The organism is Kitasatospora sp. NBC_01560, from assembly GCF_045208415.1.
GTDB lineage: Bacteria > Actinomycetota > Actinomycetes > Streptomycetales > Streptomycetaceae > Kitasatospora.
Genome location: NZ_CP109364.1, coordinates 5,023,284 through 5,251,739, shown reverse-complemented (window position 1 = coordinate 5,251,739; position 228,456 = coordinate 5,023,284). Strand labels below are relative to the sequence as shown.

Sequence of the window (228,456 nt, the reverse complement as noted above, 5' to 3'; positions counted from 1 at the left end):
GGCCGACCGCGTCCTTCATCTGGGAGGCGACGGTGCGCATCCAGATCAGCTCGTACAGCCGGAAGTCGTCGCCGTTCAGACCCGTCTCGGCCGGGGTGCGGAAGCGGTCGCCGGACGGGCGGACCGCCTCGTGCGCCTCCTGGGCGTTCTTGACCTTGCTGGCGTAGGTGCGCGGCGCGTCCGGCAGGTAGTCGGCGCCGTACAGCTGGGTGACCTGCGCCCGGGCGGCGGTGATCGCCGTCTCCGAGAGCGTCGTCGAGTCGGTACGCATATAGGTGATGAAGCCGTTCTCGTACAGCTTCTGGGCCACCTGCATGGTCCGCTTGGCGCCGAAGCCCAGCTTGCGGCTGGCCTCCTGCTGGAGCGTGGTGGTGCGGAACGGCGCGTACGGCGAGCGGCGGTAGGGCTTGGACTCGACGCTGCGGACGCTGAACGCGGTCTGCTGCAGGGCGGCGGCCAGCGCGCGGGCGGCCTGCTCGTCCAGGTGCAGGGTGTTGGTGCTGTTCGCCTTCAGCTGCCCGTCCGAGCCGAAGTCGCGGCCGCTGGCGATCCGCTTGCCGTCGACGGCCGAGAGCCGGGCGCCGAAGGTCTCCGGGTTGGCGGCGTCGGCCGCGGTGCGGCCGGTTCCGAAGGTGCCGACCAGGTCCCAGTACGAGGCGGAGCGGAAGGCGATCCGCTCGCGCTCGCGCTCGACCACCAGCCGGGTCGCGACGGACTGCACGCGGCCCGCCGACAGCTTCGGCATGACCTTCTTCCACAGCACCGGCGAGACCTCGAAGCCGTAGAGGCGGTCGAGGATGCGGCGGGTCTCCTGGGCGTCGACCAGGCGCTGGTTCAGCTCGCGCGGGTTGGCCACGGCCTCCTGGATCGCCGTCTTGGTGATCTCGTGGAACACCATCCGGTGCACCGGCACCTTGGGCTTCAGCACCTGCTGGAGGTGCCACGCGATGGCCTCGCCCTCGCGGTCCTCATCGGTGGCGAGGAAGAGCTCGTCGGACTCCGCGAGCAGCGACTTCAACTTGCTGACCTGGGACTTCTTGTCCGCGTTGACCACGTAGATCGGCGCGAAGTCGTGGTCGACGTCCACGCCGAGGCGGCGCACCTCACCGGTGTACTTGTCCGGGACCTCCGCCGCGGTGCTGGGCAGGTCGCGGATGTGCCCGACGCTCGCCTCGACGATGTAGCCGGGGCCAAGGTAGCCCTTGATCGTCTTCGCCTTGGCCGGCGACTCGACAATGACGAGTCGCTGTCCGTGCGCGGTCTCGCTGCTCGGGGACACCTTCGCTCTTCTCTCCCGGTCGTTATGTGAGCTGGTCGGCGCGGGCAGCACGGGCTCCGCTCCGCCCGACCCCTCCACCGTCCCGGGGCTGCCGCTGTACGACGACCCCACCAGCGGAGTGTGACCGTACCCCGGCCACCCTTGTCAAACGGAAGGATCCTGCTTTTTCACCGGCAAGGCCGACCGACGCCACTCGAACGGTAACCCGATGATGGAGGATCCCGCCCCGCGGAGGGGGGCTTCGGCGGGTTTCGAAGGATGGAATGACGGATTTCAAAATCTGTCAACGGAAAATCGGAGCCCTGCCGCGGTGCTGGTGGTAGGGGGTGCGGCGACCGGTTCGGGACTCCGCCGAGTGGCTGTTTTTCGGCCACTGCGGCCGGTTCGCGTGCGCGACCGGTTCGTGCCACCGGGGAGGGGGCCGGGGCGGTGCGGCGCGGCCGTTCGGCGCTACGGCGGCCGGCGGCAGGTTCCGGACGGGGCCGGGAGGGGCGGGGGCTGGAGCGGTCGGCGCGGGTCGGGTCGGCGGCGTGGTCCGGTGCGGGTCGGGTCAGCGGCCGGGTCCGGCGCGGGTCGGGGGCGTGGTCCGGCGCGGGTCGGGTCCGGTAGCGCCGGCTTGAGCGGGGTGCCCTGCTCAGCCGGTGGCGGCGACCGCCAGCAGGGCCGCCCCCGCAGCCAGGGAGCCGACACCCAGCGCCGTCCACAGCAGGTCCGTCACCATCACCCGGCCGCTCTCCACCGACGCCAGCACCACCCGGCTCGGCCGGCGCGGATCGTAGGAGACGCGGACGGACGTGCCGGGCGCGAGGTGCGGCGGCCGGCGCAGCGGTGTGTGGCCCCGCGGCCGGGTCAGCACCAACTCCGCACGCCGTGCGCCGCCCGGGCCACCGATCGCGGCGGGCGCGGAGAAGGTGAGCAACGGCGCGCTGTCGAGTCCGCCGTGCGTGTCGGTCTCCGCGACGACGGTGGCCACCACCGGTACGCCCCGTCGGCGCACCCCGTGGCGAAGGCGCACTTCGGCGGCGCACCAGAGCAGCAGCGCGCCGCCGAACAACGCGAACACCACGCCGCCCACCGTGGCCGTCGTCGTCTCCACCCCTTGCCCCCAGCTCTGTCCACAGCCTGTGGACAGAGCCTCACAGCCGCAGGCCAACGAGGGGCGGCCGACCGGCGGCCGACGGGCGAACCAGGGGGTACGGAGAGGTGAACCGGGCCGGCCAGCACGCAGCAGCGACCGGCCCGGGCCGCGCGGGCCACGCGCAGCGGCCACGCGCAGCGGCCGGGACGGGGGCTGGGTGTGGGTGTGGGTGTGGGGTCGGCGGCCGGGCTCGGGCCCGCGCCCCGCCCCCGGACCGGGCTAGCCGGCCGGCTGGATGAACCCCTGCTCGGTGAGCAGCCGCAGCGACTCCGGTACCCGGTCCCGGAGCACCACCCGGTCCTCGCCGAGCAACTGGGCGATGGCGTCCACGATCTCGCCCGCCGACAGCGTCCCGTCGCAGACCCCGGCGAACCCGGCACCCACCGTGTCCACCTTGGTGGCCCGCCGCATGCCCCGGTTGTGCCGCAGGATCACGTGCTCCGGGTCCTCCGCCCCGGGCGCGCCGACCTGCTCCTGGACGACCTCGTCGGCCAGCACGTACCGGGTCGCGAGCAGTCCCGCGTCGTCGTGCGTCCGCAGGAAGTCCTGCCGCTCGAACCACTCGTCGATGTGCGGGCCGAGCGGCTGCTCGACCGGGTGCGGCCACTCCTCCACCCGGACCGTGGGCCGCTCGGCGCCGCTCGCCCGCAGCGTGATCCAGCCGAAGCCGATGCCCTCGACCCGGCCCGCCTCGAACGCGTCCAACCACTCGCCGTACCTGGCCTGGTAGTCACCGCCGGGGCCGCGGTGGTCGCCGCCGTCGCGCAGCCACAGCTCGGCGTACTGCGCGACGTCCTGGACCTCGCGCTGGACCACCCAGGCGTCCAGGCCGGTGCCGGCCACCCAGCCGGCCAGCCGCTCGTGCCAGTCCTCGCCCTCGACGTGCTGCCAGTTGGCGAGCAACTGGCAGTAGCCGCCGGGCTCCAGGTGCGCGGCGGCGGAACGGACCAGGCTGCGGCAGAGCTCGTCGCCGGCCATCCCGCCGTCGCGGTAGGTGAACCGGCCCGCGGGGGAGATCACGAACGGCGGATTGGAGACGATCAGGTCGAACTTCCGCTCCCCCACCGGCTCGAAGAGACTGCCGTCGGCGGTGTCGGTGTGCTCGAAACCGGAGAGCGCGAGGGTGAGTTCGGTGAACCGCAGCGCCCGCGGATTGAGGTCGGTCGCGGTGACCCGCTGGGCGTGCCGGGCGGCGTGCAGTGCCTGCACACCCGAGCCCGAACCGAGGTCCAGGGCCGACCGGACCGGCCGCCGCACGGTGATGTTGGCCAGCGTGGTGGACGCGCCGCCCACCCCGAGCACCAAGTCCTTGCGGGCCACGCCGTGCGCCGTCTCGCCGGATCCGATCCCGCCGGCGCCGCCGACCGCGCACCCCAGGTCGGAGACCACCCAGGCGTCCGAACTCGGCATGCCGGCGACCTCGTTGGCGTACGGCCGGACGTCCACGGTGGCCCTTACGTCATCGCCGTCCGGGCGCAGCCAGCCGTCGGCCAGGCAGTCCTCCACCGGCAGGGCGGCGGCAGCCGCCCGGTACGGCACGGGCTGCTGCAGCAGGAACAGCCGCACCAGCGTCTCCAGCGGACTGCCGCCGCGGGTCGCGCGCAGCGCCGGAACGGCCTCGCTACGGGCCAGCGCGGCGTATCCGGTGGGCCCGAGCAGGTCGAGGCAGCCGTCGGCGGTGAACGAGGCTGCGAGCAGCGCCTCGCGCAGCTTGGCGAGACGGGTCGGGTCGAGAACGGGGCTACTGATCACCCCGCCATTGTCCCCCGGACCGTGGGCCGCGACCGCCTGCGCGGCCGCGCGCCGAACCGCACCCCGAACCGCGCCCGGCCGCCCTCGGGTGGGCGGCCGGGCAGGGCGGGGTGCCGACCGGGCGGGGTGCCGACCGGGCCGGCCGGGATCAGCTCGCCGTGGGCGCCGGGGTGGTGGCCGCGGTGGTGGCCGGGGTCGTCGCGGCCGGAACCGGGGCGGACGAACCCGCCGGGGCCGGCGTACCGGAAGCATCGCCCGGGGCACCGGCCGACGGCGTGGCGCCGTCCGACGCGCCCGGCGCGGGCGTGCCGCTCGCACCGGGGGTCGGAGCCGCGGCGGCCGCGCCCGGCTTGCAGCCCTCCTGCTTGGCCATCGCCGCACCGAGATCGCCGCGCTGCAGCTTGGCCTGGGCCTGGGTGGAGAGCGAGGCCAGCTGCTGCACCTGGTCGGCGACACTGCGCAGCCCGTCAGCGAACTTCGACTGGTCCGCGTTGGTCAGCGCGTCCAGCTTCTTCTGAACGTCCAGGTAGCCGTCCGCCGCCTTGTTCAGCTCGGCGACGGTGTCCTTCTGCAGGGTCGCGCCGTCGTCCACCTTGGGTGCCCCGGCCGAGTCGATGGCCGCGGCGATGTCCTGGTTGGTCTTGGCCAGCCGGCCGATGTCCGCGGAGAGGCGCTTCTGCAGGTCGACCGGGACCTCGCCGGTCTTCACCTGTCCGGTGTCCGCGAGCGCGGCCTGCGCCTGGGAGATCGGGTCCTTGGCGGCGCCGCAGACGTTGGCCGCCCAGGACTCCAGCTGCTTGCTGTTGTCGTCGCCGCAGCCGACGGCGCCGAACGCAAGCAGCGCGCCGAGCGCGGGTACGGCCAGCAGTCGCTTGTTCACCGGGAGAAGCCTTTCGGTTTACGGTCGTCTTCGGTCGTCGAACTGCGAACCTACACGGCCGCCGCACCGCCCCCGGTTCCCGGCCTTCCCGGCCCTGCGCCGACGCCCGTCCCGGCCTGCCGGCCGCACCGGGCACGCCCGCGGGCCGGGCCCGCCCCGGGTTCAGGCCCGCTCGACCCGGATCGGATCACCGGGCCGGACGGTGCGCAGCACCTGCGCGTCCCCGTCCAGCGCGCCCAGGATGTTGCACGGACCGGCCAGCCGGCACTCCCCGGTACGCGAGATCGGCGTCGGCCCGTACGGGAGCGCCAGGCTGTCGCCGTCCGTCCAGAACGCCACTGTGCCGGGCTCGACGACCTGCCGGGCGTCGTGCTCCCGCGGCACGCTGACCGGGGTGTCGAAATAGACCTCCTCACCCCAGGTGTTCGCCGACGAACCGATCGGCAGTGCGGCCCAGAGTGCCTCGGTGGTGGGCGTGGCCGTCAGCGTGGCGGTCGCCTGCCCGGCCGGCCACAGAATGCGTATCCGCATGGGTTCCCTCTTCTTACGACAGGCCCGATCACAGATCGGACCAGGTCGTGCCGAGAGCAGGGAACCGCCATTCTCAACATTTTGTCAACGCATGCCGACGTCCAGGCGCGAAGCCAGGGCTGACGGCGGGCCTGGACGTGGGCGCGGACACGAGGCTGAGCCGGGACCGCCGGGCACCGGGACGCCGACGGCACGACGAACGGCAACAGGAAGCGGGGGACGAGGAACCGGTAACGGGTAACGGGTAACGGGGAGCAGCCGCGGGCCGGGCGTACTGGCCTCCGCGCGCCGGGCATGCCGCGGCGGAGTGCCGACCGCAGACCACCCGGGCACCGCGCACCTGCGCGTCGAACCCTGCTGGTGGGCACTGGACACCCCCGGCCGGTCCTGCCGGTCGGATCGGCCTGCTCGGACCGTCCCGCTCGGACCGTCCCGCTCGGGGTCAGACCGCCAGCGCGTCGGCCGAGACCGGCCAGCTCATCCGGATCAGGCCGCCTTCGGCGCCGTTGGTGACCTCAAGGTCCTCGACCAGGCCGGTGATGACCGCGAGGCCCAGGGTGTCCTCGTCCGGGTCGGCGCCGCCGGGCGCATCCGGGGCCGGGACGGTCGCGGGGCCCGCCTCGTCCTCGACCTCGATGAGGAAACGCTTCTCCTGGTCCGTGAGCGCGACCCGGACCGCGCCGGTGATGCCACCGCGCTGGTGCAGGCCGACGGCACGGGAGCACGCCTCGCCGACGGCGAGTCGCACCTCGTCGAGCACCGACTCGTCCACCCCGGCTCGTCTCGCCACAGCCGCGGCGACCAGCCGGGCCGTACGTACGTGCTCGGGCAGCGCACTGAATCGAAGTTCGACGGTTGCCATCTTCTCCCCCTCGGGGTGTCCGACCGGGACCGGGCATGCCGGCCCCTGCGGGCCGGACTGCGCCGGCCCTGAGGCGGCCGGACAGGCCGGGACCACGAGGGCCCCGGCACGCCGGACGCATGGATCGGGACGGGCCGGCCCGGAGGCCGGCCCGGCCACGTCAGTCGGTCGAGTTGACCGCGTCCTCCACCGAAGTGTGGATCGGGAAGACCTTGGTCAGGCCGGTGATGCGGAAGATCTTCAGGATGCGCTCCTGGTTGCACACCAGCCGCAGCGAGCCCTCGTGGGCCCGCACGCGCTTGAGGCCGCCCACGAGCACGCCCAGGCCGGTCGAGTCGAGGAAGTCAACGCCCTCCATGTCGACGACGAGGTGGTAGGCGCCGTCGTTGACGAGCTCGACCAACTGCTCACGCAGCTTCGGGGCGGTGTACACATCGATCTCGCCGCCAACCTCGACGATCGTGCGATCGCCGACTGTACGGGTCGACAGGGACAGGTCCACGGAACCTCCAGCACCTTGCCTTGCTACGTCATTGCGATCTTCGGCCGGACAGCCGCCACCGCATGGTCGCGAGCCTCTGGCACGCCCCGCCAACGCGTGGCAAGCCTCAGCGCTGCGACCCCCGGCCGTACGGCCGTCACGGCCACATTCAACCACCTGCGACCATGCCCGCACGATGGCTTACGACGATTCTCCGTCACGCCGGTGACACACTGGGTCCTCATGCCGCCCCGTCACAGCCTGCCCGAGGCACTGCTCACGACCCTGTCCACCACCCGGGGGCGGTCGGACCGGCTCACCCATACGGAGCACCTTCCCGCCCGACCTGCCCGTTATTCACCATGGCCCGACCAGATCCGACCGGAGATCGTGGCCGCCGCCCGGGAGCTGGGTGTGGAACAGCCCTGGGCCCATCAGGCAGAAGCCATGAAACTGGCCAAAAGCGGCCATTCTGTGGTGATCGCCACAGGCACCGCCTCGGGCAAGTCGCTCGGCTACCTGGCCCCGGTGCTCAGCGACCTGCTGGACGGCACCGAGGCCCGCAACGGCCGCGGCGCCACCGCGCTGTACCTGGCCCCGACCAAGGCGCTCGCCGCCGACCAGCGCCGGCGGGCGGCCGAACTCGCCCCGCCCAGGGTCCGGGCCGCCCTCTACGACGGCGACACCCCGCCCGAGGAGCGCGAGTGGGTCCGCCAGTACGCCTCCTACGTGCTCACCAACCCCGACATGCTGCACCGCGGCATCCTGCCCGCCCATGCCCGCTGGTCCTCCTTCCTCAAGACCCTGCGCTACGTGGTGGTGGACGAGTGCCACAGCTACCGCGGCGTGTTCGGCTCGCACGTCGCCCAGGTGCTGCGGCGGCTGCGCCGGATCTGCGCGCGCTACGGCTCCTCGCCCACCTTCCTGCTCGCCTCGGCGACCACCGCCGACCCCGCGACCACCGCCCACCGGCTCACCGGCGTACCGGCCGAGGCGGTGACCGAGGACGCCTCGCCGCGCGGCCCGATGGTCTTCGGGCTCTGGGAGCCGCCGCTCACCGAGAACGTCGGCGAGCACGGGGCCCCCGTCCGCCGGACGGCCACCGCCGAGGCCGCCCACCTGCTGACCGACCTGGTCGAACGGCAGACCCGCACCGTCGTCTTCGTCCGGTCCCGCCGCGCCGCCGAACTCGTCGCGCTCCAGACCCAGGACCAGCTCGGCCGACCGCTCGCCGACCGGGTGGCCGCCTACCGCGGCGGCTACCTCGCCGACGAACGCCGGGCCCTCGAACGCGACCTGCACACCGGCCGGCTGCTCGGCCTCGCCTCCACCTCCGCCCTCGAACTCGGCGTGGACATCTCCGGTCTCGACGCCGTCCTGATGGCCGGATATCCCGGCACCCGGGCCTCGCTCTGGCAGCAGGCGGGCCGGGCCGGGCGCGAGGCCCAGGGCGCGCTCGCCGTCCTGATCGCCCGGGACGACCCGCTGGACACCTACCTGGTGCACCACCCGGAGGCGCTGTTCGCCACACCCGTCGAAGCCACCGTGCTCGACCCCGACAACCCGCACGTGCTCGCCCCGCACCTGTGCGCCGCAGCCGCGGAGCTGCCGCTGACCGACTCCGACCTGGAGCTGTTCGGCCCCTCCAGCGGCCCGCTGCTGGCCGTCCTGGAGGGCCGCGGGCTGCTCCGCCGACGGAGCGGCGCCTGGTACTGGACCCGCCGCGAACGTGCTGCCGACGCCGTCGACCTGCGCGGCAGCGGGGGCAGTCCGGTGCAGATCGTCGAGGCCCCGACCGGTCGCCTGCTCGGCACGGTGGACGCCTCCGCCGCCCACACCACCGTCCACACCGGCGCCGTCCACCTCCACCGGGGCCGTAGCTACCTCGTCCGAGAACTCGACCTGGAGACCTCCGTCGCCCTGGTCGAGCCGGCCGACCCGCCCTACACGACGGCCGCCCGCGACATCACCTCCATCTCCGTGCTCTCGACCGACACCTCCGTCGAATGGGGCGAGGGCCGGCTCAGTTTCGGGTCGGTGGAGGTGGTCAACCAGGTGGTCGGTTACCTCCGCAAGCGGATCTCCACCGGCGAGATCATGGGCGAGAGCAAGCTCGACCTGCCGCCCCGCACCCTGCGCACCCGGGCGGTCTGGTGGTCCGTCACCGAGGACCAGTTGCTCGACGCGGACATCCCGCCCGACCAGCTGCCCGGTGCCGCCCACGCCGCCGAGCACGCCTCCATCGGCCTGCTGCCGCTGTTCGCGACCTGCGACCGCTGGGACATCGGCGGCGTCTCGGTACCGCTGCACCCCGACACCCTGCTGCCCACGGTGTTCGTCTACGACGGCCACCCCGGCGGGGCCGGATTCGCCGAGCGCGGCTTCCGGCGGGCCGTCCAGTGGCTGACCGCGACCCGGGAGGCGATCGCCGCCTGCGAGTGCGAGCGCGGCTGCCCCTCGTGCGTGCAGTCCCCCAAGTGCGGCAACGGCAACGACCCGCTGGACAAGGCGGCCGCCGTCCGGCTGCTGGACATCCTGCTCGCCGGTGCACCGACCACGACGAGCGAAACCGACGACGCTGCGGAGGCTAGACCGCGGGCGGGGGCCGGAACGGGGCCGGGGGCCGCGGCGGGAAGCGGGACGGGGCCGGGGGCCGGTGCCCCGGGCGGGCCCGAAGAGGCACCTGCCGACGAGTCATGAGCCGCCTCCCGTCGCCTTGAGCACCGTGTCGGCTACCCCGTCCGCCCGCCTGTCGGCGGCCGGCGCCGCAGCCACGTCCGCGTCCGCTCCCGTGTCCGACGCCGTACCGCCCGCGGCCCGCACGGGGCCGGCTCGGGACCGTGCGCGAGCCGGACCGACCGGCAACCTCACCGGGAGCCCGCGGACCGGCACCTCCGCCACCACCTCGACGGCGTCCGCCTCCCGGTCCACCGTGCAGGACACCACGGTGGCCGCCTGAGCGCCGGCGATCCCGGCCGCGCGGCCACAACCGCCGTCCGCGTCCAGGAGCAGCCGGTCGGCGGCCGCCAGCGCCGCCAGGTCGGCGGCGGACTCGGCCCGGTGCCGCGCGGCGACCACCGCCCCCACCGCGAGGGTCGCGGTGAAGACCGCGCAGCCGAGGACCGCGAACGCGACCAACCACACCGTCGCGGATCCCGCATCGCCGCCGCGCCCCGATACCGCCGCCCGGACGGCACGGGCCCGCACTGACTGCCGCACCACCCGCCGCGCCGCCGCTGCAACGACCACGGCCCGCCTCAGGACGGCCACGAGCCACCTCCACCGCCACTGCCACCTGCTCCTCCACTGCCACCTCCGCTGCCCGCTCCGCCGCCACCGGCCAGGGTGTCCTCCCGTGCCGCCACCGCTGCCGCGCCCAGCCGCACCGACAGCAGGGCTCCGAGCCGCCCCGGAGCCGACGACGGAGCGTCCACAGTCACCCGGACGGTGTCCGCCTCCATCGCAATCCGTACGACTGCCCCGGGCGGGGCTGCCGAACCGGCGATGGCCACGGCGTCCGGCTCCCCGCGCGCGGCTGCCCTGGCCCCCACACGTGCGGCGTCCACGCAGCGGATCTGGGCGCCGGCGGCGAGCACCCCCCAGATCAGCATCACGGCGAGCAGCACCAGAGCCGGCAGGGCGACCGCCGTCTCGGCCGTGACGAAGCCGGCGTCACCCCGGCCACGGCCGGCACCCGGACCCTCGCCCAGGCCCAGCCCCGTGCCCCAGCCCCTGCCCCGGGGCCGGCGGTCATGGCCAGGGCCGCGGTCGTGCCCCGGCCGGCGGCAGCGCCAGGGGTACCGACGGATCCACCGCTGCCGCCCTGCCGGTCTGCTCTCACGTCGCATGGAGCGCCCGGTCCAGCAGTTCGGTCAGGGCGCCGATCATGGTCGGGCTGGTCGCGATCTTGTACAGCGCGGCCGCCAGCGCGCAGGCGCCGAGCGTGCCGACCGCGTACTCGGCCGTGGTCATCCCGGCGTCCGACCGGCTCCTGAGCCGGACCGACCGGATGGCCAGGCCCGCCATCCAGCGGCCGCGTCGGTGGCACAGCCCGGCGAGCCTGCGTCGCTGCCTCGTCCCGCCGACGGCCTTCGGTGCGATCACTGCGGTCATGACGTTCTCCTTCGAGTTCCGGGTGAAGCGAATGGGTGCCGATGAGGTGACTACCGATGGATCAATTGCCTTCATGCGTGCGACGGTTACGCCGGTCACTCGCGGTGCCCCGGCACCGCCGGCCCTCACATCGCCCGCGCAAAGCTCGTGGTGAGTCCGATGACCACCGGGACGACACTGATCAGGACGAAGGCCGGGAGGAAGCAGAGCCCGAGCGGTGCCGTGGCGAGAACACCGGCGCGCCGGACCCGGGCGTGCGCCGTACGGGCCGCCGCCGTCCGCCGGCCGTGTGCCAGACCGACCAGCGCTGCACCCGCAGGAGCTCCGCTGAGACTCGTCCGGACCAGGCAGCGCGCCAGCGGAGCCAGTGCCGGGTGCTCCTGACCCAGTCGGATCCAGCAGACCTCCGGCGGTGCCCCGAGGGCGAGTTCGGCCGCGATCGCCACCAGTCGGGGCCCCATCGGGGCACCGACGCTCCGACCGACCGCCGCGACCGCCACGGCCGGTGAGGCGGCGGAGCCGAGGCAGGCGGCCAGCAGCTCGGCGGTGAGCGGGAGTTGCCGGGTGAGCTGCTCCTCCTCCAGCGCGGCCCGCCGCTGCGCCGGAGACCTCGCCGTGGGCAGCCACCGGTACAGTCCGGCGGCCAGCAGCACGCCCGTCACCGCGCCGGCTCCGCCGCCGAGTGCCATCGCCGCGGCGAGACCCGCACCGGCCGCAGCGGCAGCCCGCTGCACCTGTCCGGCACCGCCGCGTGGCAAGGCCTCACGGCGAGCGACCCACCGGGCGGGGCCGATTCGCCGGCGAAAGGCCCGCTCCGACGGCCGGGCCCGGGGCGGGAACCGCGCCGTCGCCTTCCGGCGGGCCGCCCGACGCACCGCCCAGCCGTGCAACCACAACCCAGCTGCTGCCAGGACTGGCACCAGGACGGCCCAGTCGAGCGCCCGCCTCATACCGACATCACCTCCGTCCGGAACGAACCGCTCGGCCGCCCCTGCCTGGCCTTCGTCCGCGTGATGCCGCAGCGCCAGCCGGGCGCCGCGGCCGCCCCGGGTACCGGCAGCTCCCGTTCACCGTTCCGGGGTGCCTCCAGCGCCCCCCGGGCCGCCGCACGGACGATGCGCGCCGTCCATGCCAGTCCCAGGCCCTCCAGGACCGCCCCGCCCGCCAGGCAGCCCAGGCCGGCCGGGGTATGGAGCAGAACGGCCACCGGCCCGGCGCCGAGCGCCGCCCCGAGCAGCAGCCCGGCGACCGGAAGCACCGCCAGAACGGCGATCGTGGTCCGCGGCGACGCCAGCTCGGCGGTGATCTCCTCCGCCAGCACCTGTTCCGCGCGCAACGCCTCGGCGACCCCGTCCAGCCCGGCGGCCAGGCCCGAACCGCCGTCGGCGGTGACCCGCCAGCAGGCGGAGATCGCGGTCGCCCCGTTGCCTCCCGGCAACTCCGCGAGCAGTTGGAAGGCCATCGGGACGTCCCCGCCGTAGCGGCCGGCGGCCAACCGTGCGACCGGCTCCGCGCCGATCCGACGCAGCGCCTCGGGGTCGGCCGCGATCCGCGTCGTCACCACATGGAGTGCCTGCTCGGGTGTCGCTCCGCTCCGCAACTCCCCGGCCAGCCCGGCACAGAGCTCGACGATCGCCGCCGCCCGCCGCCCGGCCCGCGCCGTCACGCCGCGGCGTCTCCGCCACCTCCGGACAGGGAGCCAGGCAAGCCCGGCCGCCAGGACCGGAACGGGCGAGTCAGTCACCGGCCAGAGCGCCGACCCGGCCAGGAGAAGCAGCAGTTCGGGTGCCGGGCGGCCCAGGCGGCGCAGCGCGCGCACACCCACCCCGACCGTCGAGGGGCCCCATCGAGCGAGCACCGGCCCGCCACCCTCAGCACCGTCTTCCCCCGTTCCGGCGCGGGCCCCGACCGGCAGAAGCCTGCGTCTGCGCGTGCCCGCCGCCGTCCGCTGCAGCGCGCACCAGCCGCCCATCGCCACCAGGCAGAGCGCCGCCGCCCAGCAGAGCGTGATCCGATCGCTCGTCATGTCAGCCGTCATGTCGATCGCCTCGCTTCCCCTCGGGCTTCCTCCGCCACGGCCCGAGCAGTGCCATGGCCCCTGCTGCACACCCGCCCAGCAGCAGGCCGAACAGCGCCTCCGCCCGCGCCGCCGTCACGGCGGCCCGTCCGCGAGCGCCACTCCGCGCGCCGCCAGCAGCCGGAGGAGCCGTTCCCAGCCCTCCCCCGGGACGGCGGCACCGTCCGGCGTGAAGGTCACCGCCGGGACGGTGACGGCCAGGCCGTCCCGGTCACCGGTCAGGGTGTGGATCTCGGCGACCCTGCGCCGCCCGGAGGCAGGCTCCCGCGCCACGTGCACCACCAGGTCGAGCGCCGCCCGGAGCTGGCTGTGCAGGGCCGGCCGGTCCAGGCCGGCGAGCGCCCCGAGCGCCTCCAGCCGGACCGGCACGTCCGCCGCCGTATTGGCGTGAACGGTGCCGCAGCCACCCTCGTGGCCGGTGTTCAACGCTGCCAGCAGGTCCGAGACTTCGGCGCCCCGCACCTCCCCGACCACCAGCCGGTCGGGGCGCATCCGCAGGGCCTGGCGGACGAGGTCGCGCAGGGTCAGCTCGCCCAGGCCCTCCTGGTTGGGCGAGCGGCTCTGCAGCCGGACCACGTGCGGATGGGCCGGCTGGAGCTCCGCGGAGTCCTCGACCACGACGATCCGCTCGTCCGCCCCGACCAGCCCGAGCAGGGCCGACAGCAGCGTGGTCTTGCCCGTGCCCGTCCCGCCGCTGATCAGCAGGGAAAGCCTCGCGCGCAGGATGCCCGCGAGCAGATCGGCACCGCCCGCGGGAAGGGCCCGGCCGGCCACCAGCTCGTCGAGCGTGAACGGGCGCGGCCGGCAGACCCGCAGCGAGATGTGTGTGCAGCCGGCGGCGATCGGCGGCAGCACCGCATGCAGCCGGGTGCCGTCGGGCAACCGCCCGTCCACCCAGGGCCGGGCGTCGTCCAGCCGCCGCCCGGCCGCGGTGGCGAGGCGGTGCGCCAGCCGCCGGACCGCCTCGACGTCGGTGAAACGCACGCCCGCGGCCCGCCGCAGACCGCCGCCGCGGTCGACCCAGACCTCGTCGGGGCCGTTGACCAGGACGTCCGTGACATCGGGAGCCGCCAGCAGCCGGTCCAGCGGGCCCGCACCCACCAGCTCGGCGCGCAAGGAGCGCACGGTGTCGAGGACTTCGTCGCCGCCGAGCGGCGGCCGCGTGGCCCGCAGCACCGCCGCGACGGACCCGGCCGTCGGCGCCGCCCCGGTCTCGGCCAGCCGGAGCCGCACCGCGTCCACCAGCGCCGCCGTACGCTCCTCCCGGGCGGTCCGCCCGTAGGGAGGCGGCTCCGGGGCGCGGGCCGACTCCGGGGCCGGTCCGGCGGATGTGACGCTCCTGAGCCGCCGAAGCTCCCGCGCACCGCCGCCTCGGCCGTCACCGCCCACACCGCCCACACCGCCCACGGCCGCGCCGCGGACGATGCCGAGGCCACCAGTACCGCCGACGCCGATGCGCCCGACAGCGCCAGGGCCGCTCCGCGTCCTGCCTTCCGCCCCGCTTCCCGTCCTGCTTCCTGCCCTGCGCAGACGGACCATCAGTAGACACCTCCTCCGACCGCCGGAACCGGCGGCAGCACTTCGGACAGAAAGGTCTCGCAGAACCGCGCCAGCGGGCCGTTCTCGCGGATCCCGGGCGGCACCCCCTGCTCGACGTCGGCGGCCAGCCCGGGCTCCGCGGCCAGCTCCCCGGCGAGCCGGAGCCGCAGGCCCCGCGCGATCCGGTGAGCCGGGAGGCCGAACATCCCCAACGGGCGGACCACCACCCGCACGTCGTCCAGCCGCATCCGCACGGCGGCCGCGACCCGGTCGGCGGCGGCCACCGCACGCAGCTCGGCCGGCACCACCAGCAGCGCCGTGTCGGACTGCTCCAGCGCCTGCCCCGCCGCCGGATCGAGGTGGCGCGGTACGTCGACCACGACCAGCCCGCCGCGCCGCCGGGCGGCGGCCAGCACGCTGCGCATGGCCTCGGACGGCACAGCGAGCGTGTCGCCCCGGTCCCAGGACAGGCAGGACAGCGCGGTGAGCCGTTTCAGCACCGGCAGTGCCTTGGCCAGCTCTGCACCACTGACCCGGCCGCGCGAGCCAGCCAGGTCGGGCCAGCGCAGACCGCCGGCCGTCTCGCCGCCCAGCAGGATGTCGAGGCCGCCGCCCAGCGGATCACCGTCGACGAGCATGGTCCGCCGGCCCGTCCGCGCGGCCGTGACCGCGAGCGCGCAGGCCAGGGTGGAGGCGCCGGCCCCGCCGCGGCCGCCGAGCACCGCGACGGTGAGCGCCGGCGTGCCGATGCCCTCGGCCGCGTCGGCGATCCGGTCGAGCAGCCAGGCCTCGGCATCCGGCAGGAACAGCACGTGCTCGGCGCCGAGTTGGACCGCCCTGACCCAGACGCCGGAGTCGTCGAGATCCAGCCCGAGCAGCAGGACCCCGGTGCGCCGGGGCAACCCCGCGCACCGCTCGGCCTGGTCGTCCCCGACCAGCACGAGCGACGACCCCTCCCAGAGCCCGCGCGGTGGCGGGGCACCCCGGATCAGCTGCGGTTCGGTCCCCGCGGCCGCACAGAGCCGCAGCAGGTGCTCGGCCAGGTTCTCGTCCTCGGTGACGACGAGCGGCCCGCCGGCCTCCGGGCCGTGCGTGGCGGCGTGGCCGGTGATCGGTGTCGACATGGCGGTCTCCCCTGTGCGGCGCCCCGGCCTCGGGAGGCGGTACGGGCGCACGTCGGAACGGTTGCGGCGGGCGGCCGGCCGGGAAGCACCTCGCTGGAGGTGCCCGGCAACCGCTGCCGACCATCACGGTGGGGGGCGGCCGGGATTCCGTCAGCCCGGTTCCGAATCCCTGTGGACAACTCGGGGTTGTGGATAACTTTGTTCACCCGGGCGTGTGGCTATCGGGCAAGGAATTGACGAAACGGGCTCACTGGGAAGAACCCGCACGGTCCCGGCGCCGGCCCGACGAACCGCCGGACGGATCCACGCGGCTCCGCGGGAACACTCCCCAGGCCTTCCGCGGGCCCCGCACCGAACCCCCCTTCCCGGCCTTCCGGAGCCGCCCCCACCCCGCACCCGCACCTCTGCGCAAGCATCACGACGGCTCCTCGGCGGCTTCTCGGGAGCGCGTCCGAAGCATCGAGGGAGCACGTCGGAACCACTTCCGGCGCCTCGCCGGAGCTCGGACGGGCATGAGGAAGCAGCAACACAGAGTGACGAAAGTGAGTTGGTGGGGCGGCGCCCCGACACCCCTTGCAGACCGCTGCCGGGCCGGCCGCCGGATTACCCACGAAAGCCGTTCAAGCCCTGAAAATGGCCCCGGACGTGCGACGACCCCCGCCGGGGGGGAGAGCGGGGGTCGTCTATCCACGGCCCGACTCGGGGGGGAGGAGCCGGACCGGGTTAGCACGGTCGCGAACGATCCGTGACTTCCATGGTGTACCCGAGCGGCCAGAAACACAAACCCGCACGCCCACGAGTACGCCGAATGGCGGGGTGTTTTACGGTGCCCTCTATCCTCGGTTCCCGTGGACACCACCGAGAACGCCGACGAGTACGCCGACGAGTCCCCGGACTCCACCGCAGCGGCCGCAGGGGCCCCCGGGGACGCCGGGAGCAGCGAGAGCGCCGGGCAGGCCGAGGCTGCCGCCGCGAGGCCCCCGGCCGTCCGGGCGCACGCGGCCGGGCCACGGACCGCGGCCTTCTTCGACCTCGACAAGACCATCATCGCCAAGTCGAGCGCCCTCGCCTTCAGCCGCCCCTTCTACCAGGGCGGCCTGATCAACCGTCGGGCCGTACTGCGCAGCGCCTACGCCCAGTTCGTCTTCCTGGTCGGCGGTGCGGACCACGACCAGATGGAGAAGATGCGCGAGTACCTCTCCGCGCTCACCCGGGGCTGGAACGTCCAGCAGGTCCGCGAGATCGTCGCGGAGACCCTGCACAACCTGATCGACCCGATCATCTACGACGAGGCCGCCTCGCTGATCGAGCAGCACCACGCGGCCGGCCGCGACGTGGTGATCGTCAGCAGCTCCGGATCCGAGGTGGTCGAGCCGATCGGCGCCCTGCTCGGCGCCGACCACGTGATCGCCACGCGTCTGAAGATCGAGGACGGCTGCTACACCGGCGAGATCGAGTACTACGCGTACGCCGAGAACAAGGCGGCCGCCATCCGGGAGTTGGCCGAGACCGAGGGGTACGAACTCGCCGACTGCTACGCGTACAGCGACTCCTCCACCGACCTGCCGCTGCTGGAGGCGGTGGGCCACCCGTCCGCCGTCAACCCGGACCGCGCCCTGCGCAAGGAGGCCGCGGCCCGCGACTGGCCGGTGCTGGTCTTCGACCGCCCGGTGGAACTGCGGCGGCGGCTCCCGGAGTTCTCCGCCCCCAGCGGTTCGGTGCTCACCGCCGTGGCGGTCGGCACCGCGGTGCTGACCGCCGGGGTGATCTGGTACCTGGCCCGGCGCCGCCGTCCGACCGCCTGAACGATCGGCCACCGCCCGGGCGGCGCGCCGCTGCGCCGCCCGGCCCGGACGAGACCCCCGGTGACCCTCGGAGGCTCCCGGGCACCGAGGCTTACTGGGACGGATCACCCTGACCTGCCCCAGAGAGGGCAAATCGGGCAAAAGCCGAAGACTTCTCGTTTCGGGTTCCCCTTTCGCCCGAAACGCGATACAAATGAAGCAACGGCCCGCGAGACCCGGTCAGGACCGAAGAGGTCAAACCGACAACGCAGTTCAGGCCCCACGGACCGCGTGTACAGATAGCCGAGCACCCACATGCAGCCGACCCGCTGTCGGGCCGCCGCACCAGACGAACGGGCAGGATCCCCGTCTGATGGGCACTTCCGGTGCATGCATGGTCACCCGGCACCTGTGCCAGCGGCGGCACCCGGCAGGATCAGGTGCCGCCGCATTTCTTTGTCCCGCGTTCGGTCCGCCCGCGGAGCGGAGGACGCCGGAGCGGACCGAACGCGGCAGACCGGACCGGGGCCGGCCCGCAAAGTCCCGCGGAACCCCGCAGAGTGCCGGTCAGACCATCCCGCGCTGCATCGCCTCGCAGACCGCCGTGCTCTCGCGCACGCCGAGCCGCAACGCCCGCCCGCAGTGCCCGATCCAGGCCGCCAGGCCCTCCGGGGTCCCCGCCAGGTAGCCGGCCAGCGCCCGCCGGTAGGCGTCCGTGCCGAGCTCCGCGAACCCCACCTCGGCCGGGCAGATCGACTTCGGGTCGAGCCCCTCCGCGATCAGGACGATTCGCTGCGCTGCCCGCGCGATCACGCCGTTGTGCGAGCCGAACGGCCGCAGCGCCAGCAGCTCCCCGTGCACCACCGAGGCCACCACCAGGGCCGGCGTCCCGACACCCTGCCCGTCCGCCCGGGCGATCAGCAGTCGGGAGAGCTGGTCGAGCCGCGCAGCGACCTCCTCGGCACCTGGGGCCGGGGGCAGCGCCGCGACCGGGGCGCCGGCGGCGGGGTCGGCCTCGACGCTCTCCACCGGCTCCAGGTCCAGCGGGAAGAGAACCTCGGCGCCCTCGGCACCCTGCCGCGGCCGGCCCGCGACGGCGTCGGCGTCGCCAACCGCCAGCAGGTGCAGCCGCGCCAGCACCTGGAGCGGCGAGTGCCGCCAGATGCTCAGGAGCTGGCCGGCCTCCGCGGCGATCCGCAGCGCGGCGCCGACCGTGCGGGACTCCGGGTCGGCACTGAAGTCGCTGCGGCGGCGGACCTCCTCCAGCGGCCAGTCGGCCCCGGCCAGCGCCGCCGAGGCACGGGCCCCCCGCAGTGCGGACTCGGAGGTCACCTCGGCCGCGCGGCGGCGCATCACCCGGTGCCCGTAGAGGCGGTCGACGGCCTTGCGCACCTCGGCCACGGCGTCGGGCACTCCGGGGAGCTGCGCCAGCGGGGCGAGGGGATCTGTTCCAGTGCTCACCTACCCGAGGGTAATGACACGGGGCCCTTCCCGGAACAGCAACCCCGGATCACCCATTAGAGGCAATCCTCACTTCCCTCCCGCAAAGAGGCGGAAACCCCGGATAGCATGCCGATATCGGAGACGATAACGATTTCCAACTCTGGAGATCGTCGACCTCGGCGCACGGCGGAACGGCACCCGGGAACGGCACGGAAGCAACGCGGCGAGGCACCGAGCAAACGGCCCCGAGGACGGGCCCCAGAGCGAGAGCCGGAGTCCCAGATGAAGATCGCCTTCGTCGGCAAGGGCGGCAGCGGGAAGACCACGCTGTCCTCACTGTTCATCCGCCACCTGGCCGCCACGGGCCGTCCGGTCATCGCCGTCGACGCCGACATCAACCAGCACCTCGGTCCCGCACTCGGCCTGACGGACGCCCAGGCGGGCGAGCTGCCCTCGCTCGGCGCCCACCTGCCGGAGATCAAGGAGTACCTGCGCGGCGACAACCCGCTGATCCGGTCCGCCGAGGAGATGATCAAGACCACTCCGCCCGGACGGGGTTCGCGCCTGCTCCGGATCGTCGAGGAGAACCCGGTGTACGCGGCCTGCGCGCGCCCGATCGCACTGGACGAGGGGTCGGTCCGGCTGCTGGCGACCGGCGCCTTCGCCGAGGAGGACCTCGGGGTCGCCTGCTACCACTCCAAGGTCGGCGCGGTCGAGCTGCTGCTGAACCACTTGGTGGACGGCCGGGACGAGTACGTCGTGACGGACATGACGGCGGGCTCCGACTCCTTCGCCTCCGGCCTGTTCACCCGCTTCGACCTGACCTTCCTGGTCGCCGAGCCGACCCGCAAGGGCGTCTCGGTGTACCGGCAGTACAAGGACTACGCCCGGGACTTCGGCGTGCGGCTCCGGGTGATCGGCAACAAGGCCCAGGGCCCGGAGGACATCGCGTTCCTCCGCCGCGAGGCCGGCGACGACCTGCTGGCCACCTTCGGCCACTCCGACTGGGTGCGCCGGCTGGAGCAGGGCGCCGAGCCGCCGCTGCGGGCCCTGGAGCCGGAGAACCGCGCGGTACTGGAGCGGCTGCGCGCCGAGGCCGACGCCGCCCACGAACTGCGGGACGCCCGCCGCTACACCGAGCAGGCCGTCCATTTCCACCTCCGCAACGCCGAGAGCTGGGCCAACGCCAAGGTCGGCATCGACCTCGCCACCCAGGTGGACGACGACTTCGTACTCGGCGCCGAGCACGCCGAACCGGCCGGCGCGCACGCCTGACACCCGACGCCTGACGCCCTGGGCACCCGGCACCCGGCACCCGGCACCCGGCACCCGGCACCCGGCACCCGGCACCCGGCACCACCGAACGGGCTGCGACCCCCCTCCGTTCAGGGGAGGGGGGTCGCAGCCCGTTTTCGCGGGGCCGGCACCGCCGTGACGCGCCCACGGCGGGCGTCAGCAGATTCCCGTCAGTTCGACTACCACCCAATGGGGTGAACCCGGGGTTTTTTCACTTTCGCCCCGGGTGACGCTGTGCAAAGCTTTCATTACTCTCGGTTTACCGAGTCTTGATGGTCCCCTCCGGGGCACGGCCGGCCGCACGGTCGGCCGCCCCCGCGAGGCCCACTGATGGTCCACGGCCGGCCGGTGACCCCCGCACTCCCCGCCGCGCCCACGCCATCCCGCCACACCGTCGCGACCCACGACAGCCGATCCGTTCCCCGAGCCCCACAACCGGACTCACCACCGGACCTGACTGCGTTCGTTCCCCCGGAAAGACGGGAAGACAATGACCCTCGACATCTCCAGCGCACCCATCGCCTCCGACACGACCGACCACGCCCCACCGGGCGGGCCCTCGCGCACCGGCCGGATGCAGGACCTCTCCGCCTCCCTCGTGGTCTTCCTGATCGCCGTGCCGTTCTCCCTCGGCATCGCCATGGCCACCGGCGCGCCGCTCACCGCCGGCCTCGCCGCGGCGGCCGTCGGCGGCATCGTGGTCGGCCTCCTCGGCGGCACCCCCCTCCAGGTCAGCGGCCCCTCGGCCGCACTGACCGTGGTCACCGCCGGGCTGATCTCCCAGTTCGGCTGGCAGGCCACCTGCGCCATCACATTCGCCGCCGGGCTGCTCCAACTCCTGCTCGGCGCACGGCGAGTGGCCCGCACCGCCCTCGCCGTCTCGCCCGCCGTGGTGCACGGCATGCTGGCCGGCGTCGGCATCGCCATCGCCATCGCCCAGCTGCACGTCGTCCTCGGCGGCTCCCCGCAGAGCTCCGCCCTCGCCAACCTGCTCGCCCTGCCGGACCAGCTGGCCGGTCCGCACCCGCCCGCCCTCGCCGTCGGCGCGCTGACCGCCACCGTCCTGCTCGGCTGGCCGCGGCTCGGCCGGCTCCCCGGCCGGGCCGGGGCGTTCGGCACCAGGCTGGCCAAGGTGCCCGGCCCGCTGGTGGCCGTCGCCGCCGCCACGGCGCTCGCGACGGCCCTCGGGCTGAACCTCGCCCGGGTCGCCCTGCCCGCCTGGCAGCCGCACGACCTCGTCCCCGCCCTGCCGCACGGACCGCTCGCCGCAGTCCTGGCCGCCGTGCTGACCGTCACCGCCGTGGCGAGCGTCGAATCGCTGCTCTCCGCCGTCGCGATCGACCGGGTGTCGCACCGCAGCGGGGACCTCGACCGCGAACTGCGCGGTCAGGGGATCGCCAACATGGTCAGCGGGCTGATCGGCGGGCTGCCGATCGCCGGCGGGGCGGTACGCAGCACGGCCAACGTCCGGGCCGGCGCACAGAGCCGCTGGTCCTCCGTCCTGCACGGCGTCTGGGTGCTCGCGGCGGCACTGGCCCTCACCGGCGGGCTGCGCCGGATCCCGCTGGCCGCGCTCGCCGCGCTGGTCCTGGTCGTCGGCCTGCAGATGGTGAGCTTCGCGCACATCCGCAAGGTGCACCGGCACCGCGAGTTCCCGGTCTACCTCACCACCGTGCTCGGCGTGGTACTGCTCGGCGTCCTGCAGGGCGTGGCCCTGGGCGCGGCGACGGCCGTCCTGCTCGCGCTCTACCGCCTGACCCGCGCCCATGTCGACGTACTGGCCGGCCCGGACGGTTCGGTCACCGTGCAGACGCACGGTCCGCTCACCTTCACCGCCGTCCCCCGGCTCAGCCGCGCACTGGCCGGCATCCCCGCCACCGCCGACGTGGCCGTCGTCCACGACGGCTCCTTCCTCGACCATGCCGCGTACGAGACGCTGCACAGCTGGCGATCGGGCCACCAGGCGGCCGGCGGCCGGGTCTCGATGATGACGCGCCGCCAGGACGACGAAGTCCTCGACCCGGACGGTACGGTCCGCACGGGCAGCTCCCCCGGCCCGCACCGGTGCCGCGCGTGGACGCCCTGGGTCGGCCACCACTGCATCGAGCAGCAGGAGGATCCGCACGGCCGGCTGCTGGACGGCGTCCGCGGGTTCCAACTGCACACCGCGCCGCTGATCCGCCCCGAGCTGGCCCGCCTCGCCCGGGAGGGTCAGACGCCCTCCCAGCTCTTCCTGACCTGCGCGGACTCACGGATGGTCACCAGCATGATCACCAACAGCGGCCCCGGCGATCTCTTCACCGTCCGCAACGTCGGCAACCTGGTGCCCGCTCCGTTCGAGCCGGGTGCGGCCGACGACTCGGTGGCCGCCGCGGTGCAGTACGCCGTCGAGGTGCTGGAGGTGCGCTCCATCACGGTCTGCGGGCACTCCGGCTGCGGCGCGATGAAGGCGCTGCTGGACGGCGTGCACGAGCAGCCCGGACCGCCCACGGCGCTGACCCGCTGGCTGCGCAACGGCCGTGGCTCGCTGGACCGGCTGCGCCGCGCCCCCGCCGAGTTCACCGCCCGCCCGGTGGTCGATCCGGTCGAACAGCTCTGCATCACCAACGTGGTCCAGCAGCTGGACCAACTGCTGGCGAACCCGGCAGTGGAACGACGCGTCACCGAGGGCACGCTGCGGCTGGTGGGGATGTACTTCGACTTCGCCACCGCGCAGGCCTACGTCCTCGACCGGGAGAGCAGCCGGTTCAGCCCGGTCGAGGCACTCGACAGTGGAACAGCCGGATCCGCGGACTGCGACACGCCCGAGCGGGTGAACGAAATCGAACAGATCGCCGCGGCCGGTCCAGCAGTCGCCGTGGCGCCCGGGAGCGACCCCCGACTGGCCGCCTGAGCCCCCGGCCCGCGCCTCCCCCGACGGGCGGGGACGCGGGCCCGACCCACCCATCTGGCCGTCCCAGCAGCCGACTCGTCGACCGGTCCGCCCGGCGACGGGTCGGCCGGGGTTCGATCGTTCTTCGACCGACGCGTTCGAATCTCGATCAAAGGTCTACACCAATTCCACGGAGCCTCTTGTCAACAGACCTCTTCGCCTGGTGAGCTGTGCGCTGGGACACACGGGACAATCCCCACGCACGGGATTGATCCCGATCATGACTCGATGAGGAGTGCGCGTTGAGCAACGAGAGCCTGGCCAACCTGCTCAAGGAGGAGCGGCGCTTCGCCCCGCCGGCAGAGCTCGCCGCAGCCGCCAACGTCACCGCGGCCGCGTACGCGCAGGCCTCCGAGGACCGCCTGGGCTTCTGGGCCGAGCAGGCCCGCCGCCTCGACTGGGCCGTCGAGCCCACCGAGACGCTCGACTGGTCCAACCCGCCGTTCGCCAAGTGGTTCGCCGACGGCAAGCTCAACGTGGCGTACAACTGCGTCGACCGCCACGTGGAGGCGGGCAACGGCGACCGGATCGCCATCCACTTCGAGGGCGAGCCGGGCGACAGCCGCTCGATCACCTACGCCCAGCTCAAGGACGAGGTCTCGCAGGCTGCCAACGCACTGCTGGAGCTCGGCGTCACCAAGGGCGACCGGGTCGCGGTCTACCTGCCGATGATCGCCGAGGCGGTCGTCGCGATCCTCGCCTGCGCCCGGATCGGCGCCACCCACTCCGTGGTCTTCGGCGGCTTCTCCGCCGATGCCGTGGCCTCCCGGATCACGGACGCCCAGGCCAAGCTGGTCATCACCGCCGACGGCGGGTACCGCCGCGGCAAGCCCTCCGCGCTCAAGCCCGCCATCGACGAGGCCCTGACCAAGGTCGACGGGGTCGAGCACGTCCTGGTGGTCCGCCGCACCGGCCAGGACACCTCCTGGACCGAGGGCCGCGACGTCTGGTGGCACGAGATCACCGCCCGGCAGTCCACCGAGCACACGCCCGAGGCGCACGAGGCCGAGCACCCGCTCTTCATCCTCTACACCTCCGGCACCACCGGTAAGCCGAAGGGCATCCTGCACACCTCGGGCGGCTACCTCACCCAGGCCAGCTACACCCACCACGCCGTCTTCGACCTCAAGCCGGAGACCGACGTCTACTGGTGCACCGCCGACATCGGCTGGGTCACCGGTCACTCGTACATCGTCTACGGCCCGCTCGCCAACGGCGCCACCCAGGTGATCTACGAGGGCACCCCGGACACCCCGCACCAGGGCCGGTTCTGGGAGATCGTCCAGAAGTACGGCGTGACCATCCTCTACACCGCGCCCACCGCGATCCGCACCTTCATGAAGTGGGGGGACGACATCCCCGCGAAGTTCGACCTCTCCTCGCTGCGGGTGCTGGGCAGCGTCGGCGAGCCGATCAACCCCGAGGCGTGGATCTGGTACCGCGAGCACATCGGCGCCGGCAAGGCCCCGATCGTGGACACCTGGTGGCAGACCGAGACCGGCGCCATGATGATCAGCCCGCTGCCGGGCGTCACCGAGACCAAGCCGGGCTCCGCCCAGCGCGCCCTGCCGGGCATCGCCGCCACCGTCGTCGACGACGAGGCCCGCGAGGTCCCGAACGGCTCCGGCGGCTACCTGGTGCTGACCGAGCCGTGGCCGTCCATGCTGCGCACCATCTGGGGCGACGACCAGCGCTACATCGACACCTACTGGTCGCGCTTCGAGGGCCGCTACTTCGCCGGTGACGGCGCCAAGAAGGACGAGGACGGTGACATCTGGCTGCTCGGCCGGGTCGACGACGTCATGCTCGTCTCGGGCCACAACATCTCCACCACCGAGGTCGAGTCGGCCCTGGTCGGCCACCCGTCCGTGGCCGAGTCCGCCGTCGTGGGCGCCACTGACGCCACCACCGGCCAGGCGATCGTCGCCTTCGTCATCCTGCGCGGCACCGCCACCGAGACCCCCGAGCTGGTCGAGGAGCTGCGGGCGCACGTCGGCCGCACGCTCGGACCGATCGCCAAGCCGAAGCAGGTCAAGGTGGTCGGCGAGCTGCCGAAGACCCGCTCCGGCAAGATCATGCGCCGCCTGCTGCGCGACATCGCCGAGGGCCGCGAGGTCGGCGACACCACCACGCTGGCCGACAGCACGGTGATGAACCTGATCCAGTCCCAGCTCCCGCCCGCGGGCAGCGAGGGCTGACCTCCGCCGCCGAACGGCATGGTGCCCCGGGTGGTCGTGACCACCCGGGGCACCATGCCGTTCAGGCCGCGGTCACGGGCCGTCAGCCCTCCGGTGCCGGAGCCTCCCGGCGCTCCGCGACCAGTGCGCGCAGCGTGTCGTAGGCGCTCTGCGCGAAGCCCCGGCTGCGCAACGGCGGCGTGCCGGCCATCACCGCCAGCCCCACCTGCGCGCGGGGACTGAACCCGACGAAGGTGGTGAACCCCCTGGTGGTACCCACGTGATAGACCACCTCGGCCATTCCGTCGGCGGGCGCGTCCAGCGCCCCGCCCACCGCCTCCTCGGCGGCCGGGCCCGCCTGCTCACCCACCGCCTCGCCGTACAGAGGCCCGAACGGGCGCCCGAACGGACGCCCCAACGGGCCCCCGGCCGAACCGTCGAACGAGGCATCGACCGAGCCGTCGGACCAGCCGTCGGACCAGGCGTCGAACGGCGCGACACCCGGGCCCCCGTCCTTCCCGGCCGCCTTCCCGACCGCCCTCGCGGCCGCCGGTCCGCCGGACGGGACCGAGCGGTGGTTCCATCCCAGAGAGATCCGCGTCCCGCCACGCCGACGGCCGGCCCGCGGTCGCCGGACCTCACCGAGCGCCGTCCGGAGCACCGCCGCGTCGGCCCGCTCGGGGAGCGGCACGGCGTCCAGGGCCAGGTGCGCCTGCAGGTAACGGAGCATGTCGTCCGCCGTGGAACGCAGCGCGGCCGCGCCGGGTAGCGCGGGCAGGCGGAACGACGGCACCCGGCGACCGCGCCGGTAACCGGCGGCGTCCTCGCGGCCGGGGCCGCAGGAGGTGTCCATCAGGCCGAGCGGCCCGCAGACCCTGGCTTCCAGCAGGTCGTCGTAGCGCTGCCCGGCCGCGTTGGCCAGCAGGAGGCCGAGCAGGCCGCAGCCGAGGTTGGAGTAGCGCACCTGCGCGCCCGGCGTCCCACGGACGGGGGTCCGGGGCAGTGCCCTCAGGAGATGGGCCGGGCCGAAGGTGGCGTAGGGGCGGGTGAACCAGCGCGGGGCCAGCGCGGGCAGCAGCCCGACCGGCGACCGGGGCAGTCCCGAGGTGTGGGTGGCGAGGTGGAGCAGGGTGATCGGTCGCTCGTGCGGGTAGCCGGGGGCGGCGTCGGCCGGCAGGTAGCGGTCGATCGGATCGTCGTAGCCGACCTCACCGCGGGCGGCCATCTCGGCGAGCAGCAGCCCGGTGAACGTCTTGGTGACGGAACCGAGCTCGAACCTGGTGTCGGCGCGGACGGGGCGCTCGCGTGAGCGGTCCGAGTGGCCCCGGCAGGCGACGGTCCGCTCGGCGCCGCGGATCACCACGACGGCGGCGCCGGCACCGGGGGCGGCGGCGTGGAACAACGGGCGGAGCAGGTGTTCGAGATCGGGGCCCGGCTCGGTGGCCGGGGCGTCGGTGGCGGCACGTGCGGCCGGACCGGGGGCCGAACCGTTCATCGGACAGCGCTCCGGTGACGGCGGGCGGCAGCACTCCACCGAGGGCCGGCAGCGGCAGCGGCGCCGATGTCAGCACCCGCCTCAGCACCCGCACCCGTTCCCGGGCGGAGCGGTCGCACGGAGTGTCGCGTGAACGGTCGCGTGCACCGGCGAAGCGATAAGAGGGGCGGTCTGGGCATGGTCGTACCTCCACGGCACAGCAATGGACGGGATGCGCGCCGTCCCGGTCGGGGTGGCGCCTGCGATCGACGATAGGGAGGCGTTCACCCGACTGCATGCGGCCGGCTCCATTCGGGTGTCGCCGGGTGCAGCATGCGGAGGAGGGGCACGTCAGGGAGGCTTAAGTCCTGAAATATGGCAATCGGTATGCCAGCTTGCGCTTCCGGCTAGAATGTCAACGACGCATCAAGATCGAGCGTCACAGGGCGCGCCGGGAAGTCTGGTCGGCACTGCACCACAGGTGCATCCACATGCCGTTTCCCCGCCCCCAGGAGGTCCCGCGTGGCCAGCCAGCCGCCCGCCCAGGAGCCGACGACCCGACGCCGCCAGCTGCTCGGCAGGCTGTCCCTCCCCGAGCGCACCTACATCCTCGACGCCCTGCGCACCGAGACGGTCGGCGGGATCCTGCTGCTCGTGGCCGCCGTGACGGCACTGATCTGGGCCAACCTCTGGCCGGGCTCCTACGAGGCCGTCCTCGACTACACGATCGGCCCGTCCGGCCCGCTCCACCTGGACCTCACCCTGGACGCCTGGGCCAAGGACGGCCTGCTGACGATCTTCTTCTTCGTGGCCGGCATCGAGCTCAAGCGCGAGTTCGTGGCGGGCGAGCTGCGCAGCCCGAGCGCCGCGATGCTGCCCGTCATAGCCGCCGTCTGCGGCGTCGCACTGCCGGCCATCCTCTTCGCCGTCGTCAACTCCGGTGGGGGCGGACACCCGAACGGGTGGGCGATCCCGACCGCGACCGACATCGCCTTCGCCCTGGGCGTGCTGGCCGTGGTGGGCACCCACCTCCCCTCCGCGCTGCGGGCGTTCCTGCTCACGCTCGCCGTGGTGGACGACCTGATCGCGATCCTGATCATCGCGATCTTCTACAGCTCCGGCATCAAGTTCTGGGCGCTCGGGCTCTCCTTCGCCGGCCTGGTGCTGTTCTGGTTCCTGCACCGGCGCGGGGTGCACGGCTGGTACCTGTTCGTGCCGCTGGCCTTCGTGATCTGGGCGCTGATGCACGAGAGCGGCGTCCACGCCACGGTGTCGGGCGTCGCGATGGGCCTGATCCTCCGCTGCCACCGGGTCGGCGACGAGAAGCAGTCCCCCGGTGAGCACATCGAGCACCTGGTCCGCCCGCTCTCGGCCGGGCTGGCCGTCCCCGTCTTCGCGCTGTTCGCCGCCGGGGTGACCATCTCCGGACCGGCGCTGGGCGAGGTGTTCAGCCAGGCGATGCCGCTCGGGATCGTGCTCGGCCTGCTCGTCGGCAAGACCATCGGCATCTTCGGCGGCACCCGGCTGGCCGCCCGCTTCACCCGGGCCGAGCTGAACCCGCAGCTCAAGTGGGCGGACATGTTCGCCGTCTCGGTGCTGGCCGGCATCGGCTTCACCGTCTCACTGCTGATCAGCGAACTGGCCTTCACCGACGATCCGGAGCTGGCCGACCGGGCCAAGGCCGCCGTGCTGGTGGGCTCACTGCTGTGCGCGCTGGTGGCCACCGTGCTGCTGAAGCTGCGCAACCGGCACTACCGCGCCCTCTGCGAGGAGGAGGACCGCGACCTCGACGGCGACGGCATCCCCGACGTCTACCAGCAGGACGACCCGGCCTGGCAGGCGCGGATGGCGAAGCTGGCGGAACATCCGACGAAGGGCGGGCCCGACGGAGCGAACGGAGCGAACGGGCCGGATGGGTCGGACGGGCCCGGATCCGCCCCTCGGCACTGACCCGCCGGGCTCCGCCGCAGCCGGACACGTCCCTCCGCGGGGCCCCCGGAGTGGTGTGCGACTGACCGCTGGGGGCATGATTCTGAGCTGTCGACAGTCCACGGACGCCACCGGGCCCCCGCCGGCCCCGGGAACCACACCGCACGGCGGCGTCACGCCGCACAGCCGCAGAGGAGAACAGCTGATGCCCGCAGGAGCCGCAGACCCGTCCAGCAACGGCCGGGCGCCCTACGAGGGTGAGCGTTCGGTGGGGCAGCTGTTCGCGGCGGCCACCGCCGACCTGTCCGCCCTGGTCCACGACGAGATCGCGCTCGCCAAGGCCGAACTGCGCGCGGACGTCAAGCGCGGCGTCTCCGGCGGGGTCTCGCTGACGGTCGCCGGTGTGGTGGCGCTGGCCTCCGTACCGATGCTGAGCGCCGCGGCGGCGTACGGGATCCACGCGCTGGGCCTCTCGCTCGGCTGGTCGTTCCTGATCGTGGCCGGTGCGTACCTGCTCCTGGCGGTGCTGCTGGGGCTGTTCGCCTGGCGTTCCTTCAAGCGCATCGAGAAGCCGCACCGCACCATCGAGGGTGCGCAGAAGACCGCCGACGTGCTGAAGAACGCCCGCCCGCGGCCGGCCACCCAGGAGGAGATCGACCGCGCCCTGGGCCGCATTCCGTAGTCCGCCCCGCCGGCCGCGGTCCGTGGGCCGTGGGCCGCACTGCCCGGCCTGCATGCGGGCGGGCTTGCGGGCGTACCTGCGGGCGGGCTTGCGGGCGTGCACTGAGCACGGGTGCCGCGAGGGCTGGGCGCACCGAGACCGAGTGCCGGGCGCGTGTCCGGCGTGCGGATGTGACACGCTCTCGGTATGCCGCTCGACCAGAAGCCCCTGCCCGCGCAGCCGTCCGCCGACTCCGGCCCCGACCGTACGGGCGGCCCGGGCTCCGTCGACGAGGCGGACTCCGTCGACGAGGCCGGCGGCGCTGCCGGAACTGCCGGAGTTCCTGACGGCACCGAGAGTGCCGAAGACCCCGGGGCTGCCGAGGGCGCGACCGTGCTCGCCGGCCACGACGCCGCAGTGGCGGCCGGGCCGGCCGACTGGGACATCCGGCAGCCGGGGCCCTGGACGCACCGCGACCTCGCCGCCAACGGCGCCCGGTTCCACATCGCCGAGCTGGGCGAGGGCCCGCTCGTCCTGCTGGTGCACGGCTGGCCCGAGTACTGGTGGGCGTGGCGCCACCAGCTGACCGCGCTCGCCGCGGCCGGCTACCGCGCCGTGGCGCTCGACCTGCGGGGCATCGGCGGCAGCGACCGCACCCCGCGCGGCTACGACCCGGGCAACCTCGCGCTGGACATCACCGGGGTGATCCGCTCGCTCGGCGAACGCCGGGCGCACCTGGTCGGCCACGCCTCCGGCGGCACGCTGTCCTGGGTGGCGGCGGTGATGCGGCCGTCGGTGATCCAGAGCCTCACCGTGGTCTCCGCCGCGCACCCCCGCGACCTGCGCCGGGCACTGCTGACCGACCGCCGCCAGATCGCCGCCTTCGACCACGTACTGGGCTTCCAGCGGCCGTGGATACCGGAACGCCGACTGGTCGCCGACGACGCCGCGCTGGTCGGCCGCTACCTGGACGCCTGGACCGGCCGCAACCAGCTGGACCGCACGTCGGTGGCCGCGTACCGGCAGGCGATCCAGATCCCCAGCACCGCGCACTGCTCGATCGAGCCGTACCGCTGGCTGCTGCGCTCGATGGCGCGCCCGGACGGCATCCAGTTCGCCCGCCGGATGAAGAAGCCGATCACCGCGCCCACCCTGCACATCCAGGGCGCCGCGGACCCGGTGCTGCTGTCGCACACCGCGCTCGGCGGCGGCGAGTACGTGGCCGCGCCGTACCGCTGGCGGCTGATGCCGGGGGTCGGGCACTTCCCGCACGAGGAGGCGCCGGAGCAGTTCACCGCGGAGCTGCTGGACTGGATCGGCCGCCACAAGGACTGAGCCGACGCCGAGGCCCCGGCGAGGGCGTCCCGGCCGAGGGCGTCCCGGCCGAGGGCCTCCGCCCGAGCCCTCTCCCCGGGGCCACTCGCTCGGATGCTTTCGCCGGCGCCACGACGACGGAACAGCTCCGACGGGATGAGTGCGGGACCCGGCTTCGCACGAGACCAAGGGTCTCAACTCCCGCAATGTTGCGCTCATATGACAAACGCATAGGACAAGTTGGCGCCTGCACGAGCGGTTACGCCGACCGGCCCAGGGGCATCCATTCCGGTATGACCTGGATGCCCGATCGCGGCAGCGCTCCGCGCGGCCGACGCCACAACAGCTCGCAGAGGTCCGGACACCGCCCCGACTGGGCCGACGACCTCGGGTACGACGGCATGGACCGCCGTCAGCGCTCGGCGCAGCAGCAGCTCGGCATCCCGCGCATCCTCGGCCGCCGCGCCCGCTGGGTGGGCGCACGCCTGCGGCGCGAGACCTGAGGCCTCGCGCCGCAACCCACTCCTCAGCCGTCATCCGTGGCACGGCCGCCGCGCCCGCCGGACGGGTCCGGCCCGGGCAACGGGTCAGTTCACCACCGTCGGCGACACCGCCGTGAACCAGAGCAGCACGAAGGTCGCCACCGACATGATCGGCACCAGCACCTTGGTCTCGACGTCGTTGCCGCTGCGCTTGATCAGCACTACCTCGTAGCGCTCCTTGTGGGGCCAGAGCAGCGGTGCCCCCTTCTTCGTCAGGCAGTCGCCCAACAGGTGGGCCAGCGTGCCGAGTGCCACCGCGTACGGCAGCCAGCCCGGCGCGTTCGGCATCCAGGTGTTCATCCCCGCGGTGCCCAGCACCGCGAGGCCGATGATGGTGATCCACATCGTCGGACCGTCGCCCGGTGGGTGCAGGCGCAGTGCCCGGATCGCCAGCGCCAGCAGGAAGAACGTCATCCCGAGGGTGAAATTGCGGCCCAGGAAGGTGACGCCGGCCCAGGTGCCGCCGCCCATCAGCGCCACGAACAGCAGCGAGTGGGTGGCGTGCCGGTGGCCTCCGGAGATCCAGGCCACCAGGCGGCAGAGCACCTTGGAGACCGGGCCGAGGAAGTTGGCGATCGTCCCGTCGTGGTGGTCGAGGTCCGGCAGCAGGGCGGCGCCGGCGCACAGCACCGTGCCCATCAGGATGTCGGCCGGCTGGAGCGTGGAGTGCAGCAGCAGGGGCGGCAGGAACGGCGCCGAGGCCGCGTACAGCATCGCCCCGCTCACCGCGTGCGAATGACCCATCATCGAACTTCGCCGACCTCCGACCGGCCCACCCCGGGACGGCACCCGGTTGAGCCGGACGGGTGAGCGCGGCCGACGCTACCAGCCGGGGCTGACGGCGCGCCGGACATCGGACGATCCGGATGGTTCGGATGGTTCAGGTGGTTCGGGTGGTTCGAACGGTCCGGAGGATTCGGACGGCGAGGGCCGCGCGAGCGACACCGGCGCAGCGCAGTACAGGCAGCACTGCAGGCACTGTAGGCAGCAGCAGCGACACCGGCCGTACAGGCACCGCGACGCCCGGTGCCGTCAGAGCGCGCAGCCCTGGGTGTCCACCCGGCCGGTCGCGGTGCTGCCCTCGACGGCGTCCTCACGGACCTCGGCGGAGGTCAGCACGTACCCGGTGTCCGCGCTGTCCAGCGACTTCGCGAAGACCATCCCGTACACCTGGCCGTCCGGGGTGAGCAGCGGGCCCCCGCTGTTGCCCTGGCGGACCAGTGAGCGGACGGAGTAGACGTCGCGGACGACCTGGCCGCGGTGGTAGATGTCCGGACCGTTGGCCTGGATCCGGCCACGGATACGGGCCGGCTGGACGTTGAAGGCGCCGTTCTCGGGGAAGCCCGCCACGATCGCGTTGTCGTTGGTCTTCGCCTCGCCCGCGAAGGTGAGCGCGGGCGCGTTGAGCTTGGGCACGTCCAGGATCGCGATGTCGCGCTGCCAGTCGTAGCGGACCACGGTGGCGTCGTAGAGCTGGCCGAGCCCGCCGATCTGCACGGTGGGCTCGTCGACGCCGCCGACGACGTGGGCGTTGGTCATCACCCGGTGCGGGGCGTAGACGAACCCGCTGCCCTCCAGGGTCTTGCCGCAGGCGGTGGCCGTGCCGACCACCTTGACGAGGCTCTGCTTCGCCTTGGCCACCGCCGGGCTCGCGGCCAGCGCCGGATCGGGCGTGTCGACCTGGGTGATCGGCTCGTGCTCGAAGGGGTTGAAGACCTGCGGGAAGCCGTTGCGGGCGAGCACCTTGGAGAAGTCGGAGAACCAGTTCGGCGCGTCCGCCGGCAGCGCGTTCTGGACGCCACCGAGCACGGCCGAGCTGCGGACCTGCTTGGAGACGGTCGGCAGGGACGTCCCGGCGAGCGCCGAGCCGATCAGCCAGGCCACCAGCAGCATCGAGATGACGTTGACCACGGCGCCGCCGGCCGCGTCGAGGGCCTTGGTCGGACGTCTGTCGATGTGACCGCGGAGCTTCCAGCCGAAGTGCGTGGTGATCGCCTGGCCGATCGCCGCCAGCACGATGACCACCACCACGGCGATCACGGAGGCGGTGGTGCCGGGGCTGAGGTGGTCGAGCAGCAGGGGCAGCAGCTGGACGGCAATCAGACCGCCGCCGAGGAAGCCGAGGACCGACATGACGCCCACCACGAAGCCCTGTCGGTAGCCCGACACGGCGAAGCCGACGGCGGCGGCGATCAGCAGCAGATCCAGGACGTTCACCCGGACACCCTCCCACGACCGGCCGGAGGACTGTGCAGACGGCCGGTCGTCCGGCCGGGACGGTGCCCGGCCGTGACGCCCCGCCGACCCTCGGTCACGACTTCCTGGCCTCGCCGCCCAGCAGTGCGCGGGAACGATCGTGGCCGCCGCCCTGGGCCAGTTCGATCGCCTCCTCCGAGAGGTCGACGGTCCGGGCGGAGTCCCAGGGCACCTCCAGTCCGCTGTGGTGCAGGACGCGGTCGATCACGCCGGCGGTGAAGCCCCAGACCAGCCGGCCGCCGACGTTGAAGGCCGGGCCGAGGTGGCCGGACGGGTGGCGCAGCCTGGCCCGGTTGGCCGGGTCGGTCAGCTCGGCGATCGGCACCCGGAACACCGCGCCGGTCTCCCCCGCGTCCACCGGGCGGACCGGCGTCTCCGAGCGCCACCAGCCGAGCACCGGGGTCACCACGAAGCGGCTCACCGGGATGTACAGGGTGGGCAGGGTGGCGAAGACCTGCACGCCGGACGGGTCCAGCCCGGTCTCCTCCCAGGCCTCGCGCAGGGCCGCCGCGACCGGTCCCGGCCCGGCCGGGTCACCGTCCTCCGGATCCAGCGCGCCGCCGGGGAAGGACGGCTGGCCGGCGTGCGAGCGCAGCGACCGGGCCCGTTCGATCAGCAGCAGGTCCGGACCGCCCACGCCCGCGCCGAAGAGCATCAGCACCGCGGCGGCGCGGCCCCCCTCGGCGGGCGGCAGGAAGCGGCTCAGCTGTTCGGGCCGGACCCGCTCGGCGGCGTCCCGGACGGGCTCCAGCCACCCCGGCAGGCCGTCCCGTTCGATCGTCGCGCTCACTCGGCCACCGCCAGGTCGGCGGCGTGCCCCTGGTGAGCGGCGGCGTCGGCGCGCGCGGCGGCCTCGCCCGGGAAGTCGGCGGGTGGTCGCAGCCGCTGGCCGGGCTGCCCGCCCATCTCGTACTTGAGCAGCTTCGCCGCCTTCTCCGGGTCGGTCTCGCCCTCCCCGTAGGAGGGGCAGAGCGGCGCGATCGGGCAGGCGCCGCAGGCCGGCTTGCGGGAGTGGCAGATCCGCCGGCCGTGAAAGACCACCCGGTGCGAGAGCATCGTCCACTCCGACTTCGGGAAGATCTCCGCGACGGCCGCCTCGACCTTCTCCGGGTCCTCCTCCGCCGTCCACCCGAACCGTCGCGCCAACCGCCCGAAGTGGGTGTCCACGGTGATCCCCGGCACGCCGAACGCGTTCCCGAGCACCACGTTGGCGGTCTTGCGCCCGACACCGGGGAGGGTGACGAGGTCCGCGAGGCGGCCGGGGACCTCACCGCCGAAGGTGTCGCGCAGTGCGATCGAGAGGCCGATCAGCGACCTCGCCTTGGCGCGGAAGAAGCCGGTCGGCCGGATGATCTCCTCCAGCTCCTCCGGTACCGCCGCCGCCATGTCGTCCGGCGTCGGGTACTTCGCGAACAGCGCGGGCGTCGTCTGGTTCACCCGCAGGTCGGTGGTCTGCGCCGACAGCACGGTGGCCACCAGCAGCTCGAACGGGTTCTCGAAGTCCAGCTCCGGATGCGCGTACGGGTACAGCTCCGCGAGCTCGCGGTTGATCTTCCGCGCCCGCCGCACCATCGCCAGGTGCGACTCCGGCTTCCTCGGCTTCACCGCCGGCTTCGCAGCTGCCTTCACCGCTGCCTTCACCACCGGCTTCGCTGCCGGTTCCGCTGTCGTCCTCGCCGTCCGCCGCGCCCCCGGTTCGGCCTTCGATGCCGCCGTTTTCCGGACCTTGCTCTCTGCCATGCCCGAAGGCTACGCCGCCCGATCAACGGCCGGGAGCACTTCACGACCGTTGCACGGACCCGCCTCCCCGCCAGGTCGGGGAGGCGGTCCCGAGGCCCCGAGGCCCGGCGGCCCGCCGTGCCGGTCAGCGCTCGAACAGCGCGTCCAGCTCGCCGAAGCCCAGCGTGCCCGCCGGCTCGGTCAGCGCCCCCGCGCCGAGCAGCTCGACCGCGGCCCGGCGCGCCGCGCTGTACGCGAGCTGCGCCAGACCCGTGCCGACGCTGATCCGCCGCACCCCGGTGGCGGCGAGCTCGGCCGTGGTCGGCCCGCCCGGCACCGCCATCGCGTTCACCGGCAGCGGGGACGCGGCGCAGAGCCTGGTCAGCGTGTCGAGATCCAGCAGCCCGGGGACGAAGAGCCCGTCGGCGCCCGCCTCGGCATAGGCCGCCGCCCGGGTCAGCACCTCGTCCAGCCGGCCCTCGGCGGGGCCGATCCCGAACAGGAAGACGTCCGTCCGGGCGTTGACCACCAGCTCCGGCAGGCCCGCCGCGGCGGCCGCCTCCCGGGCCGCCCGCAGCCGCCCGGCCTGCTCGGCGGCCGGGAGGAGCGGGCCGCCGACGGCCTGCGAGTCCTCCAGGTTCACGCCCGCCGCACCGGCGCCGATCAGCGCGCGCACCGTCCCGGCGACGTCGGCGGGCCCGGGGCCGTAGCCGCCCTCGGCATCGACGGAGACCGGCAGGTCGACGGCGGCGGCGATCCGACGGGCCGCCTCGACCATCTCCGCCCGGCCGAGCCGCTGGCCGTCGCCGCGACCGAGCGACCAGGAGACGCCGCCGCTGGTGGTGGCGACTGCGGACGCGCCGGCCGAGGCGATCACCGCGGCACTGCCGGCGTCCCAGGCGTTCGGCAGGACGAGCACCCGGCGCGGTCCGTCACCGGCGCCGGCGACGGGCTCGCCCTCGGTCACGAGCACCCGCAGCCGCCGGGCCCGCTCCCGGAGCGACGTGGGAGCGGGCGGCGTGGGGCTGAGGCTGAGGCTGGGGGTCGGGGTGGCAGTGGCGGACATGCGGGTCACCGTCTCTCGTGCGGTCGGGCTGTCGCCCCGATGCTGCTCCCCGGGCCTGCCCGCCTCCATTGATTAAGCTGGGGCCGAATCCTGGCCGGACGGACGGCGGGGCGGAAGGCGGGACGGAAGGCGGCCCCGATGAGGACCGAGCTGACGTTCTCGGCGAACGACCTGGCACAGACCCGGTTCGCCGTCTCCCCGATGTGGGAGGTCGTGACCAGCCTGCGCGCCCTGGCCCACTCCCCCGTCCCCGCGCTGCACCGGCGCTGGGCCGGGCAGGTCCGCCCCCGGGTGGCCGCCGCCGGGCTGGAGGACGGGCGGCTCGCCGCGATGGTCCCGCCCGCCGGCCACCTGCCCGACTTCCTCAACCCGACCCCGGCCACCGCCGCCCCCACCCTCGCCGACGAGCTGTCGGCAATCACCGCCACCGACCCCGGACAGGTCCGGGCCGACCTCGACCTCCTGGCCGACGGGCTCGGCGGCCGCCTGCCGGCCCGGCTCGGCCCGCTGTACCGGGACCCGGCCGCCCAGCTGCCCCGGATCGCCGCCGAGATCGAGGCGTACTGGGAGCTGGCGCTGGCCCCGTACTGGGCCCGGATCAGGGCGGTGCTGGAGGCGGACGTCTTCCACCGCGCCCGGCAGGCCGTCGAACACGGCACCGCCCGGGTGCTCGACGACCTGCACGAGACGGTCCGGTGGGACGGCGGCGCCCTCCGGCTGGAGCAGCGGCACTGCGCGGTCGAGCGGATCGACGCCGGGGCGGGGCTGCTGCTCGTCCCGTCCGCGTTCGCCTGGCCGCGCGTGCTCACCCGCTCGCTGCCGCCCGGGCCGCCGCAGCTCGCCTACCCGGCCCGCGGCACGGCCACCCTGTGGGAGCCGCGGCCGGGCGCCGGCTCCGATGCGCTCGCCGACGCGCTGGCCGCCGTACTCGGGCGTTCTCGGGCCCGGCTGCTGGCCGAGCTGGACGCGCCGGCCTCCACCACCGAGCTGGCGCGCCGGACGGGGCTCTCCGCCGCCGGGGTCTCCCAGCACCTCACCGCCCTGCGGGCGGCCGGGCTGACCAGCGCGCACCGGGCCGGCCACGCGGTGCTCTACGCCCGGACCGCCGTCGCCGACTCCCTGCTGGCCCCGGCCTCGGCGGCCCGCTCCGACGGCTGACCAGCAGGCCGACCCGCGGGCCCGACCCAGGTCCGCCGCGGCCGGTCCCGGCCGGCCGGCCCGGGCCCACTCCGGCCCACCACAGCCCGCGCCGGCCCGTCGACCGGCCCGTCAGGCGCCCTCGCAGCCGTCCCACCAGCGGGCCCGGCCGTACGAATGGCCCCGCGCAGCACACCTCGGCGCACCCCCTCCTCATATGATCGGAGCGACATGCGCCATGCTTGGTGATGCAGAGCACTGTACGGAACTTGCGCCGACCGGCTTGATCGCCGGCCGGCCGAGAAGGAGGAAGCACGTGGACGACGTTCTGCGGCGCGCCGCACTCTTCGCGGCACTCGACGACGAACAGGCCGGCGAGCTGCGCGCTTCCATGACCGAGGTGACCCTCGCCCGCGGTGAGTCGCTGTTCCACGAGGGCGACCCGGGCGACCGGCTGTACGTCGTCGCCGAGGGCAAGGTCAAGCTGCACCGCGCCTCGCCGGACGGCCGCGAGAACATGCTCGCCGTCCTCGGCCCCAGCGAGATGATCGGCGAGCTGTCGCTGTTCGACCCGGGCCCGCGCACCGCCACCGCCAGCGCCCTGACCGAGGTCAAGCTGCTGGGCCTCGGCCACGGCGACCTCCAGCCCTGGCTGCACGCCCGGCCCGAGGTCTCGATCGCGCTGCTGCGGGCCATCGCCCGCCGGCTCCGCCGGACCAACGACGTGATGTCCGACCTGGTCTTCTCCGACGTGCCCGGACGCGTCGCCAAGGCGCTGCTGGACCTCTCGCGCCGCTTCGGCGTGCAGTCCGACGAGGGCATCCACGTCGCCCACGACCTCACCCAGGAGGAGCTGGCCCAGCTGGTCGGCGCCTCCCGCGAGACGGTCAACAAGGCGCTCGCCGACTTCGCCGGCCGCGGCTGGCTGAAGCTGGAGGCCCGCGCCGTCGTCCTGATGGACGTCGAGCGACTCTCGCGCCGCTCGCGCTGACGCCGCTCCACCGCCGAGGGCCCGCACACCACCCGGTGTGCGGGCCCTCGCGCATGCCGTGGCGGCCGTCGCGCGTCGGATCCGGGCCGGGCCCATGGCCAGGGGCACAGCCAGGGGCACAGCCACAGCCACAGCCACGGCCGGGTCCGGGTCCGGGCGCGGGTCAGATCAGCCCGTGCTCCTCCAGGTACTCCAGCTGGGCCAGGACGGACAGCTCGGCCGCCGGCCAGAGCGCGCGGTCCACGTCCGCGTAGACCCGGGCCACCACCTCGGGCGCCGTCCGGAGCCCGTCCTCGGCGGCCGTCTCCACCTGGGCGAGCCGCGCGGCCCGGTGCGCGAGGTAGTACTCGACGGCGCCCAGCGCGTCCGCCAGTACCGGTCCGTGGCCGGGCAGGACGGTGCCCACCCCGTGCTCGGCGGCCATCGTGTGCAGGTGCCGCAGCGAGTCCAGGTAGTCACCGAGCCGGCCGTCGGGGTGGGCGACCATCGTGGTGCCGCGCCCGAGGACGGTGTCACCGGTGAGGATCGCGCCGTCGGCCGGCAGGTGGAAGGTCAGCGAGTCCGAGGTGTGGCCCGGGGTGCCGACCACCCGCAGGTCGAGGCCGCCGACGTCCAGCCGCTGCCCGTTGGTCAGGCCCTCGGAGCCGAGCCGGTACGCCGGGTCCAGGGCGCGGACCTCCGTCCGGGTCAGCTCGGCGAACCGGGCCGCGCCCTCGGAGTGGTCGGCGTGGCCGTGGGTGAGCAGGGTGAGCGCGATGCGCTTGCCCTGCTGCTCGGCGGTCTCGATCACCCGGCGCAGGTGCCCCTCGTGGAGCGGGCCGGGGTCGACGACCACCGCGAGGTCCGAGCCGGGCTCGGAGAGCAGCCAGGTGTTGGTGCCGTCCAGCGTCATCGGGGACGGGTTCGGCGCCAGCACGCAGATTGCCCGGGGGGTGGCCTCGCCGCCGATGCCGGCGGCGGGGTCACCCGGGAGGAGTCCGGTCACCGGCCGCCCTCGCCGTCGTGGCGCAACGCGCGCAGGGGAAGGGCCCGGACGAGGGCGCGCTGCACGACCTCCGGGAAGGGCACGGGGCCGCTTTCACAGGCGGCGGTACGGGGAGTCAGGTTGCGGGCGGGCATCTCGTGCGCCGTCCGGCGAGCCACGTCGTTGTGGGTCATCGGGCGTCGGTCCTTCCTCGGGTGGGTGCTACGGACTTCGGTGGGTCGGTCAGGGGCAGGGTCACGGGGGCCTTGCCGGTACTGCGCGGGCAGTGCCGCCGCGGCGACGTTGCCCCGGCGGCACCGCCCGGGCGACGTTGCCCCGGCGGCACCGCCCGGGCGACGTTGCCCCGGCGGCACCGCCCGGCTCAGTGCTCCTCGGGAAAGTCTCCGTCGATGGTCAGCTCCTCATACCCCGGCCATCGAACCGTCATTCGATCGCCGCGGATCTCGGCCCGGCCGAGGACGGGGGGCAGTGCGCGGCCCACGGCGGCGTCCAGCGCCTCCGCGGCCGTGCGCACCGGCAGCAGCTCGCGCAGGACGGAGACGGTGGGCGGCAGCATGCCGAACCGGCCCTCCTCGTGGCCGCGGACCGCGTCGGCCGGCGTCAGCCAGGCGACCCGGTCGGCCTCGCCGACCTCCAGCGCAGCGCGCTGGCCCGGCGGCAGGGCGGCGACGAAGAACCAGGTGTCGTACCGGCGCTCCTCGAACTCGGGCGTCACCCAGCGGGCCCAGCCGGCCAGCAGGTCACTGCGCAGCAGCAGGCCGTGCTCGCGGAGGAAGTCGGCGAAGGAGAGCTCGTGGGCCTCCAGCGCGGCGCGCTCGGCGCTCCAGTCCCGGGGTTCGGCCGTCCCGCCGGCGGCCGGGCCGGCCAGCAGGACGCCGGCCTCCTCGAAGGTCTCGCGAACGGCGGCGCAGACCACCGCCTGCGCGGTCCGGGCGTCCACGCCCAGCCGCTCGGCCCACTCCTGCGGGCCCGGACCGGCCCAGCCGAGCTCGGCCTCGGCGTCCCGCGGGTCCACCCCGCCGCCCGGGTACGCGTACATGCCCGCGGCGAAGGCCATCGAGGTGCGCCGGCGCAGCAGGTAGGCCTCCGGCCCGGCGGCCGCGTCCCGCAGCAGCACCACGGTGGCGGCGGGCCTGGGCACCGGCGGGGTCAGCTCGCCGGACTCGACCGCCCGGATCCGGGCAGGCCAGCCGGGCGGCATCGGGAGCGTCGTTGCTCGATGGTCCATGCCGGGATGCTAAACGCACGAAGGCGGGGTTGGACAGGCCCAACCCCGCCTCGTGATCACTCCCGGGGAGGCCGGCCGGTGCCCGGAGGGCAGCCGCCGGCCGGATCCGGAGCCGGACAGCGATCCGGCCCCGCTCGAATCCCGCTCGGACCCTGGTCGGATCCCGGTCAGATCCCGGTCAGATCCCGGTCTTCACCCGGACCTGCAGCTCGATCTCGACCGGCGCGTCCAGCGGCAGGACCGCGACGCCGACCGCACTGCGGGCGTGCACGCCGGCCTCGCCCAGCACCTGGCCGAGCAGCTCGCTCGCACCGTTGATGACGGCGGGCTGGCCGGTGAAGTCGGAGGCGGAGGCGACGAAGCCGACCACCTTCACGACGCGCTCGATCAGGTCCAGGTCGCCGATCACCGACTTCACGGCCGCCAGCGCGTTCAGCGCGCAGATCTGCGCGAGCTGCTTGGCATCCTCCGCGGGGACCTCGGCGCCGACCTTGCCGGTGACCGGCAGCTTGCCGTCCACCACCGGCAGCTGGCCGGAGGTGAAGACGAACTCGCCCGAACGCAGGGCCGGCACGTAGGCGGCGACCGGCGCGGCCACCGGCGGCAGGGTCAGACCCAGCTCGGCGAGCTTCTCCTCGACCTTGCTCATGCGTTCTTCTCCCGCTTGAAGTAGGCCACCAGCTGCTCCGGGTTGGGGCCGGGCACGACCTGGACGAGCTCCCAGCCGTCCTCGCCGAAGTTGTCCAGGATCTGCTTCGTCGCGTGCACGAGCAGCGGCGCCGTCATGTATTCCCACTTGGTCATGGCCAGACTCTAGACGAGCGGCCCCGACGAGCCGTGCGGCCCGCGGACACACGTGTGAGGTGGCCCACAATCCGGGCATGATTCAGGCCCGGTCCCCCCGATGCTCCGGGCATCCGGCGCGGTCCCTGGTTACGCTCGCGGGAGAGGACCTGCGGACGGCACCTGGGCGGTGCCGGCCTCGGTCGGCCCTCGGAGACGGACGGAGACGGAGCGTGGCACGCACCCCCGGCCAGGCGGCCCGGCGCGATCCCGAGTGGGAGGGCGTCCGGCTGCACGTGGTCAGCGGCAAGGGCGGCACCGGGAAGACCACCCTGGCGGCGGCGCTGGCACTGGCCCTCGCCGCCGAAGGCAGGCGGACCCTGCTGATCGAGGTGGAGGGCCGCCAGGGCATCGCCGAGCTCTTCGGAATAGCTGCACTCCCGTACGAGGAGCGGCGGATCGCCTCCGTCTCGCGCGCCCAGCTGGGGCTGGACCGGGCCGGCGCAGCGGACGGGGACGACGGCGACGCACCCGGCGGGGCCGGTGCGAGCGGCGGGGAGGCCGGCAGCGGCGAGGTGTTCGCGCTGGCCATCGACACCGAACAGGCGCTGCTCGAATACCTGGAGATGTTCTACAAGCTCGGCCGGGCCGGCAAGGCCCTGCAGAAGGTCGGCTTCGTCGACTTCGCCACCACCATCGCGCCCGGCGTGCGGGACGTGCTGCTCACCGGCAAGGCCTGCGAGGCGGCCCGGCGCAAGGGCCCGGACGGGAAGCGGGCGTACGACGCGGTGGTGATGGACGCGCCGCCGACCGGCCGGCTCACCCGGTTCCTGAACGTCAACTCCGAGGTCGCCGGTCTGGCCCGGATCGGGCCGATCCACACCCAGGCTCAGGCCGTGATGCGGGTGCTGAGGTCCCCGGAGACGGCGGTGCACCTCGTCACCCTGCTGGAGGAGATGCCGGTGCAGGAGACGGTCGACGGCTTCGCCGAGCTGCGCGAGGCGGCCCTGCCGGTGGGCGGGGTGATGGTGAACATGGTCCGGCCGCCGGTCCTGGACGCCGCGGCGGTGGCCGCGGTGGACGGGGACCACCGCGAGGAGGTCGCGCTGGCGCTCGGCGAGGCCGGCCTCGGCGGGCGCTCGCGCAAGCCGGACACCGTGCGGGCCGCGGTGGAGCCGCTGATCGACCCCCTGCTGGAACAGGCCCGGGAGCACGCCGAGCGGGTGGAGCTGGAGCGGGAGCAGCGCCTCGACCTCCAGCAGCTGAAGCTCCCCACCTACGAGCTGCCGCTGCTGAGCGAGGGTGTGGACCTCGGCGGGCTGTACCGGCTGGCGGCCGAACTGAAGCGGCAGGGGGCGGCGTGACCGGCAGTGGTGGTACGGGCGGCAAGGCGTCGGGCGGCGGCGGTGCGGGCAGTGCAGGCAGTGCAGGCAGTGCAGGCAGTGCAGGCAGCAGGGTGTCGGGTGGCGGCGTGAGCGGCAACGGTGGCGGGGTCCGCGGGAGCGGCCGCCGGCTCGGTGTGGACGAGCTGATCGACAACCCGAAGACCAGGATCATCGTCTGCTGCGGCTCCGGCGGCGTGGGCAAGACCACCACCGCCGCGGCCCTGGGGCTCCGGGCCGCCGAGCGCGGGCGCAAGGTCGTCGTGCTGACGATCGACCCCGCCCGCCGGCTGGCCCAGTCCATGGGCCTGACCGAGCTGGACAACACGCCGCGGGTGGTCAAGGGCGTCACCGGCGACGGTGAGCTCCAGGCCATGATGCTCGACATGAAGCGGACCTTCGACGAGGTCGTGCTGGCCCACGCCGAGCCCGAACGGGCCCGGATGATCATGGAGAACCCGTTCTACCAGTCGCTGTCGGCCGGGTTCGCGGGCACCCAGGAGTACATGGCGATGGAGAAGCTCGGCCAGCTCCGCGCGGCCGAGGAGTGGGATCTCATCGTCGTCGACACGCCTCCGTCGCGCTCCGCGCTGGACTTCCTGGACGCGCCGAACCGGCTCGGGTCCTTCCTGGACGGCAAGGTGATCCGGATCCTGACCGCGCCGGCCAAGGTCGGCGGGCGCAGTGCGATGAAGTTCCTCAACGTCGGCATGGGTCTGCTCACCGGCACCCTCGGCAAGATCTTCGGCGCCCAGCTGCTGACCGACGTGCAGACCTTCGTCAGCGCCACGGACTCGATGTTCGGTGGCTTCCGCGAACGCGCCGACCGGACGTACCAGCTGCTCAAGGCCCCGGGCACGGCGTTCCTGGTGGTGGCCGCGCCGGAGCGGGACGCGCTGCGCGAGGCGGCGTACTTCGTGGACCGGCTGGCGGCCGACCGGATGCCGCTGGCCGGGCTGGTGCTCAACCGGGTGCACGGCACGGGCGCCCCGCAGCTCACCGCGGAACGCGCACTGGCGGCGGCCGAGGCGCTGGAGGAGAACGGTTCGGAGAACGCCTCGCCCGAGGCCGAGCTGCTCGCCGCCGGACTCCTGCGGCTGCACGCCGAGCGGATGCAGATCATGTCCCGGGAGCGCCGCACCCGGGACCGCTTCGTCTCGGTCTACCCGGACGTGCCGATCGTCGAGGTCGGTGCACTGCCCGGTGACGTCCATGACCTGGAAGGGCTGCGGGCCATCGGCGACCGTCTCAGCGGTGACGCGGAGCAGCGGTGACGTGAGGCAGCGGTGACGTGAAGCCGGCTGCACTGGCGCCGCTTGCACTGGCGCTGGTTGCAGGGGCGCCGGCTGTCATGGAGCAGCGGCAAGGAGGAGGAGCGGTGACGTGTGGCAGTCGCGCCGCTCACCGGCCGGACTGTGGGGCGCACCGGCCGCACACGGGACACCAGGCGTGCGTGGGACGCCCGACGTACCCGGAACCGCTGGGCGGTCAGCCCGCCTGGGCGTAGTCCGTCAGTATCACGCCGGTGGCGAGGGACTCCTCGTACTCGGTGCGGGCCGTCTCCAGCAACCGCCGCCACGAGATCACCGTCGGCCGCCGGCGCAGCAGCGCCCGGCGCTCGCGCTCGGTCATGCCGCCCCAGACCCCGAACTCCACCCGGTTGTCCAGCGCGTCGGCCAGGCACTCCGTCCGCACGGGACACCCGCTGCACACCGCCTTGGCGCGATTCTGCGCCGCCCCCTGGACGAACAGTTCGTCCGGATCACTAGTGCGGCAGGCGGCCTGCGCACTCCAGTCGTCAACCCAGCCCATGCCGGCGCCGTCCTCTCCCGAATCGAGGCTCCCCCACGGCGGCAACGGCATATTCACCGTTGCCAGTTGAGGACGTTACGGAAGAACGACAGGTTGCAACAGCCCCTTCGGGCTCAATCTCGAATGACCCAATTGGACTATGGGTATCGGTCAGCTCACTCGTTGGAGTGACTGCAGGTCGCAAGCCTTGCCAGGAACACCGGCGCCACTCTCGCCACGCGCGTCGCCACGGAGAGTCACCAGATACAGGGGGACAGCTGGCAACAGCTGCCTCAAAATCACCCCATAGAGGGGTAATTCGGGCAAACCTCATCACTCACAAGAGTGAGTGATGTTGACGCACCGAAGCTGTCGCAAGCTTGTGACAAGCCTAGGCGAACACCTGCTCCGGCGGAGGGGATTCGGCAACGTAGGGTTCTCCCCATGGCACCGAAGCGCCCCCAGGCACCCCAGCCCCCAGGCAACACCGGAGCTCCGCGTGGCGGGCGTCGCGGGTCACCGCTCGATTTCGCGGGACACGGAGTGAAGTTCCTGGGTGTCAGCGTGCTCTCCGGAGTCCTGCTCGCCGGTCTCGCCCTGCCCGCCGTCGGCGCCCTCGGGCTGACCGCCAAGGACACGGCGGAGAGCTTCGAGAACATCCCCGACGACTTCAAGACGCCGCCGCTCACCCAGGCCACGCAGATCTTCGACGCCAAGGGCGGGCTGATCGCCAAGGTCTACGAGCGCGACCGCACCGTCCTCGCCGCCGACCAGATGTCGCCCTTCATGCGCCAGGCACAGGTCGACATCGAGGACGCCCGCTTCTACGAGCACGGCGCCGTCGACCTCAAGGGCGTGCTCCGCGCGGTCGGCAAGAACGCGGAGAGCGGCACCGCCTCGCAGGGCGCGTCGACGCTGACGCAGCAGTACGTGAAGAACGTCAACGTGGAGAAGGCCGGCGACGACCAGGCCGCCGTCCTGGAGGCCCAGCGCAAGACCCTGGGCCGCAAGATCCAGGAGCTGAAGGTCGCGATCAAGCTGGAGGAGGATCTGACCAAGGACCAGATCCTCACCAACTACCTGAACATCACCTTCTACGGCCACCAGGCCTACGGGGTCGAAGCCGCCTCGCAGCGGTACTTCAGCAAGAGCAACAAGGACCTCACCGTCGCCGAGGCCGCCACTCTGGCCGGCATGGTGCAGAACCCCTCGCAGTACGACGCGGTGCGCTACCCCGAGAACACCCTCAAGCGGCGCAACGTCGTGATCGACAAGATGCTCGAGGCCAAGCACATCACCGCGGACCAGGCCAAGGAGGCCAAGGCCGCCCCGCTGGGCCTGAAGTACAAGGACCCGCAGAACGGCTGCATCACCGCCAACGCCGGCATGGGCTTCTTCTGCGACTACGTCCGCCACGTGGTCAAGCAGGACCCGACCTTCGGCAAGACCGCCGCCGAGCGGAAGAAGGTCTGGGACCAGGGCGGCCTGAACATCTACACCACCCTCGACCCGGACAAGCAGGCCGCCGCGCAGAACGCCGTCACCACCAAGGTGAAGGTGACCGACCCGGTGTCGGCCGCCGCCACCATGATGGAGCCGGGCAGCGGCAAGATCCTCGCGATGGCCCAGACCCGCCCGTACGGCCTGGACCCGAACAAGAACCAGACCGTCGTCAACCTCAACGTCGACGCGGTGATGGGCGGCGGCAACGGCTTCCAGACCGGTTCGACGTTCAAGCCGATCCTGGCCGCGGCCGCGCTGGAGTCGGGCATGGCCCCCACCCAGCCGTTCCCGTCCGAGAACAAGATCGACTATCCGTCGATGTCCACCTGCTCGGGCACCTGGAAGAACACCGACAAGCCCAAGGCCACGGTGAAGAACGAGTCCGACAAGGAAATCGGGCCGTACGAGCTCAAGCAGGCGATGGCCCTGTCGGTCAACACCTACTTCGTGCAGATGGAACAGCAGGTCGGCCTCTGCGCGATGAAGCAGATGGCCAACAAGCTCGGCATCACCCAGTCCGCGAAGGGCGACGCGTTCCAGGAGGTGCCCTCGATGGTCCTGGGCACCATGGAGCTCTCCCCGCTGACCATGGCGAACGTCTACGCGACCTTCGCCGCGCGCGGCAAGTACTGCACCCCGATCGCGATCAACAAGATCACCACGGTGGACGGCAAGGACGTCAAGGTCCCGCAGTCGACCTGCAACCAGGCCTTCTCCGAGAACACCGCGGACGCCCTGAACACCGTCCTGCTCAACGTGACCGAGAAGGGCACCGCGGCCTCGCTCGGCCTCGACGACGGCCGGCAGATCGCCGGCAAGACCGGTACCACCGACGAGAAGAAGGCCGCCTGGTTCAGCGGCTACACCCCCTCGCTCGCCACCTCGGTCTGGCTCGGCGGCCCGGCCGGCGGCGTGAAGATGAAGAACATCACCATCGGCGGCAAGTACTTCCCCGAGGTGTTCGGCGCCGACGGCCCCGGCCCGATCTGGCAGCTGGCGATGAACCAGGCCCTCAAGGGCGCGCCGAAGGAGCAGATCCAGACGATCAACATCCCGGACCCGGCCCCCAAGCCCGACCCGAACGCCCCGACGGCCGGCGCGACGCCGCCGCCCGGTGACGCGGCTGCGGCCGGCGGCAACCCCGGTGGGAACCCCGGCGGGACGGCGGCAGCGGGCGGCAACCCCGGCGGCGGGATGATCGGCGGCGGGTTCACCTTCCCGCCGGGCATCATCGGCGGGAACGGCAACGGGAACGGGAACGGCAACAACGGAGGCGGCCGGCACTAGCCGGCGGCCACGTGGAAAGGGGCGCCCCCCGAGCGACTGCTCGGGGGGCGCCCCTTCTCGGTTCGGGCCTGCGCGTCCGTCCGGCTCCGGCCGGACGTCCCGGCCGGCGGGTGCGCCGGTCGGGCCGCCGGGCCGGTCAGCCGGCGAGCGCGGCCTTCACCGCGGCGGCCACCCGGCCACCCTCGGCCAGCCCGTCCACCTTCGGCTTCACCAGCTTCATCACGGCACCCATGCCCTGCGGGCCGGTCGCACCGCTCTCGGCGACGGCGGCGGCCACGATCGCGGCCAGTTCCTCGTCGGAGAGCTGCTTGGGCAGGTAGCCGGCGAGCAGCTCACCCTCCGCCCGCTCCCGGGCGGCCTGCTCGGTCCGGCCGGCGGTGTCGAACGCCTCGGCGGCCTCCCGGCGCTTCTTCGCCTCCCGGGCGAGCACCTTCAGCACCTCGTCGTCCGACAGCTCGCGCTTGGTCTTGCCCGCCACCTCCTCGCTGGTGACGGCGGAGAGGGTGAGCCGGATGGTGGACGAGCGGAGCTCGTCCCGGTCCCTGATGGCAGCCGTGAGGTCCTCCTGCAGCTGCGCCTTGAGCGTGGTCATGGCCCCGAGTCTCCCACCTGGGGCGTTCGGGTGCCCGGCATTAACCACGCGGGCCCCGCCGGCCTGCGGCGCCCCGGCGGCGGAACGACCTTCCGCCGCGCAATGTAACCTCTTATAGTAGTTACATGACTGCCGTCGAAGCACCGGCCTCCGGGCTGGTCCTCCACACGCCCGGGGGCGCCGAGTACCTCTTCGACCCCGGGGCACTCTGCCTGGAACTGCTCACCACCGGCGGCCCCGGCCCCTACGCGCGGTACGAGATCCTGCACCGGCCGGCGGACCTGGTGACCTGGCTCGGGCTCTCCCGACTCGGACCCGCCCGCCCCGCAACGGCGCCGGCCGGCAGTGCGCCACCGGCCGTCGACATCAGCCCCGAACAGCTCTCCGGCATACGGGCCCTGCGGGACGCCCTCTGGCGCCTGGCCGCCGCCCGCGCCCACGACGCGGCCGGGGCCCCCACGGACTACGCCGTCCTCAACCGGGCCGCCGCCCACCCGCCGCTCGTCCCGCAGATCACCCCGGCCGGCGACGCCGCGCCGCCGCTGCCCGCCGACGGGGACCAGCTCGCCTCGACCGTCGCCCGCGACGCCATCGCCCTGCTCACCGGCCCGCACGCGGACCGGATCCGCGAATGCGGTGCCGACGACTGCTACCTGATCTTCGTCGACACCTCGCGCCCCGGACGACGGCGCTGGTGCTCGATGGAACGCTGCGGCAACCGCCACAAGGTCCGCGCCCTGCGCGCCCGGCGCGACCCCGCCGACCGGCAGACGGCCCCCTGACCGCGCCCCGCCACGGGCACCTGGAGTAGCGCGGCGTGTCCCCCCGCACCCACCGGACGTTCACCGGCTGATCCCCCGTCTGAGAGCATGGAGCGATGCGACCGCTGTACTCCGTCCCCCTCGGAATCGCCGCCACCGGCGCCGCCTGCCTCGCCTACTCCGTCGGGTACGAGGTCCGTTCCTTCCGGCTCCGCCGCGTCGAGATCCCCGTCCTGCCGCGGGGCGCCCGCCCCGTCCGGGTACTGCAGGTCTCCGACATCCACATGGTGAGCGGACAGGGCAAGAAGCAGCGCTGGCTGCAGAGCCTTGCCGGTCTCCGCCCCGACCTGGTGGTCAACACGGGCGACAACCTCTCCGACCCGCTCGGCGTCCCCGCCACCCTCGACGCACTCGGGCCGCTGATGGAGTTCCCCGGCGTCTACGTCTTCGGCTCGAACGACTACTACGGCCCGGCCCGCAAGAACCCGGCCCGCTACCTCCAGGCCATGCGCAGCGGCGTCCACGGCATGAACAACCCCGACGGCAGCGCCGGTCGCGGCATCAGCGGCGCCGTCCACAACCCGTGGGAGAAGCTGCGCGACGGCTTCGACTCGGCCGGCTGGCTCGACCTCACCAACACCCGGGGACGGCTGAACATCGGCGGCCTCGACCTGGAGTTCACCGGCCTCGACGACCCGCACATCCGCCGCGACCGCTACAGCGAGGTCTCCGGCGGCCCGTCCGCCGAGGCCGACCTCTCCATCGCCGTCGTCCACGCGCCCTACCTGCGCGTCCTGGACGCCTTCACCGCCGACCGCTACCCGCTGATCCTCGCCGGCCACACCCACGGCGGCCAGCTCTGCATCCCCTTCTACGGCGCCCTGGTCACCAACTGCGACCTCGACGCCAAGCGGGTCAAGGGCCTCTCCACCCACCAGGCCGGCGGCCGCCGCTCCTACCTCCACGTCTCCGCCGGATGCGGCACCAACCGCTACACCCCGGTCCGCTTCGCCTGCCCTCCCGAGGCCACCCTCCTCACCCTCACCCCCGCCCCCTGACCTGCGACGGACGCCCACCGGGAATCGGATTTCGTCTCTCGGCGAGCGTCCGGTAGAGTTCTACTCGTCGCGAAGGAGACGGAGCGACAAACAGCAGGACCGGGGTGTGGCGCAGCTTGGTAGCGCGCTTCGTTCGGGACGAAGAGGCCGTGGGTTCAAATCCCGCCACCCCGACCCAGTAGTACAAGGCAAGGGCCCTATCGGAGAGATCCGATAGGGCCCTTCCTCGTTGTGCGTGACCAACTGCGTGACTATGGCTCAGGACCCTGCGCGAACAGATCGTCCATGACGACGGCGCCGGTCTGGATCACTGGGCGGATCTGCTTCCGGTAGACCTCTTCGGTCACCGCAGTGCTGGAGTGGCCGACCAGCCGGGAGATCTCCTCCAGGGGTACGCCCTTGTCCGACAGCAGGGACACGAAGCTGTGCCGCAGCTCACGCGGCGTCCACTCAGCGGCGGTGACTCCCTCGGCCTTGGCGATGGCGGTACGGAACGCCCGGCGGACGTGGGACGGGTCCAGCTCGGTGCCCACGGCAGAGTGGAAGACGAGGCTGTTCTCCTCCCACTTGTCGCCGGCCGCGAGGCGGTCCCAGCCCTGATCGACCCAGTGGTCCCAGAGCGCTTCGACGCACCGGGCCGGGAGCGCGAGCGTCCGGCGGGACTTCTGGGTCTTGGTGTCGCCGCCGGCTCGGACCGAGCGCCACACGGCGATGTGCGGCGGGATCGGCGGGTTCGCGCCGGGCTGGCCCTTCAGGAACACGTGGTCCCAGGTCAGTGCCCGCAGTTCCTCGGTGCGCGCTCCGGTAAGCAGGGACACGACGACGTAGGCGTACATCGAGGTCTCCTCCGCCGACTTCAGCACGGCCTCGGCCTGAGCGAACGTCAGCGCCTTGGACGGCCGTCCGGGCTGGCCGGTGGGGACGGAGCACAGCTCCACGACGTTGCGCTTCACCTTGTCCCGGGCCATGGCGCGCTTGACGGCCCGGTTCAGGCAGGAGTGGAGGCCCTGCAAGGTGCGGGTGCTCAGGGTCTTGGCCTTGGTGGCCAGCCAGCGGTCCACATCCTCGGCGCTGAGGTCCCGGAGCTTGCGGGCGCCGAGTGCCGGGATCACGTGGGTACGGCTCAGGATGGTGCAGGTGTCCAGGGTCTTCTGATCCCGGCCGGCGAGGCCGTACGTCAGCCAGTCGTTGACCGCCTTCTCCACCGTGTAGTTGGTGGGCGCGATGGCGAGACCGTCCTCGTGGTCCCGAAGGACTTCCTTCAGCTTGTTCTTGGCCTCGGTCTTGGTCTTGCCGCTGCCGCGCTTCACGATGCGCTTGCCGCTCGGGTCGTAGCCGAGACTGGCCGTGGCAATCCAGCGCTGCCGCTTCTCGTCCCAGTGGAGACCGCCGTCCCCCCTGCTGCGACGGGTGGTCACTGCTTCCCCCCTGCTTCGCGCTCCAGCAGCGCAACGTAGTCAGTGATGGCGGACGCCGGAATGCGGCGGGAACGGCCCTCGCAGACCGTGCGCAGGCGCCCCGTGCGGATCAGGTCGTAGATGACGGTTCGACTCATGCTCAAGACGTTCATGGCGTCGGCCACCCGGTAGAGGACCGGACCGGTGAATGCCTCACCCTCGGAGCGCCTGTGCGGACGACGGATCATGGTCATCACTGCGTCAGCCATGTGTCGGTTCTCCTTCCGTTCCAGCTGCGGGTTGCAGTGCGGCGGTGAGCCAGGTCTCGCCGGGGGTGAGGCCGGTGCCGGCGAAGGCCCAGTGGGCGATGACGAGGGTGGTCTCCTCGGTGGGCGGGGTGTCGGGGCCGTGGAGGCGTTCGAGGGTCTGGGCGCGGCGCCAGGCGGCGCGGGCGGTGCGGAGTGCGCCGAGGGTGGTGGAGTACTTGCGCGTCTTGGTGGAGAAGTGACCCCGGAAGCCGAGCATGTGGGCCCAGGCCCGGAGGCGGAGTTCTGCCAGTTCGGGGTCGGCGCCGAGGTCCCAGCAGGTGCGGATGAGCCGGCGGGCGTGGTCGGGGATGTCGAGGTGGCCGATCTCGGCGAGGAACCGCACGGGGCGGTCGAGAGAGCCAGCGGCGGTCTCGGCGCCCTTGGTCGCGTACTTGGCGATGTAGGCGGCGACGGCCCGTTCGGTGATCTGGACCGGGCCGGTGAAGTCGGCGCTGCGGATGGTGCGGATGTCGAGCTGGGTGCCGAAGGCGAAGCGGTGCTCCCGGCCGCTGAGGAGCGGGCCGGGGATTTCGGTGCGGCGGGCGGCGGCGCGGATCGCGTCGGTGAGCAGTTCGGCCGACGCCCAGGACGGCGGAACGGTGTCGCCGCCCTCGGGGCCGTCCAGGCGGATCACGGCGTGGAAGTGGATCGCACCGCGCTTCTGGTACTCGGCGACCTTGCCGAAGGAGATCCGGGCGAAGTCCTTGAACTCCCGCTGTGTCAGTCCGGCGCGTTTGGCGACTTCGCGGCGCAGGTGGATGGAGAAGCGGGCCCAGATCTTGCCGGCATGGGCGTTCCAGAGAACCGCGGCTTCGTAGTCGTAGGTGTCGGGGTTGAGGGGCGAGCCGAGGGCCGGGGCATCGGCGGGGTGGGTGGTGCCGCAGCGGCAGCGGCCGGCGGTGGGGCGGTTGTGGACGGGGCCGAAGCTGGGGGCGGTGAAGGTGGCGAAGACCCGGGGGTGCGTGGCGACGGCTTCCGGGGTGCCCTTGCCGCCGATGAGCCCGGCGGTGATCAGGTGGTAGGTGTCGCGGCGGTAGGTCTCTGCGCAGGACGGGCAGCGGGTGACGCGCCGGTTGCCGCAGCGGAGCAGGAGGTTGCCCGCGGGCAGTTCGGCGGACTCCAGGTGGTGCAGGACCTGGCCGGTGCTTTCGTTGATCTCGGTGCGCCAACCGTCGAGGCGGATGGGGGTGGTGCAGCCGGCGAGGCCGGAGAGCTGTCGCATGAGGGCGGGCATGGTGCCGAGCTGGGCGAGGCCGATCAGGTCAGCGATCGGGGGCGGCACGGTGGCGGTCAAGTGGTGATTCACCTCCTGGGCGAGGAGCGGGCCCCGGAACCAGCGGTCGGTGGTTCCGGGGCCAGGTGGTCAGGGCCGGTCGGCGGGCTGGGGGTGCTTGTCGATCCACTCCTCGGCGCACACCTTGTGGACGGGCTTGCCGAGGTCGGAGCGGAGGTTGGTGGGCTTGTCGCAGATGCCGCAGGGGGCGGGCTTCTTGGCCCAGTGGCGGGAGTGGCGCCAGTCGAGGGAAGCCATGTCAGACGGCCTGCACGGCGCTAGCCAGCGGGCGGGTGGCGGTGCCGTGGCAGGTGCGGCAGTTGACCCGGACGGTGGCGCGGGAACCGTCACGCAGACGCAGACCGGTGGCGATGGCCACGGCGGCGAAGCCGGAGCAGTCGGGGCAGATCCGGGGCTGGGCGTGGCTGTGCTGGGGCATGATGAAGGTCTCCTTCGTGGGCTTCGGTTCGGGGAGGGGTTGCGGTCTCCGGGGCGGCGGAATGCTTGGCGGTGTCGAGCCGCCTCGGAGACCGGTCTTGCTAGCGGCGGCGGGAGGTCCGGCCGTCGGGCTTGTGGGAGTACATGTCGCGGTCGGCGGCGGCGAGCGCGTCCGTGAGCGAGGGCACCGGCAGTTCTGCGAGGTGGCAGTGGCCGACGGAGGCGCCCACCGGGGGCAGGCCGTGGAGGTGCGACACCGGCTTTAGGAGAGCCGTGCTCAGGGCTTCCAGGCGTTCAGCAGTGGCGTCCAGGACGACGGCGGCGAATTCGTCTCCGCCGAGGCGGGCGGCGAGGCCGTGGGCCCCGCACCAAACGGAGATCCGGGCGGCGGTGGCCGCGAGGACGGCGTCGCCGGCGGCGTGGCCGTGGGTGTCGTTGACAGCCTTGAAGTCGTCCAGGTCGATGAACAGGACCGCGGTGCGGGCCGGGTGGGAGCGGATCAGGTGCTCGGCGCGGATGGTGAAGCCGTCGCGGGTGTGCAGGCCGGTGAGCGGGTCGCGGCGGGCGGTGGCGAGGCGGCGGTAGAGCCAGGTGCTGTGGGTGCTCCAGCCGACCAGGGGGACGCCGGCGGCGGCGAGGATCGGGGCGAGGTCCATCGTGCGAGTCCTTCCGGTGCGGGTTGCGGGCCCCGGGGCGGCGGGATGCTTGGCGGTGTCGGGCCGCCCCGGGGACCGGTCAGAGACCGAGGGAGAGTGCGCGGGCCGAGGCTCGGTCGAGCAGCTGGTGAATGTCGGCCTGGCGGGTGGCGGGGCGGTCGTTGTACTCGTCCGGGGAGCCCACGGGGCGGCCGGTGGAGTGCAGGACCTCCATGAGCTGGACCCGCGCGGTCTGGACGGTCAGCGGGGTGCCGTACCCGTGGGCGAGGACGGCAGCCTGAGCGCCGAGGAGGCAGACCCGGCCGGAGGTGTCCCACATAGCTCCCTGGAGCCAACCGAAGGTGCTGATGTAGCGGGACGCGAGCCGCAGGTGATCGGCGGCGGTCACCGGAACCGGGCGGGCCGGACGGTGAGCGAGGCGGTCGAGCAGCGTCGGGCGGGGCAGCGGGTGACCTGCGTTCCAGAGCTCCACCGTGGAGCCGAGCGGCGAGAGGTACGGGACCGGGACGCGGGCCGGGGCGGGCAGGGAGGCGAGGTACGCCTCGATCTCCGCGACCAGGCCGGAGGCGTCCGGGGTGAGGACGAGCGGCGGAAGGGAGCCGAGTGCGGTGACGGTCGTCATGGCGGGGCTCACTTGGGGTTGACGGCGGTGACGCCGGTGCGGGTGGTCTCCTCGATGACCGGGGCGAGGAAGGTCCCGGCGAGGTAGAAGCCGAAGAGGGCGATCAGGGCGGCGACCCAGAGGCGGATGCCGAGGAGCTTGACGGCGGTCCAGACGCCGGCGCCGAGGACGACGACCAGGGGCAGGGTGACGTTCATGGGTTCGGTCTCCTGTCAGCGGACGGTGCAGCGGTGGGTGCGGGCGGCGATCTCAGCGGCCGGGCGGGAGTCGTAGTCAGCGGAGAAACCGCAGCGCGGGGCGGTGCAGACGGCGGTGTGCTTCTCGCGGCCCCGGCCGTCGTAGTAGGTGGCGACCTGCACGGGGCCGATGCGGATGGTGTTGCGCGGGCGGATCGGACGGGGCACGGCGTGACCTCCGGTCAGGCGAGCTGGGCGACGATGGCGTCGGCGAGCTGGGACGGGACACCGAGGCGAGCGCGCAGGGTGTCCGGGTCGATCGGGGCGCCGGTCCGGGTGCGGTGGTCGTCGGCAACCTTGCGGGCGTGGTCGACCAGAGCGGTCGGCACGGAGACGGCCGGGACCGGGACGGGCAGGGTCGGCGCGGATGGAGCGGAAGGCAGGGCGGGCGCGGGTTCGGGCGCTTCGACGGCCTTCGATTCGGGCTCGGCGACCGGGGTGACCGACGGTGCAGCGGGCTCCGGCTCATAGACCGGCGGTTCCGGTGCGGGATCGGCGCGGTGCTCGGTGGTGGCGTGGGCGAGCAGGGTGCCGCCGAAGAAGGCGAGGGCGGGCCAGCCGGCGACGAGGATGCGGAGCCAGGCCGGAACGGCGCCCAGGTTCAGCAGCCCGGCGGTGGCGACGTTGGCGCCGAGCGAGGCGGCCAGGGCGATGGCGAACCAGGTCCATGCGGCCGGGGCCGGGATCCCGGCTGCCCGCTGGACCCGCATGCGGTGCCAGGCGGCGACGAGGAGCAGGTCGACGGAGACCGGGTAGGCCCAGGCCTTCCAGCCGTTCTGTCCAGCAGCGGCGGCGAGGTCGTGGAGGTGGGCGAAGGACAGGGCACCGGCGATGGCGGCTTGCACGAGCACGGCGTCCGGGCGGGGAAGGCGCATCGGTCGGTCCTCCTTCCTGGGGTGGAGCCGGGACCAGGCGGGTCGGGGGTTCGTCGCCTGCTCCCGGCGAACGGGTGGCTACTCGGCGGTGGCCGTGCCGGTGCCGAGGCAGGTGGGGCAAAGGACTTCGACCTCTCCGGCCGGGCGGGACTTCTTGCCGCGGCCGACGGTGTGGGTCTCGCGCACCCAGCCCTCACCGGCGCAGCCGGGGCACTTGGGCGGGGCGGGAACTCGGCGCTTGCGGGTGGTGGGCACAGACGATCCTTCGGTGGTCGGTGATCAGATGGGCCGGCCGTCGCAGGTGCGGTAGTCGCCGTCCGGGTCCCGGTGGATGCCGTAGCACTCGTCTCCGTGGGTGTCGGGCGGGGTGTCCTGCTGCTCGCTTCCGTTCTGCGGGTCGCTCACGGGTCTTCCTTCCAGGGCCGGTTCGGACATGGCGGGGTAGGGACGTGGCAGGTGGCGGTCGCGCCGACCGGGGTGGGTGACGGGTCAGCCGGCGACGGGGCGGGGCTTGACCAGGGACGGGCTGTCGACAGCCGGGGCTTGGGCCGGTACGACCGGGCGGAAGGCCGCGAGGGCGGGGAGGTCGGGCGCCAGGTGGGCGGTCTCCCGGCAGATGCGGGCCGCGTCGGCGAGGGACAGGTACGGCGTCCGGATGCGGGACCAGCCGCCGGAGGAGTCGCCGGCCACGGCCGTCCCGGGCATCTCGGGGGCGATCGAGGTCGCGGCGAGGACGGCTTCGGGCGCGATGTCGCCCAGGCCCATCTCGGCGGTCGGCCGGTCGTTGACCCGGTGGACGATGCGGCCGGTGAGCTGGGCCCGGAGCATCGTGGCGCCCTTGCCCAGCTCCGAGCCGAACCGCTGACCGCAGGCCTCCAGGAACATCCCTGCGGCGCGGCCGAGTTGGGCGTAGCGGACGAGCTGGGTGACCATGTGGTCCCGCCGGTCCTCGTCCTTGCGGGTCGCGACGAGGAACAGCTCCGCCACCTCGTCGACCAGGAGTACCAGCGGCACCGGCCGCAGTTCCGCCGGCAGGCCCCAGATGTCAGAGGTGACCTCGTGGTCCGGGACCGAGCCGGGTACGCCCTGGTGGGACCGGATCAGGTCGTATCGCGCGTCCATCTCGGCGATCAGGCTGTCCAGCAGCGCGGTTGCCTGCACCGGGTCGGTGGCCAGGGCCGACAGGCGCGGGGCGAACGGGGCCTGTTCCACACCGAGTTTGCAGTCGATCCCCACCAGCGCGACCCGGCGCCGGGCGAGGCCGGTCACCAGGTTGCGCATGTAGACGGATTTCCCGGTCAGCGTCGTGCCCAGGGTCAGGCAGTGCGGGACGGCCCGGTAGTCCCGGACGAACGCCGTACCGTCGTCCCGCAGTGCCACCGGGACCAGCAGCTCACCGGACGGCGGCCGACGCGGCATCCGCACCTTGCGGAGCACGTCGTAGCCGGTCATCCGCAGCTCCACCACACCGGGCTTGACCACGGACACGTGCACGGCGTGCACGCCCCAGGCGTGGCGCAGGCGTTCGGCCGAGGCCGCCACGTCCGCCGGTTCCTGACCGGGCGCCAACCGCAGCCGGACCCGCAGACCGGTCGAGGTCGGCCGGACCCCGCGAATCCTCGGCGGCACCGGGCGGATCTCCCGGCGGCTGGTGGCCCGGGTGACCAGGACCCGTAACCGGGACGGCGGCACCGTCAGCCCGCAGGCGTCCATGGTGCTGCCGTACGTCGCGGAGAACCGGACCGCCGTGACTGGCAGGCCGATCGCCGACCAGTACACCGCCGGTGCCTTGGCCTTGGCATACGCGACCCCACCGGCGACGGCCACCACGGGCCCGCCCGCCTCGGCCAGCGTCAGCAGCTGAGACATGGTGCTCAGCCCTTCGTGGCCGGGACGAGGGACGTGATGGCCGCCGCGCGGAACGAGATGCCGTGCCGCTTCTGGCCGTTGAACTCGTTCTCCCAGTCACGGGCCTTGAGCCCGGTCACCGCCACCGGCATGCCGACCGCCAGGCCGTCCGAGATGCCGGTCTCCGGCACGGTCACGGTGTAGAGGTTCGCCTCACCCTCGTCGGCGACCGTCAGGCCCACGGTGAGCAGCCGGGCGCCGGTCTCGCGGTCCATCGCGATCTCGCCGGTCTGCTTGTTCACCAGCTTCGGGGCGGGCGGGACGACCACGAACACGAAGGCGGTCGAAAGGTCGATCTTGAACACGGCCATGCCGCATCTCCTCTAACGGAGCCACTCTCATGCACTCATGTACATGAGTTGATGGATAGAAGAGTGCCCGACTCCTGTATATGAGTCAACCCGCCGCGAGAAGAAACTTGCGACGGGCCGAGGAAGTTGAATGAGCGTCAGTCGCGAGCGGCGAACCGGTAGTCCAGAACGAACTGGTCAGCAGCCATGATCGTGTCGCAGACCTCCACCACGCGGCCGGCATCCGTGACCGCATCGCGAACCAGGTGGAACACCGGCGAACCCGGGCTCAGGGCGAGCGCCACGGTCTCTGCCTTGGTCGCCAGCCGGGCCCGGACGGTCTCGGTGAACTCGGCCAGAGTGTGGCCGTGCTCCTCCAACCGGGCATAGATACCGCCGCCACCGGGGTTCTCGGCGAAGGTCTCCGGGATGTCCTTGACCACATCCCACGGCAGGTAGGAGGTGGCCTCCTCGGTGGGCGTCCCGTCCCGGAAGTAGCGCCGCTTACGGGCCAGCACCTTGGAGCCGGCCGGGACGTTCAGACGCTCGGCGATGTCGGCCGGCGCATCCACCGGGCCCACGAAGAGCACGTTGACGGAGGGCGTGCCGCCCGACTGCTCGGCCTCCGCCAGGTAGGCCGCCTTGCCCGCGAGCCGGTGGGCACGGCGGAACCGGTCCGAGGACTTCCGTTGCACCGGGGGGCGCGACCGGACGAAGGAGCCCCGGCCGTGGTGGGTCTCGATGAGCTGGGTCGTCCGGAGCTCCGCGACTGCCTTCCGGACGGTGCCGGAGGCCACCCCGTACCGCTCCATGAGTTCGGCTTCACTCGGGATGGACGCGCCCGGAGGCAGGACCCCCGACCGGATCTGGGACGCCAGGTCGTCCGCGATCTGCTGGTACTTCGCCTTCGCCGTCGATGCGGCCTCGCCACTCGCCATGGGGATGAAAGGTCTCCTATTCTCCTGTACATGAGTACCAACCCCGCATTGCAAGCGTCAACGCCGCTCCACTCCGTGTCGGTGGCCGGCGCGGTCGTGCGCGAGGACGGCCGGCTGCTGGCCATCCGGCGGGCCGACAACGGGACGTGGGAGCCGCCCGGCGGCGTGCTGGAACTCTCGGAGACGGTCGAGGACGGTGTGCGCCGCGAGGTGTACGAGGAGACCGGCATCAAGGTCTCGGTGGAACGGCTCACCGGGGTCTACAAGAACGTGAACCGAGGCGTCGTCGCACTGGTCTTCCGCTGCCACCCGGAGGGCGGGAACGAGCAGCTCTCCGACGAGTCCACCGCGGTCGCGTGGCTGACCCCGGACGAGGTCGCCGACCGGATGGGCGAGGTCTACGCCGTCCGCCTGCTCGACGCCCTCCAGGACGAAGCGGCCCCACACATCCGGACGCACGACGGCCGGGCGCTCATCGACATGCCGCAGGCGAGCTGAGCTAGCGGGACTTCAGCTCCACGACCCGACCGACTTCAGCCATCGGCCTACCAAGGCAGGGGGTGGAAGGGTGTGGGTGAACGAGGAGGAGGAACGCGAGTGCGTAAAAACCTTCTCTACGGGTTCAAGGCGCGGCGCCGAGCGCCGCGCGGCACTCGCCCGGCCGCTCGCCGTCGCTCCTGTCTACGCCCCGCTCCGGCGGCGGCCGGCGGTGCCGCGAGTAGCGGCAGAGAGAAGTGGGGCTCTGCCCCAAACCCCGGCCCTCCTCGGAGGGAGTGGCGGGCAGGCGCGACAGTTCAGCGTCGATGGGGTGATCGTGGTGGGTCGCGGGACGGCCCCCTCGTCGACCGGACACCCAAGGGCGTACCCGGAACCCCCAGGGGCCGCCAAGGCCAAGCGCAAGCGTCACGAGGTGAGCCTTGGCGGCCCCTGGAGAACCCGGGTGCGGCGAAGCTGCCCGATCGACGAGGGAACCACCCCGCTCAGCCCAAGATCTGCCGGCGGCGAGCACAAGGAAGCAAGCGGTCCCGCTCAGTCCCAGCCGAGGCAGGCCCACATCCCGGCCGTGAGTTCCCCGCCGAATTCAGAGGCCATCGTCTGGAATCAGCCATCCTGCTCGATTACCGACGGCTATCCGTTTCGACGATCAGAAGAGGATGATCTACGCCTTGGGGGACGGTGAGGCTGCATGGGGGTGCGGGGGGCAATTCAGCGTCAAATGGTCGGTCACTTTATGTAAGACCAACCTCTATCCACGTATCTGAGAGTGACTGTACGGGGATCCCTGCGGCACCCTCCACTGGCTTGATGACTGTTACGGTCGGCAAACCGAATGGCGAAGCCCGCCAGTGCCGCTGAGGCGGGAACCAAGTGCGGCATGGCGGGCCGTGAGCACCTCTTGGAGGTACTGCTGTGAGTCTGTCTCCTACCCCGGGGCCCTTGTCAACAAGGTCCCCGCACATCTGGCCAGTGGTTGTGATCATCATCGTGGTGGTGCTGCGAGCGCCAGCCGACATCCTGCCAGCCACACTCTCAGCGATGGCCGGCATCGTGGCGCTCACCATCGGCGAACGGCCGCCGGTAGCGAGCGCACGCAGGCGGACCACCCACAACTGAGTGACTAATTGCGCTACAACGCCCCCGCACAGTGTCGGACTCCCACGGACACTGACGGACCGTTCGTGCAGCTCACCGGCGCACCGATCCCCAGCCCCCTACTCCCCTGAGTTGCTTCGGGACGAAGAGGCCGTGGGTTCAAATCCCGCCACCCCGACCCAGTAACACCAGCTCAGGGCCGGTGACCCGCAAGGGTTACCGGCCCTGAGCTGTTTTCCGGCGCGGTCGGGAGAACCCCGGGGCGGGATCCGCCCGGGACGATCTCCCCGTGGGCTTCCACTGACCCGCCCTCAGCAGGATGTCGGGCCCTTTCGCGGGCGACGGCTGCTCTCCTCGCCGCTCGCTCCGGGCTCAGGCCCTCTCCTTCGGATCTTGCCGTGCCCTCGGCCGGCTGCGTCCGGTGGGGGTGGGGTCAGAAGAGGGTGGGGAGGTCGGTCCGGGAGGCGATGCCGAGCTTGGGGTAGGCCTTGTAGAGGTGGTGGCCGACGGTGCGGGGGCTGAGGAAGAGCTGGGCGGCGATGTCGCGGTTGGTGAGACCCCGGGCGGCGAGGCGGACGATCTGGAGTTCCTGCGGGGTGAGTGCGGTGAGCGCGCCGGCGGGGGCGTCGGCCGGGGCGGGCGCGCTGGTGCCGGTGGCGGTGAGTTCGGTGCGGGCGCGGGCGGCCCAGGGGTGGGCGCCGATCAGCTCGAAGGTCTCCAGGGCGGCGCGCAGCAGGGGGCGGGCGTCGGTGCGGCGGCGTTCCCGGCGCAGCCACTCGCCGTAGAGCAGTGCCGTGCGGGCCTGTTCGAAGGGGCGGTGGGTGCCGTCGTGGAGGTCGAGGGCGGCGCGGTAGGCGGTTTCGGCGAGTTCGTCCGGGCCGAGCAGGGCCTGGCAGCGCAGCCGTAGCGCCTCGGCCCAGGGCATAGCGGCGGCTCCCGTCCAGCGGGCGAAGCGCTCGTAGGGTGCGGCGGCGCGTTCGGGGGCGCCGAGGCGGACGGCCGCCTCGACCAGGTCGGGGACGGCCCGGGTGGCGCTGACGTGGTGCCGGTAGGGGCCGGTGGTGAGGGCCTGCAGCCGGTCGGCGGCGTCGGCGGCCCGCCCCTGGCCGAGGTCGTGCAGGGCGAGCGCCCACTGCGCCCAGGGTTCGCCGGGGGCGGAGGCCGGGGCGCCGGCGGCGTTGCCGGTCAGGGCCGTCGCAGTCCGCGCGGTCGCGGTGAGTGCGGTGACCCGGTCGGCGTCGCCCGCGAGGGCGGCCAGGCAGGCGAGCAGCGCGCTGAGCTGGCTGACCCACTGGTGCTGCCCGGTGTCGCGGGCGAGGGCGAGGGCCTCGGTGGCGGTGACCTCGGCGTCGCGGTGGCGGCCGTGGAACAGTTCGGCCTCGGCGAGGAAGAACTGCACGGTGGGCAGCACGCCGACGGCGCCCTTGGTCCGTGCCTCGGCGACGAGTTCGGTGGCGAGGTCGACGGTTTCGGCGTCCCGGCCGAGGATCAGGGTGGCTCCGCAGAGCTGGACGAGGTCGCCCGGGGTCTCGGCGCCCGCCCGGCGGGCCGCCGCCGCGGTGTCGCGGGCGGTGGGCAGCGGCGGGGCGGGGCGGCCCAGGGCGGGCAGGACGGCGGCCGGCAGGTGCCGGGCCAGCGGGGCGAGCGGATCGCCGTCGGGCAGCGCGGCGCGGACCTCGGCGAGCCGGTCGAGGACGGCGACCACCGCCTCCTCGCCCGCGTACCAGGCGGCGTGGAAGGCCTGGAGGAGCATCCGGGCGGCGTGCGGCGCCTCGATGTCGGTGGCCGCGGCGTCCAGCAGCAGCCGGTACGCGGTCGGGTAGGAGCCGCGCCAGAAGTGCGCGGTGGCCCGGACGTGATCGAGCAGGGCGTGCACGAAGACGCTGTCCGTCCGGGCGCCGGCCCGGTCGGCGAGCGCCTCGGCCTGCGCCAACTTGCCCTCCTCGGTGGCTGCTTCGGCGGCCAGGACGAGCCGGCGGGTGGCGCCGTCGCGGTCGGGGGTGAGCCGGGCGGCGCGTTCGTACGCGGCGGCGCCGCCGTGGCCGCCGCGGGCCTCGGCGCGGACGGCGGCGCGTTCCAGGGCGTCGGCGAGCTCTGCGTCGGGCTCGGTGGCGGCCAGGGCGAGGTGCCACGTCCGGCGGTCGCCGTCCTCCAGGGCCTCGCCGATGGCCCGATGGGCCGCCAGTCTCTGCTGCAACGGGGCCCGTTGGAGGATCGCAGCGCGCAGCAGCGGGTGCCGGAAGGCGAGGCGGCGGTCGGCTCCGACGGTGACCAGGCCGGACTCCTCGGCCGGCGTGAGGTGTTCGGCGGTCGAACCGAGGGCGGTGGCGGCCGCCAGGACGACGTCGAGCTCACCGTTCTCCTCGGCGGCGGCGACCAGCAGCAGGTTCTGGGTGGCCGGTGGCAGACCGGTGACCTGGCCGTGGAAGGCGATCTGCAGGCGGCTGGTGAGCGGCAGCACGCCGGGCGCGGTGGCCGCTCCCGCGGCAGCTCCCCCGCCGGCTCCCGCAACAGGACCGGCGCCGGGCCCCGGACCGGACCCCGCAGCGGACCCGACGCCGGTGCCCGCGAGGGAGAGCGGCAATTCGGTGAGCGCCAGCGGGTTGCCGGCGGACTCGGCGAGCAGCCGGCGCCGGACGTCGTCGGTGATCCCCACCGCCGTACGGGTGCCGAGGAGTTGGGCGGCAGCCCGCTCGGGGAGCGGGGCGAGGCGGAGTTCGGGGAGGCCGGTCGGCGGCAGGCCACCGACCGTACCGGCGGGTGCTCCGGCGTCCCGGGTGGCGAGCAGCAGGGCGACGCCCTCCGCCTGGAGCCGGCGGGCGGCGATCAGCAGGGCGTCCAGCGAGGCCCGGTCCAGCCAGTGGGCGTCGTCCACGACGCACAACAGCGGCTGGTCCGCGGCCAGTTCGGCGAGGAGTCCGAGCACGGCCAGGCCGGTGAGCAGCCGGTCCCCCGGGCCGCCGGCCGGTCCGGCCGGGTGCCCGGCGGCGGACTCCTCGGCAGGGCCGGGGGCGGTCTCGCCGATCCCGAACGCCGCCTCCAGCGCCCGCCGTTGCGGCCCGGGCAACGCGCCGAGCCGGTCGAGGCCGGGGGCGAGCAGCAGACTGAGCCCGGCGAACGGGAGCTCGGCCTCGTACTCGATGCCCGTCGCGCGCAGCACCCTGAACCCGGCCCCCGCGGCGGCACCTTCGCCCGCGCCCGCAGCAGCCCCTGCGGCGGCCACCGCGTGCTCCAGCAGCGCCGTCTTGCCGATGCCCGGCTCGCCGCGCAGCACCAAGGCCCCGCTGCGGCCGTCCCGCGCCCCGTCGAGCAGCGCACCGACGGCAGCCTGCTCCTCGTCCCGCCCGTAGAGCATCCCCATCCCCCGACCCTACCGACCCCGTCCGGCGGCCCGCCGATCCGTCCGCCGGTCCGCCTGCCCGCACTCCCGCCCGCGCCTCCCGCCCGCGCCTCCCGACGGCGTGGCCGGTACCGGTGCACGCGGGTGACGTACGCACCGCTGTTCACACCCCCGTACACCCCTACCTATCCGTGACGGATTCGCCCGCGGCGCGCCGTCCGTACCTTCATGAGCAGCGGGAACGCACCGCGAACAACCGCTCAGGACAAGGGAGAAGACCATGACCGAGATCCGCCCGACCGACCTCCAGCAGCTGGCCGAGCGCTACCTCGCCGTCTGGAACGAGACCGACCCGGCCGCCCGCCGCAAGCTCGTCGACGAGGCCTGGGCCGAGGACGGCAGCTACACCGACCCGCTGGCCGCGGTGACCGGCCGGGAGGGGGTGGACGCGCTGATCGGTGCGGCCCAGGCGCAGTTCCCCGGGCTGGAGTTCACCCTCGGCGCGGTGGACGCGCACCACGACATCGCCCGCTTCACCTGGAACCTCGGGCCGGCCGGCGAGGAGCCGCTGGTGGTCGGCTTCGACGTGCTGGTGGCCGGTCCGGACGGCCGGATCGCCTCGGTGTACGGCTTCCTGGACCGCGTCCCGGGCGCCTGAGCAGCCCCGCCACCACCCCCGCCCGGGCACGTGGGGCCGGGGGCGGGCCCGACCGGAGCCCGTCCCCGCCCCCGGCCCACTGCACGACCCCACGGGCCCGGCCCCCTGCGGCGAACACCCCGCCACGCCACGCCGCCCCCTCACCACGCCGCCCAACCCCCCTGAGGAGCCACCGGAATGAGCACCACCCTGCACACCCGCCCCGCCACGACAGAGCCCTCGTCCCCCGCAGCGGGGAACACCCGCGGCCTGCTGCCGGTCGTCCTGACCGCCACCTTCATGACCGCGCTCGACGTCTTCGTCGTCAACGTCGCCGCCCCCTCCTTCCAGGCCGACCTGCGGGCGGGCCCGGCCGCGGTGCAATGGGTGATCGCCGGGTTCGCCCTGGCGCTCGCGACCGGCCTGATCACGGCCGGCCGGCTCGGTGACCGGTACGGCCGGCGCCGGGTGTTCGCGGTCGGCCTGGCCCTGTTCACCCTCGCCTCGGCCGGCTGCGGCCTGGCCCCGACCGCCGCCGCGCTGGTCGGCGCGCGGGTGGTGCAGGGCCTGGCGGCGGCGCTGATGGGCCCGCAGGTGCTGGCGATCCTGCGGACGGCGTTCGCCGGAGCGGCGCAGGCCCGGGCGTTCGCGATGTACGGGCTGACGATGGGCGTCGGCGCGGTGTTCGGCCAGTTGATCGGCGGGGCGCTGATCCGCGCCGACCTCTTCGGGCTGGAGTGGCGGAGCTGCTTCCTGATCAACCTGCCGGTCGGCCTGGCCGCCCTCGTCGTGGCCCGCCGCTGCCTGCCGGAGTCCCGGGCGCCGCAGCGGCCCGGCCTGGATCCGGTGGGCGTGCTGCTGGTCACCGTCTCGCTGACCGGCCTGGTGCTGCCGCTGATCCAGGGCCGCGAGCAGGGCTGGCCGCTCTGGACGTGGCTCTGCCTGGCCGGCTCCGCCGTGCTGCTCGTCGGCTTCGCCGTGCACCAGCACCGCACCGGTGCCACTGGCTCCCCGCTGGTCGACACCCGGCTGTTCGCGTCCCGGGCGTTCACCGCGGGCCTGCTCGCCCAGCTCGCCTTCTGGCTCGGCCAGGCGTCCTTCTTCCTGGTGCTGGCCCTGCACCTGCAGGCCGGCCGCGGCCTGGACGCGCTCGGCTCCGGTCTGGTCTTCACCTCGATCGGCGCGGGCTACCTGCTGACCTCGACCCGCGCGCACCTCGTCGCCGCCCGCCTCGGCCGGCAGGCCGTCGCGCTGGGCGGGCTGCTGATGGCGGCCGGGCTGGGCCTGCTCGGCCTCACCGTGCACATGATCGGCACGACCGGCAGCGCCTGGTGGCTGGCGCCGGGCCTGTTCCTGGACGGCCTCGGCATGGGGCTGGTGATCGCGCCGGTGACCTCGGTCGTGCTGGCGGGGGTGGAGGCGCGGCTGGCCGGTTCGGCGGCGGGGGTACTGGCCACCGTCCAGCAGGTCGCCGGGGCGCTCGGGGTCGCACTGATCGGCATCGTCCAGTACGGCTCCGCCGATCCGGTCACCGCGTTCGGCCGCTGCGTCGCGGTGCTGGCGGTGCTGGAGTTGTTGCTGGTGGGCCTGGTACAGCTGCTGCCCCGCCGGGCGGCCTGAACAACGGGGCGGAAGGGCGGGTGGGGTGCTCGTGCCCGCCCGCCCGTTCCGCTCGCTCCCCCCGATCGGGTTGGATGGGCGGATGAGCGAGGAGAAGAGCGCCGTACCGGCGTGGGAGCAGCGGTTCCGGGCGGCACGCGTTTCGCTGCCGGACTGGGCCGAGGACGCCCCCGACCGGGCCCTGTACGTGTCCAACGCGACCGGCACCTACGAGGTGTACGCCTGGGACCGCTCCGGCGACACCCACCGCCGGGTCACCGACCGTCCGAACGGGACGACCGACGCCGAGCTGTCCCCGGACGGCGCCTGGGTCTGGTGGTTCGACGACAACGACGGCGACGAGTTCGGCGTCTGGCGCCGTCAGCCCTTCGCCGGGCACCCCGAGGGCGCGACCGGCCCCGACGAGGAGGCCGTGCCCGGCCTGGCCGCCTCCTACTCGGCGGGCCTGGCGCTCGGCCGGGACGGCACGGTGGTGGTCGGCCGCTCCACCGACGAGGACGGCACCACCCTGCACCTGCGCCGCCCGGGCGCGGCCGAGGCCGTGGAGATCTACCGCCACGAGGAGTACGGCGGCGTCGGCGACCTCAGCCACGACAGCACGCTGCTCGCCATCGACCACACCGAGCACGGTGACGCGATGCACTCGGCGATCCGGATCGTCCGGCTCGCCGACGGCGCGACCGTGGCCGAGCTGGACGAGGTCACCGGCCGGGAGGAGCCGCGCGGGGTCGCCTGCCTGGGCTTCGCCCCGGTCGAGGGGGACACCCGGCTGCTGGTCGCGCACCAGCGCACCGGCCGCTGGGAGCCGATGATCTGGGACGTCGCGACCGGCGCCGAGACGGCGCTGGCGCTCCGCGACGAGCAGGGCCGCGAGCTGCCCGGCGACGTCTCCGCCGAGTGGCGCCCCGGCGCCCGCGCGCTGCTGGTCGAGCACGAGTACGAGGCCCGCAGCGAGCTGTTCTCGTTCTCCCTGGACGACGCCGTGCTGACCCGGCTGGACACCCCGCGCGGCACCGTCGGCGGCGCCACCGCCCGCCCGGACGGCACGGTGGAGTTCCTCTGGTCCTCCGCGGCCGAGCCGTCCGCCGTCCGGTCCACCGCGGGCACGGTCGTGCTGCGGGCGCCGGGCGCCGTCCCGCCGGGTTCGGTGCCGGTCGAGGACGTCTGGGTGGACGGCCCGGGCGGGCGGGTGCACGCGCTGGTCCAGCGGCCGGCCGGCGCCCGGGCGGGCGGCGGCCCGGTCCCGACCGTCTTCGAGATCCACGGCGGACCGACCCACCACGACAGCGACTCCTTCGCCGCCGGCCCGGCCGCCTGGCTGGACCACGGCTTCGCGGTGGTCCGGGTCAACTACCGCGGCTCCACCGGCTACGGCCAGGCCTGGACGGACGCGCTGCGCGAGCGGGTCGGCCTGATCGAGCTGGAGGACATCGACGCCGTCCGGGCGTGGGCGGTGGAGAGCGGCCTCGCCGACCCCGAGCGGCTGGTGCTCACCGGCGGCTCCTGGGGCGGCTACCTCACCCTGCTCGGCCTCGGCGTGCAGCCGCAGAACTGGTCGCTCGGCGTCGCCGCCGTCCCCGTGGCGGACTACCTGACCGCGTACGACGACGAGATGGAGGCGCTGAAGTCGCTCGACCGCACGCTCTTCGGCGGTACGCCGGAGGAGGTGCCCGAGCGCTGGACGGCCTCCTCGCCGCTCACCTACGTCGAGCAGGTGCGGGTGCCGGTCTACATCAGCGCCGGGGTCAACGACCCGCGCTGCCCGATCCGGCAGATCGACAACTACGTCGAGCGGCTGGAGGCCCTCGGCAAGCCGCACGAGGTCTACCGCTACGACGCCGGGCACGGCTCGCTGGTGGTGGAGGAGCGGATCAAGCAGCTGCGGCTGGAGATCGACTTCGTCCGGCGGCACCTCGGTGTGGACGGCGACGCGGCGGACGGCAGCGCGGTGAACGGCAGCGCGGCCGACAGCAGCGCGGCCGACGGCGACGCGACGGACGGCGACGCGGCCGACGGCACCGTGACCGGGGACGCCGTGATCGGCGACGCCGCGGAGAAGCCGGCCGCCGGGGCCGGCAGGGGGAACGGGTGAGACGTCTGTCGGTGATCGTGGGGGTGGGGGTGGCCGGGGTCCTGGTGCTCACCGGCTGCTCCGGTCAGGACAGCAGCGGGGCGGCCTGCCCGCCGCCGGCGTCCCCGTCGACGCAGCCGACGGCCGCCGCCACTCCCACGGTGACGGCGTCCGCCACCCCGGCCGCGTCGGCCCGGGCGACGGCACCGGGCGCGGGCGCGAGTCCGAGTACGGGCACGGGCACGGGGACGGGCACGGGCACGGTGAAGGCGGCTGCGCCGGGCGGGGCGCTCGCCGTTCAGGCGGCGTTCCGCACCTTCGGCGAGGGTGAGGGGGAGGGAGCGGACGGGGTCGTCGTCCTCGCCAAGGCCGGATCGAAGTCGTCCTCCGGCTCCAAGGGCTCGAAGAGCTCCAAGAGCGGGCGCAAGGTGCGTCACCACACCGACCACGACGACGATGACGACTACGCCAGCGGGAGCGGCAACGGGAACAGCGGGCGGTGCGGCAACCCGCCGCCCGCGAACCCGTCGTCCCCGACGCCGTCCGGCGCTGCCTCCCCGGGTGCTCCCTCCCCGGGCACGCCCGCGCCGGCACCGTCGGTGCCGGGCACGTCCGGCAAGCCGGCGGCGCCTGCCGTGCCGACGCTGCCCGCCGTACCGGGCGTCCCCGCGGCCAAGCCGACGCGCTGACGCACCGCGGTCCTGCGGGGGTCCGACAGAGGGGCGGGCCGCCGGAGGGCGGCTACTCCAGGACCGGGTCCAGTCCGAGGGCCCGGTCCTGCTCGGCCTCCGCCTCCCGGCGCACCAGGCGGAACCACATGAAGACGACGAAGCCGCCGAAGACGAACCACTCCAGGGTGTACCCGAGGTTCTGGAACGCGCGCAGGGTGAGCCCGTCGCCGCCCTGCGGCTGGACGGTAGGCACCGGCGTCAGCCCGGCCGGCGCCGCGTCCGCGGACACCCAGCCGTCGTACCAGCCGTCGTAGGAGAGCTTGTTGACCAGCGAGGCCTGGTTGATCGTGCCGAGCTGTCCGGCCGGGAGCCCGCCGGCCACCGCGCCGTTGCTGCCGATACTCTCGCCGGCCTGCAACCGGCCGCTGACCGTCACCTCACCGGTGGGTGCGTCCTCGGCGGGCGCTCCGGCCCCGGTCGGCGCGCCCGGCGCCCAGCCGCGGACGACAGCGACCGTGCGGCCGTCCCCGGTGCGCAGCGGGGTGAGCACGTAGTAGCCCTGCTTGCCGTCCAGCACCCGGTTGGGGACGAGCAGTTGGTGGTCCCGGTCGAAGGTGCCGGACACCGTCACGGCCCGGCCGACGGTGTCGGTGGTGACCTGCGGCTGCGCGCTGCTCAGCAGTGCGCCGAGCGGCTGGGCCGCGCCGGCGTCGTCCATCGCCTTGCTGATCTCGTGGTGCGAGGAGACCTTGTCCTCGAACCTGCCGAGCTGCCAGGTGCCGAGCCAGACGCACACCGCCACGGCCGCGACGGCCAGCGCGGTGCCGCCCAGCCAGCGCGGAGTGAGGAGGAACCGGTACACACCCCCCACGGTAACCACTCCTCACACCCGTTCCGACCACAGGGGTCCGCCCACGGCGCGAGAAGTCGGCCCGTCCGGCTCCCCGCGCCGTGCCGCGCGTGCCACCGGCCGGGACGCCGCGAGACCGGGACGTCGCGACGGGCGCCGGGCCACCGGAGCGGACGCAGAGCCGCCGTGACGGGCGCCGGGCTCAGCCCGCGGAGGGCGAGGCGGAGGGTGTGGGCGCGGAGGTCGCGGACGGGGCCGACAGGGGCTGGGGGGCGGTGCGGTAGACGGTGCCCGAGCAGGCCCCGGGGATGACAGCCCGCGCGGCGGCCGGGCTGCCGGGCGCCGGGGTGTGGGTGAGCGTGATGGTGGGCGGTGGTGTGCTGGGCCCGGCGGTCGGGGTGGCCGTGGGGCTGGGGGCCCCGGTCGGGCCGGTCGTCGGTGAGGCGGAGGCCGGGGGCGCCGCCGTCGCGGCCGCCGAGGAGCCGGCCGCCGGGGCCGCGCCGCCGGTGGCTCCCTGGCCGGTGATCTGCCCGCCCGGGGTGGCACCGCCGCCCGCTCCGGCGAGTGCGGCCCCCGGCCCGGCCGTGGCGCCGGGGGTGGCGCCGCCCGCGGCCGGGCAGCCGGCGGTGTCCGGCACCCAGCCGAAGTCCACCCGGTAGCCGGCCCGCGGCGCGAGCAGCAGCGTCTGGCCGTCCCCGGGGGCGGCGGTGGCGCCCCCGGCGGCGGGCAGTCCGGTGGCCTGGTCGCCGACCGTGTGGTCGGTCACCCGGATCCGGCCGAGGTCCGTCCCGGTGGCGGCGGTGACGGCGATCGCGCCCGGCCCGCCGAGCCGGCAGGCGCGTACGGAGGTGTTGAGCACCGTGAAGTAGCCGTAGATCCGCCCGTCCGCGTCGGCGGTGCCGACGTGGGCGGCGCCTTGGCCGAGGTCTCCGCGGGTGCAGAGCGTCACCGGCGTGCCGTCCTCGCCCGCGCCGGGCGCGGTGGCGGGGGCGGAGCTGCCCGGCCCGGGCTGGACGGTGCTCGCGCCGGGGCTGGGCAGGGCGTCGGGGGAGCCGGACGGGCTGCCGCCGACGGTGCCGCTCGGGTCGGGGTGCGGGGCCTGGTCCGCACCGGCCGGGTCGGTGCCGGCCGGGCCGCCGTCGGTGGCGGTCGGCACCGCGCCGCCCTGGGCGGTGGGCGAGCCGGGGCCGCCGGAGAGGCCGAGGTGGTCGTCGTCGTGCAGGGCGGGAAGGGCGATGGCGACGGCGACCGCCAGGGCGGCGGCACCGGTCCAGGCCCCGCGGACGGCGGCCCGCCGGCGGGGGACGGCCCGGCGGATCCGGTGCAGCCCGGCGGGGTCGGGCTGGACTTCGGCCACCGCACGCTGCATCAGCTCACGGACGAACAGCTCCTCCGTGTTCAGCCCGTCCCCGGGGCCGGGGGCTCCCCTGTCGTCAGGCACGCCCGGCCTCCATCTGGATCCGTAGTGCGGCGAGGCCGCGCGAGCCGTACGCCTTCACCGAACCGAGCGAGATCCCCAGGGCGTCCGCGACCTGCGCCTCCGTCATGTCCACGAAGTAACGCAGCACCAGGACCTCCCGCTGACGACGTTGCAGACCCCGCAACGCGGCCTTCAACTGATCGCGCTCCAGCGCATCGTAGGCCCCTTCTTCTGCACTGGCCATGTCAGGCATGGGCTTCGGCAGCAGCCGCAGGCCGAGGATCCGCCGCCGCAGCGTGGAGCGGGACAGGTTGACCACCGTCTGCCGCAGGTAGGCGAGCGTCTTCTCCGGTTCGCGCACCCGGCGCCGGGCCGCGTGCACCCGGATGAACGCCTCCTGCACCACGTCCTCGCAGGTCGAGAGGTCGTCGAGGAGCAGCGCCGCCAGCCGCAGCAGCGACCGGTAGTGGGCTTGGTAGGTCTCGGTGAGAAGGTCTTCGCTCGCGCCCGTGCCGATACCGGCACCGGACTGCGCCGAGCCGGGTGAAACCGCCGTCATCTGGCTGTCTTCCGGCCTATCCGCAGGCCGCTGGGCGCGCGGCGGGAAGGTCACCACGGCCGATGCCGAGATGCCTGCCCCTGCCCCCACCAATACGTTCGCCACGCCCGTTGGACACTCGATCCCCTGTCATGGTTGCCCAGCCCGGGGAACATTCTCCCGCATGGGCCCAAGCAGCCTCCAGCGGATTGTGGCGGATTCCCGCCAGTCCTCCCGGCCGGCCGACGCGGCGTCAGCCGGACAGCGCGCCCGCCGCGAGCTCGCCGGCCACCAGCTCGGCGATCTGCAGGGCGTTCAACGCGGCGCCCTTGCGCAGGTTGTCGCCGCAGAGGAAGAGGTCCAGCGCGGTCGGGTCGTCCAGCGCCCGGCGGACCCGCCCCACCCAGACCGGGTCCGTCCCGACCACGTCGTTGGGGGTGGGGAACTCGCCCGCCGCCGGGTCGTCGTAGAGGACGACGCCGGGGGCGTCGCGGAGGATCTCCTGGGCGTGCTCCTGGGTGACCTCGCGCTCGAAGACGGCGTGCACGGCCAGCGCGTGGGTGCGGACCACCGGGATGCGGACGCAGGTCGCGGAGACCTTCAGGCCCGCCAGGCCGAGGATCTTGCGGGACTCGTCACGGATCTTCAGCTCCTCGGACGACCAGCCGCCGTCCATCAGCGAGCCGGCCCAGGGCACCGCGTTGAGCACCAGCGGCGCGGCGAACGGGCCCTGATCGGCGATCACCGCGCGCAGGTCGCCGGTCTGCTCGCCGACCTCGGTGCCGGCCACCAGCGAGACCTGCTCGCGCAGCGTCTCCACGCCGGCCCGGCCCTCGCCGGAGGCGGCCTGGTAGGAGGCGACGACCAGTTCGCTGAGCCCGTACTCGGCGTGCAGCGCGCCGATCGCCGCGATCATCGTGAGGGTGGCGCAGTTCGGTCCGGCCACGATGCCGCGCGGGCGGATCCGCGCCGCGGCCGCGTTGACCTCGGGGACGACCAACGGGACGTCGCCGTCCAGCCGGAAGGCCGCGGAGTTGTCCACCACGACGATGCCCTTGGCGGCCGCGATCGGTGCCCAGCGGGCGGAGACCTCGTCGGGTACGTCGAACAGCGCGACGTCGATCCCGGCGAAGGCCTCCTCGGTGAGCGGGACCACCTCGACCGGCTCCCCGCGCACGGTCAGCTTGCGGCCGGCCGAGCGCGGGGAGGCGACGAGGCGCACCTCGCCCCAGATGTCCTGACGGAGGGAGAGCAGGCCGAGCACCACCTCGCCGACCGCGCCGGTGGCGCCGACGACGGCGAGGTTCGGCCGCCGGGTCATCGCCCGGTGCCCCCGTAGACGACGGCCTCGTCCGACTCGCTGTCCAGCCCGAAGGCGCTGTGGACGGCGCGCACGGCCTCGTTGACGTCGTCGGCGCGGGTGACGACCGAGATCCGGATCTCCGAGGTGGAGATCAGCTCGATGTTCACGCCGGCCTCGGAGAGCGCCTCGAAGAAGGTCGCGGTGACGCCCGGGTTGGAGCGCATGCCGGCGCCGACCAGGGAGATCTTTCCGATCGCGTCGTCGTAGCGCAGCGACTCGTAGCCGATGCCCTCCTTGACCCGGCCGAGCGCGTCGATGGCCTTCTGGCCCTCGGTCTTCGGCAGGGTGAAGGAGATGTCGGTCAGCCCGGTCGACGCGGCGGAGACGTTCTGCACCACCATGTCGATGTTGACCTCGGCGTCGGCGATGGCACGGAAGATGCGCGCCGCCTCGCCCGGCTTGTCCGGCACGCCGACGACCGTGACCTTGGCCTCGGAAGTGTCGTGGGCGACTCCGGAGATGATGGCCTGCTCCATCTCGCCCCCTTCGGGCTTGTTCGGATTGTCGTTGCTGACGATCGTCCCGGGAAGGCCCGAGAAGGACGAGCGTACGTGAATCGGGATGTTGTAGCGCCGCGCGTACTCCACACAGCGGTCGAGGAGCACCTTGGAGCCGGACGAAGCCAGCTCCAGCATGTCCTCGTACGCGATCCAGTCGATCTTGCGGGCCTTCTTCACCACGCGCGGGTCGGCGGTGAACACGCCGTCCACGTCGGTGTAGATCTCGCACACCTCGGCGCTGAGGGCCGCGGCGAGGGCGACGGCGGTGGTGTCCGAGCCGCCGCGGCCGAGGGTGGTGATGTCCTTGCTGGACTGCGAGACGCCCTGGAAACCGGCCACGATCGCGATGTTGCCCTCGTCGAGGGCGGTGCGGATGCGGCCCGGCGTCACGTCGATGATGCGCGCCTTGTTGTGGACGGAGTCGGTGATGACACCGGCCTGGCTGCCCGTGAAGGACTGGGCCTCGTGACCCAGCGATTTGATCGCCATGGCCAGCAGCGCCATGGAGATGCGCTCCCCAGCGGTCAGCAGCATGTCGAACTCACGGCCGGCAGGAAGGGGTGACACCTGCTCCGCGAGTTCGATGAGCTCGTCCGTCGTGTCGCCCATCGCGGACACCACGACGACGACCTCATGGCCGGCCTTCTTGGTGTCGACGATTCGACGGGCCACGCGCTTGATGCCCTCGGCATCCGCAACGGATGAGCCGCCGTACTTCTGCACGACAAGGCCCACGTGCGCTCCTCGACTTGTGTCGTTTCCGGGGGCCCCGGGCCCCCGCACCCCCGGGTGGCGGGGGCTGTGCGGTCGGCGTCAGTCTACCGAGCAGGGGTGCCGCGACCGGCGCTTTCCATATCGTGAGACGCCCGTTTCAGCAGGTGGGCGGTGGTGCGACGGCGCCCACCGGCAGGTCTGCGGGCCGGCCGCCGTCATCCCGAAGAATCGGCGGACGAACGGACGGCGGCCCCGGGGTTTTCTTTCCCGCGGAAAACCCTGAGGCGTCCGTCACAGTCGCCCGGCGCTCCTGCGTACGGCCGGCCGCCGGTGGCCACCGGCAGGGCGCGGCGGTCGGCGGTGGTTCCCGGCGATCGGCGGGGTGCGGCGGTCGGCGGTGGTTCCCGGCGATCGGCGCGGTGCGGCGGTCCGCGGTGCCTACCGCCCGAGGCCCAGCTCGGCCGCCATCAGGTCACCGGCCTGCTGCTCCAGCTGCTCGTCGGTGAGACCGTCGTCGTCGGTGTCCGCGCCGTCCGGCACCGCGCCCAGCGGGCTGTCCAGCCGGACGTGGGCGATCAGTGACTGCAGCGCCCGGAGCACCGCCGAGCAGGTCGTGCCCCAGTTGGAGAGGTACGAGAACTGCCACCACCAGAGCGCTTCGCTGACCCGGCCCTCGCGGTAGTGCGTCAGCCCGTGCTGGAGCTCGCTGACCACACCGGCCAGGTCGTCCGAGATCCGGAAGGCGTTCGGCTTCTCCGGCGGCCCGTACGGGTCGAAGACCTCGTGGTAGACGTCGATCGGCGCGAGCAGCTCGGCCAGCCGCTCGCGCAGCTGCTCGCCGTCCGGCTCCGGCCCGGCATCGGGCTCGAACCGGTCCTCGGGCACGACGTCCTCGATGGCGCCGAGCCGGCCGCCGGCCAGCAGCAGCTGCGAGACCTCCAGGAGCAGCAGCGAGACGGCGCTGCCGGGCTCGTCGCCCTTGGCGACCTCGGTGACGGCGAGCACGAAGCTCTCCACCGAGTCCGCGATCTGCACCGCGAGGTCGTCCGGCTCCGAGCCGTGCGCGTGGATGTGCGGGGCGTGCCGGTCCTGCTCCGGACCGGCCTGCGGGGGCGTGTGGGGCTGCTGGTTGATCGTCCGGTCAGACATCGAGCAGTCGTCTCCCTTCGAAGGCGCGACCGAGGGTGACCTCGTCCGCGTACTCCAGATCCCCGCCGACGGGCAGTCCGCTCGCCAGACGGGTCACCTTCAGGCCCATCGGCTTGCAGAGCCGGGCCAGGTAGGTGGCGGTCGCCTCCCCCTCCAGGTTGGGGTCGGTGGCCAGGATCAGCTCGGTGACCGTGCCGTCCGCGAGGCGCGCCAGCAGCTCGCGGATCCGCAGGTCGTCCGGTCCGACGCCCTCGATCGGGCTGATCGCGCCGCCCAGCACGTGGTAGCGGCCGCGGAACTCACGGGTCCGCTCGATCGCCACGACGTCCTTGGACTCCTCGACCACGCAGATCACCGTGAGGTCGCGGCGCTGGTCGAGACAGACCCGGCAGCGCTCGGCCTCCGCGACGTTGCCGCAGACCACGCAGAACCGGACCTTGTCCTTGACCTCCAGCAACGTGTGCGCCAGCCGGCGGACGTCCACGGGGTCGGCCTGCAGGACGTGGAAGGCGATCCGCTGCGCGCTCTTGGGCCCGACGCCGGGCAGCCTGCCCAGTTCGTCGATCAGGTCCTGAACCACGCCCTCGTACACGTCGCGCCTTCCCTCGGGTGGTCGGTGGGGCACCCGCGCGGGGTGCTCCGGTGCCATCATCCAACGAATCGGGCGCCGGGCACACCGCCCGACGCCCGACCCCCGCATAAATCACACAGGTCGACCGTCTGAACTTCCGACCATCGACTCCCGGATCAGCCCTGGCTCAGCCCTGGCTCGGGCGCGGATCAGGCGCGGATCGTCGACGGATCGACCTTTGATCCCTTCGACCGTCCGGGGCGGTCCAGGGCGGTCCGGGACCGCCCTCGGAGCATGCTCAGAACGGCAGGCCGGGGATACCGCCGCCGCCCAGGCCCTGGGTCAGCGGGCCCATCCGCTCGGCCTGGATCTTCTGCGCGGTCTGGTTCGCGTCGCGGACCGCCGCCAGGATCAGGTCGGCCAGGGTCTCGGTGTCCTCCGGGTCGACCGCGGCCGGGGCGATGGTCAGCGCCACCAGCTCACCGGCGCCGGTCACGGTGACCTCGACGAGGCCACCGCCCGCCGAACCGTTCACCTTCGCCTCGGCCAGCTCCTGCTGCGCCTTGGCGAGGTCCTGCTGCATCTTCTGCGCCTGCTTGAGCAGCTGCTGCATGTTGGGCTGGCCACCACCGGGGAACACGGCTCACTCCCTTGAATTCGGGTTCGTCCTGCTTCGCTCGCGGCGCCCGCCCGCCCGCGGGGCCTTCGCCCGCCTGCGTCGCTCACGCCGCGCGTATCGTCGCCACGAGCCTACGTGCTGCCCGCGCCGGGCCGGTCCGGGCAGCCGTCCCGCCGTCGGGACGGTTCGCCCGGCCGCGCCCGTCAGCCGCCGCCGTGGCGGATCTCCTCCAGGACCGTCGCCCCCAGCTCGCGGATGATCATCTCCTGGCCGGAGAACACCTCCTCGTGGAGGTCCGGGTCGTCCTCGTCCGGGATGTCGTCCTCCAGCGCGACCGCCGGTCCCGAGGGCTCGGACGCCGCCCGGGTGGACGCCGGCGGAGCCACCGGAGCGGCCGGCGCCGACGGGACGACCTGCGCCGACGGGGGCGCGGCCATCGGCGCGGGAGCCGGTACGGGCGCCGGTGCGACGGACTGCACCGGGGGCGCAGCCGCCGCCGGACGCGCCGGGGGTGCGCCCCAGCCACCGCCGCCGGCGGGGTTGCCGCCCGCTGCCGGGACCGGGCCACCGCCGCCGGCGTTCACCCCGCCGGACGTACCGCCCGACGGGTCGACGATGCACTCGATCCGCCAGTCCACACCGAGCGCGTCCGCGAGCGCCTGGCGCAGCACGTCGTCGCTGTTGCTGCCGACGAAGCTGTCCCGGGCACCCGCGTTGATGAAGGACACCTGGAGCACGCTGCCGTCGAAGCCGGCCACCTGGCCGTTCTGGCTGAGCAGGATCCACGTGAAACGACGGCGGTTCTTCACCGCCTCCAGAATCTGCGGCCACAGCTGCCGGACCTGCGTGGCCCCCTGCTGCTGCGCCCCCGACGGCTGGCCGCCACCCGCCGCGGCGGGCGCGGCCGCGGGCTGCGGCGGTGGCTGCACGGGCGCCGGCTGGACGGGCGCGGCCTGCACGGGCGCCGGCACGGCAGCCGGCTGCGCGGGCGCGCCACCGGCCGAGGGGAAGCTGCGCGGGATCGGCCACGCCCCGGGCGCGGGCGCAGCCGCGGGGGCGGGCTGTGCGGCGGCCGCCGGGGCGGGAGCCACCTGGAGGTGAGCCACCTGCGCGGGCTCCACCGGCACCGGGGCGTCCATCACGGGCGCGGGCGCGACGGGTACGGGTGCGACGGGTACGGCGGTCACCGGGGGCACCGGTGCTGCCGCGGGCACGGCCGCCATCGGGGCCATCGCCGCCATCGGGGCTGCGAACCCTCCGGCCGCCGCCCGGCGCTCCAGCTTGTCCAGCCGCGCCTGCAACGACAGCTCGTCGCTGTACGCGCCCGGCAGCATCACCCGGGCGCAGATCAGCTCCAGCTGGAGGCGCGGCGCCGCGTTCCCCCGCATCTCCGTCAGCCCGGTGTTGACGATGTCCGCCGCCCGGCTCAGCTCGGCCGACCCGAAGCCGTCCGCCTGCGCCTGCATGATCGCGACCCGGTCCGCCGGGGCGTCGATCAGGCCCTTCTCCCCCGCGTCCGGCACGGTGGCCAGGATGACGAGGTCGCGCAGGCGCTCCAGCAGGTCCGTCACGAACCTTCGCGGGTCGTGCCCGCCCTCGACCACCCGGTCGATCACCTGGAACACCGTCGCACCGTCGTGCGCGGCGAACGCGTCCACCACCTCGTCCAGCAACGCGGAGTCGGTGTAACCGAGCAGCGAGGTGGCCATCGGATAGGTGACACCGGCCTCGCCGGCCCCGGCGAGCAGCTGGTCCATCACCGACATCGAGTCACGCACCGACCCGGCACCCGCCCGCACCACCAGCGGGAAGACGCTGTCCTCGACCTCGATCCGCTCGCGCCCGCAGACCTCCGCCAGGTAGTCGCGCAGCGTGCCCGGCGGCACCAGCCGGAACGGGTAGTGGTGCGTCCGGGAGCGGATCGTCCCGATCACCTTCTCCGGCTCCGTCGTCGCGAAGATGAACTTGAGGTGCTCCGGCGGCTCCTCCACCACCTTCAGCAGCGCGTTGAAGCCGGCCGAGGTCACCATGTGCGCCTCGTCCAGGATGAAGATCTTGTACCGGCTGTGCACCGGCGCGAAGAAAGCCCGCTCGCGCAGGTCACGCGCATCGTCCACACCACCGTGCGAGGCTGCGTCGATCTCGATCACGTCGATCGACCCGGGCCCGCCCGTCGCCAGGTCCCGGCAGGACTGGCACTCCCCGCACGGCGTCGGCGTCGGCCCCTGCTCACAGTTCAGACAGCGGGCCAGGATGCGCGCGCTCGTCGTCTTCCCGCAGCCGCGCGGGCCGCTGAACAGGTACGCGTGGTTGACCCTGTTGTTGCGCAGGGCCTGCTGGAGCGGAGCGGTCACGTGCTCCTGCCCGATGACCTCGGCGAAAGTCTCGGGGCGATAGCGGCGGTACAGGGCTAGGGACACACCCCCGACGATATCGGGACGGACCGACAAACGCGTCGCCCCTCGACCGGCCCCCGCCCGGGCCCACGGCCACCCGCTCGGCCCCGGGAACGCAAAGACCCCCCGTGCACCCGCCAGAGCCCTCCTACCCTTGCTGCCTTCCGGCCCTGGGGGGGTTCAGAGAGATAACGCCACACGAGGGGCTGATCCCCACAGTACCCGATCCCCACCCCCACCTCCACCACCCCGATCCGCAGGCCACCCCCTCCCCCTCACCTACGAGATACGTGGTCGCGACCACCCCTGAACATGTACTAAGCTCTCCCACGGAGGATTCGCCTAGAGGCCTAGGGCGCACGCTTGGAAAGCGTGTTGGGAGCAATCCCTCACGAGTTCGAATCTCGTATCCTCCGCCTCTGCCTAGCAAGGCAGTTGAAGGCCCCGACCGGGTTAACGGTCGGGGCCTTCTTCGTCTCGTGGTCTCAGTTCTGGTCTCATTCGCCGGTTCTTGGCTCTCGTCTGAGGGCTCTGGCGACGTTTCCCCGCGACACGAAGGGCTCTGTTGTCGGCGTTCGGAAGTAGGGTGCCCGCCACCGTCATGAACGAGGAGCCCCTGTTGCCAGAGCGCCTGAGCGACGACAAGCGGCAGGAACTGATCAAGAAGTGGATCTCGCCGTCCACCGAGGCCGAAGCTGTCCGACAAGACCGGGCAGAGCGGATGGTGAAGGACGCGATAGGCGCACACGCCGTCCACGCGACCCAGCGTTCACGCGCGACCCCCCCTCTAATAGGGGCTCGCGTGTACGCCTCGCCGTGAACGCCCGGCCTTCGAACAGTCTTACGCGCTTCCACCGCACGCCGTAACGTCCCGTGATCTGATCTGCATAAGCCCAGAAACAGCACTGCCAGCGCATTGCCAGCCCCTGGCTACAAGAGTTCACCTGTGATTCGGACCCAGGTCAGACCGCCGGAAGCCGGAGCAAGTTGTGGGGTTGGTCATCCTTGCCCCGGCTTGCTCCTGACGGAGCAAGTTGTCGCATAGGACGGTCCTACCGCCCGCCACCCGCATCTGCCCTCGCCCAGGGGTGCGAGGGCAACCCCGGGGTCAAGGCCAGCGGGGAGGTCGCGAAGGTGCTGCATTGCCAGGCCCATAGGCCCGAAACTCAGCTCTCGTGCTCGGCGGCGACCCCTGGCACACAGTTCAGCGACCACTCGTGCTCCAGGATCGAGTAGGTAATCGAGTCGCGCCAGGCGCCGTGGACGAAGACGTGGTCGCGGATCCGCCCGTCCTCGGTCATGCCAGCCCGCAACAGGGTGCGCGCGGAGGCCTCGTTGAGCGGTGAGCGGGCCGCCCAGATTCGGTGCAGGCCCAAAGTGTTGAAGCCGAGGGCGCACAGCAGGTGGATGGTTTCCGTGCCGAGGCCCTTGCCCCACTCGGCTGGGTGGAGGGCGAAGCCGATGGTGGCGGCCTGCTGCGGCTCGGTGGCCAGGCGGGCGTAGCCGATCAGCTGGTGCTCGCCGAGCCGGATGATGGCGAGGCAGTACTCGGTGCGCGGGGTGGCGTTCGCAGAGGCGATGGAGCGGGCGGTGATCGCGTGGACCTGCTCGCGGGTGCGGGGTTCGAAGCTGAGGTGTCGGGTGGCCTCGGGGTCGCCGTAGATGGCCAGGAGGGCGTCGGTGTCCTCGGGTTCGACTTCGCGCAGTGCCAGACGGGGGCCGGCCAGGTGGACTGGGGTCATGGCTGCGGAGCCTATCCGTGGGGTCACCGGACGAGGACCGAGGTCGGGGTGGCGGTGAAGGCCTCGATCTCCTCGCGCAGGTCGACCACCGCACCGCCGTTGCGGCGGCCGTCGCCGTGTAGGGCGGCGTGGACGCGTTGGGCGCTGCTGACGATGCCGAAGTTCCGCTGCTCGATGGGGAGGTCGAGCACCGGGCGGACGGCCTCGGCAGCACCTTCGATCTCGCCCCGGGCGATGCGGGCGAGAGCGAGGTCAGTCTGGGCGCCTGCCTCGTCACCGAACGCCCACTCGTCCTCGGAGGCGTCGCGGTAGGCGGCAACGGCGGCCTCGGACTGGCTCTCGCCGAGCGCCGGGTCCTCGCCGAGCTGCACGCTGGCCTCGGCGACGTAGTAGAGCTGGCGAGGCACCGGAAAGGTCATGATGCCGCCGAAGGCGTCGAGGTAGTCGGATTCGACGGCCGCGCGGGCATCCTCAGCCTGCTGGATGGCGGTGCGGGTGCCCTCGCCGTCGCCGAGGAGGGAGTGGGCGCGGGCGGAGAGACAGGCCAGCCAGACGCCGGTGGTTCCGCGGACGTTGCCCGCCACGTTCTGGCCGAGGGCGGCGTACTCGGCGGCTTCAGCGGGCCGCCCTGCCCAGTAGGAGATGAGCGACTGGAGCGAGCGGACCCAGGCGCGCATGGCGTGGTGGTCCGCGTTGTCGGCGCAGACGAAGGCGGTGCGGGCCTGCATCATCGCGGCGCTCGGGTTGCCGAGGTCGTGGCTGGCCTTGGCGAGCATGCCGGAGGTGACCCCGGCGAGCAGGTACAGCTCCCGGGCCTGCAGGGGCTTGACCCGGCCGTGCTCCAGCAGCCGGAAGGTGAGGTCCTGGACCTCGACCAGGTCACCGAGCAGGGTCGGCAGCGCCAGCTTCGGGTAGGCGACGGTCAGCCGCCGTACCTCGTCGTGGATCTGTCCCAGGGTCTCCGGGCCGATGCTGCTGCCCTCCGCCATCGCGGTGAACCGAAGTGCACGACGAGCCGCCATTGCGACCTGCCTTTCCAATTCCGTGGTGCCCGCGTCGAAGCGGGTCTCGCTGTTGGACGGGCCGCCGGCAGGCAGTACCGCTGCCTGCTCGGAGGGGAGGAGGACAGGGACTGGCCGTGGCGGCGGGAGGACGAACGAGGCGGCGGTTGCAGGCGCAGGCAGCGAAGCCGCCGGGGCGGGCGCGAGGAGCACGCCGACGCTGACGCCGAACATGGCCTCCAGCACTCGGCACTGGTCTGGGTAGGGGCGGGTCTTGACCGCGCCGCCGTACCAGCGCTCGAACTGCCGCTTGGAGACCGACAAGCCCCGGAGCCGGGGGTCGTTCTCCTGCTCGGCGGCCGAGTTCGCGGTCGCCTCGAACCGGAGGCGGAAGGTCTCGTAGACCTGCCAGTGCCGCTGCAGCGTCAATGCCCTTAAGAGTGTGGGAGTTTCGACCACTGCGATCCTCTCCGTCCCCGTTCGTCTGCTCTGACGATAGCCATGGTCGGGCGGCAGGAAACGCGTTCGAGGACCGTACGGGCCAGATGACGGCAGCCATGACGGCGGTCATGACGCACGACGTCGTCTGCCGCGCGAACCAGGTCCGGCGACGACGCCGCCATGACGGCGGCGATGTCGTATCCATGCCCAACCGCCCGCCGCCATGCTGAACAGCCTTCGCAATCCGCGCACAACCGAACGCGAAGCGTGAGATCAAGGTGGGAGGGATCCGATGGACAACGCCACGACCGGACACACCGCCGAAGCGCGGCCCCTGACGGATACCACGACGAACGCAACTGCCGAAGAAGGCCGCGTCACTCGCGCCAGGCGCCGTCCGGGGCTGACCATCCGGACGTTCAGGGTCGCCCAGGACGGCACCCGCTACGACGACTCCGGCGTGACCCGCGCCGACCCGGGCCCCGACGAGTACGTCGCCCGGATCGAGGTCTGGCCCGCCTGTGCCTGCCCGCAGCATCGCGCCAGCTGATCTGCGCGAGTCGCATCCACCACCCCGGGGGCGCGACAACGCCCCAACCCTTTTCCACTCGCTCGCCCGAGAGGAGAACCAGCCATGCACCGGCTGACCGACGCGCCCGCGCTGCACACCGGGCTGGAGCGCATCGACTACCGCACCACCCCCGCGTACTACTTCGACACCGAGCAGATCACCGACCCGGTCGTGCTGCACCTGCTGAGCCGCTGCCCGACCATTTTCGGCATCAAGAAGGCCATCGCCGACCTGCTGGCCGGCAACCTGGACATCCCGCTGCCCGAGGCCACCGGGATCATCGAGCCCGGCGCCACCGTTCGGGGCCACGTGATCGTGGCGCCCGGGGCCGTCATCGCCGAAGGCGCGTTCGTCACCGGCCCGGTGCTGGTCTGCCCCGGCGCGGTGATCGAGGCCGGCGCCCGGGTGCGCGACAACACCGTCGTCGGCCCCGGCTGCCGCATCGGCTTCGGCGCCGAGGTCACCCGCTCCCTGCTGACCGGTGGCGTCTTCATGAAGCACACCAGCTTCGTCGGGGACTCCGTGCTCGGCCTCGGCGTCAACATCGGCGCGTTCGTGTCCACCACCGGCCTGCGGGTCACCTCCGGACCGGTCACCGAACCGGCCACCGAAGAGGTCTGCGCCCATCTCGACGGCCACCGAGTCGCCACCGGCCAAACCAAGTTCGGCGCGGTGATCGGCGACGGCGTCATCGTTCCCGCCGGCACCGTGCTCCAGCCCGCCACCCTGATCGGCGCGCACACCCTGCTCTACCCGAAGACCCAGGTCGGGGGCTTCTTCCCGGCCGGAAGCCAGGGAAGGTGACCATGCCCGCCACCGACACCACCACGACGACCGACCAGCGGGCCGTACGGATCGCCGGAGCCCGCCGTCTGGCCGGCACCGCCACCGTCCAGGGCAGCAAGAACATCGCTCTGCACCTGTACGCCGCCGCGATCCTCGCCGATGACCCGCTCACCCTGACCGGTACACCCGAGATCCTGGACACCCTGGTCGTCGCCGACATCCTGCAGCGCACCGGCACCCGCGCCACCGTGACCGGAGACGAGTTCGCCACCCGACCGGCCGACTCCTACTTCCCCGTCATCCCGGACGACCTCGGACGGCGCATCCGCACTACCGCGGTCATGGGCGGCGCCCTGCTGGCCCGCGCCGGCAAGGTCACCTTCCCCACCCCCGGCGGGGACGCCTTCTGCGCCCGCTACATCGACCGGCACCTGGCCGCGATGGAAGCCGCCGGGGCCGAGGTCGAGGTGACCCGGGGCCGGGTGCGGGCCCGGGTCACGGGCAAGCGGCTGCCGTTCATCACCGACGCCGAGACCCGCTCGTGGGGGCCGAGCCTGGGCGCGACGGTCACCGCGATGCTGCTGGCCGCCCGTACCCCGGGCACCTCCGCGATCCTCAACCCCAGCGTGGAACCCGAGGTCACCCACACCGCCGCCTTGCTCTCGCAGGCTGGCGTCGGCATCGAGTGGCGCGGCAGGACTGCACTGAACGTCACCGGCACCGACCGCATCCGGGGCGGGGTGTTCACCGTGCCACCGGACCGGCTGGAGGCCGCCACCCTCGCGCTGGCCGCCGCCATCACCGGCGGCACCGTCCACCTGGACGGCTTCCCGCCCGCCGCGTTCCCGGACGGACTGGTGTCGGTATTCGCTGACGCCGGAATCCAGCTCGACCCGCTGGACGGCGGAACGGCCGTCAGCACACCGGCTGGGCCGCGACCGGTACAGATGGCCACCGGCCCGCACCCGGGCTTCCCGACCGACGTGCAGCCGCAGCTGACCGCCTTCCTCACCCAGGCCGAGGGCAACTCCCGCATCGACGAGCGGATCTACACCCAGCGCGACACCCATCTGCCCGCCCTGGCCGCGTTCGGCGCCGCCGTCAACGCGACCGGCTCGGTGATCACCGTCCGAGGCCGGTCCGCCCTCACCGCCGCCGACGTGGCCGGGGAGGACATCCGGGCGGTGACCGCTCTCGTGATCGCCGCCCTGGCCGCCGAGGGCACCTCTACGATCCGAGGGATGTATCACCTGCGGCGCGGATACGGCAGCCTGCTGCCGAAGTTGGCCGCGCTCGGTGCCCACCTGACGATCGACCAGGAGTAGCCATGACCAACACAGTGCCGTGGACCCCGAACGCGCTCGCCGACCTGCGCGAGTGCCTGGACCTGATGACCGCAGACGGCACGGTGCCCGGCGGTGTCATCGCCCACGGCACCTTCGACACTGATCCCGGTTACCTGGCCTCCGGCGTCGTCGCCCCCGAGTGCGGCGATGCCCGGCCGGGGCCGGACACGGTGTACGACGTGGCGTCGCTGACCAAGGTCCTGGCCACCTGGCCGCTGGTCGGCACCTCCCTCATGGATGGCTTCACCCTGGACACCCCGATCCGCGAACTGCTGACCGACATCCCCGCCGATGCACCCGGCGGCCAGGTGACGGTTGGCCAGGTCCTGGCCCACACCTCCGGCCTGCGGGCCGACACCCGCCTCGACCAGTACCGCAACCGCACCGAACCGCTTGCCCACCTGATCTGCGGAGAGCCGCTGATCGCCGACCCCGGAGCCGGACACCACTACATCAACCGCGGCTTCATCCTCCTCGGCCTGGCCCTGGCCCACTACCGCTGCCGACGCCTGGACGAGCTGGCGGCCGAGCTCTGGCAGGACCTCGGCATGACCAGCACGACCTACGGACCGGTGCCCCGCTCCGCTCAGGTCGCCCCGACCGAGCAGCGGTTGAACGGCGGGCCCCGGCTGTGGGGGATGCCGCACGACGACAACGCCGCCCTGCTCGGCGGAGTCGCCGGCCACGCCGGGGTGTTCACCACCCCGGCCGACCTCGCCACCTTCGCCACCCACCTGCTGACCTCGCACGCCACTGGCGGGCCCCTGGGCCGCTGGCTCGCCCACAGCATGCAGCCACAGGCCGAGATCGAGGCGGGCCTCGACCGTGGCCTGGCCTGGATCCTCGCCGACGAGGGCCGGATCGCCTACCACCACGGCTTCACCGGAACCAGCCTCTACCTCGCCCCGGCCACCGGCCGCTACCTGGCCATCTGCACCAACGCCGTCTACCACCACCAGGACAACCGCACCCGCCTCGCCCCGCTGCGGGCTCTCGCCCTGAAGGCGATCACCGACGAACCCTAGGAGGGCCACCCGTGCCCAGCACCACGCTCGCGTCCCTGACCACCCTGCGGCTCGGCGGCCCGGCCAACGACGTCCTGCAGGTCGCCGATCCCGACGACTGGTTCGAACTGGTCCGTACGATCGGCGACCGGCAGGGGGACGCACCCCTCACCCTCGGTCATGGCAGCAACGTCATCGCCTCCGACACCGGCCACGAGGGCACCGTCGCCGTGATGAACACCCGAGGCATCACCGCGAAGCGGGTGGACGACGACACCGTGGCCGCGACCGTCCAGGCCGGCCACCCCCTCGCCGACCTCGTCCAGTGGGCCGCAGCCGAACACCTCGCCGGGATCGAGTGCCTGGCAGGCATACCCGGCACTGTCGGCGCCGCCCCCGTCCAGAACGCCGGAGCCTATGGCCAGCAGGTCTCCGACACCCTCGACCACCTCACCGCCTGGGACTGGGACATGGGCCGCCTGCGGACCCTGCCCGCCCAGGCATGCCGCCTCCGCCACCGCGACAGCCGCTTCAAGAACGACCCCGGCCGCTGGACAATCCTCACCGCGACCTTCCACCTCACCCGCTCACCGGCTGCCCCGATCAGCTACCAGCCGCTCGCCGACGAACTCAGCGTCCACGTGGGCGCCCGACCGCCCGTCGCCGAGGTGGCCGCCGCCGTCCTCGCCAACCGCCACCGGCGTGGACTCCTCCTCGACCCACACGGCCCCGACGCCCGCCAAGCCGGATCGGTCTTCCTCAACCCGCCCGTCTCCGCCGCCCAGGCCGCCCGCTGGTCGGCTGCCGGCTGCCCGGTCCACACCGACAGCGACGGGCAGCTGCGTGCCAGCGCCGGCTGGCTGCTGGAGCACACCGGCTACCGCCCCGCCTACAAGATCGCGGCCGGCATCCGCTGCTCGGAACGCCGGACCCTCACGCTCACCGCCCACGACGGAGCGACCGCAACGGGCTTCGCCCGGGCCCTGACCGAACTCTCAACGCAGGTCAAGATCGCAACTGGGATCTCCCTCCAGCCCGAGCCGATGCTGGTCGGTGCCTGGGCATGAAGAGCCACGTGGGAACCGAGACCTTCATGACGAGGCCAAGACCACCCACTCCGCACCACCCCCATCGACAGCCACGACGAGGCGCGAAGCGCACCAGTACCGCCCAGGTTCTGGAAGTGAACCTCTGAACTATGACCAGGCCAACAGCTCCATGGCCGGCACTCCCCACTCAATCCATCGCCGAACCTCCCACACCCCCATGAGTCGAATGCCGTGTGCGCCTGCAAACTGTAGGGCCGGCTTCGTGTAGAACCCGTTCGTGACAACGATGGCGACATCGGCCCGATGCTCCGGAACCGCGGTCCCGTTGAATGCCTGCAATGCCCCTGTACCGACATTGGCTCCCTTAGATGTGTGCTTGCACTGGACCACGACCCTCTGCCCGGCCGGGGATAGTGCAATTACGTCCGCACCGAGGTCCCCAGGCTTTCCCTGATCCTGGATTATCGTGAATCCGTCCTGTCGCAGCCGTCCGGCTACCAGCCGCTCAAAATCCTGGTGATGCATTGTCCGTATGGCCTCCATCGAGAGGCTTCTACCGGACCGCAGCAGCCCGATCCTGAGGGCTTCCAAGCGCGCAACATCGTGGACCGAGTCGCGACAGCCCTTCAGGGCGGCCCGATACACCGCTTGAGCGGAAGTCAGCCCGGCAGAGAACCCAGCAACCGCCTCCACCTTCAGCGACGCTTCCAGGTCAGGAATAGCCTCCTCGCCAGGTACAAGGCGGAACGCAGGCTCAACGCTCTCCCAGAACCTCCCACATTCCTCAACACTAGCGTCCACCTCAGTCCGCAGATTTGCCAGAGTCGCAGCCAGCTTTCCTGTAGCGGACGAGAGGTCGCTAGTACGTTCTGGCGGCACCGAGCGGCCTACAGGGCAGGTGAATTCGGCCTGATGAACCTTGATCGCCGCTGCTGCTTCACGTTCAACCCGCTCCTGGTGAGCCCGCAGTTCCGCATAGACATGCCGCAGGTAGCGACCTTCTCCGCTGAGAAGGTGTCCGTCCAGGTGCTCTCTGCGGCGATGCTCTTTCAAGGCCAGCTCGTGGATGGCATTGCGGTGCCGGGCCATCAGTTCGACGAGCCGCTCGCGCGCCTTCGCCAACTCGAAATAAACGCCTGCAATGGCTTCGAACTCCACGGACCATTCTGGCACCCGCGGCTCGCGTGCGTAGAACCCACTGGTGTCGTAGCCGAGAAGCCTCTGCATGGAGCGTCGAAGTCTCCGAGTGCGGTCAGCCGCATCAGCAACCGCCTTCTTCTCAACCCCAAGAAGGGCTACAAGGTCGCGGCAAGCTGCTTCACACGACTCCTCGAACCTGGCAGATGGCGGGCCATAGTTAGGTCCTGCCCCGTACTGACCGACCTTCACCCGCCTCTCCGTCTCCTGAAGTTCCCTATCGACCAGGTCACAGTGCTCCTGGAACGCCTCCTCTGCTTCCAGCAGGAAATACGCCTCCTCGTTCCACAGCCACACCGCCAGCATTTGAGTCTCATCGGCAACTGCGATCTGCCTCCCCATCCATTTGCGAAGTCGCGGATCGGAGTACCGGGGAGGCAGCACGGGAAGAGAGAGATCAATTTTCACTCGCGGATGCTACACAAGAAAGACTCGCCTTGCCTGCCTCTGCTCACGGCTGGATGGCCAGTGCCGCTCTCGGGACCTCGTGGCTGCCTTCGTGGCACCGGACAGACAGGTCCAGAAGTCCTCCAGCAATTGATCTCGCAGCGCGCGGAGACTCGTTGGCCGACGCATCATCAAGGTTCTTATCGGGCAGCCGGCGCAGGCGCCCTGCAACCACGAAAATCTGAAGGTGATTGGCCACCAACCATTCCCCGAGCGGCCACTCCCGTGCCTGCCCGAGCGACGGCTCCTGAAGGGCCGCACCAGACGCACTTCCCTCGGCCTGCCTGGCAAATTGGGCACCGCCGGCGATTCACGCCGATCCATCAACCTCCCGTCTCGAACTGACGCAGCGGCCTTTCCTCCGCGAGAAGTTGGCATAGCGCTGGTTTGCAGGTGTCGTGTAGCGAGCAGGCTGTCACGGTCCCCTGCTGCATATCGTGAGAGGTGCTGTTTGAAGCCGTCACGCGGCGAGTCACGGTCCAAGAAGCCCGCGAGCCGGCCTGGTGAGGACATGCTCCGTGCTGTCCTTGCGAAGGCGCCCACCGAACAGCGGAAGCTCGCTGATGGCCGAGATACGAAGGCCGTTCTCCTCGGCATGGTCCATGAGTGGGGCGAGATCCGCGGTGGCAAGGTCTGGTGCGAAGTCATTGGCAGCCGGTGGGCTCACTTGTCCGATGACTCATGGGTCATCGGCGACTACCGTCCACTCGGCCTGAGTGCGGACATGTGCGCGGTCAGCGATCACGCGGTGGCACGAACCTTGGCTTCCGGCTACCAGAAAATGATCTCTAGCAGCGTGCCCCCGGTGTCCTACTGGAGTGTCATCACCACGCTGGAGGACGTCATACCCGTCATGCTCGCTGTCCTTGACCGCGAACTGACCGGAGCAATCGCATGCCTCGATTGGTACCTCCAGACAACATGCTCCCCCAGGCTCTGCCCACATCACCCAGACGGCGACGGCCCCCCGATCTGCGGCTCGACCGCCTGTGCAGACGCTGCACCCGACAGCCCTTGTGACTGTGTCTGCGGGGGCGAGAATCACGGCATCGACAGGGGTGCACTCCGTACTGCACGCCCCGAAGCACCCGACTGGTCCTCCGTGCCGGCACCGTTGTGGCAGCCGGGCTTCGGCACCGTAGAGGTAGATCCGACGCACCGCCGGATTGCTGGACGTAGTCCGTTCAGCCGGCATGGCACTCGTGTACGTGCCCCCTCAGTCGCGTGGACCGGCACGGTAGAAGGTGCACCAGCAGCCCGAAACTGAGCACCACCTGGTCTCAGTTTTGGTCTCATGCACCCCCGTCCAGCCGGGTTCAGCCGCCGCCCAGCGGTTCACTCTGCCGCAGGTCAGAACGGGTGTGAACCTCGGCGGACGGCGTTCGGGAGAATTGGAAGGCGCGTTGGGAGCAATCCCTCACGAGTTCGAATCTCGTATCCTCCGCCGGCAGAAGGCCCGGACCGCCCTTGGGTTCTAGGGGTCGTTGCAACACCGCTTGGTTTCAGACGGTGAGTAGATCACGTAGACGCTCGGCTGGGGTATCCCAGCCGAGCGTCTTGCGTGGGCGGCCGTTGAGCTCCTGGGCGACGTGTTCGAGGTCTTCGGGACCGTGCATGCTCAGGTCGGTGCCCTTCGGGAAGTACTGCCGCAGCAGCCCGGGTGCTGCGTTCGACCAGGGTGGCGATCGCGGAGCGTCCGCCCGCGCCGAGGATCAGGTCGCCTCCCCAGTGACCGGGTACGGCCCGGTCCTCGACGTCGGCGGGGCGGTCGCTGATCATCACCATCGGGTCGATGAACCGGGAAGTGCGCCGCTCGGGGTTCCGGCGCGGTTTGCGGCGGGTCCGGCCGGAGCGAACGGCTGCCTGTACTTCCCGCTCCAGGCCGCCGCGGGCCTGGAAGTACAGCGCCTGGTAGATCGTTTCCACGCTCACCCGCATGCTCTCGTCGCCGGGATGTTCCCTTTGCAGAGCGTGGCAGATCTGTTCCGGTGACCACCGCCTGCGCAGTCGGTCCTGGACGAAGCGGGGCAGTCGTCCCTCGCGCAGCAGCTTGCGGTCCTTGGGCCGGGGCCGGCGCGCTGTCGCCGCCCGGTGGGCTTGGTAGGGCCGGTAGCCCTCGCTGCCGGAGTTCGCGTCGATCTCCCGCTTGACCGTGCTCGCGGGCCGCCCCAGGGCCCGTCCGATCGCCCGCAGCGAAGGAATCGCTCCCGCAACCCAGCAAGATCACTACGCCCAACGCCAACGGTCCTCGCACCTCCCGCAGATCGCGGGTGTTGCAAGGACCGTTAGAACCCAAGGCCTCGCGGTCCGGGCCTTCGTCGTTCCCCCGGCGCTGCGGACGCGGGGCGGTCGGCCGATGATGGAGGTCCAGGGGGCCCGCGACGTTCGAGGGCGGCGTATGACTGGATGGCACGTCCGGGACTTCACCCCGGACGACCTCGAAGCGGTGGTCCGGCTCGACGCGGAGAGCGCCACCACGGACCGGGCCGCCGTCTTCCGCCTCTCCGACGTGGTCGCCGCGTTGCAGGCACGTGATCCGAGCGTCGTCGTGGTGGCCGACGGGCGTCTCGTGGGCGCGGCGGTGGGCCGGGTGGACGGGGACCGGGCCTGGGTGCTGCGCATCGCCCTGCACCCCGGCTGGCGCAACCTGGGCATCGGCACCGCCCTGCTGTCCGCGCTGGAGCACCGTCTGCGGGAGGCCGGTGCCCGGATCGTCGCAGCGGTGCTGCCCGAGGAGGAGACCGGCGCCACCGCACTGGTCAACTCCGGATTCCACCCCCACCGCGGGCTCACGTACTTCGAGAAGTCGGAGGTCGTCAGCGCCCAGGGCCCGACGGTCCTGGCGATGCTGGGCGCGGTCATGCCCGAAGCCCGCCTGTGGGAGCGGCTCACGGGCATGGCCGACGAGAAGCGGCTGATCGAGCGGCGACTGGTGCTGCCCCTGGCCAACCCCGAGCTGGCGGACGCCCACGGAGTGGAACCTCCCCGTGCCGTCGTGCTGTTCGGTCCGCCGGGCACGGGCAAGAGCACGTTCGCCAAGGCCGTGGCCGGTCGGCTCGGCTGGCCGTTCATCGAGCTCTTCCCCTCCCGGCTCACGTCCGAGGACGGGCTGGCCAGCGGGCTCGGCCGGCGCTTCGAGGAGGTGGCCGACCTCGACCACGTGCTGCTCTTCATCGACGAGGTCGAGGAGGTCGCCGGTACGCGCAGCCTCGCCGCCCCCGCGGCGGTCGGCGTGGTCAACGAACTCCTCAAGTCGATCGTGCGGTTCCGGGACCGCGACGGCCGGCTCCTCGTCTGCGCCACCAACTCGGTGGCCGCCCTGGACCCGGCGTTCCTGCGCCACGGCCGGTTCGACTACCTCCTGCCCGTCGGGCCGCCCGACGCGGCGGCCCGCGACGCGCTGTGGGCCGACTACACGGCGAAGACGGGTACCGCCGCCGACACCGCGGTCCTCGCCGAAGCGAGTGAGGGCTTCACCCCCGCCGACATCAGGCAGGTCGCCATGGCGGTCGCCCAGAGCACCTTCGAACGCACCCTCGACACCGGCGAGCGGACCCAACCCGGCACCCGGGACTACCTGGACGCCATCCACCGCACCCGTCCGACCGTCTCCGAGGAGATGGCACGGGAGTTCGCCGACCAGGCGGTCCGCTACGGGCGGGTCTGAGCGTACGCCGCCCGGTTCCGCGTGTCCCTCCGAAGGCGCCGGGAGGGCCCTCACCGCCGTGAGCGGGCCCGTTCGGGCCGGACGGAGAGTAGCCTGGACAACACCGAAGGCATCCCGCATGCCGGCACCGGATACTGGCGTCGTCTCCGGCGAACGGCAACGCCGGACCAGGCTTCGTGCGCCGGGCCCGGGGACAGGTCCTCGACCCCATGACCACCGTGCTCGATCGCGTGACACCCGCCGCCCCTGATTCCACCGCACGGCTCTGCCTCACGCCCAGTGGCGTGCGGCCCGGCCGTCTGGACGGAGCCTGGTGGCCCCGCTCGCGCGACCTTCTCCTCGAACTCCCCGCCCTGGCCGCCGACATCGACGAGCGGTGGGGCCGGGTCACCCGAATCACCGTGAACCCCGCGCAGTGGCCCGTCATCCCTCGGCGGATCCCGGTCACCGGGCACACCGTCCACGTGGGCTGGTTCGCCGCCGAACAGGACGAGCACACGTGCGCGGTGTTCTCGTACGCCCCGCTCAGGCTGAACCTGCTGGTCGTCCCGCCGGAGACGGACGCCGTCGATGCCGCCCGGTTGATGGCTGCAGCCGCCGCTCCCGCGAACACCATGGGCGCGAGCGACCTGCTCGCCCCGGAGCCGGCCGGTGGAGCCCCGCGGCCGGGGGCCCGTTCCGACTTCCTGCCGTCGGCCGTCGCTCCGCCCGGCGGTGCCGGTGCGGTGGGCCTGCGGGCGGACGTCGCCCGCGACCGGGCGGCCTCCTGGCCGGTGTCCGTGTAGTCGGCAGGGCGTCGAGGCGGCGGGTCGGGGGCGGCGCGGGGGCGATCCCGCGGGGGCGATCGCGGGACGGTGCCCGCCCGCCACGGCCGAGGAGCAGAGGGTGTCACTCGCGTGACCACTCGGCCTCGGCCCGGGGCGGGCCGTCGCCGTCGGCACCCTCCCAGAGGCGGATCCTGATCGCCCGCGGGCCGGGCGCGGGGCGGGCGAGCGTACGCACGAACACGTCCCGCAGGTGGTTGGCCGCCCGCTGGGGCGTCCCGTCGTACTCCAGCGGGTCCTGCTGGGGGGCACCGTCCTGCCGGGACCAGCGGCCGTCGTCGTCCTGCGTCTCCAGAACCCATCGGTAGTGCCCCATGCCGGCCTCCGCGCTGACGTTCCCGCCCCGGTCACGACGGTACGGGCGGGGCGGACCGGCCGCGACCGGTGAGGTGCCGGGGCCGGCCCGCTCAGCGCCACTCGATCAGGAACAGGGTGGCGTCGTCGCTCGTCCGCCCGCCCCGCTGCTCCTTCAGGACGTGGGAGAGCGCGCGCACCACGGCCCGCACCCCGGCCTGCGAGCGCTCGACGCGGTTGACCCAGCCGATGAGCTGTTCCTCCCCGAACTGCTCCCCGCCGGGCTCGCGCTCCTCGACCAGGCCGTCGGTGAAGCACAGCACCCGGTCACCGTGCCGGAGGGCCCGCTCGCTGATCACCGGCTCCTCGCCGCCGAAGCCGACCGGCAGGGTGGTCTCGCTCTCCAGCCGCTCCACGACGACGTGGTCGCGGATCAGCAGCGGCTGGGGATGGCCGGCGTTGACCCACTGCAGGTGGCCGGTCAGGGTGTCGAGGCGCATCATCTGCGCGGTGACGAAGTGGTCCGGCCCGAACTGCTCGGCGATGGCCCGGTCCATGAACGCGTAGATCTCGGCCAGCCCGATGTCGGCGCGCCGGGCGTGCCGGTACGCGCCGATGGCGACGGTCGCCATGGTCGCGGCATCGAGCCCGTGGCCCATGGCGTCGATCGTGGCCACGTGCAGGATGTCGTCGTTGAGCGCGTAGTCGAAGCTGTCACCGGCCACCTGGTAGGCGGGTTCGAGGATGCCGGCCACGGCGACCCGGTGGACGGTCATCGACAGCGGCGGCAGCAGCGACCACTGGATCTCGGCGGCCAAGCTCATCGGTTCGAGGCGCCGGACCTGGAAGATCCGGTCGGTGTAGCCGCTCTTGGTGATCAGCAGGTCGGCGGTCAGGGCGGCGAGGCGCCGCAGCAGCAGTCGGTCCTCGTCGTCGACGGCATCCAGGGTGAGGGCCAGGATCCCCACCTCGTCGCCGCCGTCCAGCAACGGCAGGTACACCCGCACCCCGTCCGCCTGCGCCTCCTCGACGGGGGCACCGCGCTGGAAGGCCGCACCCGCGGGCGAGCCGTCGATCGGCACCGGCTCCCCGGCTACCAGACCCCGCCCCCGCAGGGGCGCCAGCACCAGCTGGCCGTAGTCCTGCAGCAGGAGCGCCGGGTCACGGCCTCCGAGCCCGCGCACCACGTCGGCGACCAGCGGGGCGATCAGCTGGGGCGGCAGCTCATGGGCCCGGTCGAGCAACGTGCACAGCAGACGCCCGCCGCGCCCCTCCGACCGGTCCGGGCCCGCCGCGGCGTCCGACCGCTCACCGCGCATCCACGCTCACCGCCGTCCTCCTCCGGTCGCGACACTCGGCACCCGCACGATCGGCACCCGCACGATCGGCACCGGCACCCCGGCGCCGTCCGCCGGAGCAGGTCCTTCCATTACGCCCCACGGCGGTGCATCGCGCCCCCGGGCCTTCGTCGTTGCGCGGGGACGGCGGGCCCTAGGCGGTCGGCGTCACCAGGTGGTGCTCGTAGGCGATGATGACGAGGTGGACGCGGTCGCGGGCGCCGAGTTTGGCCAGCAGCCGGGTCACGTAGGTCTTGACGGTCGCGCCGCTGATGTACATCGTCTCGGCGATCCGGGCGTTCGACATCCCCCGGCCGATCAGGGTCAGCACCTCCAGCTCGCGGTCGGTGATCCCCTGGATCTCCTTGGACGGCGCAGCGGTGGCCCGCTGCGGACGGTCGGCGAACTCCTCGATCAGGCGGCGCGTCACCTTCGGCGCGATCAGCGCGTCCCCGGCGGCCACGACCCGCACCGCCGTGATGATGTCGTCCAGGGCCATGTCCTTGACGAGGAATCCCGAGGCGCCGGCCCGCAGGGCGTCGTACACGTTGTCGTCGTCGTCGAACGTCGTCAGGACGATGACGTTCGGGGCGCCGGCCTCCTTCGTGATCATCCGGGTGGCCTCGATGCCGTCCATGCCGGGCATGCGGATGTCCATGACGACGATGTCGGGCTTCAGGTCGCGGACCAGTTGCACGGCCTCGGCGCCGGTCCCGGCCTCGCCGACCACCTCGATGTCCGGGATGTCGGCGATCACCATGACCAGACCGGCGCGGATCAGCGGCTGGTCGTCGGCGAGCACGACGCGGACCGGCATCAGACCTCCATCGGGACGGGGAGACGGGCCGTCACGCGGTAGCCGCCCTCGGGGCGCGGACCGACGGCGAAGTCGCCGTTCAGCAGCTTCACCCGGTCACGCATCCCGGCGATACCGTAGCCGGTGCCCTCGCCCCGGCCGCTCCCGGATCCGCTGTCGACGATCACGACGGACAGGTCGGCCGGCCGGAAGACCACGGAGACCCGGCACTGCTGCGTGCCGGAGTGCTTCACCACGTTGGTGACGGACTCCTGGATGATGCGGAACGCGGACAGGTCGACCTCCGGCGGCAGCGGACGCCGCTCGCCGCGCCACTCGACGTCGACCCGGACACCGGCGTTGCGGACGTTCTCCACCAGGCGGTCGACGTCCCCGAGCCCGGCGAGCGGCTTCTCCGCCGCACCCGACCCCGCCGCACCCGATTCGGCGGCATGGAGCGCGCCGAGCATCCGCCGCAGCCCGGCGAGCGTCTCCCGGCTGGTGTCCTCGATCACGCCGAGGGCCCGGCGGGCGCCCTCGGGCTGGGTGTCGATGACGCGCTTGGCGGCCCCGGCCTGGATCGCGACGACCCCGATGCTGTGCGCGACCATGTCGTGCAGCTCGCGGGCGATCCGCAGCCGCTCGGCCGTCACCGCCTGCTCCGCGATCCGGGTGCGCATCTGCTCGGTGTGCGCGCGTTCCTGACGGTACGAGTTCCCGATCAGCCAGGCCACCACGATCATCATCAGGACGACGGCCTCCACCGAGGTGCCCACCCGGAGTCCCAGCGCCAGGCGCACGCCGACGTAGCCGAGGAGCCCGGCGACTGCCGGCCCCGCGGCGAACAGCGACGTCCGCCGTGGCCGGGCGGCCGCTACGAAGCAGAGGGCGACGGAGACCGGCAGGTACTGGTCGGGAGCGATGCTGGTCGTGTGGAAGGGGCCGTTGGTCAGCACCAGCGCGCTGAGCACCAGCAGCGTCATCGACCCCAGTGGCCTGCGGGTCAGCAGGAGGCAGGCGCAGCAGAGCAGGGCCGCTGCGCAGAGCAGGAGCACCTCCTCGCGCCCGCGCATGGCGAACGGGTCGGCGCTCGGGCTCTTCTCGCCCCAGGCCCCCCACGACTCCCCCGGCCAGCGGATCTGGACGACGAACGAGTACAGCGTGGACACACCCCAGGCAAGTGCCGTCCACGTGCCGGGTTTCACGCGGTGGAGCAGTGTCACAGGCGGGTTGGCGGGCATGGCGCGATCGTATCCACGTGATCGTCCGGGGGCATCGGGCCGAGGGTGTACACCCACGGTCGGCATCCCCTCGCCGGGATGTGGACGACGCTCCGATGCCGGTGGGCCGGGGTGCTCGGCAGTGTTCTCGTCATGACGAACACTGGCGGTTACGAGGAACGGGACGTCGTCGTCCGGCTCACCGACGTGCGGAAGGACTTCGGGGACCACGCGGCTCTGGACGGCGTCTCGCTGGACATCGGCGCCGGCGAATCGGTCGCCGTGATGGGGCAGTCGGGCTCCGGGAAGTCGACGTTGCTGAACATGGTGTCCGGGCTCGACCGGCCGACGGGCGGATCGGTCGTCGTCGGCGGGGAGGACCTGGCCGCGCTCGACGAGAAGGGCCTGGCGCTGTTCCGGCGTCGACGGATCGGCATGATCTTCCAGTTCTTCAACCTGCTGGACGACCTGCCGGCCCTGGACAACGTCGCCCTGGCCGGCCAGCTGGTCGGGTTGAAGGCGTCGGCCGCCCGCAAGCGCGCCCTGGAGCTCATGGGCGACCTCGGAATCGCGGACCGGAGGAACATCTATCCCTCCTCGCTGTCCGGCGGCGAACGGCAACGGGTGGCCACGGCGCGGGCCTTGATGAACCGTCCGTCGCTCCTGCTGGCCGACGAGCCGACCGGGGCCCTGGACAGCCGTTCCGGCGACCAGGTGATGCGGCTGCTCACCGACCTGAACCGGCTCGGCCAGACGCTCGTGATCGTCACGCACGACCCGCGGCTCGCCGCGCAGTGCGCGCGCCGGGTCGTCGAGGTCGCGGACGGGCGCATCGCCCGGGACAGCTCGGCGAACGGCGCACCGGCCGCGGAGGTCGCACGATGAGCGCCGTCTGGCGGGCCTCCCGCGCAGCGGTGAAGCGGCGCAGGTTCCAGACCTTCGTCCTCGGCCTGGTCGTCCTGGTCTCCAGCGCCATGGCCGTCGCCACGCTGGGCCTGCTGGCGGCCGTGTCGGGCCCCTTCGAGCAGGCCTACAACGCCGCGAACGGGGCGCACGTCGTCGCCGAGTTCGACAGCTCGAAGGCGAGCGCCGCGCAGATCGCCCGGGCCGCGAACGCCCCCGGCGTCGAGGCCGTCGCCGGCCCCTACCCGGTGGCCGTCCTCCACTCGCCGTCGGAGACCGGCGATCATCCGATGGGCCTGGCCGGCTCCTTCGGCGTCGTCGGCCGCGACCGGCCGGACACACCGGTCGACACCCTCGAACTCAGCGCCGGCCGCTGGGTGACCGGCCCGGGCGAAATCGTCCTGAACGAACCGGCGTCCATCGGTGTCTCCTCGATCGGGTCCGCGCACGAGGTCGTCACCGCGGACGGCGTGCGGCTCAAGGTCGTCGGCTACGCCGCCTCGGTCAGCCGGTCCGCGGACGGCTGGGTCACACCGGAGCAGGCCGGGGCCCTGCACGCGGCCTCGGTCCGGATGATGTACCGCTTCGATGATGCCCGGTCCGACTCGGCGCTGAAGGCCGGAATGGCCGCCGCCACGAAGGGCCTGCCGTCCGACGCCCTGACCGCGAGCAGCTCCTACCTGGCCATCGAGGCGGACCTCGCCAAGGGCCCGAACACCTACGTGCCGTTCCTGACGGTCTTCGGCGTCCTGGGCCTGGTCGTCTCGGTCCTGATCGTCGGCAACGTCGTCAGCGGCGCCGTCATCTCGGGCTTCCGGCACATCGGAGTCCTCAAGGCCCTGGGGTTCACGCCGAACCAGGTGACGGCGGTCTACCTCGTCATGGTCACCTTCCCCGCGGTGATCGGCAGCGCGATCGGCTCGGTGATCGGCACCCTCGTCGGCAGGAAGCTGGTGCGCCAGGCGTTCTTCGGCATCTTCGGCAACGATCTCGTCATCGACCGGGCGACCGTCCCGGCCTGGGCCGCTCCGGTCGTGCTGGTCGGCATGACGCTGCTCGTCATGCTGTCCGCGCTCGTCCCGGCCATGCGGGCCCGCCGCCTCCCCGCCGCCGCCGCCATCAGCGCGGGCAGCGCCCAGCGGACCGGCCGCGGACTGGCCGTCCAACGCGCACTCGGCGGGTCGCGGCTGCCGCGGCCGGTGAGCCTGGGCCTGGGCTGGCCGTTCACCCGGCCCGGCCGCACGGCCCTGACGCTGTCGACCGTCGTGCTCGGCGTCATGACGGTGACCTTGGCCCTCGGCATCTCGGCCTCGGTCGTCAAGTTCGGAGAGGTGCGGAACCGGACCGACAGGATCCAGGTGCACGTCGACGTCAACGATCCCCGCTGGAACCCGCCCGGCCCGGCCCACTCCGACGACGAGCTCTTCGCGCTGCTGCGCTCGCTGCCCGGCACCGCCCACGTGTCCGCCCAGAGCGTCGCGCAGACCCGGATCACCGGCTCGCCGGACGTCGTCCGGGTGGGCGTCGAGAGCGGCGACACCGCCGAACTGCACCCGGACCTCGTCCGGGGACGCTGGATCGAGGGGCCCAACGAGGTGGTGGTCTCGTCCGGGTTCTGGCACCGGCACCAGCTGTCCCTCGGCGACACCGTCACGCTGGACACCAGCGACGGCCCGCAGCCGCAGAAGGTCGTCGGCGAGACCACCGACGGCTGGGACGTGACCACCCTCGACCGGGACCGGTTCGTGCCGCTCAGCCCGGGCCGGCGCGCCCAGACCTTCTCCGTCCAGCTCACGAAGGGCACCGACCCGCAGGCCTACGCCGCCGCGGTCGCCGGCGTCGACCCCGGGCTGAACGCGTCGGTGAACGACGCCTCCGACACCATCGAGAAGGTCATCATCAGCGTGGTGTCCACGCTCACCGTGATGCTGATCGTCGTCTCGGGCCTCGGCGTGTTCAACACGGTGCTCCTCAACACCCGGGAACGGCGCCGGGAGCTGGGGATGCTCAAGTCGATCGGGATGACGCCGCGCCAGGTGGTCGTCATGGTGGTGACGTCCGTGGCGGCGCTCGGAGCGGTCGGCGGGGCCCTCGGCGCGCCGCTCGCGATGCTCGCGCACCGGATCATCATCCCGATGACCGGCCGCAGCACCGGGCTCGATCTGCCGAAATCGCTGCTGCAGGTCTGGAGCTGGCCGACGGTGGCGCTGCTGGCCCTCTCCGGCTCCGCGATCGCCGCGCTGGGGGCCTTCCTCCCGGCCCGGGGAGCGGCGAGGGCGCCGGTGGCGGAGGCCCTGCGGACGGAGTAGCGGACACTGAGGGGTGCGGCAGCAGGGGTTCTGATCCCGGCCCGCGGACGAAAGGCCCCGACCGCCCGACCGTCGGGGCCTTCACCGTCGGTCCCGCCGGCCGTTCCCGGAAGGCGGCGGGGGCGGGTTCAGTCCCGGGCGAGGCCCTGCTGGATGGCCACCACGGCGAGCCGTACCCGGTTCGGGCTGCCGGTCTTGGTCATCAGGTTCGACACGTGGGTCTTCACCGTCGTCACGCCGATGTGCAGCCGTTCGGCGATGTCGTGGTTCGGGAGCCCGGCCGCGATCAGCCGGAGCACCTCCTGCTCCCGCTCGGTGAAGTGCGCCGCCTCGTAGCGCCGCCCGTCCTCGCCCTGCCAGGCCGACGCGGCCCTGGCCACCACCCGGCGCAGCACGCCGGCGCTGTACGGGCTGTCGCCGGCGGCCGCGCGGCGGACGGCGTCCAGCACCGCGGCCGGTGGGACGTCCTTGGCCAGGAAGCCGCAGGCGCCGGCGCCCAGCGCCGGGTAAAGCCGGTCGTCGTCGTCGAAGGTGGTCAGCACCACCACCCTGGTCGCGGGCCTGGCCCGGAGGATCCGGCGGGTCGCCGTGATGCCGTCCATGCCGGGCATGTGCAGGTCCATCAGGACGACGTCCGGCCCGAGCTGTTCGGCGAGCCGCAGCGCCTCCGAGCCGTTCGCCGCCTCACCCACCACCGTGATGTCCGAGGTGGACTCGCAGAGCATCCGGACGCCGGCGCGCACCAGTTGCTGGTCGTCGACGATCACCACGCTGATCACGGTCGGCTCCCGGCCGGCGCGTACGGCGCGGTGGCGGGGAGCCGGGCGGTCAGCCGCCAGCCGAGGGGCGTCCGGCCGGCGTCGAGGGAGCCACCGACCAGCGCGACCCGCTCGCGCATACCGAGCAGCCCGTAGCCGGTGCCGTCCTCCTGGCCGGGCAGGCCGGTCCGCTCCGCTCCGCCCGGCCGGGGCGAGTCGTTCTCCAGGTCCAGCAGCAAGGTCTCCTCCTCCATCTCCACCCGGAGCCGGACTCCCGCGCCGGGCCCCGCGTGCTTGGTCACGTTGGCCAGGCCCTCCTGGACCAGCCGGAGCACGGTGAGGCTGCGGATCGCGTCCAGCCCGGCGATCGCCGGCCCGATCTCCGCCTCGACGGCCAGGCCCGCCTGGCGGGAGCGTTCGACGACGCCCAGCACCGTGGCGGGCAGGTCGGTGCTGTCGGCGAGCAGCGGAGCCAGGTGGTCACCGCCGGGGTCGCGCAGCGCCGTCAGCAGCCGCCGCAGGTCGGTGAGCGCCGTGGTGGCGCTGGTGTGGACGTCGTCCAGCACCTCGGCGATCCGGTGGTCGGCCGGTGGCAGCACATGCCTGGCGACACCGACCCGCAGCACGGTGGAGGCCAGGTGGTGGGCGACCATGTCGTGCAGTTCGCGCGCGATCGCGGCCCGTTCGCCCATCCGGGCGCCCCACTCGGCGAGGTCCCTGCTGCGCTCGGCCTCGCGGGCCCGCTCCTGGGCCGTCCGGGCGGCCGACTCCGCCGACCGGATGCAGCCGGCCAGCAGCACCGGCACGCTGACGACGACCGCGGCCCGGTAGAGCGCGGAGCCGGCACCCCCGAAGGTCGGCTCGGCGGCGAGCAGATGGGCCGCGACCAGCGCGGCCGATGCCGCCGCCAGGACCGGACGGCCCCAGTGCCGCGCCGCCAGCTCGAACAGCGCCGCGCCGGCACCGACCTTGATCTCGACCGTCACGGCCGGGGCCGACAGCTCGGCCAGGGCCAGCATCCCGGCCTGCCCGAAGGCCACCGCCACCGGCAGGCAGCCCCCCAGGGCGGCCAGCAGCAGCCCTCCGAGACCGACGAACCAGTCCGTCGCACCGAGCTCGGCGGGCCTGCGGAGAAGCAGCAGATAACCCAGGCCGAAGGCCACCAGTGCCAGCCGCATCGGCCCGAACCGACGGCCGTAGAGACGTCCCACCCACTCCCCCACCATCCCTGGGACTCTACGGCGGCCGCGCCGCCGTCCAATCCTCCGGGAGGAGGACGGCCGGCCTCCTCCTTCCGGCCGCCTCCACGGCCAACAGGCCCGACGGACAGGCCGGTTGCCCGGGGCCGGGGCCGGCTGCGGCCATGGGGAGGCGAGCACACCGAGGCAGCCGCTCCCGGCCGGGGTTCCGGTGCGCGGGCGGTCCGGCAGAGGCGCCGCAGTGGCGGGGATCACAGCGCGGGGGGCGGGTGGGTGAAATGCCGGAGGTGTCGGCGCGGTTGGGTTCTGAAGGAATTCAATGCACGTGCACACATCGCCCGGCACCGAGGAGCCCCCCATGACCATCACCGCATCCTCCGCCTCCCGCGCGGCCGAGATCCTGTCCCGGCCCGTCGCGCTGAACGGCCTGACCGTCCCGAACCGCATCGCGATGGCGCCGATGACGCGCAGCTTCTCGCCGGGCGGCATCCCCGGTGAGGACGTCCGGGGCTACTACGCCCGGCGGGCCGCCGCGGGAGTGGGCCTGATCGTCACCGAGGGCACCTACATCGGCCACGCGTCGGCCGGGCAGAGCGACCGGATTCCGCGGTTCCACGGCGAGGAGCAGCTCGCGGGGTGGGCGAAGGTGGCGGAGGCCGTGCACGCGGAGGGCGGCACCATCGTGCCGCAGCTCTGGCACATCGGCATGGTGCGCAAGCAGGGCGACCCGCCCTTCGCCGACGCCCCCGCCGTCGGCCCGTCCGGGCTCCGCCTCGACGGCACCGAGGGCACCGGCCGGGCGATGACCCGGCAGGACCTCGACGACGTCATCGCCTCCTTCGCCGAGGCCGCGGCGGCCGCCGAGCGCATCGGCTTCGACGGGGTCGAGCTGCACGGCGCCCACGGCTACCTCCTCGACCAGTTCCTCTGGGAGGGGACGAACCGCCGCACCGACGGGTACGGCGGCGACCCGGTGGCCCGCACCCGGTTCGCGGCCGAGATCGTCGCCGCCGTCCGCGCGGCCGTCTCCCCCGCGTTCCCGGTGCTGTTCCGCTACTCGCAGTGGAAGCAGGAGGCCTACCAGGCGCGGCTCGCCGAGACCCCGGCGGAGCTGGAGGCGATCCTGGCCCCGCTCGCCGCGGCCGGCGTCGACGCCTTCCACGCCTCCACCCGCCGCTACTGGCTGCCGGAGTTCGAGGGCTCGGACCTCAACCTGGCGGGCTGGACCAAGAAGCTCACCGGCCGGCCCACCATCACCGTCGGCTCGGTCGGCCTGGACGGCGACTTCCTCGGCGCCTTCGCCGGCGAGGGCGCCCCGCTCCAGGGCCTCGACAACCTGCTCGACCGCCTGGAGCGCGACGAGTTCGACCTGGTGGCCGTCGGCCGCGCCCTGCTCCAGGATCCGGAGTGGGCCGCGAAGGTGCTGGGCGGCCGGGCCGACGAGCTCAAGCCGTACGACGCGGCGGCGCTGCAGACCCTGAGCTAGGCCCTGGGGCGCACACCGCCCCGGCGGAGGGCCCGGACCGCTCCGGCGGCCCGGCCCTCCGCGGGCGGGGCCGCACGGGCCGTGCGCCGAGCAGGCGGACCGCTACGGACGGGTCCGAGCCCCCGGCTCCGGCTCCGGGCCCGGCTGCGGCTGCGGCTGCGGCTGCGACGTCCGCTCGGCGTTCAGGCAGGCGCCGAGCCGGACGAACAGGAGGATGAGGCCGACCGTGAGCACGATGTGGCCGAGGCCGGCGATCCCGGAGAAGGCCTCGGGGACGCTGCGGCCGAGGACGGTCAGGGTGCCGCGGACGAGCATGGCCAGGACGGTGATCGACAGGCCCGCGTTGTAGCACCAGTGGAACCAGGTGAACTGTCTCGAACCCGAGAGCCCGAACTGCTTGTCCAGCGCGAGGACGATGAGGAAGCCGAGCATCCCCAGGGCGAGCAGGTGGGTGTGCACCACGGCGAGCTGGGTCTCGCCGTGGAAGTCGTTGGCCTTGGTGAGCTCCCGGTAGTAGAGCCCGGAGAGCACACCCAGGATCATGTAGACGTGTGCCGCGTAGTACGACCTGCGCATCTTCGTTCGCTCCCCGTCGTCGCGGCGGCCGGGCGGCCGCCGGGGACCACCGTAGGGGGTGAACGACCTTGTGGAACAGATCACTTCACGATGCTGACGAACCGTCGGCCTGCCGCGGAACTGCCGGTTCAGGCCGCCCGGCCCTCGCGCGTCCCGCGGCGGTACCCACCGGGGGCCTGGCCGTACTCGCGCTTGAACGCCTTGGCGAAGGCGTACTCGGAGCCGTAGCCGGCGCGGGCGGCGATGGTGGTGAGCGGGGCCTCGGACTCGCGCAGCAGCCGGGCCGCGGTGGTGAGGCGCCAGCGGGTCAGGTAGGCCATCGGCGGCTCACCGACGAGGGCGCTGAAGCGGCGGGCGAAGGCGGCCCGGGAGAGGCCGACCCGGCCGGCCAGCGACTCGACGGTCCACGCCGCCGAGGGGGCCTCGTGGATCGCCGCCAGGGCGGGTGCGACGGCGCCGTCCCCGAGGGCGGCGGCCCAGCCGACCGCGGCCGCGGCGGGCTGGTCCTCGAACCAGGCGCGCAGGATGTAGAGGAGCAGCGAGTCGATCAGCGCCGGCACGATGCCGGTCGAGCCGAGCCGCGGGTGCTCCAGTTCGGCGCCGAGGAGCTGGACGGCCGCGGTCAGTTCGGGGTGCCGGCCCTGCCCGGTGGAGAGGTGGATGACCTCGGGCAGTTGGCGGACCAGCGGGTGCGGACGGCCCTGGTCGAGGTGGTAGTTGCCGCAGAGCAGGCTCGTCCGGGGGCCGTCCCCGCCGAGGGTGACCGTGCCGATCGGCGTGCTCGCGCGGTACTGGTCGGGCCGTTCCGGCACGGCCGGGGTGCTGGGGTGGTCGGCCAGGATGTGGCCGCGGCCGTCGCGCAGGAAGACGACGTCCCCGGGGCTCAGCGCGATCGCACCCTCGCCCGCCGTGCTCTCCTGCGGGATCAGCCAGCAGGTGCCGTGCAGCACGACGTGGAAGCCGGCGCCGGCGACCGGGGGGAGGCGCAGGCCCCAGGGGGCGCGGCCCTCGGTGCGGACGGAGGTCGGGTGGCCGGTGCGCATCGACCCCAGTGCCTCGGTCAGGATGTCCAACGTCTTCCCCCGTTCGCCGCTCGGAGCCCCCACCCTAGGGTTCGGCCCCGGCCGGCCGCTGACCCACCCACCTCGTCCAAGGTGCCCGCGGACCGGTCAGACCCCCGTCCGGACCGGTCCGCGGCCGCCCTGCACCCCCGCCGCGCCGCCCCGCCGTCGCAGCAGCGCCGTCGAGCAACACCGCTCAGGCGACGGTGAGGACGACCTTGCCCTGCACCCGGCCCGCGCCGAGCAGCTCGTGGGCCTTGCCGGCCTCGTCGAGCGGGAACGTCGCGGCGATGTGCGGGCGGATCCGGCCGGCGTCGACCAGGGCCGCGATCGCCTCCAGCGACGCGTAGTCGGGCTCCACCGAGACACCCGCGAAGTGCCGGCCGGCCGCCTCGACCTCGGCGGCGAGCTCCTGGTTCCAGTGCTCCATGATGCTGACCAGGGTGCCGCCCGGCCGGAGCACCGACAGCGCGCGGGTGCCGTCGGAGGAGGAGTCGAAGACGACGTCGACGTCACGCACCACCTCGGTGTAGTCGGTGGTCCGGTAGTCGATCACCTCGTCGGCGCCGAGACCGCGCAGGAACGCGTGCTTGGGCTCGCTCGCGAGGGCGATCACGTGGGCGCCGCGGGCCTTCGCGATCTGCACCGCGAAGTGGCCGACGCCGCCCGCCGCCCGGTGGATCAGCACCCGCTGCCCCTCGCCCAGCCGGGCGGCGTCGACCAGGCCCTGCCAGGCCGTGAGGGCGGCCAGCGGCACGGCGGCGGCCTCCACGTGGTCGAGCGTGGCGGGCTTGCGGGCCACCTGCCGGGACGGCACGGCGACGTAGTCGGCGTAACCGGTGGCGGCGCGGGGGAAGAACGGCATCCCGAACACTTCGTCACCGGGCCTGAACCTGGCACCGGGACCAACCGCCTCGACCACCCCGGAGATGTCCCAGCCGACCCCGTACGGCGGCTCACCGAGCAGCGGGTAGGAGCCCGAACGGACCGCCAGGTCCACCGGGTTGACGCCGCTGGCGTGCACCCGGACGAGCACCTCGCCACCGAGCGGGGTAGGGCGGCCGGTCTCGACCGTTTCGAGGACCTCGGGGCCGCCGAAGGACTTCTGGATGACTGCGCGCATGGGAGTTCTTCCTTCCGGCTCGGCCAGCCCGCTGCCGGCCCGGCTCCTGATGTCCTCGACTCTAGGGAGGCCGGGCGAGCCGATGAATATCCTCCAGTCTCCGGAAGATGTCCCATCGTCTCGCCGCCCGAGCGTCTCGGCCGGTTCAGGCGGGCCGACGGTGCGGACGGCGCAGGCTCGGCGGCCGGGCGGGGCGGCCGGGCGGGGCGGCCCCGACGGCCGGACCGCTCAGCGGCCGGGCCCGCCCGGCAGTACCAGAGCCGTCTCGTAGGCGAGAACGACGGCCTGCGCCCGGTCCCGCAGCGAGAGCTTGGCGAAGATCCTCGCCACGTGGGTCTTCACGGTGGCCTCGCTCACCGTCAACTCCTGTGCCAGTTCGGCGTTGGAGAGGCCGCGGCCCATGAGCGTCAGCACCTCCAGCTCGCGCGGGGTCAGCGGGCTGAGGTCCCGGTGGACGGCCGGGGCCGCGGCGGCCCGGTCGTCGCTGCCGGCCGGGGCGGCGCCTGCGGCCGGGACGAAGCGCTCGACCAGCCGGCGGGTGATCGACGGGGCGAGCAGGGCGTCCCCGGTGTCCACCAGCCTGACCGCGGCGGCCAGATGGGCCGCGGTGACGTCCTTGAGCAGGAAACCGCTGGCACCGGCGGCCAGGGCCGCGTAGACGTAGTGGTCGAGGTCGAAGGTGGTCAGCATGATCACCCGGCAGCCGGGGGCCTGCGCGAGGATCCGGCGGGCGGCCTCCAGGCCGTCCATGCCGGGCATCCGGACGTCCAGCAGGACGACGTCCGGGCGCAGCCGGCCGACCAGTTCGACGGCCTCGGCGCCGTCGGCGGCCTCGCCGATCACGTCGATGCCGCGGGCGGTCAGGATCATCCGGAAGCCGGTGCGGACCAGCTCCTGGTCGTCGGCGATCACCACGCGCGGCGCCGGCTCGGCCGGCCGGGCAGGCGTGGCCGTATCCTCCGGCGCGGCGGCCCGGGCGGGGCCCGCGGCGGCCGTCACGGACGGTCCAGGGGGATCCGGGCGCGGACGCGGTAGCCGCCACCGAGCCGGCGCCGGGCGTCGAGGTCGCCGCCGTAGACGGCGAGCCGCTCGCGCAGGCCGATCAGCCCGCGGCCGGCCCCGTCGGCCTGCCGCGTCCCGCGGCCCGCCTCCGCCGTCCGCAGCCGCGTCGCCGCGCTGCCGACGCCCGCCGCGCCCACGCCCGCGCCCGCGCCCGCCGTGCCGACGCCCGTCCCCTCGGCCGCCGGGCCGCCGCCGCTGCCGCTGCCGCCCCGTTCGAGGAGCACGCTCGGCCCGCTGTTCACCACCTCGATCCGCAGCAGGCGTTCCGTGTACCGCACGCTCACCTCGGCCTGCGCCCCGTCCCCGTGTTTGAGTGCATTGGTCAGTGCCTCCTGGATGATCCGGTACGCCGTGACGTCGATCCCGGCCGGCAGCGGTCGCGGCTCGCCGGAGATCCGCACCTCGACCGGGAGGCCGGCGAAGGAGATCCGGTCGACCAGGCCGCCCAGCCTGCTCAGGCTGGGCTGCGGGGCGAGGTCGGCGCTCTGGCCGTACGGCTCGTCCTCGCCGTTCTGTGCCGGCGCCAACAGGCCGAGCAGGTGACGCAGTTCGGTCATCGCGTGCCGCCCGGCGGCCTCGACGGCGGCCATCGCGGCAGCCGCCTCGTCGGGCATGGTGGTCAGCACCTCGCGGGCCGCGCCGGCCTGGACGACCATGAGGCTCACGTTGTGGCTGACGATGTCGTGCAACTCGGCCGCGATCCTGGCCCGTTCGGCGCCGACGGCCGCGTCGGCCGCGCTCTCCCGCTCCCGCTCCAGCAGCCAGCCGCGCTCCTCCGTGGCCGCGCGGTGCCGGCGCCCGGTCCGGACGAGGGCAGCGGCCAGCAGCCCGGCCGCGGCGACCGCCACGACCAGGGCGGCGACCAGCCAGCCCGCTCCCGATTCCCCCATGCCGTCAGCATCGCACCCCGCCGCGGATGCCACCTCGTCCCCCGGGACCGCCCAGCGTACATCCCTGGGATGACCCGCCCTCGGAGTTGCATCCGGCGGGGGACGACCCGACGCCCCCGCGCTCCTAGATTCGGAGCATGACCACTGATCACGACCGCTCGCGGCAGGTCGTCGTCCAACTGGACGGCGTGCACAAGGAGTACGGGGACACGAAGGCACTGGACGGGCTGGACCTGGAGATCCGGGCCGGTGAGGCGGTCGCGGTGATGGGCCCGTCCGGCTGCGGCAAGTCCACCCTGCTCAACCTGATCGCCGGCCTGGACCGCCCGACCTCGGGCACCGTCCGGGTCAACGGCGAGGACCTCGGCGGGCTGAGCGAGACCGGGCTCGCCGTGTTCCGCCGCCGGCACATCGGCATGATCTTCCAGTTCTTCAACCTGATCGACGACCTGCCGGCCCTGGACAACGTCGCGCTGGCCGCCCAGCTGACCGGCACCTCCGCGAAGCAGGCCCGCCGCCGCGCGCTCGAACTCCTCGACGAGCTGGGCGTCGCGGGCCGCAAGGACACCTACCCGGCCGCGCTCAGCGGCGGCGAGCGCCAACGGGTCGCCGTGGCCAGGGCGTTGATGAACCGGCCGGCACTGCTGCTGGCCGACGAGCCGACCGGCGCCCTGGACAGCCGCTCGGGCGAGCAGGTGATGGACCTGCTGATCGACCTCAACCAGATCGGCCAGACCCTGCTGATCGTCACCCACGACCCGCAGCTGGCCACCCGGTGCGCCGGCCGGCTGGTCGAGGTCGCGGACGGCCGGGTGGCCCGCGAGAGTGCACTGGAGCCGCTGGCATGAGCGCGGTGTGGAGTGCCTCGCGCGCCGCGGTGAAGCGCCGCCGGGTGCAGACCTTCGTGATCGGGCTGGTCGTCCTCTGCGCCTCGGTGACGGTGCTGCTCGCGCTGTCCCTGCTCAGCGTCGCCTCGGCGCCCTTCGACCGGGCGTTCGCGAAGCAGCGCGGCGCCCATGCGGTGGTGTCCTTCGACGCCGCGCGGGTGTCGGCGGACCAGCTCGCGCAGACCGCCCACCGGCCCGGCGTCGAGTCCGCCGCCGGGCCCTTCGGCCAGGCCGCGGTGGCCGTGCCCACCGACTGGCTCTGGATGGCGCCGGGCATGCTCACCGTGGTGGGCCGCCCCGCCCCGACCGGGCCGGTGGACCGGATCGAGATGCTCACCGGCCGCTGGGCGGCCGGCCCCGGCGAGATCGTGGTGAACTCGCCGGGCGGCGGCACCCCGGACTCCCGCATGCTGGGCGAGCGGCTGGAGGTCCCGGGCCTCCCGGCGCTCACCGTGGTGGGCTTCGCCACCAGCATGAGCAAGTCGGCGAACGCCTGGGTGACTCCTTCGCAGGTGGCCGAACTGCACCCCACCGTGCTCCAGATGCTCTACCGGTTCCGGGCGCCGCCGACGGCGGAGCGGCAGCAGGCCGCCCTCGACGAGGCCACCGCGGGCCTGCCGGAGGGCGCGCTGACCGACTCGCACTCCTCCCTCGCGCTCAAGCAGGCGTTCTCCGCCCAGGCCGACGGCTACCTGCCGTTCATGACGCTCTTCGGTGTGCTCGGTGTGCTGGTCTCGGTGCTGATCGTCGGCAACGTGGTCAGCGGCGCCGTCGTCTCCGGGTACCGCCACATCGGGATCCTCAAGGCCCTCGGCTACACCCCGAACCAGGTGGTCGCGGTCTACCTGGCGATGGTCTCCGTCCCGGCGGTCACCGGTGCGGTGCTCGGCACGCTGACCGGCTCGCTGCTCGCCCCGCTGATCCTGAAGGTCGCCTTCACCGGGATCGACACCGGCACCGCCTCCCTCGACACCGGCCCGTGGCTGCCGCTGGTCTGCCTGCTCGGCCTGCCGGCGCTCGTCCTCCTCGCCGCACTCGTCCCCGCGCTGCGCGCGCACCGGCTGTCCGCGGCCCGGGCGATCGCCGCCGGCAGCGCGCCGCGCACCGGACGCGGCCTGCGGGTGCAGCGCCGGCTCAGCGGCTCCCGGCTGCCGCGTGCGCTGAGCCTGGGCCTGGGCCAGCCGTTCACCCGCCCGGGCCGCGCCCTGATGACGATGGCGGCCGTCACGCTCGGCGTCACGACGGTGACCCTGGCCACCGGCCTGACCAGCACCATGCTCGCGTACGGCAGGGACGGGCACGCGGGCGGCGCCGAGATCCAGGCGCAGGTGGGCACGCCCGGCAACGGGCTGACCATGCCGACACTGCCCGCCCACGAGACCGAGCAGCGGCTGCGGGCACTGCCCGGTGTGGCCGCCGTGACCGCCCGGGCGTTCACCAAGGTCGGCGTGGGCGGCGCGGGCACCGCGTTCGTCAACTTCTACCGCGGGGACACCCTGGGCGACGCCGAGCAGGTCGTGGACGGGCACCGGCCGACCGGGCCCGGCGAGATGGCGGCGGGGCCCGCCTTCCTGAAGCAGCACGGCTTCGAGCTCGGCGACCGGACCACGCTCGCCCTGGACGGCCGGCAGCTGCCGGTCACCTTCGTCGGCCTGCTGGTGGAGGGCAACGCCCAGGCGATGGACACCAACTGGGAGACCAGGCAGGCCCTCGCCCCGGGGGCCGAGGTCTCGGGGTACCTCGTCCGGTTGCGGCCCGGTGCCGACCGCACCGCCGCCCTCGCCGCGATCGCCGCGATCGACCCGGGCCTGCACCCGACGCCGAACGCGCCCGGCAACGCCGCCACCACCACCGTGGTCGGCTTCTCCTCGGTGTTCACCGCGCTGCTGTCGGCCGTCGCCGCGCTGGGCGTCTTCAACACCGTGCTGCTGAACACCCGGGAGCGCCGGCGGGACCTCGGCATGCTGAAGTCGATCGGGATGACACCGCGCCAGGTGGTGCTGATGACGCTGACCTCGGTGGCCGGCCCGGGGCTGGTCGCCGGGCTGATCGGCCTCCCGCTCGGGATCGGCGCGCACCGGCTGCTGGTGGACCACGTCGGTTTCATCGCCTTCCCCCCGGCGATGAAGGACGTCTACCACGGGCCGCAGCTGGCCGCGTTGGCGCTGGCGGGCGTGCTGATCGCCGTCCTCGGCGCACTGCTGCCGGCCCGGTCGGCGGCGCGGACGACCATCGCCGAAGTGCTGCACAACGAGTAGCCCGGCCGTGCGCGGGCACCCGGCCGGCGAAGCGTGGGCGTCGTCGGTCCGGTCGCTGCCGTGGCCGGGCCGGCGCACGGCAGCGGCGGTCCGGTCGCACCCGCGACCGGACCGCCGTTGATCGGGACCCGCCGGGATCAGACCGGTTCGGCCTCGTCCGCCACCGGGATCGGCACCGCCCGGACGAACGCCCGCCGCAGGACGGCGACGACGGTGCAGAGGGCGAGCAGCGCGCCCACCACGGCCAGGTTGCGCACCGCGTCGACGCCGAGCGGCGGCCGCAGGTACAGCGGCGCCGGCAGCATGACCATCCAGGGCAGCGTGGCCAGGGCGGCTCCGGCGGCGCGCAGCCGGTCGGGCCGCCGGGCGCCGAAGTGGACGAGGAAGGCAAGGCTCATCACGACCGCGGGCCAGGCGGTGAGCGCGTCGAGCACGTTCTGCGTCTGCGCCGAGAACACCGGCTCCGAGTAGTCGCCCGCCTCGCGCCACGGCCAGAGGGCGACGACCGCGGTCATCGGCACCGCCACGGCCAGTGCGGCAGCCGCCGTGCCGGTGCGGGCCCGCGGCGACAGGTCGACGGCGTCCGGCGGCGCGGCCAGCAGCACCGCGCCGAGCAAAAGCCAGAGTGGGTACAGGAAGTAGTACTGGTAGAAGGTCGCGTACGGCAGCACGAAGACGGCCGCGGCGGCCGCCGTCCGCAGCACCATGCCGAGCAGGACCAGCAGGCGGGCCTGCCTCCAGCGGCCGAGGACGGCGAAGACCAGCGCGAGGACCCACGGCAGGGTCTGTGCCGCGCCCACCACGGCCGTCACGGCGGGGTGGTGGGCCTCGGCGCCGAAGGGCTGCCCCAGCACCAGCCCGAGCAGCAGGTGGACGGCGCTCAGTGCGGCACCGCCGGCCAGCAGGTACGGCGCGGCGCCGGCGGCGATCCGGCCCGCCCGGTCGCGGGAGCTGAGCCCGGTGCGCAACCGCAGGGCGTGGGCGGCCAGCGCGGCCCACTCGCGACGGACGGTCCGGCGGTCGGCGCCCTCGACGGACTCGGCGAACACGGCCGCGATCTCGGCTCCGTGCGAGGCCCGGTAGGTGGCCGGGTAGAGGCCGAGCAGCAGCCTGGTGGGCAGTGCCGTGGCGGACGAGGACGTGGCAGCCGGGGACGTGGCGGACAGGGCGGTGCTCACGCGGCACCCCCGGTCAGGCCGATCCGCGCCAGGCCGATCCGGGGGCCGCCCGGGCGGGCCGCCCGACGGCCTGCCCGGCCGTCGGCCGCGGGTCGGAGCCCGCCGAGCGCGAGCCGGCGCTCGGCCTCGACCACTCCGGCGCGCAGGCGTTCCGTCTCCTCGGCCAGCGCTCCCCGGCCGTCCTCGGTCAGGGCGAAGGTGCGCCGCAGCCGGCCGGCCACGACCTCCTCCTGGTCGATCCGGATCAGCCCCTGCTGGAGCAGGCGGTCCAGGGCCGTGTAGAGGGTGCCGGTGAGCAGCTTGGTGCGGCCGCCGGAGATGGCCAGCACTTCCTGGACGATCGCGTAGCCGTGCCGCGGGGCGTCGGCCAGCGCGGTGAGCACGAGCCTGGTCGGCTCCTGTAGTTGACGGTTAGCCATGGCGAGAGCATAGGTCAATGCTGAACATATGTCGATGACTTAGCTATCGAGTCCGGAGCGGCCGCCCGCCACGGCCGCCACCGCTCCTCCGCCGCCCGCTACGGCCCCTCCGCGCCGTCCCGGTGCAGCCCCGCGACCGCCGCGTACCCGGGCACCGCGCCGGCCACCGGCCCGGGCCGGCCGTCCCGGACGGCCACCGCCGTCTGCACGGCGGCCGCCAGCGCCGCCCGGTAGAGCAGCGAGCCGAGGCTGATCCGGGAGACCCCGAGCTCCGCCAGCCGGGCCGGCGGCGGGCCCGCCGGGCTGTACAGCACGTTGAGCGGCACCGCGCACCGCCCCGCCAGCACCTCGATCGCCGCCGGTTCAGCGAGCCCGGGGACGAACACCCCGTCCGCACCGGCGTCCTGATAGGCCGCCAGGCGGCGGGCGGTCTCCGGGCCCGGATCGGCGAGGCCGAGCCAGTACGTGTCGGTGCGGGCGTTGACGAAGAGCCCGGGAGCGGCCGCCTTCACCGCCGTCACCTTGGCGGCGTGCCCGGCCACGGGCGCCAGGGTGTCGTCGGCGCGGCCGTCCTCCAGGTTGATCCCGGCCACCCCGATCTCGGCCAACTCGACGGCCAGATCGGCTACTTCGGACGGATCCTCGGAGAACCCGGCCTCGACGTCGACGGAGAGCAGGAATCGCCCGCGGGCCAGCCGGCGGGCGAGCCGAACGGTCTCCCGGCGGGTGGCGGCAGTGCCGTCGGGCAGGCCGGCGGCCGCGGCCACGCCGAGGCTGGTGGTGCCGATCGCGGCGAAGCCCTGCTCGGCGAGGGCGGCGGCGGAGGCGTGGTCCCAGGCGTTCGGGAGCAGCAGCGGCGCACCGGGCCGGTGGTGGAGTGCGGCGAACGGAGTCACGCGGCGCCCTCCTCCGTCCGGGTCGCCGACGCGGCGGCAGCCGGCGGCACCGGCCCGACCGCAACCGGGGCCACCGGCCCGACGGCCGACCCGCCGACCGGCCCGGTGGCCGGGGCCGACAGGATGCCGGCGGCGAGGGCGAGCGCGTGCGTACGCCCCGGGCAGAGCCGCGGCGGGGCCCCGAAGGTGAGTGGCGGCCGGCCCGGGGCGGCCTGCTGGGCGGCCGCGATGTCGAGCAGGACCTGCGTACCGGCCGCCACCGCGGTCCCGCCCACCACCGCGTCGTGCACGGCCACCCGCCGCATCACCGCGACCGGCGGGTCCTGATGCAGCGTCCGGTCGAGCACGTCCGCCACGTCCGCCACGTCCGGCGAGGCCCCGGCCGCTCCCCCGGCCGCTTCCTCCCCGCCCGCCCGGCGGGCGTGCGCGACCAGGGCGGCGGTGGCGTCGCAGGCCTGGACGAGCAGCCCGATCCGGTTGGCGGCGTGCTCCGCCGGGCCGTCGGCCACGCCCATCCGCGGGAGCAGCCAGTCCACCGCCGCATCGGCCTCCGCGTCCTGCGGCGTCCCGGTGAAGTACGCCCGCGCCACCACGGCGACGGCCCGCGCGACGGCGTCCGGCTCCGCCAGCCCGAGGCCCTGCGCGAGGGCGCGGACGACGCGCAGCCGGGCGTCCGGCTCCACCCCGGCCGCGGCGGACGCCCGCAGGGCGGCGGGGTCGAGCCCCGCGAGGTCCGCCTCGACGAGGGCCCGGCGCGCGCGGTGCGCCTCCCCCGCACTGAACCGGGCGACGGCCGCCCGCAGCCCGGCGACACCGCCGACCGCTCCGGCGGCGGCGGGCAGCGGGACCAGATCGGGGTGGGCCAGGGCGGCCGCGACGTCCTCGTAGCGGCCGAACACCACGGTGGCGGCCTCTTCGGCAACAGTGCTCATGACCGACATGCTGGGCCCGGGACGTTTCGGCCCCGGCCGAACCGTGCCCGGGGCACCATGGAGGCATGTCGCTCGCCCAGCTCGCCGGACTGCTCGCCGACCCGACCCGCGCCGCCTTCTGCACGGCCCTGCTGGACGGCCGGGCCTGGACCGCCGGGGAGCTGGCCCGGCACGCCGGCGTCGCGCCGTCCACCGCGAGCGAGCACCTGTCCCGGCTGATCGCCGGTGGCCTGCTGGCCGAGGAGCGGCAGGGGCGGCACCGGTACGTCCGGCTGGCCGGGGCGCCGGCCGCGACGCTGATCGAGGACCTCACCGCCTTCGCCGGGGCCACCGGCCCCGCCGCGGCGCCCCGCACCCTGCGCGAGTCCACCCGGCTGAGCGCCGAGGCCCGTGCCCGGACCTGCTACGACCACCTGGCCGGCCGCCTCGGCGTGGCCGTCACCGACGCCGTGCTGGCCCGCGGCCTGGTGACGGACGACGCCGGGCTCGCCGTCACCGAGCGCGGCCGGGAATGGCTGGCGGGCGAGGGCATCGGGCTGCCGGCCGGCGCAGGGCGGAGCGGCCGGCCGCTGGTCCGCAGCTGCCTCGACTGGACCGAGCGCCGCACCCATCTGGGCGGGACGCTCGGTGCCGTGCTCTGCCGGACGGCGCTGGAGCGGGCCTGGGTGGAGCGGATCGGCTCCGGCCGGGCCCTGCGGGTGACGGCGGACGGCGACCGGGCGCTGCGCGAGCTGCTCGGCGTGGAAACGGCCTGACCGGGCCCGCCCCACCGCGCACCTCGGCCCAGTGCGCACCTCACCCCGGCTCGCACCTCACCCCATCGTCCTCGCCCCGTCCAGCGACTCCCGGAGGATGTCGGCGTGCCCGGCGTGCTGCGCGGTCTCCGCGATGACGTGCAGCAGCACCCGCCGCACCGACCAGCTCGCGCCCGGCTCGAACCACGGCGCCTGCGGCAGCGGGTGGGTGAGGCCGAGATCGGGCAGCGTGGAGACCAGCTCGTCGGTCTCGCGCGCCACCCGCTCGTACGCGGCGAGCAGCCCGGCCAGCGTCTCGCCGTCCACCATCCGGAACTGCCCCTCCCAGTCGACCGGTTCGCTCTCCATCGCCTCCGCGCCGCCGGTGGCGAACAGCATCCAGCGCGCCTCGGTGCCGGTGACGTGCTTGATCAGCCCGCCGAGGCAGAGTGCGCTGGCCGTGGTGCGCCGGGCGGCCTGTTCGTCGGTGAGGTCGCGGACGGTGTACCGCAGGAAGCCGCGGTGCTTGGCCAGCGTCTCCAGCAGGTCGGTGCGCTCGCCGCTCATCGCGCCCGCCCCCGGCTCCGCGCGGCTCCGTGGTCCGGTGCGCCGCTCATCAGGAGTCCGTCAGCACGGGCATGTCCCCGGCCGTCGCGGCGATGTCGATGATGCCGAAGGCGGCACCCTGCGGGTCACCGACGGCCGCGAACCGGCCGAACGGGCTGTCCATCGGGCCGAAGTACAGCTGCCCGCCGCGCTCGGTGATCCGGGCGGCGGTCGCGTCGCAGTCGTTCACCGCGAAGTACACGCTCACGTAGGAGGGCGCCTCGGGCGGCAGGTCGCCGGGGCCGACCTTCATCCGGCCGAGGACGGGCTCGCCCCCCAGCTGGAAGATCTTGTAGTCGACCTGCTCCGACTGCATCTTCTTGGTGGCATACGGGAAGACGGCCGGGAAGAACGCGTCCGCCTTCTCGGGCTCGCGGGTGAGCACCTCGGACCAGGTGTACGCGCCGGGCGCGCCCTGCTTCTCGAAGCCCTCGTGCACCCCGGCCTGCCAGACCCCGAACGGGACCCCGCCCGGGTCCTTGGCGATCACCATCGTCCCGAAGTCCCCGACCGCCATCGGCCCCATCAGCACCTCGCCGCCGTTGGCGCGGATGCGTTCGGCGGTGGCGGCGGCGTCCGGCGAGGCGAGGTAGAGGCACCAGGCGGAGCGCGGCTGCTCGCCCTCCTGGCCGGGCATCGGGGGCACCACGGCGGCCACCGCCTTGCCGTCCGAGTACGCCTGCGTGTAGTTCCCGAACTCCGACGAGCTCTCGCCGAAGGTCCAGCCGAGCACGTCCCCGTAGAACGCCTTCGCGCCCTCCAGGTCGGTGAACATCGCGTCGGCCCAACAGGGTGTGCCTTCGGGTAGCGCGGCCATGATCTGCCCTCTCCGGTAGTGGTTTGCCCCGATTTGCCACCCTAGCCAGTACCGCACCCGCCCGCGCCCCGAGCCGGCCCGTACCCACGCCCGTGCCCACCCGCGCTCCCCGGGCGCCGAACGGCCCGGGGCACGCCGACGGCCCGCCGGTGCACCCACCGGCGGGCCGTCGCGGAGCCGCAGGGCGTCAGCCGGCCACCGGCACGCTCCCCGCCACCGGAATCGCCGGAACCACCGGGAGCGCCGGGGCAGCCGGAGCCGCCGGAGCCGCCGGAGCCGCCGGAGCCGCCGCCGCGAACGGCGCCCGCGCGCCCACCGTCCCGAAGCCGCTCGGCCCGGACGGCACCGCCGCCGGCCGGCGCGCCTCCTCCGCCGCGCCCGCCACCGCGGCCACCGGGGCCACCGCCACCGCGAGCCGCACCGCGGACGTCCCCAACCCGGACGGCCCGAACGAGGCCGTCGGCACGGCTCCCACCGGGACCTCCGCCACCTCCGGAACCACCGACTCCACCGAGACCCCCGAGGGCTCCGAAGCCCCCGGGGACGGCACGGCCCCCGCGCTCCCCACCGAGAACTCCTGCCACCCGAAGTGCCGCTTCAGGTCCTCCTCGCCGTACCGCTTGCAGTCCCGGTGCCAGATCAGGATCCCCGCGAGCCAGTTCTCCAGCTCCTTGACGTAGCCGTCCAGCATCGCCCGGCCCTCCGGGTCCAGCCCGAAGTCGTCGTACAGCACCGGGAACTCGTTCTGCGCGACGTGCTGGAACTGGCTCACCCGCGAGTGCATCAGGTCGTCGACGATCCGGACGGCCGCCGGGTAGTCGCAGTTGAAGAAGTTCTGCACCACCAGGACGGCGTTGTGCACCTCGCCCTCGTACTCGATCTCCTTCTGGTACGAGAAGAGGTCGTTCATCATGCACGCGTAGTCGGCGGCCGCGTTCTCCAGCGAGCGCATCGGCCCGCTCTCGTAGATCTCCGGCGGGACGGCCTGCCCGTGGGCGAGCCGGCAGAGGCTCATGGTGAGGTCGGAGCCGAAGGTCCGGCGGCGCATCTCGATGTAGTCGACCGGGTCGGGGATCCGGTGCTGTGCCTGGTTGTGGAGCTCCCACACCCAGCTCTCGACCATGGACTCGACGGCCGTCCGGAACTTCCGCCGGGCGTCGGGGGCCATCGGCCCGGCGGTCCGCTGCCAGAGGTCGGCCAGACCGCGTTCCAGCGCGTTGACCGCCACCGGCACGGGCTCGCCGTCGACGGGCATGAACTCGGAGAACCGCGCGGTCAGCAGCTTCGCGCCGGCGAGGTCCCTCGTCCGCCCGAAAACCCTCGGGTAGTAGTCGTCCCCGTAGGTGCCCCAGGCCAACCAGTCCGAGGTGAGGTCGAGTTGGTCGGCGGTGGCGTCCGGGTGGATGCCGGCCGAGCAGAGTGCGAAGTCGTAGTCGGCGACCTTCTCCGCCGTCCAGACGTCCGAGCCCGGCACGCCCGGCTGCGCCTCCAGCATGCCCATCCGGGCCGCCCAGGTGACGTTGTTGCGCCGCGAGGCCTCCAGGTGGGGGCTCAGCTCGACGCTGAACGGGAGCTTGAACTCCGGCAGTCGGGACGGGCCGACGGGCTGGAACGGCCGGTGGCTGTGCGAGCGCGACCGCCGCACCGCCGGGTCGATGCCACCGGGGGAGCCGGGCTTGCCGCCGACCGCGGCGGCGAACTCTCCGACACCGCTCAGCGAACCCAACTCCGACAGACCACCGGCCAGTTCGCGGCCGACACCGCCCCGGAGCACGTCCAGCGCCGACGTCCCGATGCCGCCGATCGCGTACGGGTCCCACCAGTTGCCCGCGTCCGACTCCGCCGCCGCGCCGCCGCCGTTCATGTACCGGCTGGAGCGCATGTGCCACTCGTGGCCGCCCGACTGCCAGTCCTGCAGCCCCTTCACGTACGCCATCACCTTGGCGCAGCCCACCGGGTCGAGCCCGGTCTCGGCGAACAGCGGCGGGAGTTCGGTGAAGACGGTGTTCTCGAACTGCTGGAGCCGCGAGGTGAGCAGGTCGTTGACGGCCTCCGCGGCCTCCTGCGTCGTGCAGTCGAGGAAGGTCTCCAGGACGAGGATGCCGTTGCTCAGCTCGCCCTCGTCCTCGACCTCCCGCTGGTACGAGAAGATGTCGTTGCGCAGGTGCACGCCGTCCGAGAAGGCGTCCATCAGCACCCGAAGCGGCCGCGAACCCGAAACCTCCTGCGGCACCTCGGCGTTGGCCGCGTACTCGATCAGCCCGGCGGACCAGGGCGCGCCGCCCACCTTGCGGCGCATCTCGATGTACTCGACCGGGTTGGCGATCCGGCCCGCGTTGATGTTGGCGAGCTCCCAGAGCGACTCGTTGAGGAGGTTCCGGGTGCTCTCGGCGAACCGGATCCGCCAGTCCTCGCCCATCGCCGGGACGGTCCGCCGCCAGAGGTCGGCCAGCCCCGCCTCGACCGGATTGGTCGGCTCCGGCATCGGGGTGGACGGATCGGCGGGCATGAACAGCGGCAGCCGGTCCAGGTAGGCCTTGCCGCCCTCACGGTCGTTGGTGCGCTTGTAGATCTCCAGGAAGTGGTCGTCGAAGAAGAAGACCCACACGTACCAGTCGGTGACCAGGGACAGCGCCTCGGCGGGCGCGTCCGGGTGGGTGTAGGCGCAGAGCAGGCCGTAGTCGTGCGCCTCCAGATCGGCCTGGTCCCAGATGCCCGAGCCCTCCAGCATCCCCATCTCCCGCGCCCACGCGGTGGAGTGGGTCCGGGCCTCCTCCAGATGGGGGTTGAGGCGTGCCGGGTGCGGCACGTAGAAGGACGGCAGTTCGAACGGCTGAGTCACCGGGCGAGCCTTTCTGGACGCGTCGAGGAGGCCGACCGGCGCAACGGGGCGGGTCTCGGTCCTGCGCCACCCGCCACCCGGTCGGCTCAGCATTACCCCTCGCCGGCACCCGGCACCGGACAACAGGAACAGTCATATGAAATAAGCCCATTGACTCGAACGCACGACGCATTCCGCGCGCGCCACTGGATCACCCGTACGAGCACCCCCGCTGCCGGAGGCGCCCGCACCGTCCCTCAGCCCGGCGGCACCGACGGGCCGGTGCGGACGACCGCCTGGTCGCCGTGCGGGCCGAAGAGGTGCAGGATCTCGACGGCGTTCCGGTCCGCGGGGCCGAACCAGTGCGGCTCGGCGGTGTCGAACTCGGCCACCTCGCCCGGCCGGAGGGTGAACTCCCGCTCACCGAGGACCAGCCGGAGCCGCCCGGCGAGCACGTACAGCCATTCGTAGCCGGCGTGCTGGACGAGCTTCGGTTCGCGGTACGCGAGCACCTGCTTGAAGACCTGCACCCGGCCCGGGTACTGCGTCAGGGGCACCAGGACACTCCCGCCCTCCCGGTGCTGCGGCGCCAGGTGGACGCGCGGATCACCGGTGGCCGGGGCCGCCACCAGCTGGTCGAGCGCGACGCGGTGCGTCCGCGCGAGCGGGATGAGCAGCTCCAGGGTCGGGCGCCGCTTGCCGGACTCCAGGCGCGACAGCGTGGAGACGGAGATCCCGGTCTCCTCCGCGAGGGCGTCCAGCGTGAGCCCGCGGTCGCGCCGCAGGGCCCGCAGCCGCGGCCCGATGCCGTCGAGGATCGCCCCGAGCCCGTCGTCCTCGTTCGCCTTCACGTCCATGTCGCGTCCATGGGTCCATCTTGCAGTCTTCGCAAGTTCGCTGGGCCGGCGGCGGCACCCGGCCCGAGCATGGGCCACCCGACCACCCCGGACCGAAGGCGGCCCCGTGACCACGACCCTCCCCGCTCCCCCACCGGCCCTGGACGCCCGACGGCGCTGGACGGTGCTGGCCGTCTGCGCGTTGAGCATGTTCCTCGTCGGCCTGGACACCACGATCGTCAACGTCGGCCTGCCCCGGATCGGCCAGGGGCTCGGGGCGGGTGTCCGCGGCCTGGAGTGGGTGGTGGACGCCTACACCGTCGTGCTGGCCGGCCTGCTGATCGCCTCCGGCGCACTCGCGGACCGCTACGGCCGGCGCCGGGTCTTCCAGTGCGGGCTGGCCGTGTTCGGCGCCGCGTCGCTGGCCTGCGCCGCCGCGCCGACGCTCGGGCTGCTCGTGGCGGCCCGCGCCGTCCAGGGGGTGGGCGCCTCGATGCTGAGCCCGGTCGCCCTGGCGATCGTGGTGAACACGATGCCCGACCCGCGGGAGCGGGCCCGGGCGATCGGGGTCTGGGCGTCGGTGTTCGGGCTCAGCATGGCGGCGGGCCCGGTGACGGGCGGGTGGCTGATCTCGGCGCTCGGCTGGCGCTCGGTGTTCTGGATCAACGTGCCGGTCGTCCTCGGCGCACTCGCCCTGGTGGCGGTGTTCGTGCCGGAGTCCCGCGGGGAGCGCGCCCGGCGGCTCGACCTCCCCGGCCAGGTGCTCCTCGCCCTGACCCTGGCCGTGGCGGTCGGCCTCCTCATCGAGGGGCCGCGGATCGGCTGGGTCTCGCCCCCGGCACTCCTCGCGTACGCCGTGCTGGCCGGCGCGGCGGGCGGGTTCGTCCGGGTCGAACGGCACCGGGCCGAGCCGCTGGTGGACCTCGGGCTGTTCCGCCGGCCGGCCTTCGCCTCCGCGGTGCTGGGCGCGGTGGCGGTGTTCGTCGCACTGAACGTCACGCTCCTGCTCACCACCTTCCACCTCCAGCACGCCCGCGGCTGGACACCGCTCGCGTCCGGGCTCGCCACCCTGCCGATGGCCCTCGGCGCGACGCTGTGCGCGCCGTGGTCCGGCACCCTGGTGGCGCGCCTCGGGCCGCGCCGCCCGCTGTACGTCGCGGGCGGCTTCATCGCCACCGGCGGGCTCTGCCTGGTGCGCCTCGGCCCGGACACCGACGTCCGGCTCCTGCTCCTGGCGCTGCTGCTGATCGGGATCGGCTTCGGCTTCGCCAACGCGCCGATCACCAACACCGCGGTGGGCGGCCTGCCGCCGTCGCGCGCCGGCGTGGCCGGGGCGATCACCTCCACCGCCCGCCAGGTCGGCTCGGCGGTCGGCATCGCCGTCGCCGGCGGTCTGGTCGCGGGCGCCGGCCCCGGCGGCCTCGCCGCCGCGTCCCGGCCCGGGTGGCTGCTGGTGGCGCTGTGCGGGTTCGGCCTCTTCCTGGTGGCGCGCGCCGCACGCCCGGCCCGCACCTGACCTCCGGGGGCGCGGGGCCCACCCGCCCGGCGCCCCAAGGTGGCTGAGCCCCGGGCGGATTGATGCAGCTGCGGCCGAACTGGAAGAAACTGTCGCATTTCGGCAGAAAACATCCGCAAGGAGGGTAAATCCGAGACCACTTGACGACACATCAGTACCCCCGGCGCGATCGAACAGGGAGCTACGCCGACGAACCAACCAGCCGCCCCAAGGAATCACCACCCCCTGGCGTGTTGACGGCCGCTCCCGCATCCCCCGTCCAGCAGACTGGGCGGCGACCCGATTCTCCAACTCAGAGGAGGGCTTGCCCATGAACGTCACCGTCCGGCTCGCGCAGCAGCCCGAGGCCGACGAACTGCTCGGGCGCAGCGCGCTCGCCGCACTCGTCGGCATGCTGCTCGACCAGCAGGTGCCCATGGAATGGGCGTTCGGCGGACCGCTGACCATCGCGCAGCGGCTCGGCCGCGACGACCTGGACGCCCACGAGATCGCCGTCCACAACCCGGAGGAGTTCGTCGCACTGCTCTCCGAGAAGCCGGCCGTGCACCGCTACCCGGCGGCGATGGCCAAACGGGTGCAGCAGCTCTGCCAGTTCCTGGTGGCGCAGTACGACGGCGACGCGTCCGCGCTCTGGCGCAACGTCGCGACCGGCAAGGAACTGCTCTCCCGCCTCAACGCCCTGCCGGGGTTCGGGAAGCAGAAGTCGCAGATCTTCCTCGCCCTGCTCGGCAAGCAGTACGGCGTGCAGCCGGAGGGCTGGCGCGAGGCCGCGGGCGCGTACGGCGAGGAGGGCGCCTACCGCTCGGTCGCGGACATCACCGGCCCCGAGTCGCTGGAGAAGGTCCGCGCGCACAAGCAGGAGGTGAAGCGCGCCGCGAAGGAGGCCAAGGCGAAGGTCTGAGCAGCCTCCGGCGCCTGTGCCCGGCACTCGCGAGCAGTGCCGGGCCCGGCCGCCCCGGCCGCCGAAACCGGGTTGCCCGGCCGCCCACCGCCGGGCGATCCTCGACGGATGACCGATGCCACCGCCCACAGCGTGTCCACCGCCCCCGGCGTCCTCGCGCTCTTCTCCGCCGAGGGCCGTCTGCCCACGATCCCCCGCCGGGCGGCCCGCCGCGAGCAGCTGCTCACCCACCTCGCCGACACCCTCTTCGAACCGGGCCGCACCTACAGCGAGCACGAGGTCAACGACGTGCTGCGGACGGTCCACGACGACTACCCCGCACTGCGCCGGTTCCTGGTCGAGGGGGGCCACCTCACCCGGCCCAGGGACGGCAGCAGCTACCACCGCGCCGCCTGACCACCCACCGGACCGCCCGGCCCGCGGCCGCCCGCCCGCAGCACTGCCGCCGGGCAGGACACCCCGGGGCTCAGGCCAACCGCCGGTACGCGTACCGCCCCCGGACCTCCCGGACGAAGTACCGCCCGTGGCTCTCCGCCGCCATCAGCTCCCGGTGCACCCGCCCGGGCACGGCCTCGTACGCGTAGACGCGCCCGCCGGTGAACTCCAGCTCCAGTACGCGCAGCGCCGCGTCGTACCCGACCGAGCGCAGCGCCGACGAGTCCACCGTCCGCCGCTTCATCGCCCTTCCAGTGTGCGCACGGGCGAAGGGCGCGCGCGAGGGCAGCGTGCGCGAGGGCAGCGTGCGCGAGGGCAGCGTGCGCGAGGGCAGCGTGCGCGAGGGCAGCGTGCGCGAGGGCAGCGTGCGCGAGGGCAGCGTGCGCGAGGGCAGCGTGCGCGAGGGCAGCGTGCGCGAGGGCAGTGCCCACGCGCGAGGGCCCGGACCGCGCCTCGCGCGACCCGGGCCCTCGCCGGACAGGGCGGTCCTCAGACCAGCACCGGCTCCTGTGCCTCGGGTGCCACCTCGTCCGCGGCAGCATCCGAGGCCGCGGCCGGGGCCGCCTTCCGCTTCGGCAGCACGCTCATCAGCAGGAACACCAGCACCATCACCCCGGCGACCCACCACATCGCGTGCACGAACGCCCCGTTGAACTCGGCCCCCACCGCGTCCGGCGCGACCACGTCGTCGATCTGCCCGAAGAAGGCCACCGACACCAGCCCGAGCCCGAGCGCGTTCCCCATCTGCTGCACCGTGTTGATCAGCCCCGACGCCGAACCGGCGTGCTCCCGCGGCACCTCCGCCAGGACGGCGTCGGTGATCGGCGCGACGATCAGCCCCATCCCGACGCCCATCACCACCAGCGGCAGCGCCATCTGCCAGGGCTTGACGGCCGTCCCGTAGTGCTCGGCCTCCCAGATGTACGTCAGGACGCCCGCCGCCATCACCAGCGCACCGGCCTGGAGCACCTTGCGCCCGAACCGCGGCACCAGCTTCTGCACCGAAAGCCCGGCCGCCGTCGAGACGGCCAGCGAGAACGGGATGCCGGTCGTGCCGGCCTTCAGCGGGCTCCAGCCCAGCCCGAGCTGCATGTAGAGCGTCCAGACCAGGAAGAAGATCCCGGTGGCGACGCCGAAGGTCAGCTGCACGCCGATGCCGGCCGCGAAGCTCTTCACCCGGAACAGCGACAGCTCCACCAGCGGCGAGCCGTCCCGCCGCGTCTTGATCCGCTCGTAGGCGACGAACAGCGCGAACACCGGCAGGCTCCCGGCCATCGCGAGGTACCCCCAGAGCGGCCACCCGGCCTCCCGGCCGTGGGTGAGCGGGTAGATCAGCATCAGCAGGCCCACGCTCGCCAGCAGCACGCCCACCAGGTCCAGCTTCAGGGCCTTCTCGGCCTTCGACTCACCGATGAACGCCCGGCCCAGCAGCAGCCCGGCCACACCCACCGGCAGGTTGATCAGGAAGATCGGCCGCCAGGCCAGGCCGAAGAGGTCCCACTCGGTCAGCAGCGCGCCGATCAGCGGGCCGGACACGGCGCCCAGCCCGACCACCGCGCCGAACATGCCGAACACCTTGCCGCGCTCCTCCGCCGGGAAGGTCGCGTGGATGATCGACAGCACCTGCGGCACCATCAGCGCCGCCGTCGCGCCCTGCACCACCCGCATCGCGACCAGCATCTCGGCACTGCCCGCCAGCCCGCAGAGCGCGGAGGCGACGGTGAACCCGCCGATGCCGAGCAGGAACAGCCGCTTGCGGCCGTAGATGTCGCCCAGCCGCCCGCCGGTGATCAGCCCGATCGCGAAGGCCAGCGCGTAGCCGCCGGTCACCCACTGGACGGCGCTGAACGAGGCGCCGGTGTCCGCCTGGATGCTCGGTATCGCGATGTTCACGATGGTGACGTCCACCAGGTCCATGAAGGAGGCGGTCATCACGATCGCCAGCGCGATCCACCTCCGCCGGTCGGAATCCACGGCACCCATCACGTTCTCCTCTGTCTCGCTCTTCGGCACGACAGCGACGATACGGGCCATGTAGGTCAGCTCCTGTCCGCCTTGTCCGGCATCCTGGTTGCCATGACCGACACCCCGGCCCGGCTGCTGAACCTGCTCTCCCTGCTCCAGACCCCGCGCGAGTGGCCCGGCAGCGAGCTGGCCGACCGCCTCCGGGTCAGCGCGCGGACGATCCGCCGCGACATCGACCGGCTCCGCGCGCTCGGCTACCCGGTCGAGGCGACGATGGGCGCCGTCGGCGGCTACCGCCTGGTGGCCGGAACGGCGATGCCGCCGCTGCTGCTGGACGACGAGGAGGCGGTGGCGATCGCGGTCGGCCTCCGGGCCGGCGCCGGACACGCGGTGGTCGGCATCGAGGAGGCCTCGGTCCGCGCGCTCGGCAAGCTGCTCCAGGTGCTGCCCGGGCGCCTGCGCCACCGGGTCGGCGCGCTGAACGCGGCCACCGTCCCGCTGCTCACCGGCGACGGCGCGACCGTCGAGCCGGAGGACCTCACCGTGCTGGCGGGCGCCGTCACCGCCCGGGAGCGGCTCCGGTTCGACTACCGGGCCGGGGACGGCGCCGAGACCCGCCGCCAGGTGGAGCCCGAGCGCCTGGTCTCGGCGGGCCGGCGCTGGTACCTCGTCGGCTTCGACCTGGACCGCGACGACTGGCGGCTCTTCCGCGTCGACCGGCTCAGCCGGCCCTTCGCCACCGGCGTCCGCTTCACCCCGCGCCGGCTCCCCGCCGAGGACGCGGCCGCGTACGTGGCGAGCAAGCTCCGCCGCCCCGCACCGGTGTACACCGTGGACGCCACCCTGCACGCCCCGGCCGCCGAGGTCCGGCGCCGGCTGCACGGGGCCACCGACTCCTCGGTCGAGCCGATCGACGCGGACACCTGCCGCCTCCACTCCCGGGCGGACTCCCTCGAATGGCTGTCGATGCGGCTGCTCATGCTCGGCTGCGAGTTCGAGGTGCACGAGCCGCCGGAGCTGCACGCCCACCTGCGCGCCCTGGCCGCCCGCGCCAACCGCGCCGCGGACAGCGGCAGTTGACCTCGCCGGCCGCTACGCCACCACCCGGTACCAGCCGTTCCCCGACCGGAACCGGAGCACGCCGTCCCGGCCGAACGCCCGCCCCCGGTCCAGCTCCCCGGGCACCCGGAGCCGCTCACGCCGGCGCTCCCGCCACTCCTTGCCGGTCAGCTCGCACCACACCAACTCGCCCGAGCCGAGCAGGAAGACCGCCCGGCGCCCGTCGATCGCGAATCCGACCGGCAGGCGCACCGGGAGCCGGAGCGAGGAGGACGTCCCGGTCGACGGGTCGATCCTGGTGAGATGGCTCCCCCGGCTGTCGGGGTACCAGGCCAGCCAGACGGCCCGGCCCTCGGTCGCGCCTGCCAGCCCCTCCAGCGGATACCCGGGCAGCTCGCCCCGCCGCGGGCTCCACACCGTCCGGCCCGCCGCGTCCGTCCCCAGCAGGCCGGCCTGCGAGGCGGGGTGGTCGCCGTAGACGCCCTCGTCGCCGAAGGCCATCCAGATCCGGCCGTCCCGGTCGGTCACCAGGGCCTGGATGTCGTGACCGAGCGTCAGCTCCCGGGCCGGCCTGCCGTCGGGCCCGTGCACGACGGCGTTGTGCTCCCAGCCGCCCGGCGCCCCCTCGAGGCCGGCGCACGCCACCAGCGTCCGGCCGCCGGGGAGCAGGGCCAGGTGGTCCGGTCGGACACCGACGTCGCTCAGCCCGGACCGCCGCTCGCCGCCGGGCCCCACCGTCACCAGCTCGGCGTCGTACGGCAGGCCGCGGCCCGGCCCGCGGGACCACGCCGCCGGGCCGTCCTCGGACACCAGCAGCACCGCCAGCTCGCCGGCCGGCCCCACCGTCCAGCCGGGGGCGCGGCGGCCCGCCGCGAACTCGTGCGCGGGCAGCCGCCAGACCTCCACCGGTTCGTTCACCCAGAGAGGGTCTCAGACCCCGTACTCGGCCGTGATCACCGCACGGGCCAGGGTGTGGAAGGTGATGTGGAACCCGACCTGCGCCGCCGGGGTGTCCGCGGAGACGTCGAGCGCGTCCACGTCCAGCGCGTGCACCGCGAACGCGTACCGGTGGGGCGCGCCGGGCGGCGGGGCGGCGCCGTCGTACTGCTTGCCGGGGAAGTCGTTGCGCACGTGGAACGAGCGCTCACCGGGCAGGTCCGCGTCCGAGGAGCCGGCGCCGCGCACCAGGCCGTCCGTGTCGGCGGGCAGGTTGAGCGCGAGCCAGTGCCACCAGCCGGAGCCGGTCGGCGCGTCCGGGTCGAAGCAGGTGACCGCGACGGACCGGGTGCCCTCGGGCAGCCCGGACCAGGCCAGCTGCGGCGAGAGGTTGCCGCCCCCGTGGATGAACTCGTCGGCCAGGGTGCCGCCTTCGGAGAGGTCCTGACTGGTCAGTACGAACGACGGCACCGGCGGCAGGAACTCGTAGGGCAGCGGCGGACGAACACTCATGAATGCTCACCTCTCGGCAGACCGGGACCGGCCCGGATCCGGGCCGGCCGACACGATTCACCATAGTGGGGTGCGCAGCGGCACGAGCCCGTCCTAGAGTCGGGACATGGTCTCCACCTTCACCCGCCTGCTCGCCGACTCCCGACGCGCGCTGTTCACCATGCTCGGCGTCCTGGCCGTCATCTGGCTGGTGCAGCTGGTGAACTGGATGGACGACTACGGGCTCTCGACCGAGTACGGCCTCCGCTCGCAGCGCCTGGACGAGCTGCCGGACATGTTCACCATGCCGCTCCTGCACGGCAGCTGGGACCACATCGAGGCGAACTCCTGGCCGCTGTTCGCCTTCGGCTTCCTGTCGGCCTACCGCGGCATGGCGAAGTTCCTCTGGGTCTCGCTGGTGATCCTGGTCAGCGGCGGCCTGACGATCTGGCTCTTCGAGCGCCCGGAGGCGGTGACGGTCGGCGCGAGCGGCATGGTCTACGGGTACTTCGGCTACGTGGTGCTGCGCGGCGTGCTCGACCGCAACCTGCTGGACGCGGCGATCGGCATCGTGATCGCCGCGGTGTACTCCTACCTCCTGATCGGCGTCCTGCCGGTGTCCGAGGGGATCAGCTGGCTGGGCCACCTCGGCGGGCTGCTGGGCGGCCTCGTCGGCGCCTGGCTCTTCCGCAACCGCGGCCCGCGGACGGCCACCGCCGCGGCACCGGCCCCGGCCGCCGCGGGCGCCGCCGGCCCGCGCGCCGACCTGCACAAGCAGCTCGACGACCTCGGCCTCTAGGCCCGGCCCGGCCGTTCGCGACACGCCCCCGGGCCGCCGGTCAGGTATAGACCAATCGCACCCCTCCGGCTAGCGTGGGAGGGCACCCGCCCCCTGCTCCGGAGCCGCACCGTGGAGTCGTCCGTCCTCGCCTTCGCCACCGACCTGCTGGACGAAGGCGCCGACACCTTCTTCCACCACCTCACCGACCGGGCGGGCGTCGGCGGCGTCACCCTCGCCTCGGTCTACCACGAGGCCCGGGACGTCTTCCCGCACAACCCGCGCCGGGTGATCCGCTACCTGGAGCCCGGCGCCGCCTACTTCCGGCCCGACCCGGCCCGCTGGGCCGGCCGCCGGCTGCGCCCCACCCCCTCCAGCGCGATCGGCGACCGCGACCCGTTCGCCGAGGCCGCCGCCGAGGCCCGGCGCCGCGGCCTCAAACTGCACGCCTGGACGGTCTTCTGCCACAACGACCGGCTCGGCTTCGAGCACCCGGACTGCGCGCCCGCCAACGCCTTCGGCGACCGCCACCTCACCGAGCTCTGCCCCGCGAATCCGGAGGTCCGGGAGTACGCGGTGACGCTGGTCGGCGAGCTGGCCCGGTACGGGGTCGACGCCGTCCGCGCGGAGTCGCTGCACTTCCACGGCCTGCGCCACGGCTACCACCACGAGCGGTACTTCGAGGAGCTGGGCCCCGTCGCGGAGGCCCTGCTCGGGATCTGCTTCTGCGACCACTGCCGCGCCGCCGCCACCCGCGCGGGCGTCCCGGCCGACGAGGTCGCCGCGGCCGTCCGCACCGAGCTGCGCCGCCGGCTGGCCGACGACGCGGCCGCCGCCGAGCCCGGCGCGCTGGACGAGCTCGCGGGCGGCGCGCTCGCCGCGTACCTGGACGCCTCCGCCGCGACGGTGACCTCCCTGGCCGCCGAGGTGGCCGCCGAGGCGCAGCGGCACGGGATGCGGCTGAGCTTCATGGACGGCGGCGGCCCGGGCAAGGGCCGGCTCTCCGGGATCGACCTGCCCGCGCTCTCCGGGGCCGCCCACCAGATCGAGACGCTCGGCTACGCCAGGACGCCGGAGGCCGTCCGGGAGAAGCTCGCCGCCTTCGCCCTGCACGGTGTCCGCCCGCAGGAGATGGCGGTGATCCTGCGCCCGATGGCCTCGGACTGCGACGGCCCGGCCAATCTCACCGCCAAGATCGCCATGCTGCGGGAGCTGGGCGTGCCGGAGGTCGAGTTCTACCACTACGGCCTGATGCGGCTCTCCTCGCTGGACCGGATCGGCGCCGCTCTCCGGGGCTGACACGGCGCGGCACCCGGCAGCAGCCGCCGCCCGGGCGGCGGAGGACGGGCGGCCGGCCCGGAAATACCGTTCACCTGCGCGACTCATCCTGGTCATGCCAAGATACGGAATCCGTGCTCCCCTTCGTCGTGGTCATCCGACGAGGGGGAGCCACCAGCACAGGCACCGGCGGCCTAGCGCCGCCGCCGGGACGTCCCGAACAGGCTGCGCGAGATCTCCCGGCCGAGCTGCGTCCCGGCCGAGCGGGCGAAGGACTTGAGCGCCGGATTGCTCAGCAACGACCCGAGCAGCCCACCGCCCTCCTTCTCCCCCTCCCCCTCGGGCGCCCGCCGCGGCTCCTCCGGCGCCCGGCCACCCGCCGGCACCGGCTCCGCCGCCGGCCGCGCCGCCCGGGCCGCCAGCTTCTCGTACGCCGACTCCCGGTCGATCGCGTCCCGGTACCGGGCCGTCAGCGCGGAGGCGTCCACCGCCGCCCGCAGGTCGGCCGGCCCGACCGGGCCCATCAGCGACTGCGGCGCCCGCAGCCTGGTCGCCGCCACCGGTGTCGGCGCGCCCTTCTCGGACAGCACCGTCACCACCGCCTCGCCGGTGCCGAGCGAGGTCAGCACCTCGCCCAGGTCGTACGCGGGCGACTTCGGGAAGGTGGAGACCGTCGCCCGGAGCGCCTTCGCGTCGTCCGGCGTGAAGGCCCGCAGTGCGTGCTGCACCCGGTTGCCCAGCTGGGCCAGCACGTCCGCGGGGACGTCCTTCGGCGTCTGGGTGACGAAGAAGATCCCGACGCCCTTGGAGCGGATCAGCCGGACGGTCTGGGTGATCGCCTCCAGGAAGGCCTTGGACGCGCCCTTGAACAGCAGGTGCGCCTCGTCGAAGAAGAACACCAGCTTGGGCTTCTCGACGTCCCCCACCTCGGGCAGCTCCTGGTAGAGGTCGGCCAGCAGCCACATCAGGAAGGTGGAGAAGAGCCGCGGCCGGTCCTGCACCGCCGGCAGCTCCAGCACCGAGACGACGCCCCGGCCGCCCCCGCCCTCCGGGCCGGCGGCGCCCCCGTCGACCGTCCGCAGAAGTTCGGCGGTGTCGAACTCCGGCTCGCCGAAGAACGCCCCCGCGCCCTCGTTCTCCAGCATGGTGAGCGAGCGCAGGATCACGCCGGCGGTCGCCGTGGAGAGCCCGCCGATGCCCTTCAGCTCCTCCTTGCCCTCGGGCGAGGCGAGGAAGGTGATGACGGCGGTGAGGTCCTTCAGGTCGTACAGCTCCAGGCCGTTGCGGTCGGCGTAGTGGAAGACCAGGCCGAGCGAGGACTCCTGGGTCTCGTTCAGGTCCAGCACCTTGGCCAGCAGCAGCGGGCCGAAGCTGGTGACGGTGGCCCGGACCGGAATGCCGGTGCCCTGGCCGCCGAGGGCGTAGAACTCGGTCGGGCAGGCCCGCGGCGTCCAGTCCTGCCCGACCTCGGCGGCGCGGGCCGCCGTCCGGTCGCCGGGCGTGCCGGGTGCGGAGATGCCGGAGACGTCGCCCTTGATGTCGGCCAGGAACACCGGAACGCCCTGGGCGGAGAGCTGTTCGGCGATCAGCTGGAGGGTCTTGGTCTTGCCGGTGCCGGTCGCACCGGCGACCAGCCCGTGCCGGTTCAGCACGCCGAGCGGGATCCGGACCGGGGCACCGGGGTACGCGGTGCCGTCCAGCAGCACCGCGCCGAGGTCGAGGGCGGGCCCGGTGAAGGCGTATCCGTCCGCGATCTCCCGCACCGGGGACGGGACGACGGCGGGGGGCGACGGCTCGGCGGTGGTCATCGGGGCACACTCCAGAGGCAGAGCTGAGGAACGACGTTCGCGACATTTCCCATGAAACAGCCGCAATCGCGCCTGCGCAGCTCACGCCGGAGGGCGTGGCGGCGCCGCGGCTGCTGGGCCATCCGCCGTCCGAACGGTAGGCTTTCCGTGTGATCTTCAAGCGCATCGGCAATGGGCGGCCGTACCCGGATCACGGCCGGACCAGCACCCGCCAGTGGGCGGACGTCGCCCCACGCCCGGTGCGGCTGGACCAGCTGGTGACCACCAAGGGCCAACTCGACCTGGAAACCCTCCTCGCGGAGGACTCCACCTTCTACGGCGATCTCTTCGCCCACGTCGTCAAGTGGCACGGCGACCTCTACCTGGAGGACGGGCTGCACCGCGCCGTGCGCGCCGCGCTGCAGCAGCGCCAGGTGCTGCACGCCCGCGTCCTCGAAATGGAGTGACGGGCTCCTCCCGCGTGCTCCCCCGCCGCCGTCCGGCCACCCGCCGGAGGGCGGTCGGTTCGTACCCGGCTACCCCCGTTCGGGTGCCGACGTACTCCAGATGATGATCATTTAGTACCTTCGCAGCCGTACCGCACTAGTCTGCTGACTACGGCCGCGACCACGGCGAACCGCCGGTCCGGCCGACCCGTCACCCGATCCCCGCCCTGGCACGAGGGGGAGACAAACCGTGAGCATGTTGACTCCCCAAGGCCTGAAGGGGAAGCAGTACCGCATCACCGGCAACAGCTATCCACGGCTGGGCCGGCCACCCCGGAAGAGCCGCAGGGTCTTCGCCCTGATCGGCTCCCTGCTCGCCCTGGCGCTGATCGCCCTCGGCGGCGTCCAGCTCTACGACATCTTCACCGGCAAGGGGCGCAACGCCTCGGCCCAGGCCTGCGCGAGCCCCAGCGGCAAGCCGCTGGCCGCACCCACCCCGACCCCCGACGCGGCGCCCACCGGCGACCCCCGCGCCATCCCGCAGCAGACCGCCTTCAAGGTGAACGTCTTCAACGCCACCGCCAAGGCCGGGCTCGCCGGGCGCACGGCCGAGGAGTTCACGAAGCGCGGCTTCACCGTGGACAAGAAGGGCAACGCCCCGGCCGAGCTCGACAAGAAGGTGCCCGGCACCGCCGTGGTGATCTCCGGCCCGGCAGGCGCCGGCGCCGCCACGCTGATCAGCTCCCAGATCGCCGGGGCCAGCGTCACCACCGACGCGCGCACCGACAACACCGTCGACGTCGTCGTCGGCGACAGCTACAACACCCTGCTGGACGAGACCCAGGCCGCGGCCGCGCTGGCCCTGGCCACCAAGCCCTCCCCGACCCCCAGCTCCACGGGCAGCTGCTGACCCCGAGCCCCTCCGGCTCCGGACGCACCGCACGGCACGCACCGCACGCACGAGAGCCCCCGGCGACCACGCCGGGGGCTCTCGTCGTCCGCTGCCGGGGCTCAGCCCGCGGTGCCGTACAGGCGGTCGCCCGCGTCGCCGAGGCCGGGCACGATGTAGCCGTTCTCGTTCAGCCGCTGGTCGACCGCGGCGGTGACGACGGTGACCGGCAGGCCGGCCAGCTCCTTCTCCATCACCGCGACGCCCTCGGGCGCGGCCAGCAGCACCACGGCGGTGACGTCGGTGGCGCCCCGCTCGATCAGCATCCGGATCGCCGCGACCAGCGTGCCGCCGGTGGCCAGCATCGGGTCGAGCACGTACACCTGGCGGCCGGAGAGGTCGTCCGGCATCCGGGTGGCGTAGGTGGAGGCCTCCAGGGTCTCCTCGTTGCGCACCATGCCGAGGAAGCCCACCTCGGCGGTCGGCAGCAGACGGGTCATCCCGTCCAGCATGCCGAGGCCGGCCCGGAGGATCGGCACCACCAGCGGGCGCGGGTAGCTCAGCCGGGTGCCGGTGGTGACCGCCACGGGCGTGGTGATCTCCACCTCGTCGGTGCGGACGTCCCGGGTGGCCTCGTACGCGAGGAGCGTCACCAGCTCGTCGGTCAGGCGACGGAAGGTCGGCGAGTCGGTGCGCTCGTCGCGCAGGGTGGAGAGCTTGTGGGCGACCAGCGGGTGGTCGACGACGTGGGTCCGCATACGTCGAGGTTAGCCCGGGCCCGGACGCCCGTACGACACAGCGTGACCCGCCCGGCCGACCGCACCCCCCGCACGGCCCCCTCCCGGGCTCACGCATCCGTGACGCGCCGTGACGCACCGCGAATGTCCGGACGGAACGGGCTCCTGTGGTATCAATCGGGCCGATCTGGGAAGGTCAGGTCCTATGACGAGCAACCCGAGGACCGGGGACGGCTCGGCGGACGGGCTCCCGGGCCTGTCGGGCGGGCGCTCGGACCGACCCCCGGACCATCCGGAGACCGAGGCGGAACGCCGCAAGCGGCGGACCGTCTTCCTGCGCGAGCTGGCCGAGGCGCGCGAACTGCGAGAGCGGGTCCAGCCCCGCCGGACCAAGGAGCGCCGCATGCGCGAAGCGATGCGGATGCGAACCTTCCGCTTCTGACGGGCCCGCCGCGACACTCCGACGCCCGTCCGGCGCCCGTCCGGCCCCCGTTCGAGCGGTACCGGCCCGGGACCGGCGGGCGCTCACCGGCCCCGGGCCGGTCCTTCCGACACGACCTGCAAAGACGCGCTGCCGAACACCCCCCGCAAAGCCGGGCTTTCTGTCACGATTCCGAGGGGACGGTCCGAACAGCGGGCCGCCTCTGGCGCGGGGGCGGCCAGGTTCCGCGTTGCCCGAGCGCGCCGACAGCCGAGACCGAGATCTTGGGAGTGTCCTGGTGGCGTACTTCGCTGCAGTGCTTGCTCGCACCGAGGACGGGTGGGATGTGAGCGAGACGGAGCTCGACAGTGTCGAAACCCTGGCCGACCTGGCCGACCTGGCCCGCGCGGCGGCCCGGGACGACGACAGCGTCCTGGTCTTCGTCGAACAGGAGGACGCCTGGTTCGCGATCGTCCGGGTGGACGGCGAGGAGGATCCGCGGATCTTCGTGTCGGACGGCGCCGCCGCCGCCCGCAGCTCGTACGGCTCCGTCCTGACCGACGAGCTGGTCGACCAGGCCGGCGAGAGCGAGTTCGGCGACCTCGACAACCTGGTCGCCGAGCTGGAGGACGAGGCGCAGGAGCAGGAGGACGAGGACGACGCCCACGGCGGCGTCCCGGTCGGCCCGCTCGGCGACTCGCACCTGCTCGGCGAGTTCGGGCTGCCCTCCGACCAGCTGCTCGCCCTCAGCGGCGAGGGCGCGGTGCCGGGCGACGCCCTGGAGGAGATCGCCGAGGCCCTCGGCTGCGGCGAGGTGCTGGAGGCCGTCCGGTAGCGGCCGGTGCCCCGCACCGGATGCCGGACACTGGATGCCATGCAGTCCGCGTCCGCCCGCCAGGCAGCCCCGCCGGCCACCCCCCGGGTGGCCCCGCTCCCCGCCCCCGTCCGCCCCGACCCGGTCCGCGACCGCTGGGCGGCGCCGATGCGCCTCGCCATCGCCGAGGCCGCTTTGGCGCCGGCCACCGGGGACGTCCCGGTCGGGGCGCTCGTGCTGGGCCCCGGCGGCGAGGTGATCGGACGCGGCCACAACGAGCGCGAGGCGGTCGGCGACCCGACCGCGCACGCCGAGGTGGTCGCGATCCGCGAGGCCGCCGCACACGTCGGCGAGTGGCGGCTCGGCGGCTGCACCCTGGTCGTCACCCTGGAGCCCTGCACCATGTGCGCGGGCGCCATCGTCCTGTCCCGGCTCGACCGGGTGGTCTACGGCGCCCTCGACGAGAAGGCCGGCGCCGCCGGCTCGCTCTTCGACGTGATGCGCGACCGCCGGCTCAACCACCGCCCCGAGGTCGTCCACGGCGTCCTCGCCGACGCCTGCGCCGAGCAGCTCCGCGCCTTCTTCGACACCCACCGCTGAGCACCCACCGCCGAGCACCCGCGGGGTACCCGCCCGATACGGATTTCGTGACGGCGCCACCCGTCCGGTAGAGTTCCCCTCGGTAGCGTGTCCGAGCGGCCAAAGGAGCACGCCTCGAAAGCGTGTGTGGGGGCAACTTCACCGTGGGTTCGAATCCCACCGCTACCGCCAGCAGCACGAGGGCCCCGACCGGAGACGGTCGGGGCCCTCGTCGTTTCCGCGCACCCTCATCCGCGGAAAGGGGCTCCGCACTCAGGGCCGATGACCACCAACGCCCGTCGAGCACGGAGCCTGGAGGGGGAGCGGTTCGGGGGGAGACCGCTCCCCCGGCGGAGTCCCACAACCGGTGCCGTGTCAGGGGGGAAGCCACGGCACCGGTCCCACAGCGGGGAGCTCCGGATCCACGTACCGGAGGCTCCTGCCAGATCCCCGGTACGCCACCCATCCTGCTCGAAGCACCGCTCCGGGGCACCCGGAGAAAGGCCCCACTCGCGGGGACCTTCGTCCCGCCGGGCGAACGCGTCGCACACTTGATAGGCCGTCCGGTGGATAAGCTGCCCAATGCAGAGGGCCGCTCGGGGACCGGACGGCGGCGGCCCACGGCAGGGAGGAAGGTCCGCGGATGGCGCAGGCGAAGAAGATCGGCATGGTCCTCCTGCTCGTCTTCGTGCTCTACACGATCATCACCTCGCCGGCCCGCGCCGCCGAACTCGTCCAGCTGGGGTTCGAGGGCATCTCCAACGCCGCCAAGGCGATCGGCACCTTCATGACCGGGCTGGTGAAGTAGCCCCTCCGGCACCGGCTACGGTGGGCCCGTCCCTCAGCCCCCGTCCGCGAGGAGCGGCATCGTGATCCGGCACCTGGTCCTGTTCAAGCTCAACGAAGGCGTCCGCAAGGACGACGCGCGCGCGCTCGCCGGCGCCGAGGCCTTCGCGGCGCTCGGCCCGGTCGTTCCCGAGCTGCGCGAGTGGGATTGCGGCTGGAACACCACCGAGCGCGACATCGCGTACGACTACGCCATCAACAGCCTGGTCGACGACCGCGAGGCGCTGCAGGCCTACCTCACCCACCCGGCCCACCAGGCCGCGGCCGGCCAGTGGCGCGAGTTCGCCACCTGGGTGATCGCCGACATCGAGGTCTGACCCCGGGCCATCCCCCGGACGGACCCCGGCGCCCCGCCCGAGACCCGGGCGGGGCGCCTTGCTCTGTCCAGGAACGGTCCTCCGGCGGCCCGGCCGGCAGAGCCCGTGAAGCACCGGCACAGCACCAACACACCTCCACGTGGTGCTTGCCCGACCTGCGCCCGCCTTGTGATGCTATGACCGGTTTTGCCGGACATGGCGAGGTGGTGACCCGAGACGCGACGCCCGATCCGCAAGTCCCAACCGTTGTCGACTTTGGGAGGGGTGACGTGTCCGTGCGGACACCAGGGAGCGCGCCGGGCACCGATACCGGGCAGGCCGCCACAGAGACCGGGCCGCCGGCCGCCGCACCGGCGCCCGCCGCGGCCCCGGCCGCGGCTCCACCGGCCGCAAGCACCCCGGCACCGGCCCAGCCACCACCACAGGGCGGCCCGCCCGCCCAGCAGGCCCCACAGCCCCCGGCAGCCCCATCGGCACCACCGGCCCAGGCGGCACCGCTGGCCCCATCGGCGCCACCGGCCCAGGCGGCCCCGCCCGACGAGGTGCTGGCCGCCATCATCAGCCCGGCCGGCGAACTGCGGACGGACGGCCTGCGCGGCCCCGGCGGCCGCCCCGTGGTGGACGTCCGGACGCTGACCCGGGTGCTCTTCGAACGGCTCGCCGAACTGCCCCCGGACGCCCCCGAGCGGGAACGCGTCCGGGCCGCCCTGATCGAGGTCAACATCCCGCTGGTCCGTTACGCCGCCACCCGGTTCCGCAGCCGCAGCGAGCCGATGGAGGACGTGGTCCAGGTCGGCACGATCGGCCTGATCAACGCGATCGACCGGTTCGACCCGACCCGCGGCGTCCAGTTCCCGACCTACGCGCTGCCGACCATCCTCGGCGAGATCAAGCGGTACTTCCGGGACAACGTCCGCACCATGCACGTCCCGCGCCGGCTCCAGGAGCTCTGGGTCCAGGTCAGCGGCGCGATGGAGGAGCTGACGGTGACCCACGGCCGGGCCCCCAAGGTGCCCGAGATCGCCGCCAGCCTGCGCATCCCGGAGGAGGACGTCCGGGCCTGCCTGGACGCCGGCCGGGCGTACAACGCGGCCTCGCTGGAGGCCGCGCAGGAGCACGAGGGCGGTCTCGCCCTGCTGGACCGGCTCGGCTACGAGGACTCGGCGCTGGCCGAGGTCGAGCACCGGGACATGGTCCGCCACCTGCTGGTCCAGCTGCCGGAGCGGGAGCGGCGGATCGTCATGCTGCGGTTCTTCGCCAACCTGACGCAGTCCCAGATCAGCACCGAGCTGGGGATGTCCCAGATGCACGTCTCCCGGCTGCTCTCGCGCATCCTGACCAGGCTCCGGACCGGGAACTCCTGGGAGGGCTGACCGCGGCCGGCCCGGGCGGGCCGGGATCGCTGCGCGTTACTGCCGCGTGACATCTTGCGACGTTCGGGTTTGCCGGGGATCGTGAGCCGGTATGCAGGGGGAGAAGCCGCACGGGGAACGTTCCCAGGACGGCGCCCGTTGAACCGTCAGTCACAAGGGGGTGGGTGCATGTCCGGAGAACTGGGCACTGCGGAGATCCACGCTGGACCGGCCCACGAGAGTGCGGCCGAGGGCGCCTCGGCCGTCGACCGGATCCCGGTCCAGCGGACCGGGAGCGCACCGCCCGCCCCCGGGCCCCACAACCCGGGCGTCCAGTCCGGCGCCGGGCTGGACACCCGGACGCTGTCGCGCTCGCTCTTCCTGCGGCTGGCCGTCCTGGAGCCGGGCAGTGCGGAGCACACGTACGTCCGCGACACCCTGATCGAACTCAACCTGCCGCTGGTCCGGTACGCCTCGGCCCGGTTCCGCAGCCGCAACGAGCCGATGGAGGACATCGTCCAGGTCGGCACGATCGGCCTGATCAAGGCCATCGACCGGTTCGACCCGGAGCGCGGGGTGGAGTTCCCGACCTTCGCGATGCCGACGGTGGTCGGCGAGATCAAGCGCTTCTTCCGGGACACCAGCTGGTCGGTCCGGGTGCCCCGGCGGCTGCAGGAGCTGCGGCTGGCGCTCACCAAGGCCGGCGACGACCTGGCCCAGCGGCTGGACCGCTCCCCCACCGTCGCCGAGCTCGCCGTCTGCCTGGGCGTCAGCGAGGAGGACGTGGTCGAGGGCCTGGCGGTGGGCAACGCGTACACCGCCAGCTCCCTGGACTCCAGCCCCGGCGAGGAGGACGGCGACGGCCCGCTGGCCGAGCGGCTCGGCTACGAGGACCTCGCGCTGGAGGGCGTCGAGTACCGCGAGTCGCTGAAGCCGCTGCTGGCCAAGCTGCCGCCGCGGGAGCGCCGGATCATCATGCTGCGGTTCTTCGGCAACCTGACCCAGTCGCAGATCGGCGAGGAGATCGGCATCTCCCAGATGCACGTCTCCCGGCTGCTGACCAAGACCCTCACCCAGCTGCGCGAGGGCCTGATCAGCGAGGGCTGACCAACGAGGGCCTGACCAACGAGGGCCTGATCAGCGAGGGCCGGGCGGCCCGGGCTCCAGCAGGTTGGCCCGCAGGCCCGCCAGCACGTCGTCGTCCAGCCCGAGCCCGTCCTGCCAGAAGGCCTCGAAGCCGGCCCAGCCGGCCTCGACCTCCTCGAAGGCCGCCTCCAGGTAGCCGCGCTCCGCCCGGAAGACCGGGAGCAGCAGCTCCGGTTCCTGCATCAGGCCGCGGGTGCCGAAGCTGTCGACGACGTGCTCGACGATCGCGGCGGAGCGCTCGTTGGTGAGCAGGTAGTCGGCGAAGACCGTCCCGCGGTCCACCCCGAGGGCGGTGAGCAGGAGCGCGGCCGTCCAGCCGGTGCGGTCCTTCCCGGCCGAGCAGTGGAACAGCAGCGGCGCGCCGTCCGGCGCGGCCAGCAGGCGCAGCACGGTGGCGAACCGGTCGCGGGCGACCGGGTCGGTGACGAACCACCGGTACAGGCCGGTCATCATCGCGGTGGCCCGGCCGTCGCCGAGCAGGGCGCGCTGCTTCTCCGGGCTGCGGTCGGCCAGGGCGTCGCGCAGCGCGACGTAGATGTCGAAGTCCGCGGCGAAGACCGGCAGGTGGTGCAGGGTCGTGCCGTCCGGGGTGGTGCGCTCCACGGTGATCGGCGAGGCGGACAGCTCGGCGGCCGCGATGGCGGCGACCGGCAGACCGGGGACCCGGTCCGGCCCGGTCTCCCGGACCTCGTCCAGGCTGCGCAGGTCGACCACCTGGCGCAGGCCGAGCGCGCCGAGCAGGTCGAGGTCCTCCTCGGTGAGCCGGTTGAGGCCGTCGCTGCGCAGGGCGACGCCGTGCCGCAGCACCCGGCCGTCGGCGGTCCGGTAGCCGCCGAGATCGCGGGCGTTGACGGCCCCGCGCAGACCCAGGCTCCGGGCCTCCGCCGCGGCCTCCCCGATGGCCTCCCCGGAGCTCTCCGCGGCACCCGCCGCGGGTACCTGCGGGGCATTTCGGAGGGCCCCGATAGCGGGAGTCCCGGTCTGCTGCTCGGTCACGCGGCTGCCTCCATTGGATATTCGGACGGTGACATGGCACAACCCTGCGCGATATTGCATGAACCTGCCCAACGAAACAGGTGGATGTGCAAGAGTGTCATGCGCAACCCCGCCAGTGTAGGGCGCACCACACCAGCCCCGGCCGTACGTTGGGTGACCAGCGGTAACACTCGGGCGCCGGGATTAATTTTCAATTCATTATTTGCGTTGCGAGGGCACTTCCGGCCACAATCAGCGCCTTCATGGCATCGCCATGAACGTTGGTAACAGATTCGCTGCACTCCTGCCCATTTGGTCCCAATCGGTGCGGAGTCTCCACCAGGATGGGCGCCGGGCAGCCTGCTGCCCGCGAACAGCGACAGGGCAGGAAGCGCCGAGCAGCGGAGCGCCCTGCCCAGGGGAGGAACACACATGGGTCGAGCGACCCGAAGAGTTGCCGCGTGCGCGGCAGCAGTCCTGCTGGCCGGCGGCCTGCAGTCGTCCCTCGCACACGGTGCCACCACAGCCCCCAGGATCGACCTCACGGTCCTGGTGATCAGCGACGGCGGACCCGCGACGGCGGCCATCGCCGCCGAACTGAAGAGCCAGGGCGCCCCGTACAAGATCGTCGATCTCAACGACGCCAACCGCCCGGTCATCGATGCCGCGTTCCTCAGTGACACGGTCAACGGCCAGCCGCGCGGCAAGTACCAGGGCATCGTCATGCCCAACAACAACCCGTTCGCCGCCGGCTCCGCCGAGATGACGGCCCTCGCCACGTACGAGGCCGCGTTCGGCGTCCGCCAGGTCGACGCCTACACCTATGCCCAGCCCGACGTCGGCCTGAACTGGGCCGCCGACCCGGGGTACATGGGCAAGCTGGACGGCGTCCAGGGCCAGGTCACCGGCGCGGGCCTGTCCGGCCCGTTCGGCTACCTGAAGGGCGCTGTCCCGTTCGAGGACAACGACCCGGCCGTGGACGAGAGCTACGGCTACCTGGCCACCCCGCTGGCCACCCTGCCGGCCGGCGCCACGTTCACGCCGCTCGTCGACGCCCCGATCCCCGGCTCCACCGCCCGCGGCTCGCTGGTCGGCGAGTACAGCCACGACGGCCGCAAGGAGCTGGTCGTCACCTTCGTCTACAACCAGTACCAGCAGCAGTACCGGCTGCTGGCGCGCGGCATAGTCGACTGGATCACCCAGGGGGTCCACCTCGGCTACGACCGCAACTACTTCGCGGCCCACGTCGACGACGTCTTCCTGGCCGACGACCGCTGGGACACCGCACTGAAGTGCACCCCCGGCGACGTCACCTGCCCGCCCGGCACGCCCGAGACGGCCAACCCGATCCGGATGACGCCGACCGACGCGCAGTACGCGAAGCAGTGGCAGACCGCCAACAACTTCACCATGGACATGGTGTTCAACGGCGGTGGCAGCGAGGACTGGAAGGCCGACCACACGGTCACCGCCGACCCGGTGGTGAACCAGATGGTCGCCGACCAGAGCAGCTACCGGTGGGTCAACCACACCTACACGCACCCGTACCTGGGCTGCCTGCAGGACGTCTCCGTGGTGCCGTGGAAGTGCACCAAGGACGCCACCGGCAACACCGTCTGGGTCGACCAGGCCACCATCACGTCCCAGATCAAGAACAACATCGACTGGGCAGCGGCGCACGGTCTCGTCATCGACAAGACCGAGCTGGTCACCGGCGAGCACTCCGGCCTGCTGACCGCCCCGCAGGAGACCAGCGACAACCCGTACCTGGCGCCCTCGCTGGTCGCCAACGGCGTCAAGTGGACCGCCAGCGACGCCTCCCGCGAGCCCGCCCAGCGGGCCGTCGGGTCGTCCACGCTGACGGTGCCGCGGTACCCGATGAACGTCTTCTACAACGCCGGCACGGCGAAGGAGGAGGCCGACGAGTACAACTGGATCTACACCAGCGCGGCCAACGGCGGCAGCGGCGTCTGCGAGAGCAACGCCAACTCCACCTGCCTGCCGGCGCCGCTGGACGTCAACACCGGCTTCCAGTCGTACATCGTGCCGCTGGAGGCCCGGATCGACCTCGGCCACGTGCTGAGCAACGACCCGCGTCCGCACTTCATCCACCAGTCGAACCTGTCCGAGGACCGGATCGTCTACCCGGTGCTGGAGAAGATCCTCTCCACCTACCGCTCGCTGCACGCCGACAACGCCCCGATCGTGAACCTGCCGCAGAAGGACATCGGCGCCGAGTTCCAGCGCCGTGCGGCCTGGAACGCGGCCCTGTCCGCCGGCCAGGTCACCGCGTACCGGGTCGGCGACACCGTGACGGTGGCCGCTCCGGCCGGTGTTCAGATCCAGGCCACCATGCCGACGGGTACCACCCAGAAGCTGTCCATCGGAACCACCGCGTTCGGCACCGCCTACGCCGGTACGCTGTCTGGCTGGGTGAAGCCCGCACAGCTCCAGAGCAGCGTCACGCTGAAGCTGACCGCAGCCGCCACCCCGGCGACCGTGACGGTCGCGCCGAACGTCGCCGCCAAGTCGGTGACCGCTCCGGCGCCGGCCGACAAGAAGGTGGTCCCGCAGGGGACCGCCGACGCCGTCCCGGCCGGTCCGAGCGACACCGCGCGGACCGACGCACCGGTGCTGGTCCCCGGCAGCGGGGCCCCGGTCGCCGGCAAGGGCGTCAAGAGCACCACCCCGGGCACCGCCAAGGGCGGCGCCCAGAACGGCAAGGCCTCCGGGGGGAAGGCCGAACCGGCCAAGAAGACCGCCGGGCACTCCGGCACCCGCTAGACAGGTGATACCGGTGGTGGGGCCGGGCCGTCCCCCGGCCCCGCCACCGGCACCCGACCGGCCCTCCGGGCCGGACGCTTGACGTAAGGACAGGAGGGGGGAAGGCCATGCGCGTCACCCTGCTCACCGAGGGGACGTACCCGCACCAGCACGGCGGCGTGAGCGTCTGGTGCGACCAGCTCGTCCAGGGCATGCCGGACGTCGACTTCGACATCATCGCCGTCACCGGCACCGGCCACGAACCGCTGGCGTGGGAGCTGCCCGCCAACGTGCGGTCGGTCACCACGGCACCGCTCTGGGGGCCTGCGTCCGAGGGCAGAGCCCCGCGCGGCAGAGAGATGCGGCGCTTCCTCAACGCGTACGAGCGCTTCCTGCACTCCATCCTGGACCCGGTCTACACCACTCACTTCGGCACCGAGCTGTACGGCTTCGCCGACCTCGCCCGGCGCGGGCTGCTCAGCCCGGCGCTGCGCAGCGAGCGCGCCCTGCGCGCCCTCCAGCACGTCTGGACCCGTGACTACCTCTCCACGGCCGTCTCCCGGCCGACCCTGCACGACGCGCTCAACGCCACCGACCTGCTGGAGCACGCGCTGCGCCCGCTGTCGGTCGAGCCGCCCACCGAGGGCGTCGCGCACGCCGCGAGCGGCGGCCTGGCCACCCTGCCCGGGCTGATCGCCTCGCAGCAGTACGACGTGCCGTTCCTGCTCACCGAGCACGGCATCTACCTGCGCGAGCGCTACCTCGGCTACCGCACCGGCCCGTACCGCTGGCCGGTCAAGGCACTGCTGCTGGGCTTCTACCGGATGCTCGCCGAGGAGAGCTACCGGCGGGCCGCCCTCGTCACCCCCGGCAACCGGTACAACCGGCGCTGGGAGGAGCGCGGCGGCACCCCGTCCGCGCACATCCGGACCGTCTACAACGGCGTGGACCCGGCCGCCTTCCCGCCCGCCGGGCCGGAGCCGGAGACCCCGACGCTCAGCTGGGCCGGCCGGGTCGACCCGATCAAGGACCTGGAGACGCTGATCCGGGCGTTCGCCATCGTCCGCCAGGAGATACCCGACGCCCGGCTGCGGCTGTTCGGCGGCACGCCCAAGGGCGGCGAGGCCTACCGCGACGGCTGCATAGCCCTGGCCGCCGAGCTCGGCATCACCGACTCGGTGGCCTTCGAGGGCCGCGTCGCCGACATCACCGACGCGTACGCGGCGGGGAACGTGGTGATGCTCTCCAGCATCAGCGAGGGCTTCCCGTTCACCCTGATCGAGGCGATGTCCTGCGGCCGCTCCACCGTCTCGACCGACGTGGGCGGCGTGCGCGAGGCCGTCGGCGACACCGGCCTGGTCGTCCCGCCCCGCGAACCCGAACCGATGGCCGCCGCCGCCATCGAGCTGCTGCGCGACCCGGAGCGCCGCGCCCGCCTGGGCGAACAGGCCCGGCTCCGGGTGATCGAGCAGTTCACCCTCCGCCAGAACATCGACGGCTTCCGCGGCATCTACACCGAGCTGCTGGGCACCTCCCGCTGGCTCCCGCACGGCGTGGTCGCCGTGACGGACACCGCCCCCGACGCCTGGGAGCCCCTGGCCGCCGCCGAACGCAGCGAGGTGGGTGCATGAGCGGGCCCCTGCGCCTCGTTCCGGACGAGGCCGGTCCCGACTGGGCCGAGCAGACCGTGCAGCTGCGCACCCTCCCGCGCAAGCGCCGCCGGCCGGACCTGCCCGCGCAGCCGACGGAGCCGGAGGAGCAGCTCGACCTCTCCCCCGACCCGCTGGACGAACTCGCCGAGCGGCTCACCGACGTCTGCGCCGACGCCGTGCACCCGTACGAGATCGCGGCCTTCCTGGAGTCCGACGGCCTCTCCGACGAGCAGGCCGGGCTGCTGTACGGCCGGCCCGACGCGTTCACCGTCGCCGAGGAGCTGTTCGAGAAGGTCCAGCGCCGCTACCCGGGCCCGAGCGCCGAGTTCGCCAACCCCTGGCGGGCCGACCCCTGGCGCTGCGTGGTCCGCGGCCTGGTCTTCGCCCTGCCCGGGCTCGGCTACCTGCTGGGCGCCAACCTCTTCGCGGCCACCCGGATGCGCTTCGGCCTCCCCTCCGGGATGCTCGCGCTCTCGGTGGCCACGCTGGTCAGCTGGTCCTGGAACCAGGCGCTGGCCCACCGCTCGTACGCCTGGCTGGGCCGCGGCCGGCGCCGGGCGGCCGGGTTCTGCCTCGCCGTCGGCGCACCGCTGGGGGCGCTGATCGCGGCCACGGCCGGGTACGTGGTCGGCGGACCGCTCGGCTCACTCTGCTTCGCCGCCGGGCAGTCCGGCTACCTGGCGGCGGCCACCGTGCTGCTGGTGCTCGGCCGGGAGAAGTTCCTGCTGCTCGCGCTGGCACCGTCCGCGGTCGGGGCCGGCGTGGTGCTCGCCGTGGACGTACCGCAACTGGTGCGGACCGTGGTGCTGCTGGCCTCGCTGGGGCTGGCGGTCGGGCTGGCCGCCCGGGAGCTGGCCCGCTGCCTGCGCAGCGAGCAGGACGCCACGGTGCTGAAGCTGCCGATCCGGCACGAGGTGCCGCACCTGCTCTTCGGGCTGGCGGTCGGCACCCTCACCCTGATCGCCGGCCTCGGCACCACCGTCCACCAGGCGGTCCGGACCGGAGCCGCCGTCGGCGTGTCGACCAGCCCGACGGGGCCGGCCATGATCGCGCTGACGCTGAGTCTCGGCCTCGCCGAGTGGCTGCTCTTCCGGTACCGGGCGATGGCCGTGGCCGGACTGCGGACCAGCCACACCCCCGCCGCGTTCGCCCGCCGCACCGGCGGCGTGCTGCTCGGCTGCCTGTTCATCTACCTCACCACCGTGGCCGCGCTGGACGCCGCCGCCACCGTGCTCTGGCCCGGCGCCCCGGCGCTCGGCGTCCCGGAGCTCGGTGCGCTGCTGCTGCTCGGCGGCTCGCTCTGGGTGGCCCTGCTGCTGAACGCCTTCGGGCTCAGCTGGACCACCGCCCTGATCTGTCTGGCAGCTGCGGGCGGCGAATGCGCCGGGCTGCTGACCGGTGCGGATCCGACCGCCCTGCAGCTGATCGGCTGCGGCGCAGCGGCGGCCCTCCTCACCGCCATCGCCGGGCCCGTGCTCGGCCGCACCACCAAGCACCGCTGATCCACACCCGGCCGGGCCACCACACCGTCCACGCCCGGCCGGGGGGCGAACGAACAAGTCCCCGAGAGAAAGAAAGCGATTCACCATGAGCAGCGTCGCCGTCACCGGAGCCGAGGGCTTCATCGGCTCCCACCTCGTCGAGACCCTGGTCGCCGACGGCCACCAGGTCCGCGCGATGGTCCAGTACAACTCGTTCTCGTCGTTCGGCTGGCTGGAGACCCTCCCCGAGGAGGTGCTGGAGTCGGTCGAGATCGTCCTCGGCGACGTCCGGGACCCGGGCTCGGTCAACGGCCTGGTGAAGGGCACCGAGGCGGTCTACCACCTGGCCGCCCTGATCGCGATCCCGTACTCCTACCGGGCCCCGCACTCGTACGTCGACACCAACGTCACCGGCACCCTCAACGTGCTGGAGGCCGTGCGCCACCTGGAGATCCCCCGCCTGGTGCACACCTCCACCAGCGAGACCTACGGCACCGCGCAGACCGTGCCGATCACCGAGGACCACCCGATCAACACCCAGTCCCCCTACGCGGCCTCCAAGGCCGGCGGGGACCGCCTGGCCGACAGCTACCACGCCAGCTTCGGGACCCCGGTCGTCACGCTGCGCCCGTTCAACACCTTCGGCCCGCGCCAGTCGATGCGCGCCGTCATCCCGACGGTGATCGCCCAGGTCGCGGCCGGCGAGACCGTGATCACCCTCGGCGACCTGCGCCCGACCCGTGACTTCACCTTCGTGAAGGACACCGCCAACGCCTTCCGCACCGTCGGCACCGCCCCGGCGGAGACGGTGGTCGGCAAGACCTTCAACGCCGGCACCGGCGGCGAGATCTCGGTCGGCGACCTGGTCACCCTGGTCGGCAAGCTGATGGGCGTCGACCTCCTGGTGCAGGAGGACGAGCAGCGCATCCGCCCGGCCAACTCCGAGGTGATGCGCCTGGTCGCCGACGCCACCCGGCTGCGCACGGCCACCGGCTGGGCCCCGCAGTTCTCCCTGGAGGAGGGCCTGGAGCAGACCATCGAGTTCTTCCGCGACCCGGCCAACCTGGCCCGCTACAAGACCGACATCTACAACGTCTGATCCGCCGCACCTTCCCGGCTCCACTGGTAACCAAAGGTCCCTGTCGCACCGACTTCCGTGGGGGAAACACCATGCACGCAGTGATCCTGGCCGGCGGTAAGGGCGTTCGCCTTCGTCCCTACACCACCGCGCTCCCCAAGCCGCTCGTTCCGATCGGCGACCAGCACGCGATCCTGGAGATCGTGATGCGCCAGCTCGCCGCCGCGGGCTTCAAGACCGTCACCCTGGCCATCGGCCACCTCGGCCACATCATCCGCGCCTACGTCGGCAACGGCTCCCAGTGGGGGCTGCGGGTCGGCTACGCCGTCGAGGACAGCCCGCTCGGCACCATGGGCCCGCTGCTCACCATGCAGGACCGGCTGCCCGAGCACTTCCTGGTGATGAACGGCGACATCCTCACCGACCTGGACTTCGCCGGGGTGCTCAAGCACCACGAGGCGTCCGGGGCACCGCTCACCATCGCCACCTACGCCCGCCAGGTGAAGATCGACTTCGGTGTGCTGACCACCGAGGACGGCTCCATCACCGGCTTCCAGGAGAAGCCGAGCATCGACTACCGGGTCTCGATGGGCGTCTACGGGGTCTCCCGCTCGGCGCTCGCCACGTACACCCCCGGCCTGCCGCTCGGCTTCGACGAGCTGGTGCTCGACCTGCTGGCCGCCGAGACCCCGCCGGCCGCCTACGAGTTCGGCGGCTACTGGCTCGACATCGGCCGCCCGGACGACTACGACCGGGCCAACGCCGAGTTCGCGCAGATCCGCTCGCAGCTGATGCCCGGCGAGCCCGAGGGCCTGTACGCCGTCCCGAACGGTCAGGAGCCGCCGATCCCGGCCGCCCGCACCGAGGCGGACGCCGCGGGCCAGCCCACCGTGGCCACCGTGGCCGCCGTGGCCGCGGTCGGTCCCGACAACGACGGACGGGCCGCGTGAGAATCCTGCTGCTCGGCGCGGACGGCTTCCTCGGCCGGCACGCCGCCGCCGTCCTGCGGTCACTGCCCGGTGCCACCGTGCTGACCGCCGGACGCCGGGACGACCACGACCTGCGCCTGGACCTCGCCACCGCCCAGGCCGGCCCGCTCGGCGAGGAGCTGGCCGCGCTCGCCCCCGACGCGGTGGTCAACTTCGCCGGCGCGGTGGCCGGCAGCGCGGTCAAGCTGGCCGAGGTCAACGCCCGCGGGCCGGCCGTCCTCTGCGAGGCCGTCCAGCAGGGCGCCCCGAAGGCCCGGCTGGTGCACATCGGTTCGGCCGGCGAGTACGGCGTCTGCGACCCCGGCAGCTCGCTCGCCGAGGACGCCGACGCCCGCCCGGTCGGCGTCTACGGCGCCACCAAGCTGGCCGGCTCCCTCGCGGTGACCGGCTCGCCGCTGGACGCCGTGGTGCTGCGGGTCTTCAACCCGGTCGGTCCGGGCGCCCCGGCCGGCTCGCTGCCCGGCCGGCTCGTCGCCGAGCTGCGCCGGGTGGCACCGCAGGGCACCGACGGCGTGGTGGAGGTCGGGGACCTCTCGGCCCACCGCGACTTCGTCGACGCCCGGGACATCGCCCGCGCGGTCGGCCTGGCCGTCACCGCCGACCGCCCGCTGCCCCGGGTGCTCAACCTGGCCTCCGGCCGGGCGCAGCCGGTCCGGGCGATCGCCGACGGTCTCGTCGCGGCGGCCGGCTTCACCGGCCGGATCGACGAGAGCGGTGCCGGCTCCGAGCGCTCGGCCGCCGTCTCCTGGCAGCAGGCCGACGTCTCGGCCGCCGCCCGGGAGCTCGGCTGGCACCCGGAGACCGGCCTCGCCGACACCCTGCGCGACCTCTGGCTCAGCACCGAACCACTGGTCACCGCATGACCGGCGCAAGCCACCCCGACGGCCGCCTGCTGGTGCCGCTGTACGTCCACCCCGCGGTGGACCCGGCGGCCTGGCAGGCGGTCGCCGCCGCCGACCCGGACCGGATCGCCGCCGTCGTGCTCAACCTGGCCGACGGCCCCGGCGACACCCCCGACCACGTCTTCGCCGACGCCGCCGAGGAGCTCCGCAAGGCCGGGCTCCCGCTGCTCGGCTACGCCGACACCGACTACGGCCGGCGCTCGCACGCCGCCGTGGTGAACGACATCCTGACCTACCGCCAGCGTCACGGCATCACCGGCGTCTACCTGGACCAGGTCGCGACCCACCCGGGCGCGCTGGCCCACTACCGCCGGCTCGCGACCGCGGCCCGGGCGGCCGGCTGCGCCACCGTGGTGTTCGGCCACGGCGACCACCCGGACCCCGGCTACGCCGAGGTCGGCCTCGCCGACCTGCTGGTCACCTTCGAGGGGGACTGGACGGCCTACCGCGAGATGACGCTGCCGCTGTGGACCGGCCGGCACGCGGCCGCCCGCTTCTGCCACCTGGTGTACGACGTCCCCGCCGACGAGGCACGGGACGCCGTCGCCCTGATCACGGCCCGCCGGGCCGGGGTCGGCTGCGCCGTCCCGGGTGCCGGCGACAACCCCTGGACCACCCTGCCGCACGGCCTGACCGTCGCCGAACCGACCTGACCCGATCCGGAGTTCGAGTACCGTGACCCGCCGTTCCCGGCCCCTGCTGGCCGCCCTCGCCCTGACCACCGCCCTGCTGGCCACCTCGTGCAGCAGCTCGGACTCGGAGGACGAGAACGACCCCTCGGCCGACGCCACCGGCGCGCAGCCGCCCGCGGCCACCGCCGCCCCCGTCCCGGGCACCCCGTCCGACCCCGCGACCACCGTCCCCGGGGCCCCGGACACGCCGAGCACCCCCGGCACGCCCGCGCCCGGCACTCCGGCCGCTCCCGGTACTCCCGGCAAGCCCGGCACCCCGTCCGGCCCGGGCACGCCCGGCACCCCGGCCGTTCCCGGCACCCCGGGCAAGCCGTCCGGCGCCCGCTGGCAGCCCACCCCGGGCCTCGCCTGGCAGTGGCAGCTCGGCGGCGGCGTGGACCAGTCGGTGGACGTCCCGGTCTACGACATCGACGGCTTCGAGACCGACGCCGCGACCGTCGCCGCGCTGCACGCCAAGGGCCGCAAGGTGATCTGCTACATCAACGCCGGCTCATGGGAGTCCTTCCGCCCCGACGCCACCGCCTTCGCCCAGGCCCTCCAGGGCGGCGGCAACGGCTGGAAGGGCGAGAAGTGGTTCGACATCCGCAAGCTCGACCAGCTGAAGCCCCTGATGGCCGCGCGCTTCGACATGTGCCGGCAGAAGGGCTTCGACGCCATCGAGCCGGACACCATCGAGGCGTACAACCAGAACAGCGGCTTCCCGCTGACCGCCGACGACCAGCTCCGCTACAACCGGATGCTGGCCACGCTCGCGCACGAACGCGGCATGGCGATCGGCCTGAAGAACGATCTGGACCAGATCCCCGCCCTGCTGCCCGACTTCGACTTCGCCGTGAACGAGGAGTGCGCGCAGTTCGACGAGTGCGCCCGGCTCTCGCCGTTCATCCAGGCGGGCAAGGCGGTCTTCCACGTCGAGTACAAGCTCGGCACGGAGAAGTTCTGCGACCGGACGAAGGCCCTGGGCTTCAGCTCGATGCAGAAGAAGCTCGAACTGGACGCCTGGCGGAAGCCCTGCTGACCAAGCGAGGGGGCGGGCGGTCCGCCAGGCGCTCCGTCGGGAGGGTTACTTGACCGCCAGCCAGACGACGGCGCCCAGCACGACCAGCGCGACGACGGCGATCGCCGCGATCACGCCGGTCCGGCTGCCGCCGGAGCTGCTGCTGCCGTAGGTGGAGACGGAGCCCGGTGCCTGAGGTGCCGGGGTCTCGTCGACGAACGCCCGGAACATCTGGGTGCTGCCGGCGGGGTCGTAGTCGTTGTCAGCCATGGCACGGACTCTAACGAATCCGCAGGCCCGGCCGACACCCCGGACCCTCCTCCGGCACGCACTCCCCACACTCTCCGCCCCGGCTCCGGGCCGTCCTGCGCCCGCCACCGCGCCCGCCCGCAAGCCCGCCGCTCGTGCCCACCCCTTCCGACCGTCCGGCCGACCGACCGGCGGGGGCGGTGCGGCGGCGGTGCGGGGGCGGTGCCCACCCCGGTGCTGCGCCCGTACGACAGGGGTGCGACAAGCTTGTGAAGTCGGTCCGGATCGTGGAATGCCGGGCCGTGCCATCGGGTTGACTCGGGTCATGACCGGAAACCACAGTGACGCCCCCGGCCGGGTCCGGCTGGGCACCTCCGAGCTCTCGGTGCACCCGCTCTCCCTCGGCGGCAACGTCTTCGGCTGGACGGCCGACGAGGAGCAGTCCTTCGCCGTCCTGGACGCCTACGCGGCCGCCGGCGGGAACTTCGTGGACACCGCCGACACCTACTCCTCGTGGGTCCCCGGCAACAGCGGCGGCGAGTCCGAGACCATCATCGGCAACTGGCTGCGCAGCCGGGGCAACCGCGACGACGTGGTGATCGCGACCAAGGTCGGCCTGCACCCCGAGGCGCGCGGCCTCCGCGCGGGCACCATCAAGTCCTCGGTCGAGGGCTCACTGCGCCGCCTCGGCACCGACCACATCGACCTCTACTACACCCACCAGGACGACGACACCCCCGTCGAGGAGTTCCTCGGTGCGCTGAACGAGCTGGTGAAGGAGGGCAAGGTCCGCGCGATCGCCGCCTCCAACATCGGCGCCGAGCGGCTCGCCGAGGCACTGGCCTTCTCCGAGCAGGAGGGCCTGGCCAAGTACGTGGCCGTCCAGCCGCACTACAACCTGGTGTCCCGGGCGACCTTCGAGGGCCCGCTGGCCGACGTGGTCGCCGACCACGGCCTCGCCACCGTCCCGTACTACGCGCTGGCCTCGGGCTTCCTGACCGGCAAGTACCGCCCCGGCGCGGGCGAGGTCGCGAGCGCCCGCTCCGAGGGTGCCTCCCGCTACCTGGCCGACCCGCGCGGCCCCGAGGTCCTCGCGGCGCTGGACGGCGTTGCCGCCGAGCACGGCGTCGAGCTCGCCACCGTGGCCCTGGCCTGGCTGGGCTCCCGCCCGACGGTCGCCGCCCCGATCGCCAGCGCCCGCACGGTCGAGCAGCTCCCGCCGCTGCTGGCCGCCGCCTCGCTGCGGCTCACCCAGGAGCAGCTCACCCGGCTGACCGCCGCCTCCGCCTGACCTCCCCTGCCCTCCGTCTGCACTCCGTCTGCTCTCCGCCTGCTCTCCGCCTGCTCTTCGCCCGGACGGCGTCGCTCCGGCCGACGCGCGCAGGCCCCCGACGGGAATCGTCCCGTCGGGGGCCTGCGTGCGTCCGGCTACGGACGGCCGAAGTGGGTCGGGTAGAAGCCGCTGCTGAGCGTCGAGACCCGGACGGTCTTCCCCGGCCGGGGCGCCTCGACGAACGTGCCGCCACCCAGGTAGATCCCCACGTGGTGGATGCCCGAGGCCCGGCCGGTGTCCGACCAGAACAGCAGGTCACCGCGGTGCAGCTGCCCCGCACTGATCGGGGTGGTGGCCGCGTACTGGTCGTCGGCCACCCGCGGGAGGCTGACCCCGCTGCGCCGGTACGCCTGCTGGACCAGACCCGAGCAGTCGTAGCCGGACGGACCGTTGCCGCCCCAGACGTACGGCTTGCCGAGCTGGGCCAGGGCGTAGTCGACGGCCGCCTCGACGCCGTCGGAGTCCGGCGCGTCCGCGCTCGACCCGCCCCCGGCGACCTCGCCGCCGTCGGACTGTCCGGTGCGGGCCAGGTAGATGTCGTAGTGGCTGGTGTACCGCCACTCGCCACCGCTGTTCCTGAACCAGTACTTCGAACCGTCCCAGCCCTGGCGCATCCCGGTGGACGCGGCCGCACCGCCGGGGGCGGGGGCCGTCGTGCCGGCGGAGCCGCCGCCCTTCGCAGGCTGGGCGGGCTTCGCGGGCTGGGCGGGCTTGCCGGCCTTCCCGGTGCGGTCGAGGTAGACGTCGTAGCGGCCGGTCCAGCGCCACTCGCCCCTGGCGTTCTTGAACCAGTACTTCGAACCGTCCCAGCCCTGCTGGCCGGCCGCCGCGTGCGCCGACCCGGCCCCGGCCGTCAGGCCGACCACGCCGGCTCCCGCCAGCACGGTGGTGGCCAGGCAGGTACTTCGTACGGCGCGGTGTATTCGGGCGCCACCGGCCGCCGCGGCGGGCCGGGCGGTCCGCGGCCGGGCCGCGCAACTGAGGCAGCCGCAGCCGGCGATCGGGGGGACCGCACCGAGACTCTCCTCGAAGCCGATCAGTGCGGCGTCGGCGTCGAGGCCGGCATCCAGCTCCGCATCGAACCCGTCGGCGGGCTCACGGGCGACGTACGCGTCGAACTCCGGGGCCGGGTCGGTCGCGAAGCCGGCCTCCGGGCCGGTGGCTATCTTCATACCGGTCGTCCTTCCTTCCGCCCGGCCCGGGCGGCCGGGGGCGGTACCGAGGCGGCCACTCCGGCCGGGGCGACGAACGCGACCAACAGCTGCTCCATCAGTGCGCTGCGGGCGGCCTCGTCCAGTTCGTGCGCGGTGGCCCGCTCCAACCGGCGGACGGCCAGCGCCGCCGCCTCCACCGCGTCGTCCACCAGCACCGTCCGCAGGCCCGCGTCCAGATCGGCCAGCCGGCGACGCCGCATCGACTCGGCGACCTCGGGCGCGTAGTCCAGCGCCAGCGGCTGCACCGAGTACACCTCCAGGCCCGCCGGGGCGACCTCCGCCACGAGCGACCTGGTCAGCTCGTCGGCGAACCACTGCCCGTCGCGCAGCGCCGGGCCGGGCCCCGCGTTGCTGTCGCACGGGAGCATGGACGCGGTGCGGGTGAGCACCGCCTGGACCTGCTCGCGCAGGTAGTTCTCGTGGTCGTCGAGCGCCAGCAGCGCCCGGGCGGTGTCCTTGACCCGCCAGACGATCAGCAGCCGGACGACGATGGGCGTGCCCGTCCGGTCGACCACCTTGACCGGCTCGCTGCGCCAGTGGCGCAGCCGGACGTCCACCCGGCGGCGGCGGAGCAGCGGGTTCACCCAGACCAGACCGGTGCGCCGCACAGTGCCGCGGTAGCGGCCCCAGCGGGTGAGCACCCTGGTCTCGCCGCCCGCATTGGCCAGCAGCCCGGCCAGCGCGAGGACGACCAGCAGGCCCGCGGCCACCACGGCGGCGACCGATCCGGTGCCCACTCCGGCCTGGCGGCCCTCCCGGACGGCCGCCGCCCGGAGGTCGGGCAGCGCCTCCCAGGACGGGATGACGCCGTCGCGCAGCAGCACCAGCAGGACGACCGCCACGGCCGCCAGCAGGGCGAGCACGGGGATCCAGCCGGGCAGCGCGGTGGCGGCGTGCTCGCGCAGTGTCTGATCGGCGCGCGGAGGGCGGCGGGCGGGGGTGGCGACCGCTCCCACCGGGGCGGCCTCCGGGAGCTCGACGGTCTCCGGACCGGCCGTCTCCAGCGGGTCGCGCAGGTCGACGGAGGCGCCTGCCGGGCCGGGCAGGACCGCCGTGGTGGGCGGGTGGCCGTCGGCCGGCTTGCCCACCTTGGGCGCCGGGGCCGCCGCGGCGGCGGGGGCCGTGCGGGCCGTTCTGGAGGCCCTGGCCAGCGGGCTGGAGCCGGAGACGGAACGTTCCGGCAGGGCCGGGAGCACCGGGAGCGCCGGCTCGGGCAGGTGGTCGGGTCGCTGCGAAGAATCGCGGGTGACGTCCATGCACGGATCCTCAGGTTCAGTGTGTCGCGCAACGGGCGGCCCGGATCTGACGGGCAGTGCCAGAGTCAGGCTAAGTTCATACGTCATCAAATGCGACATTTGCGATAGTACGTGTCGACATTTCCTGACGAATCATCCGAAGCCGATCTGACGCGCAGGCACATGAGCGGTTGGTCGGAGGGGTTTCAGCGCCGCCGCGCGCCGGGGCCCCGGGCGAAGACCCGGCGGGTGATCAGCCCGACCCCGGCGAGCAGCAGCAGGACACCGGCGAGGCCGCCGCGCCAGCCGTCCGACCGGGAGCGGTCGGACGCCGCCCGCGACGACTCCACCCCGGCCCCGGCGGACTGGTCGGCCGGCGGCGCGGCCAGTGCCCGGGGGGCCTCGGCGGACACCTGCCCGGCAGGCACCGCCCCCGCCGGGAGCGCGGCGGAGCCGGACGCCGCAGGGACGGATGCCGACGCGGGCGGGGACGAGACCGCCGGCGTCGCGGCGGGCGCGGTGGACGCGGTGGAGGGCGAGGGCGAGATCGTGGGCACCGCGGACGCGGGGTCGGTGGCGGAGCGGGACGGGGTGGCCTGCGGGGACGGGGAAGGGGACAGCGACACCGTCGGGCTCGGCGTCGCGCCCGGCTGCGCGGCGAGGGGCGTGGGCCGGGCGCCGGACGCCGACGGGCGGACCGCCGGACCGGCCGCCACGGGGACGGTGATCGGCAGCAGGCCGGGCGCGACCGGTTCCGGCGCGGGCTCGGGCGCCGTGCCGGGCGCCGTGACGGGAACGGTCGGCCCGACCGGCACGGACGGGACAGGCGGGACAGTCGGAACGGGCGTGGCCTGAACCGGCGCAGAGGGGGTCGGCACGGAGGGGGTCGGCACGGAGGGGGTCGGTGGGACAGGCACCGACGGCGAGGGGACGCCCGGTGCCGCCGAGGCCGCCGCTCCCGACACGGTCGGCGCAGGAACGGTCGGCACAGGAACGGTCGGGGTGACCGTCGAGGGCAGGGCAGGTGACGCCGGCGCAGGAACCGTGGGCCGGGCCTCGGTGGGCACGGAAGCCGCCCCCGAAACGGCCGCCCCGGGCGAGGCCCCGGCCGGAACCGCCGGACTCGCCGCCGCCGGGCTCAGGGCAGCCGGGCTCGGGACAGCCGGGCTGGTCGGCGCAGCAGAACTCGGAACAGCAGTGCCGGACGCAGCCGGGCTGCTCGGTGCAGCAGAACCGGAGGCAGCCGGACTCGGGGCGACCGCCGCCGTGACCCGGACCGCCACCGCATCGGCCGCCGTCCCGTTCCCGGCCTGGTCGGTCGCCGTGACGACGAGCCACTGCTCACCGTCCACGAGGTCCCGGTTGGCCGTGCAGGTCCAGCTGCCGTCGACGGCGGCGGTCGCACCGCAGGCGACGATCCGCTCGGCCGAGGCCGCGCTGCCGGCCCGGGCGGTGACGATCACCCTGGCGCCCGGCTCGGCCCGCCCGGCCAGCTTCGGCCGGGCGACCCGGACGGTCTCGCCGGCGGCCGGCACGGTCAGCACCGGTCGGTCCGGCGCCACGGTGTCGACCACCAGCACGGCGGGCCGGCCCGGCGTCCGGTTGCCGGCCGCGTCGACGGCGGTCGGGGTGAGCTGGTGCCGCCCGTCCGGCAGGTTCTCCACCGGCAGGCAGGACCAGGCACCGTCGGCCCCCACCGCCGTGCCGCACAGATCGGCGCCGGCACCGCCGCGCGGCCCGGCCGGCCGGTCGGCGACCACGACGGTGCTGCCCGGCTCGCCCGTCCCGGTCAGCTGGAGGCCCGGGTCGTTGGTGTACTCGGGGAGGGTGAGCACCGGTGCGGCGGGCGGTGCGGTCTTCACGGTGATCCGGACCGGCTCGCCACGCAGCACCACACCGCCCGTGGTGGTCTCGACGGGGGTGAGGCTGTGCGCGCCGGCGCCGAGCGCGGCGGCCGGCCGGCAGGTCCAGCCGCCGCCCTTCTCGACCCGGGCCCGGCAGAGTGCCGTGTCGCCCTCGCGGACCTCGACCGTCGCTCCGTCCACCCCTCCCTCGCCGCGCACCTGGGGGCGGGCGTCGGAGGCCACGGTGCCGTCGACCGGGCTCACGATCTCGGGTCGGGCGGCGCCGACGGTGAGCCGGATCCGCTGGTCGGAGACCTGACCGGAGTCGGCGAAGCCGCCGGGCGGCACCAGCTGCGCCGCGTCCCGGCCGATCCGCAGCCGCGTCCAGATCTCCCCGGAGGCGGCGTTGGCGGGGACGGTCCACTCCAGGGTGGCGGTGTCCGCGCCGGGCCGGATCTCGGTCTGCACCCGCTCGGTGGGGTCGAATCGCCCGTTGCGGTCGAAGTCGATCCAGCCGGCCAGGGTGGCCGGTGCCCCGCCCACCGCGACCGGGACGGTGAGCCGGTAGTAGCGGCCGATCGCCGCGTCCGTCGGGTAGCTGACGGCCGGATCGGCCCCCTGGTACTCCCCGCGGCCGGGCTGGAGCTGCGGCGGCGCGGGGTTGGACCAGACGCTGCGCAGCACGGCGTCGTGGTCGAGCCGGACGAGCGGCCGGTCGGCGGTGCTCCCCCCGCGCGCGCCGGCGGTGGCCGGCCGCCCGGCGAGCCGGGCCTGGCTGCCGGCGTCCGCACCGAGGAAGAGGTCGGAGAGCAGGTGGGAGGCGTTGCCGTAGGGCTGTGGGGCGGTGCTGACGCCCTCGTCCAGGGTGACGGTGTAGGTCTGGTCGAGCGGCTCCGGCGGGGTGGTGGAGCCGGCCCGGGCGGTGCAGCGCTGCTCGACCCGGAAGACGGCGGTGCGGAAGGTACCGGCCAGCTCCAGGGTGCCCTCGGCGGCCGAGCCGGCCGTGGCGTCGGCCGTGCCGTCCGCCCCGGCGGGGGCGAGGGTGTTGCCGTCGACCGTCCAGCCGGGCCAGTCGGTGCGGTTCACCAGGGTGGGGGCGCCCGGCGAGCCGCCGGTGAGGGTGAGCCGGGTGGCGGTACTGGTGCCGCCGGTTTTCCCGGTGGCCATTGCGGCGAGCCCGCCGAGGTGGAGCCGGGGATTGCGGACCGGCCGGGAAAAGGTGAGCTGAAGCGTTCCGACGGTTCGCCAGGAACCGTCCGCCTGCGGACGTTCCTCGGCAATGCGGAAGGCCTGGGCGGGATCTCCGGGGTGCACGCCGTCGGTATAGAGGGCGGCCGCCCGCCCCCCTCCGGCACGGTCGGCCATTTCGCCCGGGGCGGCAATGACGGAGACGCCGGGCGCGGCGGAGAAGTCGAGCTGGACGGCGAGACCCGAGGGGAGGACGGCGCGGTGTTCCCCCGACCAGCCGTCAGGGGACTGCTGGGCGGCGGAGAGCGGCGGATTCCAGCCGATCAGCAGTCCGGCGACGACGGCCGCCGACGCTCCGGCGGCCATCGCCGGGCGCAGCCGGTACCACCCTGCGGCCCGAACGGCACGCCGGTGCCGGGCCGGGGCGGACAGGGTGGCGTCGCGGAACATCTGTCGGCTCATCCGGCTCTCCTTCGGGATCGGCTGCCAGAGTGGCCCGCGGGCGGAGGCCGGGAGGTGGCCGGGCAGTCTGGGCACAAGATCTGACAAAAAGGAATCACGATCCTGGGCCGGTCATACTGCGACACCTGCACTCTTGGCCGTGTCCCACCCGATTGGCGGTCATCCGACCGGCAGGACAGGATGTACCCGAAAGGGATGCATTTCATCCATTAGGCGGTGTATCGAGGTGAATCCCGCCGGATTCCAACAGAACGCCACTGTCCGGTACCTGACCATTCATCGGTCTGCTCTGTTCGAATTGGCCGCCCGCTCAGTAGAGTCGGGGCCCGTGACTATTGACCCGGTTCTCATCAAGAGCAGTTTCGCGGTCGTCGAACCCCACGGCGCCGCCGTCGCCGGGTACTTCTACCAGCACCTGTTCGAGCACAGCCCGGAGGTGCGCGAGCTCTTCGCCGAGCACCTGGACGAGCAGCAGGACCGGCTCTGGGCGGCGATCGGTGCGCTGGTCACCCACGTGGAGGACCCCGGGACGCTGGTCGGCCTGCTGCGCGACCTCGGCACCCGGCACGCCGGCTACGGCGCGCTCCCCGGCCACTTCCCCGCCGTCGGCGCGAGCCTGCTGGCCACCCTGGCCCACTTCGCCGGGGAGGCCTGGACCCCGGAGACCGCCGCCTCCTGGGCCGCCGTCTACGGCGTCGTCGCCGGCACCATGACCCAGGCCCTCGTCACCGCGCAGTCCGCCTAGCGGGGTCGCGGTGCCCTTCGACCCCGCGGTCGTCCGCGCCAGCTTCGCCGTCGTCGAGCGCCGCGCCGACCACCTGGCCAAGTACTTCTACGCCCACCTGTTCACCCACAACCCCGGGGTGCGGGCGTTCTTCCCCGACGAGATGGCCGAGCGGCGGAACCGGCTCTTCGCCGCGCTCACCCAGCTCGTGCTGCGGATCGGGAGCCCCGAGGAGCTCGCGGAGTACCTCCGGGCGCTCGGCCGCGACCACCGCAGCGTCCAGGCCGTCCCCGAGTACTGCGCCGCCGTCGGGTCCAGTCTGGTCGCCGCCGTACGGCACTTCTCCGGGCACTCCTGGACGCTGGAGATCGAGAAGGCCTGGACCGAGGCCTGCACGGTGATCACCCGGGTGATGACCGAGATCGCCGCCCACCCCCCGGCCGCCGCGCCCGTCCACTGGGAGGCCGAGGTGACCGGCCGCCGGCGCGCCGCCGCCGACATCGCCGTGCTGACCCTCACGCCGGTGCACCCCTACCCGTTCGTCCCCGGCCAGTACCTGACCCTCAGCAGCCCCCGGGTGCCGGGGGTCTGGCGCCCGTACTCGATCGCCAACGCCCCGCGCCCGGACCACAGCCTGGACGTGCACGTCCGCCGGGTGCCCGGCGGGCTGCTCAGCACCGCGCTGGTCGACGACGTCCTGCCCGGCGAGCCCGTGCGGCTCGGACCGGCCCTCGGCGACGCCGTCCTCGACCCCTGGTCGCCCCGGCCGCTGCTGGCGGTGGCCGGCGGCACCGGCTGGGGGCAGACCAAGGCCCTGCTGGAGCAGCTCGACGCCGAACGCGCCGCCCGTGACGTGACCGTCCTGCTGGCCGCCCGCTCGGACGTGGAGCAGTACGACCTGGCCAGCGTCGAACGGCTGCTCGCCCGGTGCGGCCGGCTGAAGGTCCTGCTGGCCGCCGGCGGGCCCGGGGACGGCCGGGACGGCGCGATCGGGCTGGTCCGCGACGCGCTGCTCCGGCACGGCGACTGGTCCGGCTGGGACGTCCACCTCAGCGGACCGCCCGACCTCGCGCCGGCGCTCACCTCGCTGCTCGCCGGACTGGGCGCCGACACCGGCCTGGTGCGGCACGACCCGGCGCCCGCGACCTTCCGGCGGGCCCGGCCGCCGGCCTCGTCCTGGTTCCCGGGCGAGCCGGACGCGCCCTGGACCCACCCCACCGAGCAGGGCTGACCCACGGCGACGGGACGGCGGACGGCCACCGGCCGGCCCGGGAACGGGAGAAGCCCCCGGCCGGTGGCCGGGGGCTTCTCGCTGGTGCGCTCAGCAGGATTCGAACCTGCAACCTCTTGATCCGTAGTCAAGTGCTCTATCCGTTGAGCTATGAGCGCAAGGGCCGGACGAATCCGGTCTTGCGGGGGTTTGGTGCGCTCAGCAGGATTCGAACCTGCAACCTCTTGATCCGTAGTCAAGTGCTCTATCCGTTGAGCTATGAGCGCTCGCCCTGGTCAACGTTCCACCGGGGCGGTGCGGGGACAACATTACATGACCTGCGACGCGGGGCGAAATCGATTGATCCGGGCCCCCGGCGGGCGGCCGGCCGGCCCCTCCGGAGCGCCGGACCGGCCACCACCAGGACGCCCCGCCGGGCCGGCACCCCGGCCCGCGTCCGCCCCGATTCCTGGCCTGCGCCCGGCACGTACGGCAGCGGACCACCACGGACCATTGCGGACCATTGCGAACCGCGGGCGGCCGGACATGCGAGAAGCCCCGCCGACCTGATGGTCGACGGGGCTCCCGGTTGGCGGAGGCTGAGGGATTTGAACCCTCGATGGGCTTTAAGACCCAAACCGCATTAGCAGTGCGGCGCCATAGACCGGACTAGGCGAAGCCTCCCCACATGAACCGCGACCCGCATGGCGGACCCGTTCCGTGTGCCTGTGATGATGCCACAACCCGGGGGCCCGACACCAACCGCCGACCACGTTACAAGGCGGGTCCTCCCCGCCGCAAAGAAGAATGAGATACTGCGGTCTCCGGAGGAGCTGCCCTGAGCCGAGGAGACCTGTCGACGTGAGCAGCAGGCCGATCCGAGGCGCTGCTCGCCTCGCCGCCATACTCGACGCCCTGCCCGACGCGCTGCTGCTGGTGAACAGCAACGGCACCGTCGTCGATGCCAACAACGCGGCCGTCCAGGCGCTCCAGACGCCCGGCACCTCGCTGGTCGGCATGGGCGTCCTCGATCTCTTGCCCGAGTTCGACCCGAGCCGGATCCCCGGCTCGATGCGGCCTGCCCCGCGGCCGGACGACGCGCTCGACCGCCCGGTCCGGATGACGGCCCGCCGCACCGACGGCACCGCCTTCCCGGTCGAGGTGTCCGGCAACGACTTCGCCGACGACGGCTCCGGCGAGGGGCGCGGCTACGCGCTCTCCCCGCTGGTGCCCTACGACCCGTACCGCGACGGCTCCCGGTCCTCCGGCAGTGACCTGCTCCTGCTGCTGGTCCGCGACCTCTCCAGCCGGCTCGGCGTCGAGGCGGAGCTGCGCCGTCAGCACAAGCAGACCGAGATGATCCTGCGCGCCGCCGCCGAGGGCGTGCTCGGCGTGGACCTCGAAGGCCGCTGCGTCCTGGTCAACCCGGCCGCCGCGCACATCCTGGAGTACCGGGCGAGCGAGCTGGGCGGGCGCGAGCTTCACCCGCTGATCCAGCACTCCCGGGCCGACGGCACCCCGCTGACGCTGGAGGAGTCCGCGCTGCTGGACACCCTCACCTCCGGGCGCAAGCACCGGGTCCGCGGCACGGTGCTCTGGCGCAAGGACGGCCGCCCCGTCACCGTCGACCTCACCACCGCCCCGGTCCGGGACGGCGACCAGCTGGTCGGCGCGGTGATGACCTTCACCGACCGCAGCCGTGAGCTGGCCCTCGTCGCCCGCAACGAACACCTCACCGCCGTCCTGGAGAGCGAGCTGGGCGGCGCCCTGACCGCCCTGCACCGGCGGATCGACGCACTCGCCGCCGACCCGGCCGGCCAGCTCTGGCCGGAGGCCAACTGGACCCTGCGCCGACTGGCCGACGAGTGCCGCCGGTTCGGCAAGCTGATCGACGGCGTGCTCGCCCACCAGCGTTCCGAGGCCGGCGAGGCGGCGGCCGCCGCCGACGGCAAGGGCGAGGCCCGGCCCGAGGGCAGGAGCGGCCGGAAGGCCGCCGAGCGCGTCCCGGTCGCCCTGGACAAGGTGGTCCGGCAGGCCGTCGAGCACGCGGGCGAACTCGTCGGCGCCGGGCGGGTGCGGTTCTCCGTGCACGCCGCGGCCGTCGAGGTGATCGCCGACGAGCAGCGGCTCGCCCAGGCGCTGGCCCACCTCGTCGCCGACGTCAGCGGCGTCGCGCTCTCGCTGGACGCCGTCCCCGTCCTCCCCTCACCCGGCCTGGCCGCGCCCGGCACCCCGGCCCTGCCGGCGGCCGGCGGCGACGTCCCGATGGTGGTGCTCGCCGCAGCGCAGCGCGGCGACGTCGCCCGGGTGGAGATCCGCGGCCCCGGTCGCGGTGGCAGCCCCGTCCACCTGCCGATCGCCCGGGCCGTGGTCGAGCGGCACGGCGGCGTGCTCCAGCCGCACGAGCTGCCCGGCAAGGCCGGCACCACCTACGTCGTCGAACTGCCGCTGGACCCGGCCGCAGCGAAGGCCGCCGCCGAGCGCTCGGCCGGCGAGGGCCGCTCGGACCGGCCCAAGGAGACCGACTCCGCCGTCCTGCCCGATCTGCCCGGCATCCCGCAGCTTCCCACCGCCCGGCGCGGTGAGGACGAGGCCGAGGCGACGCCCGGCAGCGGCGCGGCCGGTGCCGCCCCGGAGCTGCGGGCGGGCGAGCGGGCCTCCGGGCCCGGTGCGGCCGGCCAGACCGCGCCCGGCACCGGTGATCCGCAGACCGGCACGCCCGGCCCGGACGAGCACCCGGCCGGCGAGCCGGTGGCCGAACGGCGCGGGCGCCGGGGCCGGCCGGCCCCCGAGGAACCGCCCGTTCCTCCGGCCGCTCCCGCCGACGTGCCCTCCGCTCCGGTGGCCGTCCCCGCTGCCGCGACCGCGACCGCCGCGGCGGCCGGCGCCGCCGACCAGTGGCCGCACGCTCCCGCACGCGTCGAGCGGGCCGTTCCCGAGCAGTGGCACGGCACCGGCAACGACCCCGCGTACGGGCGGCCCGCCCCCGTCGCTCCGACGGCCCAGCCCACCGACCCGTGGGGCAAGGACGACGGCCGCTCCGGCACCGCGTACGCCGTCCCGGTGGACGGCCCGGACGAGCGGTCCGAGGACCACCGCACCGCGGAGCAGAACGCCCCCGAGCCGGCCCCGGCCGGCCCGCGCGGCCCGCTCGCGCTCGGCCCCGCCGCCGCGGACCGGACCGGCAACGACGGACCGGCCGCCCCCGACGGCACCCCGGCCGCCGGGACCTCGACCACCGGCGTGACCTCCCCGGACGGCACGCCCGCCGGTGGGACGGCCGTCGACGGGACTCCCGCCGGCGGCACCCCGATCGCCGGCGGCACCCCGATCGGCCCCGAGGCCGACGGCGCCGCGGAGTCCAAGCCCTCCCGCCGCCGCCGGGCCCTGCCCGCCGCCGAGGACTCGTCCGGCGGGTTCGCGCTGCCCGGCGCCCCCGACCCCGGCATGCCGTTCTACCCCGGTCTGGAGCACGCGCTGCCCACCGGTCCGGCGCCCGCACCGCCCGAGCCGGCCGCCGCGCCGACCGGCCGCCGCCGCCGGCTGGCCGTCCCGCCCGGCCCCGGCACCGAGGCACCGGCCGCGGGCACGCCCGAGGCCGCCGGAACGGCCCTGGCCCCCGCCCGGCCCGCGCTGCCCGCGTCCGGAGCGGACGGTACGACGGCGGACGGCCGCCCCGACGCCCCGCAGCCGGTCGGCACCGGTCTGGCCGAGCTGACGCCGCCGCGCGCGCTGCCCGCCCCGCCCGGTACGCCGGGCGAGCACGGCGCACCGGCCGCGCCGCCCGCTCCGGGCGAGGCGTTCCCGATCCCGCCGCAGACCGCTCCGCAGGCACTGCCCGCCCTGGCCGCCGCCCCCACCGGCGGGCCCGCCGCGGCCGGTGCGCCGCAGCTGCCCGCCGTCCAGGAGGCCAGACCGGCGCCGCGGCCGATGGCGGAACTGCCCGCCGCCGGTCACGACGACCCGGCCGAGCACCCCGTGCTGGCCACCCCCGGCGGCGACGGCGGCCCGCGCCGGCTGCTGGTCTGGCCCGAGCCCGACCCGGCCACCAAGCAGGCGCTGCAGGAACGCGGCTACCGCCCGGTGATCGTCCGCTCCCGCGAGGAGGTCGACGCGCAGGTCTCCGGCTTCCCGGCCGCGCTCTTCGTCGACCCGCTGACCGGCCCGATCACCCGGACCGCGTTGCAGTCGCTGCGCACCGCCGCGCTGAACAGCCGCGTCCCGGTGCTGGTCACCGCCGGCCTCGGCCAGGCCACCCGGGACGCCGCGTACGGCGCCGACCCGGCCGTCCTGCTGCGCGCGCTCGCCCCGCGCGACGGGGAGCACCACGCCCCGCGCGTCCTGCTGGTCGAGGGCGACCCGGACATCGCCGCCGCCATGATCAGCAGCCTGGAGCGGCGCGGCATGCACGTCGAGCACGCGGTGGACGAGAACGACGCCGTCTCCCGGGCCAGCAGCGTGCAGCCGAACCTGGTGGTGATGGACCTCTTCCAGATCCGCCGCCGCCGGGTCGGCCTGCTCGACTGGCTGCGCACCAACGACCGGCTGCACCGCACCCCGCTGGTCGTCTACACCTCGGTGGACCTCGACCCGCGCGAGCTGCCCCGGCTGCGGACCGGCGAGACGGTGCTCTTCCTCGCCGAGCGCTCGACCAGCGCGGACGTCCAGTCGCGGATCGTCGACCTGCTCGGGCGGATCGGCGCCATGGGCGAGGCCGGCGTCGCGGCGGCCGGCTGACGGACCGGCAGGCGTACGGCCGAGGGCCGGCCACCCCGCGGGGTGGCCGGCCCTCGGCCGTTCCGGGTCCCTACTCCTTGCCGAGCACGGTGACGTCCAGCCCGTCCGCCGCGTAGGTGGCGCGGATCACCTTCTTGTCGAACTTGCCGACCGAGGTCTTCGGCACCGACTCGACGATCGCCCAGCGCTCCGGCAGCTGCCAGGAGGCGACCCGCCCGGCGAGGAAGGCCCGCAGCTCGGCCAGCCCGACCACGGCTCCCGGCCGGAGCACGACGGTGGCCAGCGGGCGCTCGCCCCACTTCTCGTCCGGCACCGCGACCACGGCTGCCTCGGCGACCTCCGGGTGGGCCATCAGCTGGTTCTCCAGGTCCACCGAGGAGATCCACTCGCCGCCGGACTTGATCACGTCCTTGGCCCGGTCGGTGAGGGTCAGGTAGCCGTCGGCGGTGATGGTGCCGACGTCCCCGGTGCGCAGCCAGCCGTCCTCGGAGAACTTGTCCTCCGGGCGCTGCGGGTCCTGGCCGGCGCCACCGTAGTAGGCCCCGGCGATCCACGGCCCGCGCACCTCAAGCTCGCCCGCGGCGACACCGTCGTGCGCCATCCGCTCGCCGCCCGGGCCGATCAGCCGCGCCTCGACGGAGGCCGGGAAGATGCCCTGGGAGACCCGGTACGGCCACTCCTCCTCCGGGGTGAGACCGCCCGGCGGCTCGGCGAAGGAGCCGAGCGGCGAGGTCTCGGTCATTCCCCAGGCGTGCACGACGCGGATGCCGTGCCGCTCCTCGAAGCCCTTCATCAGCGACGGCGGGCAGGCCGAACCGCCGATGACCACCATGCGCAGGGTGGAGGTGTCGTAGTCGCCCGCGTCCAGCTCGTCCAGCAGGCCGCTCCAGATGGTCGGCACGGCGGCGCTGACGGTGGGCCGCACCCGGGCGATCATCTCGGCCATCGGCTTCGGCTGGAGGAAGCGGTCCGGCATCAGCAGGCTCGCACCGGACATGAAGGCGGCGTGCGGGATGCCCCAGGCGTTCACGTGGAACATCGGCACCACCGGGAGGGCGATGTCGCGGGTGGTGAAGGCGAAGTTGTCGCCGGTGTTGACCTGGAGGCAGTGCAGGTAGACCGAGCGGTGGCTGTAGAGCACGCCCTTCGGGTCGCCCGTGGTGCCGGAGGTGTAACAGAGCACCGCGGCCTGGCGCTCGTCGATGTCGGTCTGCCACGGGTACTCGGCCGGCCGGCCGGCGATCAGCTCCTCGTAGTCGTGCACGCCGCCCGCGAAGCCGGCCAGCACCGAGCGGTCGCCCGGGCCGCTCACCACGATGTGCTTGAGCGTCGGGGCGAGCTCCGGGAGGACGGCGGCCAGCAGCGGGAGCACGGTGCCGTTGACGATGATGACGCGGTCGGCGGCGTGGTTGACGATGAAGGACAGCTGGGCCGCGGGGAGCCGCAGGTTGAGGGTGTGCAGCACGGCCCCCATCGAGGGCACCGCGAGGTACGCCTCCAGGTGCTCGGCGTTGTTCCACATCAGCGTGGCGACCCGGTCGTCCGCGGTCACGCCGAGCTCGTCCCGCAGCGCCCACGCCAGCTGCGCGGCCCGCGCCCCGACCTCCGCGAACGTCCGGACGACCGGTCCGGCGCCGTCCCAGGTGGTGACCGTCGAGCGCCCGTGGATGGTGGCTCCGTGGTTCAGGATCCGGGCGACGGTGAGCGGTACGTCCTGCATGGTGCTGAACACGGGTCCTCCTTGACCGGGGGCTCTGCGGCTGCGACCGCGCCACTGACTACTGGGCGGTAACGCGGGCAGTGAGCCCGATTGTGCCTCTCCCCCTTCCCGATGTCAGCATCCCGGCCCCGTTGCACGGATCACGGATTCGCGGCGGTCCCGCCGCCCGTCCGGCACGGCGGACGGCCCGCGGACACCCGCCTCCCGCAGGCCGCTCCGGAGGGCGGGGCGATACTGAGGGGCATGAGCAACAGTCATGACGGCCGCCGGGGGGACCGGGCGCCGGGCGGGTTCCGGGTGCCGTGTCCCTGCTGTTCGGACGGGGTGCGGACGCAGGCGCGGCTGGGGGTGCGGGCGGACCGGTCCGGGACGGGCCACATCACCGAGACCTGCCGGGAGTGCGGCGGGCTCGGCTGGCTGGCGTTCGAGCTGAAGGAGTAGGCCGGGAGCGGGGACGGGCCCGGCCGCGGCGAGGGCGGCCCGGGCCCGCCGGTGGCCGGCCCCGGCGGGCTTGCGGAACGGCTGCGGCTGCGGCTGCGGCTGCGGCTGCGGCTGCGGTCAGCCGCGCGCCGGGTGGTGGAGGCGGACGCAGACCCCGGGCTCCGGGACGTACGCCGGGTCGAGGACGTAGCCCTGCTCCGCGGCGATGCGCAGCACCTGCTGGGCGCCGGCGCCACGATAGGTGGCGAGGTTGATCCGGAGCCGGCGGGGAGGCGTCGGGGCGTTGGGCCGGGTGCGGGTCCCACGGGCCAGGATGCGGCGGATGTGGCGGTCCCAGGCGGCGGCGCTGCCGAAGAGTTCGGCCCGGAATGCGCACGGCCCGACCGTCCAACGGGCGCCCCAGCGGTCCCAGTGGTCGGGCTCGGGGTGCTTCACCCAGAACGCCAGCAGGCTGAGCAGACCCCAGACGGGGACGTAGGCGAACTGCAGCACGAACATGAACGGCAGCAGGAGCGCGGGCCGGGACGGGCGCGGCCCCCACGGCGTGCCGGGAGCGGCCGGCGGGTCCTGCGGGCCGGGTGCGAACACCGGGGCGGGCGCGGGGAAGACCCGGCGGATCCAGACCCGGTCCGGATCGCGCTCCGGGGAGCCGCTCTCCCAGCCGTACCGCGCGGCGAGCCGCACCACACCGGCCGCGCCGAGACCGCGGTAGAGGCGGACCGGGAACTTCACCAGCATCACGCGCGCGAGATCGTCGCGGACCTCGCCGTCCCCGGCGGCGTACCGCGCCTCGGCCGTGCGGATCCGCCCTTCGAGGATCGGGGTGAGGTACCGCTCCCAGACCTCCGGGCGGCCGGTGAGCTCGGCCTTGAGGCGGCGCGGCGGGACGAAGGTGCGGTTGACCTTCAGCCAGGCGTCCGAGTCCGGTCCGGACGGGCCGCCACCGCCCGACCAGAGCAGGATCGCGAACAGCGCCGCCAGGGCGGCGATCCAGAGCGGCGCGTAGACCCACTGGAAGGTGAACTGGAGCAGCACGGCGATCCTGCTGCGGCGCGGCGCCGGGCCCGGCAGGCCGTCCGGCACCGGCGCGGCGGGGGCTGCGGGGGCGGGGGCTGCGGGGGCGGGGGCGGGGTACGCCGGGGGCTGGGCCTGCTGGGCCGGGACCTGGTGGGCGTAGGGGTGCGGCTGTCGCTGCTGTTGCGCGTACGGGTGCGCGTACGGGTGCGGCTGTTGCTGCTGCGGCTGCGGCTGCGGCTGCGGCTGCTGCGCGTACGGGTTCGACGGCTGCCGGCCGTACGGGTCGGGCTGGGCGTAAGGGTTCGGCGTGCCCGGGGCCTGCGGGGCGTCCTGGGCGTACGGGTTCGGCTGCGCGTACGGGTTCGGCCGGCCGTACGGGTGCTGCGGGGCGCCGCCCGGGCCGCCCGGTCTGCCGTCGTACCCCTGGTTCTCCGTCACACTGTCCCCCTCCGCCGGCCCGGGAATCCGCCCGGTCGAACCGACGTGACACCCTATCCGCCGCGCCGGGCGGCCCTCAGCTCGCCAGCGGGGCGTCCACCTCGTTGCGGTCGACGGTGAGGGTGGCGCCGCCGTACGTCTCCACGACATTGCCGCGGTACTGGTGGACGCGCTGGTGGTCGGTCCAGAGCTCGGGGGTGAGCGCACCCCCGCCGGTGGTGTCGGCGTGGTCGTCCCAGCGGGCGTACCAGAGGGTGTCGGGCATCGGGGAGCTGCCGGCCAGCGCGGCCGCGGCGAGGTCGGCGACGCCGGAGTCGAGGCTGGAGTAGAAGCCCGACCGGAAGCCGGCGGCGTGCAGGGCCTGGGTCCAGCCGAGGGTGAACTCGACCACGGCCTGGCCGCAGCCCGGATCGTGCAGCGGGTACGACTCGATGTCCAGGAAGACCGGGCTGCCCTTGCCGAAGCCGACGGCCATGAGCCCGCGGACCGCCTCGGCCGCCTCGTCCCGGCCCTGCTGAGCGGCCCGGGCCGGGTCGATCCGCGCGGGCTTGCCCTTGAGCTCGCTGCACGGGGCCTGGAGCCCGACGTGCACGGGGAGGAACTGCCAGCCCATCGCGCGGGCCTGGCGGACCCAGTCGGCGGTGAGCCTCGGCTGGGCGCAGCCGCGCTGGGAGCCGCTGGTGTAGACGCCGAGCGCGCCGTACGGGGACGCGTCTCGCCAGGCCCGGAGGGTGTCGAGCGGGGGCGCGGTGCAGGCGTCGAAGGCGGCGCCGCTGTACAGGTCACGGGTCCGGAGGGCGGGCGGGCCGGCCCGGTCGGGCAGGACGGTGGCCCGGATGCGGGGCACGGCAGCGGCCACGGGGGCGGTCGCCTCGGCGCTCACGTCCGGCCCGTCGACGGCCAGCAGGAGGACGAGGGAGGCGGCGGCCAGGGCCGTCGGGCGGAGATAGCGCACCCCGCATTGATACTGACGGACCATCGGACGAATGCGGCAACCACGCCGCAGCCGCCCGGGAGGCCCACCCTTTCAGCCGTACCCGTCCGCATCCGTCCCGATATTTGTAACGAGCTTGCTGCCAGGTCGCTCCTTACGGCAAACTCGCCACCATGCCCACGCCCAACCCCAGCCCGACCGCCGCCCCGACGCCGGCCGCCGCCGTCGCCGAGGCCCTTGCCATGCCGCCCGCCCCCAAGGGCGAGCCCGCCGGCGAGCGCGGCGGGTGGCGACGAGGCGGGGCCGACGGCCCCGAGGCAGCACCGGGTACGCACCCCGCCCGGCCCACCGGCCGACGGATCCTGAAGGCCCTGCGGCGCCCGGAAGGCCGGGGGAAAATCCCGGCGCCGCTGCTGTGCCTGGCCGCGATGTTCCTGGTCCAGCTCGGCATCGCGCTCTCCAAGCCGCTCTTCGACCCGCTCGGGGTCAGCGGCACGACCTTCCTCCGCCTGGGCTTCGCGGCCGTGATCCTGCTGGCGGTGACCCGGCCCCGGCTGCGCGGGCGCAGCCGGCGCGACCTCGCCGCCGCCGTCCTGCTCGGCATGGCCTCCGCCGGGATGACGCTGCTGTTCGCCGGGGCGATCGACCGGCTGCCGATGGGGACGGCCGCCACCATCGAGTTCCTCGGCCCGCTCGCGGTCGCGCTGGTCTTCGCCCGCCGGGCCAGTCACCTGGTCTGGGCACTGCTGGCGGCCGGCGGGGTCGCGCTGCTGACCCTGCTCGGCCACGGCGACGGCGGGGGCGCGCTCGACCCGGTCGGCCTGATGTACGCCTTCGGCGCGGCCGCCTGCTACGCCGCGTACATCCTCTTCACCGACAAGGTGGGCGCCGCGTTCCAGGGCTTCCAGGGGCTCGCCGTCTCGATGACGGTGGGTGCGCTCACCGTGGCGCCCTTCGGGCTCGGCCAGGCCTGGGACGGGCTGACCGCCCCGGGCGCCTCCCCGCTCCTGCTGCTGCTCGCCGTGGCCGGGGTGTCGCTGCTGCTGCCGGTCATCCCGTACACGCTGGAGATGACGGCGCTGCGACGGATGCCACAGCGGGTGTTCAGCGTGCTGGTGAGCCTGGAACCGGCGGTCAGTGCGCTGGTCGGGCTGGTGGTGCTGGGCCAGCTGCTGGGTGCGGCGCAGCTCGCGGGGATCGGATGCGTGGTGGCCGCCAGTGTCGGGGCCACCCTGACCGGGCGGCGCTGAGGCGAGTCCCGGCCCCTCGACGGGCCCGGCTCCTCGACGGGCCCGGCTTCTCGACGGCCGGGCCTTCGAGGGGATCGGCCCGGTCCTTCGACGGCGGGCCGGTCCGGTCCGCCGTCGTCGGCGCGAGGCGCTACGGCCAGAGCAGCGTCCGCGACCACTCCGGGGTGCGGACCGGGCCGGTCCGGGTGTAGCGCAGCCGGACGTGGCGGCGCTCGGCGTCGCCCTGCCAGAACTCCACCTCGTGCGCCCAGAGCGTGTAGACGGCGTGGCCGGCCGCGACGGCGTCCGGGGTGGCCTCCAGTCGGCGGCGGGCGACCGCCACCGCCTCGTCGTACTCGGCCGGCGAGGCGAGCGGCTCGCTCTGCCGGCCCACCAGTGCGCCGATCCGGGCGGCCGGGGAGCGGGTCGCGAACTCGGCCCCGGCGACCTGGTCGGCGGCCCGTTCGACGGTGCCCCGGACCCTCACCTGGCGGCCCAGCTGCGGCCAGTAGAGCGTGAGCGCGGCCGCCGGATGGTCGGCGAGCTGACGGCCCTTCGGGCTGTCGGCGGCGGCGGAGAAGACCCAGCCGGTGCCGGCCGCGTGCACGTCGCGCAGCACCAGCACCCGGGCGTCCGGCATCCCGTCGGCGTCGACCGTGGAGAGGGTGACCACCTGCGGGTCCAGCACGCCGGCCGCGAGGGCGGTGGTGAGCCAGTCCACGAAGAGCGGGCCGGGCTCGGCCGGGGCGTCCTCGGCGTCGAAGGACGGCAGTGGGCGGGCCATCGGCGGGCGGCCGAGCAGCAACTCGGGCACGGACCTGGCTTCGGAGCGTGGCTCCGGCCTCGACTCCGAATCCGGTGCCGGCGCCGGCCTGGCCTCGCCCGGACCGGTCAGGCCCTCCTCCTCCGCTGCCATCGCACCCTTCCTTCCGGTTGCCGCGGCCGCAGCCCCTCGCCGGCCGGGCCTCCGGGGCCCGGGCGCGGGGGTGCGCTGTCGGAGCGCAACCGTACCGCCGAGGTGTGACGGCTCCGCGCGCACCCTGGCCGGACGGGGCCGGGTGTCGTCGGGGCGGGCGGACCGGGTGTCGCCGGGGCGGGCGGGTCGCGCCGGGCATCGGTGGCGGGCGGGCATCGGTGGCGGTCGGGCCGGGCAGGCCGGGTGGGCGCCGTGGGTGGAGCCGCCCCGGACGCACTCGTGGGCGGCGCCGTCGATCGGCGCCGCCCACGAGGCCGGTTCGCGGTGACCCTTTCCGCTGCCCCGGTCGTTCACTGCATCGAGTCGTTCGCTTCGAGCCCCGCCGCGGATGCTCAGCTCACCCGCGGTCACCCACCTCCGGCGCCCCCGCCGTCGGTGGTACCCGATCCGGTCAGTGGAAGACCGGGGCGAAGACGATGTTGACGTTCTTGTTGGACTGGCCGGCCAGGATGACGCCCGTGTTGTCCTTCACCGCGAGGGTGTTGGCCTGGTTCGAGGCGCCGACGCCGGTGGCCGTCTGCTGGGTGGAGACGTAGTTGCCGTCGACCGAGCCGAAGACGTTGCCCGTCCCGACGTTCGACACCACGCCGCTGTTGGAGCCGTCGTTGGCGCCCGCGCCGTTGTCGGCGGCGGCGGAGCCGGCGCCCGCGAGCAGCAGACCGGCCGCGAGCGGGGCGGCGACCAGAAGACCGGCCAGCCGGCGGGAGCGGATGCGAGCCATGAGTTGCCTCCAGGAAAGCTGTTAGTCGTGCATTCATGCAATCTGTGCGGGAGTTCGCCGGCCAGACGAACACCTGCGGGCTGCGACGCCGAGAGACAGACTTCCGCAACAAATCGACAAAGCACCACCTCGCCCAGGCAACTTCGCCCGTTAGCGTGATATCCAGTGCGGCAGGGAATAACGGCACCCTCAGTGGAAAGCGCGCCAACACACCGCTCCCGACCTGCCATTTCGCCCGAACGGTGGCAGCCGTCGAGGCTTTTGCGGGCAGCGCCCGAGCGGTACACAAAGGAACCGGCGCACAACCCTGGCGCGCAACCCCGGCCAACACGCCCCCATGCAGTGGCACCACCGCACCATGTCGATAAATCAAGCCATCCTGCGACTATTCAAACAATCCTACTTGAAAAAGGGTCGATGGCCCCGAAAAGCCCGACGATCGGACCGGCCGACATGAGGACCAACCGACCTGAGGACAGACCGACATCAGGACCAAGCGACGTCAGGACCAGCCGACGATCAGACTGCTTTTCCGGGATTGAGGATGCCCAGCGGATCGAAGACCGCCTTGAGCTGACGCTGCAGCTCCAGACCCACCGGCCCCAGCTCCCGCGCGAGCCACTCACGCTTCAGCAGACCGACCCCGTGCTCCCCGGTGATCGTGCCGCCCAACTCCAGCCCCAGCGCCATGATCTCGTCGAAGGACCGCTGCGCCCGGGCCGACTCCTCGGCGTCGTCCGCGTCGAAGATGACGATCGGGTGCGTGTTGCCGTCCCCGGCATGGCTCACCACCCCGATGGTCAGCCCGTGCCGCTCCGCGATCCCGGCGACGCCGTTCAGCATCTCCGCCAGCCTCGACCGCGGCACCGCCACGTCGTCGATCATCGTGGTGCCCAGCCGGTCCAGCGCCGGGAGCGCCAGCCGCCGCGCCTCCAGGAGTAGTTCGGACTCCGCCTGGTCGTCGGCCGGCACCACCTCGGTCGCCCCCGCCGCCCGGCAGATCTCCGCGACCGCGGCCAGCCCGACCGTCGGATCCGAACCGTCGAACGCCACCAGCAGCAGCGCCTGGGTCGACTCCGGCAGCCCCATCTGCCCCAGCTCGTTGACCGCCCGCACGCTCACCGCGTCCATCAGCTCCATCAGCGAGGGCGTGAGGCCGCGGGCCATCACCTCGCAGACCGCGGCACCCGCCGCGTCCGCGCTCGGGAACTCCGCCGCCAGCGCCAACTGCGGTGCCGGTGCGGGCCGCAGGGCCACCACCGCCCGGACCACCACGCCCAGCGTCCCCTCCGAACCGACCAGCAGCCGGGTCAGGTCGTAACCGGCGACGCCCTTGGCCGTCCGCCGGCCGGTGGTCAGCAACCGCCCGTCGGACAGCACCACGTCCAGCCCGAGCACGTACTCGCTGGTGACGCCGTACTTGACGCAGCAGAGGCCGCCCGCGCCGGTGCCGATGTTGCCGCCGATCGTGCAGGACTCCCAGCTCGACGGGTCCGGTGGATAGACGAGTCCCAACTTGCCAGCAGCACGCGACAGTTCCGCATTCACCACGCCCGGTTCCACCACCGCGATCCGGTTGACCGGATCCACCTCCAGGATCCGGTTCATCTTCACCATCGACAGCACGATGCAGCCGTCGACGGCATTGGCCGCACCGGAAAGCCCCGTCCGGGCGCCCTGCGGCACCACCGGCACGCGCAGCTCGGTGGCGGTCCGCATGACGTGCTGCACCTGCTCGACCGTCTCCGGGAAGACCACCACCGCCGGGGTGCCGGCCGCGCAGAAGCCCGCCATGTCATGGCTGTAGGCGGCCATGACATCCGGGTCCACCGCCAGCGCCCCGGGCGGGAGCCCCTGGGCCAGCCGGTCCGTCAGATCGCTCATCGCCATCTCCGATCGCCACCCGGCGCCCGCCGCTCGGCGGTACGCCGCTCCGTCGCATGCCGCCCGGGAGCGAGGCCTGCCGACCTGCGCCCGCTGCTCCTGTCCGCACTCTGCCCCGCGGCCGGACGACGGGCAAGTACGCCGCTCCGCGGCGGGCGGGGGCCGTCACCGCCGCGGGCGCGCCCGTCCGCAGGTCACGGACGGGCGCGGGCGTGCGCGGGGGTGGTGGCCGGTGGCCGGTGGCCGGTGGCTAACCGCGGACGACCGGCTCCTGGAACTCCGTCACCCAGTCCGCCGGAGTCTCCGGGCACTCCAGGTACAGCTCCCGGGCGTACCCCGTCGACCGGTAACCGTTCTCGGCGATGAAGCGGGCCAGCGTCTGGAAGGCACCCACCGCATCGTCCATCGACCCGCGGTGCACGATGGTCGCCGCCTCCGGGATCGCGGGCAGGTCGACCAGCTCGAAGCCGTACTCCCCCGCCACCGCCGCCGGCGTCGACGCCCCGACCGGGACGGCGACCCGGATCAGCACCGCACCGTCCCCGTCCGGAACGTCCTCGTACCGGGCGACCGACGGACCTGCGTGCGCAACGCCCGCCTCCGCCAGCCGGCCGCAGAGCTGTGCGAACAGCGGGCCGATCACCGGCCCGATGTCCTCCGGCTGGTAACTCGCCGCAACGGCCGTCAGCTCCGCCACCCGGACCGGCGGCACCCGCTTCAGCACGACATCCTGCGCAGACATGTGTCCCTCGCTCTCGATCGTCCGGAGCCTCGCCTCGACCCGGGCCAGCCGCTGGGCGTCCGCCGCCATCGCGGCGGCGAGCTCGGCCCGCCGCAGCCGCAGCATCCCGCGCAGCTCGGCCGCGTCCACCCGCTCCTCCAGCACGGCCAGCACCTGTTGCAGCGTGAAGCCGAGCTCCTTGAGGGCGATGACGCGGTTGAGCCGGGCGAGCTGGGCCGCCTCGTAGCTGCGGTAGCCGCTGGCCGGATCGACGCGGGCCGGGCGCAGCAGCCCGATCGCGTCGTAGTGACGCAGCATCCGGACCGATACCCGGCCGTGTTTGGCGAAGTCTCCGATGTTGAACATGATGCCTCCAGTGCAGTCCCTCACACCGTGTCATGGTCAAGCACCGGCCTCGGTCCGCCGGGTGCCGGCCGAATGCACCGGCCCGTCAGTCGGTCACGTCGAACCCCCGCCGCTGCCCCAGCTCCTGAAGGCTGCGCTGCCCCGGGATGCCGTTCGCGTCGGTGCCGGCGTAGCCGAGGCTTCGCTGGTACGCCGCGTACGCCTGCACCGTCCTGGTGCCGAGCGAACCGTCCACCCAGCGCTGCTCCAGGAACCCCTCGTCGGCCAGGGCCTGTTCGACGATCCGGACCTCACCGCCGTAGGTCTGGTGCCCCTGCTCGGCGCCGGGGTCGGTCCGGGCCGCCGCGACGACGTGGGCCAGCGAGACCCGCCGCGGCGAGGGCAGCCGGCCGAGCAGCCGGCGCAGCGACCCCTCGCCCGGCACCCCGTCGGCGTCCGCCCCCGAGTAGCCCAGACTGCGCTGGTACTCCTGGTAGTTGATGGTGTCGGCGTCGCGCCAGTCCTCGTCGGGACCGGCCGTGTAGTACGACCCGTGCCCGGACGCCACCAGCGCCTCGCCCACCTCGCGGACCTGCGGACCGTGCGCGCCGTAGCCGTACTCCAGACCGTTGATGGTCACCCGGTACCGGGCCGGGCCGGTGTCCGACCGCGGGGGTGGCAGCGGCGTCGGCGTGCTCGCCCCGCCCGCCCCGGCGGCGATGCCGGGCAGCACCATCTCGTGGAACTGCCGCACCCGCGCGTCCCCCGGGCACGCGGTGCCGCCGTCCGACCAGTCCGGGAACAGCCGGTGGTACCCGAAGCCCGGGTCGTCCGCGCTGCGGCAGACCCGCACCGGGATCCCGTGCTGCCGGTTCAGCCAGACGCCGAGCGCGACCATCGCGACCACCTGCGCGTCCGTCCAGGGGTCGGTGTGCTGGTCGTTGCTGGCCGACTCGACACTCACCGCGCCCGTGCCGTCGGGCCGCCGGTTGGCCGCCATGTTGGCGTCGGCACGGGTCTGCGTGCCCACGAACTGGCCCACGCTCCCGTCGTACCCGACCCCGAAGTGCGACTCCAGGTTGGTCGAGTCCCGCCAGTACTCGTAGATGCGCCGCGGCGTCCACGGCGCCGCGATGCTGTGGAAGATCACCTGCGTCGGCACGATCGCCGGCTGCTCGTCCGACTCGGGCTGGAGCTCCATCTTCTCAGCGCCGGGGTACCAGGCCATCCGTCTCTCCTCGCCGGGCCCAGGGCGGTCCGCCCCTTACTCCCGGCAAACGAGACCCCCACTCCCACACGAGGACACCTCTACCCCAAACCCCCCATTCAGGTGAATCCGGACAGGCCCCGCCCTGCCCCGCCGACACCCCCGCCCCGAATGCGACCATCGAAAAGGGCGGGTATCGGCATGATGCCGATACCCGCCCTTTTCGTGGCATTCACCACCGGCGGAGAGCGTGGGATTCGAACCCACGGTGAGGGGTCACCTCACGACAGTTTTCAAGACTGTTCCCTTAGGCCGCTCGGGCAGCTCTCCAGGCGGAGGTCAGCCTAACGGGTCCGGCGGGGTTCGGTGCACAGGATTTCGGGGGGTGGGGGTCAGCTGTCGCCGACGCGCTCGGTGAGGGTGACCTTGGTGGTGAGGGTCTGGCCGTTGCGGGTGTACTCCACGTCGACCGTCTCGCCGGGCTTGTGCGTCCAGATCTTGCTGACCAGGGCGGGACCGTTCTCGATCGGGCTGCCGCCGAGCTTGGTGATGACGTCGCCGGGCTTGAGGCCGGCCTTGTCGGCGGCGCCGCCGGGGGTGACGGCGGGGGTGCCCTGGATGTCGCGGGTCTGGATCTGGGCGCCGTCGCCCTTGTAGTCGTCGTTGCGCAGCACGTCGAGCTTGGCGTAGACCGGCTTGCCGCTCTTGATGAGGGTCTCTGCGACCCACTTCGCCTGGTTGATCGGGATGGCGAAGCCGAGGCCGATGCTGCCGGCCCGGCCGGTGCTGGAGGTGTTGGACTGGATCGCCGAGTTGATGCCCATCACCGCGCCGCCGGCGTCCAGCAGCGGGCCGCCGGAGTTGCCGGGGTTGATGGAGGCGTCGGTCTGCAGGGCGTTCATGTACGAGGACTGCGCGCCGGTCTCGTCGCCGGACGCGACCGGGCGGTCCTTGGCGCTGATGATGCCGGTGGTGACGGTGGACTCCAGGCCGTACGGGGCACCGATGGCGATGGTGGAGTCCCCGACGTTGACCTTGTCGGAGTCGGCCAGCGGAAGGGGCGTCAGCTTGCCCTTCGGCGGGGTGTCGAGCTTGACGACGGCGACGTCGTAGCCCTCGGCGCGACCGAGCACGGAGGCGCCGTAGGAGGTGCCGTCGGCGAACTTGACGGTCAGCTTGCCGCCGTTGGAGGCGGGCGCGACGACGTGGTTGTTGGTGAGGATGTGGCCCTCGGTGTCGAAGACGAAGCCGGTGCCGGTGCCGGACTCGCCGTTGCCCTGCGCCTTGATGGTGACGACGCTGGGCAGCGCCTTCTGCGCGATGCCGGCGACGGAGCCGGGGGCGGGCTCGTTCTTCTGCGGGCTGTTGGCCTGCACGGTGGTGCTCTTGTGGTCGTCCGCGGCGGAGATGCTGCTGTCGTTGCGGTCGGCGATGGTGACGCCGAGCGCGCCGCCGGCCACACCGGCCACCAGGGCGACGGCCGCGACCAGGGCGATCAGGCCGCCGCGCTTCTTGCGCGGGCCGCCGGGCCCGGGGGCACCGGGGTAGTCGGCCGGGTAGCCGAGCGGGCCGCCCGGGTAGCCCGGGCCGCCGGGGGTGCCGGCGCCGCCGGAGGTGGTGTCGTGCATCGCCCAGCCGCCGAGCGGCTGGCCGGCGCCGAACGGGTGGTGCTGGCCGGGCGCCGCCGGAGCACCGTACGGGTCGTGGGCCGGAGCGGCCGCGGCCACCGGGGCGGCAGGTGCGGGCGGGGCCACCGGGGCGCCGGGGGCGGCCGGGGTGGCGTAGGGGTTGCCGGCCGGGGCGGCGGGCGCCCCGTGGGCGGCCTGCGCCGGCGGGGCGGGCGGCAGGACCGGCGGCGGGGCGTCGATGTACCCGCTGTCGGCCGCGACGGGCGCTGCGGCGGGGGCCGCGGGCGCCGGGGCGGCGGCCGGCTCGGGCGCGGGCACCTTGCTGAACGCCAGGGTCGGGTTGGACCCGCCCGCGGCCGGGGCGGGCCCCCCGGCGTCGGTCAGCGGGTAGTCGGCCTCGGTCACCTCTGCGGGGGTGGGACGTGCGGGCGCGGACTGCGCCGGGCCGTCAGGAGCGGGACCCACCACCCCCGGGCCGTCGGAGGGCTGCTCCCCCTGCGGCCCGGTGGACCCAACCTCGCGCTCGGTGCTCACGGACGACCTCCATAGCTGACAGGACCAACAACCATAGTTTTTCGCACACTCGATTCGATTGCCGTAAGGAGCCTTCTGAAGAACTCATAAGAATCCTTAGCCCGGTCCGACAGCACCCGCCCGGGCGCCCCCCGGAACGGCCACCGGAACAGCCCCCGGAACGGCCGCCGACGTGACCGCCGGAGCACCTGCCGAAGCGGCTGCCCGAGTGTCCCGGCAGCGACCGGCACAGCCTGCACCGGGTGCGCCGGCGGCGCCGCGGACGACTCCCGGCCCCTCCCGACCCCGTCCCGCACGACGTCGCGCACGACGTCCCGCGATGCGGACCGCCGGGCGTCCGGCCTTGGCGTTCATCCCGGCGCCGGTTAGCCTGTCGCTCCAAACTGACACGCGGGAGCTTGGACCCACCAGGCTGAGAGTGCGCCGGTCGACCGTACGCCACGGCATCCGTGGACGGACCGTCGAGGGGGCGCAGACCGCCGGAACCTGTCCGGGTAATGCCGGCGTAGGGAGTATCGGCCATGCCGCCTGCTTCGCCATCCTCTTCTTCGGGCGCGCCGTCGTCCAAGGATTTCTCCGAGTCGTCCACGACCGTTCACTCCGACGCGGCGGCCACCGTCTCCGGTTCCCCCGCCGGCACCGCCACCACCGTCTCCGGCGCGCCGGCCGCGACCACCGTGCTGGACCGGCCGGAGCGGGCCGAGCGGGTCGAGGCGCCGCTGGTGCTGGACACCGCACCGCCGCGCACGCTGCGCTTCCGCGACCACTTCGCGCTCTGGATGAACCTCGGCGTCAGCCTGATCGGCTTCACCACCGCCGCCACCGTGCTGGGCGCACCGGGCAGCGAGCTGTCACTGGCCGCCGCGATCACCGCGATCGTGGCCGGCACCGTGGTCGGCACCGCGATGCTGGGTGTGGCCGCGCTGATCGGCGCGCGCACCGGTGCGCCGGCGATGGCGAACCTGCGCGGCCTGTTCGGCACCCGGCTGTCGTACGTCCCGACCGTGCTGAACATCGTCCAGTGCATCGGCTGGGGCGTGTACGAGCTGCTGGTCATCGCGATGGGCGCGCAGACCGTCGTGCACACCGAGGGCTACCGCTGGGTGTTCGTCGTGCTGGCGGGCGCGGTGACCACCGCGCTGACCATCTGGCCGCTCGGCGCGATCGCGGTCCTGCGCCGCTTCGTCGCCGCGGCGGTGGCGGTCGCGATGGTCTACTTCACCGTCCAGCTGGGCCGCAACGGCGTGCCGGACCCGGGCGCCGGCAACTGGCACGGCTTCCTGAAGGCCACCGACGCGATGATCGCCGTCTCGATCTCCTTCGTCCCGCTGGCCGCCGACTACACCCGGCACTCGCGCACCCCGCGCGCCGCGTTCTGGGGCAGCTTCTCCGGCTACACCCTCGCCCAGGTCTGGTGCTACGTGCTCGGGCTGTTCGCGCTGCTGCAGTCCGGCGGCGACGCGACGAAGATCTTCGACTCGTTCCTGGGCGTCTGGGCCGGCTGGCTGTTCCTGCTCGTCCTGGTGCTGCGCGAGACCGACCAGTCCTTCGCCAACGTGTACTCGACCGCGATGTCGGTGCACAACCTGCTGCCGAAGGTGGACCGCCGGGTGCTGACCGGCGGGACGGGCCTGCTGATCACCGTGCTCGCCCTGCAGATCACCGAGTTCACCGACTCCTACTACGCCTTCCTGGGGCTGATCGGCTCGGTGTTCGTGCCGATGTTCGCGGTGCTGGCGGTGGACTACTTCCTCGGCGCCGGCCGGCGCGGGTGGAACCTCGCCGACGACGCGCCGTCCCGCTGGCTGATGCTGCTGCCGTGGGCGCTCGGCTTCGCGGTCTACCAGCTGATCGCGCCGACCGCGATCGCCGGCTGGTGGACGGACTTCTGGACCTCCGCCCAGGAGGCGCTGCACTTCACCCCGCAGGAGTGGACCTCGGCCTCGCTGTTCGGCTTCCTGGTGCCGGCCCTGGCCACCTGGGCGCTCACCCCGCTGACCCGCCGGACGACCGCGGCCTGACGCCCCGGGCCGGGCGGACCGGGACGACGCAACGAAGACGGCCCCGCAGGTTGGGGCCGTCTTCGCCTTCGCGTCACATCCGCCGCCTATCGTGGACGGTGTGACCAGCCCTGACCTCTCCCCGACGGCGGCGCGCACCGCGCCGTCCGTCCAGGTGATCGCCCACCGCGGTTCCTCGCACGCGCTGCCCGAGCACACGCTCGCGGCCTACCGCCGTGCGCTCGACGAGGGCGCCGACGCGCTCGAATGCGACGTCCGGGTGACCGCCGACGGGCAGCTGGTCTGCGTGCACGACCGCCGGATCGGCCGGGTCTCGGACGGCCGCGGCACCGTCTCGGCGATGACCCTCGCGGAGCTGGAGGCACACGACTTCGGCGCCTGGAAGACCGGCGTGCCGAGCGCCGACCCGGAGCTGCGCGGCGTCCTGCGGCTGGAGAGCCTGCTGGAGCTGGTCGCGGACTGCGGACGGCCGGTGGACCTGGCGATCGAGACCAAGCACCCGGTCCGCTTCCGGGGGCGGGTCGAGGCCGAGCTGCTGCAGATGCTCGACCGCTTCGGCATCCGCGGCGCGCAGCCGGCCGGGGAGCCGCGCGGGGACGACCGCCCGAAGGCCCGGATCATGAGCTTCTCGGCGCTGGCCCTGACCCGGGTGGCCGCCTCGGCACCGGAGTACCCGCGGGTCTTCCTGTTCGAGCGGATGCTGCCGCTCCAGGGCCGGCTGCGGCCGGGCGCGACGCTGCCGGGCGGGGCCCGGATCGCCGGTCCGGGCATCGACCTGGTGCGGGCCCGGCCCCGCCTGGTGACGCGGCTGCGCGAGCTGGGCCACCAGGTGCACGTCTGGACCGTGGACGAGCCGGCCGATGTCGAGCTCTGCCTGGAGCTGGGGGTGTCGGCGATCATCACCAACCGCCCGGCGGAGGTGCTGGCGCAGCTCGGCCGCTGACCCGGCCCGCCACCCGGCCGGGACCGGTTTCCACCGCCTCCGGACCACCGCCTCCGGACCGGCGCCTCCACGCCATTCCGGTCGGGCCGGAGGAACCGTTCGCCCACGGTTGACCACATCGGTCACACGCCCGCGCCGATCACCCGGGCGAGCCCGCCGGCCGATCGTCCTGGTAGGGACTCAAACCTTCCGCCGTCGTTTTTTGCCGGAGATTATCCGCTTTCACAACGGAGGGTGAGCACCGAATCACCAGCCGGGCACAGTGGGTCGCACGGTTTGAAATGTCCGCGCAGGATCGTCGCGCAGTCGTTTCCGACCCATTACCAAGGGGCATCCATCCCTCGGCATACGCTGAAGGAGGTCCGGGGGTGGCGTTGATGGTGGCGCGTGAAGTGCCGACTTCATCGACCATGGCAGTGCCGCACGGCCCAGCGAGTGTCGGGGTCGCACGGCGCCGACTGCGTCGAGATCTCGGTGACCGGGAGATACCGGAACCGGTCATTGATGATGCTGTTCTGATCCTTTCCGAACTACTGAGCAATGCTTGTCGTTACGCCCGGCCGCTCGGCCCGCTGCCTGTGCTCGGTCGCAGTGCCCACGTCGAGGTGGTCGACCAGGTGCTGGTCGGCGTCCCCTCCGGGACGGCCGCCGCACCGGGCGGTCACACCCGGACGACGAACCGGGAGACCGCGCAGCACCGGTCCCCGGCACCGTCCCAGGCCCCGTCCCGGGCCGACGCCCCCGACCGGCCGGCCGACGGCCCGGGCGGCGGCGAGGGAGACGGCGGCGTCCTGGTGCGCTGGCAGATGCACGCGGACGGGGTCCTCACCCTGGAGGTGACCGACGGCGGGGCGCAGACCCGGCCGGCCCCGGCCGGCCCGTCGCTGACCTCGCGCGGCGGCCGCGGGCTGAGCATTGTCGGCCAGCTGGCGAGCGACTGGGGCGTGCGCGACGCGCCCGGCGAGGTGACGGTGTGGGCGGCGCTGCCCGCCCGGGCCCGGCACGCCCGGCGCACCGGCGGTGATGCCCGCAGCGCCTGACCCGCCCTCCCCTGCGCCCGACCCCTGCCCCCGTGCGGACCCCGCCCGGCCCCGCCGCCCGGCCCACCGGCCCCGCCGATCCGGCGCCCGGGCCGGCGCCGCACCGGCCACCACGCCCGCCCCGGCGTGTGCCACACGCCGGGGGAACGTCAGTAGGCTGCCCGGAGCACTAGACAGTCGTCCCCGGGAGAGCCGCACCATGGGCAAGAAGGCCGCCAAGAAGGCGCCGCAGAGCAGCCAGTCCACCACCGCCGTCACGGGTGAGATCCCCGTGGTCGGGGCCCGCGAGAACTGCCCGTGCGGTTCGGGCCGCCGGTACAAGGCGTGCCACGGACGGGAGGCCTCGCACGCCGTGCAGGAGCTGGTGCACCGGCCGTTCGAGGGTCTGGCGGGTGAGGCCGACTGGGTGGCGCTGCGCGAGCTGGTGCCGGCCGCGACCGCGACGCTGACGCTGGCCGCCGGGGTCGTCGAGGGCGCCAACGGTGACGTGCCGTCGGTGACGCTGGCCACCGTGCTGCCGCTGGCCTGGCCGGCGCTGCGCCGCCAGGACGGGTCGATCCTGCTCGGCCTGCAGACCCAGTCCTCCTCGGGCGACCTGAGCCGCGACCTGGCGGACGCCCTGGAGCTGGCGCTCGCCACCGAGCCGGGCACCCCCGTCCCGGCCCGCCGGACCGTGCCGGGCGGCCGCCGCCTGCAGGACCTGCTGGACCCGGCCGCCGGGTTCGTGCCCGCCGTGCACACCGGCTTCGAGTTCTGGCTGGAGGACGCCGAGACCGCCACCGGTGAGGTGGCCGCCTCGCTGGAGCGCGCCAACGCGTCGGCGATCCCGACCGAGAAGCTGACCGGTGTCGACTCGGCGTACTGGTGCGGTACCCCGGACAAGAACCACCTGCGCTGGGTGATGACCGTCCCGGAGGAGCAGCTGCTCGACGCGCTGGCCCGGCTGACCGCCGCCGACAAGTCCTCGCTCGGCCCGGACACCCGCCTGGTCGGCTCGTTCCGCGCGCACGGCCTGACCGTTCCGGTCTGGGACCTCCCGCTCGCGATGACGGCGGCCGACTGCGAGAAGCCGGCCGCCGAGTTCGCCGGGCTGCTCGCCGAGACGCTGGCCGACCCCTCGCCGCTGACCGCCGAGGAGCGCCGCGCCCGGGCGAACCTGGTGAACCGTCAGGTCACCTTGAACTAAAGGGGACCGGTTCCGGGTGATACGCGTCACATTGCCCGTCCGGACCGCAATTTCCGGGCCGTGAAGGCGTCTTGGAAATTGGCGTGGCCGCCGATCCTTGTTACTGTCTAAAGAGTCCGGTCGCTGGTGCATCCCCCGTCGCCAGCGGCCGGATCTTTTTGTTTTCCGGACCGGACCCCGGATCGGGCCCGCGATCGGGCCCGCGATCAAGCCCCGGGCCAGGCCGGCGATCGGGCTCCGGTTCGCGCCCCGGACCGCACTGCCGGAGCGCTCCCCGGACCACCCGGCACCGCCAGGACCACCCGGCCGACCGGGGCCGGTCAGTACGCCGAGTGCCCGCTGTCCAGCCGGACCGTCGCCTCCACCAACTCGCCCAGCAGCGGACCGACCTGGGGCAGCCACACCCCGCCACCGGCCGCCGGACGGGGCGCCAGCACCCAGCGCACCCGGCCGCCCGTCCCGCCGCCGGGCGGCAGCGGCAGGAAGCCGCCGGCCCCGTGATAGCGCAACGACCCGGGCACCCAGGGGAGTTGGGCGAGCATCTCGCCGAGTGCGTCCAGCGAGTACGGGGCGACCAGGATCGCGTACCGGCCGGGCAGGGCGAGCACCGGGCCGAGCGGCAGCCGCAGCGCGCCGAGGTAGGCGAGGGCGCGGGCGCCGGCCGCCGCGGGCAGGCTGACCGCGGAGACGGTCCCGCCGGTCGCGGTCAGTACCGGCGCGTCCGGGCTCTGCCGCTCCCACCACCACTGCACCATCCGGGCGTCCGTGGTGGCCGCGAGCAGTGGTGGGTCGTGCGGGTGGGCGCCGGGGACGGGGCAGTCCTGGTCTCCGCAGGAGCAGCCGTCGGGGAGCAGAAGGGTGCCGGGGACAACGGGCCAGCGGTGGTCGACTGCGGCTGCCAGGGCCGCTGCCAGCCGGGCGGAACGGGCCGCCGAACGGCGGCTCCTCGGGTTCTCACGCATGGCGCTCGTTCCTTTCCGTGACCGCTCGGTTCGCTCCGGTCCCGCCGGCCCGCGTCGGGGTACGCCGCACCGGCCCGGAGCGGGACGGAGGGCACGTCGCACGACGTGGCGGGGCTGGAGCACGGTGTGGAGCACGACCTGAAAAGGGCCGCGAAGGAGAACAGCCCTTGGAACGAGAATCCCGCATGCGACCGGATGGACGCTGCCCGGGCGCGGTTGGTTCCACCGTACGAGTGAGTGACTTCCGGCCGACCCGGCCGACGGGCGGCGAAAGCATACGATCCGGACGGCGACCGGAGCCGTCCTCACGGTTCTGCCCGTTCTCCGGCCGCTCAAGCCCTCCGACCTGCCCGGCGCGCGCACGGACGGAACGCGCCCCCGGGGCTGCCCGGGGGCGGCGGAACCGGCCACCGGCGCCGACGAGGATCTGGACATGCCCCGAATGGCCTGTGTAGAAGTGGTGCCATTGCTGTCGATCAATGACGAGAAGTAATGAATCGAGGCGAAACGCGCCCTTTGGCCGTCCTCGCTCCCATCGGCCGTACCTGGGGGTTCCGCATGACCCGTACCACCGCGTCAGGAGTGGCGGCATGACCGAGTCCCACCCGTCGTCGACGTCCCCCGAACCGGGCGAGCCCTGCGGCACCCGCGGGCTGTCGGTACTCGACCTCCCGGGGTTCCCCGGCCCCACCGCCGGACCGGCCGAGGAGCGGGACGGCGAGGAGCAGGCCGGCGCCCCCGGCGAGCCGTCCGGACCCGCCGACGGCCCGGGCGGCGGGCCCGCCGACGGCAGCGTCGACGGAAGCGCCGACGACCGCAGCGCGCCGGCGGCCGGGGTGCAGGACCGTTTGGCCGGACGGCTGTCCGATTTCACCAGCCTGCACGAGCACACCGAGCTGCTCGTCCGGGCCCGCGGCCTGGCGGCCACCCTGGACACCGTCCTGGCGTCCGGCACCGCGCTGCTGGGCGCCCACCGCGCCCTGCTGGTCACCGCGCTGCCCGGCGGCGGCCCCAGCCAGCCGATCGGCCACGGCCTGGACCGCGCCAGCCTCGGCGCCCTGGAGACCGTCCCGGCGGAGCAGAGCCTCGTGGCCCGGCTGCTGCGCGAACACGACCGGCCCGACCACGTGCACTCCCGCGACCTCGCCGGGGACCCGGCGATCGGCGCCCGGCTGCGCGAGCTCGCCACCCACCTCGGCCTCGGCGGCTGCTACGGCCTGCCGCTCGCCACCGAGGAGGACGGCCCGCTGGCCGCCGCCCTCTGGTTCTACGACGGGCCCGGCGAGCCCACCGAGCGCCAGCGCGAGCTGGCCGACCGGTACGGCGAGGTGGCCGCGCCGCTGCTGGCCAAGCAGCTGGAGGCGGAGCGGGTCCGGCGCACCACCGAGGCGCTGCGCCGCGGTCTGCTGCCCGACCGCCTCCCGCAGCCGGCCGGGCTCCGGCTCGCCGCCCGGCTCGTCCCGGCCGGCCTGGACCACTCCGCCGGCAGCGACTGGTACGACGCCATCCCGCTGCCCGACGGCACCGTCGGCCTGACCGTCGGCAGCGTCTCCGGCGACGGCCCCGGGGCCGGACCGGGCTCGGCGCCCGGCGCGGCCGCCGCGATGGGCCGGGTCCGGGCGGCCCTGCGGGCGTACGCGGTGCTGGAGGGCGAGGACCCGGTCTCCGTCCTCGGGGACCTGGAGCTGCTGCTCAAGACCACCGAGCCGACCCGCAGCGCCACCGCCGTCTACGCCTGGGTGGAGCCGGAGGACCGCCGGATCACCCTGGCCGGCGCCGGGCACTGCCCGCCGGTGCTGGTCACCCGGTACGGCGCCGAGTTCGTGGAGACCTCGCTCTCCGCCCCGCTCGGCATGCTCTCCTGCTGGGAGGCGCCGGGCGTCGAGCTGACCGCCGGGCGCGGCGACACCCTGTTGCTCTACACCGAGGGCCTGGCCCGCCGCTGCGGCCCCACCCTGCACGCCGGGCAGGCCAACCTGCGCCGGGCCGCCGCCGACGCCCCGCGCGACGTCCGGATCGATCCGGACCGGCTCTGCGCCCACCTGCTCGCCGTCTGCCCGGACCGGGGCGCCGGGCCCGCCACCGACGACCTGATGCTGCTGGCGGCCCGGTTCGGTTAGGGCGCCACGGCCCCCGCGGCCGGCGGCCCCGAACAGGCGAGCGGCCGGGCGTCCGTACCATGGACGCACGGCCGCCCGCGCGTGTCGCGATCCGACGCTCCCCCGGCCCGTCGCCGGGGGCACCCCGACGGGGCGGCCGTACGACGCGCAAGGAGGCGACGTACGTGACCGACGACCGCACCCCGGCAGTGGCTGAGAACCCCGAGGCCGCCGGCGGCGAGGAGCAGCCCCAGGAGTTCAAGGGCCGCAAGAACGGCCTGTACTCCGAGGTCTCCGACGAACTGGCCGCCTCGATGAAGACCGGCTGGGCCGACACCGAACTGCACGGCCTCACCCCGGTCGCCCAGGCCCCGTACGCCGCCGAGCGCCGCGCCCGGCTCTCGGCCGCCTTCCCCGGCGAGCGGCTGGTCGTGCCGGCCGGCAACCTGCGGGTGCGGGCCAACGACACGGACTACAACTTCCGGGCCGCCAGCGAGTACGTCCACCTCACCGGGGACCAGACCGAGGACGCGGTGCTCGTCGGCGAGCCCACCGGCGAGGCCGGTCACGCGTTCGGCCTGTACCTGCTGCCCCGGTCCGACCGGGAGAACGGCGAGTTCTGGCTGGACGGCTACGGCGAGCTCTGGGTCGGCCGCCGGCACAGCCTCACCGAGCAGGAGCAGCTGCTCGGCCTGCCGGTCCGCGACGTCCGCAAGGCCGCCGACGAGCTGGCCGGGCGGGCGCAGGCCGGCACCGCCCCGACCCGGATCGTGCGCGGCTACGACGCCGGCCTGGAGGCCGCGCTCGCCGACGTGCTGGACGCCGGCCGGGACGCCGAGCTCCGCGAGTTCCTGAGCGGCCTGCGGCTGGTCAAGGACGAGTGGGAGGTCGGCGAGCTGCGCGCGGCCTGCACCGCCACCGTCAACGGCTTCACCGACGTGGTCCGCGAGCTGGGCCAGGCCGTCGCCACCTCCGAGCGGTGGATCGAGGGCACCTTCTGGCGCCGCGCCCGGGTCGAGGGCAACGACGTCGGCTACGGCTCGATCTGCGCCGCCGGCCCGCACGCCACCACCCTGCACTGGGTCCGCAACGACGGCGACGTCCGCCCCGGCGAGCTGCTGCTGCTGGACGCCGGCGTGGAGACGCACACCCTCTACACCGCCGACGTCACCCGCACGCTGCCGATCGACGGCCGGTTCGACGCGCTCCAGCGCAAGATCTACGACGCCGTGTACGACGCCCAGGAGGCCGGCATCGCGGCGGTGAAGCCCGGTGCCCGGTTCCGCGACTTCCACGACGCCTCGCAGCGCGTGCTCGCCGAGCGCCTGCTCGCCTGGGGCCTGCTGGACGCCTCGGTGTACGACGTCGAGAAGGTCCTGGAGCTGGGCCTCCAGCGCCGCTGGACCCTGCACGGCACCGGCCACATGCTCGGCCTGGACGTCCACGACTGCGCCCACTCCCGCACCGAGGAGCACGTCGACGCGCTGCTGGTGCCCGGCATGGTGCTCACCGTCGAGCCCGGCCTGTACTTCCAGCAGGACGACCTGACCGTGCCGGAGGAGTACCGCGGCATCGGGATCCGGATCGAGGACGACATCCTCGTCACCGCCGACGGCAACGAGAACCTCTCGGCCGGCCTGCCCCGCCAGGCCGACGACGTCGAGGCGTGGATGGCCTCGCTCGCCTGACCGGACGCGCGACCCCGGGCCCGGCCCCCTCGGTGGAGGGGTGCCGGGCCCGCGGCGTGCTACTTGGCGGTGACCTTCAACGGGACGACGACCTCGCCGGGGACGGCGGTGCCCGGCGTGCTCGGCACCGGCAGGCCGTACCGGACGGTCAGCGGGAAGGTGCCCGGCTTCTCCCCCGCGGTCAGCTTCAGCCGGTACTTCACCGTCACGCTCTGGCCCGCTGCCAGGGGCAGCACCGGGACCTTCTCCAGGTCGGACGGCGACCCGAAGTCCACCGGAGTCCAGTCCGCTCCGTCCAGGCGCTCCACGGTGCCCCTGGGGAAGCGCTCGTCGGACGTGTACATCCCGGGGTAGAAGAGAACCTTGCCGCCCGGGTAGGCCGTCCTGCCGGTGTTCTTGAACGTCACCGAGAACTCCACCGGGCTCCCGTCGTTCGGCACCGCCTGGCCCGGGGCGAGCCCGGTGGCCGAGACCGTCACGTCACCCGAGAACGGCGCCGGGTGGCCACTGACGTCCAGGCTGTTCACGAGCGACAGCAGGCCGGCCTGGTAGTCCGCCTTGAGCCCGATCGCCGAGACGTACACCTGCTCCTTGGGCAGGGCCCACATCTGGGCCGTGAAGGAGTCCTTCGCGTTGCAGGTCACCTGCCACTGCGACTTCCGGGCGAGGAGACCGCCCACGGTGGCGGTGGTCTTCACCGGGCCGACGCCCTTCAGCAGTTCGGTGGCGTCGGGGACGTGCGGATTGCCCCAGGCCGCGCAGTAGGGCTGCGTACCCCAGCCGCCGGCCGAATCCATGAAGGACAGCGACGGCCAGTACTCCGCGTCCACGTCGGACACGTGCACCTGCGCCCCGTACGGCTGGCAGTCGCGGGAGGTCGCGTTCTGCGGCGCGCCCGGGCTGAGGATGCAGAGGCCGTAGCTGTCGGCGTCGGGTGCGACCCGCCACCCCGCCGGGATCTTCAGCTTCACGCCGCGGAACGTGTACGGCGTCGCCGGGCCCTGCGACGGCGCACCGCTGCTGCTGGACGGACCGCCCTGCGGGGTGGGGCCGGTGCCCGGGCCGTCCGCGTCGTCGCCCGCGGGGGTGATCGTGGTGGTCGCCGGCCCGGGCGACGCGGTCGACTCCGTCGGGGTGGGGACGGGCTCCGCGGTCGGGCTCACGGCGGGGCTCGGCCCCTCCGTGGCGGTCGCGGCGGGGGGCGGCGTCCGGTCCCGGTCGGCGACCGGGTCCCCGTGGAAGCCCAGGACGCCGAACGCCATCGCGGCGGCCAGGCCGAACAGCGGCACGGCGGTCAGGTAGACCGGCTTCAGCCGTCGGAGCCGGCGGCTCGGCGGCTCCGCCGGGCGCAGGTCGTGGGCGGTGATCTGCGTGGCGCGGGCGTTCATCGCCTCCCGGAGCAGGCGTTCCATCGGGGTTTCGTCCGGCCCGTCACCGTCACCGCCCGCCGGGCGGGGAAGCTTGTCGGTCATCGAACCTTCTCCAGATGCTTTTCCAAGGCGTCCAAGGCCCGGCTGGCGGTGGACTTCACGGCGCCCCGGGAGAGCCCCAGGGTCTCGGCTATCTGCGCTTCGGACATGTCCGACCAGTAGCGCAGTACCAGCACCTCGCGCTGGCGGGAGGTCAGCTCCTGCAGCGCCACCAGGACGCGCCGGTGCTCGTCGTTGAGCACCGCGTGGTCCTCGGCCGACGGCGCGTCGGCCTCGTGCGGGGGAACGTACTCGCGGGCGGTCCTGCGGCGGCGCAGCATCGACCGGGCGCCGTTGACCACGGAGGTGCGCAGGTACCCGAGGGCGTTGTCCAAGTCCTCCAGCTGCTCCCCGTGCCGCTGGTAGAGCTGGGTGAAGGCCTCCTGGACGACGTCCTCGGCGAGGTCCTGGTGGTCGACCAGCAGGACCGCCATCCGCACCAGGCCGAGCCGGTGCGCGTGGTAGAGGTCGGTCAGGGTGGGCCGTTCCTCCCCGGCGTCCTGCTTGCGCCCCCCGCGCAGCAGCCGGAAGCCGGACCGGCGCTGCGCCGCCTCCTGGTCGGAACCCGCCGGAACGCTCCGGGGGGCGGCCGCCCCGCCCGCCTCCTGCACGCCGAAGAGCAGCTTGACCAGCCCGGAGCGCAGGAGGCCCCCGCTCCTCCCGCGTCCCGCAACCGGCCCGATGGCCATGGACATCCGCGCTCTGCTTTCCCCCGGGACGGCATCCGGTGTGGACCGGACCGTCATGACACATGATCAAGATCGTGATCGGCGGGAATCCTGGCAGTACCGTGCCTGCCGGCGATGTCCGCCCCCCGTATGGATGGACGTGCGGGGGCGGCGGAGGTTGCAGGCGACTTTCGGGGAATTCCGGGTTGGCGGGAACGGCTACACTCGCCGCCGTCGCGCCACCCCGAGCGAGAGGTCCCGATGGCCGAGCAGCAGACGTCCGACGAGCGGAGCAACGGGCCGGTGGCCGTCGTGATCGGGCCGCGGCCGGAGCCGGTGCACGATGTCGCGGTGTACGCCTTCGACGGCATGACGCCGTTCGAACTCGGCGTGGTGGTCGAGGTGTTCGGGCTGGCCCGGCCGGAGTTGAGCGGGCTGCTGGCCGCCCCCTGGTACGGGCTGAAGGTCTGCGCGGACCGGCCGGACACCGCCCTGCACGCCGTCGGCGGCTTCTCGCTGACCGCCCACCACGGCCTCGACGACCTGGCCGCCGCCGACACCGTGGTGATCCCCGGGGTGCCGAACGCCTTCAGCGGCGAGGTCTCCCCCGGCCTGGTCGCCGCGCTGCGCACGGCGCACGAACGCGGCGCCCGGATCGTCTCGATCTGCTCGGGCGCCTTCGCACTGGCCGCCGCCGGGCTGCTGGACGGCCGGGAGGCCACCACGCACTGGCGGTACGCCGAGCTGCTCCAGCAGCGCCACCCGTCCGTGCGGGTCAACCCGGACGTGCTCTACGTGGACACCGGCTCCGTGCTGACCAGCGCGGGCAGCGCCGCCGGGATCGACCTCTGCCTCCACCTCGTCCGCCGGGACCACGGCGCCAAGGTGGCCAACAACGTGGCCCGGCGCTTCGTGGTGCCCCCGCACCGGGACGGCGGGCAGGCCCAGTTCATCGAGGCCGCCGTCCGGCCGGTCGAGGAGGAGGACGACGGTGTCGCGCGGTCCATGCAGTGGGCGCTGGACCATCTCGGCGCTCCGCTGACCGTGCCCCTGCTGGCCCGCGCCGCCCGGATGTCCGACCGCTCCTACCTGCGGCACTTCACCGCCCGCAACGGGACCAGCCCGATGCGCTGGGTCGTCACCCAGCGCATCGCGGCCAGCCTGCCGCTGCTCGAATCCCCCGACGGCTCGGTGGAGGAGATCGCCACCGCGGTCGGGTTCGAGAGCGCCGCGACCTTCCGCCACCACTTCGGGCGGGTGATGCGGACCTCCCCCACCGCCTACCGCCGCAGCTTCGGCCGCGGGGTGGCCTGACCCGCCCGCCGGGGCTCGGGGGATGCGGGGCCCCGTCGGCGCGGCGGCCGCGGCCCCGGGCTACACCGGCTCGCCGGTGCGGAAGGCCGCGTTGGCCAGCATGGCGTCGTGCAGCCACCGGGCCAGGCCCGGCGCGAGCTGCTCGTAGACGTCGGCGAAGCGCTGGTCCGCGAGGTACAGCGCGGCCAGGCCCCGGTGGATCTCGAAGGTGCAGTCGTAGAAGTTGCCGCAGATGTGCTGCCGGTGGACCTCCGCGAGGTCCATGGCCGGACCACCGTCGGCGGGCTCGCCGGCGGTGAAGGCCGCGACCAGGCGGGCGTTGAGCGCGTCCGCCTCGGCCTTGATCCGCTGCCAGTCGGCCTTGTCGTAGCCGCCGGTGCGGCGCTGGGACTGCGCCCAGGCCTCGGTGTCGCCCCAGCGCTGCTCGGCCTCGCCCTCCCACTCCTCCCGGTAGGACTCGCCGAAGACCTCGAACTTCTCCTCCGGGGTCAGCTGGATACCCATCTTCTCTGCCTCCATGGCGTGTTCGACGGCCGCGGCCAGCTCCTGGAGGTGGGCGATGCGGTCGGTCAGCAACCGGTGCTGGCGCCGCAGGTGCTCGCCCGGGGTGACCGAGTGGTCGTCCAGGATGGCCGCGATCTCTTCCAGGGGGAACCCGAGTTCGCGGTAGAACAGGATCCGCTGCAGCCGGTTGAGATCGGCGTCCCGGTACCGGCGGTAGCCGGCCGGGGTACGGCCCTGCGGGCAGAGCAGTCCGATCTCGTCGTAGTGGTGCAGGGTGCGGACGGTGACCTTGGCGACCTTCGCCACCTCACCGACCGAGTAGCTTCCGCTCATCCGGGTCTCTCCCTTCTCGCTGACCACGACCCTCCTGCCTCCCGTTGCGTGAGGGTCAAGTCGGTGGGGTCGATTCGTGGGGTCAGGTCGTGACGTCGAGTCGTGGGGTTCGCGTCCAGTGTCGCGGGCCCCGTGCGCCCCGGGAGTGGTCGGCCCCGTGCGAGTCTCCGAGCGCGGGCCCCCGGACGGGCCCCCGCTTGGACGAAGCCGACTATTGCCGGGCCGGGGTGACGGCCAGCACCATGGCGCCATGACGAGCACCCCTGCGCCCCTGGTACGACGGCTGGCCGCGGAGGCGGTCGGGACGACGGCGCTCGCCGCCGTGGTGGTCGGCTCGGGCATCCGGGCCGCCGCGCTCAGCCCGGACGGCGGCGTCCGGTTCCTCGCCAACGTCGGCGCCTCGGCCCTCGCCCTGGTGGTGCTGATAGAACTGCTCGGCCCGGTCTCCGGCGGACACTTCAACCCGCTGGTGACGGCGGGCGCCTGGTGGGCCGGCCGGCGCGACGGCAGCGGGCCGACGCTGCGGGAGCTCGCCGGGTACGCCGCCGCGCAGACCGCCGGTGCGGTGGCCGGGACGGGCCTGGCCAACGTGATGTTCGGGCGGCCGTTCGCCGAGCCCTCCGGGCAGGGGCGGGACGGCCTCACCCTCTGGATCGGCGAGGCGGTGGCCACCGGGACGCTGCTGCTGGTGGTGGCCGGGCTGTCCGGCAGCGGACGCGGCCGGCTGGTGCCGGCGGCGGTCGGCCTCTGGGTGGCCGCGGCCTGCTGGGCCACCTCCTCGGGCGGCTTCGCCAACCCGGCCGTCACCCTCGGGCGGGCGCTGACCGACAGCTACACGGGGATCGCGCCCGGCTCGGTGCCCGGCTTCGTGCTCGCCCAGCTGGCCGGGGCGGCGGCCGGTGTGGCGCTGGCCGCGGTGCTGTTCGGCCGGTTCCGGCCGGGGCGGCCCGCCGCGGTGCCGGACGACGCGCGCGACCTCGTCGCGGGCTGAGCCGGGCGGCCGACAGGGCGACCGCCGGCCCGCGCCGTCGGGCTACGACACCGCGGGCCGGCGCCGCGTTACGACGCCGCGCCCACCAGCGTCCGCTCCCGCCGCCGTCCCCGCCGGCCGCCCGGCGCACCGCCCCCGGCCCGCGGCCGGCGGGCCGGCCGGGTGGGCCAGAGCAGCACGTAGCCGGCCGAGACGACCACGAAGGCGAGCCGGACCAGGCCGCGTGCCGAGTCCGACGGGATCAGCAGGGTGCCCCCGTACAGCGCGGCCAGGGCGATCCAGCTCCACCACGGCACCAGCCGCTTCTGCCCGACGGCGTCCCAGAGCAGGGTGCCGAGCAGGATCGAGGCGGTGTAGTAGGTGTAGACGCTGGGGTCGAGCAGGATCCGGGCGTCCGCCCCCAGCAGGACGACGGCCGGCCAGCGGCCGCGCCAGACGGCGATGCTGCCCAGCCCCAGGCCGAGCGCGAACTGGGTGGGGCGGTCCCACCACGGGGTGGCCGGGTCGGTCACCCCGAACCAGCGCAGCGCGGAGGCGGGCTGGTTGGGGATGGTGAACCGGGCGGCGGCCACCGTGTCCAGGTTGCCCAGGTAGAAGGGCAGCCAGGCCACCGCCACCAGCCCGGCGAACCAGAGCGCGGTGCGCAGCCAGGCCGGCCGGGGCAGCGCGAGGATCAGCGGGGCGAAGGCCAGGGCCCACGGCTTGGAGTCCACGGCCATCGCCAGCCAGAGGGCGACCTGGACGGGCTTGCCGCGGCTGAGCGCGTGCGCGGCCAGGGTGGTGAAGAAGAGCGCCAGGACGTCGTCCAGGTGCGCGAAGCGGACCGAGACCTCCACCCACATCGGGATGAACGCCAGCCCGGCGACCAGCAGCCGCTGCTGGAGCCGGCGGTGGTTGGTGCCGGTGCCGAGGTAGTACCAGGCCGCGGTGCGCCCGACCAGCACGAGCATCACCAGGCCCAGGCCCGACATCGCCGCCTCGGCCAGCACCTGGCCGGTGTGGGCGGGGAACGGGTCGAAGAGCCGGGCCGCCGCCAGGCTGACCGGGCCGATCTGCAGCTCGGGGTGGTGCGCGTAGAGCGAGAGCCCGCCGTCGACGTGGTCGCTGAAGAGCAGCTCCTCGCCCTGGCGCAGGTAGTGCCAGGAGAAGCCGCCGCTGGGCTCCACCAGCAGGAACCAGAGCACCGTCCAGGCGACCAGCAGGACGTGGTGTCTGCGGAGCGGCAGGCCCGCGATCCGCCCGGTGGCGGCCTCGTAGTCGGTCCTGACCCGCGCCGAACGTGCTCCCCGCACCCTGTACCTCTCCGCGCCGTTCCGCCCCCCTCCGGCCGGTCATCCTAGTTGACCGGGGGAAAGCGGACGCGCCCCTCGGGAGTCCGGCGAAACGGACTCCCGAGGGGCGCGGCGGGCGTGGGCCGGGATCAGCCCTGCTGGGCGCCCTTGCGGCGGCGGAGCACCACGAGGGTGCCGGCACCGGCCGCGAGGACGGCACCGCCGGCGATCGCGATGGCGGTGGTGTTGTCACCGCCACCGGTCTGGGCCAGCGCCTTGTCCGCGTTGTCGGCGGCGGTCTTGGCCTTGGTGACGGCGGCCGGGGTCAGCTTCGGCGCGGGCACGGTCGGGACCGCCACCGGGAAGTCGATCGGCAGCTGGGCGCCGTTGCTGGTGCTCACGGCCGGGGCCGGGGCGGAGCTGGTGGCGGACGCGCTCGGCGAGGTGGTCGCGGTCGGCGACGCGGAGCCGGTGGCCGTCGGGGTGGCGGTCGGCGACGCGGTGGTGGTCGCGGTGGCCGTCGCGGTCGCGGTCGGCGACGCGGTGCCGGTGGCGGTCGGGGTACCCGTCGGCGACGCGGTGGTGGTCGCGGTCGGCGAGGTGGAGCCGCTCGGCGAGTGGCTGGTCGTCGGGGTCGGCTTGCCGGTGGTCGGCTTCGCCGTGCTGGGGGTGGCGGTGGGGCTCGGCTTGCCGCCGCCGGCCTTGATGGTGAAGCCCGCGCCGCGGATGCCGTCGCAGCTGAAGTGGCCCTCGCCGACCGGCTCGTGGGTCTTGTCGTCGAGCTGCGCGGAGAACACCACCGGCACCACGCCGGCCTTGCCGAGCGGGGCGTCCTTGGTGAAGGAGACCCGCACCTTGATGTCGAGGTTCTTGCCCTGGTTGACGACCTGCAGGGCGTCGTCACCGACGTTGCCGTCCGGGGTGACGGCGCCGAGCAGCGTCAGCACCGCGTCGTCGTCGGAGTCACCGCCGCCGGGGGCGACCGAGCCGGGCAGCCACTGACCGCCGGGGAGCTGGTACTCGACCTTGAGGTCACCGGCCTCCAGGCTGCCCTCGCGGTTCTTGAACTTGAGCAGCGGGATGAGGACGAAGTCGTGCTTGGTCGAGTTGTCGATCTTGAAGCTGAACTCGCGGGCGTCGCCACCCGCTATGAAGGTGTCCGGCACGCCGTGCACGGACAGACCGAGGCTCTGGTTCGACGCCTTGTCCGCCTGCGGCGCGGCCGCGGACGGGGAGCCGGTGGTGCCGGCGGCCATGGCACCCTGGGCGCCCGTCAGCACCAGGGAGGAGGCGATCGCGGCGGCACCGGCGAAGGCAAGACTGCGACGGATGGTCATGGACAAGGAAGACCTCACGAGAGAGTCCGGGTACGGCCCGGGGGGCGCGACGGGGCGGGGCTGTCCGAGCAGCCCTCCGCCCGCGAAGCTGAAAGTCCGACGGAGACTACCCGGGGACCGGGCTACCCCGGAAGGCGGGTACCACGCTTCGTGCATCACTCCCGCCGGCGCCTGTCCGATTGGCCCAACTCCGTCACCGGGTAGGGCTTTTGCGCCGACCGCCGAATCGCCCTGCGTGACCGGTACACGTCCGGTCCGCGGGCCCCGCACGCCCCCTGCGCGCCCCCTGATGCTCACAGCGCTCCGGGGGCGCGCAGGGACGGCGGACGGCGGGCAGCGGGCAGCCTGCGGCCTTGGGCGCTCCGGGGAACGTCAGCCGGCGAAGAAGGACTCGGCGGCAGCCAGCGCCTGCTCGTCCTTCAGCACGTCGCCGGGGCGGGTGCCGTTGCCGAGCAGCGCGCCTCCCCAGCGCATGCCCAGGTAGTCGGCGCAGAGCCGCAGGGTGCCGATCAGCGGATCGGCCTTGTCCGGCTCGGTGGCGAGCGCGGTGACCGCCCAGATCGTCCCGCCGGCCATCCGGTCGCGGAAGTCCGCCCCGGGCACCCGCAGCCAGGCCGACCAGTGGTCGATGTAGAGCTTGGCGCTGGTCGGCAGCGAGTACCAGTACACCGGCGCGACGAAGACCAGGTCGGTCGCGGCCAGCGTGGCGTCCAGCAGGGTGCGCTCGTGCCCGGCCGGCTCGCCGAAGCCCTCCTCGGTGTGCCGGCGGTCCTCGAAGGGCGGCAGCGGGTACTCGCTCAGCCGCAGCCAGCGCTGCTCGGCGCCGGCCGGCAGGCTCGCCCGGGCAGCCCGCTCGGCGAGCTGCTCGGAGTTGCCGCCCACCCTCGAACTGGCGTTGAGGAAGAGGAAACTGCGCGGCTCCGCGGAACCGGAGTGCTGCTCGGACATCGGGACCCCCAGGTGCTGTCGACTCGACAAAGAGTTCGAGTCTACGACCCGGCCGGCGGCGGCCCGGAGGGCCCGGGCGGAACCGGCCGGTCCGTATAGAGGTGCATCAGGGCGCCCAGCGTCGGATCGCGGCGCAGGCCCCGGTCGACCAGGCCGAGCCGGAGCGCGACGCTGCGGGAGCCCGCATTGTGGGGGTGGATCCAGGCCACCAGCGGCACGTCCGGCGTGTGCCGCCGGGCGGCGGTGGCGGCGGCCCGGGCCAGCTCGGTGGCGTAGCCGCGGCCCCGGTGCGCCGGATCCAACCGGTAGTAGAGGTTCCAGAAACCGGTGGCCGCCTGGAGCTGGACGCCACCGACGCCGACCACCGTGCCGTCGGCGGCCAGCCGGGCCGTCCAGTAGCTCAACCCGTCCGACTCCCAGCGGCTGACGGCCCGCTCGATCCAGGCCCGGGTGGTCCCCTCGTCCCGGTGGCGGCCCTCGGGGAAGTGCTCCCACGCCCGCGGGTCGGAGTTGATCCGGAACAGTGCGCCGAGATCGCCGGTGCAGACCGCGCGCAGCTCCAGCCGGTCGGTGCGGACCGACCGGGGTTCACCGGGGCGGGCGCCGGCCGCGGGCGTCACCGCGCGACCCCGGGCAGGCCGTCCGGCGCCGGGCACCGGGGCCCGCCCGGGCCCCACCGGACGGACCGTCGGACGGCGGGGCGAACGGATCGTCGGACGGCGGGGCGAACGGCAGGACGGACGGACCGTCGGACGGCGACGAGTGGCGTTGCGGAGGTGGTCACTCCGGCAGACCGGCCCGGCGGCGGGCGACGGCCGCGACGGCCGCCCAGTCCTTCTCACCGTCCCCGTGTGCCAGTGCGTCCAGGAAAGCGTCCCGCAGCACGCTGCCGAAGGGCAGCGGCACGTGGGCCGCGGCGCCGGCACTGAGGGCGAGGCCGACGTCCTTCAGGCCCAGCGGGAGCCGGAAGCCGGCCGGCTCGTACCGGCGCTCGGCGACCATCGCGCCGTACCCCGAGTAGACCGGCCCGGGGAAGAGCGTGCCGGTGAGCATCTCGATCAGGTCGGTCGGCCGCACCCCGTTGGCCTCGGCCAGGCTGCAGGCCTCGGCCATCGACTCGATGGCGCAGGCCAGCAGGAAGTTGGCGCTGATCTTGGCGGTGTTGGCCTGCCGCGGGCGATCGCCGAAGTACCAGGTGCGGCGGCCCATCGCGGCGAACAGCGGCTCCGCGGCGGCGAGTGCCTCGGCGCTCCCGGCGGCCAGGATGTTCAGTTCACCGGCCGCCGCCACCGGGGGCCGGCCGAGCACCGGCGCGGCGACATAGCCGATGCCGTGTTCGGCGTGCAGTGCCTCGGCGCGCTCGGCGAGCTCCACCGAGACGGTGGCCGCGTTGACGTGCAGCGTGGCCGTCGCCCCGGCCAGCAGGGCCGGGTCGAGCAGCAGCCGCTCGACCGTCTCGTCGTTGGGGAGCATCGAGACCACCGCCTCGGCGGCGAAGGCCTCGGCCGGGCTGCCGGCGGCCTCGGCACCCTGGGCCACCAGCGCGGCGACCGGCCCGGGCGAACGGTTCCAGACCCGCACCCGGTGGCCGGCCCGCAAGAGGCTGGCGGCCATGCCCTGCCCCATCGCACCGAGCCCCACGAAGCCGACCGTCGTCCCGGCCATCGCACTCTCCCGTCGTCGGCCGGCGGGCCCCCGCCGGCGGGCCGTCGGGCGGCCCCTCGGCCGGCCGTCCGGCCACGATCCGTCGCATCCGACTGTACGTCAGGGCCCGGCGGGCGCCGGCGGGCGGTGGGCAGCGGTGGGCAGCAGGCGACGCGGAAGTCGGGCAGGACGGGCAGGACGGGCAGGACTGTCAGGTCGGGCCGGACGGTCAGGCGACCCAGGCCCGTCGCACCAGTGCGGGTGCCGGGGCCGGGCCCGCCTCCAGCTCGGCGAGGACCCGGTGGCGCAGCAGCTCGTACTGGGCCTGGAGCCGGCCCGGGCGCTGCGGGCGGGCGACCGGACGGCCGGGGCCGACCAGCTCCTCGGGGCCGAACTGCTCGCGGGTGAGGTCGATCTCGACGCCGGTGGCGAACCGGTTCCACCAGTGCAGGTCCGTCCGGACCCCGCCGACGTGCACCTCGCCCATCATCAGCTCGCCGCCGAGCAGGTCGTGCAGCACCATCGCCGTCACCCCGCACTGGCCGCGGGCGGGATTGTCGGGACGCCAGTGGGCCAAGTCCTCGGGCGCACAGGTGTCGACACCCCAGGAGGAGCGGATCGCACGTTCGATGTCGTTGAGGGTCCACGCCGTCATACCCGGAAGCCTGCCACGCGCCACCGACAGCGGCACGCGGCTTTTCAGTCGGCCACCCCCTGTTCTGCGCCGACCTTCTCGATCTTCACCCGTACGAGCAGCTCGCCCGGCACGCCGTTCCGGGCCCCGTACTGCTCGGCGCGGTCCTCGCCCATGTACCGGGCGGCGATCCGGGTGGCCCAGGCCCGCACCTCGGGGAGGTCGTCGCTGAGCCGGGCGGTGCCCTGCACCAGGACGCGGGCGAACGGCGGCCGTTCGTCGTCCACGCAGAGCATGACCCGGCCGTCGCGGGCCAGGGTCCGGCCCTTGACGGTGTCGGCGCCGGTGTTGAAGACGATCTCGTCGCCGTCCAGCAGGAACCAGACCGGCGCGACGTGCGGCCGGCCGTCGGCCCGGGTGGTGGCGATCTTGGCGGTGCGGGTGCCGGCGGAGAGGAAGGCGCGCCACTCGGCCTCGGTCATGTGAGCCATGCCCCCATCCTGACCGCTCCGGTGCGGCCGCGCACCGGGGTTGGGCGGGGAGCGCCCGGAGCCGCCGGGGTGGTGGGGGCCACCCCGGCGCCGGGCCGCCGCGGCCGCTACTTGGCGAGCGCCGCGACACCCGCCTGGGCGAACTGCTCGTCCAGGTCCCCGCTGGGCGCGCCCGCGACGCCGATCGCCGCGATCGGCGCGCCCTTGGCCTGGACGGGGGCGCCGCCGGCCAGGAACAGCGTGCCGGGGATGTCCTTCAGGTTCGGCGCCTGGGCGAGGCGCTTGGCCAGCTCGGAGGTCGGCGCGTTCCACGAGACGGCCGTGAACGCCTTGCGCTCGGCGGACTCCGGCGACTGCGGGCCGGCCCCGTCGCCCTTGAGCAGAACCCGGGTGATGCCGTCCCGGTCCACCACCGCGACCGAGACGTGCTGACCGGCCTTGCCGGCCGCGTCCAGGGTGGCCTGGGCGGCCTTGGTGGCGGCCTCGATGGTCAGGCCGGTCGTCTGGGTGAGGTTGCGGTTCTGGGTGTCGGCCTTCACCGCGGCCGCGGCGGCCGGGGTCTCGGAGGTGTCGGCGCTGGCCGAGACGGCGCCGACGGTGGCGGCCGCCAGCGCGGCGGCGGCGACGGTGCCGGTCAGCACCCGGGTGCGCACGGAGATCTTCTTCATGGTCCTGCTCCTCGTCGGATCGGTCGGTACGACGGCCGGGGGTCGGCCGGGGCGACGGCCGGAACCGGGGGGACCGGGTCGGGCTCGGCGGCTTCGGTACCGATCCTCCGGCCGGTGGCCCCCTCGCCACATCGGCGGTCCGGCGACGGCTCGCGCGCACGACGGTTGACGCCCGGGTCAGCCGATCGGCTGATGCGCACCCCGGCCGAACGGGACACCATCGAAGGATCGGCCCAGGTCAGTACCGGTCCGGGTGCCGGGCGCCCGGGAGCGGTGGGCACGGCGACCGGCAGCCCCGGCCGCCGAGCGCAGTGAGGAGCGACGACGTGGAGCAGCCCCGCCCCGGCACCCCCGCGCCCGGCGCCCGGTCCGCCGACGCTGCTGCTGCCGCCGCCGATCCGGACGCCGTCCGGCTGGTCGTCCTGCTCGACTCCGCCTTCCTGCTGCTGCTCGCCACCGCGCTCGGCCGCTATCTCTCCCACCACCCCGGCAGCCCCCGGATCCCCTGGGTGATCGGCCTCGGCCTGGCCCTGGCCGTCGCGCAGCCGGCCGGCTCCTGGCTGGCGCACCGCCGGCCGCCAGCCCCCGGGCAGCACCGCCGGCTCTGGCCGCTGGCCCTGGTGGTCGCGCTCTGGGTGGTCCTGGTGCTGCTGGCGCCGAGCTTCGCCTGGTGCGCCGTCCCGCTGGTCTACACGGCATTGCGCACGCTGCCGGCCCGGGCGGCGATCCCGCTGGTGGCGGCGCTCACGCTGCTGGTGGTGGTCGGCGAGGTCCGGCTGCCGGGCGCGGCGGACGCCAACCTGATCCTGCTGCCGCCCGCGGTGGCCGCGCTGGCCACCGCCGTCTTCCTGCACATGGAGCGGCAGGCCGGGCAGCAGCGCGAGCTGATCGCCGACCTGCGCCGCACCCGGCGCGAACTCGCCGCCACCGAGCGGCGGGAGGGCACCCTGGCCGAGCGCGAGCGGCTGGCCATGGAGATCCACGACACCCTGGCCCAGGGCCTCTCCAGCCAGCAGATGCTGCTCCAGGCCGCCGACCGCACCTGGGACGCCGATCCGGCCACCGCCCGCACCCACGTCCGCACCGCCGCCGGGGTGGCGGCCCGCAATCTGGCCGAGGCCCGCCGCTTCGTCCACGACCTCGCGCCGGCGGAGCTCGCCGACGGCCGCACCCTCGACCAGGCGCTGGGCGCGCTGGCCGGGCGGGAGTCGGCCGAGAGCGGCCTGCCGGTCCGGTTCCTGCTGGACGGCGCCGCGGTGCCGCTGCCCGCGGCCGCGCAGTCGGCGCTGCTGCGGATCGCCCAGGGCGCGCTGGCCAACGTCCGGGAGCACGCGGGCGCCTCGGCGGCCGTGCTGACCCTCTCCTACCTCGGCGACCAGGTCGTCCTGGACATCGCCGACGACGGCCGGGGCTTCCGCACCGACACTCCGGACGCGCCCGACGCGCCCGGCGGTCCCGGCGGTCCCGGCGGCCCGGGTGCGGACGGCGGGCGCGGGCACGGACTGCCGGCGATGCGGGCCCGGCTGCGCCAGCTCGGTGGCACCCTGACGGTCGAGAGCACCCCCGGCGAGGGCACCGTCGTCTCCGCCGCGATCCCCCTGGAGCACCGATGAGCAGCACCTCCGCGACACCGCCGGTCCGCCTGCTGGTCTGCGACGACCACGCCGTCGTCCGGGCCGGCCTGCTGGCGCTGCTGGCCAGTGCCGGGGACATCGAGGTGGTCGGCGAGGCGAGCGACGGCGAGGAGGCCGTCGCACTGGCCGCCCGGCTCGCGCCGCAGGTCGTGCTGATGGACCTCCAGCTCGGCGAGGGCATCGACGGGGTGGAGGCCACCCGCCGGATCACCGCCGTGCCCGGCGCCCCGCACGTCCTGGTGCTCACCACGTACGACACCGACGCCGACATCACCCGGGCGATCGGCGCGGGGGCCACCGGCTACCTGCTCAAGGCCGAGCGGCCGGAGGAGCTGTTCGCCGCGGTGCACGCGGCGGCGCTCGGCCGGACGGTGCTGTCGCCGCCGGTGGCGTCCCGGGTGATGGCCCAGATGCGGGCCCCGCTGCCGCAGCTCACCGAGCGCGAGCAGGACATCCTGGCCCAGCTCGCGCAGGGCCTCGGCAACCGGGAGATCGCCCGGGCCCTGTTCATCAGCGAGGCCACGGTGAAGACCCATCTGGGCCGGATCTACGACAAGCTGGGCGTCGACACCCGGTCCGGCGCGGTGGCGGTGGCCAAGGAGCGCCGGCTGCTGCGCTGAGCCCCGTCGCCGGGGCGCCGCCTCACTCCATGGCGCTCCAGAACGGGCTGCACACCTCCGGGACCAGTGCCCGGTGCTGCGCGGAGCCCTCGCCCCCGCCCCACCCCTCCGAGCGGTCCACCCCGGGCGAGACCGCCGTCAGCCGGGCCTCGCCCAGCTCGCCGTACTCCAGCGCGAGGCGGTAGCCGTCCGGGGTGACCGCGACCAGGCCCGGCAGTGCGCGGCAGGCGTTCACCGAGGTGACCGTCCAGCCGCGGCGCCGCCAGTGCGCCTCGATCCGCTCCGGCAGCACGGCGCGGCGGGCCGCCGAGACGATGGTGAGGATGTCCCGGCTGCGGCCGGCGTACCAGTGCACGGCCGCGTCGTCCGGGCCGGAGCCTGGGACGGGCAGCCACGCGCCGGACCGGGCGGCGCCGTGCCGCCAGACCAGGGCGGGCCGGACGGCGTCCAGGGTGTCCTGCAGCAGGCGGTCGCAGCGCTCGGCCGCCGCGGCCTGGTCGGTGCGGGCGGCCGGCCCCCGCAGGGAGGGGACGGGCGGCACGCCGGCTGCCGACGGCCACGCTCCGACGGGCGTCTCGACGTTCACTTCGGCACCACCTGGCTGCACCGGGCCCTCCGTCTTCCCCCGGGGTTCGCCCGGGAAGGGTTTCCGTTCCTCTGCACTCCCCTGGACGGCGGGCCGCGCCGCCCAGTTCCACGGCCGGCGCGGGTCGGCCGCACCGCCCGGACCCCGAGCGTAAACTGCACCGAGTAGTGCAATCCACCGTGAGGGAGAGACCGTCCGATGCCCCCAGGGACCTCAGCAGCCTCCGGAACGCCCGCCCCGGCCGCCGGCTCGCGCCGGATGCCGGAGAAACGGCAGGCCATCACCCGTGCGGCCGGCACGGTGTTCGGCCGCGAGGGGTACACCCGGGCCAGCGTGGATGCCATCGCCGCCGAGGCCGGGGTGTCCAAGCGCACCGTCTACAACCACTTCGGCGACAAGGAGAAGCTGTTCCTCTCCGTCGCCCTGGAGACCGCCGGCGAACTGACCGAGATCATCGCCGGCCTGGCCGACCGGCACCTGCACAAGATCGTCGACCTGGAGGCCGACCTCACCGCCTTCGCCCTCGACCGCGCCCGTGCCGTCCTCACGGCGGGTGACCACTACGCGCTCGGCCGGACGATCCGCGCCGAGGCCGGCAACATCCCCCGCGACGTCCTGACCGCCTGGCTGGACGCCGGCCCGCTCGCCTCCCAGCGCGACATCGCCGGGCACTTCGGCCGCCTCGCCGAGCAGGGGCTGCTGCACCTGGAGGACGCGGCGACGGCCGCCGCCCAGTTCACCCTGCTGACCTTCAGCGGCGCGGCGGACGCCTCCTTCTTCGGTGCGATCGAACTGCCGGAGGCCGAGCTGACGGCCGGCGTCACCGCGGGCGTCCGGGCGTTCGTGCGCCTCTACGGCTGAGCCGGGCCCGCCTGCCGCCCGTCGGCGACCCGCACCACCGGCCTCCCCGCCGCCCGTCGGCGACCCGCACCACCGGCCTCCCCGCCGCCCACCGGCGGCCTGCACCACCGCCCCGCCTGCTGCGAGGGCCGGCCCCACCCCGGGGCCGGCCCTCGCAGCATGTCCACCCCCACCCTTCAAAGTGCACTGCACGGTGTAGTTGAATCCATGCCCTACACCGTGTAGTTTACTTTCTTGTCAGCACACCGCACCACCGCCCCGGAGGGACCCCCCATGCCCGTCGTCACCGTCGACACCGCCCGCATCTCCTACCGCGTCGTCGGCGAGGGCCCCGAGACCCTCGTCCTCGTCCACGGCACCGGCCCCGGCTCCGGCATGTGGGACCACCTGCTGGCGTCCTTCACCGACCGCTACACCGTGCTGCTGCCCGACCTGTCCGGCAGCGAGACCGCCGAGGACGACGGCGCCAGGCTGACCGTCGAGACCCTCGCCGCCCAGGTCAACGCCGTCATCGAGGACGCCGGCCGCGGGCCCGTCCACCTGGTCGGCTTCTCCCTCGGCGCGGTCGTCGCCACCGCCGCCGCGGCCCGCCGCCCCGAGCAGGTCCGCCGGCTGGTCGCCGCCGCGGGGTGGATCAACGCGGAGGACGAGTACCTGCGCAACATGATGACCGTCTGGGCCGCCCTGGCCGGCGACCCGGCCACCTTCGGCCGTTACGCCACCCTCACCGCGTTCAGCGGCGGCTTCCTCAACCGGATCGGCCGCGAGGCCGTCGAGGCCAACGCCGCCTTCATGCGCCCGACCCCCGGCACCCTGCGGCACATCGCGCTCGACCTCGACCTCGACATCACCGCACTGCTCCCCCGCGTCCAGGCCCCGACCCTGGTGATCGGCTGCACCCAGGACGCCACCGTCCCGGTGGCGAACGCCCGCCGCCTGCACGCGGCCATCGCCGACAGCGAGTACGCCGAGTTCGACACCGGCCACGTCGTGCTCTTCGAGCAGCCCGAGGCCTTCACCACGGCCGTCCTCGACTTCCTCACCGTCGCCCCGGCCGCCGCATGACGGGCACTGCACGACGGGCACCGGCGTCGGTCCCGGCGCCGGCGCCGGGCGAGCACCAGGAGCACGCAACCGCCCGGGCGGCAAGGCCCGCACCAGATCGTCCGATAACCGATCCCCCCGGGAACACGACGTGATGGCTCGTCAGTTCACGGAAGGAGCGGGCCCGCACGCAGCACCCGCACCCACCCGCTGATCGACTGTCAGGAGTCACCCGTGCGCATACTCTTCACCGGCCCGGCCTCGGCCGGCCACATCTTCCCGATGATCCCGACCGCCCAGGCCCTGCGGGCCGCCGGGCACGAGATCCTCTTCGGCGCCTCGAAGCCGCTGGACACCGTCCGCTCGGCCGGGTTCCCGATCGTCGAGGTCGGCGACGGCCGCACCGTCCGGGAGGTGTTCGAGGAGTTCTCCGGCGGCAGGCTCCGCTACGTCGCCCCCGACCTGACGCAGGATCAGATCCTCGACAACGCGGCCCGGGCCTTCGCCCTCGCCTCCCGCTCCACCGCGGACGACCTGCTGTCCGTGGCCGGCGACTGGGGCGCCGACATGATCGTCCATGACTCCTTCCAGGCCGCCGCCTCCCTGGTCGCCGCCAAGTTCAAGATCCCCTCGGTGGTCCAGAACTTCGGCGTCACCTCGGGCCTGGCCATGATCGCCCGGATGGCCCCGCACTTCGCCGACCTCTACGAGGCGCACGGCCTGGCCGGCCCCGCCCCGGCCACCGCGGTGAACCTCGTCCCGGCCTCCCTCGGCGGCGACCCGGACGGCCTGCGGATGCGCTACGTCCCCTACAACGGCGGCGGCGTCGTCCCCGCCGCGCTGCTCCGCCGAGGCGCCCGCCCGCGCGTCGCCGTCACCCTGGGCACCGTGCTCACCGAGATGGACGGCGTCAACGCCATCGTCCGGCTGATCGAGGCCGCCGCCGCGGTGGACGCGGAGTTCCTGCTCGCCGTCGGCGACGCCGACCTCGCGCCGCTCGGCACCCTCCCGGACAAAGTCCGCCCGCTCCCGTGGGTACCGCTCGCCGAACTGCTCACCACCGCCGACGCACTGATCCACCACGGTGGCTCCGGCACCATGCTCACCGCCGTCCAGGCCGGCCTGCCCCAGCTCTTCCTCCCCCAGGGCGCCGACCACTTCGCCAACGCCGCCGCCCTCACCGCCTCCGGCGCCGCCCTGAGCTCCGCCTCCGACGCCGTCGACACCGCCCTCCTGACCCGGCTGATCACCGACCCGGCGCTGCGCGAGGGCGCCGCCCGCCTCCGGGCCGAGAACGCCGCCCTCCCCACGCCCGCCGCCCTCGTCCCCGCCCTGGAGGCCCTCGCCACCGCCTGACCGGCGGCTATGCCGACCCGTGCGTCGGCGGGCATCCGGGCCACCTCCCGGGTGCCCGCCGACGCGGTGGCAGACCCCCGACACGGCTGGAACAAGAGCCGTACAACCCCGGGTTACTGTGCCGACGTGAACCTTCATGTCGTCATAGGATTCGGGCCCGCCGGAGCGGCCACCGCCCGGCTGCTGGCCGCACAGGGCCACCAGGTCAGGGTCGTCACCACCTCGGGCCGCACCCCGGAACCGGGGATCGAACACATCGCGCTGGACGCGGCGGACAGCGCGCAGCTGATCGGGGCGACGCAGGGCGCGACCGCCATCCACAGCTGCGCCGCACCGCCCTACCACCGCTGGCCACAGGCCTGGCCGCCACTGGCCTCCTCGCTCTGTGCCGCGGCCGAGGCGAACGGGGCCGTCCTGGTCATGCTGGGCAACCTCTACGGCTACGGCCCGGTGGACGGCCCGCTGACCGAGCAGCTGCCGCTCGCCGCGACCGGCCCCAAGGGCCGGGTGCGCGCCGCCGTCTGGGAGCAGGCGAAGGCGCTGCACGACCAGGGCCGGATCAGGGCCGTCGAGGTCCGGGCCTCCGACTTCTTCGGGCCCGGCGTGACCGATGGGGGGCACCTCGCGGCCCGGGCGGTGCCCGCACTGCTGCGCGGCAAGCCGGTCTCCACCCTCGGCGATCCGGACACCCCGCACAGCTGGACGTACCTGCCCGACGTCGCCGCCGCCCTGGCCGAGGCCGCGGGCGAGGAACGGGCCTGGGGACGGGCCTGGCACGTCCCGACCGCGCCCCCGCTGTCCACCCGGGAGATGGTCGGCCTGCTGGCCGCCGAGGCCGGCACCGGCCCGGTCGCCGTCCGCAGGCTGCCGCCGGCCGTCCTCGGCGTCGCGGCGCTCTTCTCACCGCTGCTCCGCGAACTGAAGGAGGTCCGCTACCAGTTCGACCGGCCCTTCGTCGTCGACTCCACCGCCTGGGAGGGCGAGTTCAGCACCCGGGCCACCCCCGTCGCCGAGCAGGTCGGGGCGACGGTGGCCTGGTGGCGCGAGCGTCCGGCCGCCACCCGATGACGCCGGTGACGCCCGCGGCCGCCGGGATCGCCCGGGCGCCAGGGGCGGGCCCGGCCCCGCGCGACGACGACGTCGCGATCGTCGGCATGTCCTGCCGGTTCCCGGGCGCGCGCAACGTCAACCAGTACTGGCAGCTGCTCACCGACCCGAGCCCGCAGTTCACCAGCGTCCCGGACACCCGGTGGCGCTCCGCCGCCTTCCTCAGCGACAACTTCCGCGACGCGGCCTCCGCCTACACCGACACCATGGCCCTGCTGCCGGACGTGGGCCACTTCGACGCGACGCACTACGGCATCCCGCCCCGGCGGGCCCGGTCGATGGACCCGCAGCACCGGCTGCTGATCGACCTCGCCCGCGAGGCGATCCAGGACGCGGGCTGGGAGGCCGAGGGCTTCGACCGCGAGGAGACCTCCGTGATCACCTCGCTCACCGAGAGCGGCTACCGCGACATCAGCGCGATGCAGATCCGGATGCGCCAGCTGGCCGGCGGCGAGTTCGGGGCGCGGGCGGCCGACCCGGCCTGGCGGGAGAGCGTCCGCGCGGTCGACGGGCTGCACGGCTCGTCGGTGGCCGGCCTCCTGCTCAACATGGGCCCGAACACCATCAGTTCGGTCTTCGACCTGCACGGCGAGAGCTACGCGCTGGACTCCGCCTGCTCCGGCGGCCTGATGGCCGTGGCCAACGCGGTGTTCGCCCTGCGGGCGGGCCGGTCCCGGATCGCCCTGGCCGGTGGCGCCCAGCTGATGCTCACCCCCGACCTGCTGGTCGGACTCTGCCGGATCGGCGCCGTCTCGCGCAGCGGCCGGTGCCTGCCGTTCGGCGCGCAGGCCGACGGCTTCGTCCTCGGCGAGGGCGCCGGGGTCCTGGTGCTGCGCCCGCTGGCCGACGCGCTGGCGGCGGGCGACCGGGTCTACGCGGTGGTCCGCGGCATCGGCACGGCCAACGACGGCACCGTCCAGGGCGGTATGCACCCGCAGGCGGCCGGCCAGCTCCGCGCCCTGCGCCGGGCCTACCGGGACGCGGGCCTCGCCCCCGACTCGGTGGGCTACCTGGAGGCGCACGGCACCGGGACCTCCGTCGGCGACCCGGTCGAGATCGAGGTGCTGCGCGAACTGCGCGGGCCCGGCGCCGCGCCCGCCCACCTGGGCGCGGTGAAGGCCGTGCTCGGGCACTCGCTGAACGCCGCCGGGATCGCCGGGCTGATCAAGACCGTGCTGGCCGTCCACCGCGGGGTCGTCCCGCCGCAGCCCGGCTTCGACCTGGCCGACCGTTCCGGGCTGGACGCCGCCGGGCTGAGCGTCCCGACCGCTCCGACCGACTGGTCCGGGGCCGGGCAGCCGCGCCGGGCGGGCGTGAGCGCCTTCGGCTTCGGCGGCACCGGCGTGCACCTGGTGCTGGAGGAGTGCGCCACCACGGCCGCCGCCGCCACCGCGTCCGCGGGACGGGACGGGTCGGCCCAGGGCGGGGTGGTGTCGGACGGGGCGGCGTCGGACGGGGAGTCGCAGCTCCTGGTGCTCACCGCCCGCGACCGGGACGGGCTGGCCCGCCACGCCCGCGAACTCGCGCACGTCCTCACCACCGACCGGCCCTCCCTGGCCACCGTGGCGGACACGCTGGCCCGCCGCACCCCGCTCGCGGAGCGCCTCGCCCTGGTCGTGCGGGACACCGCCGACGCCGCCGTCCGGCTCGGCGCGGCCGCCGAGGCCGTGGCCGCGGGCCGGACCGGCGCGTTCGGGCCGGGACAACACGTCGGCACGGTGACCGGCGGCCCGCTGCCGGAGGTGGCCGTCCCGGCGCCGGGTGCGCTGACCCCCGAGGCCCGCGCCGCCGCACTGGCCGGGCTCGCGGAGCGCGCAGTGACCGGTACCGGGCTCCGTCCGGTGACGGCGCGGCGGCCCCCCGCCACCCTCCCGCCGAGCCCGCTCGCCCCGCGCCACCACTGGGTGGTGACGGAGTCGGAACGGGCCGTGGCGGACGAACCCATGGAGGACAGGCCCGTGGCGGACGAACCCATGGAGGACAGGCCCGTGGCGGACGAACCCGTGGAGGACAGGCCCGTGGCGGACGGGCCGGACCCGACGGGCGCCCCCGACCGGGCCGCCGTCGGCGCGACGCCTGCGGTGGCTCCGGCCCCGCCGGTGGCCCGTACCGGTACGGCCGTGTCCCTCGTACTCGAAGAGGTGTCCCGGACCGGCGTCTTCCCCCTCTCCGACCTGAACGAGCGGATGACCCTGGTGGCCGATCTCGGCTTCGACTCACTGATGCTGCACGAGCTGGAGACCAACCTCGGCAGACGGGTGGCCGGCTTCCGCGCGGAGGAGATCCACGAGCCCGGCCTCACCGTCGGCGGGCTGACCGACCTGCTCGCCCCGCACCTCCCCGGCGCGTCCGCGCCCCGCGCTCTCCCGGCCCACGACCCCGCGCCCGGCGGTCCTGTGCCCGGCGCGTTCGTGCCCGGCGCGTTCGTGCCCGGCGCGTTCGTGCCCGGTGCCCCCTCGCCCGGCGCGTTCATACCCGGCGCCCCGTCGCCCCCCGATCTGCTGCCCCGGCAGCGCGGCGCCGGCTGGTCCCGGGCGACCAGCTCCGTCGACGACTTCCCCGAGCTGCGGCAGTTCGAGGAGCGCCTCGGCGCGATCACCGCGAGCGGCGCGGAGTTCCCGTACTTCCGCGTCCACCAGGGCACCATCCGCGACACCACCGAGATCGGCGGCCGGCCGTACCTGTCCTTCGGCAGCTACAACTACCTGGGGCTCTCCGGCCATCCGGTGGTCAACCGGGCCGTGCACGAGGCGGTGGACCGGTACGGGACGTCGGTCTCGGCCAGCCGGGTGCTCTCCGGCGAACGGGACCTGACGGTGCGGCTGGAGCGGGCGCTCGCCGGCTTCCTCGGCGTGCCGGACTGCCTGACGCTGGTGAGCGGCCACGCCACCAACGTCACCGCGATCGGTCATCTCGTCGGCGCGGGGGACCTCGTGCTGCACGACGCACTCGCCCACGACAGCATCCTGCAGGGCTGCGCCCTGTCCGGGGCCGCGCGGCGCCCGTTCGCCCACAACGACGTCGGGCAGCTGGAGCACCTGCTCCGGCTCAACCGGTCGCGGTTCCGGCGGGTGCTGATCGCCGTCGAGGGCGCCTACAGCATGGACGGCGACCTCGTGGACCTGCCCGCCGTGATCGAGCTGAAGAAACGATACGGTGCCCTGCTGCTGGTCGACGAGGCGCACAGCATCGGTACCGTCGGCGAACTCGGCCGGGGCGTCGGCGAGTTCTTCGGCGCCGACCGGGCCGACGTCGACCTCTGGATGGGGACGCTCTCCAAGGCGTTCGCCAGCTGCGGTGGCTACCTCGGCGGCTCCGCCCGGATGGTGCGGTGGCTGCGGCACACGCTGCCGGGCTTCGTCTACAGCGTCGGCCTCACCCCGGCCAACGCGGCCGCGGCACTGGCCGCCACCGAGCTGATCGTCGCGGAGCCCCACCGGGTGCGCGCCCTGCGCCGGAACGCCGAGCTCTTCCTCGGCCTGGCCTCCTCGGCCGGGCTGGCGACGGGCTCCAGCAGCGGCACCCCGATCGTGCCGTGCATCCTCGGTGACTCGGCGCAGACCCTGCACGTCGCGGACCGGCTCTTCGCCCGGGGCGTGATCGCCGATCCGATCTTCCACCCCGCGGTGGAGGAGGGGCTCTCCCGGTTGCGCTTCTTCGTCACCGCCGAACACCGCGAGGAGGACATCCGACGGGCCGTGTCCGTCCTGGCCGAGGAGGTGACGGCCGTCCGCGTCTGAGCAACTCCGTTCGGATCAGGACGCGTTCAAATCAGGACGTGTTCAGATCAGGGTGCGTTCTATCCGGCTGAGTACCGCGTCCCGACCGGGCTCGGCGGCCGGAGCCGCGCCGTGCCGCTCCCCGGGTCCACCCACCCGCTGGGAGAGCAGGTAGGCGATGATCTCCGCTTCCTGTTCCTGGACGTCGTCGTACGTCGCACGGAGGAGCATGTCGCGCACGAGGTCGGGGTCGAGGTTGGGGAAGAGGAGGCCGGCCGTCGCCTCGTCCAGCCAACCCGCCCCGCGGTGGCAGCAGATGATGTGACCCAGCTCGTGCAAGATGATGTGCTCCTGATGCGTGCTGGTCGTGTTGGCGTCGTAGAAGATGAGGTCCTCGTCGTGGGCGGCGACCCACATCCCGCACGGGTGCGACGCGGGCATCTGCATCGGGACGAGCGTGATCGGGCGCCGGCGGACCTCGCCGAGGTAGTGGCAGAGCTCGGCGACGTCGGCCACCTCCGGCAGTCCGAGTTCGGCGAGCCGCTGGGCGCCGGCCTTCCGGAGCCGCTTGAGCTGGCCGCGGCGGTCCTGGTCCGCCGCGGACGCCTTCCGGCTGCCCCTCACTGCGACCCCGGGGCGTCCGAGGGATCGGTGACGGGAGGGAGGCCCTGCATCTGCCGGTACTGGTCCATGATGGCCGTGATGGCCTGGAGGTTCTCCTTCTTCATCCCGGCCGCCCGCATCGCGATGCCGCGGACCCCGGCCGACCGCAGCGCCTCGATGGCGGCGACCTGGCTCAGGACCGACTCGGCGACCTGGTCGTCGAAGAAGTAGGCGACGGAGACGCCGAAGAACTTCGCCAGCGCGGCCAGGAGGTCGGGCGAGGGGTTGGAGCGCTTGCCCGTCCGCAACTGCGAGAGGTAGACGCCGCCGACCTTGAGGTCGGGGCTGGCCCGCTTCAGCTCCTCCGCCACCTCGGCGTTGGTCCAGTGCCGGCCCTTGGGACGCACCGTTCTGAAGAGATCGTCGAGACGCACCGCCAGCATCGGCCGGTCGTCGGTCCCGGACATGGCGTTCTCCCCCCGTCACGTCCTACTTATTGCCCTCAGCTATCCGTCAGTTTCGCAGATTAGCTGCCAGTTGACAATCGAGCGAGACTCCGCCAACGTGGAGCTTGCAAATAGCTGCCAGCTAACTTTGCTTACGGGGGTAGTCGAGTTGGCTGCAGCCATGACGGCCCGGGCCGACCGTCGGGGGACGGGTCGGCCCGGGTGCGGCCCGGCGGGGGACGACCTCGCCGGGCCCGACAGGACCTGACACACCGGGATCCGGAACGCCGATGTCCGGCGCGAACGGGCCCCACCACAGAACGGGCCGACCCACGGGGGAAACGCGGGGAGGTCAGGGGGGAAAGGGCCGGCCCACGGGGGAAACGCGGGCGGGCCAACGGGGGAAACACCGGGGGGAAATGAGAAACCCGCCCGGTCTGACGGGGGTTCAGGCCGGGCGGGAGCTCACTCAGTTGGCGGTGCGGAGTCTACTGTAGGCCGACGCGACCTGGGTGAGCCAGGCCACCTCCGCGCTGAAGTTGACGGTGTCCCGGTCGTCGAAGTCGCCGGCGTCCTTGTTGTCGTCGGGGATGGTGCCCGCGGTCTTCGCCCGCAGGGCCTGCCGGATCTGCGCGGCCTCGGCGAACGCCTGCCGGGCCTCCTCGCTCGCCCCGCGGTGCTCCGGGCCGGCAGCGCCGCCGGTGCGGTCGATGTAGGGCCGCAAGTCCCGCCAGCCGTCTCGTATTTCGACGACCCGCCGGTGCAGGCGGTAGTCGAGGTCGGAGACGGAGGCCCCGGGCGGCTCCAGCGCGATGTCCGGGGAGGACTCGTAGAGGTCCCGCCAGAGCGGGTAGAGCGTCCGGTACGAGCGGTAACTGCGCGCCCAGTCCAGCAGCCTGGTGGCCGAGGCCCCCCAGGAGGAGATGGTCAGGCCGAGCGAGAGCGTCACGATGCCCAGCGCGCTGAACACGTTGGACGCCAGCTGCCAGACCCCGATGTCGATCCCGGCCGCCGAGGTGAGGATGTTGACCGTCCGCCCCAGGCAGTACAGGAACAGGATCACCGCGGCGAGCGACAGCGTCTGCAGCGCCTGCCGGACCGACTGGTTGTCGGTCAGCCCGGCGTAACGCCGGCACTGGCGGAAGATGGTGACGTTCGGCACCGCCTGGGAGACGATGAACACCAGGAGGTAGGTGAGCACCAGCGGCTGCCCGCTCCCGGTGTTGAAGTCCGTGGCCGGCCGGGTCGTCCCGTCGGCCACGAGGAAGAGCACCACCAGCAGCGCATCCAGGGCGACGCCGGTGATCACCCAGTAGCGGGTCCGACGGGCCGCCTCCTCGTCGGCGGTCACCCAGTGCAGCAGGATGATCTGCGCGCAGACGCAGAAGGCGACCGCCGACAGGTGCATCAGCAGGATCGCCAGGTTGCCGACGCCCAGGAGGCTCCCGCTCCCCATGGCGACGGCACCCATGGTGAAGGTGAGGCACTGGAACAGCAGAGTGATCACCAGGGTGCGGTAGGCGGTGTCCCGCCGGCTGCGCCTGAACTGGCTCAGCCGGTAGACGAGTGCGGCGTACGACGAGAGTGCCGCGATGACGAAACAGAGAGTTCTAGTGGTGTTCACGGCCTGATTCCCCGCCGGCGCCGCGACTGCGGCGGACGGTCTAGTCGGTGGTTTCGCCCAGCGGGACGTCGAGCCCGATGCCCTCGGCCGCCACCGCGATGGCGAAGTCGAAGAACGCGGACTCGTCCCGGACGCTGTCGTGGGTACGGCTGAAGACCTGGAACACCAGGAGCCCGACCAGGTTGCTCCAGAGCACGATGCCGCGCTCGATGAGGTCGGAGTACGGAGCCCCCGGCGCACCCCCGAAGAGCTGCACGGCCTCCGGCAGCAGCAGGGACGGGCCGGGCAACGGCCGCCGGGGCGGCGCGAGTTCGCCGGCCTCCAGCGCCGAGCGCACGATGCCGGCCATCACCGCGGGCGTCCGCGACGCGGCCGGCACGGTGACCTGCGGCGCGTGGTACCCGGGCACCGGCGAACCGTAGATCAGCGTGAACTCGGCGGAGTTGTCGAAGGACCACTGCCGCAGCGCACGGGTGACGGCCAGCAGTCGCGCGCCCGGCGACGCACCGGCTTCCCGGGCGACCAGATCGGCCCGCTCCATCGCGGCACCGGACTCGTTGTACGCGTCGAGGACCAGGGCGGTCAGCAGGTCGTCCCGGTGCGGGAAGACGGCTTCGACCTCACCGACGGCCAGCCCACCGTCTCTCGCGACGGCGTCGAGGGAAAGCCCCCCGGCCCCCAGTTTCACGAGCAGTTGGCGTGCGATGGCCTTGACGGTCCCCGCCGGCCTGTCCAGGTCGGCGGCGCTTGCTCCGGAAACATCCATGGGCCAAACCGTACCGGCCGGTCGCCGGGCCCTGAAGGGTCTCCGCCAAAGCCCCCCGCCCACCCCTTGTGATCCCGGCCACCCGACCACCCGGCCACCGCACAACAAGAAAGCCCCAGGCCGTTGACCTGGGGCTTTCCCTCTGAGCGGGCGACGAGAATCGAACTCGCGCTATAAGCTTGGGAATCCTTGGCTCGTCGAGCGTGAAAGCATCTCTGACCTGCAGTGATACCGGGATGTCCGGTCCCGCCAGGTGACCGCCCTGATCGCCGCTGCCCCTTGTACACCGCCCATTCCGGCACGGGACTGAACAACTCTCCCGGCCAGCCTCTGCCGACAGTTCTACAGGCGACGCGGCGCCGCGACTCGGCTTCTCACGTCGAGACCGTTGCTCGTAGAGCCGAAGGCTCGTCGACCATAGCCCAACGCGGTCTCTCGTGGGAACTCGACAGTGGCCAAGCATGGGTGCGAGCCACGGTGTCTGACCGTCCGCTCATATATCGCTCACGCGGAGACCCCGCGGAGCGGCAAGCGGATACGGAAGGACACACCCCCCGACTCCCCAGTCGCGTGGACCGAAAAGCCGTCGCCCCTAATCATGGGTCTCATGCCGCACATGTCAGAGACCGCATCCTTAACGATCATCAACCCATGCCCAACAGGCCCAGAATCCTCACTTGTCGAGCCGAGCTGTATTTCTACGATGCCAACATCAGCGATCCCTGGAATCGAATTCGAAAACTCAATCACAGCACGACCGCCGTCGACTCGGATACGGACCGAGATAGCCGGATCGCCTGACATTCCTCCAGCCCGAAAGACCGACATTAAGCTTGCGGTCAGATTGAAAAAAATCGCCTCCATGTCTGACACTGAACCGGCCACATACACAGGCTCACCCCAGAGATGTTTTTCAATAGAGACACCTCGCCGCTCCAGAAGAGCGCGTAGCGTACCCAGCGCATTGATGGTTACTTCATTAAGATCTGCGACTTCAACCTGAAGCTTATCGGATCGGGTGGCATTCGCGGCAAGTTCCGCAAATTCCGCCGATCCAACAAGGCCATCAGATTCATTACTATGGCCGGGCCACTCACGTGCAAACTCGGTCGCCAGCATCCCAACGGTGGCCAACGCGCGATACAACAGACGCTCACGCGGTACCGTCGGCAGGCTCAGATCATCATGCTCGATTTCGGGTTTCGACACCTGCGCCAGAAGATCCGCGAGCGGCAACATTCCTGCGGCTTCCTCGCCCCCTATAGGTTTCCCAGGGATTTCGCCATGCCCCCGATCGAGCTTCAGCTCTCGCTGCCGAACCGAGGGATACCTTCCAGTCTCTTCGCCGTCCCGGATCCTCTTCCGCTCCCTGGCTGCCCAGTCCGTTGCACTCCGAGCAAATTGGCGAAGCTCAATGAAGGCTGCGTTCTCTTGAAATCCCATTCGGTCAGTCTTGGGTACAAGCAGGCCATCCGAATCGTCTACCACCACCCGCCCGATACTGGTGTTTGTTGAAGGGCGCAACTCCGGGCTGCGCGCCCGAAGGAGATTCAGATCCAGCCAATCAAATCCTGGATCTCCATATGGATGCACACGAAGTCCGCGATGGAATAGATGGACCCCACCCACCACTCGAAGCCAGGGCCTCAAATCCGTGTACCGGCGACTCGAGTCGCGCAGGTCGAATGAGCGCTTATTTAGCAGGAACATCCACAGCTCAAAAGAAGCCGGCGGAGCCTGGTAGCGCAAAGGCGACTGAAGTCGCCCTCCCGCACTTTCGGGCGCCACATCAATATGCTCCCCCCGCGTAATTACCTGGCCCCTCCAGTCATAAAGAACAGCACTCGCAAATCCCTGCTCATCGATATGAGCTTCCAGCTTGTACTCAAATTCATCAAAGAAGCTCCGATTTACCGCGTCGGAGACTCGATCGAAATGCGGAGCAATGAGCGATACGGTAAAACCTGTGTCCTCATCATTGAAGAACCCTGTAAGCAGTCGCACGGCACGAGCAAGTCGCTCCATCTGCTCGTTATCGAAGCTCTGTCGCAGTCGATGCACAGTCACCGATGTGCCGGGTGGTCGTCGTGTTGGCTTACTGAGCACTGTGAGCTCTACTTCCTCGACCGACCGCACCGAGTCATAGTCGGACCAATCGATCACCAGCGTGTGCTCCACGCCAGGCTCACCGCGTGGACGCGATACGAGCTCAACGCGACGGCCCAGGCGCAACGCGGCCAACCGGCCGAGGCCCTTCTCGCCGATCCTGCGACGGTTGGAACCAGTCTCCGGAGAGCCGGGCTTGGTCGACTTCCCGATGAGGAGGAATCCCTCGCGAATATCCTCGGCCGTCATTCCGTCGCCATCATCCTCAACGACGAGAGTGCCGCCAGGCTGAGTAGCATTGTGGAGCCTAACAATGCATCGTTTCGCATCCGCATCGTAAGCGTTGCGGACCAGCTCGATCACTCCGAGATCTGGGTGCGGGATCAGCTCCTCACCCAGGCGGATCAGGATCTCCGGGGCAAAGCGCAGATGAGTGCTCAAGCGTCCTCCTCAAGGGTCAGATCCGCCCACGTCCATGGACTCTCTGGAGGCATCACAGCGTAACCGCGCCAACACAGCCGCGTATCCTGCCTCTGGATAACTCATCTGCAAGACAGCAGATTTGGCTGATTCTCGCCTACGATCAGGATCCCCTGACGTCTGCCGTAACCCAGCCTTCGGCGGGCCAAGGGCGAACAGACCAATGGCCAGGCTGACACGCCGGATGCGCGCCAGCCCTCACGAGCCAAAGAACCCGCCTGCGACGGCAATGCGGGCCGTGACTCATGCGGCTGGCGGGAATTCGACGCGGGCGAAGCGCGCGCGAGCACCCGATGCCTGCCCAAGGGACAGCCTTCCCACGGACCGTCATACTGCTCAACACTGTTGGCACGAGCTACGGAAGGGGCCGGTGAAGCAAGGCGGACGCCGCTCATCCCCGCGCAGGCGCAGGAGCCTGGTGAAGGCCGTCTTGGCCGGCGGTTCGCTGCTGCTCCGCGTGGCACTTTGGTCGCTGATCTAGCCATACCTGGTCGCTGCGGCCGGGCTCGGTGTCGTTGTTGTGCTCGCGTGGTGGCTGTGGCGTACTGACCGCCTGCTCCGCAGCGGTGATCGGGGTTGGCGAGAAGACGAGCTGGTCCGGGCCGGTCACCGGACGCTCGCCGACGCGGACAAGATGACCGGCACCGAGTTCGAGGAACTGGTCGCCGACCTGTGCCGCCGCGATGGGTGCTCCAAAGTCCGGCGAGCAGGCGGGGCCGGCGAGAACAGGGCCGACGTGCTCGGGTAACTGCAGGACGGCCGAGCGTTCGCTATCGACAGATAGTACGCCAATGGGTCACCCCATACGTTCGCGGCCTCGAGATCGAATAGGTTTCAACCAGCGATGGCTTTGGCATCACCTCGATCTGCATCCCACAGCAAATGGACTCCGATGAGCTATTCTCACTTTGAAGTCGGCAATCATCCAATGCCGTTCGTGTACCGATTCAAGACGCCAATGGAACCCATTGGTTGACGGCAGTGGAACTCCAACGACTAATCTCACTGGGCTGGAACGCCTTTACCTGAAGCCATACGCTTCTCCTCGCTGCTGACGGACATATCTCGTGGTCAGCAGCTAGGAGGTGCTGTGATTACTTCACACCTTGACGTTCTGGCGCTCGACCTAGGACGCCCCGGGAGCTCCATACGGTCCCAGGAATCGCTCCCCATTGAAGTGGATCAAGTGGTCCTGGTTATCGGCACACCAGACATCAGTTTCCCAGGCGATAGACCCCAGGTACTTTCGAAGCTCGGTCTTTGTAGGGAAGGCCGAGATGAAGACTGGACCCACTCCCTTTGATTCAGCGCCGGCAAATAGAGCCTTCAGCTCCGCGTGACGTTTTGAATCGACCGGCCCATGGCTGGATGCCGCCTCGATAAGGACCAGCCATTTTCTGTCCGGGAGGTAAACCACAAGGTCGGGCATCTTTCCGTGCGCATCGACGGTCACGCCGAGTTCGGCGAGAATTTCCTTCTCAAAGTAGCTCCACTTGTCGTCAGCGTCGCCGACGTAGAGCACCTGCCCGCCCGGCGTATAGCGCGAACAGAACTCATCGATTATTTGTTTGATGAGGATATTCTGCCCGCCAGGACTGAGAAGGATAGGATCACCATTCGGCAGTGTCACGGGGATTCGCGAAAGCTCGCGCGCACTGGCGTAAATAGATTTCAGCCCTGGGAGCTTCTCCAGATACTCCTTCAGCCGCTCAGGAAATCCGCCCTGCTCGTAGGAGGAGATCAACTCGAGCGCAGCCGGTTCGATCTGGTAACAGTTCTTCGGGGAGTTCACTGCCCTCTCAGGATCGTCGGGATTGGCCACCACCAGGCCGGCCTCAATGAACTGGTGGAGAGTAAATCGCCGAATCGTTTCGCGACTATTGGCCTTGTAATCCTTGTCGTACTCGTCGCGTAGCCACTGCATCAAGGAAACGGTACGGACCATCGGATTTTGCGCTTCCCCCCACACCTGGCCCGGCGACAGATCGAGCAGCGCCAGCAGCACAAGTGCAGAGCGTTCATTGCAGCGCTCTGAGTCAAAATTCAGCGCACGCAAAATGTTGCGCGCTTCCTCGATTCGTGCGGCAATTGGAGAGCCACCCCCACCCATGGACAACTGCTGACTCACTGTGCTCCGATCGCTGGATTCCGGACGTGCTTCTCGACGATCTTGTCGATCATTTCCTGTTCTGGCAAGGGCGCGTTGCCCCACTCCTGGCCGAGAGCCAGGAGCTGTTCGCGATTCGGATACCGCAGGTTACGCAGATCGGTCACGTTGATCTGCGTGTGCCCATTGAATCGCCGAACAAGCTGATCCAGGAGAGTGGAGTTCAGCCATAGGCAAAGGCCGTGGGCAAGTTCCGCAGTCAGACCTTCGCCGCTCTCATGAAATACATTGACATGATTCTCAAAGCCGATTCGAGTGTCAGGGCTGCACGCGGGATCGTAGACGGAGGCGACGACCCTTCGCTTCTCTTCCTTCGATGAGAGCCTTTTCACCACTACGTAGTACCCGGGGGGGAACGTCATTTTCTGCGTGGAATCATCGAGCATCATGGCGTTACACTTTTTGGCGCCCTGAACCGGCCATGTGATGCGCCCCTCCCGCATATGCAGCGGGTAGATCAACGGAACGGCGCCATTCTCCGGGTCCTGACGGAGGGCTTCCTTGCTCCTGAAGTCGACAACGCGACCGGTCGAGACCTGCAAAGAATTTTCGGGCAGGCTGGCCGGAAGGGCCGCGAGCGCACTCGCCAGCTCGGTGTCAGAATCCTCCGCACTGATATGAATGAAGAATTCTGCGTCTCCGGGATGGACAATCTCCTCGTACGCCACTACACGCTCTCTCAGCGGGTCAGTGTAGCCGGCGCTCGTGGAGACCGTGACGGGCGGACGGGCTTCACTAATCTTCCTGGCAGCGGTGAAGATGACGTTCTCTTGCAGTACATCAGTGTCTGCGAACACAGTTCGGCGCGACTCAAATACATGAATCCTGTCGAGATGCATATTCCCGAGGAAAAATTTACGGAAATTGCGGAAATAGGCCCCATTTGCAAAGCTTCTCGGGGTGATGGCCGCAAGATGGCCGCCGGGCACCAAGAGTGTCACTCCGAGCGCAAGGAACGCCGAGTAAAGGTTCGACGTCTCGGTCGCTGCCGCATCTACTGATTGGCGCTCACGAGAGCTACGCGCCAGCTTTCGATACGGTGGGTTCATGATGACTACGTCGAACTTCTCCATAGGGGCCCCAAGGAGTGTGTTCTCAGTAGTCGCCCACTCAATGAAGTCACCGCCGACAAGCTCGAATTCGACGCGAACACCCGCGTCATCACCTGCCTTGACGCAGTCCTCAAGCGTCGTGCGTAGGGCTCCGTGCATCCCAGGATCCACTTCACATGCGACAAGGGACAGTGCCAGGTCTGGGCGCTCTTGGATACATCGCGCCACGACTGATGCGGTAAGCGACCCCGCGCCGGCCCCCGGGTCCAGCATTCGGATAGTGCCGCCAGCAGGAAGCCGAACCAAGGAGGCGATGAAGTCAGCAACGGGTGCAGGTGTGAAGAACTGGCCCAACTTACTGCGCTGTTTGCTGTCCAACGCCGCGGAGGCCGACTGCCGACGCTCCTCGGTTCGCTGAACGAGGGGGTGCACGCCGTCTGCTACCTGTGTTGCCATGCATGCAGCCTACGCACTGGGGGTGGGTACCATCCAGAAAACCGTCACTCGTACGAGCGGAATTCGGGTTGCGCACCTCACAGCAGGCGGGGCTACCCGTGCGGTTCAGGCCCCTCAGTGCGTCGATGATGGCGGTGCCCAAAGTCACCCGCCGACTACTCCCAGAAGGCGCGTAGGGCCGCGCTCGAGAGGGCTTGTTCCCACCTCAAGCGCGGCCCCTGCCACCGAGTCCGTCAGCTGCGGCGGAGCGCCTCGGTCAGGCGGTTGGCGGATTCGATGATGGCCTGGGCGTGCATGCGGCCCGGGTGGCGGGTCAGCCGCTCGATCGGGCCGGAGACGGAGACGGCGGCCACCACGCGGTTGGAGGGGCCGCGCACGGGCGCGGAGACGGACGCCACGCCCGGCTCCCGCTCGCCGATCGACTGGGCCCAGCCGCGGCGCCGCACGCCGCTCAGGGCGGTCGCGGTGAAGCGGGCGCCCTGGAGGCCCCGGTGGAGCCGCTCGGGCTCCTCCCAGGCCAGCAGGACCTGGGCGGCGGAGCCGGCCTTCATCGGCAGGGTGCTGCCGACCGGGACGGTGTCCCGCAGGCCGGAGAGCCGCTCGGCGGCGGCTACGCAGATCCGCATCTCGCCCTGCCGGCGGTAGAGCTGCGCGCTCTCGCCGGTGACGTCGCGCAGGTGGGTCAGGACCGGGCCCGCGGTGGCGAGCAGCCGGTCCTCGCCCGCCGCGGCGGAGAGTTCGGAGAGACGGGGGCCGAGGATGAACCGGCCCTGCATGTCCCTGGTGACCAGTCGGTGGTGTTCGAGTGCGACGGCGAGTCGGTGGGCCGTGGGCCGCGCCAGACCGGTGGCGGCGACCAGCCCCGCCAACGTGGCGGGGCCCGACTCCAGTGCGCTCAGCACCAGAGCGGCCTTGTCGAGAACGCCGACGCCGCTAGAGTTGTCCATACCATGATATTGCAGTCTCATTTAGCGAGACGCAAGTCCAATCGTCCGAGACTTGCCACCCTGGACCCTCTCGTCGCGGGCCTGCACGCAACTCAGAATCTCATATATTGGACAGTCGGCTGAGCAGAGACTCGGAGATTGCGGCCGAATCTGACGGTGGGCCAGCAGTTCAACCGGCCATGGCACGTGCCAGCAAAAAAATATCCCCCGCTGCGATCTCTGAAGCGAGATGCAACGGGGGATAAGAAGAGAAAATCGGCGGCGTCCTACTCTCCCACAGGGTCCCCCCTGCAGTACCATCGGCGCTGAAAGGCTTAGCTTCCGGGTTCGGAATGTAGCCGGGCGTTTCCCTCTCGCTGTGACCACCGAAATGCTTTGGCTGGCGAATACATGCCTTCGCCTTGCCTGAACCAGATCTTACATGAGCCCTGTAGCCATGAGAAACGCCCCTGTTCACCTGGCAAGTCACTTCCCGCGCGCAGTGAGCTGCGGCTGGATCGGCCCGGCCGATGTCAGAGCCAAGCCGTGCCGTGTTTCAGGTCCGTGGTCTCCAAACGGGATCCTGTGTCGAGAGCGGCGTGGACTCGTCTGGCCAGGTGAGGGATGAGGAGCGTGTCGATCTGGTCGACGGCGTGGGAGGCGTACTCGCCGATCTCCACTCCGTCCGGGTTGATCTGAGCGCGCTCGCCAGGGAACAGGAACCCCCCGTCGAAGACGAAGAGAAGCTTGTCCTCCTCGACCGGGTGGGGTGCCCAGTCCACGACGAGGAGGTGACCGATGAAGGGGGGACCACACACCGGCCCCAGCCCCGTCGACCGCGGCAAGCCCGGCGCCAAGGTTCACGTCCTGTCCAGCCGCGGCGGGCTACCCCTCGTCATCGGCATCCTCGCGGGCAACGTCCACGACCAGCACGGACTGATCCCGGTCCGACCGCAAGACTGGCGATCTGGTCGCCGTCAAGGTGCTCCGGAACGTAGCCAACATCGATGCCGAGGCAGTAGTCCGATTCAAGCGCGAGCTGAGAATCCTCACCGAGCTCTCGGACCTGAACGTGATCCCGATCCTCGCGCACGGCGACGGCACCGAGGAGGACGGAATCTGGTACGCGATGCCGCTCGCGAAGGCCAGCCTGCTGGACGTGGCGAAGGAGTTCAAGGCAACCTGCCGGCGATCACCGACGTGACGCGCCAGATCTGCTCTGGGCTGACCTATCTCCACAACCAGGGGATCTTCCATCGCGACCTCAAGCCGGCCAACATCCTTCGGACGACTGGTGGCGGATGGGCACTCAGTGACTTCGGTCTCGCCCGTGAGAGCGAACGGCAGAGCGAGGCCCTCACCTCGACCCTCCGGCAGGGCCTCGGCACGCTGGTCTACGCGGCACCAGAGCAGTTGATGAGGCCCCGAGACGTCGATGTCCGCTCGGACGTCCTCTCACTGGGCCGAATCCTCCAGCATCTGGTCGCCGGGGAACTTCCGCTCTCGGACGACCTGATCGAGAACGGTCCACTCCGCCCGGTGATATTGCGTGCGACCGTCAAGCACGACCGGCGTTACGCGACCCCAGGCGAACTCATGGACGCCATCGAGCGCGCCCTCGAAGCGGGCAAGGTCACCTGGGAGGCTCCCGAGGACATTGCCAAGCTCCTCGTCGCCAGGATGAAGTCCCCATCGTCGGCACCATCGCCGTCGAGGAGTTCCTGAGCTGGGCCCAGCTCATCGACAAGAGCGACGACATGGCCCAGAAGAAGGTCCAGCGCGTGCTGACCAGCATGTCGACTGCGGCCATCCAGTTCGCATGGCAGACGGACAGCCCGGGGTTCGTCCTCATCTACGAGAACTTCTGCGCCTACGTGAACGCCACCCGGTTCGGGTTCGACTACTGCGACGTGCTCGCCGACTTCTCCAAGCGCGTCGTCCAGGGAACCACCGACAGCGAGATCTTGCGACTGACCATCGGCATGCTTCCCAAGCTGGGTCAATCCCACAACCGCTGGCACGTCCAGGACGTCCTTGCCGAGATCCTGCAGCCCATCCGGGAAGCGGAGACCGCCGTGGTCGCCCTCGAAGCGCTTCAGGACGCCGACCCGGGTGACGCGAGCTGGGCCATCCACGATTTCATCCAGCGCTCGCTGCATCCACTGCTAAAGGAGGGCGTCAAGGCTATCAATAGCACGGGACGGAGGGCGCTCCTCGCCTCCTGATCAACCCCTCACCAGGCCCAGGCGGCGCCGATTTCCACCTAGGAATGTCGGGGCCGCCCACGCCTCCAAGGAGTACGGGCGACGACCGGGAATTCGCCACATCTAACGCTGCATCAGGCAGCGTCTGGCACGACGACCCAATATTGGTCCAGACAACAAGAAAGCCCCAGGCCGTTGACCTGGGGCTTTCCCTCTGAGCGGGCGACGAGAATCGAACTCGCGCTATAAGCTTGGGAAGCTCATGTTCTACCATTAAACTACGCCCGCCTGACGAGCCGTCAGAGACTGCTCGATCCGTTGTCACTCTACCCCATCCCCGACGCCGGTTGCACAGGTGTTGCCCGGCCGTGGCGGAGCCCGGCGGGGCGGGGTGGGAGGCGTACTGTGTGGGCCGCGCGAGAGTGCTCCGGCGGGTGGGGTCCGGGGCGGCGAGCCTCGCTGTGGATTGTCCGGAACATCCCCTAATGTGACGCTGTCCTGGAGGGCTCGGCCGTCCGGGGCGCGACGAGTACGGGTGAGTACCGGGGTAAGGATGGGAAGGGGACCGATGGAGCAGCGCGCCGTCGTTCGTTGTGCCGAGGGGCACCTGTTCAGCACCACCACGTTCCCGATGCAGAACCTCGGACCGGGCCGGCTGGGGCCCGGGCGGCTGATCCGCTGTCCGCAGTGCGGACGGCTGCGCAGCTCGGTGCTGGCCGACCTCCGGGAGCTGTCCGGGCCGCAACTGGCCCGGGCGATGCGGCTGGAGGCCGCGGAGTTCCTGGCCTGACGGCCGGCGCGAGGACGGCACGGGCCCCGGGCGATTCGTCCGGGGCCGCGTCGTGCACGTAACCTCGAAGCGTGCTGCTCTCTGACAAGGACATCCGGACCGAGATCGACCTGGGCCGGGTCTCGATCGCCCCGTTCGACCCGGCGATGATCCAGCCGTCCAGTATCGACGTGCGACTGGACCGCTTCTTCCGGGTCTTCGAGAACCACCGCTACCCGCACATCGACCCCTCCGAGGAGCAGCCGGACCTCACCCGGCTGGTCGAGCCGGAGGGCGACGAGGCGTTCATCCTGCACCCGGGCGAGTTCGTGCTGGCCTCGACGTACGAGGTCATCACGCTGCCGGACGACGTCGCCTCCCGGCTGGAGGGCAAGTCCAGCCTGGGCCGGCTCGGCCTGCTGACGCACTCCACGGCCGGCTTCATCGACCCCGGCTTCAGCGGGCACGTCACGCTGGAGCTGTCGAACGTCGCGACGCTGCCGATCAAGCTCTACCCGGGGATGAAGATCGGGCAGCTCTGCCTGTTCCGGCTCTCCTCGCCGTCGGAGCACCCGTACGGCTCCGCGCGGTACGGCTCGCGCTACCAGGGCCAGCGCGGCCCGACGCCGTCCCGCTCGTACCTGAACTTCCACCGCACGGACATCTGACCGCAGCAGGGCGCACGCACGACGGGCGGCCACCCCCTCACCGGACGTGAGGGGGTGGCCGCCCGCGGCGTTCCCGGGGGGCGCGGACCTCAGACCCGCTCGGGGCGGGTCACCGCGACCAGCTCGCTGCCGTCCTCGGAGAGCCGCAGCTCGGTGCTCAGCCCGGCCAGCTCGCCGAGGTGGTGCAGGTGGGTGCCGCCGCAGAAGATCTGGGCCGCGCCCTCGGGCAGCTCGCAGTGCCACTGGCGGCGGGCGGTCAGCTCGGGGCCGGGGACGTCGATGCGGACGGCGGCGTCGGCCGCGACCCATGCGGCCAGCTGCTTGTTGACGGCCTCGGTGACGGCGGGGAGGGCGTCGGCGAGCGCCGGGAGCTCCTCGGTGGCGTCGATCGTGAAGCCTTTCTTCTTCAGCGACTTGCCGAGCCGGTAGGTGTCGGTGCTGGCCTCGGTGTCCATCACCGAGCTCGCCATGGCGAGGCTGTCGAAGTCCGGGTTGCCGAACGCGTCGGCGCGGCCCGGGTCCTTGCGCCAGCGCGGGGCGAGGGCGGCGTTCAGGGCGAGGGCGAGCAGGTGGCAGCCGCTGTGCGAGGCGCTGAGGGCGGCCCGGCGGCCGGCGTCGACGGCGAGCACCGCGGGCTTGCCGACGAGGTCGCCCGGGTCGCCGTCGACCACGTGCAGGACGAGCCAGGACCACTCCTCGTCGCCGCGGCGGACCGGGATGTCGGCGCCGACCAGCGGGGCGCCGCCGTCCGGGCCGACGGCGCCGGTCAGGCAGTCGACGACGGCCAGCTCGGTGCCGTCGACGGTGAGGGTGCCGAGGTCGGCGGGCTGGTCGGGCCAGGTGTGGTCGAGCGGGTGGAACGGGGTCGCCGCGGTGACGACGGCGTGCCGGCCGCCGTCCAGCGGGTGCACCGCGAGCACCGGGGACTCGCCGGTCACCGCCCCGGCCGGGAAGCTGACGTGGGTGGTGGGGAGGGTCATTCCTGGCTCCGTGCGCGTGAGGGTGGTGGAAGCGGAACGGGCCCCGCGGGCGGGGCCCGTCGTCCATTCTCCCCCGGCTCAGCCCAGCGTCGGCAGCTTGATCAGCACCAGCAGCGCCAGCAGCTGTAGTGCGGCCGCCCCGGCGGCCTTGCCCCAGGGCAGGTCGTGCAGGCGGCGGACCATCGTGGTCAGCAGCACCGCGCAGAGCACCCAGGTCGCCCAGCCGACCGCCTGGACCACCACGTTGTCGGACGGCAGCACCAGGGCCAGCAGCAGCCGGGGCGCGTCCGTCGTCCAGCCGATCAGCACGGCCAGGCCGACGGTCGACCGCCACGGGCCGTCCCCGCCGAACTGGCGGGCCAGTCCGTACGTCACCCCGCCCAGCATGGCGCCGGCCAGCGTGAAGCAGACCGCGGCGGCGAGGATGGCGGTGAGGGCGACGCCGAAGGTCGAGTTGAAGACGTCGTCGCGGGTCATACCGAAGCCGAGCACGGCCAGCACGCCGTAGAGCAGCGAGACGGTGAGGGCGGGCAGCCAGACCTGGTGGTCCCGGGTGCGGTCGAAGGTGGCGGCCGGGCTGCGGAAGAGCCCGGTCAGCAGCTCGCGCCAGGTCGGCCGCGGCCCGGAGACGTGCGGGGCGGACTGGCCGCCGGCCCGGTACACGGCGACGTTGTCCTGCCCGTACGGCTGCTCCTGGCCGTAGCCCTGGCCCTGGTTGTGGCCCTGGCCCTGGTCGTAGCCCTGCTCGTACGCCCCGCCGGGGTACGGCTGCCCGTACTCCGCCGGGCCGCCCTGGCCCTGGTACGGGTACGGCTCCCCCGCGTACGGGTCGGCGCCGGTCGGGAAGGCCCGGGTGTGGCCGGGCTGGTCGGCGGCGTACGGGTCGTGCCCGTGCGCGGGCCCGGGCCCGGGCCCGTACCCGCCGTCGGCGCCGGGACCGCCGCCGGGACCGCCGGGTGCGGGCCGGTGCGGGGCGGTGAAGTACTCCGGTCCGTCCGTCGGCCCGTTCGTCGGTCCGTACCCCCCGGGTGCCCCCGCGGAGGGCGGCGGAGCCGACCACCCGCCCCGGGGGTCGGCACCCTGACCGCTGTCGTATCGATTACCAGCCACGTTCCGAAGGTACCCGTCCGGCTGACTCCGCGTAGGCCGGGAACGGAGCCGGGGCCGGTTTGCAGCGAGCCTGTGACGCCCGGCCGTACCGACGACGCGCCGTGCACGGCCTCACGCGCCGCACACGGGCCCGTACGCCGGGCGCTTGCCCACCCACCGGGCGCGGGCCCGTACGCCGGGCGCTTGCCCACCCACCGGGCGCGGGCCCGTACGCCGGGGGCGCGGGATCAGCGCTGCGCGGACACCTTCGGCCCGTGCACCGCCGCGGCCGCCGTGGCGCCGGCCGGGCAGCCGCCCGGGCCGGCCGAGGTGCGGACGGCGCCGACCGGCAGCAGCGTGCCGCAGGCGATCCGGATGCCGTTCGGCAGCTCGTTGTCCGCCTCGACGATGGCGCCGTCGCCGATCACCGCGCCG

Annotated in this window: 202 protein-coding genes, 8 tRNA genes, 1 rRNA gene, 1 other RNA gene, 6 pseudogenes and 1 riboswitch (2 of these 219 running past the window's edge); of the genes and pseudogenes, 89 read left to right on the top strand and 129 right to left on the bottom strand. The window is 73.3% G+C overall.

Translation table 11 applies throughout. The annotated features are described in order from the left end of the window. From topA to bldG, 7 genes are all read right to left on the bottom strand, one after another. Positions 1-1,279: the beginning of a type I DNA topoisomerase gene (gene topA, locus OH807_RS23010; protein WP_406201966.1), read on the bottom strand. The gene continues 1,589 nt to the left of window position 1, outside the view; only the first 1,279 of its 2,868 coding nucleotides appear in the window; the start codon lies at positions 1,277-1,279; its stop codon lies off the left edge, out of view. Positions 1,280-1,913: 634 nt separating this feature from the next. Beyond that, positions 1,914-2,375 carry a DUF3592 domain-containing protein gene (locus tag OH807_RS23005; RefSeq protein ID WP_406201963.1) on the bottom strand — a complete coding sequence of 154 codons (462 nt, stop codon included), beginning with the start codon at positions 2,373-2,375 and terminating at the stop codon, positions 1,914-1,916. Between the two features lie 261 nt (positions 2,376-2,636). Continuing rightward, positions 2,637-4,169, bottom strand: coding sequence for a methyltransferase (locus tag OH807_RS23000; protein ID WP_406201960.1), 1,533 nt, complete (start codon positions 4,167-4,169; stop codon positions 2,637-2,639). Between the two features lie 148 nt (positions 4,170-4,317). Continuing rightward, positions 4,318-5,049: a small secreted protein gene (locus OH807_RS22995; RefSeq protein ID WP_406201958.1), complete on the bottom strand. Its 732-nt coding sequence runs from the start codon at positions 5,047-5,049 to the stop codon at positions 4,318-4,320. A 162-nt stretch (positions 5,050-5,211) separates the two neighbouring features. Beyond that, on the bottom strand, positions 5,212-5,580 hold the full coding sequence (locus OH807_RS22990; protein ID WP_406201956.1) for a cyclophilin-like fold protein: 369 nt from the start codon (positions 5,578-5,580) through the stop codon (positions 5,212-5,214). Positions 5,581-6,022: 442 nt separating this feature from the next. Next, positions 6,023-6,442, bottom strand: coding sequence for an ATP-binding protein (locus tag OH807_RS22985; RefSeq protein WP_406201953.1), 420 nt, complete (start codon positions 6,440-6,442; stop codon positions 6,023-6,025). 160 nt (positions 6,443-6,602) lie between these two features. Continuing rightward, positions 6,603-6,944 (bottom strand): anti-sigma factor antagonist BldG, encoded by a 342-nt coding sequence (gene bldG, locus OH807_RS22980; protein WP_406201950.1) that lies wholly within the window; start codon positions 6,942-6,944, stop codon positions 6,603-6,605. A gap of 222 nt (positions 6,945-7,166) precedes the next feature. Here bldG and OH807_RS22975 point away from each other — a divergent pair, with 222 nt between their 5' ends. Continuing rightward, on the top strand, positions 7,167-9,623 hold the full coding sequence (locus OH807_RS22975; RefSeq protein WP_406201948.1) for a DEAD/DEAH box helicase: 2,457 nt from the start codon (positions 7,167-7,169) through the stop codon (positions 9,621-9,623). Here OH807_RS22975 and OH807_RS22970 read toward each other — a convergent pair. From OH807_RS22970 to ssd, 7 genes are all read right to left on the bottom strand, one after another. Continuing rightward, positions 9,618-10,067, bottom strand: a complete 450-nt coding sequence (locus OH807_RS22970) for an Rv3654c family TadE-like protein (RefSeq protein WP_406201945.1) — start codon at positions 10,065-10,067, stop codon at positions 9,618-9,620. The genes OH807_RS22975 and OH807_RS22970 overlap by 6 nt on opposite strands. Positions 10,068-10,180: 113 nt before the next feature. Then, positions 10,181-10,534 (bottom strand): TadE family type IV pilus minor pilin, encoded by a 354-nt coding sequence (locus OH807_RS22965; RefSeq protein ID WP_406211130.1) that lies wholly within the window; start codon positions 10,532-10,534, stop codon positions 10,181-10,183. A gap of 226 nt (positions 10,535-10,760) precedes the next feature. Further along, positions 10,761-11,036, bottom strand: coding sequence for a DUF4244 domain-containing protein (locus OH807_RS22960; RefSeq protein ID WP_406201942.1), 276 nt, complete (start codon positions 11,034-11,036; stop codon positions 10,761-10,763). 125 nt (positions 11,037-11,161) lie between these two features. Further along, positions 11,162-11,770 carry a type II secretion system F family protein gene (locus OH807_RS22955; protein ID WP_406201939.1) on the bottom strand — a complete coding sequence of 203 codons (609 nt, stop codon included), beginning with the start codon at positions 11,768-11,770 and terminating at the stop codon, positions 11,162-11,164. 212 nt (positions 11,771-11,982) lie between these two features. After that, positions 11,983-13,062 (bottom strand): type II secretion system F family protein, encoded by a 1,080-nt coding sequence (locus tag OH807_RS22950; protein WP_406201936.1) that lies wholly within the window; start codon positions 13,060-13,062, stop codon positions 11,983-11,985. A 126-nt stretch (positions 13,063-13,188) separates the two neighbouring features. Next, complete coding sequence (locus OH807_RS22945; RefSeq protein ID WP_406201934.1) at positions 13,189-14,652, bottom strand: TadA family conjugal transfer-associated ATPase; 1,464 nt, start codon at positions 14,650-14,652, stop codon at positions 13,189-13,191. Next, positions 14,652-15,776: a septum site-determining protein Ssd gene (gene ssd / locus OH807_RS22940; RefSeq protein WP_406201932.1), complete on the bottom strand. Its 1,125-nt coding sequence runs from the start codon at positions 15,774-15,776 to the stop codon at positions 14,652-14,654. Before ssd ends, OH807_RS22945 begins: the two co-directional genes overlap by 1 nt. An 848-nt stretch (positions 15,777-16,624) precedes the next feature. Between ssd and OH807_RS22935 the strand changes: the two genes are divergently transcribed. After that, positions 16,625-17,581: an HAD family hydrolase gene (locus tag OH807_RS22935; RefSeq protein WP_406201930.1), complete on the top strand. Its 957-nt coding sequence runs from the start codon at positions 16,625-16,627 to the stop codon at positions 17,579-17,581. Between the two features lie 546 nt (positions 17,582-18,127). On the opposite strand, the gene OH807_RS22930 is transcribed toward OH807_RS22935, so the two are convergent. Further along, a complete protein-coding gene (locus tag OH807_RS22930) occupies positions 18,128-19,021 on the bottom strand; it encodes an oxidoreductase (RefSeq protein ID WP_406201927.1) in 894 nt (297 codons plus the stop codon). Positions 19,022-19,285: 264 nt separating this feature from the next. Here OH807_RS22930 and OH807_RS22925 point away from each other — a divergent pair, with 264 nt between their 5' ends. The 3 genes from OH807_RS22925 (at position 19,286) to acs (ending at position 25,429) form a co-directional block, all read left to right on the top strand. Further along, positions 19,286-20,278, top strand: a complete 993-nt coding sequence (locus OH807_RS22925; RefSeq protein ID WP_406201925.1) for an ATP-binding protein — start codon at positions 19,286-19,288, stop codon at positions 20,276-20,278. A gap of 511 nt (positions 20,279-20,789) precedes the next feature. After that, entirely contained in the window at positions 20,790-23,192 is a 2,403-nt protein-coding gene (locus OH807_RS22920; RefSeq protein WP_406201922.1) for a SulP family inorganic anion transporter, read from the top strand. A 281-nt stretch (positions 23,193-23,473) separates the two neighbouring features. Then, positions 23,474-25,429, top strand: coding sequence for an acetate--CoA ligase (gene acs / locus OH807_RS22915; protein ID WP_406201920.1), 1,956 nt, complete (start codon positions 23,474-23,476; stop codon positions 25,427-25,429). A gap of 82 nt (positions 25,430-25,511) precedes the next feature. Here acs and OH807_RS22910 read toward each other — a convergent pair whose 3' ends face one another. Next, positions 25,512-26,903, bottom strand: coding sequence for a serine hydrolase domain-containing protein (locus OH807_RS22910; RefSeq protein ID WP_406201918.1), 1,392 nt, complete (start codon positions 26,901-26,903; stop codon positions 25,512-25,514). Between the two features lie 501 nt (positions 26,904-27,404). Here OH807_RS22910 and nhaA point away from each other — a divergent pair. The 4 genes from nhaA to OH807_RS22890 all read left to right on the top strand — a co-directional run bounded on the left by nhaA (position 27,405) and on the right by OH807_RS22890 (position 31,289). Next, positions 27,405-28,832, top strand: a complete 1,428-nt coding sequence (gene nhaA, locus OH807_RS22905; protein ID WP_406201915.1) for a Na+/H+ antiporter NhaA — start codon at positions 27,405-27,407, stop codon at positions 28,830-28,832. Positions 28,833-29,016: 184 nt separating this feature from the next. Beyond that, positions 29,017-29,493: a phage holin family protein gene (locus OH807_RS22900; RefSeq protein WP_406201913.1), complete on the top strand. Its 477-nt coding sequence runs from the start codon at positions 29,017-29,019 to the stop codon at positions 29,491-29,493. 186 nt (positions 29,494-29,679) lie between these two features. Then, positions 29,680-30,807 carry an alpha/beta fold hydrolase gene (locus tag OH807_RS22895; RefSeq protein WP_406201911.1) on the top strand — a complete coding sequence of 376 codons (1,128 nt, stop codon included), beginning with the start codon at positions 29,680-29,682 and terminating at the stop codon, positions 30,805-30,807. A 272-nt stretch (positions 30,808-31,079) separates the two neighbouring features. After that, entirely contained in the window at positions 31,080-31,289 is a 210-nt protein-coding gene (locus tag OH807_RS22890; RefSeq protein WP_406201909.1) for a hypothetical protein, read from the top strand. Between the two features lie 84 nt (positions 31,290-31,373). On the opposite strand, the gene OH807_RS22885 is transcribed toward OH807_RS22890, so the two are convergent. The 5 genes and pseudogenes from OH807_RS22885 to OH807_RS22865 form a co-directional block, all read right to left on the bottom strand. Continuing rightward, positions 31,374-32,075: a metal-dependent hydrolase gene (locus tag OH807_RS22885; protein ID WP_406201906.1), complete on the bottom strand. Its 702-nt coding sequence runs from the start codon at positions 32,073-32,075 to the stop codon at positions 31,374-31,376. Between the two features lie 285 nt (positions 32,076-32,360). Further along, positions 32,361-33,545 carry a MarP family serine protease gene (locus OH807_RS22880; protein ID WP_406201903.1) on the bottom strand — a complete coding sequence of 395 codons (1,185 nt, stop codon included), beginning with the start codon at positions 33,543-33,545 and terminating at the stop codon, positions 32,361-32,363. Between the two features lie 94 nt (positions 33,546-33,639). Beyond that, positions 33,640-34,452 (bottom strand): annotated as a pseudogene (locus OH807_RS22875) (NUDIX hydrolase); the annotation flags it as partial. Continuing rightward, on the bottom strand, positions 34,371-35,324 hold the full coding sequence (gene nth, locus OH807_RS22870; protein WP_406201900.1) for an endonuclease III: 954 nt from the start codon (positions 35,322-35,324) through the stop codon (positions 34,371-34,373). The gene nth and the pseudogene OH807_RS22875, both read right to left, overlap by 82 nt. 124 nt (positions 35,325-35,448) lie before the next feature. After that, complete coding sequence (locus tag OH807_RS22865) at positions 35,449-36,369, bottom strand: isocitrate lyase/phosphoenolpyruvate mutase family protein (RefSeq protein WP_406201898.1); 921 nt, start codon at positions 36,367-36,369, stop codon at positions 35,449-35,451. A 138-nt stretch (positions 36,370-36,507) separates the two neighbouring features. On the opposite strand from OH807_RS22865, the gene OH807_RS22860 reads away from it, so the two are divergent. Further along, a complete protein-coding gene (locus OH807_RS22860) occupies positions 36,508-37,527 on the top strand; it encodes a DUF5937 family protein (protein WP_406201896.1) in 1,020 nt (339 codons plus the stop codon). 295 nt (positions 37,528-37,822) lie between these two features. Next, positions 37,823-38,497 carry a Crp/Fnr family transcriptional regulator gene (locus tag OH807_RS22855; protein WP_030392646.1) on the top strand — a complete coding sequence of 225 codons (675 nt, stop codon included), beginning with the start codon at positions 37,823-37,825 and terminating at the stop codon, positions 38,495-38,497. Between the two features lie 163 nt (positions 38,498-38,660). Here OH807_RS22855 and OH807_RS22850 read toward each other — a convergent pair whose 3' ends face one another. The 5 genes from OH807_RS22850 to OH807_RS22830 form a co-directional block, all read right to left on the bottom strand. Next, positions 38,661-39,482, bottom strand: coding sequence for an MBL fold metallo-hydrolase (locus OH807_RS22850; protein WP_406201893.1), 822 nt, complete (start codon positions 39,480-39,482; stop codon positions 38,661-38,663). Further along, on the bottom strand, positions 39,479-39,655 hold the full coding sequence (locus OH807_RS22845; protein ID WP_406201891.1) for a hypothetical protein: 177 nt from the start codon (positions 39,653-39,655) through the stop codon (positions 39,479-39,481). Before OH807_RS22845 ends, OH807_RS22850 begins: the two co-directional genes overlap by 4 nt. A gap of 188 nt (positions 39,656-39,843) precedes the next feature. After that, on the bottom strand, positions 39,844-40,710 hold the full coding sequence (locus OH807_RS22840; RefSeq protein WP_406201890.1) for an NUDIX hydrolase: 867 nt from the start codon (positions 40,708-40,710) through the stop codon (positions 39,844-39,846). 178 nt (positions 40,711-40,888) lie between these two features. After that, positions 40,889-41,359: a RidA family protein gene (locus tag OH807_RS22835; RefSeq protein WP_406201888.1), complete on the bottom strand. Its 471-nt coding sequence runs from the start codon at positions 41,357-41,359 to the stop codon at positions 40,889-40,891. After that, positions 41,356-41,514 (bottom strand): DUF4177 domain-containing protein, encoded by a 159-nt coding sequence (locus OH807_RS22830; protein ID WP_094743074.1) that lies wholly within the window; start codon positions 41,512-41,514, stop codon positions 41,356-41,358. The genes OH807_RS22835 and OH807_RS22830 overlap by 4 nt, the downstream gene beginning before the upstream one ends. Positions 41,515-41,726: 212 nt before the next feature. Here OH807_RS22830 and OH807_RS22825 point away from each other — a divergent pair, with 212 nt between their 5' ends. After that, the gene (locus OH807_RS22825) at positions 41,727-42,857 is read left to right on the top strand and encodes an ArsA-related P-loop ATPase (protein ID WP_406201885.1); all 1,131 of its coding nucleotides are present in this window, start codon (positions 41,727-41,729) and stop codon (positions 42,855-42,857) included. Positions 42,858-42,964: 107 nt separating this feature from the next. Then, positions 42,965-44,149: an ArsA family ATPase gene (locus tag OH807_RS22820; RefSeq protein ID WP_406201882.1), complete on the top strand. Its 1,185-nt coding sequence runs from the start codon at positions 42,965-42,967 to the stop codon at positions 44,147-44,149. Positions 44,150-44,363: 214 nt separating this feature from the next. Here the strand turns inward: OH807_RS22820 and OH807_RS22815 are convergent, their stop codons facing one another. After that, the gene (locus OH807_RS22815) at positions 44,364-44,687 is read right to left on the bottom strand and encodes a WhiB family transcriptional regulator (protein WP_030240986.1); all 324 of its coding nucleotides are present in this window, start codon (positions 44,685-44,687) and stop codon (positions 44,364-44,366) included. A 522-nt stretch (positions 44,688-45,209) separates the two neighbouring features. Here OH807_RS22815 and OH807_RS22810 point away from each other — a divergent pair. Then, on the top strand, positions 45,210-47,456 hold the full coding sequence (locus OH807_RS22810) for a transglycosylase domain-containing protein (RefSeq protein WP_406201879.1): 2,247 nt from the start codon (positions 45,210-45,212) through the stop codon (positions 47,454-47,456). A 136-nt stretch (positions 47,457-47,592) separates the two neighbouring features. On the opposite strand, the gene OH807_RS22805 is transcribed toward OH807_RS22810, so the two are convergent. Next, positions 47,593-48,048, bottom strand: coding sequence for a GatB/YqeY domain-containing protein (locus OH807_RS22805; protein ID WP_406201876.1), 456 nt, complete (start codon positions 48,046-48,048; stop codon positions 47,593-47,595). A 125-nt stretch (positions 48,049-48,173) separates the two neighbouring features. Between OH807_RS22805 and OH807_RS22800 the strand changes: the two genes are divergently transcribed. The 3 genes from OH807_RS22800 to OH807_RS22790 all read left to right on the top strand — a co-directional run bounded on the left by OH807_RS22800 (position 48,174) and on the right by OH807_RS22790 (position 50,041). Beyond that, on the top strand, positions 48,174-48,830 hold the full coding sequence (locus tag OH807_RS22800) for a CGNR zinc finger domain-containing protein (RefSeq protein ID WP_406201873.1): 657 nt from the start codon (positions 48,174-48,176) through the stop codon (positions 48,828-48,830). Positions 48,831-48,925: 95 nt separating this feature from the next. Then, a complete protein-coding gene (locus OH807_RS22795) occupies positions 48,926-49,867 on the top strand; it encodes a metallophosphoesterase (protein ID WP_406201870.1) in 942 nt (313 codons plus the stop codon). 100 nt (positions 49,868-49,967) lie between these two features. After that, positions 49,968-50,041, top strand: a tRNA-Pro gene (locus OH807_RS22790). Positions 50,042-50,118: 77 nt separating this feature from the next. Here OH807_RS22790 and OH807_RS22785 read toward each other — a convergent pair. From OH807_RS22785 to OH807_RS22715, 15 genes are all read right to left on the bottom strand, one after another. Further along, entirely contained in the window at positions 50,119-51,285 is a 1,167-nt protein-coding gene (locus OH807_RS22785; RefSeq protein ID WP_406201868.1) for a tyrosine-type recombinase/integrase, read from the bottom strand. Continuing rightward, complete coding sequence (locus OH807_RS22780) at positions 51,282-51,533, bottom strand: helix-turn-helix domain-containing protein (RefSeq protein ID WP_406201865.1); 252 nt, start codon at positions 51,531-51,533, stop codon at positions 51,282-51,284. Before OH807_RS22780 ends, OH807_RS22785 begins: the two co-directional genes overlap by 4 nt. Further along, entirely contained in the window at positions 51,526-52,806 is a 1,281-nt protein-coding gene (locus OH807_RS22775) for a replication initiator (protein ID WP_406211128.1), read from the bottom strand. Before OH807_RS22775 ends, OH807_RS22780 begins: the two co-directional genes overlap by 8 nt. 129 nt (positions 52,807-52,935) lie before the next feature. Further along, a complete protein-coding gene (locus OH807_RS22770; RefSeq protein ID WP_406201863.1) occupies positions 52,936-53,103 on the bottom strand; it encodes a hypothetical protein in 168 nt (55 codons plus the stop codon). 1 nt (position 53,104) lies between these two features. Next, positions 53,105-53,284 (bottom strand): hypothetical protein, encoded by a 180-nt coding sequence (locus tag OH807_RS22765; RefSeq protein WP_406201861.1) that lies wholly within the window; start codon positions 53,282-53,284, stop codon positions 53,105-53,107. Positions 53,285-53,384: 100 nt separating this feature from the next. Continuing rightward, positions 53,385-53,939, bottom strand: a complete 555-nt coding sequence (locus OH807_RS22760; protein ID WP_406201858.1) for a GGDEF domain-containing protein — start codon at positions 53,937-53,939, stop codon at positions 53,385-53,387. Positions 53,940-54,018: 79 nt separating this feature from the next. Further along, positions 54,019-54,561, bottom strand: coding sequence for a hypothetical protein (locus OH807_RS22755; protein WP_406201856.1), 543 nt, complete (start codon positions 54,559-54,561; stop codon positions 54,019-54,021). An 8-nt stretch (positions 54,562-54,569) separates the two neighbouring features. Then, positions 54,570-54,758: a hypothetical protein gene (locus tag OH807_RS22750; protein WP_406201853.1), complete on the bottom strand. Its 189-nt coding sequence runs from the start codon at positions 54,756-54,758 to the stop codon at positions 54,570-54,572. A 15-nt stretch (positions 54,759-54,773) separates the two neighbouring features. Continuing rightward, positions 54,774-54,965: a mobile element transfer protein gene (locus OH807_RS22745; RefSeq protein WP_380389346.1), complete on the bottom strand. Its 192-nt coding sequence runs from the start codon at positions 54,963-54,965 to the stop codon at positions 54,774-54,776. A 14-nt stretch (positions 54,966-54,979) separates the two neighbouring features. Further along, a complete protein-coding gene (locus OH807_RS22740) occupies positions 54,980-55,672 on the bottom strand; it encodes a DUF2637 domain-containing protein (protein WP_406201851.1) in 693 nt (230 codons plus the stop codon). Between the two features lie 78 nt (positions 55,673-55,750). Beyond that, positions 55,751-55,927, bottom strand: coding sequence for a hypothetical protein (locus OH807_RS22735; protein WP_406201849.1), 177 nt, complete (start codon positions 55,925-55,927; stop codon positions 55,751-55,753). A gap of 24 nt (positions 55,928-55,951) precedes the next feature. Further along, on the bottom strand, positions 55,952-56,077 hold the full coding sequence (locus tag OH807_RS22730; protein ID WP_406201846.1) for a hypothetical protein: 126 nt from the start codon (positions 56,075-56,077) through the stop codon (positions 55,952-55,954). An 84-nt stretch (positions 56,078-56,161) separates the two neighbouring features. Beyond that, positions 56,162-57,541, bottom strand: coding sequence for an FtsK/SpoIIIE domain-containing protein (locus OH807_RS22725; RefSeq protein ID WP_406201844.1), 1,380 nt, complete (start codon positions 57,539-57,541; stop codon positions 56,162-56,164). Between the two features lie 5 nt (positions 57,542-57,546). Further along, on the bottom strand, positions 57,547-57,891 hold the full coding sequence (locus OH807_RS22720) for a hypothetical protein (RefSeq protein ID WP_406201841.1): 345 nt from the start codon (positions 57,889-57,891) through the stop codon (positions 57,547-57,549). Positions 57,892-58,028: 137 nt separating this feature from the next. After that, entirely contained in the window at positions 58,029-58,808 is a 780-nt protein-coding gene (locus OH807_RS22715; protein ID WP_406201838.1) for a GntR family transcriptional regulator, read from the bottom strand. Between the two features lie 18 nt (positions 58,809-58,826). Here OH807_RS22715 and OH807_RS22710 point away from each other — a divergent pair, with 18 nt between their 5' ends. Further along, the gene (locus OH807_RS22710; protein ID WP_406211126.1) at positions 58,827-59,306 is read left to right on the top strand and encodes an NUDIX hydrolase; all 480 of its coding nucleotides are present in this window, start codon (positions 58,827-58,829) and stop codon (positions 59,304-59,306) included. A 975-nt stretch (positions 59,307-60,281) separates the two neighbouring features. Further along, positions 60,282-60,422, top strand: coding sequence for a hypothetical protein (locus OH807_RS22705; RefSeq protein WP_406201836.1), 141 nt, complete (start codon positions 60,282-60,284; stop codon positions 60,420-60,422). A 412-nt stretch (positions 60,423-60,834) separates the two neighbouring features. On the opposite strand, the gene OH807_RS22700 is transcribed toward OH807_RS22705, so the two are convergent. Then, entirely contained in the window at positions 60,835-63,762 is a 2,928-nt protein-coding gene (locus OH807_RS22700) for an ATP-binding protein (RefSeq protein WP_406201833.1), read from the bottom strand. 259 nt (positions 63,763-64,021) lie between these two features. Here OH807_RS22700 and OH807_RS22695 point away from each other — a divergent pair, with 259 nt between their 5' ends. From OH807_RS22695 to OH807_RS22685, 3 genes are all read left to right on the top strand, one after another. After that, a complete protein-coding gene (locus OH807_RS22695; protein ID WP_406201832.1) occupies positions 64,022-64,399 on the top strand; it encodes a nuclear transport factor 2 family protein in 378 nt (125 codons plus the stop codon). A gap of 177 nt (positions 64,400-64,576) precedes the next feature. Continuing rightward, entirely contained in the window at positions 64,577-65,998 is a 1,422-nt protein-coding gene (locus OH807_RS22690) for an MFS transporter (protein WP_406201829.1), read from the top strand. Between the two features lie 82 nt (positions 65,999-66,080). Next, complete coding sequence (locus OH807_RS22685; RefSeq protein WP_406201827.1) at positions 66,081-68,090, top strand: prolyl oligopeptidase family serine peptidase; 2,010 nt, start codon at positions 66,081-66,083, stop codon at positions 68,088-68,090. Positions 68,091-68,154: 64 nt separating this feature from the next. Here the strand turns inward: OH807_RS22685 and OH807_RS22680 are convergent, their stop codons facing one another. After that, on the bottom strand, positions 68,155-68,325 hold the full coding sequence (locus OH807_RS22680) for a hypothetical protein (RefSeq protein ID WP_406201825.1): 171 nt from the start codon (positions 68,323-68,325) through the stop codon (positions 68,155-68,157). A gap of 7 nt (positions 68,326-68,332) precedes the next feature. On the opposite strand from OH807_RS22680, the gene OH807_RS22675 reads away from it, so the two are divergent. Next, positions 68,333-68,758 (top strand): hypothetical protein, encoded by a 426-nt coding sequence (locus tag OH807_RS22675; RefSeq protein WP_406201822.1) that lies wholly within the window; start codon positions 68,333-68,335, stop codon positions 68,756-68,758. A gap of 52 nt (positions 68,759-68,810) precedes the next feature. Here the strand turns inward: OH807_RS22675 and OH807_RS22670 are convergent, their stop codons facing one another. The 10 genes from OH807_RS22670 to ffs form a co-directional block, all read right to left on the bottom strand. Continuing rightward, positions 68,811-69,602 carry an SURF1 family protein gene (locus OH807_RS22670; RefSeq protein ID WP_406201820.1) on the bottom strand — a complete coding sequence of 264 codons (792 nt, stop codon included), beginning with the start codon at positions 69,600-69,602 and terminating at the stop codon, positions 68,811-68,813. 190 nt (positions 69,603-69,792) lie between these two features. Continuing rightward, on the bottom strand, positions 69,793-71,031 hold the full coding sequence (locus OH807_RS22665) for a hypothetical protein (RefSeq protein WP_406201818.1): 1,239 nt from the start codon (positions 71,029-71,031) through the stop codon (positions 69,793-69,795). Further along, complete coding sequence (locus OH807_RS22660) at positions 71,024-71,569, bottom strand: SigE family RNA polymerase sigma factor (RefSeq protein ID WP_406211124.1); 546 nt, start codon at positions 71,567-71,569, stop codon at positions 71,024-71,026. The genes OH807_RS22665 and OH807_RS22660 overlap by 8 nt, the downstream gene beginning before the upstream one ends. Before the next feature lie 232 nt (positions 71,570-71,801). Next, positions 71,802-72,869, bottom strand: a complete 1,068-nt coding sequence (locus tag OH807_RS22655) for an aspartate-semialdehyde dehydrogenase (RefSeq protein ID WP_406201815.1) — start codon at positions 72,867-72,869, stop codon at positions 71,802-71,804. Beyond that, on the bottom strand, positions 72,866-74,146 hold the full coding sequence (locus tag OH807_RS22650; protein WP_406201813.1) for an aspartate kinase: 1,281 nt from the start codon (positions 74,144-74,146) through the stop codon (positions 72,866-72,868). Before OH807_RS22650 ends, OH807_RS22655 begins: the two co-directional genes overlap by 4 nt. A gap of 417 nt (positions 74,147-74,563) precedes the next feature. Next, entirely contained in the window at positions 74,564-75,274 is a 711-nt protein-coding gene (locus OH807_RS22645; protein ID WP_406201811.1) for a DUF5063 domain-containing protein, read from the bottom strand. Beyond that, positions 75,267-75,866, bottom strand: a complete 600-nt coding sequence (gene recR / locus OH807_RS22640) for a recombination mediator RecR (RefSeq protein WP_406201809.1) — start codon at positions 75,864-75,866, stop codon at positions 75,267-75,269. Before recR ends, OH807_RS22645 begins: the two co-directional genes overlap by 8 nt. Positions 75,867-76,143: 277 nt before the next feature. Further along, the gene (locus OH807_RS22635; RefSeq protein ID WP_406201806.1) at positions 76,144-76,485 is read right to left on the bottom strand and encodes a YbaB/EbfC family nucleoid-associated protein; all 342 of its coding nucleotides are present in this window, start codon (positions 76,483-76,485) and stop codon (positions 76,144-76,146) included. 182 nt (positions 76,486-76,667) lie between these two features. Continuing rightward, positions 76,668-78,884 (bottom strand): DNA polymerase III subunit gamma and tau, encoded by a 2,217-nt coding sequence (locus tag OH807_RS22630; protein WP_406201804.1) that lies wholly within the window; start codon positions 78,882-78,884, stop codon positions 76,668-76,670. A 93-nt stretch (positions 78,885-78,977) separates the two neighbouring features. Continuing rightward, positions 78,978-79,068: signal recognition particle sRNA small type (gene ffs / locus OH807_RS22625), an RNA gene on the bottom strand. 123 nt (positions 79,069-79,191) lie between these two features. Between ffs and OH807_RS22620 the strand changes: the two genes are divergently transcribed. After that, positions 79,192-79,276 (top strand) — tRNA-Ser (locus OH807_RS22620). A 750-nt stretch (positions 79,277-80,026) separates the two neighbouring features. Here OH807_RS22620 and OH807_RS22615 read toward each other — a convergent pair. Together OH807_RS22615 and OH807_RS22610 are read right to left on the bottom strand one after the other, a co-directional pair. Beyond that, positions 80,027-80,602, bottom strand: a complete 576-nt coding sequence (locus OH807_RS22615) for a GNAT family N-acetyltransferase (RefSeq protein WP_406201800.1) — start codon at positions 80,600-80,602, stop codon at positions 80,027-80,029. A 23-nt stretch (positions 80,603-80,625) separates the two neighbouring features. Further along, the gene (locus tag OH807_RS22610) at positions 80,626-82,032 is read right to left on the bottom strand and encodes a hypothetical protein (protein ID WP_406201797.1); all 1,407 of its coding nucleotides are present in this window, start codon (positions 82,030-82,032) and stop codon (positions 80,626-80,628) included. 304 nt (positions 82,033-82,336) lie between these two features. Here OH807_RS22610 and OH807_RS22605 point away from each other — a divergent pair, with 304 nt between their 5' ends. The 5 genes from OH807_RS22605 (at position 82,337) to OH807_RS22585 (ending at position 86,818) form a co-directional block, all read left to right on the top strand. Next, the gene (locus tag OH807_RS22605) at positions 82,337-82,594 is read left to right on the top strand and encodes a hypothetical protein (protein ID WP_406201795.1); all 258 of its coding nucleotides are present in this window, start codon (positions 82,337-82,339) and stop codon (positions 82,592-82,594) included. A gap of 84 nt (positions 82,595-82,678) precedes the next feature. After that, positions 82,679-83,419, top strand: coding sequence for a hypothetical protein (locus tag OH807_RS22600; protein ID WP_406201793.1), 741 nt, complete (start codon positions 82,679-82,681; stop codon positions 83,417-83,419). A gap of 2 nt (positions 83,420-83,421) precedes the next feature. Continuing rightward, complete coding sequence (locus OH807_RS22595; RefSeq protein WP_406201790.1) at positions 83,422-84,726, top strand: UDP-N-acetylglucosamine 1-carboxyvinyltransferase; 1,305 nt, start codon at positions 83,422-83,424, stop codon at positions 84,724-84,726. A gap of 2 nt (positions 84,727-84,728) precedes the next feature. Beyond that, the gene (locus OH807_RS22590) at positions 84,729-85,772 is read left to right on the top strand and encodes a serine hydrolase domain-containing protein (protein WP_406201788.1); all 1,044 of its coding nucleotides are present in this window, start codon (positions 84,729-84,731) and stop codon (positions 85,770-85,772) included. Positions 85,773-85,783: 11 nt separating this feature from the next. Then, positions 85,784-86,818 carry a UDP-N-acetylmuramate dehydrogenase gene (locus OH807_RS22585; RefSeq protein WP_406201785.1) on the top strand — a complete coding sequence of 345 codons (1,035 nt, stop codon included), beginning with the start codon at positions 85,784-85,786 and terminating at the stop codon, positions 86,816-86,818. Between the two features lie 129 nt (positions 86,819-86,947). Here OH807_RS22585 and OH807_RS22580 read toward each other — a convergent pair whose 3' ends face one another. Both OH807_RS22580 and OH807_RS22575 read right to left on the bottom strand, forming a co-directional pair. Then, on the bottom strand, positions 86,948-88,405 hold the full coding sequence (locus tag OH807_RS22580) for a restriction endonuclease (protein WP_406201783.1): 1,458 nt from the start codon (positions 88,403-88,405) through the stop codon (positions 86,948-86,950). 1,541 nt (positions 88,406-89,946) lie between these two features. Next, positions 89,947-90,640, bottom strand: a pseudogene (locus OH807_RS22575) (IS30 family transposase); the annotation flags it as partial. 202 nt (positions 90,641-90,842) lie between these two features. Here OH807_RS22575 and OH807_RS22570 point away from each other — a divergent pair. Together OH807_RS22570 and OH807_RS22565 are read left to right on the top strand one after the other, a co-directional pair. Next, on the top strand, positions 90,843-92,111 hold the full coding sequence (locus tag OH807_RS22570) for an ATP-binding protein (RefSeq protein ID WP_406201781.1): 1,269 nt from the start codon (positions 90,843-90,845) through the stop codon (positions 92,109-92,111). A 209-nt stretch (positions 92,112-92,320) separates the two neighbouring features. Then, positions 92,321-92,896 (top strand): DUF5994 family protein, encoded by a 576-nt coding sequence (locus tag OH807_RS22565; RefSeq protein ID WP_406201779.1) that lies wholly within the window; start codon positions 92,321-92,323, stop codon positions 92,894-92,896. A gap of 103 nt (positions 92,897-92,999) precedes the next feature. Here the strand turns inward: OH807_RS22565 and OH807_RS22560 are convergent, their stop codons facing one another. The 4 genes from OH807_RS22560 to OH807_RS22545 form a co-directional block, all read right to left on the bottom strand. Next, positions 93,000-93,251: a hypothetical protein gene (locus OH807_RS22560; protein ID WP_406201776.1), complete on the bottom strand. Its 252-nt coding sequence runs from the start codon at positions 93,249-93,251 to the stop codon at positions 93,000-93,002. 91 nt (positions 93,252-93,342) lie between these two features. After that, a complete protein-coding gene (locus OH807_RS22555) occupies positions 93,343-94,548 on the bottom strand; it encodes a PP2C family protein-serine/threonine phosphatase (protein WP_406201773.1) in 1,206 nt (401 codons plus the stop codon). 172 nt (positions 94,549-94,720) lie between these two features. After that, positions 94,721-95,383 carry a response regulator gene (locus OH807_RS22550; protein WP_406201770.1) on the bottom strand — a complete coding sequence of 221 codons (663 nt, stop codon included), beginning with the start codon at positions 95,381-95,383 and terminating at the stop codon, positions 94,721-94,723. Then, positions 95,383-96,603, bottom strand: a complete 1,221-nt coding sequence (locus tag OH807_RS22545) for a sensor histidine kinase (protein ID WP_406201767.1) — start codon at positions 96,601-96,603, stop codon at positions 95,383-95,385. Before OH807_RS22545 ends, OH807_RS22550 begins: the two co-directional genes overlap by 1 nt. A gap of 132 nt (positions 96,604-96,735) precedes the next feature. On the opposite strand from OH807_RS22545, the gene OH807_RS22540 reads away from it, so the two are divergent. Together OH807_RS22540 and OH807_RS22535 are read left to right on the top strand one after the other, a co-directional pair. Then, positions 96,736-97,467, top strand: coding sequence for an ABC transporter ATP-binding protein (locus OH807_RS22540; RefSeq protein ID WP_406201765.1), 732 nt, complete (start codon positions 96,736-96,738; stop codon positions 97,465-97,467). Further along, entirely contained in the window at positions 97,464-99,794 is a 2,331-nt protein-coding gene (locus tag OH807_RS22535; RefSeq protein WP_406201762.1) for an FtsX-like permease family protein, read from the top strand. The genes OH807_RS22540 and OH807_RS22535 overlap by 4 nt, the downstream gene beginning before the upstream one ends. 128 nt (positions 99,795-99,922) lie before the next feature. On the opposite strand, the gene OH807_RS22530 is transcribed toward OH807_RS22535, so the two are convergent. Beyond that, positions 99,923-100,573, bottom strand: coding sequence for a response regulator (locus OH807_RS22530; protein WP_406201759.1), 651 nt, complete (start codon positions 100,571-100,573; stop codon positions 99,923-99,925). Further along, positions 100,570-101,763, bottom strand: coding sequence for a sensor histidine kinase (locus OH807_RS22525; RefSeq protein ID WP_406201757.1), 1,194 nt, complete (start codon positions 101,761-101,763; stop codon positions 100,570-100,572). Before OH807_RS22525 ends, OH807_RS22530 begins: the two co-directional genes overlap by 4 nt. Positions 101,764-102,109: 346 nt before the next feature. Here OH807_RS22525 and OH807_RS22520 point away from each other — a divergent pair, with 346 nt between their 5' ends. Continuing rightward, complete coding sequence (locus tag OH807_RS22520; RefSeq protein WP_406201755.1) at positions 102,110-103,237, top strand: NADH:flavin oxidoreductase; 1,128 nt, start codon at positions 102,110-102,112, stop codon at positions 103,235-103,237. 102 nt (positions 103,238-103,339) lie between these two features. On the opposite strand, the gene OH807_RS22515 is transcribed toward OH807_RS22520, so the two are convergent. The 5 genes from OH807_RS22515 to OH807_RS22495 all read right to left on the bottom strand — a co-directional run bounded on the left by OH807_RS22515 (position 103,340) and on the right by OH807_RS22495 (position 107,949). After that, positions 103,340-103,813 carry a DUF2871 domain-containing protein gene (locus OH807_RS22515; RefSeq protein WP_406201752.1) on the bottom strand — a complete coding sequence of 158 codons (474 nt, stop codon included), beginning with the start codon at positions 103,811-103,813 and terminating at the stop codon, positions 103,340-103,342. Between the two features lie 128 nt (positions 103,814-103,941). Next, positions 103,942-104,886: an AraC family transcriptional regulator gene (locus tag OH807_RS22510; protein WP_406201749.1), complete on the bottom strand. Its 945-nt coding sequence runs from the start codon at positions 104,884-104,886 to the stop codon at positions 103,942-103,944. Between the two features lie 184 nt (positions 104,887-105,070). Continuing rightward, on the bottom strand, positions 105,071-105,997 hold the full coding sequence (locus OH807_RS22505; RefSeq protein WP_406201747.1) for an NADP-dependent oxidoreductase: 927 nt from the start codon (positions 105,995-105,997) through the stop codon (positions 105,071-105,073). Between the two features lie 228 nt (positions 105,998-106,225). Further along, complete coding sequence (locus OH807_RS22500) at positions 106,226-106,867, bottom strand: response regulator (protein ID WP_406211122.1); 642 nt, start codon at positions 106,865-106,867, stop codon at positions 106,226-106,228. Positions 106,868-106,992: 125 nt separating this feature from the next. Then, complete coding sequence (locus OH807_RS22495) at positions 106,993-107,949, bottom strand: sensor histidine kinase (protein ID WP_406201744.1); 957 nt, start codon at positions 107,947-107,949, stop codon at positions 106,993-106,995. A 137-nt stretch (positions 107,950-108,086) separates the two neighbouring features. Between OH807_RS22495 and OH807_RS22490 the strand changes: the two genes are divergently transcribed. Both OH807_RS22490 and OH807_RS22485 read left to right on the top strand, forming a co-directional pair. Further along, positions 108,087-108,797, top strand: a complete 711-nt coding sequence (locus OH807_RS22490) for an ABC transporter ATP-binding protein (RefSeq protein ID WP_406201740.1) — start codon at positions 108,087-108,089, stop codon at positions 108,795-108,797. After that, positions 108,794-111,094: an FtsX-like permease family protein gene (locus OH807_RS22485; RefSeq protein ID WP_406201737.1), complete on the top strand. Its 2,301-nt coding sequence runs from the start codon at positions 108,794-108,796 to the stop codon at positions 111,092-111,094. The genes OH807_RS22490 and OH807_RS22485 overlap by 4 nt, the downstream gene beginning before the upstream one ends. Before the next feature lie 137 nt (positions 111,095-111,231). On the opposite strand, the gene OH807_RS22480 is transcribed toward OH807_RS22485, so the two are convergent. The 4 genes from OH807_RS22480 to OH807_RS22465 form a co-directional block, all read right to left on the bottom strand. Further along, positions 111,232-112,272 carry a hypothetical protein gene (locus tag OH807_RS22480; protein ID WP_406201734.1) on the bottom strand — a complete coding sequence of 347 codons (1,041 nt, stop codon included), beginning with the start codon at positions 112,270-112,272 and terminating at the stop codon, positions 111,232-111,234. Further along, entirely contained in the window at positions 112,269-112,691 is a 423-nt protein-coding gene (locus OH807_RS22475; RefSeq protein ID WP_406201732.1) for a PadR family transcriptional regulator, read from the bottom strand. Before OH807_RS22475 ends, OH807_RS22480 begins: the two co-directional genes overlap by 4 nt. 98 nt (positions 112,692-112,789) lie before the next feature. After that, on the bottom strand, positions 112,790-113,587 hold the full coding sequence (locus OH807_RS22470; RefSeq protein WP_406201729.1) for an isocitrate lyase/phosphoenolpyruvate mutase family protein: 798 nt from the start codon (positions 113,585-113,587) through the stop codon (positions 112,790-112,792). Further along, the gene (locus OH807_RS22465) at positions 113,584-114,519 is read right to left on the bottom strand and encodes a hypothetical protein (RefSeq protein WP_406201726.1); all 936 of its coding nucleotides are present in this window, start codon (positions 114,517-114,519) and stop codon (positions 113,584-113,586) included. Before OH807_RS22465 ends, OH807_RS22470 begins: the two co-directional genes overlap by 4 nt. A 65-nt stretch (positions 114,520-114,584) precedes the next feature. Between OH807_RS22465 and OH807_RS22460 the strand changes: the two genes are divergently transcribed. Continuing rightward, positions 114,585-115,274, top strand: a complete 690-nt coding sequence (locus tag OH807_RS22460) for an ArsR/SmtB family transcription factor (protein ID WP_406201723.1) — start codon at positions 114,585-114,587, stop codon at positions 115,272-115,274. Positions 115,275-115,331: 57 nt separating this feature from the next. On the opposite strand, the gene OH807_RS22455 is transcribed toward OH807_RS22460, so the two are convergent. The 4 genes from OH807_RS22455 to OH807_RS22440 all read right to left on the bottom strand — a co-directional run bounded on the left by OH807_RS22455 (position 115,332) and on the right by OH807_RS22440 (position 120,354). Further along, positions 115,332-115,820, bottom strand: coding sequence for a DinB family protein (locus OH807_RS22455; protein WP_406201720.1), 489 nt, complete (start codon positions 115,818-115,820; stop codon positions 115,332-115,334). Positions 115,821-115,869: 49 nt separating this feature from the next. Beyond that, complete coding sequence (locus tag OH807_RS22450) at positions 115,870-116,676, bottom strand: VOC family protein (RefSeq protein ID WP_406201717.1); 807 nt, start codon at positions 116,674-116,676, stop codon at positions 115,870-115,872. A 187-nt stretch (positions 116,677-116,863) separates the two neighbouring features. Then, positions 116,864-119,518: a germacradienol/geosmin synthase gene (locus tag OH807_RS22445; protein WP_406201714.1), complete on the bottom strand. Its 2,655-nt coding sequence runs from the start codon at positions 119,516-119,518 to the stop codon at positions 116,864-116,866. Between the two features lie 236 nt (positions 119,519-119,754). Further along, positions 119,755-120,354: a helix-turn-helix domain-containing protein gene (locus tag OH807_RS22440; RefSeq protein WP_406201712.1), complete on the bottom strand. Its 600-nt coding sequence runs from the start codon at positions 120,352-120,354 to the stop codon at positions 119,755-119,757. Positions 120,355-120,460: 106 nt separating this feature from the next. Here OH807_RS22440 and OH807_RS22435 point away from each other — a divergent pair, with 106 nt between their 5' ends. From OH807_RS22435 to OH807_RS22425, 3 genes are all read left to right on the top strand, one after another. Next, on the top strand, positions 120,461-121,849 hold the full coding sequence (locus tag OH807_RS22435) for an MFS transporter (RefSeq protein ID WP_406201709.1): 1,389 nt from the start codon (positions 120,461-120,463) through the stop codon (positions 121,847-121,849). 310 nt (positions 121,850-122,159) lie between these two features. Continuing rightward, a complete protein-coding gene (locus OH807_RS22430) occupies positions 122,160-122,750 on the top strand; it encodes an HhH-GPD-type base excision DNA repair protein (RefSeq protein ID WP_406201706.1) in 591 nt (196 codons plus the stop codon). Between the two features lie 108 nt (positions 122,751-122,858). Further along, positions 122,859-123,146, top strand: coding sequence for a DUF2087 domain-containing protein (locus OH807_RS22425; protein WP_406201704.1), 288 nt, complete (start codon positions 122,859-122,861; stop codon positions 123,144-123,146). A gap of 70 nt (positions 123,147-123,216) precedes the next feature. On the opposite strand, the gene OH807_RS22420 is transcribed toward OH807_RS22425, so the two are convergent. Both OH807_RS22420 and OH807_RS22415 read right to left on the bottom strand, forming a co-directional pair. After that, a complete protein-coding gene (locus OH807_RS22420; protein ID WP_406201702.1) occupies positions 123,217-123,429 on the bottom strand; it encodes a KTSC domain-containing protein in 213 nt (70 codons plus the stop codon). Positions 123,430-123,674: 245 nt separating this feature from the next. Beyond that, positions 123,675-125,168, bottom strand: a complete 1,494-nt coding sequence (locus tag OH807_RS22415) for an MFS transporter (RefSeq protein WP_406211120.1) — start codon at positions 125,166-125,168, stop codon at positions 123,675-123,677. Positions 125,169-125,261: 93 nt separating this feature from the next. Between OH807_RS22415 and OH807_RS22410 the strand changes: the two genes are divergently transcribed. Then, complete coding sequence (locus OH807_RS22410; protein ID WP_406201699.1) at positions 125,262-126,230, top strand: helix-turn-helix transcriptional regulator; 969 nt, start codon at positions 125,262-125,264, stop codon at positions 126,228-126,230. Positions 126,231-126,242: 12 nt separating this feature from the next. Here the strand turns inward: OH807_RS22410 and OH807_RS22405 are convergent, their stop codons facing one another. Together OH807_RS22405 and OH807_RS22400 are read right to left on the bottom strand one after the other, a co-directional pair. Next, positions 126,243-127,127 (bottom strand): hypothetical protein, encoded by an 885-nt coding sequence (locus tag OH807_RS22405; protein WP_406201697.1) that lies wholly within the window; start codon positions 127,125-127,127, stop codon positions 126,243-126,245. A 12-nt stretch (positions 127,128-127,139) separates the two neighbouring features. Further along, positions 127,140-127,658 carry a YbhB/YbcL family Raf kinase inhibitor-like protein gene (locus OH807_RS22400; protein ID WP_406201695.1) on the bottom strand — a complete coding sequence of 173 codons (519 nt, stop codon included), beginning with the start codon at positions 127,656-127,658 and terminating at the stop codon, positions 127,140-127,142. Between the two features lie 106 nt (positions 127,659-127,764). On the opposite strand from OH807_RS22400, the gene OH807_RS22395 reads away from it, so the two are divergent. Next, on the top strand, positions 127,765-128,436 hold the full coding sequence (locus OH807_RS22395; protein ID WP_406201692.1) for a rhomboid family intramembrane serine protease: 672 nt from the start codon (positions 127,765-127,767) through the stop codon (positions 128,434-128,436). A 111-nt stretch (positions 128,437-128,547) separates the two neighbouring features. Continuing rightward, on the top strand, positions 128,548-129,714 hold the full coding sequence (locus OH807_RS22390) for a hypothetical protein (RefSeq protein WP_406201690.1): 1,167 nt from the start codon (positions 128,548-128,550) through the stop codon (positions 129,712-129,714). Positions 129,715-129,887: 173 nt separating this feature from the next. Here OH807_RS22390 and OH807_RS22385 read toward each other — a convergent pair whose 3' ends face one another. Continuing rightward, complete coding sequence (locus OH807_RS22385; RefSeq protein ID WP_406201688.1) at positions 129,888-131,501, bottom strand: helicase HerA-like domain-containing protein; 1,614 nt, start codon at positions 131,499-131,501, stop codon at positions 129,888-129,890. A 149-nt stretch (positions 131,502-131,650) separates the two neighbouring features. On the opposite strand from OH807_RS22385, the gene OH807_RS22380 reads away from it, so the two are divergent. Both OH807_RS22380 and OH807_RS22375 read left to right on the top strand, forming a co-directional pair. Next, positions 131,651-131,947: a type II toxin-antitoxin system VapB family antitoxin gene (locus OH807_RS22380; RefSeq protein ID WP_030061387.1), complete on the top strand. Its 297-nt coding sequence runs from the start codon at positions 131,651-131,653 to the stop codon at positions 131,945-131,947. A gap of 235 nt (positions 131,948-132,182) precedes the next feature. Continuing rightward, complete coding sequence (locus OH807_RS22375) at positions 132,183-132,836, top strand: LytR C-terminal domain-containing protein (protein ID WP_406211118.1); 654 nt, start codon at positions 132,183-132,185, stop codon at positions 132,834-132,836. 101 nt (positions 132,837-132,937) lie between these two features. Here OH807_RS22375 and upp read toward each other — a convergent pair whose 3' ends face one another. After that, positions 132,938-133,573 carry a uracil phosphoribosyltransferase gene (upp, locus tag OH807_RS22370; RefSeq protein WP_406201685.1) on the bottom strand — a complete coding sequence of 212 codons (636 nt, stop codon included), beginning with the start codon at positions 133,571-133,573 and terminating at the stop codon, positions 132,938-132,940. A gap of 184 nt (positions 133,574-133,757) precedes the next feature. Here upp and OH807_RS22365 point away from each other — a divergent pair, with 184 nt between their 5' ends. The 8 genes from OH807_RS22365 to OH807_RS22330 all read left to right on the top strand — a co-directional run bounded on the left by OH807_RS22365 (position 133,758) and on the right by OH807_RS22330 (position 138,988). Further along, a complete protein-coding gene (locus tag OH807_RS22365) occupies positions 133,758-133,994 on the top strand; it encodes a hypothetical protein (protein ID WP_406201683.1) in 237 nt (78 codons plus the stop codon). A gap of 277 nt (positions 133,995-134,271) precedes the next feature. Then, complete coding sequence (locus OH807_RS22360) at positions 134,272-134,808, top strand: hypothetical protein (protein ID WP_406201680.1); 537 nt, start codon at positions 134,272-134,274, stop codon at positions 134,806-134,808. A gap of 39 nt (positions 134,809-134,847) precedes the next feature. Beyond that, on the top strand, positions 134,848-135,387 hold the full coding sequence (tadA, locus tag OH807_RS22355; protein ID WP_406201677.1) for a tRNA adenosine(34) deaminase TadA: 540 nt from the start codon (positions 134,848-134,850) through the stop codon (positions 135,385-135,387). Positions 135,388-135,468: 81 nt separating this feature from the next. Further along, positions 135,469-135,558: transfer RNA gene (locus tag OH807_RS22350), tRNA-Ser, on the top strand. 451 nt (positions 135,559-136,009) lie between these two features. After that, positions 136,010-136,174: a hypothetical protein gene (locus tag OH807_RS22345; protein ID WP_174315669.1), complete on the top strand. Its 165-nt coding sequence runs from the start codon at positions 136,010-136,012 to the stop codon at positions 136,172-136,174. Between the two features lie 61 nt (positions 136,175-136,235). Beyond that, positions 136,236-136,529, top strand: coding sequence for a Dabb family protein (locus OH807_RS22340; RefSeq protein WP_406201675.1), 294 nt, complete (start codon positions 136,236-136,238; stop codon positions 136,527-136,529). Between the two features lie 269 nt (positions 136,530-136,798). Next, positions 136,799-137,902 carry an RNA polymerase sigma factor SigF gene (locus OH807_RS22335; protein WP_406201672.1) on the top strand — a complete coding sequence of 368 codons (1,104 nt, stop codon included), beginning with the start codon at positions 136,799-136,801 and terminating at the stop codon, positions 137,900-137,902. Positions 137,903-138,070: 168 nt separating this feature from the next. Continuing rightward, positions 138,071-138,988 carry an RNA polymerase sigma factor SigF gene (locus OH807_RS22330; RefSeq protein ID WP_406201669.1) on the top strand — a complete coding sequence of 306 codons (918 nt, stop codon included), beginning with the start codon at positions 138,071-138,073 and terminating at the stop codon, positions 138,986-138,988. A 30-nt stretch (positions 138,989-139,018) separates the two neighbouring features. Here the strand turns inward: OH807_RS22330 and OH807_RS22325 are convergent, their stop codons facing one another. Then, positions 139,019-140,023 (bottom strand): tyrosine-protein phosphatase, encoded by a 1,005-nt coding sequence (locus OH807_RS22325; RefSeq protein WP_406201667.1) that lies wholly within the window; start codon positions 140,021-140,023, stop codon positions 139,019-139,021. A gap of 411 nt (positions 140,024-140,434) precedes the next feature. Here OH807_RS22325 and OH807_RS22320 point away from each other — a divergent pair, with 411 nt between their 5' ends. The 8 genes and pseudogenes from OH807_RS22320 to OH807_RS22285 all read left to right on the top strand — a co-directional run bounded on the left by OH807_RS22320 (position 140,435) and on the right by OH807_RS22285 (position 150,577). After that, positions 140,435-142,786, top strand: a complete 2,352-nt coding sequence (locus tag OH807_RS22320) for a hypothetical protein (protein WP_406201664.1) — start codon at positions 140,435-140,437, stop codon at positions 142,784-142,786. 107 nt (positions 142,787-142,893) lie between these two features. Next, positions 142,894-144,396, top strand: coding sequence for a GT4 family glycosyltransferase PelF (gene pelF, locus OH807_RS22315; RefSeq protein WP_406201662.1), 1,503 nt, complete (start codon positions 142,894-142,896; stop codon positions 144,394-144,396). Next, entirely contained in the window at positions 144,393-145,919 is a 1,527-nt protein-coding gene (locus tag OH807_RS22310) for a hypothetical protein (protein WP_406201660.1), read from the top strand. The genes pelF and OH807_RS22310 overlap by 4 nt, the downstream gene beginning before the upstream one ends. A gap of 85 nt (positions 145,920-146,004) precedes the next feature. After that, entirely contained in the window at positions 146,005-146,997 is a 993-nt protein-coding gene (locus OH807_RS22305; protein ID WP_406201658.1) for an SDR family NAD(P)-dependent oxidoreductase, read from the top strand. A gap of 71 nt (positions 146,998-147,068) precedes the next feature. Then, positions 147,069-147,776 (top strand): annotated as a pseudogene (locus OH807_RS22300) (NDP-sugar synthase); the annotation flags it as partial. Positions 147,777-147,922: 146 nt separating this feature from the next. Continuing rightward, positions 147,923-148,828 carry an NAD-dependent epimerase/dehydratase family protein gene (locus OH807_RS22295; RefSeq protein WP_406201656.1) on the top strand — a complete coding sequence of 302 codons (906 nt, stop codon included), beginning with the start codon at positions 147,923-147,925 and terminating at the stop codon, positions 148,826-148,828. Next, positions 148,825-149,520 carry a spherulation-specific family 4 protein gene (locus OH807_RS22290; RefSeq protein ID WP_406201652.1) on the top strand — a complete coding sequence of 232 codons (696 nt, stop codon included), beginning with the start codon at positions 148,825-148,827 and terminating at the stop codon, positions 149,518-149,520. Before OH807_RS22295 ends, OH807_RS22290 begins: the two co-directional genes overlap by 4 nt. Positions 149,521-149,542: 22 nt before the next feature. Beyond that, the gene (locus OH807_RS22285; protein ID WP_406201649.1) at positions 149,543-150,577 is read left to right on the top strand and encodes an endo alpha-1,4 polygalactosaminidase; all 1,035 of its coding nucleotides are present in this window, start codon (positions 149,543-149,545) and stop codon (positions 150,575-150,577) included. 45 nt (positions 150,578-150,622) lie between these two features. On the opposite strand, the gene OH807_RS22280 is transcribed toward OH807_RS22285, so the two are convergent. Further along, entirely contained in the window at positions 150,623-150,826 is a 204-nt protein-coding gene (locus tag OH807_RS22280) for a hypothetical protein (protein WP_406201647.1), read from the bottom strand. A gap of 304 nt (positions 150,827-151,130) precedes the next feature. Here OH807_RS22280 and OH807_RS22275 point away from each other — a divergent pair, with 304 nt between their 5' ends. Next, on the top strand, positions 151,131-152,096 hold the full coding sequence (locus tag OH807_RS22275; RefSeq protein WP_406201644.1) for an aldo/keto reductase: 966 nt from the start codon (positions 151,131-151,133) through the stop codon (positions 152,094-152,096). A 137-nt stretch (positions 152,097-152,233) separates the two neighbouring features. Here the strand turns inward: OH807_RS22275 and OH807_RS22270 are convergent, their stop codons facing one another. From OH807_RS22270 to OH807_RS22260, 3 genes are all read right to left on the bottom strand, one after another. After that, positions 152,234-153,310 carry a C40 family peptidase gene (locus tag OH807_RS22270; RefSeq protein ID WP_406201642.1) on the bottom strand — a complete coding sequence of 359 codons (1,077 nt, stop codon included), beginning with the start codon at positions 153,308-153,310 and terminating at the stop codon, positions 152,234-152,236. Beyond that, positions 153,307-154,608, bottom strand: coding sequence for an SPFH domain-containing protein (locus OH807_RS22265; protein ID WP_406201640.1), 1,302 nt, complete (start codon positions 154,606-154,608; stop codon positions 153,307-153,309). The genes OH807_RS22270 and OH807_RS22265 overlap by 4 nt, the downstream gene beginning before the upstream one ends. 185 nt (positions 154,609-154,793) lie before the next feature. After that, complete coding sequence (locus tag OH807_RS22260) at positions 154,794-158,081, bottom strand: Ig-like domain-containing protein (protein ID WP_406201638.1); 3,288 nt, start codon at positions 158,079-158,081, stop codon at positions 154,794-154,796. 328 nt (positions 158,082-158,409) lie between these two features. Between OH807_RS22260 and OH807_RS22255 the strand changes: the two genes are divergently transcribed. Together OH807_RS22255 and OH807_RS22250 are read left to right on the top strand one after the other, a co-directional pair. Next, entirely contained in the window at positions 158,410-158,826 is a 417-nt protein-coding gene (locus OH807_RS22255) for a globin domain-containing protein (protein WP_406201635.1), read from the top strand. Positions 158,827-158,836: 10 nt separating this feature from the next. Then, positions 158,837-160,036, top strand: a complete 1,200-nt coding sequence (locus OH807_RS22250) for a globin domain-containing protein (protein WP_406201633.1) — start codon at positions 158,837-158,839, stop codon at positions 160,034-160,036. Between the two features lie 82 nt (positions 160,037-160,118). Here the strand turns inward: OH807_RS22250 and OH807_RS22245 are convergent. The 3 genes from OH807_RS22245 to OH807_RS22235 form a co-directional block, all read right to left on the bottom strand. Further along, a tRNA-Arg gene (locus OH807_RS22245) sits at positions 160,119-160,194 on the bottom strand. 32 nt (positions 160,195-160,226) lie between these two features. Continuing rightward, positions 160,227-160,302: transfer RNA gene (locus OH807_RS22240), tRNA-Arg, on the bottom strand. A gap of 303 nt (positions 160,303-160,605) precedes the next feature. After that, positions 160,606-160,699: transfer RNA gene (locus tag OH807_RS22235), tRNA-Ser, on the bottom strand. Between the two features lie 177 nt (positions 160,700-160,876). Between OH807_RS22235 and OH807_RS22230 the strand changes: the two genes are divergently transcribed. Then, a complete protein-coding gene (locus OH807_RS22230) occupies positions 160,877-164,752 on the top strand; it encodes a PAS domain-containing protein (protein WP_406201630.1) in 3,876 nt (1,291 codons plus the stop codon). A 70-nt stretch (positions 164,753-164,822) separates the two neighbouring features. On the opposite strand, the gene OH807_RS22225 is transcribed toward OH807_RS22230, so the two are convergent. After that, positions 164,823-166,484, bottom strand: a complete 1,662-nt coding sequence (locus OH807_RS22225) for a long-chain fatty acid--CoA ligase (RefSeq protein WP_406201627.1) — start codon at positions 166,482-166,484, stop codon at positions 164,823-164,825. 231 nt (positions 166,485-166,715) lie between these two features. On the opposite strand from OH807_RS22225, the gene OH807_RS22220 reads away from it, so the two are divergent. Further along, positions 166,716-166,913: a hypothetical protein gene (locus OH807_RS22220; protein WP_406201625.1), complete on the top strand. Its 198-nt coding sequence runs from the start codon at positions 166,716-166,718 to the stop codon at positions 166,911-166,913. A 117-nt stretch (positions 166,914-167,030) separates the two neighbouring features. On the opposite strand, the gene OH807_RS22215 is transcribed toward OH807_RS22220, so the two are convergent. Both OH807_RS22215 and OH807_RS22210 read right to left on the bottom strand, forming a co-directional pair. Continuing rightward, complete coding sequence (locus tag OH807_RS22215) at positions 167,031-168,368, bottom strand: hypothetical protein (RefSeq protein ID WP_406201623.1); 1,338 nt, start codon at positions 168,366-168,368, stop codon at positions 167,031-167,033. Positions 168,369-168,444: 76 nt separating this feature from the next. Next, a complete protein-coding gene (locus OH807_RS22210; protein ID WP_406201621.1) occupies positions 168,445-169,323 on the bottom strand; it encodes a DUF1906 domain-containing protein in 879 nt (292 codons plus the stop codon). Positions 169,324-169,475: 152 nt separating this feature from the next. On the opposite strand from OH807_RS22210, the gene OH807_RS22205 reads away from it, so the two are divergent. After that, positions 169,476-170,552: an EamA family transporter gene (locus tag OH807_RS22205; RefSeq protein WP_406201619.1), complete on the top strand. Its 1,077-nt coding sequence runs from the start codon at positions 169,476-169,478 to the stop codon at positions 170,550-170,552. Between the two features lie 130 nt (positions 170,553-170,682). Here OH807_RS22205 and OH807_RS22200 read toward each other — a convergent pair whose 3' ends face one another. The 7 genes from OH807_RS22200 to OH807_RS22170 all read right to left on the bottom strand — a co-directional run bounded on the left by OH807_RS22200 (position 170,683) and on the right by OH807_RS22170 (position 178,547). Next, positions 170,683-171,345 carry a pyridoxal 5'-phosphate synthase gene (locus OH807_RS22200; protein ID WP_406201616.1) on the bottom strand — a complete coding sequence of 221 codons (663 nt, stop codon included), beginning with the start codon at positions 171,343-171,345 and terminating at the stop codon, positions 170,683-170,685. Positions 171,346-171,898: 553 nt separating this feature from the next. Further along, positions 171,899-172,228, bottom strand: coding sequence for a hypothetical protein (locus OH807_RS22195; RefSeq protein WP_406201614.1), 330 nt, complete (start codon positions 172,226-172,228; stop codon positions 171,899-171,901). Positions 172,229-172,747: 519 nt separating this feature from the next. Then, entirely contained in the window at positions 172,748-174,112 is a 1,365-nt protein-coding gene (locus OH807_RS22190; protein ID WP_406201611.1) for an FAD-binding oxidoreductase, read from the bottom strand. A 250-nt stretch (positions 174,113-174,362) separates the two neighbouring features. Next, a complete protein-coding gene (locus tag OH807_RS22185; protein WP_406201609.1) occupies positions 174,363-175,199 on the bottom strand; it encodes a MerR family transcriptional regulator in 837 nt (278 codons plus the stop codon). An 85-nt stretch (positions 175,200-175,284) separates the two neighbouring features. Beyond that, positions 175,285-176,406, bottom strand: coding sequence for a peptidoglycan-binding protein (locus OH807_RS22180; protein WP_406201607.1), 1,122 nt, complete (start codon positions 176,404-176,406; stop codon positions 175,285-175,287). Between the two features lie 221 nt (positions 176,407-176,627). After that, positions 176,628-176,715, bottom strand: a tRNA-Ser gene (locus tag OH807_RS22175). 62 nt (positions 176,716-176,777) lie between these two features. Then, positions 176,778-178,547 (bottom strand): S1C family serine protease, encoded by a 1,770-nt coding sequence (locus tag OH807_RS22170; RefSeq protein WP_406201605.1) that lies wholly within the window; start codon positions 178,545-178,547, stop codon positions 176,778-176,780. 380 nt (positions 178,548-178,927) lie between these two features. Continuing rightward, positions 178,928-179,076, top strand: a riboswitch (TPP riboswitch). On the opposite strand from OH807_RS22170, the gene OH807_RS22165 reads away from it, so the two are divergent. The 4 genes from OH807_RS22165 (at position 179,069) to OH807_RS22150 (ending at position 183,737) form a co-directional block, all read left to right on the top strand. Then, a complete protein-coding gene (locus OH807_RS22165) occupies positions 179,069-180,568 on the top strand; it encodes a purine-cytosine permease family protein (protein ID WP_406201602.1) in 1,500 nt (499 codons plus the stop codon). Its footprint overlaps the riboswitch before it by 8 nt. A gap of 100 nt (positions 180,569-180,668) precedes the next feature. Then, positions 180,669-181,511, top strand: coding sequence for a glycerophosphodiester phosphodiesterase family protein (locus tag OH807_RS22160; RefSeq protein ID WP_406201600.1), 843 nt, complete (start codon positions 180,669-180,671; stop codon positions 181,509-181,511). Between the two features lie 377 nt (positions 181,512-181,888). Next, positions 181,889-182,551, top strand: a complete 663-nt coding sequence (locus tag OH807_RS22155) for an ATP-binding protein (protein ID WP_406211116.1) — start codon at positions 181,889-181,891, stop codon at positions 182,549-182,551. A 199-nt stretch (positions 182,552-182,750) separates the two neighbouring features. Then, positions 182,751-183,737: a DUF5926 family protein gene (locus tag OH807_RS22150; protein WP_406201598.1), complete on the top strand. Its 987-nt coding sequence runs from the start codon at positions 182,751-182,753 to the stop codon at positions 183,735-183,737. Between the two features lie 320 nt (positions 183,738-184,057). Here OH807_RS22150 and OH807_RS22145 read toward each other — a convergent pair whose 3' ends face one another. After that, positions 184,058-184,699 carry a bifunctional DNA primase/polymerase gene (locus tag OH807_RS22145; protein WP_406201595.1) on the bottom strand — a complete coding sequence of 214 codons (642 nt, stop codon included), beginning with the start codon at positions 184,697-184,699 and terminating at the stop codon, positions 184,058-184,060. A gap of 590 nt (positions 184,700-185,289) precedes the next feature. On the opposite strand from OH807_RS22145, the gene OH807_RS22140 reads away from it, so the two are divergent. Then, positions 185,290-186,819: a PP2C family protein-serine/threonine phosphatase gene (locus OH807_RS22140; protein WP_406201592.1), complete on the top strand. Its 1,530-nt coding sequence runs from the start codon at positions 185,290-185,292 to the stop codon at positions 186,817-186,819. Between the two features lie 164 nt (positions 186,820-186,983). Next, positions 186,984-188,486: an aminopeptidase P family protein gene (locus OH807_RS22135; protein WP_406201590.1), complete on the top strand. Its 1,503-nt coding sequence runs from the start codon at positions 186,984-186,986 to the stop codon at positions 188,484-188,486. 59 nt (positions 188,487-188,545) lie between these two features. Here the strand turns inward: OH807_RS22135 and OH807_RS22130 are convergent, their stop codons facing one another. Both OH807_RS22130 and OH807_RS22125 read right to left on the bottom strand, forming a co-directional pair. Then, positions 188,546-189,958 carry a hypothetical protein gene (locus tag OH807_RS22130; protein ID WP_406201587.1) on the bottom strand — a complete coding sequence of 471 codons (1,413 nt, stop codon included), beginning with the start codon at positions 189,956-189,958 and terminating at the stop codon, positions 188,546-188,548. Beyond that, the gene (locus tag OH807_RS22125; protein ID WP_406201584.1) at positions 189,955-190,650 is read right to left on the bottom strand and encodes an RNA polymerase sigma factor; all 696 of its coding nucleotides are present in this window, start codon (positions 190,648-190,650) and stop codon (positions 189,955-189,957) included. Before OH807_RS22125 ends, OH807_RS22130 begins: the two co-directional genes overlap by 4 nt. A 309-nt stretch (positions 190,651-190,959) precedes the next feature. Here OH807_RS22125 and OH807_RS22120 point away from each other — a divergent pair, with 309 nt between their 5' ends. Then, the gene (locus OH807_RS22120) at positions 190,960-191,937 is read left to right on the top strand and encodes a helix-turn-helix domain-containing protein (protein WP_406211115.1); all 978 of its coding nucleotides are present in this window, start codon (positions 190,960-190,962) and stop codon (positions 191,935-191,937) included. Between the two features lie 60 nt (positions 191,938-191,997). On the opposite strand, the gene OH807_RS22115 is transcribed toward OH807_RS22120, so the two are convergent. Further along, positions 191,998-192,774, bottom strand: a complete 777-nt coding sequence (locus OH807_RS22115; protein ID WP_406201581.1) for a MerR family transcriptional regulator — start codon at positions 192,772-192,774, stop codon at positions 191,998-192,000. A gap of 250 nt (positions 192,775-193,024) precedes the next feature. On the opposite strand from OH807_RS22115, the gene OH807_RS22110 reads away from it, so the two are divergent. Beyond that, positions 193,025-193,765 carry an aquaporin gene (locus OH807_RS22110; protein WP_406201579.1) on the top strand — a complete coding sequence of 247 codons (741 nt, stop codon included), beginning with the start codon at positions 193,025-193,027 and terminating at the stop codon, positions 193,763-193,765. Between the two features lie 68 nt (positions 193,766-193,833). Here the strand turns inward: OH807_RS22110 and OH807_RS22105 are convergent, their stop codons facing one another. The 8 genes and pseudogenes from OH807_RS22105 to OH807_RS22070 form a co-directional block, all read right to left on the bottom strand. Continuing rightward, positions 193,834-195,057: a hypothetical protein gene (locus tag OH807_RS22105; protein WP_406201576.1), complete on the bottom strand. Its 1,224-nt coding sequence runs from the start codon at positions 195,055-195,057 to the stop codon at positions 193,834-193,836. Between the two features lie 128 nt (positions 195,058-195,185). Then, positions 195,186-196,373: an LPXTG cell wall anchor domain-containing protein gene (locus OH807_RS22100; protein WP_406201574.1), complete on the bottom strand. Its 1,188-nt coding sequence runs from the start codon at positions 196,371-196,373 to the stop codon at positions 195,186-195,188. Positions 196,374-196,745: 372 nt separating this feature from the next. Next, complete coding sequence (locus OH807_RS22095; RefSeq protein ID WP_406201572.1) at positions 196,746-197,321, bottom strand: flavodoxin family protein; 576 nt, start codon at positions 197,319-197,321, stop codon at positions 196,746-196,748. Between the two features lie 41 nt (positions 197,322-197,362). After that, a complete protein-coding gene (locus OH807_RS22090; RefSeq protein WP_406201569.1) occupies positions 197,363-197,941 on the bottom strand; it encodes a GNAT family N-acetyltransferase in 579 nt (192 codons plus the stop codon). A 160-nt stretch (positions 197,942-198,101) separates the two neighbouring features. Further along, positions 198,102-198,989, bottom strand: a pseudogene (locus tag OH807_RS22085) (NAD(P)-dependent oxidoreductase); the annotation flags it as partial. A 205-nt stretch (positions 198,990-199,194) separates the two neighbouring features. Beyond that, positions 199,195-199,620 (bottom strand): hypothetical protein, encoded by a 426-nt coding sequence (locus OH807_RS22080; protein ID WP_406201566.1) that lies wholly within the window; start codon positions 199,618-199,620, stop codon positions 199,195-199,197. Between the two features lie 44 nt (positions 199,621-199,664). Continuing rightward, the gene (locus OH807_RS22075; protein WP_406201563.1) at positions 199,665-200,090 is read right to left on the bottom strand and encodes a PPOX class F420-dependent oxidoreductase; all 426 of its coding nucleotides are present in this window, start codon (positions 200,088-200,090) and stop codon (positions 199,665-199,667) included. Between the two features lie 107 nt (positions 200,091-200,197). Then, entirely contained in the window at positions 200,198-200,758 is a 561-nt protein-coding gene (locus OH807_RS22070; protein WP_406201560.1) for a heme-binding protein, read from the bottom strand. A 326-nt stretch (positions 200,759-201,084) separates the two neighbouring features. Here OH807_RS22070 and OH807_RS22065 point away from each other — a divergent pair, with 326 nt between their 5' ends. After that, positions 201,085-202,371 carry a sensor histidine kinase gene (locus tag OH807_RS22065; RefSeq protein WP_406201558.1) on the top strand — a complete coding sequence of 429 codons (1,287 nt, stop codon included), beginning with the start codon at positions 201,085-201,087 and terminating at the stop codon, positions 202,369-202,371. Next, on the top strand, positions 202,368-203,012 hold the full coding sequence (locus OH807_RS22060) for a response regulator (protein WP_406201555.1): 645 nt from the start codon (positions 202,368-202,370) through the stop codon (positions 203,010-203,012). The genes OH807_RS22065 and OH807_RS22060 overlap by 4 nt, the downstream gene beginning before the upstream one ends. Positions 203,013-203,034: 22 nt before the next feature. Here OH807_RS22060 and OH807_RS22055 read toward each other — a convergent pair whose 3' ends face one another. Then, positions 203,035-203,598 (bottom strand): hypothetical protein, encoded by a 564-nt coding sequence (locus tag OH807_RS22055; protein ID WP_406201553.1) that lies wholly within the window; start codon positions 203,596-203,598, stop codon positions 203,035-203,037. A 258-nt stretch (positions 203,599-203,856) separates the two neighbouring features. Here OH807_RS22055 and OH807_RS22050 point away from each other — a divergent pair, with 258 nt between their 5' ends. The 5 genes from OH807_RS22050 to OH807_RS22030 all read left to right on the top strand — a co-directional run bounded on the left by OH807_RS22050 (position 203,857) and on the right by OH807_RS22030 (position 211,706). Further along, positions 203,857-204,459, top strand: coding sequence for a TetR/AcrR family transcriptional regulator (locus OH807_RS22050; protein ID WP_406201551.1), 603 nt, complete (start codon positions 203,857-203,859; stop codon positions 204,457-204,459). Between the two features lie 273 nt (positions 204,460-204,732). Next, positions 204,733-205,524 (top strand): alpha/beta fold hydrolase, encoded by a 792-nt coding sequence (locus OH807_RS22045; protein ID WP_406201548.1) that lies wholly within the window; start codon positions 204,733-204,735, stop codon positions 205,522-205,524. A 213-nt stretch (positions 205,525-205,737) separates the two neighbouring features. Next, positions 205,738-206,859, top strand: a complete 1,122-nt coding sequence (locus OH807_RS22040) for a nucleotide disphospho-sugar-binding domain-containing protein (RefSeq protein ID WP_406201546.1) — start codon at positions 205,738-205,740, stop codon at positions 206,857-206,859. A 126-nt stretch (positions 206,860-206,985) separates the two neighbouring features. Next, a complete protein-coding gene (locus tag OH807_RS22035) occupies positions 206,986-207,927 on the top strand; it encodes an NAD-dependent epimerase/dehydratase family protein (RefSeq protein ID WP_406201544.1) in 942 nt (313 codons plus the stop codon). An 86-nt stretch (positions 207,928-208,013) separates the two neighbouring features. Continuing rightward, a complete protein-coding gene (locus OH807_RS22030) occupies positions 208,014-211,706 on the top strand; it encodes an aminotransferase class I/II-fold pyridoxal phosphate-dependent enzyme (protein ID WP_406211113.1) in 3,693 nt (1,230 codons plus the stop codon). Positions 211,707-211,748: 42 nt separating this feature from the next. Here the strand turns inward: OH807_RS22030 and OH807_RS22025 are convergent, their stop codons facing one another. The 5 genes from OH807_RS22025 to OH807_RS22005 form a co-directional block, all read right to left on the bottom strand. Further along, positions 211,749-212,309, bottom strand: coding sequence for a toxin (locus tag OH807_RS22025; protein WP_406201541.1), 561 nt, complete (start codon positions 212,307-212,309; stop codon positions 211,749-211,751). Further along, on the bottom strand, positions 212,306-212,755 hold the full coding sequence (locus tag OH807_RS22020) for a helix-turn-helix domain-containing protein (RefSeq protein WP_406201539.1): 450 nt from the start codon (positions 212,753-212,755) through the stop codon (positions 212,306-212,308). Before OH807_RS22020 ends, OH807_RS22025 begins: the two co-directional genes overlap by 4 nt. Positions 212,756-213,203: 448 nt before the next feature. Further along, the gene (locus OH807_RS22015; RefSeq protein ID WP_406201536.1) at positions 213,204-214,358 is read right to left on the bottom strand and encodes an MAB_1171c family putative transporter; all 1,155 of its coding nucleotides are present in this window, start codon (positions 214,356-214,358) and stop codon (positions 213,204-213,206) included. Positions 214,359-214,398: 40 nt separating this feature from the next. Further along, positions 214,399-215,124, bottom strand: a complete 726-nt coding sequence (locus OH807_RS22010) for a TetR-like C-terminal domain-containing protein (protein WP_406201533.1) — start codon at positions 215,122-215,124, stop codon at positions 214,399-214,401. Positions 215,125-215,628: 504 nt separating this feature from the next. Then, on the bottom strand, positions 215,629-217,671 hold the full coding sequence (locus OH807_RS22005; RefSeq protein ID WP_406201530.1) for an ATP-binding protein: 2,043 nt from the start codon (positions 217,669-217,671) through the stop codon (positions 215,629-215,631). Between the two features lie 673 nt (positions 217,672-218,344). On the opposite strand from OH807_RS22005, the gene OH807_RS22000 reads away from it, so the two are divergent. Continuing rightward, positions 218,345-218,458: a restriction endonuclease gene (locus OH807_RS22000; RefSeq protein WP_406211111.1), complete on the top strand. Its 114-nt coding sequence runs from the start codon at positions 218,345-218,347 to the stop codon at positions 218,456-218,458. A gap of 378 nt (positions 218,459-218,836) precedes the next feature. Here the strand turns inward: OH807_RS22000 and OH807_RS21995 are convergent, their stop codons facing one another. The 5 genes from OH807_RS21995 to OH807_RS21975 form a co-directional block, all read right to left on the bottom strand. Further along, the gene (locus OH807_RS21995; protein ID WP_406201527.1) at positions 218,837-219,838 is read right to left on the bottom strand and encodes a BsuBI/PstI family type II restriction endonuclease; all 1,002 of its coding nucleotides are present in this window, start codon (positions 219,836-219,838) and stop codon (positions 218,837-218,839) included. Then, complete coding sequence (locus OH807_RS21990; protein ID WP_406201525.1) at positions 219,835-221,385, bottom strand: Eco57I restriction-modification methylase domain-containing protein; 1,551 nt, start codon at positions 221,383-221,385, stop codon at positions 219,835-219,837. The genes OH807_RS21995 and OH807_RS21990 overlap by 4 nt, the downstream gene beginning before the upstream one ends. Positions 221,386-221,618: 233 nt before the next feature. Next, entirely contained in the window at positions 221,619-222,332 is a 714-nt protein-coding gene (locus OH807_RS21985) for an IclR family transcriptional regulator (RefSeq protein WP_406201522.1), read from the bottom strand. Between the two features lie 253 nt (positions 222,333-222,585). After that, a 5S ribosomal RNA gene (rrf, locus tag OH807_RS21980) occupies positions 222,586-222,702 on the bottom strand. Between the two features lie 142 nt (positions 222,703-222,844). Beyond that, complete coding sequence (locus tag OH807_RS21975) at positions 222,845-223,093, bottom strand: hypothetical protein (RefSeq protein ID WP_406201519.1); 249 nt, start codon at positions 223,091-223,093, stop codon at positions 222,845-222,847. 19 nt (positions 223,094-223,112) lie between these two features. On the opposite strand from OH807_RS21975, the pseudogene OH807_RS21970 reads away from it, so the two are divergent. The 4 genes and pseudogenes from OH807_RS21970 to OH807_RS21955 form a co-directional block, all read left to right on the top strand. Beyond that, a pseudogene (locus OH807_RS21970) lies at positions 223,113-223,259 on the top strand (IS5/IS1182 family transposase); the annotation flags it as partial. Between the two features lie 34 nt (positions 223,260-223,293). Beyond that, positions 223,294-223,515: a hypothetical protein gene (locus OH807_RS21965; RefSeq protein WP_406211467.1), complete on the top strand. Its 222-nt coding sequence runs from the start codon at positions 223,294-223,296 to the stop codon at positions 223,513-223,515. Further along, on the top strand, positions 223,512-224,036 hold the full coding sequence (locus tag OH807_RS21960) for a protein kinase domain-containing protein (protein ID WP_406211109.1): 525 nt from the start codon (positions 223,512-223,514) through the stop codon (positions 224,034-224,036). Before OH807_RS21965 ends, OH807_RS21960 begins: the two co-directional genes overlap by 4 nt. Positions 224,037-224,068: 32 nt before the next feature. Next, positions 224,069-224,536 (top strand): hypothetical protein, encoded by a 468-nt coding sequence (locus OH807_RS21955; protein WP_406201517.1) that lies wholly within the window; start codon positions 224,069-224,071, stop codon positions 224,534-224,536. 196 nt (positions 224,537-224,732) lie between these two features. Here the strand turns inward: OH807_RS21955 and OH807_RS21950 are convergent. Continuing rightward, positions 224,733-224,803 (bottom strand) — tRNA-Gly (locus OH807_RS21950). A gap of 265 nt (positions 224,804-225,068) precedes the next feature. On the opposite strand from OH807_RS21950, the gene OH807_RS21945 reads away from it, so the two are divergent. Then, positions 225,069-225,305 carry a hypothetical protein gene (locus tag OH807_RS21945; RefSeq protein ID WP_406201515.1) on the top strand — a complete coding sequence of 79 codons (237 nt, stop codon included), beginning with the start codon at positions 225,069-225,071 and terminating at the stop codon, positions 225,303-225,305. A 71-nt stretch (positions 225,306-225,376) separates the two neighbouring features. After that, entirely contained in the window at positions 225,377-225,952 is a 576-nt protein-coding gene (dcd, locus tag OH807_RS21940) for a dCTP deaminase (protein WP_406201513.1), read from the top strand. 89 nt (positions 225,953-226,041) lie between these two features. On the opposite strand, the gene OH807_RS21935 is transcribed toward dcd, so the two are convergent. The 3 genes and pseudogenes from OH807_RS21935 to OH807_RS21925 form a co-directional block, all read right to left on the bottom strand. Next, complete coding sequence (locus OH807_RS21935) at positions 226,042-226,932, bottom strand: metal-dependent hydrolase (protein WP_406201511.1); 891 nt, start codon at positions 226,930-226,932, stop codon at positions 226,042-226,044. Positions 226,933-227,010: 78 nt separating this feature from the next. After that, positions 227,011-228,042 (bottom strand): Yip1 family protein, encoded by a 1,032-nt coding sequence (locus tag OH807_RS21930; RefSeq protein ID WP_406201509.1) that lies wholly within the window; start codon positions 228,040-228,042, stop codon positions 227,011-227,013. A gap of 302 nt (positions 228,043-228,344) precedes the next feature. Further along, positions 228,345-228,456 (bottom strand): annotated as a pseudogene (locus OH807_RS21925) (sugar phosphate nucleotidyltransferase) (its annotated part continues 962 nt past the right edge of the window); the annotation flags it as partial.

Bases quoted from the DNA above. Each gene is read 5' to 3' on its own strand.
- OH807_RS22990 (WP_406201956.1), bottom strand. From the start codon at position 5,580: ATGCGGATACGCATTCTGTGGCCGGCCGGGCAGGCGACCGCCACGCTG.
- OH807_RS22985 (WP_406201953.1), bottom strand. From the start codon at position 6,442: ATGGCAACCGTCGAACTTCGATTCAGTGCGCTGCCCGAGCACGTACGT.
- OH807_RS22975 (WP_406201948.1), top strand. From the start codon at position 7,167: ATGCCGCCCCGTCACAGCCTGCCCGAGGCACTGCTCACGACCCTGTCC.
- OH807_RS22965 (WP_406211130.1), bottom strand. From the start codon at position 10,534: ATGCTGATCTGGGGGGTGCTCGCCGCCGGCGCCCAGATCCGCTGCGTG.
- OH807_RS22960 (WP_406201942.1), bottom strand. From the start codon at position 11,036: ATGACCGCAGTGATCGCACCGAAGGCCGTCGGCGGGACGAGGCAGCGA.
- OH807_RS22950 (WP_406201936.1), bottom strand. From the start codon at position 13,062: ATGACGAGCGATCGGATCACGCTCTGCTGGGCGGCGGCGCTCTGCCTG.
- OH807_RS22945 (WP_406201934.1), bottom strand. From the start codon at position 14,652: ATGGTCCGTCTGCGCAGGGCAGGAAGCAGGACGGGAAGCGGGGCGGAA.
- ssd (WP_406201932.1), bottom strand. From the start codon at position 15,776: ATGTCGACACCGATCACCGGCCACGCCGCCACGCACGGCCCGGAGGCC.
- OH807_RS22925 (WP_406201925.1), top strand. From the start codon at position 19,286: ATGAAGATCGCCTTCGTCGGCAAGGGCGGCAGCGGGAAGACCACGCTG.
- OH807_RS22920 (WP_406201922.1), top strand. From the start codon at position 20,790: ATGACCCTCGACATCTCCAGCGCACCCATCGCCTCCGACACGACCGAC.
- OH807_RS22910 (WP_406201918.1), bottom strand. From the start codon at position 26,903: ATGAACGGTTCGGCCCCCGGTCCGGCCGCACGTGCCGCCACCGACGCC.
- OH807_RS22900 (WP_406201913.1), top strand. From the start codon at position 29,017: ATGCCCGCAGGAGCCGCAGACCCGTCCAGCAACGGCCGGGCGCCCTAC.
- OH807_RS22895 (WP_406201911.1), top strand. From the start codon at position 29,680: ATGCCGCTCGACCAGAAGCCCCTGCCCGCGCAGCCGTCCGCCGACTCC.
- OH807_RS22890 (WP_406201909.1), top strand. From the start codon at position 31,080: ATGACCTGGATGCCCGATCGCGGCAGCGCTCCGCGCGGCCGACGCCAC.
- OH807_RS22885 (WP_406201906.1), bottom strand. From the start codon at position 32,075: ATGATGGGTCATTCGCACGCGGTGAGCGGGGCGATGCTGTACGCGGCC.
- nth (WP_406201900.1), bottom strand. From the start codon at position 35,324: ATGGCAGAGAGCAAGGTCCGGAAAACGGCGGCATCGAAGGCCGAACCG.
- OH807_RS22865 (WP_406201898.1), bottom strand. From the start codon at position 36,369: ATGTCCGCCACTGCCACCCCGACCCCCAGCCTCAGCCTCAGCCCCACG.
- OH807_RS22860 (WP_406201896.1), top strand. From the start codon at position 36,508: ATGAGGACCGAGCTGACGTTCTCGGCGAACGACCTGGCACAGACCCGG.
- OH807_RS22845 (WP_406201891.1), bottom strand. From the start codon at position 39,655: ATGACCCACAACGACGTGGCTCGCCGGACGGCGCACGAGATGCCCGCC.
- OH807_RS22840 (WP_406201890.1), bottom strand. From the start codon at position 40,710: ATGGACCATCGAGCAACGACGCTCCCGATGCCGCCCGGCTGGCCTGCC.
- OH807_RS22835 (WP_406201888.1), bottom strand. From the start codon at position 41,359: ATGAGCAAGGTCGAGGAGAAGCTCGCCGAGCTGGGTCTGACCCTGCCG.
- OH807_RS22830 (WP_094743074.1), bottom strand. From the start codon at position 41,514: ATGACCAAGTGGGAATACATGACGGCGCCGCTGCTCGTGCACGCGACG.
- OH807_RS22815 (WP_030240986.1), bottom strand. From the start codon at position 44,687: ATGGGCTGGGTTGACGACTGGAGTGCGCAGGCCGCCTGCCGCACTAGT.
- OH807_RS22805 (WP_406201876.1), bottom strand. From the start codon at position 48,048: ATGACCACGCTCAAGGCGCAGCTGCAGGAGGACCTCACGGCTGCCATC.
- OH807_RS22800 (WP_406201873.1), top strand. From the start codon at position 48,174: ATGACTGCCGTCGAAGCACCGGCCTCCGGGCTGGTCCTCCACACGCCC.
- OH807_RS22795 (WP_406201870.1), top strand. From the start codon at position 48,926: ATGCGACCGCTGTACTCCGTCCCCCTCGGAATCGCCGCCACCGGCGCC.
- OH807_RS22780 (WP_406201865.1), bottom strand. From the start codon at position 51,533: ATGGCTGACGCAGTGATGACCATGATCCGTCGTCCGCACAGGCGCTCC.
- OH807_RS22775 (WP_406211128.1), bottom strand. From the start codon at position 52,806: ATGCCCGCCCTCATGCGACAGCTCTCCGGCCTCGCCGGCTGCACCACC.
- OH807_RS22770 (WP_406201863.1), bottom strand. From the start codon at position 53,103: ATGGCTTCCCTCGACTGGCGCCACTCCCGCCACTGGGCCAAGAAGCCC.
- OH807_RS22765 (WP_406201861.1), bottom strand. From the start codon at position 53,284: ATGCCCCAGCACAGCCACGCCCAGCCCCGGATCTGCCCCGACTGCTCC.
- OH807_RS22760 (WP_406201858.1), bottom strand. From the start codon at position 53,939: ATGGACCTCGCCCCGATCCTCGCCGCCGCCGGCGTCCCCCTGGTCGGC.
- OH807_RS22755 (WP_406201856.1), bottom strand. From the start codon at position 54,561: ATGACGACCGTCACCGCACTCGGCTCCCTTCCGCCGCTCGTCCTCACC.
- OH807_RS22750 (WP_406201853.1), bottom strand. From the start codon at position 54,758: ATGAACGTCACCCTGCCCCTGGTCGTCGTCCTCGGCGCCGGCGTCTGG.
- OH807_RS22740 (WP_406201851.1), bottom strand. From the start codon at position 55,672: ATGCGCCTTCCCCGCCCGGACGCCGTGCTCGTGCAAGCCGCCATCGCC.
- OH807_RS22725 (WP_406201844.1), bottom strand. From the start codon at position 57,541: ATGTCTCAGCTGCTGACGCTGGCCGAGGCGGGCGGGCCCGTGGTGGCC.
- OH807_RS22720 (WP_406201841.1), bottom strand. From the start codon at position 57,891: ATGGCCGTGTTCAAGATCGACCTTTCGACCGCCTTCGTGTTCGTGGTC.
- OH807_RS22715 (WP_406201838.1), bottom strand. From the start codon at position 58,808: ATGGCGAGTGGCGAGGCCGCATCGACGGCGAAGGCGAAGTACCAGCAG.
- OH807_RS22700 (WP_406201833.1), bottom strand. From the start codon at position 63,762: ATGGGGATGCTCTACGGGCGGGACGAGGAGCAGGCTGCCGTCGGTGCG.
- OH807_RS22695 (WP_406201832.1), top strand. From the start codon at position 64,022: ATGACCGAGATCCGCCCGACCGACCTCCAGCAGCTGGCCGAGCGCTAC.
- OH807_RS22690 (WP_406201829.1), top strand. From the start codon at position 64,577: ATGAGCACCACCCTGCACACCCGCCCCGCCACGACAGAGCCCTCGTCC.
- OH807_RS22685 (WP_406201827.1), top strand. From the start codon at position 66,081: ATGAGCGAGGAGAAGAGCGCCGTACCGGCGTGGGAGCAGCGGTTCCGG.
- OH807_RS22660 (WP_406211124.1), bottom strand. From the start codon at position 71,569: ATGACGGCGGTTTCACCCGGCTCGGCGCAGTCCGGTGCCGGTATCGGC.
- OH807_RS22655 (WP_406201815.1), bottom strand. From the start codon at position 72,869: ATGACCCGGCGGCCGAACCTCGCCGTCGTCGGCGCCACCGGCGCGGTC.
- OH807_RS22645 (WP_406201811.1), bottom strand. From the start codon at position 75,274: ATGTCTGACCGGACGATCAACCAGCAGCCCCACACGCCCCCGCAGGCC.
- OH807_RS22615 (WP_406201800.1), bottom strand. From the start codon at position 80,602: ATGACCCCAGTCCACCTGGCCGGCCCCCGTCTGGCACTGCGCGAAGTC.
- OH807_RS22605 (WP_406201795.1), top strand. From the start codon at position 82,337: ATGGACAACGCCACGACCGGACACACCGCCGAAGCGCGGCCCCTGACG.
- OH807_RS22600 (WP_406201793.1), top strand. From the start codon at position 82,679: ATGCACCGGCTGACCGACGCGCCCGCGCTGCACACCGGGCTGGAGCGC.
- OH807_RS22595 (WP_406201790.1), top strand. From the start codon at position 83,422: ATGCCCGCCACCGACACCACCACGACGACCGACCAGCGGGCCGTACGG.
- OH807_RS22590 (WP_406201788.1), top strand. From the start codon at position 84,729: ATGACCAACACAGTGCCGTGGACCCCGAACGCGCTCGCCGACCTGCGC.
- OH807_RS22570 (WP_406201781.1), top strand. From the start codon at position 90,843: ATGACTGGATGGCACGTCCGGGACTTCACCCCGGACGACCTCGAAGCG.
- OH807_RS22565 (WP_406201779.1), top strand. From the start codon at position 92,321: ATGACCACCGTGCTCGATCGCGTGACACCCGCCGCCCCTGATTCCACC.
- OH807_RS22560 (WP_406201776.1), bottom strand. From the start codon at position 93,251: ATGGGGCACTACCGATGGGTTCTGGAGACGCAGGACGACGACGGCCGC.
- OH807_RS22555 (WP_406201773.1), bottom strand. From the start codon at position 94,548: ATGCGCGGTGAGCGGTCGGACGCCGCGGCGGGCCCGGACCGGTCGGAG.
- OH807_RS22550 (WP_406201770.1), bottom strand. From the start codon at position 95,383: ATGCCGGTCCGCGTCGTGCTCGCCGACGACCAGCCGCTGATCCGCGCC.
- OH807_RS22545 (WP_406201767.1), bottom strand. From the start codon at position 96,603: ATGCCCGCCAACCCGCCTGTGACACTGCTCCACCGCGTGAAACCCGGC.
- OH807_RS22540 (WP_406201765.1), top strand. From the start codon at position 96,736: ATGACGAACACTGGCGGTTACGAGGAACGGGACGTCGTCGTCCGGCTC.
- OH807_RS22535 (WP_406201762.1), top strand. From the start codon at position 97,464: ATGAGCGCCGTCTGGCGGGCCTCCCGCGCAGCGGTGAAGCGGCGCAGG.
- OH807_RS22520 (WP_406201755.1), top strand. From the start codon at position 102,110: ATGACCATCACCGCATCCTCCGCCTCCCGCGCGGCCGAGATCCTGTCC.
- OH807_RS22515 (WP_406201752.1), bottom strand. From the start codon at position 103,813: ATGCGCAGGTCGTACTACGCGGCACACGTCTACATGATCCTGGGTGTG.
- OH807_RS22505 (WP_406201747.1), bottom strand. From the start codon at position 105,997: ATGCGCGCAGTCATCCAGAAGTCCTTCGGCGGCCCCGAGGTCCTCGAA.
- OH807_RS22500 (WP_406211122.1), bottom strand. From the start codon at position 106,867: ATGATCCTGACCGCCCGCGGCATCGACGTGATCGGCGAGGCCGCCGAC.
- OH807_RS22495 (WP_406201744.1), bottom strand. From the start codon at position 107,949: ATGGGGGAATCGGGAGCGGGCTGGCTGGTCGCCGCCCTGGTCGTGGCG.
- OH807_RS22490 (WP_406201740.1), top strand. From the start codon at position 108,087: ATGACCACTGATCACGACCGCTCGCGGCAGGTCGTCGTCCAACTGGAC.
- OH807_RS22485 (WP_406201737.1), top strand. From the start codon at position 108,794: ATGAGCGCGGTGTGGAGTGCCTCGCGCGCCGCGGTGAAGCGCCGCCGG.
- OH807_RS22475 (WP_406201732.1), bottom strand. From the start codon at position 112,691: ATGGCTAACCGTCAACTACAGGAGCCGACCAGGCTCGTGCTCACCGCG.
- OH807_RS22465 (WP_406201726.1), bottom strand. From the start codon at position 114,519: ATGAGCACTGTTGCCGAAGAGGCCGCCACCGTGGTGTTCGGCCGCTAC.
- OH807_RS22460 (WP_406201723.1), top strand. From the start codon at position 114,585: ATGTCGCTCGCCCAGCTCGCCGGACTGCTCGCCGACCCGACCCGCGCC.
- OH807_RS22455 (WP_406201720.1), bottom strand. From the start codon at position 115,820: ATGAGCGGCGAGCGCACCGACCTGCTGGAGACGCTGGCCAAGCACCGC.
- OH807_RS22450 (WP_406201717.1), bottom strand. From the start codon at position 116,676: ATGGCCGCGCTACCCGAAGGCACACCCTGTTGGGCCGACGCGATGTTC.
- OH807_RS22440 (WP_406201712.1), bottom strand. From the start codon at position 120,354: ATGGACGTGAAGGCGAACGAGGACGACGGGCTCGGGGCGATCCTCGAC.
- OH807_RS22430 (WP_406201706.1), top strand. From the start codon at position 122,160: ATGAACGTCACCGTCCGGCTCGCGCAGCAGCCCGAGGCCGACGAACTG.
- OH807_RS22425 (WP_406201704.1), top strand. From the start codon at position 122,859: ATGACCGATGCCACCGCCCACAGCGTGTCCACCGCCCCCGGCGTCCTC.
- OH807_RS22420 (WP_406201702.1), bottom strand. From the start codon at position 123,429: ATGAAGCGGCGGACGGTGGACTCGTCGGCGCTGCGCTCGGTCGGGTAC.
- OH807_RS22415 (WP_406211120.1), bottom strand. From the start codon at position 125,168: ATGGGTGCCGTGGATTCCGACCGGCGGAGGTGGATCGCGCTGGCGATC.
- OH807_RS22410 (WP_406201699.1), top strand. From the start codon at position 125,262: ATGACCGACACCCCGGCCCGGCTGCTGAACCTGCTCTCCCTGCTCCAG.
- OH807_RS22400 (WP_406201695.1), bottom strand. From the start codon at position 127,658: ATGAGTGTTCGTCCGCCGCTGCCCTACGAGTTCCTGCCGCCGGTGCCG.
- OH807_RS22395 (WP_406201692.1), top strand. From the start codon at position 127,765: ATGGTCTCCACCTTCACCCGCCTGCTCGCCGACTCCCGACGCGCGCTG.
- OH807_RS22385 (WP_406201688.1), bottom strand. From the start codon at position 131,501: ATGACCACCGCCGAGCCGTCGCCCCCCGCCGTCGTCCCGTCCCCGGTG.
- OH807_RS22375 (WP_406211118.1), top strand. From the start codon at position 132,183: ATGTTGACTCCCCAAGGCCTGAAGGGGAAGCAGTACCGCATCACCGGC.
- upp (WP_406201685.1), bottom strand. From the start codon at position 133,573: ATGCGGACCCACGTCGTCGACCACCCGCTGGTCGCCCACAAGCTCTCC.
- OH807_RS22365 (WP_406201683.1), top strand. From the start codon at position 133,758: ATGACGAGCAACCCGAGGACCGGGGACGGCTCGGCGGACGGGCTCCCG.
- tadA (WP_406201677.1), top strand. From the start codon at position 134,848: ATGCAGTCCGCGTCCGCCCGCCAGGCAGCCCCGCCGGCCACCCCCCGG.
- OH807_RS22345 (WP_174315669.1), top strand. From the start codon at position 136,010: ATGGCGCAGGCGAAGAAGATCGGCATGGTCCTCCTGCTCGTCTTCGTG.
- OH807_RS22330 (WP_406201669.1), top strand. From the start codon at position 138,071: ATGTCCGGAGAACTGGGCACTGCGGAGATCCACGCTGGACCGGCCCAC.
- OH807_RS22320 (WP_406201664.1), top strand. From the start codon at position 140,435: ATGGGTCGAGCGACCCGAAGAGTTGCCGCGTGCGCGGCAGCAGTCCTG.
- pelF (WP_406201662.1), top strand. From the start codon at position 142,894: ATGCGCGTCACCCTGCTCACCGAGGGGACGTACCCGCACCAGCACGGC.
- OH807_RS22310 (WP_406201660.1), top strand. From the start codon at position 144,393: ATGAGCGGGCCCCTGCGCCTCGTTCCGGACGAGGCCGGTCCCGACTGG.
- OH807_RS22305 (WP_406201658.1), top strand. From the start codon at position 146,005: ATGAGCAGCGTCGCCGTCACCGGAGCCGAGGGCTTCATCGGCTCCCAC.
- OH807_RS22290 (WP_406201652.1), top strand. From the start codon at position 148,825: ATGACCGGCGCAAGCCACCCCGACGGCCGCCTGCTGGTGCCGCTGTAC.
- OH807_RS22280 (WP_406201647.1), bottom strand. From the start codon at position 150,826: ATGGCTGACAACGACTACGACCCCGCCGGCAGCACCCAGATGTTCCGG.
- OH807_RS22275 (WP_406201644.1), top strand. From the start codon at position 151,131: ATGACCGGAAACCACAGTGACGCCCCCGGCCGGGTCCGGCTGGGCACC.
- OH807_RS22270 (WP_406201642.1), bottom strand. From the start codon at position 153,310: ATGAAGATAGCCACCGGCCCGGAGGCCGGCTTCGCGACCGACCCGGCC.
- OH807_RS22265 (WP_406201640.1), bottom strand. From the start codon at position 154,608: ATGGACGTCACCCGCGATTCTTCGCAGCGACCCGACCACCTGCCCGAG.
- OH807_RS22260 (WP_406201638.1), bottom strand. From the start codon at position 158,081: ATGAGCCGACAGATGTTCCGCGACGCCACCCTGTCCGCCCCGGCCCGG.
- OH807_RS22220 (WP_406201625.1), top strand. From the start codon at position 166,716: ATGAGCAACAGTCATGACGGCCGCCGGGGGGACCGGGCGCCGGGCGGG.
- OH807_RS22205 (WP_406201619.1), top strand. From the start codon at position 169,476: ATGCCCACGCCCAACCCCAGCCCGACCGCCGCCCCGACGCCGGCCGCC.
- OH807_RS22195 (WP_406201614.1), bottom strand. From the start codon at position 172,228: ATGGCTCGCATCCGCTCCCGCCGGCTGGCCGGTCTTCTGGTCGCCGCC.
- OH807_RS22190 (WP_406201611.1), bottom strand. From the start codon at position 174,112: ATGAGCGATCTGACGGACCGGCTGGCCCAGGGGCTCCCGCCCGGGGCG.
- OH807_RS22185 (WP_406201609.1), bottom strand. From the start codon at position 175,199: ATGTTCAACATCGGAGACTTCGCCAAACACGGCCGGGTATCGGTCCGG.
- OH807_RS22180 (WP_406201607.1), bottom strand. From the start codon at position 176,406: ATGGCCTGGTACCCCGGCGCTGAGAAGATGGAGCTCCAGCCCGAGTCG.
- OH807_RS22165 (WP_406201602.1), top strand. From the start codon at position 179,069: ATGCCGCCTGCTTCGCCATCCTCTTCTTCGGGCGCGCCGTCGTCCAAG.
- OH807_RS22155 (WP_406211116.1), top strand. From the start codon at position 181,889: ATGGTGGCGCGTGAAGTGCCGACTTCATCGACCATGGCAGTGCCGCAC.
- OH807_RS22150 (WP_406201598.1), top strand. From the start codon at position 182,751: ATGGGCAAGAAGGCCGCCAAGAAGGCGCCGCAGAGCAGCCAGTCCACC.
- OH807_RS22145 (WP_406201595.1), bottom strand. From the start codon at position 184,699: ATGCGTGAGAACCCGAGGAGCCGCCGTTCGGCGGCCCGTTCCGCCCGG.
- OH807_RS22140 (WP_406201592.1), top strand. From the start codon at position 185,290: ATGACCGAGTCCCACCCGTCGTCGACGTCCCCCGAACCGGGCGAGCCC.
- OH807_RS22130 (WP_406201587.1), bottom strand. From the start codon at position 189,958: ATGACCGACAAGCTTCCCCGCCCGGCGGGCGGTGACGGTGACGGGCCG.
- OH807_RS22125 (WP_406201584.1), bottom strand. From the start codon at position 190,650: ATGTCCATGGCCATCGGGCCGGTTGCGGGACGCGGGAGGAGCGGGGGC.
- OH807_RS22115 (WP_406201581.1), bottom strand. From the start codon at position 192,774: ATGAGCGGAAGCTACTCGGTCGGTGAGGTGGCGAAGGTCGCCAAGGTC.
- OH807_RS22110 (WP_406201579.1), top strand. From the start codon at position 193,025: ATGACGAGCACCCCTGCGCCCCTGGTACGACGGCTGGCCGCGGAGGCG.
- OH807_RS22100 (WP_406201574.1), bottom strand. From the start codon at position 196,373: ATGACCATCCGTCGCAGTCTTGCCTTCGCCGGTGCCGCCGCGATCGCC.
- OH807_RS22095 (WP_406201572.1), bottom strand. From the start codon at position 197,321: ATGTCCGAGCAGCACTCCGGTTCCGCGGAGCCGCGCAGTTTCCTCTTC.
- OH807_RS22080 (WP_406201566.1), bottom strand. From the start codon at position 199,620: ATGACGGCGTGGACCCTCAACGACATCGAACGTGCGATCCGCTCCTCC.
- OH807_RS22075 (WP_406201563.1), bottom strand. From the start codon at position 200,090: ATGGCTCACATGACCGAGGCCGAGTGGCGCGCCTTCCTCTCCGCCGGC.
- OH807_RS22070 (WP_406201560.1), bottom strand. From the start codon at position 200,758: ATGAAGAAGATCTCCGTGCGCACCCGGGTGCTGACCGGCACCGTCGCC.
- OH807_RS22060 (WP_406201555.1), top strand. From the start codon at position 202,368: ATGAGCAGCACCTCCGCGACACCGCCGGTCCGCCTGCTGGTCTGCGAC.
- OH807_RS22050 (WP_406201551.1), top strand. From the start codon at position 203,857: ATGCCGGAGAAACGGCAGGCCATCACCCGTGCGGCCGGCACGGTGTTC.
- OH807_RS22045 (WP_406201548.1), top strand. From the start codon at position 204,733: ATGCCCGTCGTCACCGTCGACACCGCCCGCATCTCCTACCGCGTCGTC.
- OH807_RS22030 (WP_406211113.1), top strand. From the start codon at position 208,014: ATGTCCTGCCGGTTCCCGGGCGCGCGCAACGTCAACCAGTACTGGCAG.
- OH807_RS22020 (WP_406201539.1), bottom strand. From the start codon at position 212,755: ATGTCCGGGACCGACGACCGGCCGATGCTGGCGGTGCGTCTCGACGAT.
- OH807_RS22010 (WP_406201533.1), bottom strand. From the start codon at position 215,124: ATGGATGTTTCCGGAGCAAGCGCCGCCGACCTGGACAGGCCGGCGGGG.
- OH807_RS22000 (WP_406211111.1), top strand. From the start codon at position 218,345: ATGACCGGCACCGAGTTCGAGGAACTGGTCGCCGACCTGTGCCGCCGC.
- OH807_RS21990 (WP_406201525.1), bottom strand. From the start codon at position 221,385: ATGGCAACACAGGTAGCAGACGGCGTGCACCCCCTCGTTCAGCGAACC.
- OH807_RS21985 (WP_406201522.1), bottom strand. From the start codon at position 222,332: ATGGACAACTCTAGCGGCGTCGGCGTTCTCGACAAGGCCGCTCTGGTG.
- OH807_RS21955 (WP_406201517.1), top strand. From the start codon at position 224,069: ATGGCCCAGAAGAAGGTCCAGCGCGTGCTGACCAGCATGTCGACTGCG.
- OH807_RS21945 (WP_406201515.1), top strand. From the start codon at position 225,069: ATGGGAAGGGGACCGATGGAGCAGCGCGCCGTCGTTCGTTGTGCCGAG.
- OH807_RS21935 (WP_406201511.1), bottom strand. From the start codon at position 226,932: ATGACCCTCCCCACCACCCACGTCAGCTTCCCGGCCGGGGCGGTGACC.